The sequence below is a fragment of the Neobacillus sp. DY30 genome (assembly GCF_030123065.1).
Lineage (GTDB): Bacteria > Bacillota > Bacilli > Bacillales > Cytobacillaceae > Neobacillus.
In genome coordinates, this window is sequence record NZ_CP126093.1 from 5462155 (window position 1) to 5692840 (window position 230686).

The window sequence follows — 230686 nt, forward strand, 5'->3', positions numbered from 1 at the left end:
AATAAAACTAGCATAATAATTAATAACTTTGACCATAGAAAATCATTTGTTAAGCTAATAATATCATGAAATAATTGTTGCATGTTCATTCATCACTCCTGTAAAAGTTTAGTAGTTTGATATCAAAATATACATATTTAGCGACTTATTGTCTTCCTTTATTATTTTCGCCAGACATTATGCTTTTTAAGTGAGCGGTTTGTCCTTTAGTAGCATAGGGTTTATAATGTGTTACCCATTCGTCTAAGCAAGATTTCCTTATACTATTAACCTTAATGTTTCGCTCTTTTAACATCCCTGCGACCATATTATTCCACCTTTCTAATTTTTTAATTTAAACTTTCAACCTTTCATCCCCCTCTACTGAAAAAAATAATAATAGACTAGTATAAAAATTAAAAAAATTAACTATCCTTAAGCGCTTTCAAATTTTTCTATAAGAACTTAGCTTTAATTTATAACTGGAACTATATAATGTTACAGAAAACTACAAAAAATCTACAAAATTTTGTTCATTTTCGTATTTTAATGGACTTTATTCAGCAGGAAAATTTGATTACTCATCCTCCTTTCAAGCCCAATACCCAAGTTTTTTCTTTTATTTCACTTATTCTTGCCTCTTTTAAATAGTGAAAACCAACCGCTTTCAAAATAGGCCTTTGGTAATCGGATTTATTGGCCTTTTAATCGAAATACTGTCCGACTGTGTAGAACTAATTATTCAATATTTCGTATTAGAAACAACGATTACGTTCGTGGAACTAAATGATATGATCATGGTCGTATTTGCCCACAGTTTTATTGTTATAAGCTTATTTAGGAACACCTTCAACAGGAATTGGACTCTCATATGTAAGTGAAGTAGTGCAAGTCCTTGAAGGAGTGATTCAATTTCAAAATAATCATAACAACGGCATTGTTTTTTTAATTAAGTTACCGATTATTAATTTGACTCAGAAAGGGTAAGGGTGGGTTCCATGCGTTTTTTTAACTGATGATGATTGCGCTATTCGTTCAATCTTAAGGCAAATTATAGAAGACGAAGACCTAGGAGAAGTGGTTGAGGAAGCGGAAGATGGCGACCTATAAGAAGGACACATTTTGAATTTAAAACAAATTGATATTTATTTATTGATTTATTAATGCCAATCCGCGATGGAATTGAAACAATTCGCCATTTAAAAGGTACGTTTTCTGGAAAAGTTATCATGATTTCACAAGTTGAATCAAAAGAACTGATTGCCGAAGCTTACTCTCCGCCAAAAGTTTACAAATCAAATATTTGGAATTGCAAAAAAATAAAACTATACATGCAACTCAAACTCGAGTAAATACAAAAAAATTCATTCAAGTATTTTTTTATGAAATGAAACGCTTGAATTCAGAGGAAATATTTAAGTATAGGTAGTTATTATTGGATAAACCATCATCTATATTTTAGCTTTACAGAGTTTTGAAGTTTCACTTGATTGATTTTAATATTGAGTTGGTTTTCTAAGATGTATAGTGAAGTTTAGTGAAATTGAAGATCCGTAAAAAACCAAAATAACCGAACATTGTTTGGTTATTTTGGTTTTTCCATTAAGAATTTCAAAATAAAACAGATTCTATATTCAACCTTAGGTAAAAGTAATTGGCAGTTCTTTTAGCGATCGAAAACCTGTAAGTTTTCTCCATTGTAGGTAAGGAGTAGCAATTTGAAGGTTGGGCAATCGCTGTACGAGTGTATGAATAGCAATTTGTGCTTCTAATCGGGCTAATGAGGAACCTAAACAGAAATGAACACCATATCCAAAGGCAATATGAGGATTAGGATTCCTAGTTATATCAAGCACATTAGCATGAAAGAATTTTTTCGGATCTCGATTGGCAGCTCCTAAAAGGATATATACTTGTTCACCTTTTTTTATGGTCGTCCCATTAAATTCAATATCTTCTGATGCAAGGCGAGCTGTCATCTGGGTTGGGCTCTCATAGCGTAAAAACTCCTCAACTGCCCTTTCAATTAGCGATGGTCTTTGCTTTAGCTCCACTAATTGCTCAGGGTGATTTAATAAGGAAAGGACCGAATTGCTAATGAGATTTACGGTTGTTTCATGTCCAGCAATAACAAGTAAAATACAAGTTGACAGTAATTCTTCTTCTGTTAACTTGTCACCCTGCTGTTCCTCTTTAATTAACATGCTAATCAGGTCATATTGAGGGTTATGTTTCCGCTTTGTAATCAGCTCTCTAAAATAATCTAGTAACCTTCTAATCGTATCGTTACCATTTGCTAATCCCATTCTCGTTCGAGTAAAATCTATTGTTTGAATTAAGGTTACAGCCCATTCTCTAAATTGATTCCTTTCCTCCGCTGGAACTCCTAAAATTTTAGCTATAATGAGGCTGGCTAAAGGAAACGCATAATCTGAAACAACATCCATTCCTTTCTTATTCTCCACCTTATTCAGTAGCTCATTAACAGTTTGTTCTATATAAGGACGATAAGCTTCAATAACACTTGGAGTAAATACATTACTTACGAGCATTCGTAACCGCTTATGATCAGGCTGATTCTTAAAAAGCATCATGTCATTCTGTATATTTTTAAGATGCTCATACTTTTTTGATGTCTGTGGTAAAGGAATACGATTTTGAAATCGGGCATCTTTAAGGATCGCTACTGCCTCTTCATATCCGGTTACATACCATCCTGGATATTTTACTGAATTCCCCCAGTAGATAGGATTAACGGACCGCAGCTTATCATAATAAGGATAAGGATTTCTTAAAAATTCATGAGAAGTAAGCGAAAATGGTCTGGTTATCATTTCTTCTAAATGTTCATTTAAAACATTCTTCATTTCATGCCCCCTACAAATTCAATCCTATTCGTTTTCAATAGATGCGACCATAATAATAAATACATCTATAGAAAACTCTTGGAAACTCTTTTTATTAATTTTCCCCTGCTAGACTAGCTTTCATTTCTTCTACCGACTCAACCTCAAATCCTAAATCAACTAACATTTTGTGATCTTCACTTTCCGCTTGCCCTGCTGTTGTTAAGTAATCTCCGACAAAGATGGAATTTGCTGCATATAGTCCTAATGGTTGTAGTGAACGTAGGTTGACTTCTCGGCCGCCTGAAATTCGAATTTCCTTTGTTGGATTGATAAAACGAAATAATGCCAAGACTTTTAAACAGTAAATTGGATTTAATTCTTTTACTCCTTCTAGTGGAGTACCATCAATGGCGTGTAAAAAATTTATAGGGATGGAATCTGCATCAAGGGCTTTTAAGCTGTTAGCCATATCGACCACATCCTGCTTTGTTTCCTTCATCCCTATAATGACACCAGAACATGGAGACATTCCTGATTCTTTTACCATTTCTACCGTATTGACTCGATCATCATACGTATGTGAAGTGGTAATATTTGCATGGTTGCCTGATGAGGTATTGATATTATGATTGTACCGATCTACCCCGGCTTCCTTTAGTCGCTGAGCTTGTTCCGGCTTTAACAGACCAAGACAGGCACAAACTTTTAATCCATATGAGTCCTTGATTTCCTTTACCGCTTCAACCACTTGATCAACTTCTCGATTAGATGGCCCTCTACCACTTGCAACAATACAATAGGTTCCTATATTTAAATCATGTGCACGCTTTGCTCCTTCTAAAATGGTGTCCTTGTTTACCATTCTGTAAGAGTTAATCGGTGCTGTCGAAATAGAAGATTGAGAGCAATAGCCACAGTTCTCCGGACAAAGTCCAGACTTTGCATTCATGATCATATTAAGCTTTACTTTTTTTCCATAAACACGCTTTCTTATTTGAAAAGCAGCATGCATGAGCAACAATACGTCATCATCTGGACATTCTAAGATTGACAGGGCTTCCTCATTTGATACTTCTATCCCACCTAACACTTGACCAGCAAGTTCCATCCATTGATTCATCTTCCTACCTCCATCTGATTTATTAATAATGTCATATCGATGTGACCCTTTACGATATTTTTAATGTTTTCATGTGTTATTTCTTTAAGTTTAGGGGTTATTCCTAATATAGGGACTCCACATAACTCTTCGATTAGTTTCGGGTTTGTTATTTCGGCAAGGTCAGGATGATGACTTATGCCGTTGATTACAATTCCGGCAATCCTAAGTCCTATACTTTTTGCATATTGGACGGTTAAAAAAGTATGATTGATGGTACCTAGATTAGGTCGAGCTACAATAACAATTGGCAGCTCTAAAGCTTTCATCGTTCGTACCTTTCGATTCAAGCCAGCCTCTTTCGTCTTGTCTAAGCGATGACGTAACCATCCATCAAACTTCAACAAATCTTACCCCATTTGTTACTTCACTGATTGCTTCTTTCATGATCATAACCATGGCTCTCAGGTCATCCCTTGTACTAACGAGCGGAGGCATAAACACAATGACATCACCCAATGATCTTGTTAGCATACCTAGCTCTCTCATTTTCAGGGTAACCTGAAAACCTACTCGTTTTTCAGCAGGATAAGGCTCCTTTGTTTCCTTTGAGTGAACAAGCTCGATTCCACACATAAAACCAAGTTGTCTGATGTCTCCTACGTGTGGGAGTGATTGCAGCTCATTAAGGAGTAAATGAAGGTACTCTGAATTGTTGGCTACCTGTTCTACGATTTTTTCAGATTCAAACAAACGTAAATTTTCAAGTGCAACGGCACATCCTAGCTGATTTCCCGTATAAGAATGACCATGGAACAACGTTTTTAACTTTTGATAGTCATCATAAAATGCCATGTAGATTTCCTCGGTTGTTAATGTAGCAGCAATGGGCAAATAGCCTCCTGTAATTCCTTTCCCGATTGCCATAATGTCTGGCTGGACACTTTCATGTTCACATGCAAACATTTTTCCGGTGCGGCCAAAACCCGTTGCCACTTCATCTACAATCAGTAAGACACCATATTTTGTACAAAGCTCACGTACACCGGTCAAAAACCCTTCTGGCATCCTAATTATGCCTCCTGCTCCTTGGACAATCGATTCAATTGTAAGTGCAGCGATTTCTCGATGATTTTCAATCAGTAACTGTTCAAGCGTATTTAAACATTCATCGCGGCACTGGGCCGGATCACCACTCTCAAAACGATATACATAAGGAATGGGTGCCTTACAACTCTCAAACATTAATGGGCCGTATACTTGATGGTATAGCGCAATCGAACCGACACTTACAGCACCAATCGTATCGCCATGGTAGCCATTTTGCATGGAGATAAATTTTTGTTTCTCTGGCTTACCGATGTTCTTCCAATATTGAAAAGCCATCTTAAGAGCAATTTCCATCGCTTCTGCTCCACTATCTGAATAAAAGACACGTGTCAGCTTTTCAGGACTTATTTTAATTAGTTTTTCAGCAAGCTCTGTTGCTGGCACATTGGTCATACCCAATAAGGTTGAGTGCGCAATTTTTCCAAGTTGTTTTGTAATTGCGTCATCTAATTCCTTTTTTCTGTGTCCATGTACATTAAGCCAAACAGAAGAAAAGCCATCGTAATATTCCTTACCATCAATGTCTTTCACTTTAATTCCTTTTCCACTCTCAATAATCAAAGGATTTTCATCGTAATCTTTCATTTGCGTGAAAGGCAGCCAAAGATGCTTTTTACTTTTTTCAATTAATTCTTGTGTCATTTTCTTCCTCCCATTGTATGAAGACGGGCTGTTTTTCTAAGTAGTGTATGTATGAATTCGGATTTCTTAAGCAATCAACAAAAAAAATCCGACAGCCTCGTTCATCTCCGTATTCTTTTAGCTTAGTAATCCGTTGATAGCCTAGCCTTTTAGTTGCAACATACCCTGTTATGTATTCAGGATCATCTGACCAACATAATTCCGCGACAGTAGCTGGATGCTCACATACCTTTGTTGCAAGGACTAGTGCCTCCTTAATTCTGGAGTTTTTAGGCATCTTGTAGTAGTCAGCCCATTTTTCAAAATTAGTGTTCAACCAGTCCATTCTGGAAACACGCACGCCTTTATCATTCCGATCATCAAAACGTTCACCTGAATGAACATCAATTAATATAGCACCCCTAATTATTGAATATTCAGTCATATGTTGATAGGCTTTTTCAATAACCTGCCTTTTGATGCCAGCCTTCTCCAAAAGCTTTCTACACAATTCTTGTCCCATATCTACTGATTCCACTATATTTGTCGCAACCTGTAATGGCTTTATAAGTTTAATAGGCTCTTCAATCAATTCAAATTGAATCTGCATAAAATCCGGATTTCCTCTTGAATGATGTATACCTTTTTCCAGTAAATCATTCACTGCTTGTTTCATATGGCTATAGGTTGATAGTAGTTCCCCGCCAGATATATGCTTTCCCCCATGTTCATGTGATCCATTCTTGGCAGCTCTCATTCTAACGCTATAATACTTTTCGGCTTCCATACCATCTGTCCTCTTCCTGGTAATTTAATTAAAATAATTCCAATATTTTACCACAAACCTCCTATATGTTAACCAAATTATAAAATACGTTAACATATAGGATGTTAATAGTGTTCATTAATTCTGTCAATTCATTTGTGTTTTTTATCTTAGGAATCTGCTAGTCCTTTCAGTTATTTCTGAGTCTATGTAATTTAGAACAAAGTATCTTCATCGTGATCTTCTTTAAGAAGAAAGCTATCAACTAATTCTTTAAAGTTGTTTTCAACCAATTTTTTAAACTGGAATTACTCTATATAACTCAAAAAAGATAAAAAAAGAGGCTGACTCAAAAGGAAGTTGAATAACAACTCTTTTTAAGTCAGTCTTTTTGTATTGTTTCAATCCGACTGGACTCTCCGCACGCTATTGGAAAAGTACCTAGTGCAAATCATTGTTACCTTGTTCGGTGAAAAAATCAATGTGATGAACGGGAATTCCTCGATTATGTTATAATTTAGAAGGTTTGTTCTTTTGAGAGGAGTTGCTTTTTTGGAGTTTTTAGAATCTAAAGCAAATACAAAATCAACTTATATATATCTTTTTATCGTGGGGATTGTCCTTATTGCCTTTAATCTCCGACCAGCGATTACATCCCTCGGACCGTTGGTGGGTATGATTCAGGAGGACGTGGGACTTGCCCATTGGAGTGCAGGTTTATTGATGAGTTTACCCTTAGTGGTTTTCGCGGTCATGTCTCCGCTCGTTCCTAAAATAGCAAATAGGCTTACAAACGAATTGACTTTAATTATTGGTTTACTATCGCTTTTCATCGGTATTACCATACGGTCAATCCCGATGACTTTTTTCCTTTTCACCGGAACACTTTTGGCTGGATTGGGGATTGCAATTGGAAATGTTCTGCTGCCGGCTGTTGTGAAGGATAAGTTTCCAGAAAAATTCGGGTTAATGACTAGTGTTTATTCAACATCTATGGGATTAATCGCATCTCTAGCATCAGGAATTAGTGTTCCATTAGCAATGGATTTACACCTAGGATGGCAGGGAGCCCAAATTGTCTGGGCGATCCCGGTGGTAGTAGCAATTCTGGTGTGGGTCCCCCTTCGTAAGTATAATTTAAGGGATTCTGGCAGTATACAACAGAGGGACCGTTCAGCCTCTAATAGAATGTGGCGTACACCGCTAGCATGGCAAATTGCTATTTTTATGGGATTTCAGTCCTTTTTATTTTATGTAACCATTTCATGGCTTCCTGAAATCTTACAAAGTCATGGACTGAGTATGGGAACAGCAGGTTGGCTGCTTTCCTTTACTCAATTGGTAGGATTGCCCGCTAGTTTCTTCATTCCAGTTCTCGCAGGACGTGCTCAATCACAAGTTTGGATTGCATTCATGTTAGGGTTGTGCTCAATTGTCGGTTATAGTGGGTTGCTGTTAGGCACAAGCTTTCCCATTTTAATTGTAAGTATTGCTTTAATCGGTTTCGCATTGGGTGGCGCCTTTCCGTTGGCACTAAGCTATATTGGTCTTCGCGCGCGGAATGCCAACCAGGCAGCAGAGTTATCTGGAATGGCGCAATCTACCGGTTACATCCTTGCAGCAATAGGGCCATTGGTTATTGGCTATTTATATGATATGGCGCATTTGTGGACAGTCCCACTCATAACTCTTATTGCCGTTTCAGTGATGGTTATGATTTTTGGAATGCTGTCTGGTCGCAATAGGTATGTATAAAATACAAAATGAAACGATTCGCGTGGAGGCGAATCGTTTTCTTGTTAATTAGATGAAAATGCAAAAAAACCGAAGGAATAATCCTTCGGTCCTAATGAAAATGACATTAATTTTTTAAGTCAATTTCAACAACAGCTTCTTCTACAGTTACTGCTTCTTCTTCTTCAACTACTTCCGTTTCTTCTGTTTCCGTTTCAACTTCAACTGTTTCTTCATCAGCAACAACTTCTTCTGCAGCCTCTTCAGATTCAACTTCAGTTTCTACTTCAACTGTTTCTTCAGCAGATACTTCTTCAGTGATTTCTTCAGCTACTGCAAGGACAGCCGAATTATCTGCTGCATGCGCCTTAGCAGTTTCGCTTGCTTTTACACTTGCGTTAGACTTTGCTTTATTTGCTGCAGATGGGTTTAACTTTTCTTCCTCTTCTTCAACAACTTCAGCTTCTTCGTCATCTTTAGTTTTAACGATTGCGTCTGTTTCAAAATCGATGTTTTGTGATTCTTCATCCTCATCTTCTTCATCTTCAGTTCTTACAGCTGAGTCAGATTCAGTATCTGTATCTTCTTTTGCCGCGTTATCCTCATCTTCCGTTTTCGCAGCTACATCGTTATCAACGTCAACTGCTTCTTTCGATTCAGAATCTGCATCTACGTTCGTTTCCTCAGTTGCAACTTCGGGTTCAAGTTCAATGACAGGTGTTGTTTCCTCAACCTGTACTTCTTCCTTTACTTCCTTTTCCACAACCACATCTTCAGCTTTTTCTCCCTTACCATGAACAGCTGAATTAGCTGCTGCATGCATTTTTGCTGTTTCACTTGCATGTACGCTCGCCTGCGACTTACTAGCCTGTTCTTTATTAGGCTTCACGTCATCCTTTGCCTTCACAGCGGGTGCTGCCGGAACAACTGGCTTAACATTCACATTAGCCTTTACATGATTGGATGGTTTCACTTGAACTGTTTTTTCAGCTTTAGCATGATCTGGACCTGCTGCTAGTGTAAATTGACCTCCAGCAAAAATTCCAAACGATAATGCTCCTGCCAGTACGAAAGATTTAGCAACTTTATTAGGGTTTAAGTAATGTTTCATTTTTTAATTCGCTCCTTTTATTATCATGATCCGTGGCTTTTAGCTGCGGGTGACATTGGGTAATAAAGGAGCTGCCTGCGGCGGTGGTGATGGCGGAGCATTCACCCATTGAGTATTCATTAAGGCTTGCCGGGAAAGGTACGGCTGGACAAGTTTGATATCAAAAGAATGATTCCATTCAAACCATTTATCCAAAAAGCTAACATTATTTACCCCATGATTAACCCGATCATTTGCTTGACCCCCTGAAGTGCTGCTTCTCTGTATTTGATTCAGCACTTGGTTCACCTTAGGTATCTCTTCCTTGCTGTCAGGATCTTTCTTCGGCTCCTGTACAACAGATTTTGATGTTGTAATGTCTAAGTCTTCATCCTGCAAATAGACACTATTATTTACTTTACGGTTAGTATCTTGGATAGAATTTTTAGGATTCAGCTTTTCTACTGTACGATTTACCCGGATAGCCTCTTTTTGTTTAGGGACATTGTCCTGAACCACCTTCTTAGCCTTCTTTACCTCAGGCTTTGCGTTTTCATTTGCCTGCTCTGGCAAACTTTTTTTCAACACAGACTGATTTGGTGTTATTTGGGTTGGGACCTGTTTTGCTTGTATTTGGTTATCACGAGCATGTTCCGGAATCGTCTTGCTCTGCGATTTCGCCTCTTCAGACTTTGCTGGTTCTGTAATGGTTATAGGTTCTGATTTAGGTGCCGGTATTGGTATTGCAGCGTGTTCCGGAATCGAAGTTGGAGCTTGTCCCTTTTGAGGACGAAGTTCATTCTTCTCAGCAAAAGCATTGTCTGGAAAAAACATCGCCGCACCAACTAGCAGAGCTGCTATAAAATATTGGCGGAAGTGCACATTTTCACCCCCTTTCCATGAATCTTTTCGTTCAAGGACAAGATTCGAGTCAGAGGGTCATTTTTTGTCGTTTAACCTTAAAAACAATTCTTTTCTCCCAATTCCCCCTGCTATTATGGGTAATTTTTAACACTAGTAATAATAAAAAACCCAACGTAATATCCTATACGTTGGGCTTGTTAATAGATAATTGAACTATTTATTCCCTAAGCTTCTTTGGAAATAATTTTACTCTTTGAAGGGACTGCTTGTTTCTTTTTTGCTGAAATGATCTTTAGTTCATTTGTCAGCCCTTTATAGGTAGAATAACACATAAATAACATAAGAATGGCTAATGGTATGGATGTTGCGACGAGTGCTGACTGTAGGCCCGATAAACCACCCGTCATAATTAAGACAGCGGAAACTGCTGCGATGACAACACCCCAAATGATTTTGGTTGTATTAGTAGGATTAGGATTACCATTTTCACTAATCATCCCAAGTACAAAAATGGCCGAATCCGCAGAGGTAATGAAGAAAATAAGCACAAGGATCATGGCTAAAACACTTAAAAATGTACTCATTGGGAAGTGCTCAAAAAATTTAAACAGGGCAGATGTGACGTCTGCAGAAACAGCCTCTGCGATTGCTGTTTGACCTTGATTTTGGATAAGATCTAGCGCCGAGCCTCCCATAACGGCAAACCATAAAAAGGAACCAAGAACAGGAATAAAAATAGCCCCCATCATAAATTCTTTGATCGTTCTCCCTTTCGAAATCCTCGCCACAAAACTTCCTACCAGCGGTGCCCAAGCGATCCACCAGCCAAAATAGAAGAGTGTCCAGCTTCCAATCCATGAATCATCACTATATGGCTCGAGTCTGAATGACATACTGATAAAGTTTTGCGCATAATCACCCACGCCTTGGAAGAAGATCTTTAAGATTGATTGCGTTGGTCCAAGTAGGAGCATAAAAGCTAATAGAAGAAACGCTAACACCATATTCAGATTGGATAAATGTTTCATACCGCTTTGCAGCCCTGAAACCGTTGAGCCAAGATAAAGTACGGTTACGACAGCAATGATGGTTACTTGAGAGAGAAAACCAACTGGAATTCCCCAAAGATAATTCATCCCGCTATTCACTTGTAAGGTTCCAAAGCCTAGGGACGTAGCAATTCCAATAACAATTGAAAGGATAACAATGATATCAATAAACTTTCCGAATCTGCCTTTAATTTTGTCTCCTAATAGTGGGTGAAAAACGGAACTCAAGGAAGCGGGCAATTTTTTTCTAAATTGGAAGAATGCTAGAGAAACTCCTACAACGCCATAGCATGCCCAGGCAGAAACACCCCAGTGCAGATAGACAAATTGCATAGCGAGCTTTGCTGATTCCTCGGAGGATGCCTTTCCGAACGGAGGATCAATATAGTAGGATAGTGGTTCGGCAACTCCCCAAAACACAAGACTAATCCCGATGGAAGCACTGAAAAGCATGGCAATCCACGTACTCGTTTTAAATTCAGGGCGATCAGAATCATCACCTAATCGAATATGTCCAAACTTCGAAATCCCAATATACATACAAAAAGAAAAGAAGATAAAAACACTGCCGAGAATAAACCAGCCTAAATTATTATAAATAAAACTTAGAGATGAGTTGGAGAAATTCTCTAACTGCTTTGGTGCAAATATACCAACACTGATTAAAGCTAAACTAATAGCTAACGAGACATAGAATACGGTTCTCTTACCGTTCATACCAACACTCCTTTTTAATAGATTCAAAATGTAAGCGATTACTAAGGTGGATAAAAAAACACATATATTATTTCAGGAATATTGTGAATTTTTAAGTCAATATGATACCACATGAAGGAAAGCTCCTTCATATGATACCATACATTTTTTTACACGTTTAACCTATTTGAAGAAACAGTTGAAGCAATAATTTCAATAATCCTGTCGGCTACTTCACTCGTAGAAGATGTTCCATTCATATCTGGTGTAAGGACTTGGCCTTCTACCAAAAGCTGCTGAATGGCCTCAAGTACTAGTTTTCCATATTCTTCATAGCCGAAAAAGTCGAGCATTTGACTTGCGGACCAAATCGTGGCTAATGGATTCGCGATACCTCGTCCCGCGATATCAGGTGCAGAACCATGTATCGGCTCAAACATCGATGGATAGTCTCTTTCAGGGTTAATATTGGCCCCTGCAGCTAGTCCAATTCCACCGGCAATGGCTGCACCTAAATCAGTCAAAATATCACCAAACAAGTTAGAGGTGACCACAACTTCAAATCGCTTCGGATCTTTGATCATCAGCATGGCGGCGGCGTCGACAAGGTATGAAGCGGTTTTCACTTCAGGATATTCGGCACTCACTTCTTCAAAAACCTGATCCCAAAAGACCATCGAATAATTCAATGCGTTTCCTTTCGATATACTTGTCAGGGTTCTTCCTTCTTTTTTTGCCGTTTCAAAGGCATAACGAATAATTCGCTCTGTTCCCTTTCTAGAAAAGACACTGTTTTGTAACACCACTTCGTGATCTTGCCCTTTAAACAGCCAATCACCAGCCCCGGAATATTCACCTTCGCTGTTTTCACGGATGAAAAGCATATTGATATCTTCCCGTTTGACATCCTGTAAAGCAGTTTTTGCGCCTTTTAATAATGTCACCGGGCGTATATTTACATATTGATCAAAGCTTTTTCTGATTTTCAGCAATAAATCCCATAACGAGATATGGTCGGGGACACCAGGAAAACCAACTGCCCCCAAATAGATTGCGTCAAACGCTTTAAGTTGCTCGATCCCATCATCATCCATCATTTTTCCATGCTTGGTGTAAAATTCACAACCCCACGGAAAATAAGTGAAATCAAATTGAAAGGTTGAATCGATTTCAGCCACTTTATTTAATACTTTAATCCCCTCGTCAATCACTTCGGGTCCGACACCATCACCGGCAATAACAGCAATTTTTAGTTTTTTCATGACGATTACTCCCTTTTATTCAGCTATCAGCTATGATTCCAGACGACTAATTTCATTTCCGTCATTTCTTCTACTGCATACTTAATGCCTTCACGGCCAGTACCGCTTTCTTTTACTCCGCCGTATGGCATTTGATCAACACGATAGGTGGGAACATCATTTATAATAACACCGCCAACGTGTAATTCCTGTGAGGCAAAAAGAGCATTTTTCACACTATTTGTATAAATGCCAGCCTGGAGTCCAAAGCGGGAGTGATTTACCTCTTTAACCGCTTCCTCTACTGACCTTACTTTGTTCACAACAACAACCGGTGCAAAGGCTTCCTGACAAGATACCTTTAAATCGTGGTCCGCATCCGTAATAATCGTTGGCTCCAGAATACCGTCCTTCAGCTTTCCGCCGGCCGCGATGTTTGCTGTACTACCTTCTGTTTCCTCAATCCAGCCTAATACACGCTCTGCTTCCCCTTTTGAAATTAACGCTGAAATATAGGTTTCTGGATCGAATGGGTCACCAATTTTCAATTGCTTTGTCGCTGCTGTGAATTTCGTTACAAATTCTTCATAAACCTCTTCGTGGGCATAAACGCGCTGTAAAGAAATACATACTTGACCTTGGTTAGAAAAAGCTCCCATAATACAGCGGTCGATAATTTCATCAATCTTAATGTCTTTATCAATAATTAACGCTGAATTTGAACCAAGCTCCAATGTTGTCTTTTTTAGTCCAGCTTTATTGCGGATACCAATTCCTACACCCGGGCTCCCCGTAAAGGTAATCATATTCACTCGGTCATCTTCCACAATCGCTTCGCCTACTGTACCGCCAGGACCCGTCACAACATTTAATACGCCGGCTGGAAGACCTGCCTCTTCAAAGAGTTCAGCAATAAAGAGGGCGGAAAGCGGTGTCTGTGAAGCAGGCTTTAAGACCATAGTGTTTCCTGCCGCAATCGCCGGACCTACTTTATGTGCGACTAGATTCATAGGAAAGTTAAATGGCGTGATCGCTCCGATTACTCCAATCGGTTCTCTTACCGTATATCCGAAACGGCCAACCCCGCCAGCTGCTGCATCGAAAGGAATGGTTTCTCCATGAATTCGTTTTGCTTCTTCCGCTGCAAACTTATACGTTTCAATCGTTCTTGCTACCTCTGCTTTGGAGAACATAATTGGTTTTGCCGATTCACGTGTAATGATTTCTGCCGCTTCCTCTGCTTTTTCTTTTAAAAGAGCAACAACTTTTTCCAAAATCTCTGCCCGCCTATAGGCCGGCATTTTCGCCATTACTTCACGTGCGTTGTAGGCAGCCTCAATAGCTTTTGCAGTAAGCGCTTTATCTGCCATCGCAATTTGGGCAATTTCCTCTCCTGAATAGGGGGAGAAGAGTGGAGCGTATTTCGCTGTTTCTATTTTTTCACCATTGATCATTAGGAACTGTTTCGCAGACTGTAATTCACTCACATTTTTACTCATTGAGGGCCTCCAATACCATTTCATGAAATTGTAATATCGCTTTTTCTGATGATGAATATCTTCCTTTATTAAATGCACGGGAACGGAAACCAATTTGCTCCAGCTCCACAAGTTCGATATCTTCCTGACGAACTTGTTCTGCAAATGCCACTAAGTCTTTTTCGTCTTGCGTCAAGTTTTCATCCCGGAAATAATAGGTATAAACAGCCAAAGATGTTTCGTGATCAATCGGAATCATTTGAATCGTAGCCATATTACCAGGTCCCGGGTAAATCGTTACCATTAAATTTGGCCACAGCCAGTAGAATGAACCGCCTTGCATTTCGGCTTCATCTAGATTTACCTCTCCATATTTTTTATCTGGTTTCACAATCGTACCTTGAATCGAATAATTGTCACAGGTGATGATTTGATAGTTATTCATATCCAGGGCTGCAACGAAACCTGGATGGGCAACATGGCAATGGTCACACTCCAAGTAGTTGTCAATATACGCTTTCCAGTTTGCTTTTACAACACGCGTTCTTTGGTGAGTTCTTTTTAACTCACTTAAGAATGGGAACTTGCTCAATTTTTCAAAGAAATCGCCATATGACTCGCTTAACGGTTTTGCATTATCATCAAGATTTACAAAAATTAATGATTCCATAATCCCGATGCGAACAGATCGTAAACAAGCATCCTTCACACAAGCCGCATCTTCTCCTCGAAAGTTAGGAGCTTTATTCAACTGACCATCCAGCTTGAAGGTCCATCCATGATAGCCGCATTGAAGAATTTTCTTGTTTCCAGCCTCTGTTCTTTCAAGCTTTGTCGCACGATGCGGACAAACATTATAAAATGCACGTATTACTTCATCTTTTCCGCGGTTTACAATAATCGGCTCTCCTGCTACATCAACTGTAAAAAAGTCCCCTGGCTTTTCTACTTGACTGACATGACCCACAAGCTGCCATGATTTTGAGAAAACAACATCCATTTCTTTTTCTAACACTTTAGGGTCTGTATATTTGTCATATGGTAATGTTCTTTCGAATGTACGGTTCGTTGCGTTTTGTACTTTGTTATAAGCCATTATTTTCTCCCCCATAAATGAATAAAATTTTTTCTAACTAGAAACAGCTGAAGCACTTTTGTCTTTTTTCTCCATCATGCTCGTACTATGAATCGGCTGCACTTTTGAAGTTGGATCAAGGTAGACCTTTGCATTACTTACCGCAGTCGGTGCTTCACCGAAACCACTCGCAATAAGCTTCACTTTTCCTTTATAGGTGCAAATATCCCCAGCAGCATAAATCCCTTTGATAGACGTTTCCATTTGGGAATTGACCACGATTGAATTTTTTTCAATTTCCAAGCCCCACTCTTTTATTGGGCCGATGGATGAGACAAATCCGTAATTGACAAGGACATCATCCACTTCAATTTCAAGCTGCCCGCCGCTATTGGCTTCAGTTAAAACGACCTTTTCTACCTTGTTTTCTCCAATTAGTTCGATGGGTACATACGGTGTTAAAATCTCTACTTTAGACTTTTTCAATAATTCAACACTGTGTTCATGCGCACGGAACGCATCTCTTCGATGAATTAATGAGACCTTTTCCGCTATCGGTTCTAGCATTAATGCCCAATCAACCGCAGAGTCGCCGCCGCCAAATACGACGACTTTTCGCCCGGCAAATCGGTTCATATCCTGAACAGAATAGTGAAGGTTAACATTTGCAAATTTGTCTTCACCATTTAATTTCAGCTTCCGCGGCTGGAAGGCACCATTTCCGGCAGTAATAATGACTGCTTTCGTATAATGAGTTTCTTTGTTCGTTAAGATGGCAAATGACTGATCCCCAAGACGGGTGATACTCTCCACTGATTCCTCTAAGCAAACGGCCGGTTTAAACTGATTCATCTGCTCAATTAAATTGTCGATAAGCTCACCTGCTCTCACCTTTGGGAGCCCTGCAATATCATAAATATATTTTTCAGGGTACAAAGCGGACAGCTGTCCACCTAATTGAGGCAGACTTTCAATGATTTTCACCGAAGCTTGGCGCATACCCGCATAAAATGCGGTAAACAAACCAACCGGTCCTCCTCCGATAATGGTAATATCAAACGTTTCTAGTTGTTCCCCCATATCCTGCCTCCCTATTGTTTTTTATGGAAAACCTGTACAGTTCACCAAGTAAACAAAATAATGAGTGACTCATTCTTTTCTAATGCAAGTACTGTGCCAATGTTGTAAACCCATGAAACTTACGTAAAAGTAGTAAAAATATGCTGAATATTACAAAATAATGAGTTAAAATGAACTCATTAGTACATTACCTCGAACCAAAAATAACTCACTTTTATAAAGAGAGGGCTTTTTCATGAAAATAACTACTCACACAGGCAATGTAGAAATGACTGTACAAACGCTATTAAAAATTCTTGATCACTCATCTGACGAAATCTTCGTCCTTGATGGCGAAAAGCGAATTCTGTATGTCAATCAGGTTTGTGAGAAGCACTACGGGCTGAAACCTACAGATGTCATTGGAAAATTTAATGTCGAACTGTTTGAAAAAGGGTATTGGAAGCCTTCGATTGTACCGGAGGTTTATAGAAGAAAAGAACCATGCTATATGAGGCAGGTAACAAATATTGGGGCAGAGTTAATGACATCTGCAGTCCCAATATTAAATGATAAAAAGGAAATTGAGCTTGTCGTTATTACCTCAACTCAGGTACAAACCATTAAAATGATGAGAGCAAAGGAAGAAAAAGATGAGTCAAAATCCACTCATGAGTCGGAATCCGAAGCTCGAATTGTGACAAATAGCGGTAAGATTAAAGGAATCTTAGAATTTTGTAAAAAGGTAGCTCCGACAGATTCCAATATTCTTATTCTCGGGGAGTCTGGAACAGGAAAAAGCGTACTAGCTGAATATATCCATAAAATAAGCAATCGTAATAAAGGACCCTTCCTAGCCATCAACTGTGCGGCCATCCCCGAAGAGTTATTAGAATCAGAGCTGTTTGGCTATTCAAAAGGTGCCTTTACCGGTGCAAGCACATTGGGGAAACAAGGGCTAATCGAAGCCGCAAATGGCGGGACAATATTTTTAGATGAGATTGGGGAAATGCCTCTAACGGTGCAGGCAAAACTCCTGCAGGTCATTCAGGAAAAACAGTTTATCCCTGTCGGAAGCAATAAGATTAAAAAAGTCGACATCCGAGTCATGGCCGCAACAAATAAAAACTTAGCCGTTATGGTAAAAGACAAAGAATTCCGGGAAGATTTATTTTACCGTTTGAATGTGATTGATATTTATTTACCCCCGCTATCCGAAAGAAAGGAAGATATCATTCCGCTTATTTACAACTTTTTAAATAAATTCAATCAAAAATATAATGAAAATAAAGTGATCTCCCAAGAATGCCTAAACGTTCTTCTTCATTATTCATGGCCAGGAAATATCCGTCAGCTTGAAAATTTAATGGAACGTTTAGTGATTGTCAGCGATTCTATTATTCAACTCTCTGATTTACCAGATATAATCCATGACAATGTGGGACAAGTTACCCAACTCGCTCTTCCTACCTCATTGGATAAAGCTCTTGATGAAACGAAAAGGATATTTGTCAGAAGATCTTATCAAACTCACAAATCCTCTAGAAAGGTGGCAAACGACCTCGGCATCAGTCAAACAAAAGCCTCAAGTCTGATTAGAAAATATTGCTCAGATTTGGTAAGTGGTTGAGAAAAGAAATGGTTTAAACAAACGCCTGCTCTATTACGAGAACTGAGGGTCAGTCCCTTACTGGTTTAAACCCTTGAAGCAGCATAGGCTAACCAATAAAAAAAGACGATCCGGGGGAAGGAATCGTCTCTTTGTATACCTGATGGTTAGGCTGCTGCTTTATTTTTTTCAGTATAAGTCTTTGTTGTTTTGCGGATGAATGGAACCACCCAGCGATCTAAACCATATTTACCTGCGTTGAAGCCTGCTGCTAAGATGATAAAGCCTAAGAAAATATCTGTTGGATTATGAGACACTGTTCCTGCTAAGAAGAAAGAGAAGTTCATCACTAGACCGAAGAACGCTGCTGCAGTTGTTAAACATCCAAGCATAAGTCCTAAGCCGATTAGTGTTTCGCCCCAAGGAACGATGAAGTTGAATACATCAATGTTTGGCAGTGCAAAGCTTTCTAAGAAGTTCACGTACCAGCTGTAAACCATGTTGCCATCTGGGCCTTTTACAGGATTTGCTACTGCATTTTTAAGGTAACCGGAAGCGTCGAATCCTCCTGTGATTTTACCAAGACCAGCTGTGAACCAAGCGTAACCAAGATATAAACGAATGATTGTTAAAATTGCTGCTGAGATTTTATGTTCTCTTAAAAAGTGGTTAAACATAAGTCATTCCGCCTTTCAAAATTTGTTTGCTCTTTATACTTACACTATATTGGATTTTTACAGTTATTAACATGGGTATAGTGTTAAGTTCACAGTTTGTTTGAAATGTTATGACGGAATGTTGAACAGCCAGCGATGACCGTTAAAATTATGATTTTGCAAAAATAGTTTTATCAAGGATATTGGATTAAGGACGAATCCTTATTGGCAGCTCATGCGATTTGTCCTCAAGACCCCCGATTGGGGACGAATCCTTATTGGCAGCTCATCCGATTTGGCCTCAAGACCCCCGTTTGAGGACAAATCCCTCCTAGCGGCTCGTACGATTTGGCTTCAAGACCCCCGTTTGAGGACGAATCCTTCTTGGCGGCTCGTGCGATTTGGCCTCAAGACCACCGATTGAGGACGAATCCTTATTGGCAGCTCATGCGATTTGTCCTCAAGACCCCCGTTTGAGGACGAATCCTTCCCAGCAGCTCATCCGATTTGGCCTCAAGACCCCCGTTTGAGGACAAATCCTTCCCAGCAGCTCATCCGATTTGGCCTCAAGACCCCCGTTTGAGGACAAATCCCTCCTAGCGGCTCGTACGATTTGGCTTCAAGACCCCCGTTTGAGGACGAATCCTTCTTGGCGGCTCGTGCGATTTGTCCTCAAGACCCCCGATTGAGGACAAATCCTTCCCAGCAGCTCATCCGATTTGGCCTCAAGACCACCGTTTGAGGACAAATCCCTCCTAGTGGCTCGTACGATTTGGCCTCAAGACCACCGATTGAGGACAAATCTTTCCCAGCATCTCGTGCGATTTGGCCTCAAGACCACCGATTGAGGACAAATCCCTCCTAGCGGCTCGTACGATTTGGCCTCAAGACCACCGATTGAGAACCTGGGTGCCTGTCACCAATCATTCGATGAATAACGGCCGCCTTTTTGGATGAATTCTACGAACTGGGAGACGCCGATTTTATTGAAGCGTTGTTGTTTTTTTACTAGCCACAGGTTTCTGGAAATGGTGACTCCATCAATTTCTACTTCTCGTAATAGTCCAAGCTTTAGCTCTCTAGCAACTGTTAGTCTTGGCAGAATACTGATCCCTAGTCCTGCTTCGACGGCACTTTTGATTGCCTGCGTACTGCCTAGTTCCATATAGCTTTCCATTTTTTCTACTATCCCATGTTCTCTTAAGGAGTTCTCCACAATCAGTCGTGTTCCAGATCCAGATTCCCGCCAAATCATCCGTTCATGAATCAGCTCTTCAATCTGGATTTGTTCTTCCCATACATGTTCCGGTGAACAAACAACAATGAGTTCATCGTCAGCAAATTTCTCAACGATAAATTCCTTATTCTCAACCAGTCCTTCAACCAGGGCCATGTCGATGACATCATTCGATAAGTCTTCCAAAACACCTGGCGTGTTTTTTATAGTTAACGTCACTTTTATATCGGGTGTTTGTTTTTTATAACGCCCTAATAAGCTTGGCAATAAATACTCGCCGATTGTAAAGGAGGCACCGACATGAAGGTTTGTGTGATACTCCCCCATAGCCTGTTTGATGCTTTCCTTTGAACGATGAAAATCATGAACAATGGATTTGGCAAACGGATATAACATTTTCCCAGCACCTGTTACCTTCAGCTTCCCATCACTTCGGTCGAATAATAACGCACCATAAAAATTTTCCAGCTGGTGAATCTGTCTTGTTACAGCAGGCTGAGAGACATAGCTTAATCTTGCAGCCTGGCTAATACTTCCTTCGTCTACGACTAAACAAAACATTTGCAGACTCTCTATATTCAAAAAACTCAACCTCCACAAAACAACTATCTTCTCTAGTATTATATTCCACAGGCTATACGTTTTAGTTATAGCCTATAAATTTATTGCAATTTACCGTTCAAGTCTGGTCTGATACCCTAAGTATATAGTTTCATATTCCCACAGAGGAAGGGATAAACATGAAGGAACGTTGGAAAACACTGATAGAAATTTTTTGGACCTTTTTCAAAATAAGCCCTGTTACGTTTGGAGGGGGCTTTGCCATGGTCCCTCTCATCGAAAGAGAAATAGTAGAAAAACGAAAATGGCTGGACAGCGAGGAAGTGGCAGATGTGTTTGCTTTATCGCAAACCATACCCGGATCGGTTGCCATTAACTCGGCCACTTTTATTGGATATCGAATTGGCGGAGTAAAAGGAGCACTAGCCGCCATGATCGGGGTTTCGCTTCCCACTTTTTTAATCGTTCTCGCTTTAGGAGCAGCCTACCTTTTCATTCATGATCATCCAAAGATAGAAGCTGCCTTTGTATCGATAAGAATCACGATTGTAGCAATTATCATCTATGCAGCCATCAAAATCGCCAAAACGGCCATTGTGGACAAAACCACCTTCTGCATCATGCTTGCAGGGGTTCCGCTGCTGTTTTTTGTCCATCCGACAGTTGCAATCCCTCTCGGAGCCTTAACGGGTGTAGTGGCCGTCTTTTTAAAGAAGAAAATGGGCTACAAACATAAGAAGAAAAATGATCATGCCACGGACCCTGATTATTTTATGGGGGCTGGAATCTAAGAACAAGGAGGGAAAAGTATGGTGTTATGGGAGCTTTTCCGTACATTTTTTTTCATGGGGTTTTTCTCCTTTGGAGGAGGATACGCGATGATGCCCTTTATCAATGCAGCGGTTACGAAATATGGCTGGATGTCCTCTGAACAGTTGACCAATATGATCGCTATTGCCGGTATGTCCCCTGGTCCAATCGCTGCTAATAGTGCCATTCTAATAGGCTATTCAACAGCTGGGATCATCGGCGCCATTCTAGCTGCTGTTGCCATCTTGCTTCCCTCTGTGATTTTAGTCCTAATTGCAGCTGCCTTTTTTGTAAAATGGCATCACCACCCCTTGGCAGCAGCCATGTTATATGGGTTAAAGCCGCTTGTGACGAGTTTAATTATCTTCGCCGCGATAAGTTTTGCAAAGTCCAATCACCTTGCTGCCTTCGATATTTTCTTTCGTTCTATAAGCTTATGGCTTATCTTTGTACTATCCTTATTCGCCTTACTAAAACTTCGTTGGAACCCCATCTATGTGATTGTCCTTTCTGGGCTAATAGGAATAACACTCTATTCATAAGAAAAATAGCCGGTTTCTTGTTGAAACCGGCCTTCTTACTAGTTTAAGAAGATACGAAGCTATTATTTTTTTTAACCTTATCAAACCAGGAGCTGGCTGATTCTTTCAAAACGACATTCAGTTCTTCAATATTCTTTTTGCCCAAGACTTGTAACCATTCACGGCCAGCTTGTTCTCCACCAGAACCAAAAGGGGCAACACCGTCTTTCCAGGTTGCACGCCCGCATAACACGCCATTAAAGCTGGAACCAGATTTTTTAGCAAATTTCAATGTCTGCTGAAATAGTTCAGCACTTACGCCGGCACTTAAAAAAATAAACGGCAGCTCTGTTGCTTCACTTTGCTCTTTAAAAAACGCTGCAGCTTCTTCCTGACTATAGACAGTTTCACCTTCTGTGTAACCTTCGACAAAGTTCATATTCACAGGAACTTCTACTTTCAAAACATCGACATGGTACTGCGGTTTGGAAAATTCCTTCATGGCCTCAATCACCTTGTGCGGCTTCACTTTGGCATACTCTTTACTTTTTACATCCTCATTTTCGGCATCATAGGATACGATTTCCAAGAAAAATGGAATATCTTCAGCGACGCACTCCGATCCTACCCGTTCCATATAAACATGTTTATACTCATTAATTTCCTCGTTCTCATCCACATCATAGTACAGTAAAAACTTAACGGCATCGGCCCCAGCCTCTTTCAGTCGTTTCACAGACCATTCTGGTAATAAATCAGGCAGGCGGCCCACGGCTGTAGCGTCATAACCTGTCTTTTCATAGGCCACTAATAAGCCAGCGTCTTTGCTGCGGACTTTAGCCGCCGGGAGTCCATATTCTGGATCTAATAGAATCGCAGTTGAATAGGGCGTTAGTTCCTCTGAAACCAATTTCTTAAAGGTGATGATACCTTCGTCACCAATTGGATTCGCATTTCCCGCTGCGATCATTTTTTTCAATGACCCGCGTTGATCAATCGCTAAAGCTCCTATTACACCATTTTCATCGGATAAACGCTTTAGAGCTGCTAGTTTATTTTTTGTTAATTCTCTCATCGGTATTCCCCCTATCAATCTATTCTTTCAACGATTACCAAATCAAAATACTGATCAAACTTGGTCATGTTTATTGAACCTGTTCCAGCTTCCATCGTATTGAGCATCCCCGTAGTCATAGCTGTTTTAAGAACATTTTCGACAGGCTGATTCCGATTCAGAGCCACCGCTAACCCTGCAACTGTGGCATCTCCAGAACCCACCGGATTCACCACATCTATTTTGGGGATGGTAATCCGGTAGTCATCAGCACCATGCCTTACAAAGGCACCATACTTACCCATCGAGACGACAATCCACTTAATCCCTTTAAATAACTTATGATCCAAAGCATGTTTCAAACTGCTTATCCTGCCATCTACTTCCATACCGAGCAGCTGAGACAATTCCTCTGTATTCGGCTTAATTGCCAATGGTTTTTCTGTATGTAACAAGGCTTTCCTTAACGGTTCACCAGAGGTGTCCAATAGCACGGGAACTCCCTTTTTCTTACTCATCGTTAACATTTGTTGATAAAAATCAGCTGCCAGTCCCTTCGGTAAGCTGCCTGAAATCGTTACAAAGGAAACATTAGACAAAAGGTCATTAAATTTTCCTAAAAAATCTTCCCCCTCTTCTTTCGTTAAGGTTGGCCCGGATTCTAGTATTTCCGTTTGCCTGCCTTCATGAAGAATGGCGATACAATTTCTCGATTCTTTGTCTATTTTTAAAAAGTCATTGGGAATATTGCTTTTTTTTAATTCTTGAACGATATATTCGCCAATTGTTCCCCCGAGTACACCAGTTGCCAGGACTTCTTCATTCATTTGTGCAAGTACGCGGGCAACATTCAAGCCTTTACCACCGGCAGTTTTTCGAGCATTTTCCACACGATTCACATCATCTAACTTGAATTCATGAAGGTGATAGGAAATATCAACGGATGGATTCATCGTGACAGCTAAAATCATTTCACTCCCTCCTTCTGTACTTGATAACGGCAAACACCATCAAGGTACGTTGCAATTAACTCCAAATCAGGATTCAACACAATAAAGTCAGCAGCATACCCCTCAGCAATCTTCCCGCATTCGCAATCCATCCCAATACTTTTAGCGGGAGCTGTACTCGCCATATAGATCGCTTCCTCCGGTGTTGCAATCCCCCATTCGACGACATTTTTAACGGCATTCTTTAATTGCAAAATACTGCCTGCTAGACTGCCGCCTGGTATTCGAGCAGTCCCGCCTTTAACCTCTACAGGAAATTCCCCTAGCTGATAGTTTCCTTCCGGCATGCCGCCAGCCATCATACAATCAGTCACCAGCAGGGTTCGGTCTCTGCCTCGGGCATTCATTAAGATGTTTGCGGCGGCGGGATGAACATGGTGTCCATCACAAATGATTTCGGCAAAAACATCTTTTAGATTCATCGCAGCACCAGCCATCCCCGGCTCGCGATGGTGAAGTGGACTCATTCCATTGAAAGTATGAACAAAAATAGATGCTCCTTTTGCGACAGCCTCTTTTGCTTCTTCATACGTTGCATCACTATGTGCTAACGCCACTGCAATCTCTTCGCGGGCGGCATATTCAATAAATTCCGCTGCACCCTTTCTTTCAGGTGCAATCGCAATTTTTTTAATCAATTGGTTGGATTGTTTCTGCCATTTTTTAATTTTTTCAATCGAAGGATCACAAAAATAGTTCGTGTTTTGCGCCCCTTTATGTGTTTCGGTAAAAAACGGCCCTTCTAAAAAGATCCCTTTAATTTTTGCTCCACTGACATGCCTGTACTGGGCCCCAATCATTTCAACGACAGTATTTAACGCTTCTGTTGATGAGGTTAAGGTTGTCGGTAAAAAGGATGTTACTCCGCAAGAGAGGAGCCCTTCAGAAATCTGATTAAGTCCTTCAAAATCATTGTCCATAATATCGTGATTTTGAAATCCATGAATATGTGTGTCGACTAACCCTGGGGCAATCCAGTGTCCCGCATAATCAATGATTCCTGCTGCATCAGCTGGTCTATTTTTCAAGAATTGACAGAATTTTCCGTCTTTTATTTCCATAAAACCAGGGCCTGCGACTGTCTCCCCAAGAAAAAACTTATCTGCAAAGATAAAATTTCCCATCCATAATTCCCCTAACAAGTTACTGATATTCGTAAATCGTTACACCTTTAACAACCCGATTCACCGTTCCTGTCGGAGATGGGGTATCCGGCGTATTACCAACCTTTATTGAAGCCAGCAAAGAAATCGTTTGCCCGATCATGACAAAAGGTAATGCTAAGTATGCATCTGGTATGGACTTGGCCTCGCTGCCGAATGAAAACGTGTGCCCATCATAATTAGTTTCTCCATCCACCGAGATGGCACAAATACAGCTGGCAATGTTATCTCGCTGTATTTCTTTTAAAATATCTAAATCATATTTACGCGTATAAGGATGGTTAGAAACAAATACAAAAACCAATGAATTTTCATTGACAAAGGATTTAGGCCCATGGCGGAATCCCAAAGGTGAATCATAGGCGGTGACAATTTTTCCAGCGGTTAACTCTAATATTTTTAATTGAGCTTCTCTTGCTAATCCCTCTAAACTGCCAGAGCCTAGGTAAATGATTCGGTCAAAATGAAGATCGATCATTTCTTGAATGGATTCTTCTCTTCGAATGACACTTTCACCCATTTGACGAAGGATTTCCACTATCTCCCCTTTCTCTTCCACCAACAAAGGATCAAAAACAAGTAAGGCTGTTAACGCCATGCAAGTATAACTACCGGTCATGGCAAATCCCTGATCATTCGATTTCTCAGGCATTAATAGCAATAAATGGTTCTCGTCACAGTCTGCCAGTTGTGCTAATTTACCATCTTTTGCACATGTAATCGTTAACTGATACAAATCTGTTACGATTTGCTCCGCTAGTTGTACGGCAGCAACACTTTCCGGGCTATTGCCACTTCTAGCAAACGAAACCAGTAATGTTGGAAAATCTGACTTTAAAAACTGGTAGGGATTTGACACCAAATCAGTTGTCGGAATGCTTAATAATTCCCACTGCTTTTCATCCACTTTTCCTTTTAGATAGGGCGTAACAGTTTCACCGACATATGCAGATGTTCCTGCACCTGTAAAAATGACTCGAACTCGGGAATGCTTCATTGATAGTTTAAGGAAAAACTCTTCAATCTCCCTGCTTTTATCCGTATACAAGTCATAGGTTTCACCCCATAAATCAGGCTGTTGTTTTATTTCTGCCGTTGTGACCGATGCACCTAATGGCACTAATTTTTCACTGCTTAATGTAAACATAACCACTCACTCCTCATTAGATTTTTTCAAATACGCGTAATCCTGCACCAACAACCCCATTATTTTGAGCCAGTGTACTGATGCTCATTTGGTCTAATAGATGCTGCTGTTCAGAAATTTGATAGGTTTCTAGCTTTTCTTTGATTAACTCAAGCAGAAAAGGATTATTCACGATGACACTGCCGCCAAACACCATTTTGTGCGGGTCTAGTAAACAAGAAATGGAATAGAGTCCTTGAGCTAAATGGTCGGCTACATCATGGACGATGGACTGAAATTCCTGTGATCCGTTTACATATCCAGTAAAGACATCCTTGGCTGGAATTCCCGCTATTTTCTGGATCCCTGGGCCGGCAGCGATTTTTTCCAGCCGCTTATTGCCCTCTTTTGAAAGAACCGGAATCAACCCCAGTTCACCAGCAAATCCAGCTCCTCTCAAAAAGGAACCATTATGGATAATCGAACAGGATATTCCTGTACTGATCGTCACGTAAACAAAGGTTTCATTCTTTTTTCCTTGTGCCGCTTTCCACTCAGCAAATGCGGCCATATAGACATCATTGTCAATGGTGATTGGTTTAGCGCCAAATCGCTCCTGTAAACGTGCAGCAATCGGAAACTCCTGCCAGGGCAAATTGTTTTGAAAAATAGCGATACCGTTCTCTGTATCAACCTTTCCTGGTACCCCGACGCCGATCCCTTCAATCTCTGACAACGATGTTCCTTCAAGAACTTGTTCTACTGCTGTTACGACTTGTTTAAACATACTTTCACGGCCGGAAGGATCACTTTTCACTTCCTGACGGTCAAGCAATTCTCCTGATTCGGTAATGATTCCCGCTGCAATCTTTGTCCCGCCGATATCAATTCCGATTGCTTTTTTCATTTACACGCACCTCTAACTTATGAATGTTTCGTTGAAAGAAGTAAGTCACAACACTTCTTAAACTTTCTCCCGCTGCCACAAAGGCAATAATCGTTCCTATCGGGCTTCCTATGTCCTGAATGCAGATGATTCCAAAGCCATTGTCGTTTTATATTTTCTGCAAGCCTTTCCATTCTTTCATGTGCATAATCATAGATTTGGAGATAACTATCGCAAAAATAATCCGGCTGGATGGCATCATCCTTTTTCCGATTTCTCGGGCAGCCTCCATGGCATAACTTCAAATACTTACAGCTCTTACACTTATCTGGCAAGTTGGGCTTTAATCGAAGAAACTCAGAATAGATCGGACTAATTAACAAATCCGAAAGGGCATCTTCCCCAACATTCCCCAGCTTATACTCGTCATTGATATAAAAGTCACAAGGATAAGCATCTCCGTTTTGTTCAAGGAACCCACTTTCATTTGGATGGGTTGTTGGTACAAGTTGTCTTTTTAAAAAACTCATAGACACGAGACTATGAGTTTTTTTAATATCATTTATTCAGAATCGAAATGGCAGTAATCATCCTGTCATTCAAAACGAAACTTTCATTTTTATTAATGTTAATTTTACAACACAAAACTTGTTGGGTCAACCCAACAAAATAGAACTTTTTTATTTTTTTGCCTGTTATATACTGGTCTATTTATTTTCCACCTGTTACGGCAATTCCTTCGATAAATTGTTTTTGCAAAATGATAAATAAAATCAGCATTGGCAGGATAGCTAAGAAGGAACCTGCCATCAGAATCGGATAATTGGTTAAATATTGACCTTGCAGTGATGACAATCCGACAGAAAGGGTCATCGATTCCGGAGAACTATTCACAATCATCGGCCACATTAATTCATTCCAGCTCCAAAGAGTAGTGAAAATCCCCAATGCAACTAATCCGGGTTTGGCGAGAGGAAGCATAATCTTCCAGTAGATTTGGAAATGGTTACAGCCATCGAGCCTGGCTGCTTCTTCCAGTTCTTTTGGAAGCCCCATAAAGAATTGACGCAGCAAGAACGTTCCGAAAGCGCTAAACAATCCAGGGACAATGACCGCTTGCAATGTATTCAACCACCCTAATTTCACCATAATCATATATTGCGGGAGTAAAAACACTTGGCCAGGAACCATTAGCACAGATAACGCGAGCATAAACAAAATATTCCTGCCAGGAAATTCAATCCGGGCAAAGGCATAAGCAGCTAACGAACAGAGAAACAACTGCCCTGCCGTTCGTAAAATAGTAACAATAAAGGTATTATACATAAATTCGAAAAAAGGCAGCAGTCCAAAGACCTCTTTGTAATTCCCCCATTGAAAATCCTCAGGAATAATCACAGGCGGGACATGAATAGACTCAGCATAGGTTTTTAATGAGGTTAAGATCATCCATAAGAAAGGTAAGACCATTGCCACCGATCCTACTATAAGGACAAAATGGATAAGGAATGTTTTATTTTTCAAAAGCTGTTTCGATCTTTCCAATGATTATCCCTCCTTTAGTCATAATGAACCCACTTCTTCTGTAAGACCATCTGAATCGCTGTGATGATTAAAATAACAGCTAATAAAAGAACTGCGATGGCTGCAGCGTATCCCTTATCATTTAATACAAACGCATGCTGATAGAATAAATAAACAATCGATTGTGTATTTTCGAGCGCTGTACTGCTTTTTCCAATCATCATGAAAATTAAATCAAACACTTGAAATGCCCCAATGAGCGACATAATGCTTACAAAGAAAATGACCGGAGAAAGCAGTGGCAGTGTGATTTTAAAGAACACTCTGATGGGTCCGGCTCCATCCATTTCCGCAGCTTCGTAATAGGTCTTCGGAATTCCTTGAAGCCCCGAGAGGAAAATGACCATGTTATAACCTATTCCACTCCAGATTGCTACCACAATAATCGAATATAAAGCAATTTTCGGATCACTCACCCACTGAGGTCCCTTAATTCCGATTAATGATAATAGATAATTTAGCAGTCCGTAATCGGAATTATAAAGCCATTTCCAAACCATTGCGATCGCAGCCGGCATGGTAATAACCGGCAAGAAATACAATGTCCGATAAACAGATTTCCCTTTAATATTCTGGTTCAGGAGCACAGCTATTAAAATAGATAAGAAAATTCCAATTGGAACAGTAAAAATAATATAGATCGTTGTATTCTTGAACGATTTTAATAGATTGGTATCATCAAGCATCCGCTTATAATTATCTAACCCCGTCCACTCGTACTGTCCAAATGCTCCCCATTCGGTGAAACTAAAGTAAAAGGTCTGAATGATTGGCCACAGGTAAAAAATAACCAAGCCTAACATGAGAGGAGTAACCATGAGATAAGCCCAAAAGTAATCCGATCGTTTCCTTGTCTTCGCTAAATTAGAAACCTTAAATTTTTTATTCGCTTTCACTTCAACCTCTAGAGGAAGTTCCTTCACTATATTCCCTCCTTTTTAGAAAAAAGAAGAGAAGAAACAAATTCTTCTCTTCAATTTTTCTATTTCTTTGATAAAGCCTCATTTGCCTTTTTCGTCAACTCTTTTACCGCTTCTTCCACACTTTCTTCTTCACTCCAAGCTTTCTTAAGAACATCTATTTCATACTGCCAGATTTCCCCAGTACTTTTCACACTAGGCAGTGGAACAGAGTATTCAACACCATCAATATAGGCTTGAAGGTTTAAAGTTGGAACTGCTTGAATCCAAGCTTCTTGTGTACCATTATAAGCAGGAATAACGGTTCCTGTTTTCGCAAACACTTCCGCTGCTTCTTTGGAGCCCAGGAACTGGACAAACTTCCAAGCCGCATCCTTGTGCTTTGTATTTGCTGCAATGACATTCGATAACCCATGAATAGCTACCGCGCGCTGTTTTCCTTTTGGCACAACAGCAACGTCTAAATCAGGATTTTGCTTATACTCTGGAACCATCCAAGGTCCATCGAACATCATCGCTACTTTACCTGAAGCGAAGAGTTCAGAAGCAGCAGTCTCCGTCATTTGCGCTTGGGTTGGCGATAAACCTTCTTTTATAAAGCTAATATTGTATTTAAGTGCCTCAATCGCCTCAGGTTGGTCAAAGCCTACAGATTTGCCATCTTCGGAAATAATATAACCGCCATTTTGCCAAATGAAATCATAATATCCGCCTTGGTTGCCCATTGTAGCTGCATAGCCCCAAATACCCTTATCCTTATTTGTCAGCTTTGCAGCAACCTCCTTTAACTTGGCCCAATCCCAAGTCTCATCTGGATATGGCACACCTGCTTCATCAAAGATTTTTTTGTTATACCATAAGCCTGTTGTATCAAAATCTTTTGGAATACCGTATACTTTTCCATTAACTGTATAAAGATCAATTAATGATTCCGGATAATTTTCTAAGCTAAAGTTATCTTCCTTTGCAAGCTCACTAAGCGGGAGAATAACCTTCCCTTCCGCATATTGCTCAACATGTGCGCCATTCATCCACATAACATCTGGCAAGGCGCCCCCAGTGGCAGCTGTTTCAAGCTTTTGGAAATACTGACCATACGGAGTTAGCTCTGTTTTCACTTTAATGTTCGGATTCTTTTCGTTAAATAACGTAATGATTTCTTCTATAGCAGGGACTTGCTTCTTATCCCAAAAACCATATGTGATTTCCACTTTTTCATCTTTTGTATTACCTGAAGTTGTATCACTATCACTGCATCCAGCTAACCCAAATCCCAAAATGACAGTTAAAAGCATGAATAGCCACTTTTTCATCCTATTTCCCTTCTTTCATATAATGTTTAGTAGATTACTAGCGAAATACTTTTAGTACTAGAATTCCCCTTTGATAGCCCTTACATTTTTACTTTAGCTAAATTAGAAAGACATAAGATAACTGGTTTAAATACCGATAACCACCTCCCTAGAATAGAAAGTATTATTGAAATTTATTGTCTTATAAGTAATAGTCTTAAACTGTGTTTCTAGGCGGTGAACATTAAGATTTTATATTTTCTAGTAAACTAGTATAAAAATCGTCAATAGTAATCGATTGACCATGATTAATTCTGGATTCTTCCGCAGCAAATGCCATTAGGTGACTTCTTACTGACGCAGACGCAGAAGAAACGCTGTCTTGTTTATTTCCAAATTGAATTTCTCGCAGGAAAGTTCTCATAATTCCATTGTCTCCCCCACCATGTCCTCCAATAGGATTGTCAAACTTTATGACCGTTTCATGTTTCGAGAGGAAATCAAATATCGAAATGCTATTTTCCTCCATGTTTCCACGTATCTCACCTTTTGTTCCCATAATTTGAACAATTCGTGTTTGTTCCCTCGTGAAACCACACATACTAAAGGTTGCTGTTGCCCCACCCTCGAATTCCATATTCACTACTTGATGATCGACTACATCATTATCGGAGCGGTATACGCAAATTCCATAAGGTGTTTCATTTAAGGCTTTTATGATGCCTTCATTCGAACCGTCTTCCGTAAATTTCTTCGCCCATCCTTTGCCCTCACCAAGATAATACCTGCCAGCATGAAAAGGGCATTCAAGTTCGGCAGGACAGCCCTCTAAACATCTCTTCGGTGCCCCAACAGGTGCATTTTCTTCCTTAAAATGCATCAGGGAGCCATAGGAACTAACCCGCTTACAATCCTTCCCAATCACAAAAGAAATGATATCCATATCATGACAAGATTTTTGAAGGATCATCGGACTTGACTTATCTTTATTATTCCAATTGCCGCGTACAAAGCTGTGAGACATATGCATGACTTCTACATTTTCATTTAATTGCAGGGAGACTACCTCACCGATTTCTCCTTTGGAAATAATGTTTTTTATCGTGGACCAGAATTCTGTATACCTCAAAACATGACCTATCGTTAGCTGCCGATTATATTTTTTAGCCGCTTGTTCCATCTCAATGCATTCTACTGGATCGGGGGACATTGGTTTCTCCAAAAGAACATGATAACCTAACTCCAATGCCTTCATAGTCGGTTTATAGTGATGACGGTCAAGTGTACAAATAATAGCAATATCCGCTATTTTTGATTCTTGGTCTAAGATCTCTTCCCATGACTCATAACAATGTTCTTCGGAAATCTGATGTTCTTGCTGAATTTTCGTTCTTCTTTCCTGATTCGGATCTGCCACACCGATAATAGTTAATTCATTAGGATGACCTAAAGCATAAGGTGCGTATGCTCTTGCCCCTCTGTCCCCTGCTCCAATAAGGATTGCCGTCATTGGTTTCATGTTAAACACTCCCACATTATTATTTTCCAAACATTTTCCCGATACTATCCAAACGTTTTCCAATAGTTGATAAAAAAAGAACCAGTTAGGTTCGTTTTATATTAGATGATTCCCGAAAGACTAATTGAAAAGGCAATGTTATTTTTATTGGAAGTTTAATTTTTCCTTCTACCATTTCCATAATGGTTTTAGCTGCCATTCTTCCCATTTCATATTTAGGGATATCTACCGTTGAAAGCTGTGGGGATGAATATTTACCCATCTCAAGATTATCAACCCCGAAGAAAGCGATGTCTTCTGGAATTCGAAGGTTATCTTCTCTTACAGCCCTCATAGCAGCGATAGCCATTAAGTCACTTGCACAAACCATGGCTGTCGGTAAATGCAATGGGTCTTGTTTAATCAGACCTTTCATTTTTTCATAGCTATTTTCCATTTTCCACTGTGTATTTATTACCCACTCAGGTTGGATATCCAGCCCAGCTTCTTCCATTGCTAGTTGAAAGCCTTTGAAACGATGCTCAGTATGTAAATCTTCAAAAGTTTCGTGACCACCGCCAATAAACCCTATGTCGCGATGCCCTTGCTTAACTAAATGTCGAACCACCATTTTGATTGATGCCTGGCGATCATAGTCAACAATCGCCATATTTTTATCCGTATAATAAAAGTCCAGCCCTACTACAGGGATATTTTGTTGAATATACTCGATAATGCTATCATCAATCTTATCGATAAGAAGCAGCCCTTCAATCCCTAGGTCATGAATCGTCTTAAGCAGAAGCACCTCGTTTTCTATCTCATCCTTAGTAATACTAATCAGAGTGTAATCATGATTTGCTAGTGAATCACGAATACCAGTATAAATAGTTGCAAAGTAAGGATTCGTTTCTGCTTGTTTTGGATTGGCTACCCAGCCAATTTTCATTGTTCTTGTGTTATTTTTCTCTTGCTTGTTGGTAACTAAATTCCTGGCATGTTGATTTGGTATATACCCTAACTCCTTAACAGCCTCCCAAATTTTTGCTTTTGTTTCCGAGTTAACATTTCTAGTCTGATCATTTTGAATGACTCTCGAAACAGTAGAAATTGATACACCAACGTGCTCGGCAATATCCTTTAATCTTATCACTATTAAAACACCTCTTAGTTATGCGATTAAGCGCTTTCTTTCATAGGATATCAAATTTTTATCCTATTCCGGAAATACTTGTTAAATTTTTATCATGTATTGTAAGAGAGGTTTTTATAGAACGGGTCCATCTACTCACGAAATTGGCGGGTTATAGGTACAAGTATTTTAAAAAAATAAGGTGACTGACTGAAAATTGCAACTACTAAGAATATAACTTCTCACCATTAACCTGTCAACCCATCAACATAAATTTTTTTACGGATAAGATGAATGAATCACTTATAGACAAAATGCCCATAAGTGATTCAACGTTTAGGTTAGTTCAGTGTAAAAGCGGCAGCGGTCGCCCCGCACAATGGATATACAAAATTCTACTGGCATTCCACCAACATCAAAGGCTGTTCGTTCCAGCAACAGTGCTGGTCGTCCTTCCTCCGTTTGAAGGTGTTTACTTTCATCTGCACGGATGAGGACGGGCTCAAATGCCTCTTTTGCTCTCGTTACAACGATATTAAACTGTTGTGAGAATAAATCATATAAGGAGATTTCGCCCACTTTCTTAAGCTGTTCTATATCTGAAACCACCCTTTTTGGAATAAAAGATGATTCCAATATATATGGTTCATTATTAGCACAGCGAAGGCGTTTCATTTCAATGACATTCTCATCTTCACTCAGCTGTAATGCTTCCTTGATTTTGGCTTCCGGTTTAACTTCTTCTATTTTCAGAATAATATCCTTAGGATTCAATCCTTTTTCCTTTAATACTTTGCTAAAACTGTAGAAACCCATCAATGACTGCTGCAGCTTCGGTTTTGCCACGAACGTTCCTTTTCCTTGGATTCGGTAAAGGATTCCCACCTGTACAAGCTCCTCAATCGCTTTTTTTGCCGTGTTACGACTAACCCCAAATTGATCCATTAACTGATTTTCCGATGGGATTTTATCGCCAGGTGTCCATTGTCCTTTTTCTATCGAATCTTTAATTCTTTCCATTAATTGGTGATATAAGGGAATTAAACTTTCGTGTTGCAATGGTTCCATGTTTATATGCCTGCCTTCCAAAATATACATACTCCATGTAAATTATATCACCATTGCTTGTAGAGTCAACCCAACAACTTTTATATCCATTCATGATAAACCCTTATATTTTTCACATGGAAAAATAAGACTGAACCACCACATGATCTGGGGTTAATCCTTCTTCATCAAAAACAACAATCTCATTTTGTGCTGTTAACAACGAGACCGGAATCTTATATTCCTCCTGCGGTCCGATGTTCCAGTACCGTCCTAAACAGTGGCCATTGACCCAAAAACAGCCTTTACTCATATGATCAAATCGAATTTTTACAATCTGACCGTTTTCTGGCTTCCAGTCAAAACGACTTCTATACCAGCGTGGAGAAATTGTTTGTGGATTCTCAACTGTCCATTCCTTTTCCTCTTGAAGCTGAGCAAATGATTTTGTTTTCCAGTTTCTAATTTGTTCCTCTTCCTTATATAAATAAAGATCAAACCGGCGAATACTAGTAAGGTGCTGGGCATCTAAATCGATTTCATTCTCTCCCTGCTTTAAGGCATCGCTTATGTCAGCTATCCCATAGACAGCACTGTCCCTAGACCAAGCCGTTTGACTCTCCATCAACACCTTTACAGACCTTCCATTGATCTGAACCCGTGAAACGCCCTCACCAACAAGAATCGCCCGGTCATAACCGTCATTTAGGAATGATTTTAAAAACCCAATTCGTCCTTCAATTTTTGGAATGTTGAATAATGGATGCGGAACACCACTGCCTTCCACCCGCCATCCTTCCCGTAATGATACATACTTTCCATGAAGGGCAGGCGCCTCACTCATCCCTTTTGGTTCGCCAATTGCTTCGGTAAAGTTGAAACGTCCCATATTCTGGACTAGGCATGTTAACGTATTTTTCCCCTTCTTAACCGGAACCTCAATCGCCGCAGCCCCAATTTTGCTAAGTTTTCCAATATATTGATCATTACAGAAAACCATGACAGGATCCTCAATTCTTGGAAAGACAATTGTCGAATCCTTCGCTTCCTCCGCATAAAATTCACTTTCATATCCTAAATAGCCGCTAAACTGACCGAAGCTGCTGAAATCAAGCGGTTTTTCAGCCTCTTTTACATTTCCGTATAAAAAACAAAGCTTTTCATCTGCCGCTTGCCACTGTAAGGATTGATAGGCAGTGCTTTTTTCCAACACTGTAACCGCATTTTCCAACGATACTCTTGATACGATTTCAATTGAATAGCTGGTACCATCCACAAAGGATAGCTGTACGGTTTGGGGCTGACTTCCATGAAATAAGTGAAACGTAATGAGGCCATCTTCTTCGGTTTCAATGTAGTTTGGCATTGGACAATGAATTTCAGCCTTTCTAGTAAGCTGTAATTTTAAGAATGAACGCTGCCCCTCCTCATGATAGATGACCGCCTGATTGGACTCGAACCCAGTAGTCTGGCCGGTGAGCGTCTGAATCGTAAACCGATTTCCTACGTTCACATGACGGACAATCGGTAAGACCGCATTTGCCTCAATCGTAAACGGAATCATTTCCCCTTCAAGTAAAACCTGGGATTGAACTCTTTCCTGTCTATGATTCTCAATAAATAGCACTTCGCCATAAGGACTGACAAGCCGCTGGGATTTTAAATAACTAGGAAGCTTTATATTTGTGCCCGCTTGCTCGGCATCTGTGAAAACCGGTTCAAGCCATTTTGTAAATGAATGAAACCTTTTTAATACTTCATATTTTCTTGTTGGCTGTAAATATTCATCAATGGCAACGTCATAATCATATGATGTTGTAGAAAATGTTTGTTCTCCAACTGTCCGTCCTCCCCAATGATCAAAATTGGTACCGCCAAAATACATATAATAATTGATAGCCGTAAACCCATTACTCAACAGCTGGTAGCACTCATATTCAAGCTGCTCCGGTGTTTTTTGATTGGCTTTATTTCCGCCCCATTGTTCAAACCAGCCGATCCAAAACTCCATAACTCCTTTCGGCTGATCGGCAAACCGATCATCTAAAATCTCAGCAGCGTGTTTTGCACCCGACCAAAAATTGCGGAATTCCACAGCACCCTCAACGGCTCCATAGCAGGTAACAAACGGTACCTCAATGCCTCTAGTCATCATACCGTCACGCAGATATTCCATATACGTTTTATCTGGTTTACCATAAGCCTGAAATTCGTTTTCAATTTGGACCATAATGACGGTTCCATTTTTCGTCAACTGAAATTCAGCAATGATTGGTATAACCCTATCAAAATATTTATCTACATATTGTAAAAAGAAAGGGTCTGCGGAACGATATTGAATTCCCTTTTTCGTAGAGAGCCACCACGGTAATCCTCCAAAATCCCATTCTGCACAAATATATGGCCCCGGTCTCGCAATCACATAGAGTCCTTTGTCAGCACATAAATGAAGAAAATGCGCTAAATCCTTGTCTCGAGAAAAATCCCATTCTCCTTCATAAAATTCATGAAAATTCCACGGTATGTAAGTTTCAATTGTATTGCATCCTCCTGCTTTTGCCTTGTCTAAGACTTCACTCCACTCCGCTCTTGGAAGACGGAAATAGTGTATGGCAGCAGATAGAATAAAGATTCTTTCGTTCTGAATCTTCCAGCTCTTTTTATCATAGGTAATCATCTAAACGCCTCCACAAATCGGTTGATTTTCAGTCGCTTTCTACACATATTTTCGATTGTAATCATATAACAGCCCTAAGAGACCTGCTAATCCGAGTAACATTATGCCCAATTCAAATTTACCGACCGTCTTTTGACCAATCAAAATCAATGTAAGACAAATGATCAGAGCAATGATTTTTAAGATAACGATAATAGCAGCCTTCATTAAAAAGTCCTCCAATCTGTTTTCAATAGGGTGGTATTAGTCCTTTAATCCACCAAGGGTCATTCCTTGTGTTAATTTCTTTTGAACCATAATATATAAAATTAAGGTTGGCAGCATAACAAGTACCATTCCCGCATACATTTGTCCGTAATTAGCGGCAGATTTTTGAGCTGCCATTAAGTTCATGAGTCCAACAGGCAATGTTTTATTTGGACCCGGTATTAAGGTTAGAGCAATAATATATTCATTCCAAAAGGCAAGAAAATTAAATAAAATAACGGCAATAATACTTGGCCTGGCCATAGGAATCATAATTGAAATCATTGTTTTAAGATATCCGGCCCCATCGACCAGCGCCGCTTCCTCATAAGTAGAAGGAAGCGTTTGGAAGTAGCTGGATAATAGGTAAATGGTGAAGGGCAGAGCTGTCGAGGCATAAACCACTGCTAAAATAAAAATATTGTCCAGCAGGAATCCATCACCAAATTGTCCCCGTAAGAGGTTATCCCCGTCCAACAACAGTAAGAAAATTGGAACCACAATATAATTCACATTGATAAATAATCCCGCTTTAAACAAACCGTTCATGAAGCGGCTGCCTCTGAAGGTGTATCTCGCAAGCACATAGGCTGCTGGCAAAGAGACGACTAATAAAATGAGAAGCGCCAAAGCTGTCACGATAACGGAATTTAGCATATAGGTACCCATGTTTGCCTTTTGAAACGCGTCAATGAAATTTTGGAAATAAAACCCTCTTGGCAGCTCCCAAGGGCTTCCATAAAATTCCGAGTTTTGCTTCACTGAAGCTAAGAAAACCCATACTACAGGGATTATAATAGAAATGGCTAATGTAATAAGAGCGACATAGATAAACAAGCGATAAGCTGTTTCTGCACTCATTCCTTTTTGTGTTTTCATCGTTCATGAACCCCCTAATACTCCAGAACTTCCCGTTTAGTGACAAGGCTGACAATCGCAGACAACGCGAAAGAGAATAGGAAGATTACCACCCCAATAGCCATACCGTAACCATAAGAAGAATTCGTGTAAGCCTGTTTATACATGTAGCTTAAAAATACTTCCGTCGATCCGTCAGGCCCGCCGCCTGTCATCGCTTGGACGAGAAGAAAGCTTAAATTAATCGTACTAATAATGAAGAAGGTTAATGTTGTCCGGATGTTATTCCAAATCAACGGTAAAGTAATACTGAAAAATTGTCTGATCCGTCCAGCACCTTCTAGAGCCGATGCCTCATAAAAACTTTCCGGGATACTTGCCATACTCGACATGTACATCACCATATAATAGCCAATGGCCTGCCAAACAAGGGCTCCACCGATGCTGTAGATAGCAATTTTTTGATTTCCGAGCCACATTTCTTGAAGGTTCTCAAGGTTAAATAACGCAAGGAGATTATTCAACAATCCTGAGGTTGGATCATAAACCGCAGAAAAAATTCCAGCAATGACCACAATGGATAAGATATTAGGGATATAGAAAATAATCCGGAAAAAGCTGTTGCCTTTCATCTTTTCTCTTGTAAGCAATGCAGCAAACAAGATTGCCACCATCATCGTGATGAGTGTAACGATAACAATCAATACAATACTGTTTTGAAGAGCTCGAAAGAAATTCATATCATTCCATAAAATTTTGAAGTTATCAAGTCCGACAAATACCTTATTGTTAGAAAACCCTCCCCACTTATACAAGGACATTCTGAATACCTCAATCGTAGGGAAAATCATAAATATGGTTAACAAGAGCAGTGCAGGTGTCGTACAAACAAAAATAAAAATCCTTTTTTCTGCTGTTTTATTCATCGCTATCACCTCAGTTAATAAATATAACGGTGAGGAAGTTTTCTCACCGTTATATAAGTGAAAACTATTAAATTAGTTATTTTAACGCTGACCGCAATTGATCGCTTACTTTTTCAACTGCCTTTTGCCAGTCTTTTACGTTTTTATCACCGGAGACAATACTATCGATCGTTCTGAATAATGTATCTGCCATGCTGACACCCTCTACAGCTTCTGTGGCGGCAAATCCGCCCATACCAGCTTTTGCGCCAGAATCATAAATACTATAGAAGAGTTTATTGTCACCAGTTAACTTTTCAGAGATTCCTTCAATTGGCTGAACCGCACCAGCTTCTGCAAAAATAGCCGTTGCTTCATCCGAATACACATACGTCATGAACTCCTTCGCTGCCTCTTTATTATTAGCTGCAGCAGGGATCCACATTTGTTCGAAGAAGGTAAATGCGTAACGGTCTCCGTTTTCTTCAATCGCTGGTAAAGCTGTCATGCCCCATTCAAAACCATCTGCTCTTGGTGCTTCACCCATTTCGCCAACGACCCACGTACCATTCGGCATGAAAAGTGCTTTATTATCGAGAACCAATTGCTGGTTTTTTGTATAGTCTTTGTCATTAGCATTAGCAACCGTTGTTGTTTCTGTATACTCCGCTAATTTACCGACAATTTCAAAGGCTTTCGTTGCTTCTGGAGATTCCCAAATGCCATCTTTATATTGCATCGCTTTATTGTAGAAGTCAGGGCCGCCTGCTTCTAATAGTAAGGAAAAGAAGAATGCATCAAAGTAACCTGTCGTAGGATACGTGAATAAAGCGATTCCTTCTGCCTTCGCTTTCTCACCAAGAGCCCACATCTCATCCCAAGTCTTCGGTACTTCCCAGCCTTTTTCTTTTAACAAACTGGTATTATAGAACAATCCAGTTGGACTGTAGAACATCGGCGCCAAGTATGTTTTGCCGTCATTATAAGGGTTCGTTGCCAGGGTATCAGTAAAACCCGGTACTAACTTACCCTTAACCTTGACATCCTCACCAAAAACATTCTTATCTAAAACATCAGTAATGTCCTCTAAAGCTTGATCTTTAATCAATGTCTCTGTTAGCGCAAGTTTTCTTCCGGTACCTAATAAAACTACATCCGGATAGTTTCCTGCTTTCATATTCGGGCTGATAACATCCTCGAGGTTTTTATCGACCGTTAATTCAACATCGACTTTCGGATTGGCTTCTTCATAGGCCTCAATCACTTTGGTCCACATATCCTTACCATAAGCCGATTCAAGTGCCGCCACATGAAGAGTCTTTTTTTCACCAGAGTTTTTCCCGTCACTAGAATTATCAACCTTACTACTTTGACATGCTATTAAACTAACAGATAACAATGCTGACATCCCTGCTAACAAAGCTTTCTTTTTCATCTTGCTCTTCCCCCTCTTTTTTAATTTATAGCTAAAGTATAGTTATGAAAAAACGCTTTCACAATAAACATCTTGTTCAGTTTTTTAGATATCTTGCTTTCCATTGTAATAATCCACTAAAAATTCTATACTTTAAGAAAGACGCTTGATAAAGGGAGGGAATCATTTGTCCAATAATGTTTATGAGGTTCCGCAATCGAAACGAGGCCATCTTCCTGTAAAACTCCTCTATGTAACAAAATCAAAATATGATAAAGATTGGCATAGTACCAATCATACTCATCACTTTACAGAACTCTTGTATATTACCAAAGGCAGAGGGACTTTTGTTTATTCCAATAAAGAAGTTCCTATTCAGGAACATGATTTGATTGTCATTAACCCGAATATCGAACACACAGAAAAGTCCGGTCCCGATTACCCGCTCGAATATATTGCACTTGGTATCCAGGGTCTCGCATTTTCATCTTCTGAAGATCCGTGTCTACAAGTCACTTTTTTCAATTATAAACAGGAACAAAAGGTTTATCTCTCTTACCTGTATGAATTAATAGAGGAAGTGGAAAGCCAAAAAGAAGATTATGAGTTGATTATTCAAAACATATTAGAGATATTACTGCTGAAAATGATGAGGAAAAAAGCTTTTAACATGGAGAAAACCTCTTCTGAAAAAATTAGTAAAGATGTAGCATTTGTCAAAAATTATATTAAGCAGCATTTTCGGGAAGAGATCAATTTGGATATTTTAGCGGAGGTTGGTCATATCAATAAATACTACCTTGCCCATTCCTTCAAAAAAGCATTCGGCGTTTCACCGATTGAATACTTAATTCAAACCCGTATCCGGGAAAGTAAAATATTATTAGAAACGACTAACTACCCAATTTCTAATATATCGACCTTTATCGGGTTTTCTTCCCAATCTTTTTTTGCACAATCCTTTAAGCGAGTAACGAATTTGTCACCTTCACAATACCGTAATGCCCAGAATTCTAAAAAAGGTAAAACTAGAAAATCCAAATCTAGTAAATGAAAACTTAGTATTCAAAAAGACGATTCGGTGTTTCCTTCCGAATCGTCTTTTTTGTAAATCAAATTTTTTCCTAATTTCCTGCGGTGACAGGCACCTGTTCAATCCGAAGATTATCTAAAATAAATGTTCCTGCCCCAGTATCTCCATTCAAACCAGTTCCATCACTGAAAATTCCAATATACGTTTGCCCATTCAGAGAACCAGTGACAGTAAATTCAGCCGTTTTGGTTTCAGTTGATGCCGGCAGTGTAGTATTTGTAGTCAAACCTTTCGCTGCAGTAATATCCCGCACATCAATTTCCTCTTCTCCAGAGATGATACGATAAGAATTAGCCGTTGTCTGATAGTCAAAGGAAACTTTATAGGTTACTCCTGGTTCAAAGCGGAAATGCTGTGGAATGGTACGATACACCAATCCTTTATTTCCAGTATTGACTTTGACAGACCAATTTCCTGCAATAACATCATCAACTAATTTTTTGCCTGCCCATCCCTTTTGTGTATACGGAGCATGCAATTCAGACAAATGAATTCTGTTGTCTTCTACTCCTTCCGTATTCCCAATCACGAATGGGTAGATTCCTTGTACTACCGATTCAAAATCTTGTTCAAAGACTGTTGATGATACCTCATTTTTCAATGATTTTTGAACAACACGGATATCATCAAGCCTTGTATTTCCTTCGCCTGCTTCCCGGCTGAGAGTCAATTTTGCTGTTTCGGATACAGCCGTAAAGCTTACTTGAATCCTTTGCATTTTGCTAGTGTATCCATCATTGGAAGCGTGTGAGTCTGCTTTAACATAGTTCTTCTGCAGGCTGCGCAGCGTGAAATTGCTGACATCCTTCTCCCCGCCCGTTACTTCGATTCCAGCCTTCACATCACTGTTATTCTCAATATACACCTCTGCCACATAATCCTTGCCAGGTTCAAGGTCCGTAATCGTACGGCTAACAGTTGTAAATTTTGATGGACTTTCCATATTCAAATAATAGTCGCCGCTGCTTAAATTACGGCCATTTCCTGTTTGATTCGTTCTTATCACACTAACAGCATCTTTGTCTCCAGCAACTTTTGTATTTTCATCTTTTACGGTTCCTGAATTAAATCCTGTGTCATAGACATGGGCACCCTTGCTCCAGTCGTCAACTTGTAAGCCCTTGCCCTTTTTATCCGGAACAATAATATATGGAGTGGCTGCTTCAGCATTCAATGTCACCTGATTATTTTCGACCTTGACTTTCTGTACAACTGTTCGACCTTGATCGGTTAGTTTATAGACATAAACTTTAGATGTACCGGCATATTCGTTTGGAAGTGTCCAAGTTGTTGTCCCGCCTTCCAAATTCCAGTGATAGAGTTTTTCAGAATCCGGAGTTGTTTTTTCAAAATCTTGCTCTACCCATGGAATCAGATAAGCATGCTCATCAAGAACAACATTTCCATTAAGGGTAATGATACGTTCCCTAGAGTCATCTTTTCTAGTGACAATAACTACATCACCGTTACTTGGATCTGTTAATTTAATCTCTTTTTCCAAGTTCGTTTTTTGCTTGTCACCTTCTACATTTGTCCAATCAGTAACATAATATTTTTGTAGAAATTTAGTTGGGACATTGGTATCGAATGTCATCCTGATAAATTGATCAAAGTTTTTATCTGACTGCCATCCTTCAAAACCGGCTAATTCAAATCCTCCAAGTAATGGATGATCAGCCGTACCGCCTGCTTCAGGCCAATTCAACACCCAAGAATCTTTTTGGTGGTTACTTATAAAACGAAGTACTTCTGAATTGATCCCTTTGCTGGCAGGGCCGCCATAGTTCTTATCCGTAGCCCAGTGCTGCCAAGTTGAATAATTGGCTACTGACGTTCCAAACTCCGTTGTTACCCTCCAGCCCCGGTCATGAAATTGCTCTGAAATTCGATTTGATTCCCATTGATCTTGATACCATACATCTAAATAGACGAAATCAAGACCCGGTGCCGCAGCTTTTAATTCGTCTAGTCTTTTTGCACGCGTTCCTGAGTACAAATCCCTTAATTTATTGATGGTATAGGATTGGTCTAACCAGCCCCAGCCTCTTGAATTCGGACCGTCAATAAAATCATCACTGAAAGCCTTCGCTTCAGGATACGTTTCTTGCGCATTAATATGGACCCCAAATTCAGAATTGTACTTATGACCCTCTCCAATTAGGGTTTTTAAATCATCCGCACCTCCGATTCGTTCACCAACATCGCCATAATCCGGGTGCGCACTGTCATGACCTTCATTTCCATAGCCTTTTAACAGTACTGCCTGACCTAATCCATCTGTAGCAAGAGCGACCTTTTTTACATTATCCAATGTTTTTAGGAATGGCTGTTGTGCTTGTGACCCAAAGTTCATTGCAATTCGTGTGCCGACAATATTATTTACATTCTTCGATCCTGGAATATCCTGCATGATATCACGGTAAACAATCGCACCGTCCTGCCAGTCGACTTCGTGATCATGATTGGCGTCTTCTGCAATGGCAATTTTCACAGTAGGTTTTTCGGACTGTGGTTTCGGCATAAACTCTCTCTGGTAATATAGCAAACTAGAACCGATACCAACGGCTTTCGTGCCATCTTCATTCTGATAACGATTCGCAACTAAGTTACGGTAGCCATTGACCTCTGAATTAGACCATACACCTGCACTCAATGTGTCAGTTGATAGGAATGCAGTATAGTATCTTTCTGAAGTTCCAATGCTTCCCATGGATGTGTCAACTAGTACATCGACATCTCCAGGTTTGGTAACATCACTGCTAAGATTTGTTAATTTGGCTTTCGCATTGGTTTGAGACGAATGGACCGAAATAAAGTTCAAATCAGCCAATTCAACACTTTCTATTTTTGCACTATCAGCATTATTGATTTCTTCAAAGGTATAAATGACTTGATTATTTTTGACCTTTAATAACACTTTAAAAACAGCATCAAGTTTTTCCCATTCATCCTTCACTTTTAATGTATAAAGTGCTTCCCCTTCGTTTAGCTTCTCAAAGCTTACTTCAGGATAGTAAAGATTTCCATTCACTTTCAATCCGTATACTGGCGATTGTTGTCCGTTCATGACTTTATCGCCCACTCGGTATTCGATGACACGAGGGAATACTTGGTCAATCATGACGTCCATATAGTCTGATCTTAGTGTATCCACAACTGGTGGAGTATTGGGTGGTTTAGGGGCAACATACTCTTTAATTTTAATATTTGAAATCGTGATGGCAGCAGCTCCGCGGCTCTTTTCAAAACCAAGTAATCCTGCTTGATCAACGCCGCCAGTTAACGTCCAGCTCGTTACCTTTTTATCATTAATATAAAGGGTAGCTACATCATCCATGAATTTTAAGAGTAAATGATAGGTTTTATTTGCTTCCAATGGCACATCAGAAGTCATCGCCGTCCAAGTATTGGCTGGACCAAAGATTTCACCGAAATACTGATTGTTTTGATCCCCTGTACCTACATACGTATAGGCAGATGGATTTTGAACACGATAGATGAGACCAAACCGGTTCATTGCATTGTTCCCTGGAGTAATATCTGCTTCAAACGTACCATTTTTAATGGCTTTCATATTATTGTAGACAATTCGATTCTTTTGGGTAGAGGTTACATGAAAGGTTGCTGAACCATCTTCATTGTAGGTAACTCTTCCATCACCTGATAAGATTTTAAAATCTCCTTCTTCGAGTTGTTCATCGGTAATGTCGACAAGTTCTTCCTCCTGCTTTACTTGCCCGCCATCTCCAGGATTTACGTCATTTCCTCCAGTTAAAATGGGATCCTCTGAATTTGTTTGTGGTGCTTCTGCACTTACTGGTGGAACGAACCCCGTTAAAAACATTGGCAAAAACAACACAATTGCTAGCAGTGAATGGGTAATTCTCTTAAAATACTTACTTCTCAATTCCTCTCCTCCTTTAAATTCCATAGTTTAATAATTTTAAAAAGATGATGATACCTGCAAACGGCAATCAAAAAATTAGCAGCAAGTACCACCACCTGTTCGTACTTTAGCTTACTTTTATTGAAACGCTTTCACAATAAACATGTTGTTCAAATTTTTAGAAATATTGTTTTTTACATAGGCTGTTTTAAAGAAAATTGTTAAATTTTACACCTTGATTGGAGCAAAAGGCACTAAGACCCCTCGAAAATCCATGGTCCCACAATTACGGTAACAATAGACCGGGATACTGCCGATAAACTAGGGCTCCCGAAATTATCGTAACAATCAGGCGGGGATAGTGCCGATAAACCATGGCTCTCGAAATTATCGTGACAATCAGGCGGGGATAGTGCCGATAAACCATGGCTCTCGAAATTATCGTGACAATCAGGCGGGGATAGTGCCGATAATCCATGGCTCTTGAAATTATCGTAACAATCAGGCGGGGATAGTGCCGATAAACCATGGCTCTCGAAATTATCGTGACAATCAGGCGGGGATAGTGTCGATAATCCAAGGCTCCTGAAATTATCGTAACAATCAACCCCTTATAAATTTTTCGGAGCGTGATGTAAATGGAGACCATTCAAATATTAATTGCCGATGATATGGAAGCCCTTCGCAGGCGGCTTGAGAGAATTAAAACGGAAAGAAATAGCGGAAGCACGTGCCGTAGAAGTAGAAACGATAAAAAAGCAAATTAGCAGCTTGTTGAAAAAATTTGATAAGAATTCGACCAAAGAAATTGTCATCGATGTAACCGAACTGAAACTATTCGATATGATTAAAGATATTTCGTAGAGGTAACCACTGATTTTAGCGGTACCTCTTTTTTATCTGGCGGTTTTAACTTTTATTGGGTTAAGGACTAATCCTTCTTCGCTGTTCATGTGATATGTCCTCAAGACCCCGGATTAAGGACTTATCCTTCTTGAAGGCTGCTAGTGATTTGTTTATAAGCCTCTGTTCAATCTTTACTAGCTAATTTTCTTCGGTCCTCAGCTAATGGCGGTTGTTCCAGCCAGCCTTTTTCTATTAAAAGTTGAGCCCCGTCTTCTGCATATCGCCCTATGTCTGCCATTAAATAGGTATATTTTAAGGCAAGGTCCCTTCGCTGTGAAACGGATAAGGCAGCTCCTAAATAGCCAACTCCTGCTGAAACCATAATGACCGTATGAAGCAGCATCAGTTTATCGGAGAAAGGAGAGATGGTGGAATCTGTTACTTCAGATACCCATGACCGTGGAGAAGAGAGATCTTCCTTCGAGACAATGGCACTAAGGATATCAAACTGTTTTTTACAGATGTCTTTCCCTCTTTGAAAGTACTTTCGCAATTCCTTTGTCTGACATACTTGCCCGAATGCAATTTCCAGGACAACCTTCACGACTGTTTTTTGCATATTATAGCTTAGTCCGCTTATCTCTATTGCATTTAAAGGCCTTTTATCTCCAAACCAGCCCGTTAGATAGCTTTGACTATGTACAAAATCAACTTGCTTAGGTGTATTGATACGCGGAGGTTTACTATAAATTCCTTTTTGCAGCATCAGTTCAACAATTCGATTGTGCAGCTCCAGAGCCTCTACATTGCATTCATTGAAGAACTTTCTTTGATCTAATCGTACAGAAGTACTAACTGCTCCAGCATAGCCTGTTAGTCCATGTATGGTCATAATTAACATATAAACAAGCATAAATGTATCTGTAAATAATGCAGGTGCGTTAAAATTAACATCCTCTTTCGTTGAGAAACCCTTTGGAATGGGAAAGTCCTCTTGATTGAAAAAATGTTGAATTTTTTCAATATGCGCTTCTGATAAACTCCTTGCAAATTCTAAGATTTCCTTTACTTTTGTATCCTGGGATGTCTCAATCGCATGACTTAGGACACAAATTGCTAACGAATCATTCATATATTGAGTCCAAAGATTGGCTATTTCCCCTGTTGTTAATGAAACGTTATGCATACTCTCTTCCAACCAGAAAACCCCATTTCACAACTTCGTATAGGGTTATTATGTAAAATATGGGTAATATCTATTACGAAATTTGTCGAAATTTAGACGTTATTACAAAATAACTTAATTATGGGTCGAATCCTGTCTAATTATAGGAATTTGGTAGTAACAAGATATACCGATATCATTTCTCCTTTTCTCAATTTTTTTTCTTTTTAAATCAGTGTTCACAGCAAAGAAGTTCTATGTTACTATCGGGAAGGCTTTGGAAAAATGCTATCTCATAATCGAAGCACTTCGAAATCAAGTCATCGCACCATCCAAACCACAGTACTAAAAATCTTTACGAGGTGTATGATGAAAACAAACAAATCCGTTCAAATCGAAAACGACAAACTTTTAATGGACATTGTGGAGATAAAGAGAAAACTAAGTGAATTATTTAACCGAACAGGTCCAAATACTTCCGAATATATAAGTCTCTCAATCAAACTCGACTTCCTGATGAACGAATACTTTAACGAGAAAATGGAACAATTCATATAACTTGTTTGAGACCAGTAAAAATTTGCTGGTCTCTTTTTTATCTGCCTTTATCAAAACGTAACTACTCAAGGCAGACCTGGATTGACCCAAAAACCAATTCACCTCCGTTCTCGGTCACTCCAGCACACACTCGAGCTATAATTTTGATTTTTTATTTTTTCTAACCATGTCCTTTTTGCCTTCTTTTCTATATATAAAGGGTGAAAGGAGGTGATTAAAATGGCACAGGCAGTAATCACATCGTCTAAGTTACGGTTAGTGTTTCAAGTAGGTATGGATGACGATGGAAAACCGGTTTTAAAGTCGAAGACACTTAGTAATATCCAGAAATCAGCGACAGCTGATCAACTATTCCAGGCAGCACAAGCTTTGACCGGTTTATCCAACGATACTCTCAGCAATATTGAGAGAGTCGACAATGCAGATTTACTAGCTTAATGAAAAAATAAATAGTGATAGGAGGTGAATGATATGGTTAAAACATTAGAGTTGGAGTTTACGACCGAGTTTGGTAAATCGGCCCGTTTATCAATAGAAAATCCGAAGGAACCAATTAACGGATCTGTGGTCAAAGCGGCGATGGAGGAAATGATTGCCTCAGGAGTTTTCACATCCACTAACGGTAATTTTGCTTCTGTAAAAGGAGCCCGCGTAATTGAACGCAATGTAACGGACTATGAAATCATTTAATAGAGTAGAAGGAGGCCGGGTTCCATAGGAAGCCGGCCTCTATTAAAGGAAAGGAGTGAAATCTCGTGGAGCAAATGATACCTCTCATCAGTGAGGTAGGATTTCCAATTGTTGTGACCCTCTATTTGCTATATCGGATTGAATCGAAGCTAGATATGGTCGTCCAATCGATTCAAAATCTTCCCGAACGGATGAAAGCATAGCAGCTAAATCGAGGATGTAACAGCCAAATTAATAGAACCTTAAACCTTTGTTCATAGTTTGTTCATACTTTTGGGGTAAGATAGATACATGAAGAGGACAAACTTTTTTCTCTCTCTTCCATAACCCCCTTTTATAAGATTTCTTTTTTGGATTCGGCAACCGGCCGAATCCTTTTTTTTATGAAAAAATTCTATACCTGACTGGCATAAAATCGAGTGTTACTCACTATTATGTAACGTTTCGTTCTTTTTTTCGTCTTTGAGGTTGGAATTTTTTGTAAAGCAGGTGTTGTATGAAGTTAACAATAAAAAAGTGTATAGAATGTGGCGGGACATCATTTACCCAAGCAAGTGAACATCAATGCCTTCGTTCAATCGAAAAAAGTTTTACAAAGGGAACCGTAGAGAACTATATTATTTGTTTAAGCTGTGGCGAAATTCTATCAATTAAAATCCTTCACTCTGGTAAATTAAATTACGGCAATCATTAATTCATGTGATTACCGTGCCTAATAAACCAATTTTGAAAATTATTACACACAACAAAAGCACGGTGAAAATCTCCACGCATGCCTTGTGTTTATTATTTTTTCTTATGCATAACCGTCTGTGGCGGTTCTTCCAGCCAGCCATGCTTTATCATCAATTTTGCCCCTTCATGAGCATATTCAAAGATATCTTTTATAAAAATAGATAGTTTTGCTGGCAAGTCATTACGTAAACTAAAAGCCGTTCCAAGTGAATTTCCGCCCAATGAAAAACTGCAAAATAGGCTGACACAATACATCATGATCTTATCAGAGAATGGAGCGTGCGTTGAGTTCGTAATATTTCCTCCATGAGTTGACGGTACTGGAATATCATTTTCTATCATAATTTCACTCAATTCCTTCACAATCCCTTTAGCAAGCTCTCCCCCTTTAGAAAAGTACTTACTAACTCCTTTTTCCTCTGCAATTTGTGCAAATCCAAATATCATTTGCATTCCCATAATATTCGATTCAATCGCATGATAGATATTTGCAATCTCTACTGTATTTAAAGGTCTTTTTTCACTTAAAGGATTAAAGCCTCCAAAATAGCCTGTTCCTTTCACAAATGCTACAGATTCCGGTGTCGATACATAGGGCGAACGAGGAAGTAACCCTTTTTCAAGTAAATATTGGGTAAAAATGTCATAATATTTTTGTGTAATAATCGTAAGCTCTCTAAAAATCATGGTAATGTCCTTACGATAGCACATCGTTAAATTCAACGTATGCATCCCCATGCTTATTTCTTTTATCAAGCGGACAAACATAATATCAAAACCATTATCATAAAACGGCGGCACATCTTTACGGACATCCTTTTCCGAAAATCCGATAGGAATTGCAACACCTTCTTTTTCAAAAATAACCTTTATCTTTTCTGGATAAGATTTAACTTCATTATATAAATTGGTCATCATTTCTTTTGCTTGTAAATCGTCTGCTTTCTCAATTAAGTATTCTAACATGTGTACAATGATTGTTTTTTGTTGGTATGTGTTCCACAAACTTCCGATTTCGGAAGATGATATGGATGGGTACTCAGGCATAATTTTTCCTCCATACTTATGTATTGTACATATATATCCGCATAATTAATTAGTTTAAACATCCTAAGATTTATCATTCATGAACTTTTTACTCCGCCCTTTAAAAATAAAAAAATTATGCTTGCGTAAGCGCTTTTAATGGGTTTATAATATCTATAAACCGGTTTACTAAATCGATTTACTAAAACGATTTATTTATTACTTCAAAGAAGGTGTCATTACCATGCAAAATGTAATTGTTCCTTTAAATGCTTTTGATAGAGTTGAAGTCTTAGAGAAAGGACAAACTTCTTTTATTAAACTGATTTCCGAATCAGGTGCTTATGGGGTTGAAATACGGAGAGAGTTATTTTCAAAGCAAGAGCTGCCACTAGAAAGGTTAAAACATGAAATCGAACAGCAGCAGCTATTTACAGTTTATTCAGCTCCAGTCGAATGTTGGAAAAACAATCATCAGTTTAATGAACAAGAATTAACGACGATTTTTCAAGAAGGTAAAAAGCTTGGAGCCAAATGGATAAAGGTATCACTAGGACATTTTGATCATGTCCAGTCGGATATCTTTCAACTCCGGTCCTTTTTACAGCAGTATCAGGAAATGCAATTATTTGTGGAAAATGATCAAACGCTGTATGGCGGAAATGTTACCAATTTAAAATCCTTTTTTGAAAGCGCAGCCGAACAGGACGTACCCGTCAAAATGACGTTTGATGTTGGAAACTGGTACTATTCCAATCAGGATGTAGAGTCAGCATTAAGTCAGCTAGCACCCTATGTCAATTATCTTCATTTAAAACAAGTAGATAAGGAAAAAGGAGAGCTTGTTACCCGTCCATTGCAAAAACATAGTAACCACAGCTGGGAAAAGGTTATGAACCATCTTCCTTCACACTTAGTGAAAGCGCTTGAGTTTCCGATCCAACCAAAGGAAAAAACAAAAGAGTATATTCAAATGATAACAGAAAGTGAGGCGTTAACATGACACAGTTAGATGTCGTTACATTTGGCGAAGCAATGGCGATGTTCATGGCCAATCATCCTGGCTCCTTACATGAAGTCGGCCAATTCACACGCGAGCTTGCGGGTGCTGAAACCAATGTAGCAATTGGTCTTGCCCGACTTGGTTTTGGCTCTGGCTGGGCGAGTAAAGTAGGAAACGATGCCTTTGGAAGATTTATTATCGAGCGACTCCAAAATGAAAACGTCAACATTGACCATGTTTTACTAGACAACACGCACCCTACTGGGTTCCAATTAAAGTCGATGGTAGTTGTAGGAGATCCTGAAGTTCAATATTTTCGTAAAGGATCCGCTGCAAGCCATCTCAGTGCAGATGATTTTAATCAAGAGTATTTCATAGCAGCTAAACACCTGCATATGACGGGTATTCCATTAGCAATCTCAGAAAGTGCACGGGCATTTGCCAAACATGCATTAACATTTATGAAAAAAAACGGCCGGAAGGTTTCGTTTGATCCGAATTTAAGGCCGACTCTTTGGGCATCACAAGAGGAAATGGTAAAAGAAATCAATGAAGTGGCTTTCCAAGCGGATTACGTTTTACCGGGATTGGCTGAGGGTGAAATTTTAACAGGTTTTTCAAACCCTCGTGATATCGCGTCCTTTTACTTAGATAAGGGTGTCGAGCTTGTCGTCATTAAGCTGGGACCGGCTGGTGCTTTTTATAAAACCGCAAGTGAAGAAGGAACGGTACTTGGTTTTCCAGTTGAAAAAGTAATCGATACTGTTGGGGCCGGCGATGGCTTTGCTGTTGGTGTGATTAGCGGACTCCTTGAGGGTCTCTCGATTCATGAAGCAGTGGTTCGAGGAAATGCCATTGGTTCTCTGGCTGTCCAGTCACCAGGTGACAATGATGGTTATCCCACAAAAGAGCAATTAGAAAAATATATAGAAAAAACCTTACAGGGAGTGAAATAACATGAACCAAAGTATTGCTAAAAAAAGATGGTTTTATCTGATTCCTATTGCTTTTATCACTTACAGTCTTGCCTATCTCGACCGTGCCAATTATGGATTTGGGGCTGCTTCCGGATTAGCGAAGGACCTTGATATTACAGCAGCTACTTCCTCCCTGCTCGGTGCACTTTTCTTCTTAGGGTATTTCTTTTTCCAAGTACCTGGTGCCGCTTATGCGGAGAAAAAGAGTGCCAAGGTACTGATTTTTTGGTCATTGATTGCTTGGGGTCTACTAGCTACCTTTACAGGCATGGTAACAAATGTAAAGTTACTATTCGTCATTCGTTTTGCCCTTGGAGTCGTTGAAAGCGCTGTTATGCCATCCATGCTTGTTCTTTTAAGCAACTGGTTTACGAAAAAAGAACGTTCTCGTGCCAATACATTCTTAATTCTTGGTAATCCTGCAACCGTATTATGGATGTCGATTGTTTCTGGTTATTTAGTTGAATCTGTCGGCTGGAGATGGATGTTTATTATTGAAGGTCTCCCTGCTGTTCTGTGGGCATTCATTTGGTGGAAACTTGTCAACGATAAGCCGCGTGAAGCAAAATGGTTAACCGATAAAGAAAAGTCCGATCTTGAAATGCAATTAGCTAAAGAGCAAGAAGGAATCAAGCCGGTTAAAAATTACGGTGAGGCCTTCAAATCAAAACCAGTAATTCTGTTAAGCGCTCAATATTTCTTATGGAGCATTGGAGTATATGGATTTGTAATGTGGCTGCCTTCTATTATTAAAGCAGCACCAAATATGGATATTGTTACAACAGGCTGGTTATCTTCCGTCCCTTATATTTTAGCCATTGTTCTTATGTTAACAGCTTCTTATTTCTCTGATAAAACCATGAACCGAAACGCATTTGTTTGGCCATTCTTATTAATTGGAGCGATTGCATTCTATGCTTCTTATATGATTGGAACTTCAAATTTCTGGCTGTCATTCACTCTATTAGTCATTGCTGGTGGTGCGATGTATGCGCCATATGGTCCATTCTTTGCCATCATTCCTGAAATTCTGCCGCGTAACGTTGCTGGTGGTGCGATGGCATTAATTAACTCGATGGGTGCGTTAGGATCCTTCGTTGGTGCCTATATTGTAGGATATTTAAATGGTGCAACAGGCGGTTTTGGTGCTTCCTATATCTTCATGGCAGGCTCTCTATTCCTTTCTGCCATCTTAACAATTTGGGCGGTAAATACAGCAAAAAAGGGGAGCAGCAAGTCCGCAGATATGAAAGTGAGCGCGTAGCAGCCTATAGATTTTTAAAGCTGGATATAAAGAGGTCAACAGCCTTAGAAAAATTTCTAAGGCTGTTATCCATTAAGAAGGGGAGTTTTTTTACATGGGTGTTGAAGAAATTAAAAGAAGAGCCGTTGTCGCTGTGATTCGCGGTGCTTCTGTAGAAAGTATTATTCCAATGGCTAGGGCTTTAAAAGATGGCGGTGTTACCGCGCTTGAAATTACAATGGAAACGCCAAAAGCATTATCAGTCATTGAAAAAGCAGCCGATGTATTTGGGAATGATATGTTTGTGGGCGCAGGAACGGTGTTGGACGCAGAGACAGCACGTGCCGCAATTTTGTCTGGGGCGAAATTCGTTTTTTCACCAACCGTTCGCAAGGAAACGATTGAAATCACGAAGCGCTACGGGGTCATCAGTGTCCCGGGTGCTTTTACACCAACAGAAATTCTAACTGCTTTTGAGTATGGTGCAGATGTAATTAAAGTGTTCCCGGCAGGAAGCGTGGGTCCAGATTATTTTAAAAATATCGCCGGTCCCCTGCCCCACATTCCTTTAATGCCAACAGGCGGTATCGATATGAATAACGCAAAGGACTATATTCTTGCCGGTGCTGTGGCGGTTGGCGTTGGCAGTTCACTTGTCGATCCTAAGAGGGAGTTAAGTGATGATTATTTAGCTTTGATTACGGAAAATGCTAGGAAGTTGATTGAAGAGGTCCGCACAGCGCGGTTAGCTTAATTTTTGAGGATGACAGAGTTGGTCATCCTCTTTTATTTTGTCTCTGCTAAAGCTAGCTTCTTTACGAAGATCCTTATGAAGGACGAATCTCGCTGGGAATTCTCCTGATCTGTCCTTCATCACGCTTATGAAGGACGAATCTCGCCGGGAACTCTCCTGATTTGTCTTTCATCACGCTTATGAACGACGAATCTCGCCGGGAACTTTCCTGATTTGTCTTTCATTACGCTTATGAAGGACAAATCTCACTGGGAATTCTCCTGATCTGTCCTTCATCACGCTTATGAAGGACAAATCTCGCTGTGAATTCTCCTGATCTGTCCTTCATCACGCTTATGAAGGACGAATCTCGCTGGGAATTCTCCTGATTTGTCCTTCATCACGCTTATAAAGAACGAATCTCGCTGAGAACTTTCCTGATTTGTCTTTCATCACGCTTATAAAGGACGAATCTCGCCGGGAACTCTCCTGATTTGTCTTTCATCACGCTTATGAACGACGAATCTCGCCGGGAACTTTCCTGATTTGTCTTTCATTACGCTTATGAAGGACAAATCTCACTGGGAATTTTCCTGATTTGTCTTCATCGCACCTTTATAGACACTGTTTCATTAATCAACAATGTTTTCTCATTAAAACTTTACTCGGCAGATAAACTGGATAATTAGTGGGTTTGTCGTTAAAATGAAAGCAGTGAACCAAAGAAAGAGGAAGATAAACATGGAAAAAGTAACGATGGCCGATGTGGCCCGTGAAGCTGGTGTATCAAAGAGTACCGTCTCTCAATACTTAAATAAACGATATGAATATATGGGTGAAAAAACAAAGCAGAAAATTGAAGAAGCGATTGAAACCCTTGGGTATCAACCTAATTTTTTAGCTAGAAGCCTCAAACAAAAGCGTACCTCGTTTATTGGAATCATCGTTGCCAATATCACACATTATTTTTCAACAGAAGTGAGCCGCGCAATTGAGGATTTCTTCCATCAATATGATTTGCAGACCATCGTGTGTAATGCAGATGATGATCCTGAAAAAGAAAAAAAGTATATTGAAATGCTGAGAGCGAAACAGGTGGATGGATTAATCATTTTTCCAACCGGAAAAAATAATGATTTATATGAAAGCATGGTAAAGCAAGGCTATCCCGTTGTGTTTGTCGATAGAAAAGTAGAGAATCTTGACGTCTTTTCCGTGATTACAGACAATACCGAATCTACCTATAAAGCCATTAAGCATTTCATCGAAAACGGACATCGAAATATTGCCTTTGCCGTACAGCCGCTTACAGTCAGCACACGGATAGAAAGATTAGAAGGATACAAAAAAGCTTTGACCGAGGCAGGGTTAGAAGTAAATCCAAACTACATCATCGAAGGAAGTATCCCCGAGATGAAAAAGAAATTGGAGCAGCTTTTTTCATTAGAGGTAAAACCAACAGCCCTGTTAGCAGCGAATGATCGAGTTTTTATCGCACTTGGAGAATTCTTAAAGGAAAAAGGAATGAAGTTTGGGAAAGACCTTGACGTAGTAGTATTTGATAACATCCCCTTTTCCCAAATGCTTGAGACCACCCTATCCTTTATCATTCAGCCTGCTGCAAAAATGGGAACCAAAGCCGCCGAACTCCTTTATGAACAAATCCAGAAAGAAAATCAGAAACCAGAAGTATTCATATTTCCGAGCGAAATGATGTAGGAAGTTTGGTGCCTGTCACCATGAAATGGTGACAGGCACCACTCGTGGACACTGTCCACCTCAGGCGGACAGTGTCGTTGGAGATACCCATCATCTCCTGTCCTCAATACTGCCTGTTTTTTCTATTGAATAACGCTTACAATAGGAGTATAATCATTTAATAAACCGGTTTACTAAATCGATTTATCTAACTGCCCAAAAAGGAGTTTGAACGATGAAAATACAACTTGCTTTGGATCGGATGGAAATCAACGAAGCCATCGAAATAACGAAAAAAGTGGAAAATTCTGTTGATTGGATTGAGGTCGGGACCTCATTAATTAAAGAATTTGGGATAACAAGTGTTCGAAACATGAAACAAAGCTTCCCAGATAAAACGATTGTTGCTGACATAAAAACAATTGATAATGCCCGTTATGAATTTGAAATGTGTTTTGAAGCCGGAGCCGATGTGGCGACTGTCATGGGCGTATCTCCCCTTGTAACAATTGATGCGTGTATGGAGGTTGCCAATCGATACAACAAACTTGTCATGATTGATTTATTAAATACAACAGAGCAGCAAAAAAGGGATTTGATGAAATATAAGCAAGCGGTCTTTTGTGAGCACGTTAGCAAGGATCAACAAGAAGAGCTCGGAGCCAGCAATGACGGTGTAGTAGAAAACAATCTCTATGGTCCAGACATGACCATTGCTGTTGCAGGTGGAATTACGCACGATTCATTGGAACTACTTCGTAAAACACTTAATCCTTCCATTGTGATTATTGGTTCCGCCATCACAAAGGCAGAGAATCCAGCAGAAGCAGCAGCCAAATTTAAAAGAGTGGAGGCAAAATAAATTATGTTATTGATTCCTACTATTATTAGAGAAATCGAAACCGTACTTAGTAAGGTCGAAGAAAATAAGCTTGAAGAAATCGCTGGCCTATTGCAAAAAGCAAAGCGAATATTTGTTATTGGTGAAGGACGTTCCGGGTTAATGGCCAAATCGTTTGCCATGCGCCTAATGCATTTAGGAGCTGCAGTTTATGTTGTAGGTGAAACCATTACTCCTTCTATCGAAGAAGGTGACCTGTTAGTAGCGATTTCTGGTTCAGGCACAACGAAGAATGTTGTTTGGACCGCGGAAAAAACACAATCCCTGGGCTGTTCAGTGGTAGCTGTTACCACTAATCCTGATTCACCATTAGCTCATACTGCCACAACGATTCTTCACGTCCCAGCTGCTACGAAATATCGCCGGGAAAATGAATTAAAAACGATTCAACCGCTTGGTTCCCTATTTGATCAATGTGCTCATATCTTATTTGATACTCTATGCTTGCAATACAGTGCGCTTAACGAAGTGGACCATACAGCAGCATTTAGCCGACATAGTAATTTAGAGTAGACCCATCTCCAATGGGTCTTTTTTTCGACAGCATTTTAGAGTTTTCACTTTAAACAAACGTTTGATTAGGACTTCCTCAATTCCTTTGACCAATGAATTTTTGAAGATTTTCCGGGAAATTTTATGTCGAAGAGAGTTAGTGGATTTCGACACTAAAAGGAAATGATTATTCCATCTATTCCAATTAATTTCCTGTATAACCTTGGGAAAAATAGGTTATTGTATGTAAAAACTGGAGGGATATGTACTGTTAAATGATGCAGGTAATAGTCTGTTAGCTTACTCTGATTTATTTTTAGTCCATTGTCCGAAATGTCATAATTGTTCGAGAGTGTTTACTCCAGATAACGCAATTGGCCGAAATGAACCCCGTTATATCGGGCACGAATCAAAACGTATGATATGTGAAAAGTGCGGCTTTACAAAGGACATTCACCCAAAGAAGCGATGGGATAATTTGTGGGCGTTTCCCTTTGAACTTTTCGATGAAAAACAAGGTGCGGATTGGTATTTTGGATATCTATTATTTTTACAAACACGGTGCTGCGGGCATTTGCTTTGGTTTTTTAATTACGAGCATCTCTCCCATATTGAGACCTATATTCAACAAGCGGTTCGTCCCTCCGGGTTATATTATCAGAGTATCGAGAGTAGATTGCCAAAGTGGATGAAGGATTCAAAAAACAGAAAAGAAGTTCTAAAAGCAATTGATCGATTAAAACGTAAGACATAATAAAAAAAGAGGTGCCCAAAAAGTTATATTTTAGGGACAACCTCTTTTTTGATTACTCTTAGTCTAATTCATAATAACTGCAAACAACTTGACCAACCGCTTTCGCAGCTACTAGCAATGCGTCTTCATCGATATCAAATTTCGGATGATGATTAAAGTATGGGTCTTCTACCCCTTTTGGTGTACAAGCAATATAAAAGAAGCAGGCTGGAAACTTTTCTGCATAATATGCAAAGTCTTCGGATGGAGACATTGCAGGGAATTCTTTCACTTCTTTAATATCAGGATCATTCATGCTTCGCAAACTTTCTGCTACCATTGCTGTAAGCTCAGGGTCATTATATAAAGGCGGATAATCTGGAGTATACGTAAGCTCACAGGTTACGCCAAATTCTTCTTCAATTCCTCTAACAATCCGTTTAACTTCTTTCTCAATTGTTTCTTTTGTTTCTACCGTCATATAGCGGATATCACCTTCAAGTTCGACACTATCTTTGATCACATTGAATGTCCCTTTGCCATCAAAAGAGCCAATCGTGATAACACCCACATCAAATGGACTTAATCTACGACTAATAATGGTTTGAGCAGCTGTAACAAAATGTGATGCAGCCACAATCGCATCATTCGCAAGATGTGGAGAGGATCCATGTCCGCCTCTTCCCTGTACCTTCAACTTCATATAGGCTCGTCCATTGAAGGAATACCCAGCATGGTAACCTACTGTTCCCGCAGGTCCCAATGGTAACAAATGAATGCCATAAACGGCATCTAAGTCATCAATCAAGCCAGACTCGACAATACTTTTCGCTCCGCCCGGCGGGACTTCTTCGGCATGCTGGTGAATGATTTTGATGGTACCAGGGATTTGGTCTTTTATTTGGATTAAGCAATCGGCCAAAACTAACAAGTACGCCGTATGTCCGTCATGTCCGCAGGCATGCATCACACCTTCGTTTTTTGACTTAAACGGCACATCCGCTTCTTCTACAATCGGCAGTGCATCAAAATCAGCACGAAGACCAATGGTTTTTCCAGGTTTTCCACCCTTAATCGTAACGATAATGCCATACCCATTCCCAACATTTGTTTGAATATCAACATCTTTTCCTTTATAAAAATCCGCAATGTACTGAGCGGTTTTCTCTTCTTTAAAAGAGAGCTCCGGATGTTCATGTAAATAGCGGCGGATTTCAATGATTTCTTCTTTACGTGATTCTAACATGCCCATTAAATCGCTTTTAATCATTTTCGTCTCCCCTTTAGTAACAAAGAATTAACGTTCAATTAGTGACTTCCAGTTGGTGTTGGTGTTGGTGTGCGTCTTGATTTTTTCTCTGGAGCCTCTGACGTTTTTCCTGCACTATTAGGGACCATGATCATAATCGAAAGAATGGAAAGAACTCCAAAAATCACGTTAACGATGATCCCAATGGAGGCTGCAGTTGCTACACTTCCATTCGCTGCAATTGAACTATAAATCGTTGCGGAAATGGCAACACCAAACGCTCCTCCAAGTGAGCTAGCCATTTTATAAACCCCTGCCGCTTCACCCACTTTGTTGGATGGCGCATTAGAGACAGAAGTATCTGTAGACGGTGTCGCATATATACCAAGCCCAAGACCAAATAAGGCAAACCCAATAAATACAACAACGGTATAAGCAACGTCAGGCAAGAAGGTTAAACCCATAATCGCTACCCCAACCGTAGTGATGATAGCGCCCCAAATCATTGGTAATTTCGCACCCACTCTTTGGAGGATTTTTTCTCCGACACGAATCATGGCTAACACGGCCACCAAGTATCCAATCGATAGCATCCCTGATTGAAAGGCAGTGAACCCACGGCCGACTTGAACATACGTATTGGCTACAACAAGTGTCCCCGCTACCGCATTTAACAAAAAGTTTGAATATGTGGCACCAGCGTAAGGTTTATTTTTAAATAAAGAAAAATCAATTAATGCAATCTCTTTTCTTTTTTCAACTTTGAAGAAGACAAAAGCTCCAATAATGGTAACAATGGCAGCGATGATGGAAGTTGGGCTTGTCCAGCCTAAGTCACCACCGAACGTAATAAAAACGTTTAATGCAATCATAGTCACGATAAAGATGGCTAATCCACTATAATCGAATTTAAACTTACCTGTTCCTTCTGCTTTGCTTTCAGGTGTATCTTTAATCAACCACATCGCGAGAAGGGCAAATACGATAGAGAATATAAAAATCCATCTCCAACCCATATACGTCGCAATCGCACCACCTGCAAACGAACATACCCCTGAACCGCCCCAAGATCCAATCGACCAGAAGCTAAGGGCACGTTGTCTGTCTTTTCCCTCAAAGTATGCTTTCATTAAGGCAATTGTTGCTGGCATAATACAAGCTGCGGAAAGTCCTTGAATGATACGTCCGATGATTAACAATATTGATCCTTGCGCTAACACTAGGCAAAGGGAACCAACCACGCTCAAAATTAACCCAAGATAGGTAATTTTTTTACGGCCAATTTTATCTGCGAGTCCACCCGCCGCTACGATAAACATTCCGGAGAATAATGCGGTTAAGCTGATGGCGATATTCAGCGTTCCCGATGAAATCCCCAAATCCTTTTGAACGGCCGGGACCACATTGACCATTGCTTGTGCAAAAAGCCAAAATGTGATAACACCGAACACAATCCCAGTGATCATCTTATCTGTACCTTTATAACTTCTCTCCATGATGTGCCTCCTATATTTTAGTAGGTCCCTGTTATTTTTAGATTGCACCTACCTGAACAACATTAGCCATTAACAATCTCAGGAACCTTGTGTTTCTACACGTTTATTATAAAAAGTAACCCAATGATAAGAGAGTCAATTTTGAAGCAGATCAATATGAAAATATGTATATTTATCAACTCGCTGGTTATTGGGGTAAAAAATGTACGGTTGATTTTTATCCTCCTAATCAAAAAGGGTCTGACCTACCGTCTCCAAAGTTTAGGAGTGATAAAGTCAGACCCTTTTCATATTAGCTATACGTTTTCCGAATATCAAAAAAGTGAATGGCATTACTAGTTAAATAGGTATAAAATGACCAATCCTCTTCAATCGATTCATCAAAAATCTCTAAAGAAGGTCTGCTGGAATGGATAATATAATCAATGACTTCCGCATCCATACCATGCTTACTGTTCAAGCTCCACCATTTTGTATATAATGCTCCATGATTTTTATCAAACACATGCTTCCGTATTTGATATTCACCTTTCGGCATTCCCGAAATGGTTACGTGAATTTCCTTATTGAGTTTTTGAAGAAATGTCTCCTCAACTGAAAAATATGGATTGATGATGGTGCTATTCATCAAAATCAATTGATAGCCCCGCTCATTCTGTGTCATCACGTAATCCTTGCCATGTGCAACAATTTCGCCCTGCAGCCGTTTTAAAAACATCAACGCAAAATAGGCAGGTCGTTTTCCATGTAAATAATGGAATAATTCGACACCATCCATTCGATAACGCTTATCTTTCCCCACTTCTTCATGGACGATGGTATTAATCCAGAGAGCAACTGTTTCTACGTCATTAGCTATATCTAACACATTCTTCAAAACTAATGCCCCTCGGAAAAAGGTTCCGTTCGTATACCGAGTATTGCCAGACAATGTGTTCCAAGAAACGAGATGAAGTGGTTTTTCTAAATAATTCCGTTTAAGATACCGCCTCATCTTAACCGTTTTTTCCTTTATGTAATCCCTTGCTAAATCAAATTTCGTATCCGCTGTTTCTTTAAAATCAATGACCTCATTTTGGTTAGCGTTATATCCAATAAAATCAATAGACGCTCCATGTTCTAGCTGCCATTTATGATGATCGCTTGTCTTTTCTTTGCTGAACGAAAAAGGCATATATACTCCTACTTGAATCGAAGGGATCATTTTTTTCAATATTTTTTGCAGCTTTAAATAAACTCTCTCCAGTTCCTTTGCTTCGACCCCAGTGTAATATGGCTCGTAAAACATCACATGCCATTGCCCCACAAATGATTCCCCATACAATTGCAAGCAATGCTTAATAAACTGAGTGAGTTTTATAAAATATGTTTCTTCATTTCGCGAGATATCCATATAATCGAACCGGACAAACAAAGATAAATGATGCTGGTTTATGAATTCTAATGCACGATCAATTGTAAAATACGCAGAAGTTGTCGGAATCTCTTCATCTGTTTCCACCTCCGGAGGGATGGCTGTATGGCTAAAAAGATGACGAACTCCAATATAACGTAACTGCAAATCCTTTTTCACATCGAGTACCTGGGAGCGTACATCTTCTTTTAATAAATTGATAATCTCTCCAATTTCAAGAATGTGACTCGGAGCATTTACTTTCATGGTTACCGGTTTGGACAAGTCTAACGGCAGCTTTTCATATCTCGTCTCCGTATGAGAATATGATTTTTGGTCATCTACCATCATGCTGCTTAATTTTGCTACCATTTCTGGTGAGTCGATAAAACTGGATACATCTTCATTGCTATAACTTTTTACGGAATCCTCTTTTTGTACATAATGGTTATCTCGATAAACATGCGGGGTCATTCCGTACACTTCTTTGAAAAAGGTTGAAAAAGACTTTGTATTAGGAAAGCCATTATTCATCGCAATTTGCGAAATCGAGTCAGTGGTGTAAAGCAAATCCTTCAAACTATGCTTAAGCCTAATATTCATTAAAAAACGACTCAGCCCCATTCCCATTTTCTTTTTAAAATAGCGGGAAAGATAGCCAGTTGACAGATAGAATTCCTTTGCGATTCCCTCTAAAGTAATCATTTGGTCATAGTTTTTTTCCATATAGTCAATGATTTGTGATAAACGAAGATCCTCAGTATCCATTTTCTCGAGGACACTGCCTTCTTCTTTAAACCCCCGAATCAGAATCAGCAACATTTGACAGATATAACTTTTAACCTCAATCCGATAGCTTTCATCTTGTCGATAATAGCTAATCATTACATTGGCCAGCAGCTTGCGAATCGAAGAAATCATCTCTTCTCTTCCCAAATCGATTTCCCTCGAATAGCATTCAAAGCGCCGGTTTCGGTAGTCTGCGTAATGATGATCCATGAAGGCATCCGATATAGTGACAATCATTAGCTTATTATTTTCACTGCCCTGAACCTGGTAAAGCTGATTCCGGTTAATCACCAGCAAATCCTTTTCTTCCAAGTGATAAAAACGGCTTGCTGTTTCTATTTTTAATTCACCACTTATGACAAGGACAAATTGAATTCCTTTATTTACCCTTGGAACGAGTACATCAATCTGTTGAAATGACAATTGAAAATCTGACAATGGATTGTTCAATCCATTCACCCCTAACGACTATTCCCGATAAGATAGTGCCCCTAAAAATTCGAAAGGACATCGTACTTAACAAGTATAAGCTCTTATGATACAGATAAAGAAATAGGGAGGCTCCAATTTTAAAAACACGTATAAACAAAAGGGATACTTTTGAAAAACGACCATATGCTTTCTTGAAGGGAGTGTTACCAGCATGAAGCGGATAATAGGAATGATCAAACTTTTTCTAAAAGAACCTTTATGGTTTAAATTACTAATCTCCCTAACCTTTCTTATTTCGGTTATTTTCAGCGGTATGGAAAATACGGCATTCCGAAGCATTTCAAAATTAGCCGCGGCTATCTTTTTTACCACGTATGGGATTAAATTCAGATATAACCGACTTGTCTCAATGGTCTTCTTTACGGCAGCACTAATAAGTATCTATCTTGCATTTAATTAAAAGGCAGTGAGATATTTCACTGCCTTTTCTATTCAAAAGATTTAATCGGCGGTGCCTCATAGGTTGTAAACCGATCAAGCAAGACACCGGGTTGTTCTTCAATAATCGCCATCGAACGGAATTTTTCCTGTAAAAACTTTTGGTCAATCATATGGTCAAACAGGCTGATTAATGGGTCGTAATAGTGATTGATATTAAGTAGACCGCACGGCTTTTTATGCAAGCCAATCTGCCCCCAGGTAAATACTTCGAAAAACTCTTCAAGTGTCCCTGTCCCGCCAGGCAAAACCACAAAACCATCCACCAATTCAGCCATCTTTGCTTTCCGCTCATGCATGGTTTCAACTGTTATTAACTGCGTTAACCCTTTGTGGGAAATCTCTCGTTCCTCTAACACCTTAGGAATAACACCAATCGCTTGCCCGCCTTCACTCAAGACTGTATCTGCGACAGCACCCATTAAGCCGATACTCGAACCGCCGTACACTAAGGTGATCTTCCGTTTCGCGAGCTCCTTCCCCAATTGAATAGCTCCTGTTTTATAAGCATCTGAAGCACCCAAACTTGAACCGCAATACACTGCTACTCGTTTCATGCTGCCGCCTCCTTGTAAGATTAATCTGATTAAGAAATCTAATACTATGATTATAGTCCAAAGTTAGAAATTAAAACATAAATGAGAAATCATCAGTATTCCTGCTTAAGTATGAAAAAACTTCGAATCTTCTACTTTATGTTTCGAAAAAGAAGTACAATGATATTGAAGCTGCTGCTCTAGGGTGATAGGTTGAATGAGAGTTGAAAATAATAGTCATAGTATCTATGTAAGGAGATTTTGTACATGAATGAACATGTCCTGACACCAAAAGACTTAGTACATAAAAATGAAACGAAATATTTTTGGTTTGTATTAATCATTAGTATTCTATCTTATATTGTTCTTGCCATTTCAATGGTTGGGATTTTAATTTTACTCGCAATCATTGTTTTATCTTTATTCTTTTATGCGTTCATGATTGGCCGGATTCGTACAAATGCAGTGAAATTAAGTCCAGCTCAGTTCCCAAAGGTCTATCAAAAGGCCGAAGAGCTGTGCACCAAAATGGAAATTATGAAAGTACCTGATATTTATGTTATGCAGTCAGACGGCATGCTTAACGCCTTCGCTACTCGGTTTTTCCGCCGGAATATGGTGGTAGTGTATGCCGAATTCTTTGAATTAATCAAGACCAATGTCGATGATGAACTTTATTTTGTCCTCGCACATGAACTGGCACACATAAAACGGAATCATCCCACAAAACTAAGTCTAATTTTACCGGCAATGTGGATTCCTGGAGTGGCTGAGCTGTATTTGCGTGCGTGTGAATACACATGTGACCGCTATGCTGCCTACTATACGGGAAACAGTGAAGCCTCAAAAAACTGTCTCACCATACTAGCAATCGGAAAAACTCTTTATAATCATGTAAATAGGGAAGAATACCTGCAACAAGTAAATGAGGAAAAAGGTTTTGTTGTCTGGCTGAGTGAAGTTTTCTCGACACATCCTCCCCTGCCGAAACGAATCAACGAGATTAGCAAATTGTTTGGTGAAACGGAACAGATTTATATAAAGAAGGATAAATCAGTACGTGGATGGATTCTTGTCCTAGTACCGCTCCTGTCATTTGGGATTATAACAGGCGGAATCTATTATGCCTTTACTCAGTTAGAAAGCATGCTCGATCCAATAGAAGAATTTGAAGAAGGAGCGATCGGTGAAGAAATTACGCCTTTAAATGCAGCCGTAGCGAGTGGCGATACAGAGAAGGTTTCACAGTTGATTAATCAAGGTGAAGATGTTCAGCAAGAAGATATTAATGGCTATACACCGCTGGACTGGGCAGTAAAAGCTGGGAATGAAAAAATGGCTGCGTTATTGTTGAAGTCAGGTGCAGATCCGAATTATGAGACAACCTATGGGATGACCTCCCTCATGTGGGCGGCAGAAATAGGTGATCAAATGATGGTAAAAATGCTGATTGATGCTGGCGGTGACCCCAATTACCAGGACACAAGCGGTATGACTGCATTAACGCATGCCGTGTACAGTTCAGATATAGAGACGGTTCAGTTGTTGCTTGATTTAGGAGCCGACCCTACTATAAAGGACTCGCAAAACATGACTCCGCAGATGAATGCCATCCAGTCAGATGAACGGGAAATTGCAGAATTATTGGGTAAATACATGAAATAAACTTGAATACTCGGTCAATTGACAGGAGGAATTCATGCATGCAATGTCCGTTTTAGATAAAGTGGAAAAAATCAATGAAATATTAAATAACTAGTCAAAAAAGGATACCGCGGCTAGTAAACGGTATCCTTTTTGATAGATATCTTTCTGCTTGAATTTCACTTTGTTTTTTGATGCGCATTTATTTTTCTTATTCAAATGTTCCTTTTACAATAGGTATTCCGTCTTGCACCATAATCTGTCCCATCGCTATAACCGTTTGGATTTCCAATGTTCCTTTATCGAGGAGGACTAAATCGGCGTCTTTTCTCTTTTGAATTGTCCCCTTATGCTCCAGCTTTAGTATTTGGGCCGGATTTGAGGTAATTACCTGCAACGCTTGCTCAATCGGAATTCCTTCTTCCAGTATGGCATTGCGAACTTCTTTAAAGAGTGAAGAAACCTTTCCAACCTGAAGTCCTTTATATTCTCCGTTCTTATCAAAGGAAGGCAGGCTTGCCTGACCATCGGAAGAAAAGGTGATGCTGGTTATCGGCACTTCATTTTCTAACATGATCTTCAAGCCCTTGGAACACTCGACTTCTCCTTCTTCTAAAAATTCCGGGATTGTACTGGTTGTAAAATCAACATAACCACCCTTTTTAGCAAATTCAATACCTGCTTTAAAAAGATCTCCATTCCGATTTATATGTGTAGGATGAAAATGCCGGGATGGTATTTCTGTTTTTTCGATGATTTCCTCAAGCAGGAACAGCTTCTCGTCCCCATCCCCAACATGTATCTCTAACACACCCGCTTTTCCTGAAAGAATTCCGCCATTTCGGGCAGCGGTTGCGATTTTTACAAGTTCTTCAAACGTTGGCTGGGATGAACGATGGTCGGAAATAGCAATTTCCCCGACACCAATGATTTTGTCGATTAAAATGATATCATCTTCAACCCGGCCCGTTAGCGTTTTGACTGGGACCTGGTAAGAGCCTGTATGAATGTAGCAGGTTACTCCTTCTTCCTCTAAAGCCCTAGCTTTAGCCAATAGACTCTCCATTCTCCGGGTGGTCCCATCCGTCCCCAAAACCCCGACTAGAGTCGTGATACCCGAAGTCGTAATATCGGATAACACAATTTCAGGAGTTCGCGTCCTAAAACCGCCTTCTCCGCCTCCGCCGATAATATGCACATGTGAATCAATAAACCCTGGCACCACCAATTGACCAGAGGCATCGATTACCTCAATTGGTGCAAAATGTTCCGGGATTTCAATGTTGTCATGAATATAAGCGATTTTATCACCTGTTATGAGAATATCTTTTACACCTAAATAATGCGGTGAATATATTTCACCATTCTTGATTAACGTTAACAATCGTTTTCTCTCCTTACTCTATTTTGTTACATGATTAAAATGGTCCATATCCAATAAGATAAGCGATGACTACAGCAGCTAGACCAATAACATATTGAATCAGTACTAACGGTAAGACCCATTTAACCCACTTCGTCCATGGGATTCCTGCAATGGCAAGGCCCGCCATAAGTGTTCCAGCCGTCGGGAAGATGATATTACCAATCCCATCCGCAAAGGAAAAGGATAGGACAGCTGTTTGCCGGGTGATATCTAATAAATCTGCTAACGGAGTCATAATTGGCATCGTTAACATCGCATGCCCGCTGCCTGAAGCCAAAATAAAATGAATAAAAGCCTGGAAATTATACATTCCGATAACGCTTAAATATGGCGGCACGTCCTTAATTGCACCAGAAATCCAATAGAGCATAGAATCGACCACATGGCCATCATTTAATACAACTAATGTTGCCCGCGATAAACCGATTACCAGTGCTCCGCCGATCAATGCAGCCGAACCGCTCGTAAAAGAACTTACCATTTTTTCTACCGAAAGCCGTCCAATCAGACCAATTACAACCGTCAAAGCTACGAACAAAGCTGCAATTTCAGTAATATACCACTGATATTTTATTACCCCGAAAGCAAGCACAACATAATTAAGTAAAAAAGCAGCTAAAATGAATTTATGTTTTGAAGTCAACTTCGCAGAAGAATCCAATAAGCTAGAAGCACTTTCTCTTGAATAATTACCATAAAAACCAAGGGAAGGGTTCTTTTTCACCTTCATTGCATAGCGATATACAAAGATGACAGAAACAAAGTAGACAATCACAAACAAAATTAAACGGAAGCCCATCCCTGAGAACATCGGAAGCTCTGCTATACCTTGAGCAATCCCAACAGTAAATGGATTCATGACGGCCGTTGTAAAACCGGCAGATGCCCCTAGTAAAACAATTGCCGTACCAGTTAACGTATCAAAGCCTAGGGCTAAAGCTAACGGAATTAACAAAGGAATATAAGCAAGCCCTTCTTCGGCCATTCCCATTAACGATCCACCAGCAGCAAAGAAAAGCATCATAACTGGAATTAATAGTTTTTCCCGGGCAGCAAGCTTGGTAGCCATTGTTGTAATGAGAACATCGACAGTCCCCGTTGCACTTAAGACACCAAAAAATCCACCGATGATTAGAACAAAAAAGATAATATTAGAAGCTTCAACCATCCCCGTGTGAATAGATTTAATCATTTCAAACGGCCCTACTGGAGTGGAGTCAATCCATTTAAAGGAGTCAGCATCAACAACTGTCCGTCCATCAACGTCGACTCTGGCATACTCACCTGCGGGTATAATATAAGTTAATAGAGTAGCAACTAATAAAATTCCAAGTAATAAAGCAAAAACATTAATTTTCTTTTGTTTCTTACCCTCCGGTTGAATCGTAACAACCTTTTTTACATTTTGGCTCATCATACTCTCCCCTTTTCCTGACCCTTTATTCAAATAAACTCATATAAAACGCTTACAAAAATTGTTAATCCCCATACCTCCTTTAAATTCATTTGACCATCTGAATGAATTTTGCAAAAATTAATTTCAGACCACCTTTTGTGCATTTTACCCCCTTGTGGTCTCTTACTCTTATTATTTGCAATTTCTGTGCCAACTTTCAAAATCACCATCTTCATAGGAAGGTTGTTTGTTTTTGGGTGTTTTTGGTTGTTTAAGGTTTTATTAAGTGCTAACATTTAACCAATTATCATGAAGAGGTGTAATGATGTCTAGGCCTTCGATTACATTAGTTGCAGGAAGTAATAAAACGAGAATTGTTTTGCATGACCAGCTTGATCAATTACTAGGCGATTATGTAGAGATACATAGTTATGCAGTTGATGAAGGACTGCCTCTACTACTAGATGAAGCCATTGTTGTCTACTCATCCAAAGTCATTTATCGGGAAGCCAACGAACAAGCTACCATCCGCAGCACGCACACCATAGTTGGAAAGCGGACCATTAATCACGAACAAATTGATACGTTGTTTGATATCCCAGAGAATTCAAATGTCTTATTAGTTAATGATGACTTTGATGAAACGGTAGATTTTATTGAATCACTTTACCAACTTGGTATCAATCATATTCAGTTTGTTCCTTTTCGGAAAGGTCAATTATTCTATGAGCATATTGACTTTGCTGTCTCGCCCGGAGAAACTCAGCTCTGTCCACCTTTTATAAAAAATATCATTGATATTCATGTTCGCCTGTTTGATATGACTACCATCCTCAAAATTGTTGATTACTGCGAGCTGAATGAAGGTATTACCATTAGGATTTCCGAGCGCTATATTCGTAATATAGTCGAACTGCAAAGGAAACTGCTGCTTGCGGAACATAAAACGAAGCAAATTAACGAGCACCTCCAAGATGTTGTAAATTCTGTTGATGACGGAATCCTTGCGATAAATCAACATCAAGAAATTACGGTATTCAACCATCGGCTGAAGGCACTATTTCAGCTGTCTGTTCAAGAGATTAGTAATATGCCATTAACCGCTATCCTTGGAGAGGATATTGTTGACTTTATCTTAAAAGGAGAAGATACGAGTAAATTTTTTAACATTAATGGGATTGAGGTCGTTCTTTATCGTTTTGTTATGAGCAGGGAGAATACGATTGTTACTACTTTTAAGAGTGTAAACCAAGCTTTTGAAATAGAAAAAACAGCGCAAAGACAACTCAGAAAAAGAGGGTTTTATGCGAAATATGATTTAACAGATATTATTGGTGAACACCCTTCCATTAAGTATTGTAAGCAGATTGCCAAAAAGCTCGCCTTATCAGAGCATCCCATTTTAATCCATGGGGAGACAGGCACTGGCAAGGAATTATTTGCAAATGCAATGCACCGTAACTCAATGAGAAAGAATGGACCTTTTCTTGCCATTAACTGCAGTGCTTTAACAGAGAACCTTCTGGAAAGTGAGTTATTTGGTTATGAAGAAGGGACTTTTACAGGAGCGCAAAGAGGCGGAAAAAAAGGGTTATTCGAACTAGCTGATAATGGAACGATCTTTCTAGATGAAATAGGTGATATCAGCCTTTCACTCCAAGCACATTTATTAAGAGTACTTCAAGAACAAGAGATTCGCAGAATAGGCGGAAATAAAATCATTCCTATTAACGTCCGAATTATTGCTGCTACCAATAAAGATATTCGTGATAAAATGCGGGATGGGAGCTTTCGGCCAGATTTATTCTACCGCCTAAACGTACTAAATTTTACGATTTCCCCTTTAAGAGAACGAAAAAGTGATATCCCACTATTAGTAGATTATTTTAAGAAGAAAAGTGGAAAATGGGTAAAGATTGACCCTCTGGTCCTTGATCGCTTAGTACAATACGAATGGTTAGGGAATATCCGTGAATTGAAAAGTGTAATGGATTACATGCTGACGGTTTGCGAAAACAGCACGATTACAGAAAATGACCTTCCTGACAACTTCCTCCAAGCTGAACAGCCGGTTGCAAATATTCACCAGCAGTCATTTGTTTCCGAAAGTGATCTTGAAGCCCGGGAATACCTGTATATTCTAAAAAAAGTTAAACAATGTAATGATAGCGGTAAAGCTGCAAGCCGGGATTGGATTGCCGAGGTTAGTAAGGAGTCCAGCCTTTCCCTCACCTCCCAACAGGTACGAAAGCGCCTTGATTATTTAGAACAGCAAGGACTAGTCAAAAAAGGAAGAGGTCGAGCAGGAACAAAAATAACCTTAGCAGGTGTTGATTATCTAGTATCGCGATTATCACAAAAATAAATAAAAAAATATTATATTCTAATTACTAGTATATTTCAGAAATATTATCGCAATATAAATGCCACACATGTAACCGAACTAACACCTCCCTGTTCTTTTTCTCAGAGAATTCTATGTTACGATGATTAAAAATTAGCAACCAAAGAACATGGAGGGTAAAAGAATGCTTAAGAAATTTGTTTCAATTTTAGCAGTTGCTGTACTCTCAGTAACTGTAAGTGCTAATGTACATGCTGAGAGTATCACTGTACAAAAGGGAGATACGCTTTGGGCTCTATCCCGCGCGAACAATATGTCTTTAGAAAATCTTCAAAAATTAAATAAACTTACCACAGATCTTATACATCCGGGCGATGTACTAACGGTAGCACCGGAAAAACAACATACCGTTGTAAAAGGTGATACATTATGGGACATAGCCGCTGAATACCAGGTAACCGTTTCGCAAATTAAAGAATGGAATCAATTACATACCGATCTCATTCACCCTGGACTAAACCTCTTAATCTTTGAAGGTTTAAAAACTACTAATATTATACTAACAGAACAACCAAAACAGCCTGCAGCACAACCGCAAGCAGACCCTGCACCAGCTGTAGAAACAACAGCAACAGCACCAATTGAAAGCACACCTGCAGCAGAGGAAACGCCCGCACCAGCCGAAAGTGCACCGGCAGTAGAAGCCGCAGCACCTAGTGGAAAGGAAATTACAGTAGAAGCGACAGCCTATACAGCAACTTGTGAAGGATGCTCTGGTATTACTGCGACTGGAATTAACCTTATAGATAACCCAAACCAGAAAGTCATCTCAGTTGACCCATCTGTTATTCCTCTTGGCAGTAAAGTTTATGTTGAAGGCTATGGTGAAGCAATCGCCGGAGATACAGGCGGGGCCATTAAAGGAAATAAAATTGATATCTTCATACCATCAAAGCAAGAAGCAATTAATTTTGGAAGAAAACAATTAAAGGTAACCATCTTAAATTAATATAAAAACACTGCAAAACCTTATCAATAAAGGGGTTGCAGTGTTTTTAATATCGCCGAGTTATCAACAATATAAAACTAGCAAAAAAAGGAATAAGTATCATGCAAAAAAAATTAAATTATCTATTGCTACGAAATTTATATTCTGCTAATATGAAATAGCATTGTTATTGGAAAGCTGTTATTCAATATATCTTGAGTCTTTCCAAGCAGATAATTTTTGACCACTTTCTTCTGAAAGTTAAGGCCATACGGACAGCCGGGTCAAATGCCGATTGGCAACTTTAGTTGCCTTATTGATTGAGTTAAAAGCTCAAATTTTATAAGTTGGTTACTTTACAACCAGTGCGCGATGCACACAACTTGTGAAACGGTCAATAAGAGTAGTAAAAGTAATTATTTGCTATATAGACTCTGATCCTATAGATATATCTTGAATATTAAGGAGCTTTCTTTCATAATGTCCTATGACTTTTATGCGAGGGTATCCGTGTGTGTTACGGATTACTGTGCTTATTAATATTGATTAGATTATCGAAACAAGTGTTGTGCGCCTCATACGCGTTTTTTGCACTTGTTTTTTTGTTTGGAAAAAAATCTATTTAGTTGGGAGATACGAGAATGGGAAAAGCACTTATCATTGGCGCCGGCGGCGTTGCATCAGTAGCAGTTCATAAATGTGTTCAAAACAGTGACGTATTTGAAGAGATTTGTATTGCAAGCCGTACAAAATCAAAATGCGATGACTTAAAAGCAAAATTAGATGGTACGACGAAAACAAAAATCACGACTGCACAAGTCGATGCAGATAATGTAGATGAGCTAATTGCTTTAATCAATGAAGTAAAACCAGACATCGTGATGAACTTAGCATTACCTTATCAAGACTTAACTATTATGGATGCTTGTCTTGCAACAAAGACACACTATATGGATACTGCTAACTACGAGCCAGAAGATACAGCAAAATTCGAATACAAATGGCAATGGGATTACAAAGAGCGCTTTGAAAAAGCTGGCATCACAGCTCTTTTAGGCAGCGGTTTTGACCCAGGTGTAACAGGCGTATTCTCTGCATATGCACTTAAACATTATTTTGATGAAATCGAATATATCGATATTCTTGACTGTAACGGCGGCGATCATGGCTACCCGTTTGCAACAAACTTCAACCCTGAAATCAATATCCGTGAAGTATCTGCTAACGGTAGATACTGGGAAAATGGCGAGTGGGTTGAAACTGAGCCAATGGAAATCAAGCGCGTTTATGACTTCGCTGAAGTTGGTCAAAAAGACATGTACTTGCTGTACCATGAAGAGCTTGAATCTCTTGCGAAAAACATGCCAGGACTTAAGCGTATTCGTTTCTTCATGACATTTGGCCAAAGCTATATTAATCACCTTAAAGCCCTTGAAAATGTTGGAATGACTTCAATCGAACCAATTGAATTCGAAGGAAAGCAAATCATTCCACTTCAGTTCTTAAAGGCAGTATTACCGGATCCAGCTTCTCTTGGACCACGTACAGTAGGGAAAACAAACATCGGCTGTATCTTCCAAGGTAAAAAAGATGGAAAACCTGTAACGTATTATGTATACAACGTTTGTGACCACCAAGAGTGCTACCGTGAAGTAGGTTCTCAAGCCATCTCTTATACAACTGGTGTACCAGCGATGATCGGTGCAGCAATGGTGATGACTGGAAAGTGGAATAAACCAGGCGTATTTAATATCGAAGAATTTGATCCAGATCCATTCATGGAAGAGTTAAACAAATGGGGACTTCCATGGGTAGAGGACTTCAATCCTGTTTTAGTTGATGAGCCAGTGAAAGAAAAAGATTTGGAGCTAGTTCGATAAGATGCGGTTTGAAGAATTACCAACACCTTGTTATGTAGTAGATGAGGGTCTTCTAGAGAAGAACCTCAAAATCCTGAACGGCGTCATGGAACGTACAGGAGCTAAAATCGTTTTAGCACAAAAAGCTTTTTCTATGACAACAATGTATCCCCTCATTGGAAAGTATTTAAGCGGTACAACAGCAAGCGGATTATTCGAGGCACGTCTAGGTTACGAGGAAATGGGCAAAGAAAATCATGTCTTTGCCCCTGCCTATCGTGACGATGAAATTGACGAGATTATATCCATTTGTGATCATATTATTTTTAATTCCTTCTCACAGTTGGAAAAGTTTAAAGATAAAGCTCTAGCAGCCGGCAGAAAAGTAGGCCTGCGTATCAATCCTGAATGCTCGACACAAGTAGGACATGAAATTTATGATCCATGTTCAACTGGATCTAGATTTGGTGTAAAACAAGAAGATTTCCGCCCTGATTTGCTGGATGGTGTTTCTGGTTTGCACTTCCATACTCTTTGTCAGCAGAACTCTGACGATTTAGAGACTACTTTAAATGCAGTCGAAGCAAGATTTGGCGAGTGGCTTCCACAAATGGAGTGGATTAACTTTGGCGGCGGCCACCACATTACAAGAGAAGATTACGATATTCCTCGTCTAGAAAACTGCATCAAAAGAATGCAGGAGAAATATGGATTAGAAGTCTATCTTGAGCCAGGTGAAGCAATAGCGCTTAATGCAGGCTATTTAATTACTTCTGTCCTTGATCTTCATAAAAACGGAATTGATATCGCGATTCTTGATACTTCCGCAACTTGTCATATGCCTGACGTATTGGAAATGCCGTACCGCCCTCCTCTGTTCGGCTCAGGAGAAGCAGGCGAAAAGCCATTTACCTACCGTCTAGGCGGACAAACCTGTCTTACAGGTGATGTCATCGGTGATTATTCATTTGACCAGCCATTAAAGAGCGGCGATCGTTTAGTTTTCGGTGATATGGCCATTTATACAATGGTAAAAAACACGACCTTTAACGGTATGCCTTTACCAGCAATTGCGGTTCAGGATAAAGACGGAGACTGTCGTATCGTACGTGAATTTGGCTATCAAGACTTTAAAATGAGACTCGCTTAAATCATTAGTAAAACCAGATTCTGTTTTTAGAATCTGGTTTTTTGCCATTAAATAGTAACAATATTTTAACGCTTTAGCCCGTTAATCAGGTATAATAGAAAGAAATTGGAAAAAGAAGATGATATTTTGGTATGTAAAAGCCTAGAGTTCAAAAATACTTTTGGACAGAAGATTAAAGTCATGGATATCCCTGTATTAACAAAAAACCATCGACACTTTTTTATGGTAGAGGTACGATTACAAAGCTTTATTTCGCTTCTCTATCATAACCCTCAAGAAAAAAGCAGCCATTCTTTCCGTGAACATTTGAAACGAAAAATGAGTTGGACTGCCTTTATAGATCTATATAGTATACAAGATTTTAAAAACAACGCTTAACCATTAAAAGAAATCTGCCTCGCCATCAGAATAGATGATGAATGACGAAGTAACTTAAAAGTTGATTCTCCATTATGGAGAGTTGGCTTTTTTGATTGGATTGAATGTAAATAGAAAATCAAAAGTAAAAAAGACCCACTCAAAGGAATGAAATACTTTTGAATGGGTCTTTTTTATAGACCTACTGAACGTTTGTTGTTTTTAAATTAGTTGCGATTCATACTTATCCTATTATTTCATTTTCCAAACAGCAGCAATATTAGCAGCGGTTCTCTCTACGTATTCTTTTGCATGTTGAAACGCATCTTCTAATAAAATGACACCGGGGACAATACTGAATATGGCGTCAATGCCATGTTCATGTACAACTTCACTATCCTTTGATACGTTTCCGGCAATTCCTACTACAGGGACTCCATATTTTTTAGCCGTCTTAGCAACACCGATTGGAGTTTTGCCGAAGATTGTTTGTCCGTCAATCTTACCTTCTCCCGTTATGACTAAATCTGCATCCTCTATGATTCTAGAAAGACCAGTAGCTTCAATGACAATTTCGACTCCTCGCTTCATTTCCGAGGGTAAAAAGGCCAATAATCCTCCTCCAAGACCACCTGCAGCACCGGAACCAGGTACTTCATTTATCTTTTTACCAAGATCTCGCTCAATAATGGCAGCATAGTGACCAAGATTTTGATCCAGTAATGTTACCATTTCAGGAGTAGCCCCTTTTTGCGGTCCAAAGATGGCAGACGCTCCTTTATCCCCCATCAGCGGATTATCAACATCACATGCAACCTCAATTTTAATAGTTGCTAACCGCGGATCAAATTCTGAAAGATTGATAGAAGCTAGGTGACAAAGAGCGCCGCCACCTTCCTCTATTTCTATTCCATTCTCATCCAGTAGAAGTGCACCAAGCGCTTTCGCCATTCCTGCACCACCATCATTGGTTGCACTGCCGCCTATTCCAATAATGATATGGTTTACACCGTAATCAAGAGCGGCAGCAATTAGTTCACCTGTCCCTCTCGTAGTGGTTAAAAGAGGATTTCGTTTCTCTGCTGGTACAAGGTGTAAACCAGAAGCAGCGGCCATCTCAATTACAGCTGTCGTTTTATTTCCAAGAATTCCAAAGAATGCATCTACTTGTTCGCCTAGTGGTCCTGTTACGGTTTTTGAAATGATTTCACCACCGGTTGCGTCTACTAGGGACTGTACCGTACCTTCACCGCCATCGGCCATTGGTACTTTTATACATTCAGCATCAGGAATGATCCTTTTAAAGCCTTTTTCAATTGACTCCGAGACTTCTAGAGCTGATAAACTTTCTTTAAAGGAATCTGGCGCAATGACAATCTTCATCTTTTTTCCTCTCCTATCTATTTGATGTTAACCAAATATATGAAATACACCATAAATTAAAGTAGAAATGATTGCTAACGTTAAACCTACGAGTGTTTCGTAAGGTAGCACTTTTAGACGTTCTTTAATTTCCATATTGACACTTCCACCTGTTGCATGGAAGAAGCTTCCATGCGGTAAGTGATCTAGAACAGTTGCACCCGCATGAATCATAGCAGCACCAGCAATAGCAGAAACACCCATACCTAAAATGGTTGAACTGAATACTTGGCTGGCTACAGCTGTACCGGCAGTCGTAGAAGCAGTGGCAGCAGACATGAAAATACCAGAAACCGGAGCAAGAACATAACCCGGAAGTCCAATTGCATTTAATCCTTCGATTAAAACATCTTTCAATCCAGAATTAGCAATAATTCCAGCTAGAGTACCTGTCCCAAGAAGCATAATCGCCACACCAGACATTTTTCCTAAGCCTGAAATAGCATAGTCGTTTACTTTTCTTCCTCTGCCCATTACAATGGCTCCCACAATACCTCCAACAGGTAAGGCAATCATCGGGTCGATACTAATATCGAACAACGGTCTTAAGGCCAATAAGATAATCGTTATAATAGGAGCAATAAGGGCTGCTGCGAATGAAGGAAGCTGTCCGCCATTATGTGTTTGAATTTCTTGCATTTGAACAGTTGAGCCTTTTTTCACAAGTTTTTTAGCAATTATATACGTTACGACAATTCCGAAAACGGCTGGAATAATTCCTGCAGCCATAATGGATGTTAATGGAACATTAAAAGCGTCTGAAGCAGCAATGGCATTTGGGTTTGGTGACATAATGTTACCTGCTTTACCTCCACCAACCATCGCTAGTAAAATAGCTGTTTTTGAAATTCCAGCTCTCTTCGCTATCGCTAGGGCAATTGGTGAAACCGTAATAACGGCAACGTCGATGAAAACACCAACTGTTGTTAAAATCATCGTAGCAATCGCTAAAGCAAGCAATGCTCTTGTTTCTCCTAACTTTTTTACAATCGTTTCAGCAATGACGGCTGCGGCACCTGATTCAATCAGAACTCCAGCTAAAACACCTGCAGCCAAAATTCGTAATACGGCAGGAATAATACCTTTAGCACCTTCCATCATTAATGTTACTGTATTGGTTATATCGACTCCTCCAACAAGACCACCGACTAACGCACCGGCAATCATTCCATAGGCAGGAGATACTTTCTTTAAAATTAGTACAATGGCAATAACTAGTGCAATCACTGCACCTAAAGCGCTTACTTGAATCTGTGGATCCATTTGTGAGTCCCTCCTTGATTATTGTACATTCATTGTAAGCGTTTCCTCTCCTAATTACATTGTTCCGTCCATCAAAAAAAGGCTTAAGAAAACTAAGCCTTTTTGTGCATATGCACAAAATCATCTAAGTTGGGATTGTAAAATAGACAGATAGAGCTCAAGTAAATCCTTAATATTACGAGGGTCTTTGTTTGTCAATTCTGATATCCGTTCTAAGCGGTATCTAAGGGTATTTCGGTGAATAAAGAGCCTTCCCGCCACTTTATTGACATCTCCATTTTCCTCAACATATACCATTAAAGTTTCCAACAATTCCCCTTTTTTATCTTGTTGTTTTAATTGTTGAAAATATGGACCAATCTCTCCCCCAATCCCAAGTTGGTTAGCTCGCGCAAGAAAAATGGGCAATTTATATTCATCAAAAAAATAAATGGTTTTATGAGGATCAAGTTTCTCCCCTACATTCAACGTATAGACTGCCTCTCGATAAGACTCGGAGAGCCCCTCTAAAGCTGGATGCCAGCTTCCAATGGCAATTTTGCAATGTACCCGTTGAAATTTTTCTAATCCAACAGCCCATTTTTCCATTTGGTTTACAGTTTGGGAATAATCCCATTCCTGTTCCGTCATACCCACTTTTTTTAATAGAACGATATGGTCCGGATGCATGACATATAAGTCGTCTTTTTCCAGTTTATCGCGAATCCATTTATACCCGTTGGATTGGTTTTCAACCGTTAGAATAATAGCAACTCGTGGAATAGCTAAGTTAATCCCGAGTCGTTTCATCCTTTCAAAATATAATGAATTTAATTTATCCGTTCCGTGCAGTAACTGGCTGGTTAATTCTTCCTTTAGTCTTTCATCCCACTGCATTTCATCGATGAGCACAGCTTGCTGAAGAATCATTTCTGCTGCCATTTTAACCAATTGTCCGTAGTTTCGAATCTCCTCGGGAATACCTGTAATCCCGATGACCCCTACTACTTTATCATGAAAGTTAATCGGCAAATTAATTCCCGCCTTAACCCCGTAAAGTTGTTGCGCCTCAGTTTCACTTATTTCAAAACCAGTTTGGCTCTCTATTACCCTAATGGCTCCTTCATGAATAGAATTTATCCTTTTTTGATCTCCTGAACCAATGATAACCCCTTTCTCATTCATGACATTAATATTTCGGTTTATAATACTCATTGTTCGATTCACAATTTCCTGAGCCAAGGATTGATCTAAAAATCTCATATAGACCCCTCTTTCAAACTATCCATGCCACAAAAAGGCTGGTATAAATATATCATTATTAGTAGAAGTAATACTAATTCAACTTCCATTTTAGCATCTAATTACCTAATTAATGAGAAAAACGGTCTTATTTGAGAATTTGCATGATGAAATTCGGAGTGATTATTTGATATAAAATAACCCTGAAACAAAGCATGGAAAAAATAAAACATATTGGTTGACATTATGGTGCTTTTATATAATAATAAACATTGTATTAGAATTATTCTAATTTAGTTATTAGTATTTGATGTAAACAATTCTCAAATTAATTTTAGGAGGAAATCACTATGTCATTAATCGGTAAAGAAGTACAAGCATTCACAGCAAACGCGTATCAAAACGGAGATTTCATCACAGTTTCAGAAGAAAACTTTAAAGGTAAATGGAGTGTAGTTTGCTTCTACCCAGCAGATTTCACATTCGTATGCCCTACTGAATTAGAAGACTTACAAAATGAATATGCAACATTAAAAGATCTAGGTGTAGAAGTTTACTCTGTATCAACTGATACTCACTTCACTCACAAAGCATGGCACGATCATTCACCAGCAATCAGCAAAATTGAATACATTATGATTGGTGACCCATCTCAAAAACTTACTCGCGCATTTGACGTACTTGACGAAGAAGAAGGTCTTGCACAACGCGGTACTTTCATCATCGATCCAGACGGCGTGGTACAAGCTATGGAAATTAATGCAGGCGGAATCGGCCGTGATGCAAGCACAATCGTTAACAAGATTAAAGCTGCTCAATATGTACGCAACAATCCAGGCGAAGTTTGCCCAGCTAAATGGCAAGAAGGTTCTGAAACACTTAAGCCAAGCCTTGACCTTGTAGGAAAAATTTAAGGAGTAGATAAAAAATGTTACTAGATGCAGATATAAAAGCTCAGTTATCCCAGTATCTTCAACTGATGGAAGGCGATATCCTTCTTAAAGTCAGCGCAGGAACCGATGACGTATCTCGCGACATGTTGCAGTTAATCGATGAATTGGCAACCATGTCTTCTAACATTAAGGTTGAAAAAACAGAACTAGAGAGAACTCCAAGCTTTAGTGTAAATCGTATCGGCGAAGACACTGGAGTAACGTTTGCTGGTATTCCTCTAGGACATGAATTTACTTCCTTAGTATTGGCTCTCTTGCAGGTTAGCGGAAGAGCACCAAAAGTAGAACAAAAAGTAATCGATCAAATTAAAGCCATCAAAGGTGAATATCACTTTGAATCTTATATCAGCCTGACTTGCCACAACTGTCCTGATGTTGTACAGGCCCTAAACTTAATGAGCATTCTCAACCCTGGTATTACCCATACCATGATTGACGGTGCAGCTTTCAAAGCTGAAGTGGAAAGCAAGAACATCTTGGCAGTTCCAACTGTTTTCCTAAATGGAGAATCGTTTGGAAGCGGTCGTATGACCATTGAGGAAATCCTCGCGAAAATGGGCACTGGTCCAGATGCAGCTGAGCTTTCTAATAAAGAGCCATACGATGTGCTTGTGGTCGGCGGTGGCCCAGCTGGTGCGAGTGCGGCGATCTATGCAGCACGTAAAGGTATTCGCACTGGTATTGTGGCGGAACGCTTTGGCGGCCAAGTTATGGACACGATGGGTATTGAGAACTTTATCGGTACGAAATACACAGAAGGTCCTAAGCTAGCTGCAAGCCTTGAAGAACATGTTAAAGACTATGGCGTCGATGTTCTAAACTTACAGCGTGCCAAACGTTTAGAAAAGAATGAGCTTGTTGAAATTGAACTCGAAAACGGTGCGGTTCTTAAGAGTAAAGCTGTTATCGTTTCAACAGGTGCCCGCTGGCGTAATGTTGGTGTCCCTGGTGAAGCAGAGTTCAAAAACAAAGGTGTAGCTTACTGCCCACACTGTGATGGTCCATTGTTTGCAGGAAAACGCGTTGCCGTTATTGGCGGTGGTAATTCCGGTATTGAGGCTGCTATTGACCTTGCAGGTATCGTAAAGCATGTAACAGTACTTGAGTTCGCAGCAGAGCTAAAGGCCGATTCAGTGCTTCAAAAACGTCTATACAGCCTGCCGAATGTAACTGTTATTCTAAATGCTCAAACAAAAGAAATTCACGGTACTGACAAAGTAAATGGTATCTCCTATATGGATCGTGAAACAGAAGAAGTTAAGCACATTGAATTAGAAGGTATTTTCGTTCAAATCGGTCTTGTGCCAAACACAGACTGGTTAGAGGGTACCCTTGAACGCACTCGCTTCGGTGAGATTATTGTGGACAAGCATGGTGCTACTAGCATTCCAGGAGTATATGCAGCTGGTGACTGTACAGATAGTGCTTATAAGCAAATCATTATTTCTATGGGATCCGGTGCAACTGCTGCATTAGGTGCATTTGATTACTTGATTCGAAATTAATCTCTCTATAAAAAAGTCGTTGTACTATCTTGACTGATAGTATAGCGGCTTTTTTTCTTTTTCCAGCTTTAACAGGCTGTATCTCTATTTCCACCTTCCCTTCCCCTCGCCTTCTAACAGAATAGTATTTTCAATTCTAAGACAACCTAATAATAGAGATAAATTTTCTTCGAGTGATCATGTAGCTGACCATATAGAGTCGTTGAAGGGAGATTGATCCGTGAAACTGTATCAAGTAAGAAAAGGACAATTTGTTTATTATAACAATGAGTTACACAAAGTATACGGTGTAAAACCTATGTATAAATTGTCCGTGCATTTAATTAAGCTAAGGGATTTAACTCAGCATATTACCAATGCTGCAAGCGTGGAAAAATACAGGCCTAAGGAAAATGACAGTTTTATTTTTAATCATAAAGCCTATACGCTCAAAAAAGAACGAAATGCTGAAGCAGGAGACTATATTTTAATAAACAATCCAATGCCCGATTCCCTTGATACCTATACATTAAATGAAATTGAATTGGTCGAAACGGCGGATAAAAAAGGAGTTATCACAAGTAATTCCCACGGGGTTAAACATAATGAGTATTTATTAATGGTACCGGGCCGCGCTGCCGGCGGTAATCCTATCGATTATAAAGACAAGGCAAATGATGAAGACGAGAGCATAAGTGACATCGGAGCCCTAGGTCCTGCATCCAGCGAACTACTGCCATCCTTAGGAGACATCTATAAAAAGAAAGACGCTGATTCTTTTTTTGAGGCAATGGTGATCGCAATTAAGGACCAAACCGTTTACCTTGGAGGAGGATTAGAGACCACTCAGGAAGAGTTGCTAAACAGTGAAAAGTGGGAATTTCTATATAACCTCCTTGATAAGTGATGTACTTTCAAAAACGTTACATAACACCGAGTTTTTACTAGGAGGTTTCTATGGACAGCAATAAGAATATGGGAAACAGTGTTTTTATTATTTCATTATTACTTACGCTCATTTTTATTATTTGGGGAGTATTTTTTACCGATAATCTCTCCAAAGTGACCGATATTTTCTATAATGGTTCGATTGATTACCTTGGGTGGGTGTATCTTGGCGCTACCCTCTTCTTTGTGATTTTTTCAATCTATTTATTGTTCTCTAAATATGGGGATATTCGGCTTGGTAAAAAAACAGACCGACCTGATTTTAACACCGCATCTTGGCTTGCCATGCTATTCGGTGCCGGGATGGGAATTGGAATTGTCTATTGGAGTGTCGCCGAACCTGTAACTCACTACACCTCCCCTCCTTATGGAGAAGGATATACCGTTGACGCAGCCAATACGGCTATGAAGTATACATTTTTCCATTGGGGCCTGGACCCATGGGCAATTTACACGGTAATTGGTCTAGCTCTTGCGTTTTTTCAATACAACAAAAGGCTGCCGGCAGCTATAAGTTCGGCATTCCATCCGATATTAGGGGATAAAATTTACGGGCCAATTGGAAAAACAATTGATATCCTGTCTATCTTTGCAACAGTCTTTGGTATCGCAACCTCTTTAGGTCTTGGTGCCATGCAGGTGACGGCCGGAATGCATGTCCTATTCGGTGTTCCCAATCAGTTATTTGTTCAAATGATTGTGATTGTCGTTGCGACAGTTATTTTTATTATTTCCATCAATACAGGTTTAGAAAGAGGGATTCAGTATTTATCCAATGCTGCGATGATCCTATCTTTAGCAATTATGCTGCTGATTCTAATCGTCGGTCCAACTCTGACTGTTATTAAAGTTTTTTTTAATACGACGGGTCTTTATGTTAGTGACTTTATACATATGAGCTTAAGGTTAAAACCCTTTGGTGAAGGAGAATGGATTGCCTCCTGGACGCTTTTTTATTGGGCCTGGTGGATTGCCTGGGCACCATTTGTCGGTATGTTTATTGCCAGGGTTTCAAAAGGAAGAACAGTAAGGGAATTTGTAATCGGCGTACTGGTTGTACCCACCCTCGGAACATGTCTCTGGATGTCCATATTTGGCGGCTCAGCACTTGAATTGGTGCTCAACTCAGACAACCATGACCTGGCAAAAAAGATCACCAAAGACGTTTCATTGTCAATCTTCACATTCTTTGATTATCTTCCATTAAGTTCAGTGTTAAGTATTTTGGGGTTTGCGGTAGTAGCAATTTATTATATAACAGTCGCCGATACAGCCACCTTTGTATTGGGGATGTTAAGTGAAGGAGGAACATTAAATCCCTCCAATAAAATTAAAATGACATGGGGTGTCATACAATCTGCTTTGGCTGCAGTATTGCTTTTGGCTGGCGGGTTGAACGTACTGCAAACGGCCTCCATTGCAGCTGCCCTGCCTTTTGCGATTATTCTGGTCGTGATGTGTTTCTCGCTAGTGAAAGGGTTAAAAAGCGAAGTCGAGGTACAAAGGGGCAATAAAAGAAGCGTGCACCATTCCTAAAAAATAAGAAAAACCACCTTTTATTTTCTTAAAGGTGGTTTCATTATGTATATTGATTATTTTAAAAGGATTTGTTTCCTTCACTTGAAAGATGGCTCCGCAGGTAGGACTCGAACCTACGACCGATCGGTTAACAGCCGATAGCTCTACCACTGAGCTACTGCGGAACAATGAAAATGTTAATTTTGCTGTTGCAAAAACTCTACTGATTATACTTTACAAAAAATCAATTATTATTCATAAAAAATCCTGGTGGGCCTAAATGGACTCGAACCATCGACCTCACGCTTATCAGGCGTGCGCTCTAACCAGCTGAGCTATAGGCCCTAAATTGGAGCGGGTGATGAGAATCGAACTCACAACATCAGCTTGGAAGGCTGAGGTTTTACCACTAAACTACACCCGCATATAAAAAATTGGAGGCAACACCCGGATTCGAACCGGGGATAAAGGTTTTGCAGACCTCTGCCTTACCACTTGGCTATGCTGCCTAAACTTTTAATGGGGCGACTGATGGGAATCGAACCCACGAATGCCTGAACCACAATCAGGTGCGTTAACCACTTCGCCACAATCGCCATAATAGTTATTTTAACCTTGACAAAGAAAATGGTGGAGGGGGACGGATTCGAACCGCCGAACCCCGAGGGAGCGGATTTACAGTCCGCCGCGTTTAGCCACTTCGCTACCCCTCCATAAAAAAAAAAAACGATGGCTCAGGACGGAATCGAACCGCCGACACAAGGATTTTCAGTCCTTTGCTCTACCGACTGAGCTACTGAGCCATACAATAATATAAAAAATGGCGGTCCGGACGGGACTCGAACCCGCGACCTCCTGCGTGACAGGCAGGCATTCTAACCAACTGAACTACCGGACCAATGATGTTAAAGGTACTTCTTGAAAGACAACTTGCATAAATGGCGGAGGAAGAGGGATTCGAACCCCCGCGCGGTTTAACCCGCCTGTCGGTTTTCAAGACCGATCCCTTCAGCCGGACTTGGGTATTCCTCCGAATAAGTGGAGCCTAGCGGGATCGAACCGCTGACCTCCTGCGTGCAAAGCAGGCGCTCTCCCAGCTGAGCTAAGGCCCCATTTTATTAATGTAATGGTTGACTGGTCGGGAAGACAGGATTCGAACCTGCGACCCCTTGGTCCCAAACCAAGTGCTCTACCAAGCTGAGCTACTTCCCGTAAAAAATGGCGCGCCCGAAAGGAGTCGAACCCATAACCTTCTGATCCGTAGTCAGACGCTCTATCCAATTGAGCTACGGGCGCAATATGATAATAACTGGTTAGCTTACAAAAATGGTGCCGAGGACCGGAATCGAACCGGTACGGTAGTCACCTACCGCAGGATTTTAAGTCCTGTGCGTCTGCCAGTTCCGCCACCCCGGCAATATTGGAGCGGAAGACGGGATTCGAACCCGCGACCCCCACCTTGGCAAGGTGGTGTTCTACCACTGAACTACTTCCGCAATCTAGAAGTTTATTTTATCTCGTTGAAAACCTTGAAAATAACTTGGTGCGGGTGAAGGGAGTCGAACCCCCACGCCTTGCGGCGCCAGATCCTAAGTCTGGTGCGTCTGCCAATTCCGCCACACCCGCATATGCAAAAATTATTTTACTACACAGGAAAGTTTTTCGCTAATGAGAGAAAACTTTGGTGAGCCATGAAGGACTCGAACCTTCGACCCTCTGATTAAAAGTCAGATGCTCTACCAACTGAGCTAATGGCTCGAAAAATTAGTTCTTATAAGAGAATCTAGTTCTATGAAGTAAGAAGCATGGTGCCGGCTAGAGGACTTGAACCCCCAACCTACTGATTACAAGTCAGTTGCTCTACCAATTGAGCTAAACCGGCTAGTTGTGAAATATTATTTTCATTAAGTGAAATATGGAAAGTTATTTTCGCGATAGTGAAAAAACTTTGATGGAGGATGACGGGATCGAACCGCCGACCCTCTGCTTGTAAGGCAGATGCTCTCCCAGCTGAGCTAATCCTCCATAATTTGAGCGTAATGAAAAAAATTTGGTGACCCCTACGGGATTCGAACCCGTGTTACCGCCGTGAAAGGGCGGTGTCTTAACCGCTTGACCAAGGGGCCATTCATAAACGCAAAATAAAAGCCCCAAAGGGGCAATGCCTGGCAACGTCCTACTCTCACAGGGACAAAGTCCCAACTACCATCGGCGCTGAGAAGCTTAACTTCCGTGTTCGGTATGGGAACGGGTGTGACCTTCTCGCCATTATTGCCAGACATTTTTTGAGGTTTCATTCCCTCAAAACTAGATAATTCAGAAGAAGTTTGTAAAAACGAGTTCACCTTAAATTGGTTAAGTCCTCGAACGATTAGTATCAGTCAGCTCCACACGTTACCGCGCTTCCACCTCTGACCTATCAACCTGATCATCTTTCAGGGTTCTTACTAGCTTGACGCTATGGGAAATCTCATCTTGAGGGGGGCTTCATGCTTAGATGCTTTCAGCACTTATCCCGTCCGCACATAGCTACCCAGCGATGCCTTTGGCAAGACAACTGGTACACCAGCGGTGCGTCCATCCCGGTCCTCTCGTACTAAGGACAGCTCCTCTCAAATTTCCTGCGCCCACGACGGATAGGGACCGAACTGTCTCACGACGTTCTGAACCCAGCTCGCGTACCGCTTTAATGGGCGAACAGCCCAACCCTTGGGACCGACTACAGCCCCAGGATGCGATGAGCCGACATCGAGGTGCCAAACCTCCCCGTCGATGTGGACTCTTGGGGGAGATAAGCCTGTTATCCCCGGGGTAGCTTTTATCCGTTGAGCGATGGCCCTTCCATGCGGAACCACCGGATCACTAAGCCCGACTTTCGTCCCTGCTCGACTTGTAGGTCTCGCAGTCAAGCTCCCTTGTGCCTTTACACTCTGCGAATGATTTCCAACCATTCTGAGGGAACCTTTGGGCGCCTCCGTTACTCTTTAGGAGGCGACCGCCCCAGTCAAACTGCCCACCTGACACTGTCTCCCACCCCGATGAGGGGTGCGGGTTAGAATTTCAATACAGCCAGGGTAGTATCCCACCGACGCCTCCACCGAAGCTGGCGCTCCGGTTTCTCAGGCTCCTACCTATCCTGTACAAGCTGTACCAAAATTCAATATCAGGCTACAGTAAAGCTCCACGGGGTCTTTCCGTCCTGTCGCGGGTAACCTGCATCTTCACAGGTACTATAATTTCACCGAGTCTCTCGTTGAGACAGTGCCCAGATCGTTACGCCTTTCGTGCGGGTCGGAACTTACCCGACAAGGAATTTCGCTACCTTAGGACCGTTATAGTTACGGCCGCCGTTTACTGGGGCTTCGATTCAGAGCTTCGCTTAGCAGCTAACCCCTCCTCTTAACCTTCCAGCACCGGGCAGGCGTCAGCCCCTATACTTCGCCTTGCGGCTTCGCAGAGACCTGTGTTTTTGCTAAACAGTCGCCTGGGCCTATTCACTGCGGCTCTTCGAGGCTATTCACCTCAAAAAGCACCCCTTCTCCCGAAGTTACGGGGTCATTTTGCCGAGTTCCTTAACGAGAGTTCTCTCGCTCACCTTAGGATTCTCTCCTCGCCTACCTGTGTCGGTTTGCGGTACGGGCACCTTTTATCTCGCTAGAGGCTTTTCTTGGCAGTGTGGAATCAGGAACTTCGGTACTATATTTCCCTCGGCATCACAGCTCAGCCTTAAGGTGAACGGATTTTCCTATTCACCAGCCTAACTGCTTACACGCACATATCCAGCAGTGCGCTTACCCTATCCTCCTGCGTCCCCCCATCACTCAAACGATAAAGAGGTGGTACAGGAATATCAACCTGTTGTCCATCGCCTACGCCTTTCGGCCTCGGCTTAGGTCCCGACTAACCCTGAGAGGACGAGCCTTCCTCAGGAAACCTTAGGCATACGGTGGATGGGATTCTCACCCATCTTTCGCTACTCATACCGGCATTCTCACTTCTAAGCGCTCCACCAGTCCTTACGGTCTAGCTTCAACGCCCTTAGAACGCTCTCCTACCACTGACACCAACGGTGTCAATCCACAGCTTCGGTGTTACGTTTAGCCCCGGTACATTTTCGGCGCAGAGTCACTCGACCAGTGAGCTATTACGCACTCTTTAAATGGTGGCTGCTTCTAAGCCAACATCCTGGTTGTCTAAGCAACTCCACATCCTTTTCCACTTAACGTAAACTTTGGGACCTTAGCTGGTGGTCTGGGCTGTTTCCCTTTTGACTACGGATCTTATCACTCGCAGTCTGACTCCCACGGATAAGTCTTTGGCATTCGGAGTTTGTCTGAATTCGGTAACCCGATGAGGGCCCCTAGTCCAAACAGTGCTCTACCTCCAAGACTCTTACAACGTGAGGCTAGCCCTAAAGCTATTTCGGAGAGAACCAGCTATCTCCAAGTTCGATTGGAATTTCTCCGCTACCCACACCTCATCCCCGCACTTTTCAACGTGCGTGGGTTCGGGCCTCCATCCAGTGTTACCTGGACTTCACCCTGGACATGGGTAGATCACCTGGTTTCGGGTCTACGACCACATACTCATTCGCCCTATTCAGACTCGCTTTCGCTGCGGCTCCGTCTCTTCAACTTAACCTTGCATGGGATCGTAACTCGCCGGTTCATTCTACAAAAGGCACGCCATCACCCATGAACGGGCTCTGACTACTTGTAGGCACACGGTTTCAGGATCTCTTTCACTCCCCTTCCGGGGTGCTTTTCACCTTTCCCTCACGGTACTGGTTCACTATCGGTCACTAGGGAGTATTTAGCCTTGGGAGATGGTCCTCCCAGCTTCCGACCGGATTTCACGTGTCCGGCCGTACTCAGGATCCACTCAGGAGGGAACGAAGTTTCAACTACAGGGTTTTTACCTTCTATGACGGACCTTTCCAGATCGCTTCATCTACCCCGTTCCTTTGTAACTCCATGTTGAGTGTCCTACAACCCCAAGAGGCAAGCCTCTTGGTTTGGGCTATGTCCCGTTTCGCTCGCCGCTACTCAGGGAATCGCGTTTGCTTTCTCTTCCTCCGGGTACTTAGATGTTTCAGTTCCCCGGGTCTGCCTTCAATACCCTATGTATTCAGGTAAAGATACTGTTCCATTACGAACAGTGGGTTCCCCCATTCGGAAATCTCCGGATCAAAGCTTACTTACAGCTCCCCGAAGCATATCGGTGTTAGTCCCGTCCTTCATCGGCTCCTAGTGCCAAGGCATCCACCGTGCGCCCTTTCTAACTTAACCTAAATGGTTATACTCTTAATAAATAAGAGAGAAAAACTAAAATGGCGATTCTCGGTTTTACTTTGACTTCTTCTTACGATTATCTAGTTTTCAAGGAACGAGTCTACTGACTTTAATCACATCGTGATTAACCAGCAATGTTTTGAGAGAATTGCACTCTCAAAACTAAACAAACAAGTAACAGTCAACTTCTTATCAGTCCACAAGGACTGCATTATCCTTAGAAAGGAGGTGATCCAGCCGCACCTTCCGATACGGCTACCTTGTTACGACTTCACCCCAATCATCTGTCCCACCTTAGGCGGCTGGCTCCTTGCGGTTACCCCACCGACTTCGGGTGTTACAAACTCTCGTGGTGTGACGGGCGGTGTGTACAAGGCCCGGGAACGTATTCACCGCGGCATGCTGATCCGCGATTACTAGCGATTCCGGCTTCATGCAGGCGAGTTGCAGCCTGCAATCCGAACTGAGAATGGTTTTATGGGATTGGCTAAACCTCGCGGTCTTGCAGCCCTTTGTACCATCCATTGTAGCACGTGTGTAGCCCAGGTCATAAGGGGCATGATGATTTGACGTCATCCCCACCTTCCTCCGGTTTGTCACCGGCAGTCACCTTAGAGTGCCCAACTGAATGCTGGCAACTAAGATCAAGGGTTGCGCTCGTTGCGGGACTTAACCCAACATCTCACGACACGAGCTGACGACAACCATGCACCACCTGTCACTCTGTCCCCCGAAGGGGAAAGTCCTATCTCTAGGAGTGTCAGAGGATGTCAAGACCTGGTAAGGTTCTTCGCGTTGCTTCGAATTAAACCACATGCTCCACCGCTTGTGCGGGCCCCCGTCAATTCCTTTGAGTTTCAGCCTTGCGGCCGTACTCCCCAGGCGGAGTGCTTAATGCGTTAGCTGCAGCACTAAAGGGCGGAAACCCTCTAACACTTAGCACTCATCGTTTACGGCGTGGACTACCAGGGTATCTAATCCTGTTTGCTCCCCACGCTTTCGCGCCTCAGCGTCAGTTACAGACCAGAAAGCCGCCTTCGCCACTGGTGTTCCTCCACATCTCTACGCATTTCACCGCTACACGTGGAATTCCGCTTTCCTCTTCTGTACTCAAGTCCCCCAGTTTCCAATGACCCTCCACGGTTGAGCCGTGGGCTTTCACATCAGACTTAAAGGACCGCCTGCGCGCGCTTTACGCCCAATAATTCCGGACAACGCTTGCCACCTACGTATTACCGCGGCTGCTGGCACGTAGTTAGCCGTGGCTTTCTGGTTAGGTACCGTCAAGGTACCGGCAGTTACTCCGGTACTTGTTCTTCCCTAACAACAGAGCTTTACGACCCGAAGGCCTTCATCGCTCACGCGGCGTTGCTCCGTCAGACTTTCGTCCATTGCGGAAGATTCCCTACTGCTGCCTCCCGTAGGAGTCTGGGCCGTGTCTCAGTCCCAGTGTGGCCGATCACCCTCTCAGGTCGGCTACGCATCGTCGCCTTGGTGAGCCGTTACCTCACCAACTAGCTAATGCGCCGCGGGCCCATCTGTAAGTGTCAGCGTAAACCGACTTTCAGCTTTTCCTCATGAGAGGAAAAGGATTATCCGGTATTAGCTCCGGTTTCCCGAAGTTATCCCAGTCTTACAGGCAGGTTGCCCACGTGTTACTCACCCGTCCGCCGCTAACCAAGAGGTGCAAGCACCTCAAGATTCGCTCGACTTGCATGTATTAGGCACGCCGCCAGCGTTCGTCCTGAGCCAGGATCAAACTCTCCAAGAAAGTTGATTAGCTCAAAAATGTTACGTTGGCTTAGCTTTATATAAAAAGCTAAAAAATTGTTTGTTGACGTTCTTGTTTGTTTAGTTTTCAAAGAGCAATTTAACTATGTCCTAAGCGACAGTGAAATTATCATATCGCATTTCTATCATTATGTCAATATAATAATTTAACTTTTTTTCGTTCTCACTTTTAACTAGTAAAGCTGGTGTTAAAAGCGACTCCCTTATAGTAACACCTTCGATTTACTTATGCAACAAAAAGTTTTCTTTTTTTCGGAATAACTTTTATTCAATCCTTTCGAAAGATAACATTGTCTATTAATGTCATAGTAACTACCTGAAGATGTTAGCAGTTCTCTGCACCATTATCAAAAAAACGTATATATGAAGAAAATCTATTAGTATATAATAAAATATACAATTGGTAGATATATCCTTCTCGTTATATCGTTTAATAGGATTAACAGGAATGATAGTTTCTTATTTAGAGAGGAAGTATTATATGATAGCTGAAATCTTTACCACGCTTTTTGATGTGATTTTACCGCTCTCTATACCTGTGATAGCAGGGGTCTTACTTTTTAGGTTTGGGAAACTGGAAATCAAGCCGCTTTTAAACTTTGCCTTATATTACATAACTCCATTTTTGATTTTTGATACATTAATGGAGGCACACCTTTCGCCCGAGGATGTCTATTTGACTTTAGCTTATTCTTTGCTAAATCTGATTTTACTTGCGGTTGCTGCCAATATTTTGGGGAAATTGCTCAAACTGCCTGCTAATGATATTGCTGGGTTAACCTTAATTTCCTCATTTACCAATTCAGTTAATTATGGAATCCCACTCACCTTGCTTGCTTTCGGACAACTTGGGCTTGAGAAAGCTGCCGTTTACATTGTAATGCAGATGGTCATGATGCATACGTTAGGAATCTTCTTTGCAGCACGCTCTCACTTTACAATAAAAAATGCGATTAAATCGGTGTTTGCCCTGCCGGCTATTTATGCAGTAGTGCTTGCCCTGGTGATGCGTACATTTGATTTAACCTTACCGGGTGGTCTGTCCACCGGAGTTTCCATGATTGCAGAAGCCTACCCGCCCATTGTTCTAGCAGTTTTAGGAGCACAGATGGCCAATGTAAAAACAGAAAGTATCAGCAGAAATACACGGATCACTTTTTGGACTGGGATGGGCATGAGGTTAATAATTGCACCGCTTATTGCTTTATTGTGTTTAACTCTATTAAGGATTGAAGGCATTATGTACTCTACTCTATTAGTATTATCGTGTATGCCCGTTGCAATCAACGCCGGCATTCTTGCGGAAAAATTTGATGCATCACCAAAATTGTTAACCAAAACGATTCTTTGGACTACTCTTTTGTCCTTTATTGTATTGCCAGTCTTGATTGTTTTGGTTAAGTAGAATCAAGAGAAACTGTCGATCACTGTGATGTTCCGCTGTCACCATACTGCAGCCTTCCCTTATTTACAAAGAGCCGGTTTGCTTTCAAATTGCAAACCGGCTCTATTATTATACCTGACTACTCCAAAATCTTCCTCAATTTGCTGCTAATCCATTTACTCGTCAACTCGTATAACTTCTTTAATAAATAAACAACGATTAAAGTAACAAATACAAAATATTCAGGAACTTCCATTACTCGAAATGGACTTATGGCATTACGCCAAGCGGTTTTCATATCAAAACCCAACATGAGGTCAATTCCAAAGGAAAAGCCAATTAATATAGCTAACATCGCTAAAGTAATTACAATTATCTTCATCTTATCACCTTGCAGTATATCATTCCTCATTTCGGATGAAAGTGTTCTGGTACTTTTTAGAAATCAGGAATACCTTTTCAATATTAGTGGAAAATAATAAAAAAGCAGGAAAGGTTTAGTGAGATGTCTCTATTTTCCCTATCAAAAAAAATGAAAAAATTAAAACTGCAAAAGAAACAAGCTCAACAGACCGACCAGCCTCAGCCTGTGAAAGCCATTCATAGTTCATTACAAGATCAAGTTGATTACATAAAAGAAAAAACAGGTAATAGCACAGATGTAAACATCCGAAAATTACAGCTCGGGGACGGTACAGTACCGAATGCAGCAGTTGTCTTTATAGAGGGAATTGCAGATAGCAAGGCAATTAATGATTTTATTATTGAATCCGTGATGAATCGTTCCGTTCACAATAGTCAGCCTATCTTTGAAATTCTTCTTGAGGATGTAGTGGCGCTTGGTGACGTTAAAGAAATTACAGATTGGGAGAACTTGTTCCTGTCTTTAATGTCCGGTGAGAGTATTATACTCGTGGATGGTTACCATAAAGCACTTAGTGCCAGCACCAGAGGCGGGGAGCAGCGTTCCATTCAAGAACCGAGCAGCCAAGTAACGGTTCGCGGACCGCGGGATGGTTTTACGGAATCCATCCGTACAAATACCGCATTGATTCGCAGACGTATTCAAAATCCAAATTTATGGATGGAAAATATGAAGATTGGCAGCGTCACGAAAACAGATGTTTCTATAATGTATATAAAAGGGATAGCAAAGGAAGATATTGTTGAAGAGGTCCGGAATCGATTAAAAAGGATTGAAATCGACAGTATTCTTGAATCGGGTTATATTGAACAACTTATCGAAGACCAGGCATTCACTACCTTTCCAACCCTGTATCATACGGAACGTCCTGATATGGTAGCCGGTAATCTCCTTGAAGGCAGGGTAGCGATTATTGTGAATGGAACACCTTTTGTCTTAATCGCACCAGCTGTGTTTATTCAATTTTTTCAGTCCGTAGAAGATTATTATGACCGTGCGGATATTGCAACAGCATTGAGATTTTTAAGGATTTTAATATTCTTTATCTCTATTATTGGTCCGGCTGCTTATATTGCAATTACAACGTTTCATCAGGAAATGATACCAACGCAACTGTTGATTGCGATCGCAGCCCAGAGGGAAACCGTACCCTTTCCAGCATTGGTCGAAGCCCTGATCATGGAAGTTTCTTTTGAAATCCTTCGTGAAGCAGGAGTAAGGATGCCTAGAGCTGTAGGTTCAGCCATTTCAATTGTTGGTGCGCTGGTTATTGGCCAAGCAGCCGTTCAGGCGGGGATTGTTTCTCCAGCTATGGTCATCGTTGTTGCGATTACTGCCATTGCAAATTTTGCAACTCCAGCTTTTGCAGTCGCCATTGCTGCCCGTCTTATTCGCTTTGGATTTATGTTTGCAGCCGCAACTTTCGGTTTTTACGGAATTATTTTAGGGATAATCGTACTCGCTGTACATTTATGCAGCCTTCGCTCATTTGGAGTACCCTATTTAACCCCAATGGCACCCCTTATCCTGGCAAACTTCGGTGATACAATCGTCCGTCTGCCATTGTGGGCGCAAAAGAAACGGCCAAGGCTATTTAGCAGTGAGATGGAGAATCGTGTAGGAGAGAACCAGAAACCACAACCTCCTGAAAGCAGGGGGATGGTCAACTCTGCAATAGAAAAAGGTGGCAAAGATGAAAGTTAAACAATTATGGTTTTTCCTAGTTTTTATCGTTAGTATCTTCCTTTTATCCGGTTGTTGGAGCAAAAAGGAGTTAACCGACTTGGCGATTGTTGCCGCCCTTGGTATAGACAAGAATGAAGAAGGCAGATATGTTGGCACCATGCAAATTATTAATCCAGGTAACGTAGCGAGCGGGCTGCAAGGCGGAGGTGGGAATCAAGGACCTCCCGTTTCCGTCGTAACCGGAACAGGAAATACAATAGCCGAGTTAAGCAGAAATACATCCCGTAAATTGTCAAGAAGACTGTATTATGCGCATACGAATTTGGTTGTCATAAGTGAAGATCTCGCTAAAAAAGAGTCCATTAGCAACATCCTTGATCCGCTAGAACGTGATGCGCAGTTTCGTAATACAGCTATCCTTGTCATCGCCCAGGAAAAGAAAGCTTCCGACATTGTTAAAGTGTTAACAGCAATAGATAAAATCCCATCAAATAAAGTAATCAAAACGTTAAAAATTACCGAAAAAACTTGGGGAGAAAATATCGCGGTTAATGTGCAAGAAGCCATTGAGACACTAGTCTCACCTGGGAAAGAATTGGTTGTTTCAGGGTTTCGTTTAAACGGAGATGTAACCAAGGGAACAAAGACCGAAAACACTCAGCAAACAGAACCCTCTTCGGCACTTTACGCAGGTAGCCTTGCGATATTTAAAAACGGTAAATTAACCGCTTGGATTGATGGTGAGGCAGCAAGAGGTTCTCTCTTCCTCCTCGACAAACTAAAGGCTTCTGCAATTGCCGTCAAGTGGAAAGGAAAAGAAGAGGCTATTTTATACGAATTAATCCGACAAAAAACCAAGGTATCGGCAAAAATGGAAAAAGGAACACCCCGGGTCACAATTGAAGTTCATGCAGAGGGCAATCTTGGTGAGGTAAGAGTGCAGACTGATACTAAAAACCCTGATGTTCTTTTAAACATAGAAAAAGCAATAGAAAAGGAAATAAAAAAAGAAATTAATCTGGCTGTAAAGCAAGCGCAGGAATATAAAGCAGATATTTTTGGTTTTGGCGACGCTCTTCATCGCACGAATCCAAAGGATTGGAAAAAAATGAAAGCGAATTGGAATGATGTTTATTTTCCAGAAGTTAAAACAGAGATTGTGGTAGACGCCTTTGTTCGTCGAACAGGTTTACGTAACAACCCACACCAAGTGAATAAGTAAAATGAAAAAGGATGAAAAGGAAGTGACAAAAGCATGGAAAAGGCAAAGATAAGCTTATACCAGCTTTTTGTCCTAATCTTGTTATTCGAACTAGGCAGTGCGATTTTGGTGCCTCTGGCAATTGACGCCAAACAAGACTCCTGGTTGGCTATTCTGTTTGGAATGGCAGCAGGTCTATTCTTATTCTGGATACATTACCGTTTATTTCTTTACTATCCAGAGTTAACACCCCCAGAATATATGCAAAAGCTGCTTGGAAAAATAGCAGGTACCCTCCTAGCCTTTTGTTATATTATTCTTTTTATGTATATAGCCGCCAGGGTCCTTCGTGATTTTGGAGAAATGCTCCTGACCTTTGCCTATCTTGAAACCCCTTTATTTATGGTAAATGCCTTATTGATGCTAGTTACGATTTATGCTGTTAGTAAGGGGATTGAGGTCGTGGCAAGAACAGGAGAATTATTTTTTGTTTCTATGTATTTTCTTGCGATAACCGGTTTTATACTAATTGTTTTCTCTGGGCTTATTGATGTAAATAATTTAAAACCTATACTAGAGGAAGGCATTTTTCCTGTTGCCAAAGTTTTTTTCACGCAAACCTTATTTTTTCCATTTGGTGAGACAATCGCTTTTTCGATGATTTTCCCTTATGTAACGAAAAGAAAAAGTGTACTAAAAGTGGGGTTATTCGCAATAGGACTGAGTGGAATTAATCTTGCGATTACCATGGCAATTAACATTGGAGTTTTGGGTGTAGACCTGACTTCCCGCTCTCAATTTCCGCTGTTAAGTACCATTCAAAGTATACAAGTAGCGGAATTTCTTGAACGTCTTGATGTTTTTTTTATGATCGCGACCGTCATCTCTATTTATTTTAAAGTTAGCATATATTTTTATGCTGCCGTTGCTGGTACTGCGGTCTTATTCAAGATTAAAGAACCTTCAAAGTTAACCTATCCGATGGGGATGGTTGTTTTATTCATGTCTGTGACCATCGCAAGCAGCTATGCGGAGCATTTAAAAGAAGGGTTGGAATTTGTTACTCGCTATTTACACCCTTTTCTTCTAATCATTATTCCCTTACTGCTCTTAGGAATTGCTTTTTTAAAGAACCGAAGAAATGGAAACACCGCAAATAGGACAAGGAGCTAACATACCTTGTCCTACTTTCTTAGACTATTGCTTCACTACTCTTCTTCTTTTTAAGGCAAAGAAGGTTGTTCCTGCCGCCACGAGACCAAGTCCCAACAATATCAAGTTAAAGCTATTTGTTGCTGTATTTGGCAGACTGCCTGATTTTTGCGTTTCTTTATCTGGAGTGGTACCATTTTCGGTTTCTTGCTTATCAGGAGTTGAACCATTTTCCGTTTCTTTATCTGGAGCAGATGGAGCATCTTCCCCATCTCCCACTGTTCCCTCACCTGGGTTTTCAGTATCCCCTGGAATAGGATTCTCTTCAACCGCAGCAGTGCGAACAACAGTAGTTCCATATATAAAGCTCTCGGAATTCTCACTTATTCCTAATATCTCAATCGTATACTCTGTATCAGCCTCAAGGTTGGTTAGAGTATAAGAAGAATCCGTTAAATCTATCGCTACTTCTTCCCCGTTCACTAGGACATAATAGATATAATCCTGTACGTCGTTTTCCGGAACTGGCAGCCAGCTAATTTTAATCGAATTCTCCGTTACCTCGCTGACGGAAATGTCGAGATATTCGTAAATGACCATGACCCCATTGTTTTTTAAAGTCTGAATCACAGATCGTGTTTCAGATCCTTCCGTTAAATCGAGTGGATTGTTCATGATTAATACGTATTGTAAATTCTCTAATTCCAGCAGACTTGAAATATCGTCAATGTCGTTATAGCCGATGTTAAGAAACTCAATCGGTAGATCCGCTAACGCACCAATGTCTTTTACCTTATTTCCCTGTAATGACAAAATGCTGAGCGATGAAAATTGAGATAGGATACTGATATCTGCTATTTCATTGCCATCAAGCATTAACGATTGCAGATTAGCTAAAGAAGCCAAACCAGAAATGTCTGACAGTTTATTATATCCTAACGATAAATGAGTTAAATTCGTTAACCCCGCGATTGGCGTAAGATTACGAACGGAGTTGTAATCTAATATTAATGCCTCAAGATTAACAGCTAACTCTAAACCATCAAGTACCTCAATTCCCCGTCCGCTTGCATCAAGACTAGTTAAAATGGTCAAATCACTCTCAAACAGGTCACGAGAATAAATATACAAGGCGTCACGTACCGCTTCTTCTAGAGCTTCGTCCTTAAATTGTATAACTTCTCCTGCTGGTACAGGCGGCGTCATCACATAGTTATAGGCGCTGCTCCAAACATTACCATCCTCATCTACAGCTTCAACCGAAATTTCATATTCAGTCAATGGGTCAAGACCCGTTATCTTATAACTATTCTCTTCTACTGGTATTTCTTTTACTAATTCACCATTAAGATAAAGATTATAGGAACTGATGAAATCAGCAACTCCAGGGAAACTAAACTCTAATTTAATCGAGGATTCTGTTACTTCCTTAATGAAGATTTCGCCGCTTTCTAACATCCACTCAACCGAAACACCAGCTGAGATAAGGTTCTTTAAAACCTCAAAATCATCGGAGCCTTTAGTAAAATCAAGACCTTCATTACCATATAACGACACATGAGCGAGTTTCGGTAATTCTTGCAGGATACCAATATCCTCGATTTGGTTAAATGCCAGAAGCAAAGTCTCAAGGTTTTGTAATTTTTTCAAATCATCAAGACTCGTAATCAAATTTCCATCTAGGTCCAAAAAGGTTAGATTCGTCAGATCTGCAAGCGGTGAGAGATCTTCAATCTGGTTGCCATAAGCCATAAGTTCAGTAAGATTTACAGCGAACTCAAGTCCTGTTAAATCACTTATATCTGAATAACTCGCATCCAGGTAAGTCAGCTTTTCCATATCATCTGTATAAATGTCACGATGTTGAATTTTCAATTGATTGCTGATCGCTTTCTTTAAGTTTTCATCAGCAAAATCAACCACTTCACCTGCTGGAGGAGCTGAGGTCATAACCTCTACGGTTACGTACTCACTTGTGCCGTCCTTGTAAACGTACTCTACTTTTACCTGGTAAGATGTTTCAGCCAATAAATCTGAAAACGTGAAAACAGTATTATATGGATCGGTAATTTCTTCTACAAGCTCGTCATTTAAATAGACATGGTATTTTTCTACTGCTTCGGGATCGACAGACTCACTCCAGCTGATTGAAATCGACTGCTCTGTTGTTCCTTCAACTTGTATGAACTTTTTTATAACAAGTTGTTCGTGAGGAAACACCAATTCAATTGGGGATGTTACATAATCACTTCCACTCTCAATCGTAAATGCCGCCGAAACCTCTTCTTCGGTTGAGTAGTTATATGTAACTAAATGATAGTTTCCTATAGGAAGGTTAATGTCTCGGGATTCAGTCTCGTAATCTACAAAAAAACCATCCTCATCCAAATAACCGTAATATCCAATTTCTGAACCATCATCACTATTGATTGAAAAATCAAATTCCCAAGGAATAGTACCTTGATCCGTAACCACTTTAATATTTGTCGTCACGGCTTCTGCCTCAGTGTCTACTAGTACATTACTTTGTGCCTCTGCGGCTTCTGCCTCAGTGTCCGCTAGTACATTACTTTGTGCCTCTGCGGCATGTCCCGTAAAAGTAAGTTCAATCGGTGCACTTACCACTTTTTCACCAGTAGATAAATATCCGGCGATTTCATATTTATATAGAGTATTTTTTTCAACATGCTGGTCTTCGTAAGAATACCGTGTCACATTGTCCTCGGTAGACTCATTTAATTTTACCGGCTCTATATCCAGTACTGCACCATTTTTTATTAATTGATAGTTTGTGAGTTCTTCTCCCTCGTTCACCACTTCCCAAACAAGAACAGTGGACTCATTTTTCTCTGTCACGTCCAGTAATTGTAACCCTGCCGCAGCATAAGTCTCTAAACTAGCAAACGGGCTAAACAAAGAAAATAAGAATACTAGAACGATAGACAGATTCGTCCATTTTCGATTACGCAAGCTGCACCCTCCTTAGGATAAAAGTTTTACTAACAAAATAATTATATCCTGTTATCCAAGAGATTTGATACAAAATTTTACTAATTTTTACATATTTCGTTATCCTAAATATAAACGCATAGAAAGAGCCTGACCATACTCCAGGCCAGGCCCCAACGAAGTCGGGTGTTAGTTTTGTTTTAATCTTCTAAACCAAAGGAAACCGAATCCGCCAATAACTACTAATAGTAAGCCATACAGCAACGTGTTGTACATGTTTGTTGCAGTGTCAGGCAGTTGGTTGCCTTCTTGCGAATCGCCTTTTGATGTTTGGCCAGAATGGTCATTGCCAGGTATACCTTGATCAGGCGTTTGGCCTGCATCATCATTCTCCGGTGTATCCTCATCAGGGGTCTGACCTGGGTCTCCATCCGGAGTTGGTTCTGCTTGATAATCCTTCACTTTATATAGATAGAAATCATCTAACGTTCCCCATGCACCTGCATTCGCTTTAATACTTGCTCCAATGGTAATCGTTCCATCTGTAACAAGAATCTCGTCAATTTTAGGATGGCTCCAATTCACCCATCCGTTTACAGATGTATCAGCTTTTAATTCCTCATTGCTGGTTTTTGCATACAAGTACATTTCAGGCTCTGCAGCATCCCCGCCTTGCAGGAACATAGAAAGGTTGTAGTAACCTGGTTCTAAGCCGGTAATCGTTTGTTCAACCTTAAAATCGACACCTTCACCTGAGTAAAAATGCACCATATATTCTCCTGAATGCGCGTCAGAAGCATTTTGTTTTATGGCAGCATGTGGAGTTACACCTTCTGGGTGAGTTATTGTCCACATTGATACGTCACTGTCTTCAAAGCTAGGGTTTACCACATAATTTTCAGGATTAATGGTTAGCTGTGCGTTTACAGATGCTCCACCTTCCACAACACCTTCAATCACGTATTCCCCAACACCGCTGGCGATCGCTTGATCTAATGCTGCAAGATCCCACTCGACAGAAGCCTCACCCATGGTCCCGTTATTATAGGTAACGGTAACGGTTTCTGGTAACGTAATTTCTTCACCTAGAATGGCACTTACAGTGATATCCTTAATTTCATCGATTTTTAAAGGAGCAACTGCACCTGTATTAACATAGTTAAATACGTTTAATGAAGCTAATGGTTTACCAGTGAAATCAAATAATGCCTGGTTATCTACTGCACTTCCGCCATACCACGCGCCTGCATCATGGGGATCATATTCGGCAGCATAACTGCTTGCCCAGCCAGAACCATACTGTTCCCAGATTGCTCTATTTTGCTCAAGCTGAGAAGCTGGACCAACTGGCAGCCATGCTGGTTCCCAATAAAACACACCGATTCCGGCTTCACCAACATTGACAACAGCTTCAAATACGTCTCTAACGGAATTAGCTTGTCCCTGAACAGTAATTGGGTAATTTAACGTCTGACCAGAATCCTTCGGTGCTGTGTTTCCGTGACCGTCTCCATCTTCAGCTGTATACGCATAAGATGTTTCAGCTACTATAACTTTTTTACCGTACGTATTGGCAACATCCTTTAGAACTGCCGTTAAATTACTTAATGTACCATGCCAGAATGGATAATAGGAGCTCGCAAATACATCATAGTCTACACCGTTATCATGCAGGGTTTTTGCCAAAGAAGCATATCTTCCTGCTGTTTCAGGATTTGTAAAATGTAAAGCTACTAAAATACTAGATTCTACGGCTCTAATCGCTTTACTGCCTTCATTAAAGAGTGCACTAATCTTTGTCCAATCCTTCTCTCCTGCCATCCCGCCATTTGTTTCATTCCCAACCTGAACCATACCAATATTAATTCCAGCAGCCTTCATCGTTTCAAGGCTTTCTTTAGTATAGTTGTATAAAGCTGTTTTCTTGTCTTCAAAACTTAAGTTCGCCCAAGCCTTTGGCGCTTGCTGCTTAGCAGGGTCAGCCCAGAAATCAGAGTAATGGAAGTCTACCAATAGCTTCATTCCATTCGCTGTTGCTCTTTTTCCAATTTCAATTGCCGTTTGCAAATCATTGTTTCCGCCGCCATAACCATTTCCAGCAGCGTCAAATGGGTCGTTCCAGACACGAACACGTACATAGTTTACGCCTGAATCTGCTAATGTTTTAAAAATATCCTGCTCAGCGCCCGCTTTATTTTTAAATGTCACACCGCTGTTTTCTAGCGAAATAATACTAGAAACGTCGACACCTTTAATAAAGTCCTCGCTGATACCGTCTACTCTTTCTACAAAAATATCAGCTTCTACTGGGTCAGGAACACTCGCATTCAGTGACTTTAAGCTTACGCTGTCTAAATAACCCCAAGCCTTTGGCGCACCACTCACAATAGCACCTACCTTAAAATTGGAAACTTCTTCACTTACTTCAAAATTTAACGTGATCGTTCCCCAGTTATTATAGCCGGCAGTAGCAGTTGCCTCTGTCGTTTCATTTCCGGCAAATAGTTGTACAGATCCCGCTTCAGCACCTCCACCGCCCATAGAATGGATCGATAGTTCGTAGCTTCCAGCTGGAAGTGTGGCTATAGTCTGTTTGACCGTAAATGCCTGATTTTCGCCGGCACTGTCTTTAATCCAATACTTAAAAGCGTGTTCTCCTTCATCCTTCTTCATCCATGAGTCTCCGGAATAAGAAAAATGCTGTAAATCAAGATGATCCCAAACCGTCGCTTCAACACTCCATGAACCATCAGCCCAAAAGTCCGTTTCAAACCCGCCATTCACCAAAGAAGGTGCTACAGCTTGAACATTCCTTGGGTGAATATTTGTGAATAATGAACTAAATACCATTAAAAATGCTAGAAACATAACAAAAAACTTGCTGCTCTTCCCCATAGTTTCCTCACCTTTTTACCGTTAAATTTGACTTAGTAAACGTTTTCATTCGATCTAGTATTCTATGAAAAATAAAAAAAAGAAATAAATTGTTCATATAGTGACCAAAACTTAATTGGATTAGACGATTCAGTCACTACAGGGGCTTTATAGTTACCATGATTCTTTTCAAATGGACATTACGGTCACTATAAGGGCTTTATAGTTACCATAATCCTTGTCTATTAAACATTTAGGTCACTATAAGAGCTCCATAGTGACCGAAAAACTTCTAAAGTGTCGGTTACAGTCATTATAAACAAGTTATATCAACTTCAACTGTCCGCCTCAGGTGGACAGTGTCCACGAGCGGTGACAGGCACCGCTTTATTTTATTTTTATCTCTTTTTCTCCAGAATTCGTACTTCATATTTGTCTAAGGTGATGTCACCGGATAGTTGTTCACCTGTTAGATGGTCAACGACTGTAGTTTTAATGGTGACTGGTTGTTTTTCTTCGGTGAAGTTCATGACGAATACGTAGTCGCTTTCAGGGGATTGTCTTACTTGGACCGATACTCCCTTTCCGTGGTTTACTTTAAAGACTGGTTCAAGTGACAAATCACTTATTAATTCCTGATAGAAGTCTCGTTGGAATTGATCTTCTAGGCGGCCGCCAATATAGTAGGCTTTTCCATTTGCATACGAATGGCTTGTAACCGCTGGTGTGCCTGCATAGAAATCATCTTCATAGGCAGCTTCAACTGTTGCCGTACCCACTTTAATAACGGTTGCATAGTCTTTTAATTCATATGATTGGTTTCGATAGGTGACAGCATTTCTATCACTAGGATAGTAGGTGTCTGTTTCTACTGGATTGATACCAAAGATTTCTTGCAGATCCTTGTGCCATCCGCCTGTATAGGTTAAATCATGCTCATTAACAATACCGCTAATATACGTAGTAACTAGTGTACCGCCCGCGGCAACAAATGCCTTAAGACGCGCAATGGTTTCTTCACTGATTAGATATAGCATTGGAATAATCAATAATTTGTAGCCTGAAAAATCCTGTTCCTTCGTAATCACATCAACAGGAATATCCTGTTCCCAAAACGCACGGTAATGCTGAACCAGCGTTTGCGGGTATCGTTTTGTCTCCAATCCATATCCTTGGGTATCATTAAGCGCCCAATTACTTTCCCAATCATATAAAATGGCTACGTCAGCAGGACGATTGGTACCGACAATATCAGAAAGTTTTTCAAGGGTTTTACCGACTTCGGCTACCTCTTGGAATACACGGTTTTCTGAGCTATTGTCATGGTCGACAACGGCACCATGGAATTTTTCCGATGAGCCGCGAGATTTCCTCCATTGGAAGTAAAGCACACTATCAGAGCCATGTGCTACCATTTGCATCGAAGCAAGCTTGTGCATGCCTGGTCGTTTTGCTTTGTTCACTGGATGCCAGTTCACCATGCTAGGAGTGGATTCCATAAGTAAAAATGGCTGCTGCTTTAGGCAGCGATACAGGTCATCAATAAATCCGACTCTCATCGCTAAATCCGCTGTGCTCTCCCAATCATTATGCCAAGCAGGATACGCGTCCCAGCTGATCACATCAAGATGTTTCGCAAACTTGCTGTAATCAAGCGCCTGGAATGGAATTAATTCATGGGTATCCGCCATAAAGTTCGTCGTAATCGGTATTTCTGGTGTCAACTCTCGGATTGGAACAATTTCATTTTCATAGAAATCTATTGTTTGGTCTGTAACAAATCGGCGCCAATCTAGATTTAAGCCGTGAACCATGCTTTCTCCAATTGATGAAGGAGATTCAATTTGCGTCCAATCTGTGAAAGTGTGGCTCCAGAATGGTCCCCACCATGCGTCATTCAGAGACTTTAAATCGTTATTGTATTTCTTTTTCAACCAGTTTCTAAAGGCATCTTGGCAAAGGTCACAATGACATTCGCCGCCATATTCATTGGAAATATGCCACATCAGCAGAGCTGGATGATTGCCGTAACGATCTGCGAGCATACGGTTAATCTTTTGAGTCTTTTCGCGATAAACAGGCGAAGTAAAACAGTGATTGTGCCTGCCGCCATGGAGCATCTTAACTCTTGCACCATTCACACGCAGTACCTCAGGGTATTTATGTGACATCCAAGCCGGTCGGGCCCCGCTTGGTGTCGCTAAGATGACTCGGCCGTTTATGCTATAGATGTCATCAATCACTTTATCAAGCCATTCAAAGTTGTAAACTCCTTCTTCCGGCTCAAGTGCCGCCCAAGCAAAAATCCCAACTGAGAATGTATTTGTATGAGCAAGCTGCATTAATTTTATATCATCTTCCAAAATATCTGGACGGTCTAACCATTGGTCAGGATTATAGTCTCCGCCATGAAGCATGAAGTTTGCTTTTGTTGTATATGTTTTTTCATGTTTAGACATAGTAATCTCCTTCTAACAACCAAAATTCCTTCTTGGGGCAAATCTTGTTGTTTCCTTTTGAGTTTTGTTTGTAAGGTATATGGGTTTAGGACAAATCTTCTTCCTCTAACCTGAGATTTGTCCTTCATCAGGGGTCTTAAGGACTAATCTTCTTCCTCTAACCTAAGATTTCTCCTTCATCAAGCTTCTTAAGGACTAATCCTCTTCCGCAGACCCGAGATTTGTCCTTCATCAGTACTCTTAAAGACTAATCCTCTTCTGCCAGCCTAAGATTTGTCATTAACCTTTCGTACCACCAGCCGTTAAACCAGACACAAATTGCTTTTGAAGAAGCAGGAAGGTAACCGCAATCGGAATACTAATCAAAATCGCACCAGCTGCAAATGTTGTATAGCTGGCACCCATTACATCGTTCACTAATTTATATAAGCCAATCGGAAGCGTGAACGCATCTGGTGTTCTTAAAATAACCGAAGATAAAACGAAATCGCCAAGCGGACCTGTGAAACCATTCATGGCCACAACCGCAAGCATGGGTCTTGATAATGGCAAGAGAATCTGCCAGAAAATCCTTGTGTTGCTCGCGCCATCAATCTTCGCACTCTCGTCTAAATCCATCGGAATTGAATCCATATATCCCTTCATTAGATACGTATTCATCGGAATTTGTCCGCCGATATAGAGAAGGATTAATAACCAGTGGCTGTTCATCATTCCTAGAATTTGCGCTAATACAAACAGTGCAATTAACGCCGCAAATTGCGGAATCATTTGTAATAACAGAAACAGCATTAAAGCATTTTTTCTCCCTTTAAAGCGAAAACGTGAAAAAGCATAGGCGGTAAATGATACGGTAATCATCGAACCAATCATTGTAAATATGCTTATTTTCAACGAGTTCAAATACCACTTGCCATATTGCAAACTTTCTTTTCCGGCAAATAACTCTCGATAATGATCAAGGGTAGGATTTTTCGGAATAATGGAAGTACTGATTAAACTGTTACCAGGGTTAAAGCTTGCCCCTACTGTCCAAAGCAAAGGATAAATAATCAGCACTGTCATAAAAGTTAGAAAGGCATAGGTAAAAAAGAGACGAATGAAGCGATTGGTTTTCATAGATGTCTGCATTTTTTACGCCCCCTCTTTAAACGAATTTGTCCGTCTGAATTGCCATAACGCAATCCCAACAACAAAGATTGATAACAAAATAGTTAGAGCTGCAGCCAATGAGTATTGGCTTGATTGCATCGTCAATTTATAAATCCAAGATACTAAGATGTCGGTTCCGCCAGCCGTTGACCCCGCGACAGCAGGACCACCGCCATTGAATAGATAAATAATATTAAAGTTATTAAAGTTAAACGTAAACTGCGTAATAATAATCGGTGCCATCGCAATTAAGATCATCGGCAAGGTAATATTTCTAAATTTAGCAAAAATCGATGCACCATCAATCGTTGCCGCCTCATATAAATCATCTGGAATTGATTGAAGAACCCCTGTTGTTACGATGAAAATATAAGGGAATCCAAGCCAGCCCTGCATAAGAATCAGCGCGACTCTCGACCACTTTTCATCGGTCATCCAAGGAAGAGGATCGACACCAAAAAACGCTAAAATATCATTGTTGATCGCACCAAAACTATCATTAAATAATCCGGCAAAAATCAAGATGGTTACAAACCCTGGTACCGCCCATGGTAAAACTAAAATCGTACGGAAAAACTTTTTAAAGCGTACTTCTTTTTGATTAACCACGATGGCTAAGAAAATACCAAGGCTTACCTGGAGCGAAGAAGCAACCACGGTCCAAACGACCGTCCATGCTAAAACATCAAAGAACGTAGCCCGCCAAATATCAACCGTGAAAATTTCCGCAAACGTCTGTAAACCTACCCAATCAGCTAAATTAGCCGGTGGTGAATGATATAAATCATAATTCGTAAACGCCAATGCGAAACTAAATAAAATCGGAAAGATAACGGCGAAAATTAATAGAAACAATGATGGACCGCTGATTAAGTATGGGTACCCTTGTTCAATTAAATTTTTATATTCACTCTTAAGAGAAGTAACCGGTTGATGATCATCGCGTAATTTCCCATTTTTATAAGCGTCTTTTAAATTCCAATAATAAATGCCAAGACCAAAGGCAGTTACAATTAACGCAATAATCCCCTCAGCTAAAAGGAAAATAGAGTTATCTCGAGGCACCTCTGTTCCTAGTGTAAAAAGCCCCCAGAAACCCATATTTAAGAGCTGGCCAAACGCCGTAAAAAACGAAGCGGTAATAACTAGGAAGATAATCCCCTTTACCCATTGTTTGTTATAAAATTGGCCTAATCCCGGTACGATAGATAACAGCGGGGCTATTGTTCGATGTTGCACGTTGTTTCACCTCTTTATATAGATGGCCGTTAAGAAATAATGGCTCTCATATTCGAATTCATATAATAAATGGTGTCAAACATAAGTAGCGTTTGACACCATTATTGTGTTAATTATTTACCACTATGTTTTGCTTGAATTTGACCTTTAATCGTTTTTACCGCTTGATCTAATGCAGCTTTTGGCTCCGCTTTACCTGTTGCAATCGTTTGTAATGCTGAATCTGCAGGAGTCCAAACTTCGTTCATTTGTGGAATATTTGGCATTAATACTGAGAATTGAGATTGCTCTGCAACTGCCTTTGCTACTTCACTTTCCGTAACAACTGGATCATTTGCTAAAGCCGCTACAGCTGGAACTTCTTTTGTAATTTCATATCTCTTTTTAGAGTTTTCTTCATTTGCAATGAACTTGACGAATTTTTCTGCAAGCTCTGGGTTTTTAGAATAAGAGCTAACGTTATAGCTTTTAACCCCAATGAACGCACTCATGTTTTTACCATTAGCAAGTTCAGGCAACTTTTGTACGCCATAATTGACGCCAGCTTTCGTAAATGGCTCAACATTCCATGGTCCGGAAATAATTGCAGCCGCTTTACCTTCCGTAAATAATGACTCAATTACGCTGATCCCCTGCTCACCAATAATACCTGCTGGGAATAGGCCTTCTTTATAGAACTTCTGAATGTATTGTGCACCTTCAACTGCACCTGCATTGTTGATTCCAATATCAGCTGGGTCATAGGCACCATCGTCTTTTTGACCAAAGATATAACCACCGTAACCGCTTAATACGCTATTCGCATAATAGATTTGATCAAATAGTGCTAAGAAACCAAACTTTTGACCATTGGCCACACCTTTAGAATAGTCATACCATCCCTCTAGTGTTGTTGGTAATTGATCTTCAGAAATAAGATCTTTATTGTAGTAAAGCATAGTTGTTTCTACTGCTTTTGGTAATCCGTAAACCTTACCATTTACCTTCTGTGCGTCCATCGCTGCTTCTGTATAAATACCTTGTGTATCTTCATCAACCTTTAACTCTTTAATTAATCCTTCCGTTACTGCCGTACCAATTTGGTCACTAGGCATAGTCAGGACGTCTGGACCTGTTCCAGCCGGCCCATCCAAACGAAGGTCTTCAATTTGTTTTGTATATTGTTTTTCTACCATTTTTACTTTTACATCATTTTCTTCTTCAAATTTGGCGATGGCGTCTTTAATACCTTCACCTTTCATAATGTCTTCCCAAACGAGTAACTCTTTCGGTTTATCTGCTTCTTTTGTGTCTCCACCTTTAGCGTCATCCTGTGGACCACAGGCAACTAAAGATAAACTTAATGCAACCCCACTCATTACGCTAAAATATTTCTTAAATTTCATGGATGGACATCCTTTCAAAGTAAAGTAGTAGTTCTAGTCCTTCACACTTTTTTGAAAGCGTTTCAGTAAATCTAATATATCACCGGCAAGAAAACATGTAAACAATTATTTTACTAAAATCAGTAAAAACATTTACTTAAATAGTACTCTTTCTAATTACTAATTCAGAACCAATATACAACGTTTTCACTAGTTTGCGTTTTTCCATTACTCGTTCAAGTAATAGTTGAATGGCATTTTTGCACATTTCACGTAAGTCAATATGAAAGGTAGTCAGCGGCGGAGAAACATATTTTGTCACACTAATATTATTGACACTGACAATACTTACACGATTAGGAATCGCAATCCCATGTTCATTTAACGCTTGAAGACAGCCTACTGCGATCGGGTCAGCTGCAATATAAAAAGCGGTCGGCAGCTGATCACCCAGTTGCTGAATCGCATTTTTCATTAAAAAATAACCATTCTCTACAGAAAATCCTCTGTGATGAAAAATGTAAGAATCATTCAATAAACCTTTTTTCTCCATATATCTGCGAAACACACGCTCACGTAAATCCATTTCGTCCTCACCGGTGTTTGGATTGTGATAGGTTCCTCCAATAAAACCAATCTCTGTATGTCCTTTTTCCACTAAAAAATCCACAGTTCTTCTTGTGATTTGCGGAAGGTCTGGTCTAACAGAATCATAATGATTCGGGTCAGGTGATGTATCAAGAAAGACACCATTGGTCGTAATGCTTCTTAAATGCGCCAGCTCTTTATCCGAAAACGTCCCTACAGCAATGAACCCCTCAATCGTATCTGGAATTTGATGAATGCCATCTGATATTTTGTAGGTAATCATCTCGACATTGAATACTCTCGCCATTTTTTCTAATTCAATGCGCATCGTTTTAAAATAAACATCCTCTAATTCCTCGATATCTGTTAACCAATATAAAAAAGCAATATTCTTCACTAACAGTCTTACTGTTTTCCTTCGGTAATTAAGCTCCTCTGCCACCTCATATATCCGATCACGTGTCTCATCCGAAACAGAAAGACTTTGATCATTGTTCAGAACCCGTGAAACGGTAGAAGCCGAGTAACCTGACTTTTCAGCAATATCTCTTATTGTTGCCATTTGTGTTAACCTCCATATTTACCATTTTGTTTTTTCAAAAGCTGCAAATTATTTAGTAAACTTATTTACTAAATTTTACGCGACTATTCATAAAAATACAAGTGAATATTCGATAATAAACATGTGGACATGACTTCCATGAGACCGTATACTTTTGATTTGAAAATGAGTACGAAAAAGTATAGATGGGAACAAATTGAGTGCATCACAAAAATTATTGTTATCTATACATGGTTGTTATGGTCTGGCCACTACGATGTAGGGTTTGTTCTTAAATCTTTTTTATAGAGACTTTCGTATGATTTGACAATAATGACTTTACCATTCAGCAGCGAGTGATCACTGCTGTTTTTTATTTTTTTTAAAATCACCAATAAATCCTAAAAACGGCACGTCTATTATATGAAAGGGGGAAGAAGATGGGGCAAGTAAATATAAAGCATTATGATCAATCCAGTGGTGATTTAACTGAATTCAAGCAATTATTTAATGAACATAAGAAGCATGTGTTTGCGGTGGCATTATCAATACTTAGAGACTTTGAATTATCTGAAGATGTGTTGCAGGAAGTTTTTATTAAACTGTACCAGCATATGAAACACCACGAGATCACGAATGTGAAAGCATGGCTAATCAGGGTGTCGAGAAACACAGCCTTAGATTACTATCGAAAAAAGCATCGCGAAATAACAGGCTATGACGACAAATATTTTGAACAAGCAAACTATTTCTCTGAAGATCCTGTAGACAAAATGGTGTTAGCTAAATATTTGAAATTACTAAATAGCGAAGAAAGGCAAATTGTTATCTTAAAGGAAATCTCCGGATTGAAGCATAAGGAAATCGCCAAAATCATGGAAATGCCGCTAGGCACAGTACTTTGGAAGTATGGAATCGCTCTGAAAAAACTTAGAAAATCTTTGGAATAAGGAGGAAATTTAGTGGATAAAGAAAGACTAATTAAGCACTTAGACAAAGCTATTGAACAACAAGTCCCCGATGTATGGGATGAAATACAAAAAAAGATTCATAGAGTGGATGACCTAGAATACCAGGAACCCTTTATAAAAAGTAAAGTGCACCTTCAAAACAAAAAAAGAATTCTTACTAAAAGATTTTCCATGGTTGCGGCCGTTTGTCTTATCACCCTATCAACGTTAACCTTTACACCTGCTTTAGCCGCCATTCAAGAGCTGTATGACAAAATATTTTCCAGTGAACATATTGATGACTCTGGTTTAAAAGCGGCGATTGATTTAGGGATTGGTCAATTTATAAACCAAACTTATTACGATAAAGAAAATGATATAAGTGTACATTTTCAAAATGTGATTACAGATGATCAAGAGACGAAACTCTTATTAACCTACCAAAGCAAGGAAAACAATCTAGAAAATTACTACTTAGATATTTTTGAAGGTGATAGTTCTGTTCATTTGATTAATGACAAGGGAGAAAAGAAGAAATTAAAGAATTATGGCTGGGGGAGCAGGTATTACGACCGTGAAGAGAATAAAGTTGTTGAAGCATTATCAATGGAGTCGCTAAAAGAGTACCAAGGAAAAGAAATACGCTTAGAGGTTGAAAACATAACCATTTACAATGAAGAAGGAAAAGGGAAAAAGATTGAAACAACCTGGCCGATAGCCTTTACATTAGACACATCGGCTGTTTCAGAACGAACAACCGTATCCTTAAATAAAGAATTTGCATTTGAAAATGAAACATACCTGATTAAACAAGTGGAGTTTTCTGCGTTTGAAACAAAAGTAGTGGTGACTGGAACAGACACTGGACCGTATATAGATGATAATGGAGAAAAATTTGACGTCATGAGTAAGCTAGAAAATCAACTCCTGAATGCCAGAAAGTTTGAAAAAGGAAAAGGTTACTTCGTTGATCCTAGTAAATCGGGGGTATTTTTAAAGTCGGCCGGTGAAAAGGTGGAACCAATCTTCAATAAAAACGAGATCCCTGGACCACTGGGTGAATATGCGATGATATTTGCTCCGGTTAAAAACCCACAAGACACTGTCCTTGAAGTGGGGGAGGATATTAAAATACCATTAGTGAAATAGTACATGAGCTGCTTTCGCTTTACATTCTAAAAAAAGAGGTTGTCAGCAGTTGACAACCTCTTTATAAATATACGTTTTACTAGTTACAAATCAGCCATCAAAGTAACTACATCTGTGAAACAACAGCTTAAAAAACATTGCCGGTTTTTATGATGTTTACCTTCACCACAGGCTCAATTTGAACATTTTTATACTCCTGGTCCCAATTGATTTTCTTCCATAATTCAGGATGGAAGCTTGAGATTTGACGGCCAATCCCAAACGCATCACAATTGGCTTTTACTAACGTGTTGGTAATTTCCTTTGCTCTCTTGGTGAATTCATCAGAAAGATCTTGATTTAGTTTTTTGACATTGATTTTATTCGTAAAATTCTGTGGATAGGTTAATATCTCAATATTCATTTTAACATCAATTTTACATGTGATTTTTTTATCCTTATCCACTTGGACCTCGAGATTCCTCCTCAAATCTCTAATTGCCAAAGAAATGGATCGTCTGTTATTTTTTGGCCCCAGTATCAATGCCATTCTGTTTGACTTGTTTAACTGATTCATTAATGCCAGTAGTATACCACTCTTTTCTTTCGATAAGCTTGTACCTGTATATTTATCACCGTTAAACAAGGCAACTCCCGCGATTTGAACTTTATCGTCCCCTGACCTTTCAAGATACGGTAGAACCATATCCTTACCCGGGTCTAATATGTTATTCCAAACCATAAAGGTATTTTTTTTCGGAATGACCGTATCCGCTTCTGCGCCTTCTAGTAATTGCAATATGAAAAAAGCAATGGGGCTTTTTTCTTTTTCAACAGACAGAATCTCTTTCCCTTTCCCTTTACTTATGATTAATTTGGAAGACATATAAGATTCCCTGTTACGATAAAAGAACTCAACGAAAGGGTGAATTCCTTTTTTCGCTAGATCTTCCCCTATTATTACTACATGGGCTTTACTGGCATCTAGTTCACCAGAAATTTTACTGTCTAAATCTAATCCCAAACCAACAACCGTGGGTCTTTCATCTTCCACTAGTTCGTCCTGGATTTCGAATAAGCCTCCGCCCTTACTTTGTATATTTAACGCTCTGACCGCTGCAGTTATTTTACCTTCTTCCGTAAGATCGAAACTTATTCCATTCACTAGCGTTCGATTCACAAGAAGCTGTTGGTCCCAACATCCTGTTAGCACAATAGGGAAAATTAGTAAAATGATAAGGGAAATTTTTCTCATGTTGTTTCACTCTTTTCGTGCTTCTTCATTAAGAATGAAAGAATTAATAACAGAGTAGGAATCAAAAATACAACCACATAACTTAAATAGGATACATATTGGTTAAACAAAGTAACAATGGCGTCATCGTTAGGAATCAAGGTAATCAAAAAAAATATGCCTCCATTAAGTACGACTGCTTTGGGATAATTCTTTTTTTCAAGATTCAAACTTTTACTCGCAGCAAATAAATAGGTAATAATCGAAGTGGCCATTGGTACCATCCATACGGACAGGAAAATAAGATCGATTCGATCGATCATATTATAGGATATTCCTCTAAGTAGATTTAAAATCGGTTCTCTCATTTGGGCCAGCTGATCAGTACTAAAAGTGATGAGAGTAATAAAAATAAAGTATGTGTAAAAAAGAGTGATAAAAAGGTTGGCCAGCGATATCGTTTTGAATACTCCTTTTTTATTTTCAATAATGAACGGGAAGAAAAAAAGCAACGCTTCAAATCCTAACATCGCGAGAAGCGAATTATTACTTCCCATTAAAATATTTTTAATTCCTGAACTGCCAATAGGAAGAACATATTGAAATTCTTTTGGAGTAAACCAGCTTAATACAGATGTAAACCATAAAAATAGTATTAAGGAGGTAGCAAGGACAAAGAATCTTGCGATGATTTTTAAATCACTAACAGCTAAATAAATACAGGCAGTCAATATCAGTGCAGAAATCATCCATCCAGGTGTCAAAGGTAATAACCATAAGTTGATGAGTTTAATAAAAAGAATAGTCGCTAAACCCCCGACTAGAATGAAATTTAGGTAGATGAACAGATTTAGGAAATTTCCTAGAAACCTGCCTACTAGCTTCTTCGTTATTTCTGTATACATGAGGGTAGGAAATCGTTTTAACAATTGCCAATAAACGATAAGCATAACTTGAACGGCCAACCCTGCAATGAGGGTAGAGATCCAGCCGTCTCCTTTCGCACTCTCCTGCACAGCATGCGGTAATGATAAAAGAGCAACACCAATTTGACTTTGTATTAGTAAAAAAAATAACTGAAATTTTGTTATCTGGTTTTTCGTCATTTCTTTTTCCATGCCCTTGTTCTCCCTTGTTGATTAGCATACGCTGGCTTTGCATCAGTGGGACGAGTATTCAATTTCCAAAAAGGCAGGCGTATAAACGTATCCTTTATCTCTTCTTTCTTGAATGGCGCTAACGGAGAAAAATAGGGCGATCCAAAAGAATCTAGTTTACATAAATGCATAAAAAGTAACATTAACACGAAGACAATTCCAAAAAAACCAAACAATGTAGCAGCTATCATAATTGGAAAACCTAACAACCTTGCACTCGTCCCCATTTCATTAATCGGCGCCACAAACGAGGCAATGGCAGTAAACCCGATTACCACAATCATCATATTCGATACAATATGGGCATCAACTATAGCAGTCCCAATGACTAACCCCCCGACAATCCCAATGGTTTGAGCGATAGGCGATGGCAATCGAATTGAAGACTCTTTTAACAGTTCCAAAATGATTTGCATCGTTATGGCCTCCACAAAAGGCGGAAAGGGAACATACTCTAAGGAAGTCCGGATGGAGTATAGGATTCCGATAGGAAGGACCTCAGAATGAAATGAAACAATCGCTATATAGATTGCAGGCAAACTAATCGCAACAATGAAACTAAAGATACGAATGATTCGAAAGAATGAACCTACCAGCCATCGGCTATTATAATCGTCCGGTGCCTGATAAAAAGCAAAAAATGTAATCGGAACGACTAACACTCTGGGACTCCCATCCACAATGATCGTAATTTTTCCTTCAGCTAAATAAGACACTGCTCTATCCGGTCTTTCTGTTGCTAAATTTTGCGGAAAAGGTGAAAATGGGTTGTCTTCAATGAGCTGCTCTAAATTACCAAGTGTATAAAGTTGATCGATTTCAATCGAAGATAATCTCCGTTCTACTTCGTCAACAAGCTCTTTGTTCGCTAAATTTTCTAGATAAACCATGCCCACTTTCGTTTGGGTAAGGTTACCGATTGTAAAATATTTCACTTTTAAATAAGGACTTTTTATTCTTTTGCGTAAAAGCTGCAGATTTGAGTTAAACTCTTCAACCAAACCATCATGGGAACTTTTAATATTCCGTTCATTTTTCGGTTCTTCAATGGACCTGCCTTCTACCCCTCCAACCGAAGCGGTATATGCAAAGGGATCGTCTTCTAGCAAAATCACACAGAATCCATCTAATAATTGTTTCCCCACTTCTGAAATCAAGGTGTTTTTTTTTACTTCTGCCGCATGGACAACAAGTTCAATGTCATCCATTTCCCTTTCTAAAATAGGCTCGATAATAGATGATTGAAGAAGTTCCTTCTTTACCAAGGGATCAAGATATAAAATGACACACCTCTGTTTCGCAAAAACGAGTTCTTTTTTCATTAAATCTTCCGTATGGCAAAAATGCTCTTCTAACATTTTTATATTTTTTTCAATATCACTACCCACTTTATTTGAGAAAATCATGCCGGAATACTCCTTAAGATCTAGATATTTCCTATTATTCCCCTAATTCCTGCCTATATTCTATTACGTTAAGGTTGTATCGATTTATTCGATTGGTTCGTTACCACTTTTTAGTAAAAATAAATATAAAAAATATGTACAATTACCGACAAAGTTTGCGCTATACTATCTTGTAATATTGTAATGAAAGATTAATAGGAATGTAACATACTTGGAAATTCATGGTATAATAAAGATTCAAAGGTATGTGGGGGGAGCAAATGTGGGAAACGCTTTAGAACAATCATTTGGAGAAATGAACCATTCACGAAAAAAACCAGTTAAATGGTTTAAAAACTGGAAGTACATTACAGCCATTATCATTGCCATAATCGCACTTGCCGTTATTGCAATCAGCTATTATCAGGCGAACCATTTTAATGCGAATAAAAAGATTAATGGCATAGAAGTCAGCGGCTTAACGGCAGACGAGGCACTAGAAAAGTTACAAACATCTGTCCTAAAAAACGATGTCTATATTGGAAATGAACTGATAATAGATGGAAATGATACGCAGATGGGGTTTACAGAGGAAGATCTCTCGGAAATTAAGAAACTATTGAAAGGCCAGTGGACGTTTCTGCCCTCTTTCAAATCAAAGGAGTATTCTCTAACTCCAAGCAAGGATGACCAATACCGCAGTGTAAGCCTTAAAAAGGAACTCGAACAAAAGCTGAACTCCATGAATGAAAAGCTTCAGGCTCCTAAAGATGCGCAGGTAACCTTACAAGATGGAAAAGTAACGGTTATACAAGGTATTGAAGGTACTCAATATGATGTCGCTAGTCTAGTAAAGGATTATGAAAAACAGCCATTTACGAGCGAAATCCGCCTGAATCCCATTTTAATTCAGCCGACCAAGGAAGACAGTGAAATTGTAAAAGACCAAGAGAAGAAGCTTCAAGCGCTCCTTCAACATAACGTGGACTATAAGGTGCAAGATAAAGTCCATTCGTTAAAAGGCAGCGAAGTAATCAAAAATGCCTCTGTAACAAAGGATATGGAAATTTCAATCGACGCAAGCGACCTAAAGAAGAAAATCGCCGAAATTAATAACGCCCAATCTACATTAGGGAAGAATTTCACCTTTAAGACTCACTCAGGTTCCGAGATTTCTGTTAAAGGTGAAGGCTATGGCTGGGCGCTTGATGTCGAAAAAGAAACATCGCTCGTTCAAGCCGCTTTTGAAAAAGGAGAGAAATCTATATCGGCTTCTAATATTCACGGAAACGGCTGGAACAAAGAAGGCTATGGCTACGATATCATTGCCAATAACGGCATTGGTGATACGTATGCAGAAGTATCCATTGCCGAGCAGCGTATTTGGCTTTACCGCGATGGAAAAATGGTCTTAACGACGAATGTTGTTACGGGCAAACACAGTACGGGTGAAGATACTTCACCGGGTGTCTGGTATGTTCTCTTTAAACGAACACCATACACACTTAAGGGCAGTGCCGTCGGCAAACCCGATTATGAAGTAAAAGTCGATTATTGGGCACCATTTACAAACAGCGGCCAAGGATTCCACGATGCTAGCTGGCGAACAAACTGGAACAGCAACGCCTATCTAACACAAGGCTCCGGCGGCTGCGTCAACGTATCTCCTAGCATGATGAAAGCCGTCTACGACAACCTCAGCGTTTACCAGCCAGTTGTTGTTTATTAAAAGCATTGGGAATAACCTGTATTTCTTTGAAACACACTACATGTGTGCTCATAGGGATACAGGTTTTTTTTATTTAGTGGCTGTGTTAGAGCTAAACTTGATTATTACACTCTGTTGATTTGCGCGGAGGGCACGAAGACTCCTCGAAAATGCTATCACATTTTCTTCGTGCGTGGGCGAATTCGAGGAAGAAATTCAATGTCCTGCGGGAGTACGGGGCTGGGGAGCCTCCTCGGCACGCCCGCGGAAAGCGAAGTGCCCGGAGCGCAAATCAACAGACCCAATATAACAAAGCCGATAGTAAAAAAGAGTGAAAGTAGGTATTGGAATGAAGTATGAGCAACTAGCAAAAGACATCATACAAAATGTCGGCGGAAAAGAAAACGTAAATAGCGTTGTTCATTGTATCACACGTTTACGTTTTAAATTAAAAGACGAATCCAAAGCGAATACCGATGCACTAAAAAACATGGAAGGTGTCGTCACTGTGATGAAAAGCGGCGGCCAATACCAAGTGGTAATTGGCAACCACGTTCCAGATGTATACAAGGCTGTGGTAAACTCCGGCGGTTTCCAATCACAATCCCCTGTCGATGCCGAAGATGGCAGAGACAAACAGAAAGCAAGTTTTATTGATATTATTTCTAGTATTTTTACCCCAGTTCTAGGCGTCCTGGCCGCAACCGGGATGATCAAAGGGTTAGTCGCCCTGTTCGTAGCACTAGGCTGGTTAGAGAATACCACAGGAACTTATCATATTTTAAACGCAATCGGTGACTCCCTGTTTTTTTTCTTCCCGATTTTCTTAGGCTATACCGCCATCAAAAAATTTGGCGGCTCCCACTTTATCGGGATGGCAATTGGGGCCTCTCTTGTTTATCCGACTTTAACCACGTTAACAACGGGCGACCCGATCACCACTTTGTTTTCGGGGAGTGTTTTTCAGTCCCCCGTTTATATTACTTTCTTAGGGATACCGGTTATTTTAATGAGTTATGCCTCCTCGGTTATTCCAATTATATTAGCTGCTTATTTTGGGGCAAAAGTAGAGAAATTTTTCAAAAAGGTTGTTCCAGATGTAGTCAAAGCATTCGTTGTGCCATTTTTAACTCTATTAATTGTCGTTCCGATTACGTTCCTTGTCATTGGACCAGTCGCCACTTGGGCCGGTGTCCTTTTAGGTCAAGCGACCCTTTGGTTATATAATCTCAGCCCGATGATTGCAGGACTGTTTGTCGGCGGTTTATGGCAGGTGTTTGTTATCTTTGGACTGCATTGGGGCCTTGTCCCTATTGCGATTAACAACCTTACCGTGCACGGCGCAGACCCCGTACTTGGTACGATGTTTGCAGCTTCCTTCGCTCAGATTGGTGCCGTCCTTGCGGTTTGGTTAAGAACCAAGGATCAGAAAATAAAATCACTTAGTTTACCTGCTTTTATTTCCGGTATTTTTGGCGTGACAGAGCCCGCCATTTATGGGATTACCCTGCCGCTAAAAAGACCGTTTATTATCAGTTGTATTGGCGGTGCCGTTGGTGGTGCGATTTTAGGCTTTATGGGGTCGCAAATCTATATGGTTGGCGGGCTTGGTATCTTTGGAATCCCTACCTATATCAGCCCTACAGGAGGACTAGACGCTGGATTCTGGGGATCCATCGTTGCGATGATTGTCGGATTTATCGTCGGCTTCATCTTAACTTGGCTGTTTGGGATGGGTAAAAATAATACAGCAGCCCAAGATACGAAAACAGTTGAGTCCAAACCAACTGGCCAAACTCAATCAACTCCAAGTCAGGGCAGCGAGGTTCTTTTCAGCCCATTCAACGGCGAAGTAAAAGCTCTTTCAGAAATTAAAGACCAAGCATTTGCATCGGGTGCGCTTGGACAGGGTGTTGCAATAGAACCTTCCGAGGGGAAACTGTACTCCCCTGTTTCTGGTACCGTGACGGCACTGTTTCCAACCAACCATGCGATTGGGATTACATCAGACCAAGGAGCGGAAATTTTAGTCCATATTGGGATGGATACCGTGCAGCTGGAAGGTAAATTCTTCACCTCTCACACCTCTCAAGGTGCGCGAGTAGAGAAAGGCCAGCTTTTGATTGAATTTGATATTCCAGGTATACAAGGGGCCGGATATGTTGTCACCACTCCTGTGATTGTGACAAATAAAGGTCAATATCAACTTCCGTTGGTCACAGATCAAAACCATGTTAAATCTGGAGACCGATTGTTTGAGTTGAAAACAAAGTAATAAATGTTGAACAAAATTTTGTTAAGGGGTGAATGGATTGAATTCACAAACAAGACAATTCCCTGATGGGTTTTTATGGGGCGGGGCTGTAGCTGCTAACCAATTGGAGGGTGCCTATCAAGAAGATGGTAAAGGTTTATCCACGGCAGATGTATCGCCGAACGGGATTATGAGTCCTCCTGATTTTTCCATGACACAATTTAATTTGTATCATGAGGGAATTGATTTTTATCATAAATACAAAGAAGACATTGCGTTATTCGCCGAAATGGGGTTCAAAGCGTTTCGTTTCTCAATTGCCTGGACACGCATTTTTCCTAACGGTGATGACCAAGAGCCGAATGAAAAGGGTTTGCAATTTTACGATGATATGATTGATGAGCTACGCCGTTACAATATTGAACCCGTTGTGACAATTTCTCATTATGAAATGCCGCTTGGGTTAGTTAAAAATTACGACGGCTGGAAAAATCGCCAAGTGGTTGATTTTTATGAAAAGTTCGCCCGGACTCTCTTTACCCGCTATAAAGACAAGGTAAGATTTTGGATGACCTTTAATGAAATCAATGTCCTCCTTCATGCACCGTTTACAGGTGGCGGACTGCTTTTTGAAAATGGGCAAAAGAATGAACAGGACATCTATCAAGCAGCACATCATCAATTTGTTGCGAGCGCTCTCGCTGTCAAAGCCGGACATGAAATCATTCCGACTTCACAGATTGGCTGTATGATTGCGTCGATGATTACCTACCCTTATAGTTCTAGACCAGAGGATATGTTCGCCGCCTTAACACAGGATCGAAAAACGTTATTCTTTTCAGATGTTCAATCTAGAGGCTATTATCCAACCTATATATCGAATTACTTTATCGAAAATAATATCGATATCAAAATGGAAGCTGGCGATTTAGAGCTTCTACAGGCAAATACGGTTGATTACATTGGTTTTAGCTACTATATGTCCTTTGTCACGAGCACGGCACCGGAACATGAAGCTGCTAGAACAGCTGGAAATCTGTTCGAAGGGGTAAAAAACCCTTATCTACAAGCATCCGAATGGGGCTGGCAAATTGACCCGAAAGGCTTAAGAACGGTTTGTAACCAGTTATATGACCGCTATCAAAAACCATTATTTATTGTTGAAAATGGACTTGGTGCGGTCGACAAAGTGGAAGAAGACGGAACGATCCAGGATGATTATCGCATTGAATACCTTCGCGAGCATATCAAGGAAATGAAAAATGCCATCGGGGATGGAGTCGAAATCATGGGCTATACCTCATGGGGACCAATCGACCTTGTAAGTGCCTCTACCGCTGAGCTGAAAAAACGCTATGGTTACATTTATGTCGACCGTGACAGCCAGGGACAAGGTTCAAATGAACGGATTAAGAAGAAAAGCTTTGATTGGTATAAGCAGATTATTGCTAGTAATGGGGAAGAGCTTTAAATGATGGGATTTGTGAATGCCAGACTTTTCATATGAGAAATCCTTATGAAGGACTAATCTTACTGGGAACTCTCCTGATTTGTCTTTCATCCCGCTGATGAAGGACTAATCTCAATGAGAACTCTCCTGATTTGTCTTTCATTCCGCTTAAGAAGAGTTAATCTTTGGGAACTCTTCTGATGTGTGTCCGCCTCAGGTGGAAAGTGTCCACGAGTGGTGACAGGCACCCAAGAAAAGTGTAGAGTCTGCGAACTCTACACTTTTTTCTCTATCCTACCTGCACACAATCACTTCACGAGAAAATACCCCTTTTTTTGCAACGGCCCGGTCAATAATTTCAAAACCCGCTTCCATAAGAATCTTATCTATCGGTTCCACAGTTACCACGACAATCTTATCCGCAAACCTCCGCGCACTTTGAAGCATTTCCAGCTGCTCTTCGGCAGATAGTACGGAACACAGGTTATAAGGTAAATCGATAATCGCCACATCATATTGATCGACAATATCACGCATGTCTTTAAATTTGACCTCACATGAAAGGCCGAAATGGTTAATATTCTCTCTTGTTCCAGCGAGAATAACCGGGTTGTTGTCGCTCCCCACGATATCAATGCCCATCGACAGTGCTTCAATCAGCACGGTCCCTATTCCACAACAAGGATCAATCGCTTTGATCCCGGTTGGGTTCGGCACCGCGATATTCACCACCGCCCTCGCTACACGTGTACTGAGCGCGGTGGAGTACTGGTGCGGCTTCTGCTGATGACGAAACCAAACCGACTCACTTTTCACATAGTCGCCGAAAACCCATCTTCCGTTCACATGCATGACCGCAAACATACGCTGTGGATGACGAATATCAGCTATACCTTTAATCCGCTGGCCTGCTTCCCGCTCAATCGTCCGCCGATTTTCAAAGGTTTCCTCGCCATTTTTCAAAAAAATCACTTTAAAGGTTTCTCCGGATACTTCAAAGGAGGCTAATTTTTCGAGAAGTTCCTCCAAACTTTCTCCTTCGAAAATTACACCAATTCTCTCCTTTATAAACGGACTGCGACTTGGTCCAATTTTTACAGGGCTTTCTAAAATATTCGTTTGCGATTCCATCCCAAACATTGAGCGCATCTCCAGCGCACGCAAAGAGCGTTCATCCTCATAACCTGCGTAAGTATAGATATAGGTACAATCCATCATTCTCATCCTTTATAGAAAAAGGCAACAGGCATGGTCGGTGATTGACTATACCTATTGCCTTTATTTTATCTAAAAAAAACCTTGTCGATATTGTACTTCGACTTCATTTCATTAATGATAAACGTTTCATAAATTTCTCTATGTACGGGTTCCTCAATCACACAAACCTCAATCCTTGTGACTTCATTTCGATGGTTTTTGATTGGAGAAACGGTATCCTCAAAATGCTTTTTGATTCTTGGCCGCAGTTTTCTTGCCTTCCCAACAAATAACAGCTCTTTATCCTTGTTATAAAACATGAAGATTCCACCCTTATCACGAGGGATAAGATGAAATTCAGTAAATCCAAAAATATTACTCATCTCTGGATTATCTTTTTTGGTAATCGTAACATCCGGCTTTGGAACGGTTATGTTAATCACGTAAGCTCACTTCCTCTTTCTACAGTGCTTTAAATGCTATCACATATCTACATATATTACTATATCCTGATATCCATCCTTTAGCCAAATTTAACAATAAAGTTCCTTTTTTTAACTCTTAATGGAAAGTTTCTGCATATACTAAAAAGGCAATCTCTAGGGGGTGTTCAGGATAACCAGTATTCAGGAAGTGAATGATGTCCTCTCCAGCCAGCACCATCCATTAGCCCAAAAGTGGCTTGTCAACGACCTTATCAAAAAGACTATTGCAGTGAGTTATGATTATTGGGTTGAAGATACCCAAATCCCAATGACCTTAGATGAATTTGTTTTACAGTATCTGGACCATGCAGAGTATCTGGGTGAAATGTTTGCTGACGATTAACCCCCCCAGATCTGCCCTTAACATTCATATAGTTCAATCGGCAGCCCATCCGGATCTTTAAAGAAGGTAAATTTCTTTAGTGTCCATGGGTCTATCCGTATGTCCTCTACTTCCACCTGCAGCCCTTTTAAATGCTGGACCTCCTCTTCAATATTGTCCACTTCAAAGGCCAAATGCCGTAAACCAGCAGCCTCCGGACTATTAACACGCGCTGGCGGGTTTGGAAAGGAGAACAACTCGATTTGGTACTGTCCATTTACCTCAAGATCCAGTTTATAAGAGTCTCTTTCCTCACGGTACACTTCCCTTATAGGCGTGAGGCCTAAAACGCGCACATAAAAATCCTTCGAAATTTCATAGTTCGAACAAATCACCGCGATATGGTGTATTTTCTTTACATTCATTTTCTCTCCTCACTTCTTTCACTAGTTTATTAAAGTATAACATCAGATAAAAATATATTTTCTGTCACCATGTCCTTTTTGCCTATTTTTTTATATATAAAGGGTGAAAGGAGGTGATAACGATGGCACAAGCAATTGTAACAGCGTCGAAGTTACGTTTGGTGTTCCAGGTGGGGATGGATGATGACGGCAAACCTATTCTTAAGGCAAAGACCTTCAATAATATCCAAAAATCCGCCACTCCCGGTCAACTTTTACAAGCAGCACAGGCTGTAATTAGTTTATCCAATGACACTCTCAGCAATATTGAGAGAGTCGAAAATGCAGAGCTACTAGCGTAATGGAAAAATAAAAATGATAGGAGGTGAATAAAATGGCTAAAACACTAGAGTTAGAGTTTGTTACCGAGTTTGGGAAACCGGTGCGTCTGTCGATTGAAAATCCGAAGGAACCGATTGACGAATCTGTCGTAAAGCCTGCGATGGAGGAAATGATCGCGTCTGGAGTGTTTACATCTACAAATGGTAATTTTGCTTCTGTAAAAGGAGCACGAGTGATTGACCGCAATGTTACGGAATATGAGATTGTATAATCGATGAGGAGGCCGGTTTCCCGTGGGAGCCGGTCTCTTTTCTTTTTAGTATACATTCATATTTTTTTCGTAAAGTTCGTCTTACCTGCCAAATTGGATTCTCTACCTGCGGATTTGGGATTCTTACCTGCATATATTCTCTTTTACCTGCCTATTCCCTTTGTTTATCTGCCTAATTAATTTCTCGCTCAGATTAAAATGTGAAAAAGCCATGCTGGGGCTTGGGTAGAGGTATCGTTTTTCCTGAATATGGATAATCCAATGTAAATTAAGCATAAATCCAAACTTGAGGTGCACTTTTCTGATTTCCATTTTTTAACTAAAACCACTTACCTGCCAATTTGTCTCCTATACCTGCGGATTTCAGACTCCTACCTGCATATTTTCCATTTTACCTGCCAATTCTCTTTGTTTACCTGCCTAATGAATTCCTCGCTCAGACCAAATGTGAAAAAGCCATGCTGGGGCATGGCTAGAGGTATTATTTTTTCCTAAACATGGATAATTCACCCTAAATTAAACATGAATCCATATTTAAGTGTGCATTTTTCCAATTTCTTATTTCACCAAAACCCACTTACCTGCCTATTTGTCTCCTATACCTGCGGATTTCAGACTCCTACCTGCCTATTTTCCTTTTTACCTGCCGATTCCCTTTGTTTATCTGCCTAATTAATTCGAGACCTAAGACCAACTAAAAAAAATAAGACCCGCCCCCATCCCAAGAGCAAGCCGCCACATTACTTCATTATAAAATACAAGACCATCATTAAAACCGAGACTCCCTGTCCAACGGCAAGCCCCATCAGCCACTTTTTAAACAGCCTTTCTCTCTTTACACTACGTTCAACACTCAGCTTCCACTTTTCATCCCACTTGTCCTGAGCATTTTTTTGAACCTGCACGACATTCTGTGTCAACTCCGCGATCTCCGCTTTGTACCTGTCTTCAACCGCCATAAACTCCTGCAGCATCAACCCTAAACGGTCGCTCACCACTTCATATTTCACATTCAAGGCGGAGGACTGCTCACTCAAAGCTTCCTGTACCTTCCTAATAGCAGTCAGTCCCTTTTCTGTTTCACCGATGATAAACTCCCGGTCCTCTTGCTGGAACCCTTTTACTTCTGCCAACAACTTTTCGGTTTTCTCAAGATTTTCCTGATACTGCTGATGCCAAAAAGCAATCTTCTTTTCCAGTACGAGAATATTCTCATCAAACCTTTCCATCCCGCGATGAAAAATTTCATTCTGAGGGTCGACCAATGCTTCCTTCAACCTGTCACTAACCTGCAAAGGAAAGCTCTGCATCGACCTCTGCATATTTTCAATCGATTCATAAACTTCTTCATTTAATGCGGCAATATTTTCTTCCCGGTCCTTCATAAGCTTTTTCAAATCATCATAAAAAAGTTCATTATTAATTTCCTTTAGTGATTGTATGACCTTTGTATATTTCTCATCCAATGTATTAGAAGTATTCATTCCCAATGATCCTTTCCGCTTGCTTTAATATAAGTTGGCAGTAGTGGTGATACACCCATCGCTCCTCATCAGATGCATTCTCCGCAAATAACTTATCCTGCCAGCGTGATACGGTTTTCACAAACTCTTCCTTTAACATATCATCCAGCAGCTTGGGTTCTAACAGTTCCTGATTCCGCTCGATCTCCTCGCTGCCCAGCTCATCCTGCAGTTCTAGCATACGCTTTTCGTTTATCTTTCTCTGTTCCTGAAGCTCATGCAGGTTCTCTTCTGCCTGCCTTTTGTGCTCTATCTTTTGTGTCCATAGCAGCTTAATGTCTTCTATACCCTTCTCCTTAAACTGATTAACCTGGCTTTCATAATAGCCATAAACAATATCGTTATTTTCTATTAACGTTTCCAGCACAATCCGAAAGTCCTCTTCAAAATTCCCTAGTTTTATATATTGATCAAGACCTCGACCATGCTTTAAGGAAAGACCAACTTGCGGCGGGTCCATTTTAAAATCAACCTTAGCGGCCGAATCAATGTTCTCCATACTCCGAGACAGCAACACCCAAATCGTTGAAAGCTGCCGCTGATAAAAGTCAACCAGTTCCATCTCCACCATTTGGTAGCTTTCCACTAACTTCGATATCTTCCGCTCCTTAAAAACCACCTGATCCTTTTTATCAAAAGTAAACTTGTCGTCCAAAAAAACCTGGTACTTTCCCAACTGAACCTTTTCCAACCCTTGCAGTTGGTCGGCGTAAAGGACAAGCTCCTTATCTAAAAACTCAATCGCGGTCTCCAAATTCTCGTGAGTTCGCTCATCTTCCGTCATACTAGCTTCAATCGTTTTAAGCTCCATCTGCTTTGATTTCAATTCAAGATTCTTCTGTTTACGAATGCTATACATGGAACTTTTCATATTCATAATCTGATTTTCAGCTGGACCTTCACCAGTTTCATACCACTGGCCATCAAGGTCCATAAACCGTTCATGAAATCGATCAATCGCATCGTAAATCCATTGATCCTTTTCATCTTCTAACTTCGTAAGCAAATCGGCGATCATGCTTCATAACCTCATTTTTTTAGATTCCGAATCCATTTCATTCCAAGAAAATTCATTGTATTTATTTTACTATATCTGCAGCCAGACTTCGACACTTCTCCGCAACATCACTGCTAATCAAACGTTTGATTAAAAACGTCACAAACCCTTTTAAAAAAGAACTCTAGCCTCGATTCTAGTAAATTTTTTGTCGAAAGAAATTGCTTCACCTGTGCAGAAACCTGAGCTTGTCCGAAAACATACTCCTCTTTAGGGAATTAGCACTAAATAGGCAGGAGTTGAATACTGTGTTAAAAAGCTTTTAAGGAGTGAATTTTCATGGATATCCCTGTTTCTGGCTTTATGTATTCCTCCGATGGATCAGACCCTATGCATTCCCACCGACTTTATATTACCTCTTGGGATGGCAGGCCTGTACATGTTCACAGCTTTAGCGGTATTACCTCTTTTGATGATGGTCACAGCCATCAATACGCTGGTACCACCGAACCAGCACCTACTGGGGTTCCGCATACCCACAGATATTTTACCTTTACTTCTGTTGATGACAGACATAGACACCAAATTCAAGGAGTAACCGGACCTGCCATTCCGCTTCCTAACGGCGGACATTATCATGAATTTAATGGAGTTACCACGGTTAACGGGCCACGGCCACATAGACATTATTATAGTGGAAGAACTAGTCTTTAAGATTTTTTAACAACAACAAAAAGGGAGCTTTCTAGTCAATAGAAATGGCTCCCTGTCAAAATTACCACCCACATTTACATCTAAATAAACAACCAAAGTTTCTGCATGGTCTGCGGTTAGTATAATCATGGTTTTGCTTTTTATCATGATCATAATAATCATTTCTCTTTTGATCACAGTCATTCTTCTTGTATCGATCGTATTTGTTATAGTTGTCTCGCTTGTTGCAGCCGTAATCATGGTGTTTATTATCCATGTCCTGCTTGTGGCAATCATCTTGATGTTGTTTCTTATTGCAGCCACAATCACGGTGTTTGTTATTCTTATCCTGCTTGTGGCAATCATCTTGATGTTGTTTGTACCATTTTTGCTTATTACAGCCACATCCACAGTGTTTGTCATTCTTGTCCTGCTTATGGCAATCATCTTGATGTTGTTTGTTCCATTTTTGCTTACTACAACCACAATCGTGTTTGTCATCCTTGTCCTTCTTGTTGCAATCATCTTGGTGGTGGTTGTTTTTATTTTGCTTCTTACAGCCACAATCATGGTGGTTGTCATTCTTGTCTTTCTTGTTGCAATCATCTTGGTGGTGATTGTTTTTATTTTGCTTCTTGCAGCCACAATCTTCGTGTTTGTCATGATTGTCCTGCTTGTGGCAATCATCGTGTTTGTCATGATTGTCTTGCTTTTTGCAGCCACAATCGTGTTTGTCATGATTGTCTTGCTTTTTGCAGCCACAATCGTGTTTGTCATGATTGTCTTGCTTTTTGCAGCCACAATCGTGTTTGTCCTTTTTATCCTGCTTCATACAATCATCATGCTTGTCATTCTTGTCTTGTTTTTTGCCGCCATCGTGCTTGTCGTTATGATCATGTTGATTGCCGCCATCGCGCTTATCGTTGTGATCGTGCTGATTGCCGCCACTATGCTTATCGTTGTGATCGTGCTGACTGCCGCCACTATGCTTGTCGTTATGATCGTGCTGACTGCCGCCACTATGCTTATCGTTGTGGTCGTGTTTTTCCTTATTGTCTTTGTGGTCTTTGCCATGATGATGCTTATGGTGCTTTTTCTTACCTGGCATTTACCTTACTCCCTTCCTAAAAAACCATTTTATATAGTTAGTTTATTAAGAAATGGAAAAATGGCTTGGACGAACAACCATCATAAGACTTTTTGTAGAACTTGCCTTAAAAAAACAAAACCTGAAAGGATCCAGAACAAAAAGAAGAATAACACGAATTTACATATGGAATATTGCAAATAAATATATACATCTCTTTATCTCGCAAGTGGAAATTTTTAAATGAGAGGTCCTACCACTGGATAGGGAAATCAGGAGGCATGATGAATGGGTACTTGTGAACTTTGTGAACGTATGGAGGTTGAGACAACTGTCCATCATCTGCTGCCGAAAGAGATGGGTGGTACATTTGGTCCGACAGCACATTTATGTATCCCTTGCCATAAACAAATACATGCACTTTATACTAATGAAGAAATTGCAGCACGCTTAACAACCATTCCTGAATTAAAAGAAGATCCCCAACTATCTCTCTTTCTTAAATGGATTCGGAAACAGCCTTCAACCAAAATCATGAAAATAAAAAAGTCAAATGAGCGGAAACGGAAGCGTTAGTCACCAACACACTCATGCTTGGTGCCTGTCACCAGGTTCTGCTTACCTGCCCAAAAATCCCTCTGTTTTAGCACCACACAAAAAACAAGGTTTCCCCTGCAGCGAAATCTTGCAGGGAAAACCCAATTTAGTATCTTTCTATTTGCGGTTTACACCAGCATAAAAACGATCTCTTACCCGTTTAAGCCTCGCATGATAGTTAAGAATATCCAACCTCGCCTTTTCCGCTTCCGGAGCAATCGGTCTAAGATTTGCAATATCCCAATAATCCACAATAACATCCAGCACTTGATCAAAATATTCAAGCGGCCCGTAATTGGCTTCCTTTGCAATGATAGACATCCGATCTTCAAAATCAGGCATAACCGTGCCAGGCATCTGAAAATTCTTAATTACATAACCGAGATAGTAGCAATAATTCGGTTCCAATTGCAGGTGTAACTTAATGACATCACGATAAAAAGCATAATGAAGCGTTTCATCCTTGGCGAGTCGTCTAAGCAGTGTAGCCAATTCTTTATCATGAGGTCCCGCCACTTTCGCAACATTATAATAAAAAACCATCGTCGCAAGTTCCTGGAGCGAAGTATAGACCATCGTCTCAAAAGGGGTATGAAAATCCGGCTCCCAGCCACCCTCAACGGTCTGTTTATGCAATTGACGAAGGCGTTTGGGATCTGCGTTTCTTGTAATTAAAAGATAAGTCTCCAAAAGGTTGGAATGCTGATCTTCTTCCGCTGTCCAGGTATGGACAAAATCCTTAATGACAGAAAGTGACCCTTTGAAGGTTTGATCTAAATGGGAAGTGAACCAAGGTAGATTAACCTCCGTTAAGAGAGCGGTCTCTACTGCGGTTACCACACCTGCCGGTAATGTTACCTGTTCAGGGTTCCAAGGTACTCTCCGGAAATCCTGTGCTTTATCCCAAGGCAAGAAATCATGATAGCCCCAATCGATTTTGGCTGCCCTTTTCTTATGTTCCTCGTATAATTCCTTTAACTGCGGCTCAAGTCTAAAGTCTAAATGATTCGTTAGCAACTAATACACATCTCCTTTTCGCTACTCTACCGTATTACTCTATTAAATCACAAAGTAAACAATATTCCGAATCAAAAGAGTGTTTAAAAAACAAATAGGTAATATGAAGGAAAAGTGATTCAACTGCAATTGAAGTCATTAGATAGGAGACATTATATTTTAGCAAAAGTTAATATAATAGAAAATTGTTGAATTATCTCTTAAATAGCATATTTCCCTCAATGATTGGCTGGATCTCTATAAAGTGAAAACAATATATCCGATTCTATAATCACGATTGTTTTCTGAAAAAAATAGCAGCCTGAGCCCTTGCCAATATAGAACTTAGCTGCTTACCTTTTCTTTTAATTTACTTTCTACTTGACTGGGATCATATTACTTTTCTTTTTTCTACCCCCTTTACAACCTTGTTTATATTCTTTCTCGTTTAAGGCAGGACTTTTCTCAAAAAAATTGGGACAGTTGTCCTGTCCCTATGTCCTATCCATTTAATTCGTGATTATTTCAAACCCGGTGCTTTTGTAATATCACTAAGTTTAGGATTGATGGCCAAGATTTTTGCATTGACATCTGTGATTCCAAATCAAGCCAATCTTTTTGTGTGCATACCCAAATAGTTTAGAGCGGGGTTTATTTCGTTTATTAAGAACTAAACGCCTCATAACGAACTTCTTTTAAGTGGGCTCCTTTTCCTGAAATGACAATACTTGTTCCTTTTTCTTTTTCATATGCCGTAAATGTTGCGACTTTTTCGCCCTTATTCACAAAGATTTCAACTGAATGAAGATCCACATAAAATTCTAGTGTGTTTTCTTCTTTGTTAAAACAGTCACGTATGGTAATGGGTTCACTTTCTCCATAATCAGAAGAAATCACAACTGAATTGGATGATGGATCCACACTCACGCGTGTTGCTGTTTTATCTTTCTTATTTAATTCAACAACAAACGATTCACTCTTAGATAAAAGTGATAGGGATAAATATCCTGTTCTTCCGCTTTCAATGTGCAAATCCTCATTTAATGAAACATGTTCATGAACAGCAACGGGTGTGAAATAATCGTCATGGCTAATATAGGCTTGTTGAATCAATGTGTTGTTTTTGATGTGTAACTTTCTTGGTAAACTCATCATGCCGTTATAGCCGTACTCTTTTGGTGGTGTTGCTTTTGTCCAACGATGCATCCATCCAATTAAAAGTCTCTCACCGTTTTGACCGTCCGTTGTTTGTGGTGCGTAAAACGTTGCATAATCTAACAAGCCCTTTGCCTCAGGAGTGAATGCTCCGTTTTCAAAATCCATGTGTCCAATCACATAAGACGTCTTTTTCTCTACTTCTCCGTCAAATTCAGGGTCGCATGGCATTTCTGAGAACATTAGCACATCTTTTCCGTCTAAGTGGAAGAGATCTGGACATTCTAGTAACGTATTTTCTTCAAATGCCATTTGAAATATTGAAGAATGAAAGCTCCACTGAAGTAAATCTCTTGATTGGAACATGATGATTTCACCACGACGTTTCGCGTTTCTTACCGCTAATACACAGTAGTATACCCCGTCACGCTCTACCACTTTAGGGTCTCTGAAATCACAAATGAGATACCCTTCTGGCAATTCTTTTTCGCCAATCACGGGATTTAATTTGGATTTCTCGAAATGGATACCATCCTCTGACACGGCAACACACTGACGTTCAGCAATTTGTGATTCATCTTTATCAAACCCTAAGTTAGGATCAATATGACCTGTATAAATGAGATAGAGCTTCCCATCCTTTTCAATCGCACTTCCAGAAAAACATCCGTTTGCATCATACGCTTTGTCATTGGCCATCGCTACGGGAAGGTACTCCCAATTGACAAAATCATTTGTTGTTGCATGACCCCAATGCATGTCATTCCATACAATGTCATACGGGTAATACTGATAAAAGAGCTGGTATTTCCCTTTGTAAAAGGAAAAACCATTTGGGTCATTGAGCCATCCGATTTCTGGTGAAAAGTGAAAAAGGGGGCGGTTATTTGTTTTATGTTTGTTTTCTTTGATATAGTCATTTGCTTTTTGTAGTCGATTCATAGAGCACCTCTTTTATTTAATTCCACTTTGCATGGAACCTTCCACAATGTATTTTTGGAAAATGATATAAAGAATAACAATTGGAATCGTTACGATGGTTAGTGCTGCCATCATGTGACTTGTGAAAATGTTATACGTGTCAGCAAAAACGGCATTAAGGGCAACTTGAATTGGCATCAAATCTGCGTTTGATAACGCCATAACCGGCCATAAAAAATCGTTCCATGATGCTAAGAACGTTAAAATTCCAACTGTAATATACATATTTAAGCTTGACGGCATGACGATTCTGAAAAAACATCCTACTTCACTTAGTCCATCGATTTTTCCTGATTCAATCAATTCACCAGGGAAGGATATGAAATGTTGTCTGAATAAGAAAATGTTCATCACATTGATAATAAATGGCAGCAAATAACCTGGAATCGTGTTGATTAATCCCATTTCATTTACCACTAAAAACAATGGAAGAATGGTCGCTTCAATTGGCACAATCATAAGAGCGATAATAAAAATTAAAATCCAATCTTTAAAAGGAAATTTAAATCTTGCTAGAGCATATCCTGCCAATGAATTGATGGTTAATCCTACAACCACTGTAACGGATGCATAAATCAAACTATTTCCAACGTTCTTAAAGATGTTATAAAAACCTAATAACTCCACATAGGAATCAAACGAAAGATCAGAAAATCTTGGAACAAAGGCAAAGATTGTATCAATATCTTTGTAAATCACTTCATCAATTTTAAATGAAGAAAGAATCATCCAAATAAGAGGAAGTAAAAATTGTAATGCCACAAGAGACGCCAGGATATAAAACAAGGTTTTCTTTACAATTTTCATGCTGCTTTCTCCTCTCTAAATAGCTTTTTAATAATAATTGAGATAACGACTAAGAAAATCGTGAATACTAATGTAATAGCACTTGCATATCCAATGTTTCGGTGACGGAATCCATACTCATAAATGTATTGCAAAATGGTAATCGTTGAGTAATCCGGACCTCCACCTGTCATAACCATCGGTTGAACAATAAGTTTAAACGCCTGAATCGTGGTGGTGATCACTAAAAACATCAGAATGGGTTTTAATGACGGAATGGTGATAAATAAAAACTTTTGGAACGCATTGGCTCCGTCAATGTCCGCTGCTTCATAAAGGCTTCCATCAATATTTTTAAGTCCTGCTAAAAAGATCATCATTTGATACCCACACCCTGACCATGCAGAGATCGCAATGATCGTATACATTGCTTGAGACGTACTTGAGAGGAAAGGCTGCTTTGAAATGCCAATATTTGCAAGGATTTCATTAATTAACCCAGATGTTGGGTTTAACATGACCGTCCATAGGATTGAGATAACAACAAGAGATAAAACAGCTGGAGAAAAATAGGCGGTACGGAAGAACCCTACGCCTCTGATTTTTTTGTTGACAATTAGCGCAAGTCCAAGTGCCATCGACAGTTGCAGAGGAACAACAAATACCACAAACTTAATCGTGTTTTTAAAACTTTGGATCAACACTTCATCTGTCATCATTCGCTTAAAGTTTTCAAGTCCATTAAATTCTTTGTCGTTTGGTTTTAATAAATAGTAGTCCGTAAAGCCGTACGTAAACGCTAAAATAATGGGTAATACAATGAAAAGAATCGCTAGAATTAAAGCAGGTGTTAAAAATCCGTAAGCGGACACGATATCTCTTGTTTTATAATGCTCGCTATGTCTGAAGTGTTCGGTTGTATTTCTCACTTTTACAAAACGTTTGATAAATTTCTTCATGGTTCACACCCCTTTTAAAAAAGAGTAAGAGGTGAGGTCCTCGCCTCACCTCTTACTTTTACAAACGATTATTTTTTGTACTTTGCAAATTCTAATTCAATTTTCTTCGCTGCATCGTCTAAATATTTCTTGATTGTTGCTTCATCTGTCGCTTTGTTTTGAGCGATTTTAAGAATGACGTCTTTTGCAAAGGTTTCAGAAAGATAAGGATATCCTGGTGATACAGGACGAGATTTATTTGTGTTTTCCACTTGATACTTTAATACTGTCCATGCATCGTTGTGATATGGGTTGTCTGTATTTGTATCAATTGCGTCCACGGAATTGATTCTTGTTGGAATAGAACCATTTTTAGCGAAATATTCCTTTGATGCTTCGTCGTTAGTTAACCATTCCATGACTTCAACGGTTTGCTTGATGCGATCTTCGTCTTCTTCTTGTCCGTTACGAACAAATGCCCAAGATCCTGATGGTGTGTATAACCCGTTCATGTTTTCACTCATTTTTGGATAACGAACCGTTTTGAATTTTAAGTCAGGGTAATTATTGATAAGCTCATTTACATACCAGAATCCGCTAACAGATAGTGCTGATTTTCCTGTATGGAATGTTTTTTCGGATTCTGTCGCACTAGCAAGTGCTGGTTCAGCGAATAATTGTGCATACTTTGTTAATGCTTCTACACTTTTGTCACTGTTTAATACGCCATCAACTGTGACACCATCTTCAGCGACGATGTTTGCATCATTTCCCCAAAGAAGCGGGGTAAAGTAGTATGTTCCTAATTCATAGGCACCTGCAGGAATGTCTGTTAGTAATAAACTTACAGCCACTTCATAATTTGCAAACGCTGGATCATCCGTCGTTTTTGCGAACTCGTCCACTTTTCTTGATAACTCAATAAATTGATCCCATGTCCAGTCTTGATCAAGTGAAGGAACTAATGCTTTTACATCTTCAGGTAATGCATTGATCATGTCTTCGTTATACATGATGGCTACGCCAGAGTCTGAATAACCCATTCCATAGAATTTCCCGTCCACTGTTCCTTGGTCGATGATCGCTTGCGTGTATCCATCTTTGAATCCTTCGCTCATGTATTCATCTAGTTCACCAAGTAATCCTGAATCAACGTAAGCCCCAATATCAGGTCCATCTAATGTAAAAATATCAGGCATGTCATTTGCTGTAATGGCTGCATTCAGTTTATCTATATATCCTGAACCAGCTCCTGCACGTGTGATGTTTTGTATTTCGACTTTAGGTCCTTTTGGATGAGCCTCATTGTAGCTCTTTACCCGGTCAGCAAACATCTTTCCTTCTGGATGATCTGCTGCGGCTTGTGTCCAAACTACAATTTTTTCACTGTTGCTAGTTTTGTCTGAACTACATGCTACTAACGAAAAGACTAAAGACAGAATTGATACAAATAACATTAACTTTTTCATACTTCTCCCCCTCGTTCTCTTAATACCCTATCAAGCGCTTTCATTATTGAAGTGTGAGTTCGTTTAGCGCTTTCATAAGTTAATGATAAGGTATTTAAAGCGCTTTCGATATGCGGCATTTTTCTAAAAAATGTTTAAATTCTTATTATTGAAAAAGAAAAACGTAAAGGTGCCCGCTTATCAGCAACAATCACAAGGCAATAAACAAAAAAGCCTCATCACCCAGCAGGGAGAGGCTTACTTAGCTTACTTATTTTTTACTAGTTTACGATATTCACTTGGTGTATTTTTCATTTTCTTTTTAAATACTTGGCTGAAGTAGCGCTGATCGGTATAGCCGACTTTTTCGGCAATTTCATATGTTTTAAGATCTGTATTTTGCAGGAAAAGGCAGGCATATTCCATTCGGACATTGGTTAAATAATCGAGAAAGGTAAGACCAGTTTTTTGTTTAAAAAGCAGGCTGAAATAGCTAACACTTAATCCTGCACGTTCGGCAATCTGTTCCATACCAAGATCTGTTTGAAAGTTATCTCGGATATAGTCGAGCGCCTCTTCCATCATATCTGCAGCTGATTGGCTGGGCTTATATTCTTTCTTTAGCCGCTCTTCTGTCAGAACATTGCCACTTATATAGTTTTCATATTTTAGTAATTCCTTGGCAGCATCAACGGAATGCTTTATTTCAAATAACTGCTTAACGACTTTACCAACCGAGATGATGCATTGATCAGAGCCTTCATGAAGAAGCTGCTGTGAGAATGCATCGATAATCTCGGCTGTTTGATTGATGAAGTGTTTTGCCATTTCAACGACTACCATCACTTCTCTTTCTGACAGCTTGTAAACAAATAGGTTTGCATTCCACTTAGAAAGGAAGTCTGCATTTTTTGTAAAAATGAACTCGATGTCTTCCTTATAATTTTTTACAATCACTGAGAAGTAAAGAGCTTGTTTATTGTTGATTTGTACGTCCACTTTCCCTGATGTAATCAGCTCATAGATTGCATTTTTCTCATGTCGATAATCACTTACCTTTTGCTCTTTTAATTTGTTAAGCGCTCTTTTAACGCAATCTTCCAATTCGTCATAATCAATTGGCTTTAAAATATAGTCGAACGCGTTATTTTTAATTGCCTCTTTTGCATATTCAAAATCATCATAACCGCTTATTAAAATAACCATTGGCCTATTATCGATCTGATTTAATGTCTTTAACAGTTCAATCCCGCTCATTTCAGGCATTGAAATATCTGTTAATAGAAGATCTGCTTGTTGATTTTTGATGATTTCCAAAACTTCTTGTCCATTTTGAGCTGTCCCAATGATTTCACAGTCTAATCCATGCCAATCGATGATTTGTGCAAGATTTTTTAAGATTAACTTTTCGTCGTCCGCAATCACTACTTTATATCCCATTTAATCACCTTTAATCGGAAATGAAATTTTAATTATCGTACCCTCATTTTTCGTCGAACAAATGATGAGACCATATTTCTCTCCATAAAAAAGTCTTATCCGCTCATCAACATTGCGCACACCATGGCCATTACTTGTTTGAGTATGATGATTTTCTAGTTTCCACTGATTTAATTCCATTAGTACATGTTCATCAATACCCTTACCATTGTCTTCAATCCAAAACTCGCCTTGGCTGTTTGAAACCCTTCCTCTAATCTTAATCAGCCGTTCTTCATCATCTGTGTTTGAAAACGCATGGTTTAATACATTTTCTACGAGCGGCTGCAGAATTAGTTTAAGGACCGGAGAATTATTAAGTTCTTCTTCTACATCTACTTCGAAAGAAAAACGATTATTAAATCTTATTTTCTGTATTTCCAGGTAGCTGATTACATGACGGATCTCATCTTTTACATTCACTTCATATCCACCATTAATGCTAATGCGCAGCAGCTTACCGAGGTTAATCGTCATTTTACTAATTTCCCTTTGCCCATTTAAAGCGGCGAGTGCATTAATTGATTCAAGGGTATTGTATAAAAAATGAGGATTGATTTGCTGCTGCAGCACTCTAAACTGAGCCTCACGCTTGCGTTCCTGTTCTATCTCAATGTCGCTCATCAATTGTTGAAGTTTTCCGATCATGTTATTAAAGCCCTGCGAAATGTTTTGTAATTCTTGAAATTTAAATCTTCCCATTCGTTTGCTCAGCCTGCCGCTTTCAACTTGCTTCATCCTTATTAACAGTTCATGAATAAAACGAGAAATTCTTTTCAAATACAATAAATTAAATAAACCGGCGGTTAACACGGTAAACCCTACAACGACTAACATGGTGTTTCGGATATTAACGACTTCACTGGCAATCGTTTTCAAAGGCTTTATTGATACTAGGATGAGCTGTGAGTTACTTCCCGTTTCAAAACTAGACGGCATATAAGTAATCAAACTTTTTTCACCGTCCCATTCATCAGTGAAGTAACCACTTTTATTGGTTGGAAATTCAGAAAAACTTTGAATGTCCAGAGTTTTACCAATGAAATTTCGATTTAATGAATAAAGCACGGTCCCCGCTTTATTCACAATTAATTCATGGCTGGGACCTCCATAAATATCTTTAAAAATTGGATCAAATAAATCTAGTTTTACTTGTAGTATTAAATACCCTAAATTATCAAGCGTGTTAAGATCCTTTACGACTCTTGATTGAGTGAGAATATAGTCCTGACTAAAAAAAAGGTTTTGATTTTCATATGGAGTTAACCAAACCGGACGACCTTTCTGCTGTAAAACCTTATCCAAAAACAAACTTGAGCGAAGCGTATCTAAACTCGTAACCCTATCATCGGTATAAGTAATCACATTCCCGTCATTCGTATAAAGAACAAGATTATCAATCTGTGAATTTCCATACATCTTTCCGGCGATTTCCTGCTGATTGCTGTAAAATTCATAGATCGAGGAAGTATTTTGTGTATTTAAATAGTCCTGAATGGCAGTTGATGAAACAACATAGTCAGAAAAGGAATTCACCTCAGAAACAGCGGCTAATAAATTTCGATCAACCGCCTTTAAAGTTTGGATCATTTGCTCACTAATATTTTTTTGTAACGTGGTGGATGAAATTTTGTAAGAAACCACACCTAGTATAATAATCGGAATTAATACAAAACTGATAAAGGCAATGATTAACTTATGCTGAAATTTTAACATATCGGCACCTAATTCTTTTATTTAGCATTCGAATAATGGTTAAACATCTTGTCTAAATTCTCCAGATAAACATCCATATTATGATCATAGTAAAACTGTGCCGTATATTTTCGAAAATCGGATTCTGCAGCAGTCCCTCCTGCCCAGTAATGATTGGGCCAGTTTACTACTTGCCCGCTTGCAATTTTTTCTCTTATTAAATGACCTTCTTTATGGGTGCTTGTAACTCCTTTAACCGCACTGATTGAACCTTCAAAATTGGATATTCTTTGAGCGTTTTCCTTTTTTATCAAAAATGCTAATAATGCTTTCGCTTCTTTAGGATGTTTTGTATCAGCGGAAATGGCAAAGCCGATATCAACTCCTCCCAACACATTATGATCGATTTGATTCGTTGCCGGAAATGGAAAAATGCCATAATTTAAATTAGGATTCGACTTTTCAATCATCGTTAACGCCCATGTTCCCATAATGTACATAGAACCTTCACCATTTGCAAACTTTTTATTTACATCATAATAGCTGTCTTCAAAAGAATTTGGCTGAACATATGACAGCACCGTAAGGGTTTTTTCTGATATTTCCCTCCACCTTGGATCAGATACAATTGAAAACTCATCCTTTTCCCAATAACTCGTTTCGAATTCATTTGCGACTAAGTTTAGATTAAAAATACTCGCCTGGTTTGCATCCTTGTTAGGCATGACTAAAGCTGTTTTTCCATTAGACTTTAATTCCTCCAAAACTTGAACAAACGAATTCCAACTGTTAGGAACCGATAAATTTAATTCTTCGAAATGATCCTTATTATATAGGACTCCTACCGCATTTTGCGTTAAGGCAGCACCGTACATCTTTCCGTTTATAAGATATCGGTTTTGGATAGTGGGTTGGATATTTTTAATGAAGGGTTCATTTGATAAATCAAGCAGATATCCTTTTTCAGCTCTTACTTTATAATCTTGTTCGATCGGATAAGTAATAAAAAGATCCGGAATATCACCTCTTGCAATTCTTGCTTTTAACACTGTCATCGGTTCAGGTACAATGACCTGCTTAATCGTAACGTTAGGATGCAGCTCTTCAAACTCTTGAATGAGTTCATTAAAGATCACTTCTGTTTCTGGTTTCGGTGAAAAAAATTCAAGTTCAATCTTATCTTCTTTTATGAGAGATTGATCTAATTCATTTCCTGTACAACCGGCTAACAAGAGAATGATAAGAATGGGACTGATAGAAAGAAATCGCTTCATATATCCTCCTATATAATATCTAACTATTACTTTGTTAATCCTTTATGTATACTATAAATCTCACTGTTTTGCTAAGCAATGTCTCCTTTTTCCAATTTCATGTTAACGATTTTGATAATTCAACTAAGTTTGGGATCAAGTTGATGAATGGGAACTATACGCATTTAATGACTGGAAAATATGTAAAGGAACTTCAAACGAACCTGGAATTGATGATCAGACTAAAATTGGAGATCAATACCGATATTCCCTTCGATATGTCGTTTATACAACACATTGAAGAAATTGTTGTAAAAGTAGGAGTGACAATAGAATGACTCAATCAAAGACGGATCCGCGAGTTCTACGTACTCGTAGATTAATTATGGATTCCTTCATTGAACTTTCCGCAAAAAAAGAATTTAAGGATATTACCATAAAAGATATAACAACAGAGGCAATGATAAATCGTGCCACTTTTTATTATCATTTTAGAGAAGGCATTATCGGAAGTATTGTTAGTGAATTTGAATGGCGATGTCTACATGAATGACAAACTAAATGAAGAAGCGTTCGTTAGTATTTTCATAGCGATCACCAATTTTCAAAAGTCATTATCCACTCGATGTCATAGAGGATATGAAGATACCATTGCTCGAATCATTAGGGAACAGCTCGAAATCATTTTTCCAAAATGTTGGTAAAACAAAATAGTATGGAAGAAGATGAAGCACTTAAACTTAATGCCGTCATCCTAAGCTGGGGGATATATGGAGCTTCTGTGGAATGGAAACGAAAAGGTATGGACGTTCCGCCCGAAGAATATATTAAATCCGCCATTCCTTATTTACTTTCTGGGATTGAGTTTGGTTCTGAAAAGGTTTAAATCCTTTGTAAAAAGAGGATATGTTTAAGATAAAAATCTTATCTGCCAAAAGCCCCTCTTTATCTGCCGATTTCATTTGTTTATCTGCCTGATTAACCATTTTACCTGCCAAAACCCATCATTCACCTGCATACTTGTTCCGAAGGCAAATCTAGTAAAATGAAATAGCCAGGCGGCGGCCTGGCTCTGGTAATTATATAATTTTAATCCTTACCCGTGGACCTTGAGCTTCTTTTTAAATCGGATCGCTATCATTTCTAGAAGGATAGCAATCGCTAAGATAAAGTAGGTAATAGCCCCGATTTCTCTAATGTCTAAGTAGAAACTGCTCGCCATAAACATGTCAAATCCGATGCCGCCAGCACCTGCTGCTGCTCCCATGGCGATAGCAACGGCGAAGTTAATTTCAAATCGAAGAAACGTCCAAGAAATCAGATAAGTGAGGGAAGATGGAATAACCGCTTGAAAGATAATCTGCCACCAGTTGGCTCCACTGGCTTGCAGGGCTTCGATGACTCCCTTGTCTAATTCTTCAAAGGACTCAGAATAAGCCTTCACTAAATAGCTTACCGAATGGAACGTCATCCCAATGACAGCCGCAACACTTCCAAGGCCTGCCGCCACCGCAAAAAACAACACCCACAAAACTGTCGGAACCGCTCTTATGAAAGCAACAAATCCCTTAATCACGGAAGAAATTCGTTTATTCGTCAGATTTTCTGCAGCCAGTAATCCCAAAAATACAGCGATGATTGCGCCAAACAAAGTGGTTAAAAAGGCTAGACCTAACGTAACAAAAACCTGATAAAGTGCATGGGTAAAGGTAAAATGTTTAAGATGAGGCTCTAGAAACATTGCTTTTAGATTTGCAAAAGTGGATAAAACTGCTTCTCCAATATCAAGCTGTTTGTAGTCGAAACTAAAAAATGCGTAAACCGTTAGAAGTACTAGGATGATTAGTGTGCTTCTTATAACCACCGTCGATTTAGTCAATGTTTTCATTCTTATTTTTTTTCTCAGGTGCGGGTGTGGGTTAAGTAATTGTTTTGCTGAGGTTAATTGTTCATTTGCTTCCATTACAGAACCGCCCTTCTGACATAATTCGATACCGATTCAATGAATAAAATAGCTGCGATAATGACGACGACCACCAAAGAGGCGACATCGTAATTTAAGTTTTTATAATACAAGTTAAATGTAAACCCAATTCCCGAGCCAGTAAGCAGCCCAATCAGAGTGGCACTTCTTATATTTGTTTCAATCATAAATAAGACCCAGCTGATCAATTGTGGAAGGCTTGATGGAATTACCGACTGAAAGATAATCGAAAAGTAGCCTGCTCCAGTTGCTTGCAGAGCTTCAACGGAGCCACTGCTTACCTCATCAATGGTTTCAACAAAAGCTCTTGTTAAAAAGCCGAAAGAACCAAAAAACAAAGCAAAATAACCTGTTAATGAACTTTGACCAAATGAAAATAGTAGAATCATAGCCCAGGCTGCCACATCTATATTTCGGAAAATCGTCGCAATTCCTCTACTAATCCCTCCAAAAAAAGCATTCACTCTCGTTGTATTCGAGCCTAGAATCGCAAATAGAAGGGCAAACACGGCTCCCGTAGTGGTGGCAGCAATTGAAACCAACAGCGTTTCGATTAGCTTATCGAGAATATCGGGAAGCTTCGTTAATGATTCTTGCGTTGGATAAAAGTTTGCCAAGCCCCATTCCACTGCTCTTGGAAGGGAGGTAAAGCCTTTTGCGATATTGTACTCGGTGATGATAATGGCTAGTACCGTGACAGCACCTAAAATGGATAGGAACCCTAGCGTATTTCGTTTCTTTTTTACAAAGTAATCAGCTTGCATGGATGCCTCCTACATCAAAAATAAGATCTTCAGCCTCGGATCCATAAATACACTGAATATCTTCTTTAGTAATGTTTTTAGGCGAGCCATTATAAACAACTTGACCATGGTTAATCCCAATGATTTTATCCGAGTACTTCAATGCCACATCCACTTGATGCAGATTCACCAGGACGGTAATGCCCATGGTCCTTGAAATGTTTCTCAAATGATCCATAATGATTTTTGCTGAATTTGGATCAAGTGAAGCAATCGGCTCATCACACAAAAGCATCCGCGGATTTTGAATAAGCGCACGTGCGATACCAACTCGCTGCTTTTGACCGCCGCTCAATTGATCTGCCCGCTTATACATGTGTTCCTCTAAACCAAGCACATGCAGAATGTTAACGGCCTGCTCCTTTTCTTCTTGACTATAAAGACCGAGAACTCCAGCCATTGTTGATTTTTTCCCCAAATTGCCATGAAGCGTATTTTCAATCACACTTAAGCGATTGACTAAATTATAATGCTGAAAAATCATTCCGATTTTCGTTCGGATCAGTTTTAAGTCCTTTTTCTTCAGATTCATTACGTTCATGTTATCAAAAATAATTTCTCCGCTACTTGCACCAATCATCCGATTAATACAACGAAGGAGAGTAGATTTCCCCGCTCCTGATGGACCGATGATCGAAACAAACTCTCCTTCATTTACGGAGAAGTTAACATCCGATAACGCCCTCATATCACTACCAAATTGTTTGGACACATGATTTACTTCTAATAAGGCTGTCATAGGTTAACTCTCCTTGCTATTTGGTAATTATTTCGAAAGCTCACGAATTGGATTGAACCAAGCATCCTCTACTTCTACTAAACGCTCGTCTGCTGATTTCTTAAATAATCCTGAAAACTCGGAATCCTCTGGAACGAAGATTTTTTCGTTGTTCGTAATTTCATCGGATGTCATGATTTCAAGCAACTGAGCTTTAAGATCTTCATTCAACGTCTCTGAATTGAATACAAATGGTGCATTTAAAACTGGCGTAACAGAAATAAGTGAAAATTCTTTTCCAGCTACAGTGTTAAATGGTTCTGCTGCATCCTTTTTCACTTGATAAACAGCACCAGGTCGGTTTTCTACCCCATCAGCAAGTTCCACATAATTGTTCACACATGTATCACAGAAAGCCGCTACGTCCGCTTTCCCTGATAATAGATTGACCGCTGAACCTTGGTGAGAGCCTCCGTATAAAACTTCGCTAAAAAATTTATCTTCGCCGCCTTCAAGCAGGTCTTCTGCTGTTAAGTCTTTAAACTCTCCCATTTTACTGAAATAATCAACGATCCCTGTAGATGGAACTTTAAATCCTGAAGTGGAACTATTCGATACAAAGGAAAATTTCTTGCCTTGAATGCTGTCGATTACAAACTCATCGCCATTCTGATATTCATCAACATTGTCTTTATTTACCGCTAACCAGCTATAGTAAACCGCATCCTCCAAAGTACCCGACGCACCTGATGGGACAACCAACGGAAGAACTTTTTCATTTTTGTTATGCGCTTCAATATATCCTTGTGCCCCTAAGAAAGCCATATCTGCATTTCCATTAGCTACTGCTTCAATCGCAACAATATAGTCTGTCGTTGTTTGATGCTCGACCTTTTTACCTGTTTTCTCTTCAATTATTTTTCCAATTTCATCACGAGCCTCGGTAAGATCTGCCCCAGATTCATTTGGAAGCCAAGCGATGGTAAGGGTATCTTTATCGTCAGCTCCTGCAGAAGCTGAACAACCTGCAAATACGACTAACATAACGATAGAAAGTAAAAATAATAACGTCTTTTTCATCATCAAACTCCTCGCTTTTTTTTAATTGGACATATCCATACTGTATCAGTTGATTGTCAAGCCACTATTAATCTTGTATAAAGATTTGTTAAGAGTTGGTAAAATTAGTAGAATGAGAGAAAATTCCATTCTGCATGTTGTACTCTTGATTACATAAATGATTCATAAATTCAAGGTCATGAAAGATTCCAAGCATCGTTGTTCCTTCCTTCATCAGCTGTTCAATGAGAAGCTTCACCTTCATTTTTGAATCATGATCTAAACTTGCTGTCGGTTCATCTAATAGCAGCAGTCTCGGTTTTTTCACCATCGCCCGTGCAATGTTAAGCCTCAGCTTCTCACCTCCGGAAAAAGTGGCTGGGTAGCTGTCCCATAATTCTTCATCCAACTCAAAATGCGTGAGAATCTTCTCCGTTTCTTTTTCCGCAAAGTCATGATTGTCCCCCATCTCAAGGATCGCTTGTTTTACAAGCTGCCTGGCCGTCGTTCGCGGCATGACATTTAAAAATTGGGACACATAGCCAATTTCATGCTTCCTTAAATAAAGCAGTTCTCGTTCGGTTGCCTCAGCCAAATTCATAGGTCCAAATTTTTCGGAATGATACCAAATACTCCCATGCTGGATACGATACGTTCCATAAATACATTTTAAAATCGTCGACTTGCCGCTTCCGCTTTTCCCCGTAATCCCGACAAATTCTCCTTCTTTTATCTTTATATCCACACTGCTTACAGCTCGGATATGTTTACCCAAATTATGAAGATCAAACGATTTGGATAAGTTCTTAATCTCTAGAAGATTTTCCACCTATTCACCTGCTTTCTAAAATAAGACGTTAAATTCGATAATTGGTCTTTTGTATCAGCTTCCCGTCCACAAATACTCCCGTAATCACTGGAAAATGATCATTAATTTTTTCAATAATAAGCAAATCTGCTTTTTTCCCTTCGCGAATCGAGCCAATTTCTCCATCCATTTTTACTGCTTTTGCCGGATTAATCGTGACAAGCTTCATCATGTCCACTAAATCCATGTCATATTTTTCGACCAGCTCAAAGATGGAATGAAGCATTGCGGCAGGATAGTAATCACTGCATAAGATATCAATTGATTCGTTTAGAATCGCCTCGGCTGCCCCCAAGTTTCCACTATGAGAACCACCCAGGAGGACATTTGGAGCACCAGCAATGGTATACATGCCAAGCTCCTTCGCGCGATGTGCGACCTCTAACGTGATCGGAAATTCACTAATGGTCGTCCCAAAACTATGAACAAGATTGAGCTTTTCAAGACTATCGTCATCATGGGAAGCAACGGCAATACCATGCTCATGTGCCAGCTGGGCGATTTCCTTTATGTCTTCAATGGATAGCTTCTCCTTCGTTTGGTGTTTAAGAATGAGAACATCTATAGATGAATCACTGATATTGTTATAGCTTTTAACGGTATTCCGATAAATTTCTAGGTGACGGTACTGCCCTTGACCAGGGGTATGATCCATAAAGGAAACTAAATGGACTTTGTCCTCTTTTATATAACTTTTGAGATTTTCCATTTCTTCCACATTATCAATCTCAAATCTCGCATGGAACCGGTGGCGGACAAGGTGCTTCATACTGTGTGTCCGGTCAATCAAGTCAATAAATTTCCGAACATTTTCAGGTTCACGAATGGGCTTATACTCATAATCACTCCCTTTGAACAAGGAAAGAGAATGGAACATCGTTGTAATACCGTGTGAGATAAGCTGTTTTTCTGTTTCTCGTAAAGCCAAATCAAAATTCATCAGTGAGGTCGGCCTAGGTGCAGCCATATGCTCAATGTAGTCCGAATGAATATCGATAAAACCCGGAGAAATATAGCCTCCTGCTGCATCAATGACCTCTATCTGTTCCTCAAATTTAATCTCACCTTTAGGAGCAATTTTCGCAATTCTATCGTCTTCAATTAACAGATCATAGCCATACAAAACCGCTTCTTCGGTAATTAATCTTCCATTTGTAATGACAAACAAAGTACTTCCCCCTAGATTTAAGAATGGACTTTTACAGCAATGAATGAACAAGCTGCTGTGTATATCGATGCTGCGGGTCCTCGAGGATTTGATCCGTTAATCCTTGCTCAATGACCCTTCCCTCCAACATCACAAGCGTGCGGTCTGCCAGCATACGGATGACTCCTAAATCATGCGAAACGAGGACAATGCTGATATTTAATTCACGCTGCAGACTTTTAATTAAATCCAGGACACTCGCTTGTACGGAAAGATCCAAACCAGTTGTCACTTCATCCAGCAGAAGAAGTGGAGGACGATTGGAAAGAGCTTTGGCAATTTGAACCCGCTGCTGCATTCCCCCCGAAAAGTTTTTCGGTGCCTCTTTTCGGCGGTGCACAGGGATGTTTACTTTATTTAGAAGTTCTGTCCCTCTGTCTTCCATCATTCCTACATGCTGGTTTCCAGCTGCAATCAGCTTCTCGGCAATATTCCCAATCGATGAAAAGTTCATTTTTAATCCCAATAAAGGATTTTGATAGACTTTCCCCATAATGTTGTTACGAATATAGCGCTGCTGCTGAGAAGACTCTTGAAAAAGATTCTTCTCACCATGATGGTAGTCTGCTAGATAGGCCTCGCCACTGGTTACGTCTTGGTCAAAATATAGGCATTGCATCAAGGTTGATTTTCCACTGCCGCTCTCTCCAACGATGCCAAGAACCTCACCCGGAAAAACATCAAAGGATATATCCCTGCAGGCATAAACTGTTCCACAAACCGGACAATAATTTTTAACGAGAGAATCTTCGTCTTGGCAATACGGACAGCCTTTACCAAACTGCTTATTTAAATGTTTAATCGATAAAACCGGAACTTCAAATTCAGCCATTTATTTCACTCCAAATGGTTCGACTTCATTTAATGTTTCAATACAATAGCTTGTATCATTACATTGATAGAACGTTTCATTCGTTACTTCATCTACAAGCTCATCTAAAAAGACCCCAGCCCGGCCGCATAGCCGGCAATGCTTGTCTTCAAACGACTCTGGCTCAAACGGATAATCTTCAAAATCCAGCGATACGACCTTTGTATACGGCGGGACTGCGTACACCTTCTTTTCACGGCCTGCCCCTAACAAAATAAGTGCTTCACTTTCATGCATTTTCGGATTATCAAATCGTGGGATCGGACTCGGTGCCATCACATAACGATCATGGACCATCACAGGGTGATCTGCCCCTGTTGTCATACTTCCATATTTCATAATCTGTTCAAACAGCATTAACCAAGCACCACTATATTCTTTCTCTGCGTGAAGTTTTTTCGTTTCATTCTCGCTCGGCTCATAATAGCGAAGCGGTTCAGGAAGCGGCACCTGCAAGATGAGAATTTGATCCTTCTTTAGCGGAACCTCAGGAATTCGGTGTCTTGATTGAATAAGGGTTGCCTCCGTGGTACGATCAGTTGTTGCTACCCCAGTCGTATCAGAAACGAGCTTTTTAATATTGACGGCATTAACAGATTCATCCGATCCTTGATCAATAACTTTTAGAACATCATTTTTACCGATTAACGATAGCGTTAACTGCAAACCGCCCGTTCCCCAGCCTCTTCCAATCGGCATTTCTCTTGAGGCAAATGGAACTTGGTAACCAGGAATCGCAATCGCCTTCAGAGTGGCACGTCTAATTTCTCTTTTTGAACCTTCGTCAAAAAAAGCAAAGTTATAGGCTGTATTCATCACCTTTTCACCTCTTGTCCTTTTGATATCCCTTCTTTTTTCGTTTTTCGTACACTATCCAGCTTGGATTGGAAGGTAACATAATGAGGCATTTTCAAATGTGAGATAAAGCCCGTCGATTCCACTGAATCAATATGAAAAAGAACAAATTCTTCATTATGACTGGGAAAATCAGTAGTTGGATGTTCAAGACAATTATCGAGAATTCCCATTGCAATCGCCTTTGTTTCATTTTGACCAAACACAAGGCCGTAGCCAATTTCAAACTCCAATTCTTTTTTTCCGTATTCCTTTTCAACGGTAACCGGCATGAGCATTTCGACTTCTGTGACTTTTACTTCACCAATATAAAAGGCATCATCATCGTCACCAGCATCAGTTGGATGATCAATCGTAACGGGCAAAGTGCCAACGCGAAGCTCGCCAACAGTCGGATGCAAGGCACCATATCCCCTAATAACCGCATAGGCAAGGGAAGTAACAGCACCTGTTTCCCCTCTTGTTAAAATTTGCAGCCTTTGACTTCTGCTCGACGGAAACTCTAGACTTTCTCTCGTCACATCATCTGGTTCACTATCGTTGTTTTCGCAAGGCGGAATTAAGCCTTCTTTACGTAAATAATCAAGCACCTTTGGTAAAGTCAGCCTTTGTTCATCACCTTGAAAGCTTTCCTGTAGATAATGATGAAGCCATTCCTGAACGACCTCGTCACTTTCATCCATTAAGTTAAAATCAAGCAATCGATGGGTATAATCGGTTGTTGCCCCAAGAATTTGACCTCCCGGAATATCTTTAAAGCTTGCCGAGATCCGGCGCTCAACATTCATTTGCCCGGTTTCAATCACTCTTGAATAATGCTTCCTGGGGACCGTCGAACGATAAGCTCTTAACAAGAATACGGCCTCTTCCGGGTTTCCTTCTGCTTGTTTGATCGCCAGAGCAGCCAGCGTCTCATTGTATAAACTGCTTTCGGACATCACCTGATCCACTAATCCACGCATACCGGCTTGAATTTTTTCAACTTCGATGGTTTGTCCATGATGAACTCTTTCATATTTCAAACGCTTGATTGACTCTTCAATCGCATGCGTTCCACCTTTAACGGCTACATATCCCATTCAATCACCCGATTTCTGGTAATTTGTGTAGTTCTAGGTAAACATAATAGCTGATGATTTTGATCGATAAAGATCAAATCAATCCCTAACGGGTATTCCTTGTTTTTTTCCTGGCGGCTTTCCATCCATTTTTCATTTATATCCAAAGAAATGAGCTCCGTTGTGTGAATTCCTGGTCCTTTTAACAATAGGGCTTCACCGCTTGTCACAGATTCCACTTCAGCGATAATGAAGGAGGAGGCATGTGGATTTTTTAACGTCCCAGCCTTCGCATTATTAATGGCCTCTTCAAAACATCCTTTCTCAGCATCTTGAAGGATTAATAGAAAATCTGCCTTCTTTGAATCTGCAGGCTTTGCATAGGTTAATTGATTAATGGTTTGGGTAACCGAATCAGCTTGAGGTGAAAAAACTTTAAAAGAAACTTCCTGATCAAATAAGGTTAGGGCGATCAATAAAGTAGAAGCACTGCAGCCTTTTTTAGCCTCCTCTTCTACTAAAGCTGCCTCCTTCCTCAAATCGGAAATGAGCCCTGGTCTTGAAGTAGAATCTACCAATTTTCGATAAACAGATTGAAGATCGTGAACGATATCTAATTTCAACATCTCTTCCCCCTCATTAAACATCCATTGTTTCAAAATTTACTTTTGTTTTTAAAATAGAATGGCTGGCAGCAGCTCTCTGCTCCTGAATGACTTTCTCCTCGTTTTCAAGCAGCAGCTTCCACCCGATCGTTTCAGGCAGCTTCGCTTCATACGCGGCGTCAATCACAGCAAGATGATACGAAAGTTCTGGTTGATCGCCTGCCACAATGCCAATTCCAATTCTTCCATCGATTTGAACCTTACATTCGGTTACCAACACTTCCCCAGGATAAAACAGGCTTTTTTGGGAAGTCTCTCGGACTTTCATCATCACTAAGCCGCTTTCTGGCTCTTGAATGACCCTCACCTGGTATGTATCTTTTATACAATGGGCCAAGTCCTCTGCTAGTTTTTGAGAGCCATTGATTAATATCTCCGTTCTTCGTCTTCTTCTCATCTAAGGCCTCCTAATGTCCTTTGTTCTACATGTATTACTCTATCTTGTTGCCAAGTGAGCGAACGTAAAAGGATGGTTAAGTTTGTATGGGTTTTGTAAATGATAAGGCTCTGTTATTATTTATTGTTGATTTTCGTGTAGGGCTGAGAAAGCATAGGCGGAGAATTTCCGGCTATTGTTTATAGAGGAAGCTTAATTAGCAGTTATAAGCGGAGATATTCCGGTTAACTGCTTTAAATAAGACAAAACCCAAGGATTTAGATACAATAAGCGGAAAAACTCCGCCTATTTTTAAGGAAATATGGGCATCTTCCAATATAAACGGAAATTCTCCGTTTATTTTCCAAACTTAGTGAAAATCAACATTCAGTTTTAACAGAGCCTAAAATAAAAAAAATCGGCTTCTCATTGGCCGATTTTTTTCTATTTCAAGCTTTATATAGAATAACAACACCTTCAGATCACATAAGTAAAACAATCGCTGCGATACATTATCTTCGAATATTCCAACACTATCCCAGTTTTTTTATCTACGCATCCTGATTCTAAAAGTAAAAGGGGTACAAGGCTGGGACATTTCAATAGATCTCGTTCTTCTTTACTTGGAAAAACAACACTCAATTGGCTGCGAGTCGATTGAAAATCTGTGTAGCCTTGTTGTCGATAATAGTGAAAAATAGAGTGAATGCCCTTCCCATCGTTTTCAATGTTTTCAAAAAGGGATTGAGATAAGTACGATGTATGAACAGCAATCGGACAGTCTTCAACAATTCGTAATCGGCTAATCTTAAACACGGCGTCTTCACGATTCACTTGCAACGTATGATAAATGGAAGAATCGTATGGAATTTTTTCACAAGATTGATTGATTGTCTGAGAATCAAACTTTAATTCCTTCATTTTTTCAGTAAAACTCACATCTCCGGTTAAAATAAGCGGTATTTGCAATTTTTGATTTTGAACATAACTGCCTTTTCCTTGCTTTGAAAAAATATAACCAAGTTCCTGCAAGCGCTCATACACCTTCCGAATCACCATTCTGGGCACTTTATACAGATCGGCTAGTTCATTTTCAGATGGCAATTTGTCATTCGGTTTATATTTTCCTTCCCGTATTTCCGAAATCAACCGATCTACTAATAAAGTTTTTTCAGACATCAAGGCTAACCCCTTTCGACACGAAATCTATGTCTAGTATATCGCCAGAATATGAAGTAATAGTAAAGCCTATGTAAATTTTCATTTATCCTTAAGAAAAAGCCCTAATACTAGATTAGGGCTTGCCACAACACTTAACCATGCTTTTTTAGGAAGGATTCTACATCGTTTAATTCATCAAAATGGGCTTCAAGCTTTTTCCTTGGCCAATCCCACCAGGCAATTTCAAGTAATCGGTCTGCTACTTCCTTTGAAAACCTTTTTTTAATAGGTTTGGCAGGAACACCAACGACAATCGTATAAGGCTCGACGTTTTTCGTTACAACCGCCCCAGAGCCAATGACTGCTCCAGTGCCAATTTCTACACCTTTCATAATAATCGCACCATGGCCAATCCATACATCATGGCCGATTTTCACGGTTTGAGTTCTCCGCCAGTTAAAAAGTGCTTCATCATCCTTATCAGCAAAGTCATATGCCACCTTTCGATACGTCATATGGTGCTGGCTGACTCTGTCCATCGGGTGCTGAACCGGATTAATACATACATGAGACGCAATCGAACAAAACTTACCTATTTCCGCATAGTTAACCGTTACATCATCCATCGTGTAGGTATAATCACCAAAGGTGGACTCAATGATATGATTATTTTCTCCAATAGACGTCCATTCCCCCGCAGAACTATTGATAATATAGCTTGAATCAGCGAAGCTTGGAGTGATCGATAGCTTTTTTTCCTTTTTGGGCTGATAAATCAATGGCATATATAAGGTTCAGCTCCTTATTCAAATGAATTCGTTTTTTCGTGTCCTCGCTAGTAACGCTTCTAAAGTCTCTATTCCTGGGCTTTTACTCCCAATTAACACAGGTTTTTCTCCATACTCACCGTGAAAATCGGATCCACCTGTCATGATTAGGTCATATTGTCTTGCCAGCTGTTTGGCTTGTTCTTCATGTTTCTCATCATGCAGCGGATGCCAAACTTCAATTCCCTGCAATCCAGCTTCCACTAACTTCGGCACCATTTCAAAGTTGCCATACTGCCCCGGGTGAGCAAGCACGGGTACTCCCCCAGCAAGAAGAATGGCTTGAACAGCTGTTTTGGCATCGATATATTCCATTGGGATAAAAGCAATCCCCGGCTTCTCACCATTTTGTCCGCGATTAAATAATCTTTTATAAAGCCTGCCATAAATGGAACCGGTATATCCTGCTTCAATCAATGCATGCATGATATGCTGCTTGTAAACTCCTGTTCCTCCATGAGCAATTTCCATGCAGCGCTCCCATGTGATCTTATACCCTGCAGCCATTAATCTTTCAACCATTTCCTCTGAAGCTCTGTTTCTTTGGTTAACGAGTGGTTGACATATGGTTTCAATCCCCTCATGACCAGGTTCAATAAAATAACCGAGAATGTGTACGCGCCGGCCTCTTTCAAAATCAAACCCTGACATTTCAATGCCTGGAATCACTTCAATTCCATATCTCTTTCCAGTTTCAACTGCCTCTTTAAGACCCTTCGTGGTGTCATGATTTGTCACTGCTAAGTGTGTAACCCCTTGTGCAAGAGCTAACTCCAAGACTTCTTCAATGGATAATGGACAATCTGAAATATTCGTATGACAATGTAACTCAATTTTCACGTCAGGTCCCTCCTTTATCTTTGTTATTAGAATAACTTGGTACCAAGTTATAAAGTGTTAATTGTGAGTAAATTGTTTGTAAATAAAGCTCTACAAAAAAAAACTGGAAGTTTTGCTCAGCAAAAAGCCCAACTAACAAATATTTGCTAGTTGGGCCTTACATCTATTTCTATAGGCATTCATTTTCAACAGTATGAATCAGCTCTTTTAATAATTCTACCGAATTGTCGAGGGATAGTGAATAGTACCGCTGTGTGCCCTTTTGTTCAATTTGCACAAGATTTTGCTCGCGCAGAATTTTTAAATGATGGGAAATAGCCGGTCGTGATAAAGTTGAATGCTCGGCAATTTCATTAACACTTAAGTTTTCCTGTTCCGCTAATAGTAAAATAATATCTTGCCTAGCAGGGTCACTTAATGCCGTAAAAAGCGGAATACATGAACGAAAAACTTTAATTGCTTGTTCCCCCATTAAACGCTCTCCTTTTTTATTCTTTTAACATTATTAAATCGGAGTTAGGCTTCTTTCGCAACATATTTGGCTATTTTAGCAGCAAGGCTCCTCGGAAGGAATTTCGCTGCGTATGCTCCTAGTTTGTTTGCACTTCCGGTAATCACTACCCGCTTACCAGACAGCATTCCCAGGTAGCCTTGTTGTGCAACTTCACCTGATGACATTGCCCTGCTGAACATCTTTGTATTGGTAACATTCGCTACGGAAGCAAAACTTGTCTTTGTTGCTCCAGGACAAAGAGTGGTCACCGTTACATTTGTATCAGCCAATTCTTCGACTAGCGCCTCTGAAAAGGACAATACATATGCTTTTGTTGCATAGTAAACCGCCATCATAGGTCCAGGCTGAAACGCTGCTGTGCTTGCAACATTAAGAATTCTTGCACCATTATTGTTTTTCTTCAGTTCAGGCAGAAAATAGTAGGTCAACTCTGTGAGGGCAGAAATATTCAATTGAATCATTTCAGATTGCTTGTGAATGTCAAGTTCTTCAAATTTACCCATCAATCCAAAACCAGCATTATTTACTAAAGTATTGATTGTAATTCCTGCTGCTTGTACATCCTCATAAACTTCTTTGGCTGCATGAGGCTCGCTCAAATCCTTACTAATTACTGTCACAGTTAAGTTGGGATATTGGCTTTTGATCTCTTCCATTTTAGTCTTATTTCGGGCCACAAGTACCAAATCATACCCATCTGCTGCAAACATTTTTACAAATTCATAGCCTAAACCACTTGTAGCCCCCGTAATCAAAACAGTTTTATTCACTTTATAACCTCCTGAAATTATGTTTTAAAAAAAGTATGAATGAGTATTTTTAGATTAAATGTTTAAACACTTAAATGTTTAAGCGTTTAAACAAATAATACATATTTTTAACTATTAATGCAAGCTTAATTTTAACATTTGTTTTATTAGCTTGATTTATGAATTATAGGTTCAATGTGATGTGACCCCCATATCTTTTCGAAAGCACTGCAAGAACTCAATGTTCCACCTAATCAATGTGTTTATGTTGGCGATCATCCTAAAAATGATGTAAAAGTTGCTCAAGACGTTGGAATCCATGGGATTATCAATGGGACCGTCATAACTTACTACATTAACATCAGCAGTTTAATTAAAAATGGTCTACCTGCCAATATATGTTCCTTATCTGCGAATTTTATTTGCTTACCTGCATAGATTTCATTTTACCTGCATTTTCGGTTTGTTTATCTGCCTAATAAATCCCCCCACCCAAACCTAGCTATGAAAAAGCAAGGCTGCAGCCTGGATCAGGTATTTCTATTTCCTATATATGGATATTTTACTCAAAATCACGCGTAACTTCCGGATTCAGGTGTGGTTTTTTAATTAGCTCTTTATATCAAAAACCCTCTACCTGCCAAAATAGATTCCTTACCTGCGAATTTTGTTTGCTTACCTGCATAGATTTTATTTTACCTGCATTTTCGGTTTGCTTATCTGCCTAACAAATCCCCCCCACCCAAACCTAGCTATGAAAAAGCCAGGCTACGGCCTGGCTCGGGTATTTTCATTTCCTATATATGGATATTTTACTCAAAATAACGTGTAACTTCCGGATTCAGGTGTGGCTCTTTAGTTACCTCTTTATATCAAAAAACCTCTACCTGCCAAAATCTATTCCTTACCTGCGAATTTTGTTTGCTTACCTGCATAGATCTCATTTTACCTGCATTTTCGGTTTGTTTATCTGCCTAACAAATCCCTCCACCCAAACCTAGCAATAAAAAAGCCAGGCTGCAGCCAAGCTAAGGTAATTTATATTCCTATATATGGATATTTCACTCAAAATAACGCGTAACTTCCGGATTCAGGTGTGGCTCTTTAGTTACCTCTTTATATCAAAAACCCTCTACCTGCCAAAAACTATTCCTTACCTGCGAATTTTGTTTGCATACCTGCATAGATTTCATTTTACCTGCATTTTCGGTTTGTTTATCTGCCTAACAAATCCCCCCACCCAAACCTAGCTATGAAAAAGCCAGGCTGCAACCGGGCTAAGGTAATTTATTTTCCTATATATGGATATTTGACTCAAAATTACGCGTAACTTCCGGATTCAGGTGTGGCTCTTTAGCTACCTCTTTATATCAAAAACCCTCTACCTGCCAAAATCTATTCCTTACCTGCGAATTTTGTTTGCATACCTGCATAGATTTCATTTTACCTGCATTTTCGGTTTGTTTATCTGCCTAACAAATCCCCCCACCCAAACCTAGCTATGAAAAAACCAGGCTGCGGCCTGGCTCATGTATTTTAACTTTATTAAAGATTATCTGTTCTAATTCTTGGGGTATTTGTTTGTGGAGCGGCTGATGCCCTAGCATTATCATTATGCCGGTCATTTTCTAATGTAATGAATTTTTCATTTGCTTTTTCTGAGGACGTTTGCTTTTTGTCGGCCACTTTATCACCTCCTACGGATAATATGTCCAACTTTTCCTCGAAAAAACTTTCATAACGGCTCAAAACTGTATATGATTTCTTATTAAGTTAAATACTATCGAAAAAATCAATCCAAGGGGTTAATATGATAGCACTAAAACCGATTCATCTAAGTTCACCCAAAACAAACACTACGGAAAAATTAACGTCAGCAGAAATGGCAAAACTTTGGGCAACCTATATGGGAAACAGCATGGCAAAATGCATTTTAGCTTATTATCTACAACACGTAGAAGATGAGGATATTAAAACCTTACTAGAAAATGCGTATCATTTAAGTATGGATTTCATGAAGACAACGGAAGAGATTTTTAACAAAGAAAATTTCCCTATCCCTAAGGGCTTCTCTGAAGAGGAAGATGTAAACTTAGGTGCACCTCGTTTATTCGAAGATGAGTTCTATGTCCATTACCTAAAATATGTAGCAAAAGCTGGAATGAGTATCTATAACGTAGGATACCCATTGGTTTACAGGAAAGATGTAACAGACTTTTTTAGGTATTGTATGGAGTCCACTATGGATTTAATGGACCAAATCAAAGAAATCTTAATGCACAAAGGATTTATCATAAAACCACCTCTTATTCCGGTTCCAGATAAAGTTGAATTTATTCATAAGGATTTTTTAAATGGCTTCTTCGGCCATGTACGACCGTTACATGCTTTGGAGATTACCCATTTTTACGATAATATTGAGAACAATGTAACAAGTAAAGCTCTCATTATGGCATTTGCCCAGGTAGCAAAAGACGAACAAATTCGGCAATTGTTTGAAAGAGGGAGAGACCTTACTCAAACAAATTTAGAACGTTATATGCAAAAACTACACGATGAAAATTTGCCTTCTCCGTCTCTTTTAGATGATTTAGTGACAAACTCAACGTTTTCACCTTTTTCTGATAAGATCATGTTATTTCATAAGGCAGATATGTTTTCTATGAAGTTAAGGGCATTTGGAAATTCAGTAGCTGTAAATGGAAGACATGATATTGGACTAATTTATACTAAATCGTTTGCAAAAATCTCCTTATTTTGTGAACAAGCAGCCAAACTCATGATCGAAAATGGCTGGATGGAACAGCCGCCATATGCAGCACAGAGATAAAAATTAGCTTTTTAACCAAGCAAAACCTCTTCAGAAACTTTTGAAGGGGTTTTTAACTACAATCTCCCCTTTTTGTAAAACTAATAAAAACAAACAAACCAAGGAGAATATAGTATGGGGAAAAAATTTGAAAGAAAAATGTTACGGTTATTATTTTTAGTTGGAATCGCTTCTTTTATAAAATTAGTAAGAAAGCCTCCTGTAAAGGATTGGTTTATTATTTTCCTGTTAAAAAGTTATATTGCTTCATTTTTAGACAATATATTGGTTAAAAAAGGTTATTTGAAGTATCCTGTAAACTTATTTAAGACCTTCGATATTAGCGTTTTGTTTAGTTACCTGCTTTTCCCTGTAAGCTGTATTTATTTTAATCAAGTTACCAGAAATTCAAGTATTTTAGGGATCATTCTGAAGAGCATTTTATTTAGTGCCCCGTCTACATTAGCTGAAGATTGGATTGAAAAAAATACAAAATTAATTGTCTATAAAAAATCGTGGACATCATTACACAGTTTTTTTTCAATTGCCTCGACTTTTATATTGGTTAGGTATCTAATGAGTTTAATTAGGAAATTTGCGGCTAAACAATCCGGTTATTAGCAAACTAACTAATACATAGCAGCGCTAATTTATGGTAATGCTATTTCTAGCATTTCTATTTTGGAGGTTACTTATGGAGGAAAAGGATACACAGATAAGGCTGACCGCAGGCGAAATAGGTCAACTATGGATGCAATACTTAAATGATAGTTCCAGTATATGTGTCCTCACATACTTCCTAGAAAAAGCGGAGGATGATGAGATTAAGCCTATCATTGACTTTGCTTTAGAGTTATCTAAATCACATGTTAAAAAGGTTTCATCTATACTATCAGAGGAAAAAAATACAGTTCCGTATGGTTTTAGTATAGAAGAAGATGTTGATTTAACAGCTCCTAGACTTTATTCAGACGGTTTTGTGCTTAATTTTATAAACCAGATGTCGAAGGTTGGACTTACTTTATACGGTGCAGCTGTAGGAACGTCCGTAAGAAGTGACATAAGAACGTATTACATGAACTGCCTTACGGAAACAATGGAACTATATAATCGATCAACGGAATTATTATTATCCAAAGGATTGTTTATCAGGTCTCCGAACTTGCCTAAATTGGAGAAAGCTGAATTCGTGAAAAAGCAATGGTTTATGTTAGATGTATTTGGAGAAAAGAGACCGTTAGTCGCTGCGGAAGTCGAAAATTTATTTGCTAATCTACAAAGAAATGCTCTTGGAGTTGCTGCACTTACTGGATTTAGCCAGGTTGCACAAGACAAGGATGTAAAACAATTCTTTTTAAAGGGTTTAGAAATTGGAAATAAACACATTCGATTATTCAGAGGGAAGCTAGAGGAAAGTAAACTCCCTGCGCCGATGGGCTGGGATTCAGAAATAACAAACAGTACCGCACGTACATTTTCCGATAAACTCATGATGTATTTTACATCTGGTTTGATTTCGATGAGTGTGGGTTATTATGGCACAGGTGTCAGCCAAAGTCCTAGAGGAGATATTAGTTCAATGTATAACAGGCTGTCCTTAGAAGTTCAGATGTATGCTGAAGATGGTGCAAATATCATGATAAAAAATCGATGGCTGGAACAGCCTCCAATGGCAGCTGATCGTGATGAATTAATCAGAAATAAGAAATAAGAATATTCATATTCAGGTCCTTCTGCAAATAAACAGGAAGGGCTTTTTTATTCTTTTTTGGGATTCCTCCCTGTTATTTTTGTAAAACAAAAAGCACCGCAAATACGGTGCCTGCATTTTAGTTTCAATCCTTTGATTTTGAACGGATTAATTGGTAGGGGTAAATAACTAAGGCAAAAAAGATTGAAACCAAAAAAACATGAATAGACTTAAAATTAACTAATTTGTATACCTTTAATTTTTGCAATAACCAGCTGACTGGAAAAGCTAAAAATAAATCCATCAGCGTATTCGTCATAAAGTATAACCAGAACCTTCCGAAGGTCAAACGAAAAATCCAAATGGTACCTATAAAGAATGGGCCTAATATGAAGCTTAGATCATTGATAACCTTATTCCATAATCCGCCTTTTACCGTCCACAATTTAAAGGGAACTGATAATATACTGATAATAGCAACAGGTGTATATTTTTAAAAGACTTTTTGGGGATAAAGAAAACGGTTAACCATGGTATGATGATTAGACCGATTCTAATAATAGCTGCCAGCATTCAAGTACTCCTTAAACTGTTTTCCTTTAGGTTGCTTATTTTTAAAAAGAATATTCTTCTTTGTTAAAAAATCCCTACATCACGGAAAGCAACCCAAATAGAGGTTATTTTTATCAAAAGGAGAATGTATTAATGGAGAAATTTTTGATTAGAGGGAAACGACATGATTACATTAAAAGAAGTCAATAAACAAAACTGGTTAAACCTTATAAAACTTTGCAGTGCTGAAGACCAAAAAAACAGAGTCTTTGAAAAAACAATTGCTTCTAACTGTTTATCTTTAGCACAAGCGAGTATAGAAGAGAATTGGACTGTCAAAGCCATTTATAAAAATGATACGCCAATCGGCTTTACCATGTATGGATATTCGGAAGAACTCGCTGGCTATGAGATTTGCAGAATTATGATTGATTACAAGTTTCAAGGGAATGGATATGGTAAGCAAGCATTACTCTTAGTAATAAAAGAAATGGTGGACCAATTTAAGTGTGAAGAGATACTAATAACCTTTGTTCCTCAAAATGAAAAGGCAAAACAACTATATTTATCAGTAGGTTTTAAGGACACCGGCAGAGTAATTAAGGCTGTTGAGGATGAATTAATTTTTTCCTTTAATAGTAAGATGTAATTACCGTAAAAAATAGCAAAGGGAGAGGGCATATTAGCTCCTCTCCTTTTTCAATATTATCGAACATGCATGTCGTTTGGATGTGAACCTTTACGTCGATTACGATTAAGTTCATGAATCTTGTTCATTTCATCTTTATTTAATTCGAAATCAAAGACATTAAAGTTTTCTTCGATTCTTGATGGTGTAACAGATTTTGGAATGACGATGGTGTTATTTTGTAAATGCCATCGCAGCACAATCTGTGCCGGACTTTTGCTATATGCGGCCGAGATTTTTTGAATGACTTCGTCATGCAGCACTTCACCACCCTGATCAAGAGGGCTCCAAGCTTCTACAAAGATATTGTGTTTTGCACAAAACTCTTTTATCTCATTTTGTGCAAGGTAAGGATGACACTCTATCTGGTTCAATACCGGCACGACTTCACATTCTTTTAAAATGCGTTCTAAGTGCTCAATTTCAAAGTTACAAACTCCAATTGCCTTTACTCGGCCATCGTGATACAACTTTTCTAATGCTTTATAGGTATCAACATACTGGTCAAAGTTAGGAGTTGGCCAATGGACCAAATATAAATCAACATAATCCAATCCTAATCTTTCTAAACTCTCATTAAATGCACGCAAAGTACTATCATAACCTTGATCAGAATTCCAAACTTTGGTTGTAATAAATAGCTCTTCACGAGGAACGGAAGATTCAGCAATCGCCCTTCCCACGCCCTTTTCATTTTTATAAATCATCGCTGTATCAATAGAGGTATAGCCAACCTTAAGTGCGATGGCAACCGACTCTGCCGCTTGGTCATCTGGAACCTGCCAAACACCGAATCCAAGCTGCGGCATTTTTAAACCGTTGTTTAGTATAACAAAGTTCATGCTCCATTCTCCTTTTTGAATTGATATGTATTTTCCTTTTTAGGTGTATATCGTATCATACCTGTTAATTTATTTACTATTACTTGGGTTTCTATTCATCCTTTTGAGAAATCACAGGTACCAAACACAGTCGATATTGCCTCTTCTTCTCCAAGAAGGCTTTATAATAAATCATTAATAGATCTTTAAATCTTTGTTCATAGTTTTGTCATGATTACCGGGTATGATAGAAACATGAAGAGGAAGCCTAAAACTTTATCTTTTTCATAACTCCCCTATTTATATATTTTGGATTCGGCTGCTGGCCGAATCTCTTTTTTTGCATTCAAACTGTCTCTGGTATACCGGCACATTTGAAATCCATCGCATACGCAAAATGTCCCTCGATGAAACATCTATTCTTTTCTTAACCATGCATCCAATATTTGATAGATTTGTACAGCCTTATCCGTATTTGAGAATTTGTCGGAATATTCCCATTTTCATAATTATAGTTCGACAAATATATTTAAGAGCTTATATTAAAATTTAATTCTACGTGTATTACGTAAACCTAGATATAAAGGGAGGATTTAAATGAAGAAGAAACTAGCTGTACTATCTATTTGTTCTGCTCTATCATTTTCACTACTGGTTGGGGTTCAACCGAACAAAACAAAAGCTGCACCGGAGCTGGAACATTATGTGGTAGCGTATAAGGGGAAACTGCCATCTAATTTTTCTGAGAGAATTCAAAAATCAGGCGGGAAAGTAGAAAGAATCATAGAGGAAATTGGCATTGTAGAAGTCGCATCCGCTGATCCTACTTTCCTTACCAATGTAAAGAAAGATTCAAACGTACAAACGGCTGGTAGAGAACTTGAGGCATACTTAGAAACAGATCCAGATGCTAAAGTTAATTTTACCCCAGGAACTCCTAATGGAGAGAAAGTTACTCTAGATGCAGATGCAAAAAGCTACTGGGATAAACAATGGGACATGCAGCGTCTTACTGGCGATGGGATATCTTATGAAATGAATGATGGAAATGAAGATACGGTTGTTGCGGTAATTGATACTGGTATTGACTTTAGCCATCCGGACTTGAAGGATAATGCTGATTTAGCAGGCTCTAAAACCTTTGTTCCAGGAACTACAGATGCTTGGGACAAAAATGGTCACGGCACACATGTTGCTGGATCAATCGCTGCGAATGGAAAGGTCAAAGGTGTTGGTCCGGATTTAACGGTCCGAGCTTACCGTGTTTTTGGAGCAACTGGAGGAGCACAGCAATCATGGATTACCGATGCGATTGTAGCAGCAGCAAACGATGGTGTTGAAGTTATTAATATGTCAATTGGCGGCTGGCGCTGGATGGCTCATAACCTAGAAGAGAAAGGTGATTCCGCTTCTATGGTAGCCTATCACCGTGCCGTTCAATATGCGATTCAAAAAGGGGTTACAGTAGTCGTATCTTCTGGTAACGACTCAAAAGACCTAAACAATTTACATGATATGCAAGCCTATTGGAAGGCTACCTACGGCTTAGACATTAAGGGACCATCTCGTGTCGTACCAGCACAAATTCCTGGAGTTATTACCGTTTCTTCATCTAATCAATGGTCATCAGATAAAATTGCATTCTACTCAAATTATGGTAATGCTATTGATGTTGCTGGTCCTGGCGGTGATAATGGCCCGTTATACGACAGTCTGTACCGTCAAGACCCTGCCGGAAACTATTTAAATAAACGTGATTTTACGTATCGTACATTATCTACTTATCCTTCTTATCCTGTAGGTGTAACAGAAGCCGCACCAAATGGCACTAATGCTACAACGCAATTTACCGACGGAAAATGGCATGGGTATTCTTATTTGCATGGTACCTCCATGGCTGCACCGAAAGTAGCTGGAATAGCTGGAGTCATTAAAGCAGCTCACCCTGAGTACACCCCTGCACAAGTAACTGCAGCCATCAGACAAAGTGCGATTGACTTTGGTAAAGTTGGAGTAGATCCACTTTATGGGGCAGGCGAAGCTAATATTTATAACTTCTTATTGAATGATACGAAGTAATTAGTAGAACCACTGAGTTTACACTCAGTGGTTTTTACTTTTTTCTAACGTTCACGAAACCCAGCGTTTTACCCCATTCCATGGTAACGATAACAAACTATCGTATCCTCTCACATAAGAATTCATTAATAGAACTTTAAATCTTTGTTCATAGTTTGGTCATGAATAATGGGTATGATAGAAACATGAAGAGGAAGCCTAAAACTTTATCTTTTTCATATCTCCCATATTTATATATTTTTGGATTCGGCCGCTGGCTGAATCTCTTTTTTTGCATTCAAACTATCTCTGGTATATCGGCACTTCGGAAAACCACTGCACCCGTAAAAAACCCCTCGCTTCCCCGTCTTTAAAACCATCGGACTTCCACATTTAACACAAGTTAGATCACGACTACTAGTTTCAATCTCTATCGCCTTCACCGGAACCTCCTTTTTAATTGATCTGTTAAACACTAGGATAAAATCAATCCATTCATCCCGATCGACGAGCAATACACTACCTTTGCCAGATTGAGCAGATAAACAATGTAGAGATTGATTATGAAATCGAAACTTTTGGAAATTTAGTAAGATATTTTGATGATAGTAAAAAACCACTGTGAATCTATTTTTACTTTTCTTGCCTCTTTTGGGCTCCATGAACACTCCATGAAGTCCATTTTTACCTTTTCTCACCTCATTTGGGCTTCATGAACACTTCATGAGGCCCTTTTTTAACTTTTCTCGCCTCGTTTGGTCTTCATGAACACTTCATGAAGAACCATCTTTACCTTTTCTTCCCTCGTTTGGTCTTCATGTAAGGACAATTAATTTTTTCTCGCCTGTCTGGAATTTAATGGTCAGTTTAACCTTTTTTGGAAATCTTTTTTTAATAAGGTTTATTTGCGAGGAAACAGGGAATGTACAAGACGAGCACATGAAAACTTTTAGTACACTAAAGGAGGATATTCATGAACAATCAGTTAGATGAGAAACAGATCGAAAACCAGATTTATAAGAATGGTGATGCCTTAACAAGTTTTGATGATTTCAGGGAATATCTTAGTGGAAAAGTTAATCTAGGAAGAAAGCTAGGTATGGATGAAGAGCAGTTAGCCAACTCGGCTCAGAAAGTAGCCGATTACCTGGCGGCTAAGGAGTCTCCTAAGAATACCGAGGAGCGATTATTGCAAGAGCTTTGGAAAGTAGGGACTGAGGAAGAGCAGCATAAACTGGCTCATATGCTTGTCCGTTTAGTGCAACAAAATTAGAAACAGACAAAATGTTTTGTATGCTTCCAACAAAATGAAACAGCGATGAACGTAAAACTAGTTTAACAAAATAAATACAGGAATAGCCTAGTTCTATAGACTAGGCTATTTTTAGGAAACAGATTAAGAATTGACCGTATTTTTTAGTTTAAGAATAAACTTTGTAAACCAATAAGAAATAAATACGATGACTAAATCAATTAGAAAAACATAAAATTGATTCATTCCTTTTCGGAATTCTACAAATCCCATGTATTGCTCAATTGAAGCAAAAATAAAAGCAAAGCAAGCACTTAAGAGCGATATATATAAATAAAAGTTCTTTTGTTTATTTGTACAGTATTGATAGACCAGCAAAAAACCAACTGGTAATACAGAAGCTGTCATATTGGCTGCGTTTGGCAGAACAGGAGTTAAAAAATATTTGTGAACAAAGTAACCGTTTCTTCCAAGTGCAATATCAATATACGTCCAAAGAATATGTACGGTATAACCGAAGAAAAACAACTCAAAAATCCTTTTTCGATCAATTGTAAACCATAATACAAATAGCGGAATGATTAATAGCGCTAAAACCATCCAAAATTGCCACGTTCCCAAATCGGAATATTCTTTCCAGTAATCAGAATATAGAGCATTAACCTCTGTATTTTTCTGAAATATCTGGCCCCAAAACTGGCTGTGTTCCATAAGCCACCCCCTAGGTTATCCCTGTTATTTTGCTTCAATTATTGATTCTTATGTTATAAGAACTAAAAGAGTAAATAAAAAATCCATTCCAGTTGAGAATTAGATTAGGTTTAAATCAATTAACAAATGCATTTCCATTTATATTTCGACCTCTACGGTAAAACCTTGTTAGTAATGAATTTGAAAAATATGGAGATAATACCTGTGCAATAACTTATTAGTAAACATAGGGAGTGTAAAGATGATCTCATTAAAAGGAAAAAACGCAATCATCACAGGAGCTGGAAGAGGAATAGGACGTGCAACTGCAATCGCCTTAGCAAAAGAAGGCGTAAATCTTGGATTAATTGGCTTAAACATGTCTAATCTAGAGAAAGTTGCAGCTGAACTGGCTTCATATGATATCAGCGTTTCCGCAGCAACGGCGGATGTAGCTGATTTAACGTCTGTTCAACATGCGGTAGAACACATACAGTCAGACCTAGAGTCTATTGATATTTTAATTAACAACGCAGGGATAGCTAAGTTTGGTGGATTTTTAGATTTAACTCCTGAGGAGTGGGAAAGCATTATCCGTGTAAACGTAATGGGTGTCTATAATGTTACTCGAGCCGTCTTACCAGGTATGATTGAAAGGAAATCCGGGGATATCATCAATATATCCTCTTCAGCTGGGCAAAAAGGAGCTCCTGTCACAAGTGCATATAGTGCCTCCAAATTCGCTGTTCTCGGGTTGACAGAATCGCTTATGCTGGAAGTAAGAAAACATAATATTCGTGTAACAGCTTTAACACCAAGCACAGTGGCTACTGATTTAGCCTATGATACAAATCTCATTACTGGTGATCCAGAAAAAGTGATGCACCCGGAAGATTTAGCTGACCTGATTGTCTCAGGTTTAAAGCTTCATCCAAGAGTTGTCCTAAAAACTGCAGGACTGTGGTCAACGAATCCCTCGTAATCAAAAGGACGGTTCTCATGGTTGTTAATATGCTTATAACCAAAAGAACCGTCCTATTGTCTATGTACCTTCCTACATTAAGTCGTCGCTCCTGAGGAAGCGGCTGCTTGGTCAGCTTTGACACAATCAATAGCGACAACGAGCGCAATCACCATGGTTTCCATCTCTTCATTCAATACTTGAACCTTGTAGCTATCGCCCCAAGTGAACCACTCCTTGCTCACCGTTCCGACGACTTTACCATGCTGTAATACCTGAAAATCCATATCAAACCAATTACCATTTACTTCAATGCCTGCCGCATCAATGGTATAGCGTGCTTTAAAGAAGGAGAACTCCTTCTTAATCGTTAACACTTCTCTGCCATTCACCTCAACAAAAAACTTCGGCAACATGCTGAACGTCTTTTTCGTGATGAGTGCAACTTGATCTCGAGTTGTATTCATGATGGAGAAAGTCTTTGGAATTTGCATAAAACTGCCCTCTACAAAATAAACATCCTTCTCCTGCTGATCCTTAACCGTAAACTTGCCACTGAGACTGAATACCTTCTGTTTTATATAAAGCTGCTTCATAATAGCCTCCTTTGATAACCATCCTACTAAAAGTATATTATTGTTTACGTTAAAAATCCTTTATAATCATAAAAGCACTAGATTTAGAGACATATTAAGACTAACCTATAAGGTTTGTTAAAGTAAATTTCTCGATTAATTTGATTCAGAAAGGGTATTATTATCTGTGAGGTGAAAAAAATGAAAGTTACACTTACCATAGACGCAAAACAACAGCTAAAAAATCTGCTTGGTGAAGAGCCAGTGATTAAATTGAATGAAGTTCGAACTACTGGTTGAGGTGCTACCTATGAGTACGAACTTGCTCAGGTTGAGCAGATAAGCAATGAAGAGACGTTTAAGATTGAGGGAATTACGGTTCTAATCGAGCCATCGGTGATTAACCATTTAGCTGAAGATATCATAATTGACCATAAAAAAAATTATGGATTTATTCTTAAAAATAGTTATGAGATCTTAACGTTTGGAATGAAATTCAGCAAGATATCTTAAGAAGTAAGCCACTGTGCACAGAAGCCGAAAAACAGTGGCTTTTTCTCATCTACTCAAAGAGTGTAAACTCGACAAAATCAGATAAGATTATTTCCAATCAATCGTTTGATTAAAAGTCTACTAAACCCTTTTAAGTAGCACCCTTTCTGTTATTTCCTAGAAAATATTTTGTCGAGGAATGTTTCGATTAATTTTTCACGAAATGTGAGGCATTTTTAGCCCTTCTCTATCATGATACTCCACCAATCTTTTTCGTCATAAACACTTGTTCCGTTGAGACCGAAAACCCTAGCTCCTTAAGGGCGTCGACCAAAACTTTATTTCCTAGAGGGGTATTCACTGTCATTCTTTTCATCTTCATATCAAGGGGATGAAACACCTTCTTCAAACCTGCCAGAATGATCTGCTTTTGGTCTCCCCTATCCTTGGCCGCATGACCTTGGTACAATACGGTTGCGATTTGACTGCCGCTTTTATCGAGAACCCTGCGATATAAAAAATACCCTGCATTTTTGTTATCATCTTGTATCGTCAGAATCTCTGCATCTTTATTATTAAACCATTCTGTTTGCCATGGTTTGATGTCTGTATCGTAAATATCCAATGAAAAGATATCGTGTGCGTTTCCTTTTTTAAAGGAAAAGTGACCCTCACCTGCTTCTAACAACAGAGAATCATCATGGTTCATCAATAAAAGAGAATCGGCAATCTCATAGCCCATTTTTTTATAAAGCTCAATAGCCGGAGTGTTTTCGCTGATGGCTTCAAGTGTAGAGATTTCTACTTCTTCTACCCTATTAATCTCTTCTACTGACTCGACTAAAAACTTTCCTACACCTTTATTACGGTACTCTGGTATTACGGCAGTACCTCCGTTCCAAGCAACTTTGACACCATTCACTTCCTGAATTCCATTTAATAGAATCCCAACAGGTCTTTCCCCATCGTACGCTACAATCGACTTGGAAATCGAAAGGTTTTCTTTGACGATTCTTGAAATAAATCCTTCAAGAGTCATCGACACTTCCACCAGGTATCCTTTAAATCCCTCATTCCAGATCTGAAGTGCTTCATCAAAAGTCAGTTCGTTCAGCCGTTTTACCGTATACATGATCAGCCACTCTCCCTTGAATCATATGACAGCACGGGGCCGATTCTGATGGCTCAAAAGCCACTAGAACCGTCCCCCTTTCAACATGTTATGCCCAGTTACCATTTCTAAACAATGGAACTTTTTTGCCATCATGATACTCAGCTTCAATCTCTAAATCCGCTGAACCAATCATAAAGTCAGTGTGGCCGCTGCTATGGTTAATACCTTTTTCCTCATACTCCTCCGAGCTGATATCCTTAGTTTTAAGCGCCATCGAAATCGCGTTTCCAAGAGCCAAGTGGCAAGAAGCATTCTCATCATACAAAGTATTATTAAAAATGATACCGGAGTTAGATATAGGTGAATCATGTGGGACGAGTGCCACTTCACCAAGATATAACATCCCTTCATCCATACTAATAAGCTGTTTTAACGTCTCGTAGCCTTTTTCTGCAGAAAAATCTACAACTTTTCCTTCTTTAAACGTTATGGTAAAGTTCTCAATTAAGTTTCCTAAAGCGGATAAAGGCTTTGTACTAGCCACGGTACCGTTTACGCCATATTTATGTGGTGTCGTAAATACTTCTTCGGTTGGAAGGTTTGGAATGTAGACGGTACCAAAAGTGGATGGATGTCCACCGCCGACCCATTTATGATCTGGATGCAGATCAATGGAAAGATTTGTTCCTTTTGATTTGTAATGGAGTGTCTTAAAATTTTGTTCGTTCAGATAATCCACTTTTTTTGTAAGGGCTGCTGAATGTTCCTCCCATGCTGCGATTGGATCTGGTTGATCCACTCTTACTGTTTTAAAGATCGCTTCCCAGAGTGCTGCGACCGCTTCTTCTTTGTTCAAATCTGGAAAAATATTCGCTGCCCAAGCTTCCGTAGGTACGCCGATAATCGCCCAGGGCATGTCGCCCCTTAGTCTTTTTTCAGCTAGAGATTTCAGTTTGTCAGCCCCGTTTTTTTGAACGTACATAATACGTTCAGGCGGGATATTTGCGTATGCAGCAGGATCTGTACCCGCTATATAAAGCATACAGTCATTCTGGTCTGCCAGGCTGTTGAACTTATCAATCTCCCATGGCTGGATGAAATCTTTTAAAACTTCCTCCGATGCGTTTAAATAATGAATTCGATTTAATCCTGTATCAACCCAATCGACAAATACCCGTTTACATCCATATTCATAAGCATATTTCGTAAGTCTCCTTGTGAAATCGGCCGCTTCAATAGGAGAATTTATCAGTAATCTCTGTCCTTTTTGAATGTTAAGACCTATCTTGACCACGAGTTCAGCATATTGATCCAATTTCTCTTCAAAACTTTTCATGGATACTCCTCCTAAAAATAAATAGACTAACGAGTTTATTTTAAGTGAAACTTTTCAATTTTGTACAGTTTTTCCAACAAATGCACATACTTCTTACTCTTAGCGTTTATCCATTGGGGACGGTCCCATGGATTTCTAGACCACAAGAACCGTCCCAAAGTTCCTCGTTCATACATATTGACTAATTTTGATGTTGGAAATGCTGTTTTTATCATTGATAAATTGTTTACCCATATAATTAGTTTACACCACTATTTAAGGGGGAATTGGTTATGAATCAACAAACCTTAATATTGGACCTGGATGATACTCTTATCCACTGTAACAAATACTTTACGCAAGCTAAACATGAATTTACTAAGAAAATGAAAGAATGGATGATAACACCATCCGAAGAAGAGATCATGCAAAAGCAATTAGAAATTGATTTAAAAAGTGTCGAGATACACGGCTTACTTTCAGAAAAATTCCCAGAATCGCTTGTCGCAACGTATTTTTACTTTTGTCAAAAATACTGTAGGGGAATAAAGGCAAATGAAATAGAACACGTTCGAAATATTGGCCGGCGTGTTTTTGAAATGGAAGTGGAGCCTTTTCCTTATATGTATGATGTCCTGAATAAATTACAAGAGGATGGCCATCAACTACACTTATTCACTGGCGGCGATGTGAAAAATCAAACCAGAAAAATTAGGCAATTAGGATTAGAACACTACTTTGAAGACAGAATATATATTTCTCAACATAAAAACAGTAAAGCCTTACGAAAGGTTATAAACAAAATCCCTGCTAACAAGAACTCCATTTGGATGATAGGTAATTCCCTTAAAACAGACATAATACCCGCAATAGAATTAGGCATAAACGCTATTCATATCCCATCAGAAATCGAATGGAGCTATAATATCGTGGATATAGATATGGAGCAAAAAAGTACATTTGCCGAATTAACTTCACTTCTTAATTTGCCTGTATTTTTTAGAGAATACATTTTTTACAATGAGGCAATGTGATAAATCTATAAAATCTTCCCTATCGGTGAAATGTGGCGGGCTTACTTAATATATTAAAATAGCCATAGATGTATGACCAATCTATGGCTATTTTGTACACTTTAATATCGATTATTTATTTCATTGGCAAGCCTTTGGTTATCAGTACTATCCCGGGTTGATTGTTCCGATAATTTGGGATGCTTTGGGTTATAGGCACTATACCAGGCTGATTGTTCCGATAATTTGGGATGCCTTGAATTATCGGCACTATCCTGGGTTGATTGTTCCGATAATTTGGAATGCCTTGGATTATCGGCACTATCCCGGGTTGATTGTTCCGATAATTTGGGATGCCTTGAATTATCGGCACTATCCCGGGTTGATTTTTTGGGAGGTCTGGTTTATCGGCACTATCCCATTCACCATACAATAAAATCAAGCGCCACAAAAAAGAGAGGTTTCTAAACAACTAGAAAACCTCCCTTCTTATTACCATGAAACAACAATCCACTCATCCTGCTTATCAATTGAAAAATCGTCACCAAATTCCTGCGGACCTATTACTTGAACACTTTCTCCCGTTTGAGCCACGTTCTTGATACCATCTATAATTTCTTGTGCAAACTCCCCTTTATCCAACATCAAATCACATAGAATATCTATATGGTTTGGTGCAGCGCTGGCAACCCCAGTACTCATACCAACAAGTACCTCTTCATCTTTTACGATAGCAAAAACATCAGAGTACGGAATAGCATAGAGTTCAGCCCCATATTTCTCCGCAACACTTATCCAATCCTCGAATTTTTCTTCATGCATTAAATTAATATATTCCGTATCACCAATGATTATAGAATCCTCAGTATGTGTTTCTTCCGTTAGTGACTCCATAGGCTCCTGTGATAAATATGTAGTTTTAATATCCTTTTCTTCTGTCTGAGAAGAATTTATGTGGGAACTTTGCGTTGTAACGTTTTCATTATTTTCACTGCTTACCAGTTTAATATCTTCATTGCTCTCTAGCATTTCGTTTTCAGTAATATAATCTGTTTGATCCAAAGCAATCGTTTGCGGAGATAAGTCATTCATCGTATCTTCCTTAGCCGGAGACACATCTACAGAAGAACATGCGGTCATTACCATGAAAAAAGTGATCAAAATTAAACCATGCTTCATCATTGTTACTCCCCCCCATATTTATTCTATACCTAATAAGACGTTTTGCAATTGGAAATGTTCCATATTTTCTAAAAATAGTACAAACGTTACTGATTTGGAAAATCAAACCAGTCCAATACAACCATTTACTAGAAATACAAATAAAGAAGTTTGTATGCCTTGTATCTACCCGCTTCTATATGGAAATAAACTATTATTTTTAGATTTTCCACCAAACTTTCCAATTCCGTTTACAATTATCACTCCTTTATTGCTTAATGTCTTTAGACACCATCAAGTTCAGTAATATAAATCGTTTGAACAGATAAAATCTTCAGTAATTATTCTTACTATTCCTTCAATTTTATATTATTCTAAAAGTAAATCTTCATATAGGAGAGTGTTCGAATGAATACCATTTTTATTGCTGGACATGCGAAATTACCTACAGGAATGGCAGCTAGAAGTATATATGAAACACTGACGATTACGGCAGAAATTGATAAATATTATGGGGTCATTGTGGATGCCTCTTGTACACTGGCAACTGAACACGGGAGAGATTATATTGCAAGACTGCTAAAAGGCCATAGTTTGAGAAATGGGATTGACATGCCTCTTGATGAGTTAAAAGAGGGTTATTTAGGAAAAGCCAACCCTGCGCTAATTGCAGCGTTAAAGGATTTGTATAAACAATATGAATCACTTAATAAATAATTTGGTATTTTACCTGTTCGGCCAAAGCCAGTAATAGACTTCCCCGTTAACAAGGGAAGTCTATTACATTCATTCTATAATTCCTTTACCTGTTCTTTATCGTTTCTTTTTCAAACGGCCACCCAGGCAGCATTTTATTTAACGTCTTATCTACACGATAACCAAGAACGTATTCAGCCTGCATAATTGTATGAACTTCCCTCGTTCCTTCGTAAATAACAGGTGCTTTTGAGTTTCTTAAGAATCTTTCAACAGGGTATTCGCTTGAAAATCCGTAAGCCCCATGAATTTGAACAGCGTCATCAGCTGCTTTGTTGGCAAAATTACAAGCCTGCCATTTGGCGAGTGATGTTTCTCTTGTGTTCCGCACTCCCTTATTTTTAAGCTCACCGGCACGGTATACGAGTAAGCTGCTCATTTGCAATCCTGCTTCCATATTTGCAATCATTTGCTGTACAAGCTGGTGCCGGCCGATTTCTTTGCCGAATGTTTTACGCTCATGACAATACTTTACGCTTTCCTCCAAGCTCGCCATAATCAGGCCAACAGCTCCCGCTGCGACGGTAAATCGACCGTTATCAAGTGCGGCCATAGCGATTTTAAACCCATCGCCCTCTAAACCTAATAGGTTTTCCTTTGGAACCCTTACATTGTCAAAGAATAACTCTCCTGTATTTCCGGAACGAATCCCCATTTTGCCTTTAATAGCTTTTGATGAGAAACCAGGCATCGTGCGCTCAACAATAAATGCGGAAATACCGTGGTGTTTTTTCGATTTATCCGTATAGGCGAACACAATGAAATGATCCGCTACATCGCAAAGGGAAATCCACGTTTTCGAACCATTTAAAATATAGTCATCCCCGTCTTTTACTGCAGTTGTCTGAAGGGCTGCCACGTCTGATCCTGCCCCCGGTTCCGTTAAACCGAAGGCGCCGATCTTTTCACCTTTTGCCTGCGGCACGAGATATTTTTGTTTTTGTTCCTCATTCCCCCATTGCAGTAGTGTTAAACTGTTTAAGCCGATGTGAACGGATACAGCGGTACGGAAAGTAGTATCGCCTCTTTCCATTTCTTCACAAACAATGGCGAGTGAGTTATAATCCATGCTGCTTCCGCCATATTCTTCAGGAATACAAACACCCATAAGATCCAGCTCACTTAATCGTTTCCAAATAATCGGATCGAATTTCCCTTGTTCGTCCCATTCTTTCATATTTGGAATAATTTCTTTATCAACGAAACTTCTTACCATTTTTCTTAACATTACCTGTTCTTCCGAAAATTCAAAATTCATAGCGTATAGGCCTCCTGGTAAATTTGTATAATATTATTCTTTTTTAATCGTTCTATTTCCAAGTGTGAATATCCCGCCTGCTGCAAGATTTCAACGGTATGCTCGCCAGCAGTCGGGGGATGGCGTTCTATTTTTGTCTTCGTTCTTGACAGTTTAATGGGCGAACCGACTAACTTGACTGAACCTGCTTCCGGGTGATCCACTTCAACGACCATCTCCCGGGCCAATACTTGTGGATGATTAAATACCTGATCCATCGTCGCAATAGGACCGCACGGAATATTATGCTGCGAAAACAGCTCCATCCACTCATTGACTGGTTTGATTTGCAGCCGGTTTTCTAAAATGCCCGTGAGTTCACGTTTATTAATAACCCTGGCTTCATTCGTATGGAACCGTTCATCTGCTGCAATTTCACTTATTCCCAATACTTCACAAAGCGCGGCAAACTGCCGGTTGTTACCAACTGCAATGATCATTTCTCCATCTCTTGCCCTGAATGTTGAGTAAGGCACAATATTTGGATGGTCGTTACCAAGTCTTCTTGGGATTGCTCCGGATATAAGATAATTACTTGCTACATTGGCGAGTGAGCTTACCGCCGTATCCATGAGCGACATATCTATTTTTTGCCCTTGCCCGGATTTTTCTCTTTCCAGTAATGCTGCTTCAATCGAAATGGCAGAATATAAACCTGTTAAAATATCAACCATCGCTACGCCAATTTTCATTGGCCCACTTTCATCATTCCCGGTAATGCTCATCAGTCCACTCATTCCCTGAATAATGTAATCATAGCCCGGCAAATGCCGGTATGGTCCCGTTTCGCCAAAACCTGTGATGGAGCAATATACCAGCCTCGGGTTGAGCGCTTTCAAAGAGTCATAGTCCAAGCCCCAATTTTCCATCGAACCGGTTTTGAAGTTATTAATCACTACGTCTGCATCTTTGGCTAAAGTGCGAATGATATCCCTTCCCTCTTCGGTTTTCAGATTGACGGTGATGCTGCGCTTATTGCGGTTAGCACATAAATAGTAGGCACTTACACCATTTTGGAACGGCGGCCCCCAGCTTCGCGTTTCATCACTGCCTCCCGGAGCCTCCACTTTCATGACATCTGCACCTAGGTCCCCAAGAATCATCGTACAGTATGGCCCCGCCAGTACCCTCGTTAAATCCAATACTTTTATACCTTCCAAAGCTCCTTTCAAAAACTCCCACCTCCTACTCACATACATTCTGCCCTTATTTTTAAAAAATGTTTGGTACAAGACCATACGAAAGAATAATAGAATCCCGATTTTCCATTTTCTCTTTTTCATATGAGAATAGTTTCTATTGACTACAGAATTGTTTTTGTTTGCAAAATTGGCCCCCTTTGTTTTTCTGCAATTACCACTGTTTACCCCTCTAGTTCCGTGTTGGATAGTAAAATATGGAAGCTAAGGAATATAAAAAAGCCAGCTGCACAAAGTACCCAAAAATAGCGGGACTCAATGTACAACTGGCTTATATTCACTTCACAGCTCTATGGTTTATAGAGTCACAATGAATTAGCAGTTAATTGTTATTTATATTTCCTGATTCCAAATATTATAATCTATCCACGAATCTGAAAGGGTATTATTCAGCGAGTGGAAGTATTAATAATATTTTGACTACTATCAGTATACGTTGTATATAATTGATTGTCAAACGATTATTTTAAATATTTTGAAAATATTTATATTACCTTCTGCTTTTCTTCTGTTCTAATCATTTCTCTGTTTTAGGATTGAATCAATATATCGGTTTCCGCTCATTCATGACTGCCATAGAGTGTTTATAACGAATCAAACGTTTATCCGTTAACATTAAAATCTCTCTCATTTATTTCTAATGTTTCTATCCTTTTATTCTCATCTTCGCTGGATATAGTGAAAGTGTAGAAAAAATTAAAAAACAGGAGGAATTTAAAATGAAAAAGAAACTAATGATTGGCGGTTTATCAGCATTATTAATTTTTGGCGGTGCAGCAGCTGTGGGGGCTTCAAAAAGCGGGACCCAGCCAGATGATTCCATTCATCAAGATGACAAAGTTACTTCTATGAATGTAGATCCTCAAAACCTGCCTGAAATCTCCAAAGGACAAGAGATTGAGTTGGAAACCGAGCATGGCAAGACCTTCTATAAAGTGGAGACAGATGATTCCATCAGCAATTCTGCTAGTCAGTCCGCTACTGGATCAAACCTAACAACCAATGAAGCAGCAAAGATCGCTCTTAACAAAGTAAATGGAACAATCACGGAAGTAGAACAAGAAATGGAACATGGAAGACTAGAGTTTAAATTTGAGATACAGTCTAACTCTGGTGAAGCAGACGTGCGAATTGATGCCAAAACAGGTGAAATAACTCGAGTTGAATTTGATGACGACGATAATGATGATAATGGCGGCAATGATGATAACGGTGGTAACGATGACAATGGCCGAATGGATGATAACGGCGGTAACGATGACAATGGCCGCATGGATGATTAATAAAACTCTCTAAACAAAGAAACCATTACCCGTTCTCTTACTACCATTAACAGTAACCTAAGAAACAATCACCCGTGTGAGTGATCTAGGGAGACTGTTTTACTAGTTAAGTACACCCATAAAATAAGCGCCAACATTAAAAGAAAGACTCAGAGCCGACTCTGAGTCTTTCCTTCTGTTTTCGCACCATCATAAACGCTGTCCTTCAAAGAGGAAGTGTCCGCCTGAGGTGGACAGTGTCCACGAGCGGTGACAGGCACCCAAATAACAAACACCATCCCTTTTAACTGCACATTATTCACGAATTGGCTATTAATTTATTCATATTTAATTTAGTTCCATTTATAATGAAATCAATAAGCATAAGGGAGAGGACATAAAGATTATGATAGATATTCTTTGGTATTGCTACTTAGCTTTTCTGGCAATTGCTGCTATTGCAATACTGATAACTGGATATAAAGAAACTCTTGGTAAATTAGATTTTGTATTTTCTGTAATCACTTGGATAGGTTTATTTGGTTATGTTACGAATACACAGATTCTTACTCCACTTGTATGGAAGTTTGTATTTGTAATTGGTTTATTATGGGATGTTTATTTTAGTTTCAAAAAGTTCAATGAAGAGGTTAATGATGACGAAGATACCCCTCAATCCATTAAACTTACAATCATTGGAATTACAGTGATTTTCTTAATGGGACCTTTATATTTCGGCATATTTAATTATGCGTTTAAATAATTTATTTTTTCTTAGTCACTAATCCTAACATTTCAATGATTACCACACCAACAGATAATCATGACAAACTAGTTGATATATAAAAAAGAGGGCTGCATAGTTGCAGTCCTCTTTAATCAACTTGGTAACTCTAGACTTTCTTGCAATTCTTATTGCCACTTCTTAATCAAAGAATCGGTATGAGTTTTTAGGGTGTTATACGCTTCCTCAGATATAACACCCTCTTTTTTATGATTGTCAAGCAACTGGTTAAAGCTTTGCATGTGCTTGATAACCCTATCGGCTGCTTCCTGTTTTTCAAAACGGACCACTGTATCCAAATGGGCCAGTATGGAACGGACAGCACCGAGGTTGGCAAATTCTCCATCTACTTCGAATTGCTCAACAAGTGTCTTAATATAGGATGCATTAATAAATGTGGGATGAAGAAATACTTCCTTCCCCTCAAACATAGTCAACAAGACCTTCGCTTCACCAATTGTCGTGACTGGAATCTCGAACAGATTTTTGTCGAAAACGACCAAATCCGCTTTTTTACCCACCTCTATTGAGCCTCTTTCATCTTCTTGGAAAATCAAATTAGCTCCGTTGAATGTATAGCTTGTGATCATCTCTTCGAGAGTAGCTTTTTCCTTCGGCCATGCTACTTTATCTAAATCAGTTTCAGCGGTAGTGTCCGGATCCAACCTTGTTATCCCTACTTCTATTCCTGTTAGTGGATACATGTCTCGTTTAAACGTATCTGTTGATGGAAAATCACTTGATGAAGCAACCGGTATTCCGGCTTCAAAATAGCTATTCAAACGATTGAGATTCTTCAAATGCTCGCCACCCACATCACTATACCAGTCTTTACCAAACCAGGCAGGCTGAGGAGCAGGTATGACTCCCAAGTCCTTAAACCGGGCAACATCTTCTTCCATGACCCAGTCTATATGGGTAATCACATGACGGGAATCTCTTTTACCATTTACTTCAGCCGCATATTCAAAAGCGTCTAAAGCATTATGAGATGGATAAAATCCCTGATCGCCAATCGCATGGATATAAACACGGAAACCTTCTTTATCTAAAGCAGCCACGGTCTTCTCTAAAACATCTTGATCCCAAACCAGTTTATGTTCACCGACACCGTCAGAAAATATTTTAATGGTATCTACCTTGTACGACTTCCCTTGATAGTTGTCACGTAATTCTTTTAATCTCCCAATCTGCTCTGTTCCTTTGTTTTCATCAGCCCATAAACCTAAATCGTATCTTACGGTTAATTTTCCTGTATTGTCTAGATCTTCAAATGCTTTAAGCAGATTTTCGGTTGGGTAGTGAACGGGCACGAATGTCGAAGTAATTCCATCTTCAGCCGCTATTCCCTGCCAAGTTAAAATCGTCTCTTTATATTGCTCAACCGTAAAGTCTGGTTGGGGAAGAGCGTTAATCACAAGGTTTTGGGCGGAAAATTCGTGTAAAATTCCTGTCGGCTCTCCTGTTGTAGGATCGCGTTCAATCGTTCCACCTTGCGGATCAGGGGTGTTTTTGTCTATCCCCGCAACCTCAAGAGCCTTTGAGTTGACCAATATACTGTGATGGTCGTTTGTAATAAAAACAGCAGGTATATCAGGAACAACTTGGTCAAACAATTCTTTAGGAGCGAGTCCTCTAGCTTCACTATCGCGTCTGATTTCGTCCCAGCCTACGCCGCGCAATTGCTTGATACCGGGATTTTCCTTCAAGTAATCCTTGATGGCCAGTTGGCGTTCTTCCACAGTGGAATACGGATTAAGGCTCAGCCAAAAAAGACTTTCCGCCATAAGGTACGCATGGTTATGACTGTCGATAAATCCAGGCATAAGCATTTTTCCCTTCAGGTCAATCACTCTGGTTCCGGCCCCTTTGAAAGCTGCAACTCCCCCGTTATCACCAACGTAGAGAATCTTGCCATCCTTAACGGCAACCGCTTCCGCCCAACTCCGATCTTTATCAACTGTAAAAACGTCGCCATTTTTAAAGATCAAATCAGCCACTGGATTCAAATTTTTCTTCGCCAACGTAATCCCCGTAAATGCCGAATTAAAAAGTAAAACGATTAATAAAAGGGATAAATATTTTTTTATCGGAATCAAACCCCTTCTTTGGATTAATTTCAACTTGAATTATTTAACGACTACTGTTTTTGAAGACAAGGAAGTCTCTACATGAGAACCCTCGCGAGTTTTACGTAAGAATAAAACTGAAATAAACGATGCTATACAAAGTATACAGATAAAAATAGCAAGTGGAGTCCATGAACCATTGTAGTTCTTTAACAGAACAGTAGCAATCATCGGAGCAGTTCCACCAAATAAAGCAGATCCTGTTTGGTAACCTAGCGTAATTCCTGTATAGCCGACATTCGTACTGAACATCTCAGTGAACATCGTTCCTATAATACTTGCAATGGAAGACCAGAGAATTCCTAAAGCAATAATAGAAATCGCATAGACCCAGAAAGTAGACTTGATTGATAGTAAATAAAAGTAAGGGAAAGCAAATAGTGCTAAACCAGCTGCTCCCATAAGGAAAACACGTTTCCGGCCAATTTTATCCGATAACATGCCCATTAATGGAATACAGAGTGTGGTGACAAGGGTCGCAACAGTAATTACATTTAATGCGGTTGTTCTTGAAAATCCAATGGTTCCTGTAGAATAAGCAATAAAGAAAGTTGTAAAGATATAGAAAGGTCCAACTTCTACGCATTTCGCGCCTAGCGAGATTAAAACAGCTTTCCAATGATAGCGAAGGGTCTCTAACAGCGGGATTTTTACCACATTCCCTTTTTCCCTTTCTTCTTGGAAGGCGGATGTTTCTTCAATGCCACGGCGAATCCAAATCCCGATTCCTACCAAAAGGGCACTTAGTAAAAATGGAACTCGCCAGCCCCAGGTTAGAAATTGTCCATCGGGAAGCCTGCTCATTAACGATACGGAGGCAGTACCTAGTAACATTCCGAGCGGAATTCCCATTGCTGGGAAGCTTCCATAGAAACCACGTTTTTGTTTCGGTGCAGATTCCACTGCCAACAAAACGGCTCCTCCCCATTCACCGCCAAGAGCAATCCCCTGAATAAGGCGCAGAAGAACAAGTAGTATAGGTGCCAATATTCCAACTGAATTATAGGTCGGCAATAATCCAATAAGCACTGTTGAAATCCCCATCAACAGAAGGGAAATGACTAGTGTATTTTTTCTTCCGAACTTGTCTCCCATATGGCTAAACACGAGACCGCCTAGAGGACGAATAAAAAACGTCACACCGAAAGTGGCATAGGCAAGCAATAAGCTTACAAAGGGATCAGAATTTGGGAAGAACAATTGATTAAAAACAAGTGACGCTACAGTCCCATATAGAAAGAAATCGTAAAACTCAATGGTGCTGCCAATTAAACTTGCGAACAGAACTTTTTTGGAGCTTGACGTTTGCTTTTGTTTCCCTTTCATATTTTTCCCCCTATAAAAAGTAATTTTTTATACTGATACGGTCCTTACCAATGCTGGTTGGCGTAAGAATTTAACTGTAATTTCTCCGCTGTTTAACGGGACCCATGTACTGCTGCTTAGCTGACAGGTTTCAGCACTGCAGCTTAGAAGTCCCTTGGTCGTTTTCTTTTCTGAAAGGATCTCCACTTGATAAAGGCCGGGTTTCGGCATGATATATTTGCTATCCGGATGAAGCGCTTTCATATGCACCCCTGTTAAATGGCCTCGAATTTCATAATGGTTTCCTAAGTAAGGCGGGATTAGATGAACATCTCCGTCACTAATCAGCTTTCGAATAAGAGTGGAACTAATTTTTTGGTCATTCCGTGTCTTCTTAGAAATAACAGTTACCTCAAAATCTTTCCTAAAATGACGTAAGTAGTCGACATCCCCCCGGGCTTTATAGCCAAAGGAGAAGTCGAAGCCTACGACAACATGTTTCGCATTTAGTTCAACAATATATTTCTTGATAAAATCATCAGCTGGAAGGGAAGCAAATGGATGATTGAAATTCATGACAAAAATTTTGTCTGCACCAAAAGCAGAGATTCTCTCCAGCTTCGAATCCAGTGGAGTAATATATCTCCGATCGGTCTCATGTTTAATGATCTCATCTGGATGCGGATCAAAGGTCATCACGGTGAACTTCAATCCCAACTTTTTAGCGATTGACTTCGCCTGCTTCAGTAAGGATTGGTGACCTAGATGAACACCATCAAAAAAGCCTAATGCCATGACATGAGGTTCATTCATCTTAAACACAGCATCCCGTGAGTGTGTCATGTATTCAATATCCAAGTTGCGTCACCTTCCCCATTTCGTTAAGTTTCCAGCAGCTCTCTGCTTTTTTGAATACTGTACTGTGTACTGTGTATACACAAAAGGTTAAAAAAATTCTACCAAAAGCTATACCCTTATATATCTAGCTTGATAGAGATATAGCTCCATTCCTCCCTTATTGGCCTTTGGCATAGTAGCGAACTTCAAATATTTTACAGCCAGTAGGAGAGATCCATGGACCATGTTTCATCCCTGGAGGACGACAAGCGACAGCACCTGCTTTAAACTCCTCATTCAATTCCAGGTCAATAATTGATCCTTCAATAATATACAATTCCTCCCAAAAATCATGAATTTGCACACCATTTGGAGAAGTATCGGTTCCAGGTTTAAACTGAAGAATACGTGTTGCTACCGGGCTGCCTGGAATCTGTGCAATCACCCTCTGTGAGAGACCTTTTACCGGAAAGTGTTCCACTTCAAAATTAGTATAATCTGTGAATTCTAACTCTCTTTTTCCCATCTTAAACCACCTCAGAATCGATTAATATTTTTGTTTGATACGATAATTCTAGTTTTCTATCATTTCGTGCATCGTATAATTCTGCTCGAAATTCCTCTCCAAATAGAAATTCATTGGACAGTATCGGAAGCGTGCCACAAAACAATGCTGTATTAGAAGTGGTATACCCGCGGGCTTCAATAATATCTAATAGCTCCTTCGGCGATAAAAACGCCGCAAGCTTTCCAGATTGATATAAATGCTCTTCCCCATTAACGGAATACCAGCTCTTCAATTCAATCTCATCCCAATGATCATCGATACTGCTTAAAGGCCATAACTCTTTTGAAATAGGCTTAGCACAGACTTGTTTGGATTTTTGTACTGATGTTGCTTCCAGCACTCGATCCGTATGGTCACTTCCAATCCCCACATACCATTCTCCTTCGATATGATATAAAACCACCTCAGCCTCACCGCTGCCATCGTTCCTTACGGTAGAGATGACTCGTTCTGTACTAAGTAATTCTGGGGAAAGCTGATAGATCATCGGTACAGCCTTAGGAGATGCTACTCCTATTTTTTCTAACTCTTCAATATGCGCTTTAAGTGCCGCCTGATCCTTTGCCGTGTAACCGGCAATAAGAAAGTTTTGTGGTTCCCAAGTGATTTCTTTCCCATTCACAATAAAATTCATTGGTGCTTACACTCCTTTCGGGTATTATAAAACGCGATGCTTTAATTGCGGGAATTCCTCTCTAATGACTTTAATCTCTTCTAAGTTGATTTTGGTTGTTAAAATGGTTTCCTTTTCGCCAGCTTGCGCAATAACGACACCCCATGGATCAACAACCTGGCTATGCCCACCCAATAAAACGCCCTGATTCTTTCCAACGCAGTTACTGGATATTAGAAAACATTGATTTTCAAGGGCTCTGGTTACATTAAATAGCTTCCAATGCTCCAGTCGCTGATGGGGCCATGCGGAAGTGACTAACAAAATCTCTGCGCCAAGGTCCACTTGCTTTCGATAAAGCTCAGGGAACCGCAAGTCGTAACAAGTGGATAACCCCACTTTTCCAAAAGGTGTTTCAACCACCGTAATCTCTGATCCGCGGGTGAGCAATTGTCCTTCCTTTGAACCATATCGGAACAGATGAATCTTCCGATAACTTGCGATGACCTCTCCTTCTGGATTAATCAAGATACTGGTATTAAAGTAGTCCTCCCCTGCCTTTTCTACAAAGCTTCCGGCAAAAAGGTGAACATGTAATGCCTTGGCCATTTGCGAAAATTCCTGAACAAATAGACCATCTATTTCTTCTGCTTCCTCAACATAATGATCAAAAGCAAAATATCCCGTCGCCCAAATTTCTGGCAAAATGATAAGGTCGTAACCTTTCATATCGGCTAACATGTTTTTCACTCTTTGAATTCGTTCTTGTTTGGATTCCTCATCTTTAATTTCTAGTTGAATCGAACCAATTTTCACCCAAATACTCCTCCCTTAAGTGCAGAAAATACAATAAATCTATATTACACATTCTTTTGGAATGCTATAACCATTTAAGCACTTGGCAGCTAGAGCTTCCGCTTCTTCATAACCGTAATTGCGATAAGAATAACCTTTCGCCACAAATGGGGCACCAGCATAAAACATTTCATACTGCTGATGACGTCCGCCAAATTCACTGCCAATCACATCCCAGGCAAGCTTGAACAATTGAACCTTTTCCTCATAATTCACGGTAGCGGAACGAATATACCTTTGCATATCCTCCTTCGTTTCCGGATTCACAAGCTCTGCAAACGAAGATGGTACCTGTAGAACCCCGCCGCCGACAAGCTCTCTAAAAATCGCGATCACTTTTGGATACAATTCATTTTGCAATCCCATTGCTCCATATAAGAAACGCGGGTTTGGAACGGCGTTACCGTTTTTATCAATCGTACATTCATACTCGGAAGCAAGCAGCATTCCTTCTGCAGTTGCCGCAAGTGAGGCCAATTCACCCAATTTTTCCATAACAGCTGGAATTTTATCGATACCATTTGCAGCCGCAATTTTCTTCGCCAAACCAATGACAAATTTCAACTTTGCGCTAAACCGGGTTTGAGCCTGACTGTTCCCTAATTTATGGGCTGGTGTTTCGTGGAATTGTGCCCGTACAAGATCAATATCTTTATAGATGAACACATGCTCCCAAGGAATAAATACATCATCAAAGACAACTAACGCATCACTCTCGTCAAATCGAGTAGAGAGCGGGTAATCAAAGGTACTAGGCTTGTTTGTAGCATAGCTTGGACGTGGATAAAGCTTTAATCCCTGTGCATTCACCGGCACTACAAAAGAAACAGCATAATTCTCATCACCTGGTCGAAGCGGTGTAATACAGCTGACAAACAAATAATTCGAGACGGCTGTGCCTGTTCCAAGCATTTGTGATCCTCTTATAACAATGCCATCTTCTCTTTCTTCAAAAACACCTGTGGCCAGGAATTTTTCCTCTTGTTCATGGGCTGCTTTACTGCGGTCAATTTGTGGAGGAATAATGACATAAGATAGATACAAATCATTATCTCTTGCATACTTGTAAAAATTTCGTGCGTTATCTTTTAGTTGCGGAAGTCCTCGTTCAAAAATTTCAGGCGCGCTTGCAAAACCAGCAAAGAAAGAAGCAACATGATCCGGAGACCGTCCAACAAAACCGTAAGTAGATTCTGCCCATGTTTGGATCGCTTGACGGCGGTCTCTTAATTCCTCTTTACTTTTTGGAATCATGTAAATTTTATTGGCAAGAGTTCCGTCTTCTGTTTGATAAATCATATTGTTTTTTTTATCTGAAGCAATATCATAAAGATTAGCAATCGTTTCGGTAATCCCCTTGAAGGCCGGATGTGTCGTGACATCATCAACTCTTTTTCCGTCAATATAGATATTTCGGTTGTCCTTGATAGACTCTAAATATTCTTTACCTGTTCTAACCACTAGGGTCATCCTCTCTATTAATAGATTTATAGACTAAAAACAGTTTCTTTGACTTCGTCATCCAGCTTTTTGATCAGTGATTCCTTGTAGGTTTTGATAAATTTCGGTTCTTGGGTAATTTTTGCGCCATAGAAGGTAATATCCCGCAAGTCCTCTACTTCGATTTCAATAATCGCCATCTTTAAGGTCAAATCCTGAGTCTTCTCCACTTTGACTTTCGAAGGACCCGACAACGAGTAAACGCTTTCACCTCCAACAAAACTTAATGTAATTTCACTATGATTTTGGACGGCTTCAACAATTTTTGATTTACAGTCTACAGCAAAGCGTACTGTCTTATTGTCGATGGCAAACACCCAGGAAAGGGCAGTTGAAATCACCTTGCCTAAACTTTTACTGTAAGTGTGGCATAAGATCAAGGTTTGCCCTTGCAGCAATTCTCCTATTTCTTGACTCATGGTTGATTCTACCGATTTCATGTTTTTCACCCTTTCTTGATTTAATAAAATATTCTATTTCTAGGGAAGGCCCTAAAAATTAATATCTAAGTCATTTAAAGTAGCTTTTGTATTATTTAAATGAGATAGAATAACTGCTTCGGCCGCCTTAGCACTTCTAGATTCCAAGGCATCGATAATTTCACTATGTTCTGCTATTACTTCTTTCATTCTTCCTTTTTGGCTGATTGCTTTAAGACCCATAAGCTGAGTAAGATTATGAAGATTTTGCAATACTTCTTCGATAATGCCATAGTTCGCTAGTCTTGTTAGTGATAAATGAAATTCATGGTCTAACTCAATGAATCGAATCGCATCGTCATTTTGCAAGGCTTCCTCTTGCTGTTCCACGATTCCCCTTAATATCTCTAGCTGTTCGGGAGATGTGATCAACTCGGTTAGTTTTTTCACCACTTCAGCTTCAATCGAACGACGCAGTAAAAAAATTTCATCCTGTTCTGCAGGTGTTATTTTTCTTACCGTTACTCCTTTCCGTGGAATTGCAACGAGTAATCCTTCTTTGACTAAATCTTGAAGAGCAGCTCTAACTGGCGTTCTGGAGGTATTTAATGTTTCTGCTAATTGTACCTCTGTATAGATGTCATCTGAGGAGATACCACCAAAAAGAATAGCCTGTTTAATTTGCTTATAAACCTTATCTTGTGTTGTAATCTCTTTCTTAATTGGTTTTAAGCTTACTCCCTTCATAACGTCTCCACCTTTTTATAATAATTGTGAAAATTTTGAATTGAACTTTATGTATACATAATACAAAACATCGTATCCGCAGGTCAACTACTTTCAAAAACTTTTTATACTTTTCTAAATATTCCAGTCAACTTATTTCAAAGATAGACACAAAAAAGGGGGGTGCCCCAAAAGTTATACTTTTGGGGCACCCCCCTTTCTATTCATTCATTTTAAGAATAATACCAAAGCAAAGATACAGCCCAATCCGGCGCCTTATTTAAACCGCTGTTTGCTCTGCATACTTTTTAAAATTATTTAGAATCGCCTGCCATCCTTGTTGCTGCATGTCAATGGAATTCTCAGTATCCGCATCAAACGATTCGACAACTTCAGTTGCGTCACCCTGACCCTTAAATGTAATAGTAACTTTTCTTCCATCTTCAAGGGAATATTCAATAAGCTCATGCACTTTCACTTCATCATAGACCCCTTCAAAATCGAAACCAAAACTTCCATCTTTAGCTTCCATTCTGGAAAGGAATTTCCCGCCTGCTCGTAAATCATTCTCAGCTCGAGGTGTGTGCCAGTCATCTGAAGCAGCGTTCCACTTCGTAATATGTGCTGGCTCTGTCCAGTATTCCCATACCTTTGCTACAGGTGCCTGAACGGTTGTTTCTACTGTAATCTTTTTAGATGTTTCCATTTTATTACCGCCTCTCTTAATGCGAAAAATTTAAGCGAGTATCCCACTAGGTGTCTGGATAAATTATAGATTATTTTGAATAGTTACGCTACTTTCATTCTGTCCCATTTATAAATTTTGTAATCCTGATTATGATTGATATTTCAAGGTGGGATTGAGGACTAATCCCTCTAGCTGCAACATTCGATTTGTCCTCAAGACACCGGATTGAGGACTAATCCCTCTAACTGCAACATTCGATTTGTCTTCAAGATACCGGGTTGAGGACAAATCCTCCTGGTAGAACGATATATTTGTCCTCAAGACTACGATTAAGAACGAATCCTTCTGGCAGCGCGCCAACTTAAAAAAAGGTATTTTCATTAAGCTCTCATTAATCCACGAGTGACCGCTCTTTCTTCTTTTATCAGCTTTCGGGCTCTCATCAACCCCATAAGTGACCGGCCTCTCTTTCAAAAACCCCATAAAGGACTATTTATCAAAACAAAAACAAAAAAAACCTTTGATCAATACGATCAAAGGCCAAAGGTGAACTTAGTGATAAGCTAAGTTCTATATTAGGAGGTCTAAACTCAGAAGAATTTAAACTTATTAATAATATAACACGGCTTGGATATTTATACAATACACCAAATATTTATGCAAACGCTATCTTCAAATTATTTCTCAATAACTTAATTCAAGAGTTTAGAGTTTATGTACACTTTAACTAATTATAACGTTCTGAAAAAATAAATATTTACAAAAATAGCCCCAATACCATATAATCCATATAAGATTACTTGGTTTTAAGGAGGATGTAATGTGAAAAAGTTAATTATTTTTTCAGTGATTGGGTTTTTGGCTCAGTTAGTTGATGGTTCTTTAGGAATGGGATTTGGTGCAACATCCTCCTCATTACTACTAATGTTTGGGTTAGCCCCCGCGGCTGCCTCAGCTTCGATTCATATGGCTGAAATTGTGACAACAGCTGCGTCTGGTGCATCACATATATGGTTTAAAAATGTAGATAAGGGAATTTTATTAAAATTAACAATCCCTGGTGCGATCAGTGCGTTTATAGGGGCAGCATTTTTAAGTAGTATACCTGGTGGAATAATTAAACCGTTTATCTCGGTCTTTTTAATATTTTTAGGAGTCTACATTCTAATTCGATTCCTATTTTTCAACCATGCATCATCTAAGAATCAAGGATCACCGATTTCAAAAAAGCTCCTAACTCCCCTTGGTATTGTTGGCGGCTTCTTTGATGCCGTTGGAGGCGGCGGATGGGGTCCAATCACCGCTCCCGTATTGATTGCAAGAAGAGGGATTTCCCCTAGAAAAGTGATTGGAACGGTAGATACAAGCGAATTTGCCATTGCGGTCTCAGCAACATTAGGATTCATACTGTTTCTAGGACTTGATCAGTTTCAATGGCAACTGGTTATAGCATTTATGATTGGCGGAGTAATTGCGGCACCTATAGCTGCTTGGCTGGTAAGAATCGTTCCTTCTTATATGTTAGGGGTGTTAGTGGGAGGATTCATTATCCTAACCAATTCAATGACGATTATTAAAACCGTCGCATTACCAGTTTCCCTGGCATCGCTAACTTACGGTCTCATTATCGTATTATGGATGGTGGCTATATTATATCAAGTAAAGAATCGAAAACGGTTTATAGCTGTGAATCAATGAGTATCCCCCTTAGCCATCGCTAAGGGTTTTTCTTTTTTGGGCTTGGAATACAAACCCCTTCCAAATCGAATAATATAGGCAAAAAACAATTTTTCGCTTTGAAACAATTGGCAGGGGTGCAGAATGAAAAAAATACTTTATAGTTTGTTGGCTGCTTTAGTACTTTTAACTGCCTGTAATGCAGAAGAACCAAATAATAACCGCCAGTCAGCAAATGTACCATTAACGAAAGAAGTGAAAGATACTCCAATAAAGGTGAATGACGGACAGACAACAAAAGATTCTGAAGAAAAGTTAAATGAACAATCTCAAGAAACTCAACCTCGAGAAATACCGCAGCCGCTAACAAAAGCCCAGGTGAAAGAAATAATCGACTTTTATGGTGCCGGTAAAGGTGATCAATTATCTAATTTTTCTTTTGTAAATGGTGAAATTAAAGCGACGGTTAACCTAGCTCCAAAAAAAATGTTCCCTGCTAAGGATATTGCTGTTAATAGATACAGCCAATTATCAGATGAATTATTAAAACATGAAGGTTGGAATATCTTAACGATTACATATCCTGCTGTCGGGACTATCAGCATGCATCGTAATGAAAAGGAAACAAATGATAAAGGTGATTATTTTCCGACGATGGTAATTAAAGAAAAATTAAAGTGATACAAAAGGTTGGCCAATAATTCTATCAAATCGACTTTCGTATATAGTACACAGTTTTGGTAGTGTTCAGTAGCCCTAATAAACTACCAGTACTCAAAACAATTTCTTATATTTATACATAAATTTCCACCAGTGCTTATTGCATATATGGTGCAGTTTAGGTGAAGAAGAATTGTAGTAAAATTTAATAAAATAGTTTGTACTTTTTTCCAAAAAAACCCTTATAATTGTTTTGTACAAGACATAATAGGGGTTTTCAACTATGAAAAAGCTTTTACTCTTTTCGATTTTATCATCAGTTATTGTTTTAGGGGCTTGTAATGAATACAAGGAAAAAGCCGAGGGTGAGGAAACTCCCAAATAAGAGGTAAATAATTTGGAGGATATTATGACTTTTGAAGAGTTAACTAAAAACAAACCTACAATAGAATGGAAACTAAGAATGGCTAAAGATGATGACCGATTTACTGAAGAAAATATAAATGCAACTAACGAGGTTCTCGAATCATACATCAATAGCCTAAAAGAGCTTAAGGATCCGAATGAGGAAAAAGTATTAGAATGTGTTAAAAAGGTAGTTATCAGTTTAAATGAACTAAATGATAATTATGATTACTTTATTGAAACAATAGAGAGAGAAGAACTATATGAGTTTATTACTGAAGCAGCACGGATTGCTGGCTTTGAATCTGAAGAAGACATAACTGAAGAATGGAGAGAATGGTAAACCTATTTGAACAAATAGGGTTTTCTTTTTAAAATTCTGGTTGCTGCGGCAACCTTTTTCTTTTTTTGCTTACGGTCATGTAAGTTGAAGAAAATTTTTTTATGAATTAATAAGAAACAAATGAGTTATGGTGAAGGAGTTTTATCTAATGCAGAATGTTAGATATTTAATCGAAACAAAGAAACCTGGTGTTGATGAATCGGATATAAAGTTGACAGAGGAAAAGTTAGGAGCGATTTTTCCTGAACACTACAGAGAACTTTTTAAGTTAGTAAATAATCCCGAAATCGGTGAATGGATTCTCTTTCCTATTAAAACCAAAAAAAATATTAAAAAGACTTGGGATGATGTTGTTAGACAAAATAAGGAAGTAAAAGATGAAAGAATGTCTGAAGACCTTATTACAATTGGTGATAATGGTTCGGGAGAGAAACTGTGCTTTAAAAAAACAAACGGGAAAATGGGCGATACCATTTATCTGTGGAATCACGAAACGACAGAATTGGATGAATATGCATCTAGTTTGGAGGAGTTTATTATTCTGATTTCTGATGAAGCTGATGACTTTAATGAAGATTAAATAAGCTCCAACAAGCTATTAATTCAATACATTAGAGGAATTATTGCCTTGATGTTTAACGGGGCAGTTAGCGGAAGAAGGAAATAAAAAATTTATTTAAAGGATTGAAATTGTTATTCCGCGTCAGAATAGTTAAACAACGATTCATTAATTGGGAGTTAGAAGATGAAAAATAAAAAAAGAAATAGAGACGGCTTTTTTAAAGATACCCTATTTGAATTTATATTTGAAGTGGTTTGGAACATCTTAATGTTTATACCAAGAATGATAATTCGCTTAATAGGGAACATTTGGTGAAGTAGTTAGTCAAATAGAGCTACCGGGGAGCGTCAATTAAACAACAAAAAATACTGGGTTACTTTTTAAATAGAGCTTACCGAATATAATTCTCATACGTACACAAATTTGTAACAACTTCCTAAAAACCACCATGTCCTTTTACCTTCTGGATTCCTATATAGAGGGTAGAAAGGGTGGTGCATTTTTATGAATTTAAAATCTGGCAAAGTTGAAGGGTTTGAACAATATTCGCAGTTTACGAGTCTTAAGGAGTTCAATACACATATCGAGATGTGGTTGGCGGTAAAGAAGGGGGATTTCTCTAAAGGGGAATTAGTCGCGTTCAAACGGCTGGTTCGTTTTTCTGCAAAAATTCCTGGGGTTTCGAATGCGAAGATCGGCACAATATTAAAAGCTATTAATGAAGAATATCAAGGAAACGGAATCTCCCGCTCAACATTTAAGCGGATGACCATGAAAGCGAAAGAATTAGGCATCCTTACCATCCATGAAACAGAACGAAAAAATGGCTCCCAGTCTAGCAACCTATACTATTTTAATCGTTTTCCTAAAAGTGAACCACCCAAAATGGAAAAATTGAACCACCTTAAAGAAATTAATAATCTTTTAAAAACTGAAAACCAAAAGAATAAAAAACGTAACGAAGCGCCGATTGAACTTGATCATACTTTTGTTAGTGATAAAGTTCCACAAACTTTCGTTCAACTGGTAAAGTACTTCTTTTCAGACGCAAAAACAATTGAGGAATATTGGCATATGGTTCAAATCGCTTCCTTTCGTTTTGAATGTGTCCAGGATACAGAGGCTGTTCTTGCTATTGCGATTCAATCCTTTAAGCAACTGATCCGCAAACTAAAATCTACCAAACAAGTAGCAAAGCCAATTGCCTTCTTTTATGGGATTTTAACCAATAAGTTGAAAGAATACTATTTAGAGAAGCTTGCTGAAGAAAAATCTGACAGCATTCCCTTTCAGATTGCGCTGCCAGGTGGAGAAGTCCTGAACTATGATTGGCTGCATGCTTAGATTAATTGACTCACAATAAATAAAAAGGGCGCCAGTCAGTTCGTTGTCACCGACTAACTGGACATGCCCCATGCCTACTTCATAACTAAACTCAAGGCAATGAATCTCTCTTTGCCATTAGCTTTAGCACTATGAGTTTCATTTGTATTATTGTGCATTCATCTCTGCACGATAATCATTTATAATCGCTTGTATCTTCGGATCTTCAGAAACGTTGGTAACATCGTAGAGGAATCCATCAGATTCTACTAATTTCATTTGACCGTCAACGACTTCAAAAGTCAAATCCAGGCGGCCCAGATAATTCTCTTGTTCTCCGCCAGCTTGAGTGATCGGCACCATCACCTCTCCGTTGAACTCGTATTCAGGCGTTTTGATGACCTTGTGTGTATCTGCGCCCAGTACCGCTGAAACTCCAGGAACCTTAGCCAAGTTGTGATCTTCCGGGTTTCCGGCATGAGAAAGGACAATGTTAATGTCCGACTTTGCACTTACTTCTGGCAGCAATGCTTCTAACGCTTCAACCGGTTCAATAAAATCGAGGTCTGCAACATCATTCCAACCGCGAATTTCCGGTTTCATTGAAGTAAGACCGATCAAACCGACTTGAATACCATTAAAAGTAAAACCCTTCCATGGCTTAACATTCTGTATGTACTTTCCTGTTTCCCTGTCAATGACATTACCAGTAACGATTGGGAAGTTCACGTTACGATGGTAATTCTTTAACTGATCATAAAGACTGTCCGGTGTTCCCTCTCCGGCAGGGTAAACGCGGAAGTCGTTGTTTCCGAGAACCATCGCATCATAGTCCATGGCTTTTAAAAGAGACGTCTCCAACTCACCTTGACCAGCCTGAAACTCGCCGCGCAGGAAGACATCCCCGCCATCGACGAGTAGTACATTCTCCTCGACATTGCGAACATTTTCTATGATGGTAGCATATTTCGCAATCGAATTGTGATGAACGGTTCCATCATCCAGTGTGAGGATGTCATCCAAATGTCCATGAAGGTCATTTGTCTGGAGGATAGTGAGTTCAAACTGATCTCCCTCCTTAAGCTTTCCCTCAGCACCTGCGGTTAAAGGTGTTGCGACCAAAGCAGCAGCCATTGCCAGTGAAAAACAGCTCGTCAATACATTCTTTCTCATTTTTTTCATAGACTCTCCTCCTATTTATTACTCTATTAAATAGTAAAACAGGAATGTAAAGTTATGATTAACTTCTCATTAAAATCACGATAAGAGGGTGAATTACCCATTTGCTTTATTTATGCTAGAAAGGACATAATTGTTCTTAGAGGATGTAGATTCAAGCATAAGATAATATAGAAGCCTTCTCTATTTAAATTAGAGAAGGCTTTTCCTTTAACATTATTCGATTGTTAGTATTCATTGTTAAAGGTGCGATTCATGCAACATCACAAGATAATTGGTTGTAATCCTGCATGTGTAAGAACGTATATGTCCGTCCTTTTAATCGCAAAAACAAAATGCACCAATAATGATTAATAAAATAAACAACACGATTATTATGATAAAACTATCGCAGCCACGTGTTTGAACACATGGAGACGCAAAGCCGTAATGCATTTGAGGCTGGGGAAGTACATTCGCCCCCATAGTATGTGATGGAATCATATTATCCATTGTAACACTTCCTTTCATTTGCATAGAGAGCTGGTGTGCCAACACTACATAATACACACGAAAAGGAAATTCGAGCCCGTCTACAAAAAAATTTTGGGTTAAATATTTTATGAACCCAAATTTCAACCATTTACTTCCATTACTTTTGCAGTCTATTTTAAAAAAACAAACCCATTAATACCCTCTTTTATTAAACCCTCTTTTCGACAATATTCTTCTCACTAAGGAGGATTAAAACCCAGTTTAACAGCCTTTAAATCATTTCCAATCAAACGTTTGATTAAAATTATTTTTTCTAACTAATCGTTTGATTAAAAGTGCGTCAAACCCTTATAAAATAGGATTTTCACCTGTTATTTAGAAATCTTATTGTCGAAGAATGGTCCTTTGTTTTGTACAGCTGTCACTAAAAAAAAGACCTTAGAAGAGATTTTGGTCGTTGCCAATAATAGAGTGACCGTAGCTTGGTTTGAATTGAGATCTTAGTCAATGCAGAAGCGTTGTAGTGACCGTAGTCCGGTATGAAAAGAGTTTTGGGTCAATCCAGAGGCGCTGTGTGACTGTAACCCGGCATGAAAAGAAATTTGGGTCAATCCAGAGGTGCTGGTGTGACCATATCCTGGCTTAAGGTTAAAGAACTAATAGACGGAGAATTTCCGGCTATTGAAATAAAGGGGGCTTAAGAAGCGATAATACCGTATATTATGTTCCTTTTTAAATAATTCATTTGCTTTATAAATCTTCGAGTATTACGACCATCTCGTTATAATTCTTGGATACGAAAGGAAATATCCAGTTATTACTTTTTAACGAATTAAGAAATGAACTTTTACATAATGTTAAAAAAAACGATTGGAGCTGGTTGCTTGAGCAAATCCATGCCAGAAAAACTATCTGTAGAATACCGGGATGGTATCACAGCTTTGGAACCTGTTTTTCCAAGACATTACACACTTACTCATTCTGATATAACTGGTGACCTATTTTTAACAATTGGAAAACAGTATGCCTGGGATAAAATTAACCCTATGAGAGATGAGGTATTAGGGGAATGGAAAACAAACGGAAATTGCTTTTATTACAATGTTTATTTATATATCGATCAAGGAGAATATAACGAAATGGTTTCAGCAAAACGCAATGAAATATTTAGACGTGAACTACCACTGGCATTAACAGCTATTGCGTATGGCGATAGATTTTTGTTCAACTCGTCCCCTTTCTTAAAACACGCCTCAATCATTGTAAACTTTATGTCCTCCTATCCTCAGTTTGCTAAATCGGAAAGTTGGGGAACTTTTCACCATTTTTCTATATAATCTTTCTTCTGTAACCCAGAGCTAAGTACAGTGTGTCCTAGAACGACTGCTTTAATAAAATTATTAAAAAAGCAAAAAACGGAAAGGTCTCAAAAATGCACAAAACCCCTCCCTCCTTCTAGCAAAATCATGTTCATACAAATAAAAAATGACAGCAATGAAGTATAAATAAAATGAATTAGCTATATGATATTTTTTTAACTCCCCATATGGAAAATCTAAGAAAACTGTTATTATTATGTTAAATAATGTGTAAATGTACCTAATTTGAACTTGTTATTTGCTAGTCATTTTTAAAAGAATCATAGATATCCAGGGGGAGAAAATGGAAAAGAAAGTATTTTTGTTCACTTTATTATTTGTGTTGTTATTCGGAACGTTTGCTTCAGCACATTCTGGGGGAACAGATTCTAGCGGTGGACACAATTGCAGCGACAAATCAAAAGCAAAAGGTCTATGCACAGGCTATCACTATCATAACGGAGGCGGCGGTTCAACAAGCACTGGTGGTTCAACAAGCAGCGGGGCTACCATCATTAATAGTGAAAAAGATTGTACAGATTTTGCTAGTTATGATGAAGTTGTTGCTTATTGGAATGAAAAGGGGTATTCAGCAACGAATGATCCAGAAAACTTGGACGGTTGGGGAAACGGTGTGGTTGATGATGGGATACCTTGTGAAGTCCCCAGCGGCTACGACCTCACGAAGATAAATAATAGTCCCGCACAGATTCAGCATAAACAAGAGGAACAAGATCTTGCAAGTGGAGAACAAGCAGGATATCCGAATGGTTTAAACGATGGATATCAAGAGATTACAAGTAATAATGTTGCTTCAACAGGTTCAGAAGCATATAAAGTTGGATATGCAACTGGTTATAATCGGGGATACGATGAAGGAAAAACGAAGATAACCGCCGAAAAAACAAAAGCTACCAGTGATGGGTATGCTCTTGGGCAAAAACAAGATACCATCGATATTCCGACGAGTTATATAAACCATACAGGATTAAAGCAATCTTTTGAAGCGGGTTTTAATAAAGCAGTTACGGAGCGAGTAGAAGTTAAGAAAAAAGAATACAAGGAATTAGGTTACACTGACGGAAAAAAGGATATGAGCAACGCTCCTAAAGACGTCGAGGAAGCGTATGTAACTGCATACCTGGAAGGATACAATACAGCCCAAGAAGAACTAAAGGACAAGTATTTAAAACAAGGGTATGAAGCTGCGTTTACCATATTAAAATATACGAAACCTACTATAGATAACGAAAAATTCATTGGTTGGTACAAGGAAGGTTTTGAATCCAATACAGAGGTTAAACAAATTGGTGATGCAGGACTGGCCTTAGGACAGGCAGGCGAATCCTATAAACTGCCTTCAAAGTACAAAAGCGGCGAAGTCATCTTTAAACATTTCTATGAACAAGGATTGAAGGAATACGAAGAGCAACAAAGCGATAATCAAAAAGCAGCTGTTGGTGGTATCGGGGCACTAGCATTCGTTTGGTTAGGCAGAAGATTTTATGTGGCGAAAAAAATGATAGGTTAACAGGGAGGATAGAAATGGGCATTTACCGGACCTTTAGTTATAAAGTAGAAGATTTAATCATTAAATTGCTTTCAAAAAAACAAGACTCTGAAATGATTAAGGAGAAAGTTGCCAACTACCGTAGAAAAAGTGAAGAAATACGCAATCAAAAGAAAATGAGTAAGAAACACAAGGCTGTTTAGTCGCTAATAAATAAGACAATGACGTATGCGATATTCATACGTCATTTCTTGTGTCATCTTGTTGGTTCTTAATGGGTAAATCCAGCCAACGAGGACATCTGACCTGTCCCCATGGCTCCCATGGCTCCTTTTTGCTATTGACATAAATGGAAGTAATTTGTTAAAGTTAGTCGAATTTATCATGAAAGGGACAAAGTCTATGACTAATCGCATAACTTGGATCGATGCCTGTAAAGGTATTGGGATTTTTTTAGTAATTATCGGACACACAACTTTAGTTAGTACTCCACGACTTCATATTTATTCTTTCCATATGCCATTGTTTTTCTTTTTATCTGGATTCTTATTTTCCTCTAAGAATAACTTTAAAGAATTTGTTTTTTCAAAAATAAAATCGCTATTAGTTCCTTATTTTGCTTTTGCAGTTATATCGTTTTTATTATTTTCTTATTACCAAAACCAGCCTATTGATATCAGTAAGTTTTTGTTTTCTACTATAGAATCGAAAAGGAATTTCATTTATTATAATGATCCTTTATGGTTTTTAACTTCTCTATTTCTTATAGAAATCATATTTTATCTTATTGTAAAATTTATAAAAAAGAAGTTTGCTATTTTACTAGTGGTTCTAATTGTTAGTTTCTTTGCTTTCTCTGAGCTACAAGCTACTAGCGGAGCCCGAATATTACCCTGGAGTTTAGATCAATCACTGTATTACCTTGTTTATTTCGGCATTGGGTATTTAATACGTTATATGCAATGGTTTGACAAGAATCTTAAAAAATCCTTAGTATTAATGGGTATTTCAAGTCTTTACATTTGGTTAGTTGTAGATTCCACTCTTTATCAAAAATTATGGCTGTCCTTACACTTACCTTCGGTTATTCAGGGATATTTAAGTGGCATTGTTTGGGCATCTTTGGCCATTTCTTTTGTGATTTATTTATCACAGTTTTTATCGTTCAGCCCTGTAATTAATTTTGTAGGGAAAAATTCACTTATTCTTATGGTGTTACATCTAAGTATGGCTATAAATATATTTAACACTCATTTCCGAGAAGGATTATATTTAGAACAACACCCTAATATACTAGCTTTATTTATTACATGTTTCGCCATTTTTATGTTAATCCCGGTAAGCTTCATCATTAATAATATTTTTCCTTTTTTGTTAGGGAAAAACTACAAGTGGAATTTATCAAAACTAATTAAAAAAGAAGTTAAACTTTCCTTCTCATTAAAAAAATAGCCCTTCTCAATCGAGAGGGGCTTTATTCTATCCTATAAAACCTAAGGAACTGGCTAAAAATAAACCTAATCTCCATTATTATCAGTCCTTCTTGTTCAAGGATAAATATCATCTTTTGAATATCGACTTACTTGATGTTCACTTTAGTATTTTTCGGAGAAATCAGTTCAGGTCCTACTCCATATAAGAAAACGAGCATACAATGGTGCCCGTCTTTTACCTAACGTCCGAGACACCTGACCTGTCCCCATGGTTCTCTTAAATAAACCGGCTCGATTCTACTTTTGTTTGACATTTGAACCAATCTCATTGAAATTAGGAATCCGTAACCCGTCTACTAGTTCTTCTACCGCTATAAACAGAGGCCGCTCACTACCGTGCGGGGTATCAGGATAATGGGTGGCAAGATAGGTTTTTCCGTCGAGACCGGTGAATAGACTTGAGTGTCCTGCGTTCCGGTCCATTAACAGCTTGTCTTCATGCTCCCATGGTCCTTCAATGCTTCCTGATTTGGAACGGGCAACTGCAACCGTATAACCCCCAAAACCTTTGTCCCCATAGTTTGGAACAGAGTAGCTGGACCAAAGCATCAGCAGGTCACCATTTTGCGCTTCATACATAAACGGCGCATCTGTCAGGAATCCTTCCTTTTCAATCCGCGGGTCTCCGAACAGCCGAATCCATCTCATTTCAGCTGCGTTTAAAATTTCAATCGGGTCACCATATGATTGCTTCAGATCGTGTGTCAGCCTAATCGCCTTGATCTTCCCCTCATATTCTTGGGTCCATTCATGGCAAAATACCATCCAGCGCTGTCCGTCCTTGTCTTCATAAAACGTTCCATCAAGGCATTCCCAGCCAGCAGGTGTCACCGCACCGTTACTGTGCGGGACATAAGGCCCCGCAGGATGGTCTGCTACCAGAATACCAGTCCCGCGGTGTTCGCCAATCCCGCCTTTAAACGTCGCAAACATATAAAATCGACCATCAACAGAAAATACCTCTGGAGCCCAGTAATGGCGTACACCCCAAAATCCGTACGGGGGTTCAAAGGCAATATAAGGACCTTCCCATGTTTCTAAGTCTTGGCTCACATACACTTCAAAAACGGGATCTTTGTCTCCGCAGCCATCCGCGAACGTAGTCCCAAACAAGTAATACTTATTTTCCTCAACATACGGGAATACGAACGGATCCCTCATGTGAATGTTTTCCCGGCTAACCTTCTGAACGGAACGGAAACCTTTTTTCATTTTTTAGCCCTCCACAATTTCTGAATGCCACTTGTTATTAATGTTGCGTATTTCTTCCAGTTCACATTTTGGTTTGCGGTCATAGGTAAGTAAGCCATTAATCTCCTGTTCAACGTCGGTTAGTTGGGTATAGCAGTACCCATGCAGCGCTTTTGATGCGTAGACCGCTTCCATAATTCGCTTATAATCCGCTACGAATTCATCTGCACCGCTGACAGAAGTATAACCCCAGCCCGCATCTTCACCGACTTTAAATCCAATTCCGCCAAATTCAGTCAGAAGAATCGGCTCTCCCTGATGGGCAAAGCCATTGGCATAAATCTTACGTTTAGCTGGCTGCGATTGTAGAAGCTGCTCCTTGGTAGAAATGGATTGTTTATACTGTTCATATTTCGCTTTTTCATTATCATTGCCATGATTATAATTGTGTATCGCACAAATATCCGACACAGTCAGCTCCCATCCATCATTGGAAATGACTAGACGTGTGGAATCAAGCGATTTAACCAGGTGGTACATCGCCAGCGAATGATTTTGTTGCTGCTTGTCACCGCGCACATTTGGGATACCCCAGCTTTCATTAAGCGGTACCCATGCAACAATCGAAGGATGATTGTAATCACGCTCGATAATTTCAATCCATTCTCTTGTCAGGCGGCCAGCTGCTTTATCGTTAAAAGAAGGCGAAGCGGCGCATTCTCCCCAGACAAGGAAGCCAAGCTGGTCAGCCCAATACAAGAATCTTGGGTCCTCCACTTTTTGGTGCTTCCGGCAGCCATTAAAGCCCATTTCCTTTGCAAGCTCGATATCAAGCTTTAACGCATCGTCACTTGGTGCTGTCAACAAGCCCTCTGGCCAGTATCCTTGATCAAGCACAAGCTTTTGATAGTATGGCTTATTGTTTAAGTATACCATTCCATCTTCGGTATGGACTTTCCTCATCCCGAAGTATCCTTCAATTTCATCAAGAACGGAGCTGTTTTCTGTTATCGTCAATGTAACGTCAAACAAATTCGGATTCTCCGGTGTCCAACACCAGCCATCGTGGTGAAAATGAGTTCGGAAAATCTTATTTTGAAAGAGATTAATACTACGCTGAGTATTACGGTCAAACAGATGAATGACATCCTTGGCCACAGACTCCCCTTTAAATGAAATTTCCACTTCCACCTGTTTGCCAGCGATCTCTCCTTCTACCTCTACTTCAAGATGAACATCACCATGATCGACATCAGGGGTGAATTTAACTTTTGAAAAATGAACAGGGTTGACTGCTTCCATCCAGACGGTTTGCCAGATCCCAGTTGTTCGTGTATACCAAATCGAATCGGACTTTTCAATCCAGTATTGCTTTCCTCTTGGAATGGTTTCATCCGTTGAGGGATCTTCTACTCTGACCACAACACTCTCCTTCCCCCAAGTTAAATAATGGGTAACATCGAAAGAGAAGGACACATTTCCCCCTTCATGAAAGCCGACAAGCTGTTCATTAACATACACCCACGCACGGTAATCAACCGCTCCAAAGTGAAGGATGACCTGTTGTCCTTTCCAATCAGACGGAACACTCAACTCGCGGCGATACCAAACATAGTCATGAAAGCTATGGTCCTCAATACCACTCAGTTTTGTTTGATAGGCAAATGGAACATTGATTTCTTTTGTAAAAACTTCCGACTTCGTCTGCCATGCTTCTTTTAAACCAATATTTTGATCGTCGAAGGCAAACTGCCAGGTTCCATTCAAATTCAACCATTTATCTCGTTTTAACTGTGGTCTCGGATATTCTTGACGCAACATATCTTTAGTCTCCTTTAGTAACAGCTTGATTCATTTAGAAAAATACTTATTTAATTCCTGAGTTCGTTACACTTTTTACAAAATATTTGTTAGCCACTAGGAAAACAACGATTGCCGGGATGGTTGCAACTACGGTGGCAGCCATCATTCCAGCGGGGTTAACGAAATTCGAGCCTTGGATTAACGTAGCAATTCCGAGCGTCATCGTTTTCATTTCGTTGGAGTTAATCACGAGTGACGGCCATAGGTAGTCATTATAAATCCCCATAAATGTGATAACACCGAGCGTTACCGCGACCGGCTTAATCGCAGGGAATATGACATGGCGCAGAATCTGCATTTGTGAAGCACCATCAAGATAGGCTGCTTCTTCCAGGTCCTTCGGAAAGCTAATAAGAAAGTTATAGATCAGGAAGACACCCATGGTACTTGCTGTATATGGCAGCACGAGCGGGATAAAAGTATCCAGCAAATTAAAGCTTTTAAATAAATAGAACGCCGGGAAAAGGGTTACGATGCCCGGAACGGTCAAGGCAATAATAATAATTCCGATGATGATTTTTTTACCTGGTACATTTAGGCGCGCCAATGAGTATGCCGCAAGTATATCAATAGCAACAACAAGAATGGTTCCGACAATCGTAATAACAGCGGTGTTAAAAACCCAGAGAAGGATTGGTGCATCACTTGTCGGCGATAAAATATCTATATAGTTTTGCAGGGTCCAAACTTTTGGCAGGATGGCCGAACTGGACATCGATTCACTTAAGGTTTTAAAGGAAGTGAACACCATCCAGACGAGCGGTAAAAGAAATAAAATGGCAATCAGAACGGCCAGTGTAACAATAATGATGTTTTTTTGCTTTCGTCTCATGTTAATTCACTTCCTTTTTGCGGTAAGACATGAAGTATTGGGAAGCTGTCACGAGCAGCATGATAATCCCCATCATAATGGCCATCGAAGAACCAACACCAAGCTGATTCATGCCAAAAACGGTATTCTGGATGCTCATTGTCAAACTTGTGGTCGACTGCTCCGGCCCGCCTGCTGTGATGAGCTTTGATTGCCCGTACAAGTTAAAGGACGCAATGACAGTCATAATAATGATAAAGAAAGCGACATTTTTAATCTGAGGCAATGTGATATAAATAAATTTCTTGAATCCATTGGCCCCATCTAGGTCAGCCGCTTCGTAAAGACTTGGATCCACTTCATCAAGACCATTGATGAACAACATCATATTGAATCCAATTGTCCACCAAACGGTAGCAATAAGGACGGACACCCAAGCATACGGCTGTTCACTAAGCCAATTAATCGGCTTATCCAAGATTCCAATGCTTAGAAAAAGATTATTGATAAAACCGCCATTCTCATTAAAGAGCCATAAAAAGATAGCCGATACAGCGGTAACAGAAATCGAATAAGAAACAAAGTAAATGGTCCGGAAAACCGGCTTAAGCTTTGCTGGCAGTTGATCAAGAAGGAGCGCAAGACCTAAAGCAATGATCACTAACGGAGGAACGCTGATAACGACGAATACTAACGTATTTTTCAAGGCCAGCATAAATGCTTCATTATAGAGAGAGCCGGGGGTTAAAATATCAATATAGTTTTGCAGCCCGATAAAACCATTATTACCGGAAGAAAGATTCCATTTGTGAAGACTAACCCATACCCCTAAGAGCATCGGTGCCAGCCAGAATAGAATAAAGCAAAGTATAAATGGGGAAACCATTAGGATTGCCCATGTTTTTGTCGAAGTTCCTTTGTGCATTTTATACACCCTCCACTAAGCAGGGAACGATTGCTCACCCTTAGCTGATTTAGAGTTTCTTAGCATGAATGGCGCAGGAATTCCCACGCCACTCTGCCTTTCACATGATTATTTCGGTTGAGTCTCAGCAATTTGCTGGGCTTTCTTTGTTGCAGACTGAAGTTCTTTCATTAATTGTTCTTTTGTCAAGTTTTCGGTTGTTACAAGCTTGCTAAAGACTTTTTCATTCATATAACGGATTTGTTCACCAAACTGATACACTTGAGGAGGAGCGACATACGAATCAAACTGTAAAGAGTTTTGGTATGCGATTTGATACTTGTCTTTCTCAGCTGTCACTTTTTCAATTGTTTTCAAGTGAACAGGAGCTTGTCCTCCGTCAGCCCAGTTGATCAGATTTTCAGGTGTGTACATATATTTAACAAACTCTGCAATACCTTCTTTGACTTCCTCATCTTTTACACTTGCAGAAACAGCAAGCATGTGGGCATTACCATAAGCAGCAGGCTGTTTACCGATCTGAGGAATAGGTGCAACCCCAAGGTTATCACCAAACTTTTCTTTCGCTGCCCCATAGAACCAAGGACCTGTAAGCGCAACAGCTGATTGAACTGCTTTTCCTGATTCTGCTTCTTTCATAAAGGTTTTAAATTCTCCATCAAGACCTAAGCCTGCTGGAGAAACTTTATCTTTCCAAACCATGTCGTGGAAGGTCATCAGCGCATCAGCAAATTCAGGCTGTGCAAAGTTCAAGGCATCTCCATCCTTCAGTTCTACACCATTCTGTGCAGCAATCATCAGCATGTAAAACTCCACAAGACCTGATGATGGAACTCCCATTGCATATAAATCCTTGTTTGTTGCTTGAAGTTCATTATTTAGCTTCAAGATATCCTCATATGTTTTTGGAGCGTCTTTTACAAATTCTTTGTTATAGAACATGGTTAATGGGTGAATATCTATCGGGAATCCGTATAACTTATCATCTAGTTTTGCAAGGTCCATTCCAGCTTTGTGGAAATCAGATTCTTTCAGACCTGCTTTTTCGTATAGAGAACCAACATCCTGTATCATTCCATCAAGACGGTACGTTTCCAGGTTATTCCCATGAATGACAACTAGGTCATAGTCACCGGATTTGTATTTTGTATAGTGCTCTTTTTCTTGGCTTTCGACGATTTCATACTTATCCTGAGATGCATTGAAGCCATCTGTGATTTTTTTCATGTATGCCCCGTCGCCGCCAGTGAAACCGTTGATAAATGAGATTTGAATTTTTCCATCTTTTGACTTTGAGGACGTATTATTACCGCCAGAGCAAGCGCCTAAAACTAGGACACTAGCAATTAATAAAACTAGCCATTTAAAAGATTTCATTCTGTCTTTCCTCCTAGGAAATTATTCTTTTATAAAACGCTTTCAACTTCTGAAACCATTATTACATAATTTATTATAATAAATCAACTATTTTTATAATAATATTTTATGTTATAAAAAAAGACTGATTGGATATAGTTCCAATCAGTCTTTTCTGGCAGCGGATTATTCCCCTGCAGCATATTGAATTTTCATGATCAATCCTTGTTCATAGTTTCCGAACTTCGAGCCAAATATATTGATTCCGCCCGGATTTTTGGCGTCTTTTTTGACTCCAAGCTGCAGCGAAATATAAGGCTTTTCTTGTAGTTTTAAATCCTCAATCGTCACAGAAGAAATTTTCATACCATCAATAAAACTGCCTTCATGGTTTATTTTCCAATATTTCAATAAACCATACTGAGTATTGTGAGTTTCCCACCAGGCTGGAGTTAAAAATCCCCTCTCTCCCCCAAAGTCCCCAGGACTCGTCCAATAACCAATTTCCTTCCCGTTAATCCAACAGGTGATATCAGAGGGCCAGTCTAAATTATGATAAGGAGCTTCCGAACATAATTCAATAGAGAAACTCAGCTCATCAACCCTTGCCCCGTAAGGAATTCTGTTCGGGAAGTGGTACTCAATGTAACCGGAACGAAACCAAATCAGCTGGGCATTTTTCCGTTCTGGCTCGTAAAAGGAACGGGGATCATCAAGGATATGGATAATCCCCGTTTCACTGAGCAGGCCGCAGGTCGATTCAATTTCACACTGCACATATTCGCCAATCTCAAGCTCGAAGGTTAACACATCTTCCTTCGCACCCTCTTTTTCCTCAAGGTCAATAATGATTCGGTCATAGCGCTTAGAACTCACTTTCTGATTCCCTCGGCCAGGAACAATCTCTGTAGTGATCAAACCTGTTTCCTCCAACTTCCGTACATTCACTGCCGTCGAAGAGAACGGGATGTTCAACAACTCAGAAAGCTCATTCACATTTTTAGGACCGCCTGTTAAGGATCTGATTATTTCCATCCGGTGTTCATTCGCAAGCGCTTTACAAATCTCAATCGCTTCTTGTAATGTTAACTGTAATGTTCGCACATCGATCTCCCTTTTATTACACTATTATATATAATAAAATACAGGAAAATGCATTTTTCTGCAACTTTTATTGTAAAAAAGTGTTTCCATGGGTTTCTTTGGGGACGGTTCTCATGGTTTTTTTATGTTTAAATTTGACAAAAAAGCCAACAGAACCGTCCCCATTGACTTGACTTAGGCTATGCTTAAAAAGTAAGTTCCTTCATATAAACCGCAGTTTGTGAATGGGGGCTCATTCCCACTTGTTGGTATAAGCGGTTGGCATTGGTTAGGCTATCAGAATCTACATATAAAAGAATCGTTTTTTGATTACGTTGGTATGCGGCGCTAAATGCATGAAGCAGTAGCGCCTTCCCGATTCCATGTTTTCGATAATTACGTTTAACGCCTAGTAAATCAATAAATAATCCATCATCCTGCATTCTGCACATGAGGAATCCTACTGCTTTAGAATCCTCCCATACTAGAAACCAAAGACTTGGATCGTACCCGTCTCCCCTTTTTTGAGAAATCCATGTGGAGTAGTCCTTCTTGGTATAACCCCATGAATCCCGGAAGGTTTCATCGTATAGTGAGAATAGGGTTTCTTCATCATGATCGGGTTGAAAAGGCCGTATTGTCATCCCCTGTAATTGAGGCTGGTCTGGCTGCTCTTCTAACTTAATTTTCATCCGTTCATATAGCCTGCTGAATTGGTATCCCCTCTTCTCAATCAAGTTTCTAGCTCCACTATTGGTAAAAGCAATTTGGTTCATTAACCTTTGCTCTTCCTTTTTCCCTTTAGCTAGAACATAGGCTCGCTCCTCAACTTTCGTAAGCAATAAGGAACCAATACCTTGATTTTTATGCTGTGGGTGGACAAACACACACGTATCCATTCTATTTAAACCGGTTACCTCAACAAAACCATACCCAATGATTCGTCCTTCGCAGAAACGGCAATCCATGCATCACTGTCAATTGGAATAGTTCTCCACATATCCAGTACATCCGATAACGTAATATCCGGTTCACCAATATCCTCAATATCACATAATGCTACCAAATCCGAAATGGCTTGCGCGTCATCTACTGTCGGATGTTTTATCGTAAACTTCTCTCTTTCTTTTACCATTTAAACCTCTCCCCTTGACTAATCTGTTCAAACCTTAATTAGAATCCACTTCGATATATATGGATTTTCCTATGAAAATATCCCTTGGCAAAATCTATTATAAAAAAATATGAATTCTTTAAACACCTCATAGGTAAAAACTGTTACCGACATTTTTCAAAAAAGTTCGGTACACAAAACAGGGATAATTTATTTTTTGGTATTGCGTTTGCACTGGTAACCTTTCTCCATGTGGTTATTGTTGAGCTTGCTCCCATATCTAGAAGTTATAAAAATAAACTAGTAAAAGGGCTTGGATCTCAGTATCCAAGCCCTTTCTATTTATTCATTTGGCTATGTTATATGATTGTTGAGTTCATTGTGCTTGATAAATAATCGGAAAAATTCCACTAAATTGGGAAATACCCATATTCCCTAAAAAACAAAGGGGATTTTTTCCAGTTATATGATCCAAATCTTTGGATTTTGGCTTAATTTGAGCAGTTAACCGGAATATCTCCGTTTATATCTGCTTCTTAAGCTTACCCTGTTTACATTAACCGGAAATTCTCCGCCTATGAATGAATTCTTACACCTGCACGAAAATCAACAATAAATAATAACAGAGCCATTCATTATTTGTTGCTTTATTTATCGTGCTGTTTCCTCTGCATACTTTTTGAAATTATTTAGAATAGCCTGCCATCCTTGTTGTTGTAACTCAATGGAATTTTCAGTTTCTGCATCAAACGTTTCGATGACATTGGTTACGTTATCTTGACCTCTAAACGTAATCGTCACTTTTCTTCCATCTTCCAGTGAATACGCAATAAGCTCATGTAATCTCACTTCGTCATAGACTCCTCCAAAATCAAAACCAAAACTGCCATCTTTGGCTTCCATTCTGGAAAGGAATTTCCCGCCTGCCCTTAAATCATTCTCAGCATGGGGTGTATGCCAATCCTCTGAAGCTGTGTTCCACTTCGTGATATGAGATGGCTCAGTCCAATATTCCCATACCTTTTCAACGGGTGCTTGAACAATTGTTTCAACTGTAATCTTTTTAAATGCTTCCATTCCTTTACCGCCTCTCTTAATACAACTATTTAAAGCGAGTATCCCCATAGATGCCTGGATAAATTATAGATTATTTCGAATAGTTACGCTACTTACATTCTATCCATTTAATCGTAAATTTAATTTCTAAATATTCAAAGTTTTATGGTAAAATTATACTAAAGTAGGCACAATAAAGCTCCATTTCGAGTCAGGTTCATTTTTCACTGCTATTCTTTGTGCAAAAGGACTTTTAAAAACAATCCCTTTATCTAGTTTTTCCCCTAGTATGTTCGTTCTATTTGTCATAATGATTAACGTTTTGTAACTTTGGTACATAGACAGAAGGTTTCTAAAGTGAAACACAATGCATTAGCTGAACTAACGTTTTAATCATTCAAAGGGAGTTGATCTATCTGAATTTTAAATCCATCCTTTGTTTCTTTCGCAGACGACATAAGTACAGTTATTACACAAGTAAATGCATCAGATGTGGAAAGAGTAGTAAATCTATGTAAAAAGAGCCCTTTGGCTCTTTTTTTGCTGCATCATTCTAATATCCTAATAAACTGTTAGTCATCTCGACAATTTTTTTACTACCAATAACCGGAAAACGCAGTATGAACAACACTTATCGTGAATCTAATCAAACGATTGTTTAAACAGCGCCTGAACCCCTATGATTGTTGAGTTTCTGCATGAAACAAGGAGTAAAATTTGTCTTATACCGCGGTTTCAAAATGGGGAAATCTGAAAAAAAACCGCCAGAACCGTCCCCAAGATTCACCCATGATTACGAAGCTGGAATACGTATCATAACGGTAGTACCCCGACCTATAGAGGATTGGAAGTCAATTGTCCCATTAAATTTTTCCACAATGTTAAAGCAAATCATCATTCCTAATCCGGTTCCTTTACTTTTTAATGAATAAAAAGGAGTACCTAAAAATGCAACTTCTGCTTCTGACATTCCTCTCCCATAATCAATTACTTGAATCACAACAAAATCTTTCTCCCTTCCAGCTGTCACAAAAACTGGATCACCAAAATGGGAAGCCTCGATTGCGTTTTTAATAAGATTGATGAGTAATTGTTTAAACTCTATGGTATTAGCCGAGATCATACAATCTTCCGTTACGTTTAGTTCTATCCGATTATCATGTAAAAGTCCATATGAATGAAGCAAATCGGTTACACTCCGGAGAACAAGCTTCACATCGACATTTTCAGTTACATTCTCTTTATCTGGTTTCGCAACCGATAAAAATTGTGAAATAACCTCTTCAGCCGTATTTAATTCATCTATCATCAGAGTAAAATGCCCTTTTTGAATATGGCTAAAGGAAGAATCCTTCTCATATACCTGCAAGAACCCTTTCACAACGGTAAGAGGATTTCTAATTTCATGTGCAACCGCAGCTGCAAGCTGACCGGTTGTCTTCAATCGCTCAGAATGTTGGATTTGTTCATAATAGATTTGTAGTTTCTTAATCCTTCCATTTGTTAAATAAAAAATAAAGTAGACAATAATTTGACTCGCAACAAAGTTAAAGAAATTTCCTATTAGGTCCTCTTCTATAAAGGGGTATTGCAGTCCATCAGTCAACACAATATATCCAAATATAATGATTATTGATATACCGTTTAAGAACAAGGAAAAATAAAAAAGCTTTGAATCAAAATAAAGAATAGAAAGTGCTGGGAGAAAACATAAAAATACAAAAGTGGAAGATGTTTCAGGATAAAAAAGGAATAGCGTATAAAAGTAAACGGATGCAACAATTATAATGGTCAATCTTAGAACCGCAGTACCATTCTTAGGATAAAGCAGTAAACATATAGACAGGATGAACACTAGTATCAAGTGGGCTATGTAAACAACTCCAAATTCTCCAAAACGTGGATTATCAATAAACAAACCAGATATCATAATAGCGATTACTATCCATACAACAATATAATAGATTTTTTCATTTAGGTTATTCGTAATCTCTTTCATACAAACCCCTTTTATAAAAGTCTAAAATGTACACTCTAAAATATACCATTTTTAGATATAAAAAGGGAATGCCAAAGGGAGGTTCTGATCGATGTCATTACGGGTAAACCTGGTCAAAAAAAGCCACCTAAACCATGGTACTGATTAGGTTCCTAACAACCTATTAAAATAGTTCTTTAAATCAATCTTTTTCACTTAAAAGTAGTAAAAAGAAGTCGAAATGTGAATAGGGAATGAGATACCTTGTGTAATGGCAGCGGAGATTACGTTTCTTTGAGAATCATGGAATGAATAGGGCGATTGTTTCAGGAAAGCAGGGCTTGTGCGGGAAATGGGGTTGAAGAAGGAGAATATAGTAATAGCTGCGTGATTTGATCTTAATAAAAACCCTTCTATTCCATTTTTAATGAAGGCCACAAAGCCCTTAGGTGTTTCCATAAAATACTTACCGGAATCGACCAAGGAAAAATTCAATTAGACAATTATGAAAAAGAGATACTGGATACAGAGTTGAAGAATATCATTGAAAATGCTGTGAATGATGGAATAGATAAAAGACGATTTTAAAGAATATATAAACTATATCAAATTTAAAATTTGGGAGAAAAATCAACTATAGAACTATACGTTTCTATCATTTGACAGTATTTTCAAATTACTGTCGAACTTTTTGTCACGGTTTTTGTTCGTATATTGATACGCTTATAGTACGATTGTAATAATAAATAAGACTAACAATCTAGTTCTCGGTTGATGAGAAGCAGAATAATATGATTAAATTTCACTTCTAGTGTTAGGAATATTGTGCATTTTTTGGAGGGTAAATTTGATGACTATTACGCTGGATAAAGAATGGGTCGCTCTTATTAAGAAGGCTTTAGAGTTAGGAATATCCGTTGAAGAAATTAGGGATTTTTTGAGAAACAACCAAGTATCGGAGTAACATCGATTTGGGGCTTAACAGCAATCTTTGCTATGGAAGAGCTAGGGTTCAGAAATACTTCAATTAAGCATTGAGAACTTACAAAGAACCCGCTATCCATTAGGATGCAGGTTCTTTGTTAGGGTGTTGCCTCCCTTGATATACTATTTATTGTAAAATATAAAATTACTTTGATTGACTATTCTTTTTCTACTATTAATTTTTCGATAGCATAAGCTACCCCATGTTCATTATTGGATAATGTATGGAACTGAGCCGCTTCTTTCACAACAGATTCAGGATTGGCCATTGCCACTCCACAGCCAGCATACTCAATCATACTTAAATCATTTTCGCCGTCCCCGATGCAAATGACTTCTTCCTGCTTAATACTAAGTTTTTCGCCGATTTGTCTGACTGCATTTCCTTTGCTGACACATGGGTCAAGGATTTCTAAAAAAACGGAGTACTTTTAACGAACGTATATTTTCCCCAGAATGATTCAGATATGTTAGCAAAAATCGTATTCAAACGTTCCGGTTCATCAATAAACATTACTGGTCACATCCTTGTGTTTAGGATCTTCAACAACTTCGGGTTGACAGGGCAACGTATTCACTTTGAACAATGAGAACCCCTCTCATTTACCACTTCTGTTTTTTTCCTCCACTTTCATTCAATGCGGACCACTCGCTTTACTCGATTCTTACGGTCAACGAGAACAGCACTATATGACTTTACTCGCTTCTGTTTTTTACTTCTAGTTCCCAGGAGTTTATTCCCAAAAATCACTAGTTATTTTTTCGTAAAAAAAACAATCGACATTAATTCACAGCAATATACACTTTATACTATTTTCTAACAATATTTTGATGTTTTTTAGCTTGTTCGAAGTGACAAATCAACTATCCTAAAATTGGATATATAAACCAGGTAATTCCTATCATCTTTATGAATACGTTTACAATTTTGAAATCACAACATTTTCCAATTGCTTATAGTTAAAAAATTCTTATCTCTTCTTAATTTTTAGACAATTACAAACTTCTACAGTATCCCTTTAATACATCATATATACTATGAAATGAGATAAAAAATAAAAATAAATAACTATTAAACAGTAAAGGGCAAAACTATTGAAAAATAGGGACGTAAAGTCACAGGTCTAAAGTTATTTTTTTGCTATGATGGCTGGACTGCCTGAAATAAAATGTTGTATTTTGGAGGAAAAACGATGAATAAGATGAGAAAAGTAGATGAACTGTTGGTCAAGAGTGGGTAGATTTAATTTTAGAAGCATTAGAAATGGGAATCACAGAGGAAGAAATTAAAAGCTTCTTTGTAGAGAAGAGAAAAGAATCAAGTAATTGGATTTGAACAATTAGACTCGTTTCCGTCACCCTTCAACTTATGCTATAATCGATTATGGAGGGAGTGACAAAACATGATTGGTGAACGCATTAAATCATATCGAATGCAAAGGAAGCTCTCATTATCCGAACTAGCTGAACGAGCAGGAGTTGCAAAATCATATATAAGCTCTATTGAACGTAACCTACAAGCAAATCCTTCGATTCAATTCCTTGAAAAAATCTCCTCCGTTCTAGGAGTATCAGTGAATACTTTACTTAACGATGAGGATAACGAAGCTAGTCAGAACGTCCTTGACACTGAATGGTCAAAACTAGTTCTAGAAGCTATGAATTCAGGTGTCTCAAAAAATCATTCCGAGAATTTTTAGATTTTAATAAGTGGAAAATAGAAAATGAGAATAAATAAGAGAGCGTTTATTGGTGACCTGAAAGTCATCCATAAACGCTTTTTGTGTTTGAATCCTATCACCGACTTATATTATGTCTAACGTCTTTCTTCTACTAGGTATAGAATTAATCCACTCAGCTACTTCCTCCAAATCCATTTCTAGGTATTTATAACCCTATTTCCTACCTTTGACTTTTTTTTCTCAGCTACCTTTGAATCATTGTGCTCCCTTTCATTCCTCCTACTAGAAAAAATTTGATATAAGTATCATAGCTTGCCTGGAAAATATATTGGCAAAAAGTGTTTAATCTTATCTAACAGAATCTGTTGATAGTCTGACAATTAATGACAAAATATTTAAAATTTTTACAATAAATGTGTGTTTTAATTAAGTCTTATTTGTACTTTTTAATAAACTATTATGTAATACAATAAATCAATTACTGGGGAGTGATTAAAATAGTTAATCTTTCAGATTATTCTTCCTATAAAATTGGGTCGGATTGGATTCCTGCATTTAACCAAGCATTTAGGGATTTAACAGCGAGCGGAGGCGGAATCTTACAAATTCCAGCAGGATTACATTACATCAATTCTACTATAAACATTCCGTCAAATGTCCACATTATAGGAGCAGGTGCAGGTGTTTCGACTATTAGACTATCCAATGGTGCTAATACAGATATGGTTAACTTTAATATAAGTGATAATTGTGGAATTGCCGACCTCACCTTAAGAGGGAATTGCTTCGATCCCACACCTTCTGTTGATAAGAACGGTCTTGTCATTGGTAGACCCGGTCTTAATTCGGCCACTAACGAGGGGTCAATGGATAATATTAGCATCCAAAATATTGAAATTAGGGACATAGGAGGAAATGGATTCCGCTGTTACCGCAATACATGGATCTATTCTATCTCGAGGGTCACCATTCAATTCTGTACGGGTTACGGTGCTTGGATCGAATCAACGGATAATATGTATGATACTTTTGATATTACTGGCAATGGTAAAGCAGGACTTTATGTAACAGGAAGTAATAACAGATTTTCAAATATGAAAATCATCTTCAATGGCCGCGGCGTGAAGAAAGCAGATGGGAAATTCTACGGCAATGGTACGGACTTGAACTCTGCAGGTACCTATTGTACGGGTACTAGAAATGGATTTGTGAATATTGACTCACAGGAAAACTATGGACATGGTTTTGTCTTCGATGGAGCGAAAGATACAGATTTACTTGGTTGTTTAGCGGATAAAAATGGATACTCTGTACTTGCTCCTGATGGATCTAGCCTAAAATCTGCAGCAACGGCAGTCGGTTTTTATTTTATCAATTCTAGTGCCAGAATCACAGGTATTGTGAAAGCCACTAACTTTAACACAAATCTTGTCTCACAATTATGCGGATATTATATCGACCATACTTGTACAAGCATCTCATTGGATTATGAGCAAGATGCGACGCAAGGTCTAAGTACAAATCTTTCTTACACCTCTCAAGTAACAACTGCAAGTATGAAAGCAACTATTTATGCAATTGCACAATATAATAATTTTCTAACGTCAGGAAACACATTGACCAATAAGATAACTGCTTATAACAGTACTAATTTTCAGTTAGGCAAAAACTTCATTAGTTCCTATACAGTAACAGGAAATAGAATTTATGCAACTACGAACTGGGCAGCAACACCTAGAATGGGCACACTTAGTAATTTATCTGTATCACAGAATCGTGTATATTTAGTTAGAGTCAAAGTGAAACCAACTGTAGATAATTATTTCCTTCGTTTTAAAGCTTTTTATGATGAAGGGTCCTTTGACCAGATTAGACAAATAGATGCTCGATATAACAGTAGTGCCTACACGGACATTTCATTTGTATTTAAAGCAGATCGAACAAGCAGTAAAGTCGCTTTTTATGTGCAAGATCAAGTCGGGACAAACAATGCAAAGCAATACCCCTTCTATGCAGCGGAATTTGCACTGATTGACATCACAGATATGATGAAGCAAGAATATTTACCAAAATCATTGGACATGGCAGTGAGTAAAAACTACTTTGTTGGTTCAAGGACATTTTTGTAAATAGAACAGTAGGGAGAACAAATAAAGCGTTTATTGATGACCTAATTTGTCATCAATGAACGCTTTTGTCAATTAGAAAATAGCCTCTATATACTCTCTGTACCATAATTGAAACACATAAAAGCTCCATATAACTCGATCTTCTAAGCCGTTAGTTTTATTGTCATAAAGCTTCGTTATCAGCTCTGAAAGTACTTCATATTCAAATATTCCCTGTTTCATAATAGCAGTTCTCTCAGAGAACCTTTTAAGGTCATTACTTAATGAAGTTTTTAGCCATGTGTCAATCGGTACTCCAAAACCTTTTTTGGGGCGATCTAGTAACTTGCTAGGAATATATTCATAGGCAAGATCCTTTAGAATACGTTTCTTCGTACCTTTATAATACTTAAAATCATGTGGAAGTTGAAACGAGTACTCAATAATCCGATAATCGATGATTGGACATCTCGCTTCGAGCGAATATTTCATGGATGCTCTATCCACTTTCGTTAAAATATCCTCTGGTAAATATGTCTGCATATCAAGAAGCATTCGACGCATCTGCCAATTATCCAGTGGATATTTATCTTCTCCGAAGAATAACACTTCGCCGCTGTTCCCTTTCACTAACCTATTAGGAAGATCATCAAGCGTATGATACAATAATTGAGTTTTCGTTCTTTCCTCCCGGTTTAGGACAACGGCCCTAACGGAAGATGGAATTTTCTCATTTAAATTTAATTTTTTGATCTTCGTTTCTTCTAACAAATAGTGCAAAATTCCCCCATATCTATCTAATTTTTGCACCATCGGTAATTTATCATACATATTATAACCACAAAATAGTTCATCACCGCCATCTCCAGAGAGAGCAACGGTTACATCCCTCTTAGCAAGCTGTGAAACTAACATGGTAGGAATCTGTGAAGCATCTGCAAATGGCTCGTCGTAATAGTAGGGAATACTTTCAACAAGATCAACCATATCATCTGTATTGATTTTCATCACAGTATGGTGTGTTCCTAAATAATCCGCAATCTCATTTGCAAAAGCTGATTCATCATATTCAGGGTCATCAAATCCGATTGAATAGGTCTTGATTGGTTTACTGCTTACGCTTTGCGAAATAGCAGTAACTAAACTAGAATCAATGCCGCCGCTTAAGAAAGATCCTAAAGGAACATCTGCTATCATTCTTTTACTCACACTATCTTTCAATAAATCATTTAACTCAAATTTTGCTTGTTTGTAGTCGGTGATTAATTGATTACTTAAATTCGAGTACCTGTCTATTATGTTCCAGTATTTTTGTATCGTTACAGTGTTATTTTTCCAAATCAAAAAAGAACCTGGCTCTAACTTAAACGTATCTTTAAAAATGGTATTTGGTGCGGAAATATATTGATGGTAGAGGTAACCTGATATGACATCCCTTCTTATCTCTTTTGTAAACGCCGGATACTTCATAATGGCCTTAAGCTCCGAGGCATATACAAAATCCCCATATTTATGGTAATAATAGAGCGGCTTCTTACCAATTCGATCTCTTGCCAAGATTAGTTCATTTTTGCTTTTATCATATATTGCAATTGCAAACATTCCATTCAACCTATTAAAGCAATTTGTTCCCCACTGTTGATAGGCATAGATGATCACTTCTGTATCCGTGTTTGAACGAAACCGATATCCAATAGCACGAAGTTCCTCTCGTAATTCAATATAATTATAAATTTCTCCATTGAAAACAATGGAAATAGTTGAGTCATCCGAATGCATTGGCTGATGCCCCATCTCAGATAAGTCTAAAATGGATAATCTACTATGTGCCAATCCAAAATAAAATCCATCTTTTTGGAAGATTACTTCACCATTATCATCTGGTCCTCTATGCACCAATGTATTGTTCATCTTTTCTAGATCATTCAAATGAAATGGTTCCTTGGTAATAAATCCACAAATTCCACACATACTTGTTGTCCACCTCTCGTTCCTTAAAAAGATTTTAGGGAATAACCTACTATCAATTTATTTTTTGGTTATAAAAAATGGCTTCCTCCATCTCAAAATGTTGTTTTAAGAGACCCGCAACAACTTCAATGTTCGGTTTTTTCAAAAACCTATCATGTTCGACTCGTATTGCTTGAACTTCAATGCTTCCATTATCAGCTGTCTCCCAACCGAGTTTTTCCTCATAGTCGTTATATCTATCTCCAGAAAGTAGTAATATCTTTCCTGGATAAGGTTGGGGATTATATCCTCTTACTGCAGCTCTAAGGGTCATTCTTGTTTGTGTCATTCCGTTAGGCTTTTTATTTTCTGTCGTATTTGAAGCAAAAAATTTACCTACTACTTTTTGGAACATCTGTTTAATGAATAAAGCACACTCTTTCAGTGACATTTTAGATATTTTCATTAGCCTATTTAGGATTTTTTGGTTTAATGGCGTTTCTTTTGGAATGATTAGAGGGATTTTTTGGGGGTTGGCTAAATTGAGAATAGCTAACAATGAAACCTCCTCTCCTATTTGAATCAGCTTTTGAGCTATTTCATAGGCAATGGCTCCACCAATACAGAAACCCAAGAGTGAATATGGCCCATTTGGTTGTATTTTTCTTATTTCTTTAACATATATATCAGCGAGTGATTCAACCGTTATTTTCTCGTTATTTTCACTATTAGGATATCTAAGTCCAAATAAAGGTTGGTCATTCCCTAATTCCACCGCTAAATATCTATAAATTAATACTTCACCGCCTCCACCATGAATACAATAAAGAGGTTGCTTAGAGCCAAAAGATTGTATTGCCACTAGGGATGATGACATATCAATAGTCTGATTATTTGATGACAATAACGCTGCCAGATTTTCTATTGTTCCTTCTTGAAGAATGATTGAAACAGGCAATTCCTTATTAAAGATTTTTTCTATATCCGAAAACATTTGCATAGCTAAATAAGAATTTCCACCTAAATCGAAGAAATTATCCGTAATTCCTATGGGTCTAACATCTAATATAGATTCCCATAATTCTACAAGTTTCTTTTCAATCGTATTCCTTGGTAAGGTAACTTGAGCATCTCTGTCTGATACTGATGATACAGACGAATGATCCATTTTTTAGCCTCCTATCTTTTTAACAAGTAGCTACCAAAAGACTGCAGGATCCTTTATAAAGGCTGCCTCAATTTCTTTATAGACCATGGTTCTAATAGAAGGGATCTTCCCAAGAATAATCATTGAATCTTTATCAGATAAACCATTACTACATTTTGTCATATGAAGTATATTCTCGATCCTATTTTTAAAATGATTTAATTCTTGGAGTGTAATTTACCCATCATGGAAAAATTCTGGCAACACTACCTTCCGATAATCATTTAAAAATATTTCTATATCCTTTTCTAATATTTTTTTTTGAAACATATTAGAAGCACTAATTGTTTCATGGCTTTTCGTAAGTTGGTTATGTATTTCCATTAAAAAGCGTTCTTCCATGTTTATCACCTTTCTGCCCTTTTGTTGATTTAAAAAACAGGTTGGTTCTTTATAAAGAACGAAGAATGTATAAAAAAAATGCTTTCGCATTTAACCTAATGATTTAGTACTTATAAGGAACAAGCCTTACCTTTAAGTATTACATAAATTATAACATGAATTCCTCTAAGGCGACAGAATTTTTAAAATTTTCATTTCATTGTCTTAATCACCATTTTAGTTGTTTTAGGTTTCAACTTAATCTTAAAGATGATCTCTTCAACGTTTATTTCATTCAATCCAATTGCAAACAACCAATAAATAAGGAACCACACAGTACCATATGAAAAGTCATAGTCCACCACTCCATGCCCAAATAACATAGATAATGCTAGAATTACTCCAACTCGATGTGTCTGATTACTTACAGTAGATCTAGATTTCAATATAAGATAGATTAATAAGATAAAGAACAAACTAAAAACCAATATCCCAATCCAACCGATTTCAATTAAGAAATCTAGATAACCGTTATGAACTTGATCTAATCCAAATTTCTTATCTTCATATTTTGGATAATAAACCGGCCAGCTGTCACCACCGAAACCAAACCATGGTGAATCGTTACTCATAGAGATCGCTTCCTCGTAAAAACTAATTCTAGCCGCTGCAGTATCCGTGCTCGGACTAATATCAGATATACGAGCTTTCAAGCTGTCTGGAATGACTTGTATCCTTCCATTTTGTTCGATGCTTGCAAAACTAAAAACACCAATGGATAAAAATATAAACGAGGACGAATATAATAATAACTTTTTCCACTGTTTATATAATAAAGTAATAGCTAAAATGAAAGCACATGCGAAAAAGATATAAGCTCCACGTGAATAGGTATGTAACAAAACTGCTCCATAACCTGCAATCAATAACAAGAGAAATCCAGTTATCCAATCAAAGGATCTTCTCCGAATCAGAATTGCGAAGGTATAAAACCAATAAGCCCCCATTATTGCTGCAAAAGTGTTTGGATATCGAACAGGTCCACATGCCCGTCCTGGCTCACATCCAACCATATATTCATTAAAATAAATGAAATCTAACTTATTGGCTAATGAAAAAACCAGAAATGAGACTCCTAGAATATGAAAAATGTATGAATACAGATTTTTTATAACAACTTCTTCTTTTGTCCACATTAATAAAAGAAAGAAGAATGAGTATGTAAAAAATCTGAAAATTGTATTCCAGTTCCCTTCTGGGTTTAATGCAAAAGGAACCGTTAAAACATACATAAATGGTAAAAGAAACACTAGGAAATAAACTTTATTTTTCAATAATATCTCTGGTTCTTTGAGCCAAAACCATGCAACGTTCATTAGAAATAGTCCGAAAATAAACCATTCCCAAAATCGAATATCCGAATCATAATAAAGTCCCCACTGGAATGGAGTAACAAGAAAAATAACACTTAAACAAATAAAAGTAAACCATCTCATTTTTTTAACTCCGTAATTTTTTTAATCCAATAGGAATAAAATGATAAATATACTGCTTAAAAATCGAGACTATTATTTTGAATTTTCAAGCAATGGTATTAGCACTTTTCCTAATTAATAAGGTTAACTTCAGAATTATTAACCATAATAGATTTAAACCAGAAAGGTTTCTTCCTTTTATAAAAGTTAAGGAGGTACTATTATGAATCATGAAGGTAATTTTCTAAAAGGACTAGTCTGGGCTGTACCATTAAGTATCACTCTTTGGATCTCAATGATTGGCTGGGTTGAATTAATACTTCGGTTTATCTGTGAAAATAAATAATACTGGTTCCCCTGTATTCATTTGAATAAAGCTTTATTCTATTTTTGATCAGATAAACCAAGAGCCTGTGCGGTTTCTTTGTCTACCGTACGCTTACCAGTCACACTTGATCGAGAAGAGAATAATCCAAATTGATGATCATCATAGCCCCAAAATGCCCACCCGATATTATATTTTTCTACCGTGGTTCGAACATCCCTGATCCAAGCATTTCTATCTTCTGGTTTTGAATTTTGTTTATATACACCGAATTCATTCATGATCACTTTTGTTTGATGTTGATCACGCCATTCTGCAACCTGCATAATTTGTTGTTCAATTTTTTGCTGATTCCATTTTTCACTTCCATACCATTTTAGCATTGACTGTGCCTCTGGTGATAATCCTTGAAGGAGTGATGCAACAATTTCAGGTGAGGCAGGATATGGAATATTTCTTAATTCTTTAATAGCGGCCTCCTCCCACCATTCCCACCCTTGATGAGTAAACACAAATGGGGCATAGAAATGAAAAACATAAACTAAATGATTATCACTAAAAGGCTCGCTTGATACAAGTGTTTCCAACTTAGAAAAATTGTTTGAATCAATTAGAAGGGTACGTTTCGTATCATGTTCTCGAACCGCTTTAATGGATTTATCCATAAAATCCCGCCAAGCGTCATCGTCTGTAAAATTCGGTTCATTAAATAATTCAAAAGATAATTGGTCAGAAGGATACTTTTTTAACTCCTTTGATAATGCACTCCAAAGGGAATATATTTCTTGTTTTGTACTAGGATCATTTTGTTTACCTGTAATTTTTTCTGTTGGATGTAAATCTAACGTTACGGCGAGTCCTTGACTATTATTCATTTCAATTGCTCGTTTAATTTCCTTCATGTGCTTTAATTGATCGTTTTCATAATCCCAAATATAATCTGGATCAACTGGAATACGAACATACGTATATCCTAGATCTTTTAATTGTTTAGCGTCGTTTTCCTTGTAAAATGTATGTGGATCATTACCAAATTGCCAAACAAACCAACCATTAAGATTCATTCCTTTTGAGAAGTCCATTTGCTTTTCGGTAAGCACAGTGTGTTGACAACTAAAAAGGAGAAATAATAAGAGAAAAAACCAAGCCCATTTTTTATTCCTTTTTATCATAATCACCTCTATAAAAAACGATATACAGTTAGAAAGGATCATTGAGGGAGAGTTCATGATTCACCGTCAATGACCCAAGACCGAATCCATATTACGAGATTACCTTTGATTTAGATTGTTGAAAATGACCAATAACTTCATCCCAAGTCATATACAATCTTGTAAAGTCTTCATCTGTGATACCCGAACCTGTTTGAACTTCTACAAACTCTAAATCACTAATCGCAAAAATTCCATGTTTTCTTCCTGCTGGAAGATGAACAATATCCCCTGCTTTAACACGATTGATTGAATCATCTAAAGCTAGCTCACCCTCACCCTTTACAATCGTCCACACTTCATCTCGTAAATGATGATAATGATAGCTTGAATTTTTTCCTTTATGGATACAAATTCGCTTTGTAACCATTTCCTGTCCATTCTCAAATTTTGCATAATCTAATACACGGGACCATCCCCATATCCGTTCTTCATACATTTGTGGATGATTAAAGGAACGGATTAGCTCTTTAATTTTTGGACTAGATGCTTTATCTGTAACAAGAATCCCATCCGGACTTGCGGCAACTACTACATCTTTGACACCATGAACCGTTATAGGAATATCTAATTCATTGACTAAATGTGTATTGAACGTATCGTCACTAATAATCCCTTTACCGATTTGAGTGGTAGCCATTTCTTCTGTTAACGTATTCCATGTTCCAAGATCTTTCCAATATCCAACATATGGAAGCACAATAAGATGATTTGCTTTTTCAACCACTTCATAATCAAAGCTTATTTTAGCGAGAGATTGATATTGTCGTTTTAGTTCATCAAAATGAAGCGGCAAGCCTTTTTCGTAAAGTAAATCAATGAGATATTTCAATTTAAATCCGAACACGCCACAATTCCATAATGCATTTTTTTCTATTAGTGTTCGTGCCTTTTCTTCGCTTGGTTTTTCGGTAAAATGATTTACTGTTAAATATTCATCTCCTATACCAGCATGTTCTTTTGGAACAATATATCCATATTTTGAAGATGGATATGTTGGTTTCACCCCAATTAAAGCAAGATCAGCTTCCGAATGGGCTAATATGTGTTCTAGTTCCTTTACCTTTTCAAAAAAGTGATCTTCTATATATGGATCTACTGGCAAAACAACAATGACCTCATTTTCTGAAACACTTTCAATCGAGTATAAATAAGAGGCAGCCAATGCAATCGCTGGAAACGTATCTCGTCTTTCAGGTTCAATAATTAAAGGAACATCCATTCCAATTTGGCTGTATATCATGTCTCTTTGCATTTTTGAAGTGGAGATTAATGAAGAATCTGCAAGTCCCGCTTTTTTTAACTGTCCCCATACCCTTTGGACCATCGACTGTTTTTCCCCATTTTCTCCTTCAAGCACTTTCAAGAATTGTTTCGAACGGGTATCATTTGACAACGGCCATAACCGTTTTCCTGAACCACCAGATAATAGTACTAATCTCATGATTTTCCCTCCATAAAAAAATAGACAGACCGGGAGTTGGTCTGCCTTTTCTTTTTTTAATTGATTATAATATTGTCACACTTCAGGAGATTGAATATTCGGAAAACCAAGGCTATTTCTTTATTCAAAAATCACTTATAAAAGTGACATTTCTAAACTGTTTATCGTTTCTCTTCCAATTGAGTCATAAATGATTTTTGCATTTTTTACACTGATCAAATCATAGCAGTTTCTTCCATCCACAACGATCGGATTTTTCATCAACTTACTATAGTTATTTAAATCAAAGTTTTTAACTTCTTCCCATTCAGTAAATATAAAACAAATGTCAGCATCCTTAATCGTTTCTTCGATGGAATGGCAGTAAGCAATGCCGTTTGGATATACCTTTTTAAAATTATCAATCCCCACAGGATCCCAAGCCCTTACATTTGCGCCATCATCCATCATAATCGGAATATTCACTAGCGAAGGCGCTTCTCTTAAATCATCCGTTCCTGGCTTGAAGGTTAAACCAAGGACCGCTACATTCAATCCTTTTAAACGATCATAATATTTGCGGGATTTTTTGAACAATTTAAGTTTTTGATTTTCATTTACATCAATCGCTGCTTTTACAGTCTTTAATTCATAGTCATGGAAATTTGCCAGCCAATGCAATGCTTTTGTATCTTTAGGGAAACAAGACCCTCCATATCCGATGCCAGCATTTAAGAATCGGTTGCCAATCCGCGGATCATAGCCCATGCCATGTGCGACATCTTCTATATTCGCACCAATAATTTCGCAAAGATTTGCAATTTCATTGATAAAAGATATCTTAAGAGCTAGAAAATCATTGGAGGCATATTTAATCATTTCAGCACTTTTTCTATTTGTCACCACAACTGGCGCATGAAAATTTCGATAAACTTCTTTTAATATGTTGCTAGCCATTTCATCTTCGACGCCAATCACAATCCTTGATGCATGTAAGGTATCCCTGACAGCCGTACCTTGTGACAAAAATTCCGGATTTGAAGCAACATATACCTTTACATCATTTGCTAAATGGGATTTAATCAAATCTTCAATTTTATCATTCGTGCCAATCGGGACGGTTGATTTAACCACCACGACACAATCTTTTTCAATACTTTCAGCAATTTGTTCAGCTACTTCATAAACATAACTTAAATTGGCCGAACCGTCCCGCTTTTCTGGCGTTCCAACACCAATGAAAATGACATCTGCCTCTTTATAAGCTTCTTTATAATCGGTCGTGAAATCCAATCGTTCTCTATTATGAGCCATTAATTCTTCAATGCCCGGCTCATAGATGGGGGAAATTCCCGACTTCATTAAAGCAATCTTCGTATCGTCGACATCTACACATGTAACAGAATGGCCGTGTTTTGCCAGACATACCCCTGTGACTAAGCCTACATATCCAGTTCCAGCTACTGCTATTTTCATATTTGTACCGCCTTCACTCCGGATTCCAGATAATATTCCTTATACCACTTCGCAAATCGACTAAGACCTACTTCAAGACTAGTACTAGGTTTGAAACCAAAATCGTTCACAAGTTCATCTACATCTGCATACGTTTGGTAAACATCACCAGACTGCATAGGAAGAAGTTCTTTCACAGCAGGTTGATCAATAATCCCCTCTTTCATCAAACACTTCTCAAGGGTCTCCACAAAGTTTAACAAGCTTTCCGGCTGATTATTACCAATATTGTAAACCTTATACTTCACACCATCTTCATTTGCATTTGGAGTTTTTCCCATCACATTTATGACGCCGGTCACAATATCATCCACATAAGTGAAGTCTCGCATCATGTCCCCATAATTATAAATTTGGATTTTTTCTCCTTTTACAAGTTTATTGGTAAACCCAAAGTATGCCATATCCGGTCTGCCCATTGGACCGTAAACGGTAAAGAAACGTAAACCGGTAGAAGGAATACCATATAGATTAGAATACGAATGGGCTAACAGTTCATTAGACTTCTTTGTGGCTGCATACAAGGACACAGGATTATCCACTTTGTCATCCGTAGCATACGGTACCTTTTTATTGGATCCATATACAGAGGAAGAGGATGCATACACAAGATGCTCAACCCCTTTTGCTCCATTTTCATAGGAATGGCGGCATGCTTCAAGGATATTGAAGAAACCAATTAGGTTCGATTCAATATAGGATAACGGATTTGTAATACTATAACGAACACCTGCCTGTGCAGCAAGGTTTACCACGATATTCGGCCGGTACTGTTCAAAAATAGAATCAATGAGCGGTTTGTCTGTTAGCGAACCTTTAATAAAAGTGAAGTTACCTTTCGATTCATCCGCTGCGATTTCTTTCAACAGGGACAACCTCGTTTCTTTTAAGGAAACATCGTAATAGTCATTCATATTATCAAGACCGATAATGGACACCGTGTCATCATTTGTTTCTAAAATCTGTTTAGCCAGGTAAAAACCGATAAAACCAGCCGCGCCAGTAATGAAAATTGATTTATTCTGAAATTTGATCGTCATATTTACATCACCCTTTTAATAGTTGGTTTGTTTGGTAATTCAAGTAATCTTCCAATTTGCAAATCGTATTCTGGAGGTTGTATGGGAATAAATCCGCTCGTAGGTGAAAAGGTTAATTCAGAGAAATATACTCTTCCATTAATTTCATATAAGTCAACGCGCAAAAAGGAATGTCCCTGTGATAGCTCCTCTGCGAACGATTTCATCAGTTCTAAATTTAACGGCTGAGGAGGAATTTTATGGATTCGTAAAAAATCGCTCCTCTCGAATGGCAGACGTTCCCAATCTAACGTTAAAAAAGCCATAGATGCCGTACTGTGTTTCTCCATACCTTCGGATAACTGTACGAATTCTGGCTTTCCATTAAAACAATAAAACTTATAATCTTTTAAGACGACGGATGAAGGATCTTCCATGTACGTTTCGGCGATCACTCTTGGTTTTACATTTTTATACGGCCATTCCCGCCCATTATAAAAATAGTTTCTTTTCAAACAACGATTGATTTTTTCACGAGCTGCCTCTTTATCAAAATTCTTTTTATCTCTGCAAATGACTAAGCCGCCGCAATCATGTGTACATTTTAAAACAAACTGGTTTGGCAGCATTTCAATATTTATCTCATCAAAAGAATCCCACACCCCATAAGTAGGAATGATATATTCTGATCCGATTCTGTTCGCAACATATTCTTTCGCTTCATACTTATCGACCATTTGTATATATTTAGGATGCCGGTCATAAAGTTTAAGCCATTGGAGTTTCTCGTTAAATGTTTTTGGGCTTTTCAATTCTAGCTTTTTTTTCATTCTAGAAAGATACATTATATTCAGGTAGACATTATCTGGGAGCCAATTCAAGTATCCTTTCCAATTAGCCCATAAAACCACAGTTTCTGGTTTTTTGATAACTTTGCTAATTTTCTTTAACAATCGTTTCGCCTTCCTTCATTTTTCGTATATGTACCTTAGAATCTTTCCTTACCATTTTCATGAGCATTTCACTTAAATACATAAAACTATCAAGTTTAAACAGATAGGAAAACCCGACATATATGATTCCACCAGATAAAACTTGCAATCCCAGTGTCACGATAGCTGGAAGTGAGAGCCAAGAAATCGTATAAATCATCCCTCCCATTGCAATGGATAATAATAACGGTGGTGCAATATCACGAAATTGCTCTGCCATGGAATAATTGATCAACTTTTTATTCGGAATCATGTTGATGATCATTGAAATACCTGCAAAAACAGCATTTGATATCGCAATTGCATATACATTTATGTGCATGGTTAACAAAAGCATCGATACACCGATTACCTTTTTCAAGATTTCCAAATTCATTAATAAGTCACTTCGCCCTAAAGCCTTAATCGCTTGCCAGTTTGCCGTTTGCATGGGTTGAAATAACCAATAAATGCAGCAAATCTGTAAAAACGGGACAACAAACAACCACTTTTCAGTCAATAAAACCAGAATGAGGGGATTCGCCACACTCATAAGTCCCACCATAAGCGGAAAAATGAAATAGGCAGTAATTTTCATCGATCTTCTTGTTACGGTTTTTAAACGGCTAATATCGTCATTGACCTCTGCCATCGCTGGAAATACGACTTTAGCAATCGCTGAATTTATATTCGTAATAATAAGACTGGGGAACTGATTGCCTCGATTGTAATAGGCCAAATCAGCCATTGTATAAACCTTACCAATGGTTAGACTTCTTAACTCGTTATATCCGATATTAATAAAATCGGCAGTAACAAGTTTCCATCCAAATCCCATAAGTTCCTTAGCAGACTGTGAAGAAAATAATAGTCTAGGTCTCCACTGAACAGTATAAAAAAGCACGATTGTTCCAACTATTGTATTAATGAGGTTTTGAGCTACTAATGCCCATACGCCGAATCCATTATATGCCATGATAATGCCAATTACCCCAGACACCAATGTGCCGCCCAAGTTCGAAAAAAAGAATTTTTTGAACATCATTTTTTTCGACACATATGCCTGCTGAATTGTATTAAAGGACGAAACGGGAATGATTAATGCCAGGATTCGTAATATCCATACTAAATCAGCGTTGTCATAAAACTTTGCTATTAATGGTGCTGTAAAAAATAGAATGATATAAATAAAAATCGACATGACAAAACTGCAATAAAAGATCGTAGAAAAATCTGTTTCATCTGCATTCTTTTTTTGAATTAATGATTCACTAATTCCGTTTGTGACGAATACGCTAGCTAAATTAATAAACACCAGAATTAAAGCTACTAAACCATATTCACTAGGCATAAGCAGACGTGCTAAAATGATCGATAAAGCAAAAGAAACACCTTGTGTCATAAATCGCTCACCAAATGACCATAACAACCCAGATACAACTTTTTTCTTCAGATTTTTTTCTTCCATAATGACCTCTCAAACACCCTTACATATGTTCAAGGGCATTATGGATTTTTCCTGCCCAATTTCTATAGTCGAATTTATTCTTCGCACATTCTCTTGCTTTTAAAGATAAATCCACTATTTCTGCCTGCGTCATAGAAAGGGCTTGACGTATTTTCTCTAAGCATAAATCGATGTCACATCCATCAAAGATTAAACTATTTACATTGTCTTCTAAATAATATTTCGTATAGTCACCTACACGTGATACGATTGGAATCACACCATAGCACATGACTTCCGGTACTTTACTAGGAAAATTCGCTAAGGTCATTTGGTTTTCTTCTCTAGCCAACATCAAAAAATGCATCGACTGATATAATTCAATCAATTCTTCATAATGCATCCATTTATGCACGATAAGCATATCTTTTAGACGATCATATTCTTGTGGAGACAATAGATTTTTAATTTTCTCTTCCTTAATCCCGCATAAATTTAATTCCACTCGTTCCCTTTCTTGAACAGTTAGTTGGCTAAAGCTTTTCAGAACGACCTCAATCGCATCTTTCATTAATCCATTACCTGGAAAGATAAACTTAATTTTATTAAATGCTTTTTCTCCAACCGGGTATTCAAGTGTATCCGCCATAATCGGTAAGCACATGCTTTTGCTCTTGTCTCCAATGAGATGCGTTTCTATATAGGAAGAAATCGGGAAAATTAAGTCATGTTGTAGTAAAAAGCGGTCTAAATAAGTTTTGTACCTTTTTTCTTTCTGCTTTTTCTCAAAATAGCTGCTGGTGACCCATTCAGCAACAACATGTACTGATTTAAAGCCAATCTTTCTCTTATATTTTATAACCTCACGATTCACGCCTAAGTCTCCAGAATATACCAACACAATATCTTCTTTTGTAACCCTATACTTCTTTAAGAGATTAACGAAGATATGCCCCTGAAGATAGTCAAATTGTAAGCGCCGTAAAAGTCTTATATTCGTTATTTTGTATGGAATGATCTTCAGTCCCTTATAAGAAAGATGACCCTCTTGAATTTGGAGTCTAAATTCATCATTTATATTTGAAATTATATACACATCATATTCTGCCTCTTTCAATGCCTGACCCAAATATTGCATATAATTAGCCTTTGCTGATCCCCGAGGGAAACTTGAATATCCTCCAAAAACAAAAATTCTTTTCTTCACCAAAATTCCCCCACTAACTAATCAATTTATTCACTTTACTTCCCTTCAAATTTTTGCTTATTGTTCGAGTGTTATCGTTGTTTATGGCAATTTTTCTAGATTCCTTCACCATTTTATGTGCTCTTCCAATGAAAATAAATACGAATAGTGTACACAGATTCCACCCTAATTTATAGTAGACCGATAATCCGCCTAAGGCTGCCAAAAAGAAGATACTCATTAATCGGCACCCGAAAATAAAAGCTATTTCCTCTCGATTTAAACTGCCTCTTTTTATTTTTCTAAATAAGCCGCTGATCACACCAAGCAAACAAAGAATCGGCACCGTTCCATAATGAAACATCAGATAAATAAATTGATTATCAAAATACTTATAGTTGGGATTACCTAGAAAACTATAACCAGCACGTATTCCGTTACCCCACAGTAAACTAAGTGGACTAACTTGCGAAAAGAAAGTTTCGTACTGTCCAAATCTCGTATCTTCACCGATACGGTTAAAAAGAGCTCCAGTAATATTTGGAAATAAGACGATAATGGCGATAAAAACGAGCACAACAATACAAACAGACAATATTTTCTTAAAGAAACTATGTTTACCTGGGTTAAGAGCCATGATGGAATAGAGGACGAAAACCCCCTGAATAACCCAACTTCTGGAACGGAGTAGAAAAGCACAAATCAATAAACATATGCCCAAAATATATTTGAAAGACTTGTGGGTACTTTTTTGACCAGACATTCCTAATGCATAACACCAATAAGCACTGATTAGCACCGAAAACATTTCTTTACTTGGTGATAATCGCGTCTCAACTGAAATCCCATATTGTAAAATAAATGAAATACTATTCCATAGAATTAGTACAACCATTAGGATGATCAGATATGGGACAACTTTTTTTGCACTTTCAAAAACAGTCTTATCATAACCAAGTAAATAAAATAACGGGATTAAACTTAGATTTATCGAAAGGTCACTTAGAAATATCTCTTGCAAACTAGCTTCAAAAATTGAATTGATCAACCAAATAAAAAATACTAGTAGACTAAAAGGAATAAACAAATTAATTTTGCCTTTTTGTTGATTACTAACGATACAAAAGGCTAATAACATATACAGTAAAAGGATGGCCAGATTGAAGCTTGCTGATGATAATGAAGAGTAATGAAATTGATAAGCGTAGGCATCCGAACCATCAGAACTCCAAAAACCCGTAATCCCCGGTAAAATTAAATGAATAAGCATTAGCAATATGATGCTATTTAGTAGCAATCCTTTTATATTAATTCTCAACTCATTTAGATTCATCGTTTTACCCCTAGTAGCGAACCCAATGGTTCATCCTGTCGCTTAAAATTTTCCATTGGCTTCTGATTAATAGTTAACGTTAAAAACTCCTTTCGACACATTTTTCTTTACGATTTGATTTATTTCTCTAATAAATTTGTCGATAACCATCTCTACTTGAAATTCTTCTTTGACTTTTTCCTTTGCAGCTCTTCCTGCTTCTTGACAAAATAAAGGATTCTCTACACAGTAATGAATCGCAGATGCTAATTCATCGACATCATTGCTTTTAATCAAAATGCCATTTTCCATATTCTGTATTAGATCTTTAGGGCCAGTCGGACAATCTGTCGAGATACAAGGCAAGCCAACGGCCATCGCTTCCATCAGTGCATTTGGCATCCCTTCATAGTTGGACGATAAAACAAATAGAT

The 230686-nt window shown here is 39.1% G+C and carries 202 protein-coding genes, 19 tRNA genes, 3 rRNA genes, 6 pseudogenes and 1 riboswitch (2 of these 231 running past the window's edge); of the genes and pseudogenes, 75 read left to right on the forward strand and 155 right to left on the reverse strand.

Going from position 1 to position 230686, the window contains the following annotated elements; all coding sequences use genetic code 11:
* Window positions 1-83: the start of an alanine/glycine:cation symporter family protein gene (locus QNH29_RS26965; protein WP_283865757.1), read on the reverse strand. 1351 nt of this gene lie to the left of the window's left edge; the window shows 83 of its 1434 coding nt (coding positions 1-83); the start codon lies at window positions 81-83; the stop codon falls past the left edge of the window.
* A gap of 486 nt (window positions 84-569) precedes the next feature.
* Between QNH29_RS26965 and QNH29_RS30515 the strand changes: the two are divergent.
* Both QNH29_RS30515 and QNH29_RS26970 read left to right on the forward strand, forming a co-directional pair.
* A pseudogene (locus QNH29_RS30515) lies at window positions 570-720 on the forward strand (ATP-binding protein); the annotation flags it as partial.
* A gap of 297 nt (window positions 721-1017) precedes the next feature.
* A pseudogene (locus tag QNH29_RS26970) lies at window positions 1018-1256 on the forward strand (response regulator); the annotation flags it as partial.
* 363 nt (window positions 1257-1619) lie between these two features.
* Here QNH29_RS26970 and QNH29_RS26975 read toward each other — a convergent pair.
* The 5 genes and pseudogenes from QNH29_RS26975 to bioW form a co-directional block, all read right to left on the reverse strand.
* On the reverse strand, window positions 1620-2846 hold the full coding sequence (locus QNH29_RS26975) for a cytochrome P450 (RefSeq protein ID WP_481858762.1): 1227 nt from the start codon (window positions 2844-2846) through the stop codon (window positions 1620-1622).
* 94 nt (window positions 2847-2940) lie between these two features.
* A complete protein-coding gene (bioB, locus tag QNH29_RS26980; protein ID WP_283862335.1) occupies window positions 2941-3948 on the reverse strand; it encodes a biotin synthase BioB in 1008 nt (335 codons plus the stop codon).
* A pseudogene (gene bioD, locus QNH29_RS26985) lies at window positions 3945-4256 on the reverse strand (ATP-dependent dethiobiotin synthetase BioD); the annotation flags it as partial. The gene bioB and the pseudogene bioD, both read right to left, overlap by 4 nt.
* Window positions 4257-4320: 64 nt before the next feature.
* Window positions 4321-5679, reverse strand: a complete 1359-nt coding sequence (gene bioA, locus QNH29_RS26990) for an adenosylmethionine--8-amino-7-oxononanoate transaminase (RefSeq protein ID WP_283862336.1) — start codon at window positions 5677-5679, stop codon at window positions 4321-4323.
* Complete coding sequence (bioW, locus tag QNH29_RS26995) at window positions 5660-6445, reverse strand: 6-carboxyhexanoate--CoA ligase (RefSeq protein WP_283862337.1); 786 nt, start codon at window positions 6443-6445, stop codon at window positions 5660-5662. The genes bioA and bioW overlap by 20 nt, the downstream gene beginning before the upstream one ends.
* A gap of 531 nt (window positions 6446-6976) precedes the next feature.
* Between bioW and QNH29_RS27000 the strand changes: the two genes are divergently transcribed.
* Window positions 6977-8179 carry a CynX/NimT family MFS transporter gene (locus QNH29_RS27000; protein ID WP_283862338.1) on the forward strand — a complete coding sequence of 401 codons (1203 nt, stop codon included), beginning with the start codon at window positions 6977-6979 and terminating at the stop codon, window positions 8177-8179.
* A 106-nt stretch (window positions 8180-8285) separates the two neighbouring features.
* On the opposite strand, the gene QNH29_RS27005 is transcribed toward QNH29_RS27000, so the two are convergent.
* From QNH29_RS27005 to QNH29_RS27035, 7 genes are all read right to left on the reverse strand, one after another.
* Window positions 8286-9269, reverse strand: coding sequence for a hypothetical protein (locus QNH29_RS27005; protein WP_283862339.1), 984 nt, complete (start codon window positions 9267-9269; stop codon window positions 8286-8288).
* Between the two features lie 39 nt (window positions 9270-9308).
* Window positions 9309-10130, reverse strand: coding sequence for a hypothetical protein (locus QNH29_RS27010; protein ID WP_283862340.1), 822 nt, complete (start codon window positions 10128-10130; stop codon window positions 9309-9311).
* Between the two features lie 206 nt (window positions 10131-10336).
* Window positions 10337-11878: a BCCT family transporter gene (locus tag QNH29_RS27015; RefSeq protein WP_283862341.1), complete on the reverse strand. Its 1542-nt coding sequence runs from the start codon at window positions 11876-11878 to the stop codon at window positions 10337-10339.
* Between the two features lie 149 nt (window positions 11879-12027).
* The gene (locus QNH29_RS27020; RefSeq protein ID WP_283862342.1) at window positions 12028-13119 is read right to left on the reverse strand and encodes a tartrate dehydrogenase; all 1092 of its coding nucleotides are present in this window, start codon (window positions 13117-13119) and stop codon (window positions 12028-12030) included.
* Between the two features lie 26 nt (window positions 13120-13145).
* Entirely contained in the window at window positions 13146-14597 is a 1452-nt protein-coding gene (locus tag QNH29_RS27025; RefSeq protein ID WP_283862343.1) for an aldehyde dehydrogenase family protein, read from the reverse strand.
* A complete protein-coding gene (locus QNH29_RS27030) occupies window positions 14590-15672 on the reverse strand; it encodes an aromatic ring-hydroxylating oxygenase subunit alpha (RefSeq protein WP_283862344.1) in 1083 nt (360 codons plus the stop codon). Before QNH29_RS27030 ends, QNH29_RS27025 begins: the two co-directional genes overlap by 8 nt.
* A 33-nt stretch (window positions 15673-15705) precedes the next feature.
* Complete coding sequence (locus QNH29_RS27035) at window positions 15706-16731, reverse strand: NAD(P)/FAD-dependent oxidoreductase (protein WP_283862345.1); 1026 nt, start codon at window positions 16729-16731, stop codon at window positions 15706-15708.
* A 235-nt stretch (window positions 16732-16966) separates the two neighbouring features.
* Between QNH29_RS27035 and QNH29_RS27040 the strand changes: the two genes are divergently transcribed.
* Complete coding sequence (locus tag QNH29_RS27040; RefSeq protein ID WP_283862346.1) at window positions 16967-18340, forward strand: sigma-54 interaction domain-containing protein; 1374 nt, start codon at window positions 16967-16969, stop codon at window positions 18338-18340.
* A 146-nt stretch (window positions 18341-18486) separates the two neighbouring features.
* On the opposite strand, the gene QNH29_RS27045 is transcribed toward QNH29_RS27040, so the two are convergent.
* Both QNH29_RS27045 and QNH29_RS27050 read right to left on the reverse strand, forming a co-directional pair.
* Window positions 18487-18996: a DoxX family protein gene (locus QNH29_RS27045; protein WP_283862347.1), complete on the reverse strand. Its 510-nt coding sequence runs from the start codon at window positions 18994-18996 to the stop codon at window positions 18487-18489.
* Between the two features lie 895 nt (window positions 18997-19891).
* Entirely contained in the window at window positions 19892-20794 is a 903-nt protein-coding gene (locus tag QNH29_RS27050; protein WP_283862348.1) for a LysR family transcriptional regulator, read from the reverse strand.
* Between the two features lie 158 nt (window positions 20795-20952).
* Here QNH29_RS27050 and QNH29_RS27055 point away from each other — a divergent pair, with 158 nt between their 5' ends.
* Both QNH29_RS27055 and QNH29_RS27060 read left to right on the forward strand, forming a co-directional pair.
* Complete coding sequence (locus QNH29_RS27055) at window positions 20953-21564, forward strand: chromate transporter (RefSeq protein ID WP_283862349.1); 612 nt, start codon at window positions 20953-20955, stop codon at window positions 21562-21564.
* Between the two features lie 18 nt (window positions 21565-21582).
* Window positions 21583-22125, forward strand: coding sequence for a chromate transporter (locus QNH29_RS27060; RefSeq protein WP_283862350.1), 543 nt, complete (start codon window positions 21583-21585; stop codon window positions 22123-22125).
* Window positions 22126-22168: 43 nt separating this feature from the next.
* Here QNH29_RS27060 and lacD read toward each other — a convergent pair whose 3' ends face one another.
* The 17 genes from lacD to QNH29_RS27145 all read right to left on the reverse strand — a co-directional run bounded on the left by lacD (window position 22169) and on the right by QNH29_RS27145 (window position 40937).
* Window positions 22169-23179 (reverse strand): tagatose-bisphosphate aldolase, encoded by a 1011-nt coding sequence (gene lacD, locus QNH29_RS27065; protein WP_283862351.1) that lies wholly within the window; start codon window positions 23177-23179, stop codon window positions 22169-22171.
* A 14-nt stretch (window positions 23180-23193) separates the two neighbouring features.
* Window positions 23194-24129 carry a tagatose-6-phosphate kinase gene (lacC, locus tag QNH29_RS27070; RefSeq protein ID WP_283862352.1) on the reverse strand — a complete coding sequence of 312 codons (936 nt, stop codon included), beginning with the start codon at window positions 24127-24129 and terminating at the stop codon, window positions 23194-23196.
* A complete protein-coding gene (nagA, locus tag QNH29_RS27075) occupies window positions 24126-25292 on the reverse strand; it encodes an N-acetylglucosamine-6-phosphate deacetylase (RefSeq protein WP_283862353.1) in 1167 nt (388 codons plus the stop codon). Before nagA ends, lacC begins: the two co-directional genes overlap by 4 nt.
* A gap of 19 nt (window positions 25293-25311) precedes the next feature.
* On the reverse strand, window positions 25312-26478 hold the full coding sequence (locus QNH29_RS27080; protein ID WP_283862354.1) for an SIS domain-containing protein: 1167 nt from the start codon (window positions 26476-26478) through the stop codon (window positions 25312-25314).
* A gap of 16 nt (window positions 26479-26494) precedes the next feature.
* Window positions 26495-27364, reverse strand: a complete 870-nt coding sequence (locus tag QNH29_RS27085) for an ROK family protein (protein WP_283862355.1) — start codon at window positions 27362-27364, stop codon at window positions 26495-26497.
* Between the two features lie 17 nt (window positions 27365-27381).
* On the reverse strand, window positions 27382-27873 hold the full coding sequence (locus tag QNH29_RS27090) for an SPASM domain-containing protein (RefSeq protein ID WP_283862356.1): 492 nt from the start codon (window positions 27871-27873) through the stop codon (window positions 27382-27384).
* A gap of 181 nt (window positions 27874-28054) precedes the next feature.
* Window positions 28055-28813 (reverse strand): carbohydrate ABC transporter permease, encoded by a 759-nt coding sequence (locus QNH29_RS27095; protein ID WP_235847186.1) that lies wholly within the window; start codon window positions 28811-28813, stop codon window positions 28055-28057.
* A gap of 89 nt (window positions 28814-28902) precedes the next feature.
* Complete coding sequence (locus tag QNH29_RS27100) at window positions 28903-29823, reverse strand: carbohydrate ABC transporter permease (RefSeq protein WP_283865759.1); 921 nt, start codon at window positions 29821-29823, stop codon at window positions 28903-28905.
* An 86-nt stretch (window positions 29824-29909) separates the two neighbouring features.
* Complete coding sequence (locus tag QNH29_RS27105) at window positions 29910-31160, reverse strand: ABC transporter substrate-binding protein (protein ID WP_283862357.1); 1251 nt, start codon at window positions 31158-31160, stop codon at window positions 29910-29912.
* A gap of 223 nt (window positions 31161-31383) precedes the next feature.
* Window positions 31384-32658: a Gfo/Idh/MocA family protein gene (locus tag QNH29_RS27110; protein WP_283862358.1), complete on the reverse strand. Its 1275-nt coding sequence runs from the start codon at window positions 32656-32658 to the stop codon at window positions 31384-31386.
* Window positions 32659-32743: 85 nt separating this feature from the next.
* Window positions 32744-33790: a LacI family DNA-binding transcriptional regulator gene (locus QNH29_RS27115; RefSeq protein WP_283862359.1), complete on the reverse strand. Its 1047-nt coding sequence runs from the start codon at window positions 33788-33790 to the stop codon at window positions 32744-32746.
* Window positions 33791-34105: 315 nt separating this feature from the next.
* Window positions 34106-34837, reverse strand: a complete 732-nt coding sequence (locus QNH29_RS27120) for a GntR family transcriptional regulator (RefSeq protein ID WP_283862360.1) — start codon at window positions 34835-34837, stop codon at window positions 34106-34108.
* A gap of 112 nt (window positions 34838-34949) precedes the next feature.
* Entirely contained in the window at window positions 34950-37493 is a 2544-nt protein-coding gene (locus QNH29_RS27125; RefSeq protein WP_283862361.1) for a beta-galactosidase, read from the reverse strand.
* A gap of 39 nt (window positions 37494-37532) precedes the next feature.
* Window positions 37533-37700 carry a DUF6903 family protein gene (locus QNH29_RS27130; RefSeq protein ID WP_283862362.1) on the reverse strand — a complete coding sequence of 56 codons (168 nt, stop codon included), beginning with the start codon at window positions 37698-37700 and terminating at the stop codon, window positions 37533-37535.
* A 36-nt stretch (window positions 37701-37736) separates the two neighbouring features.
* Window positions 37737-38618 (reverse strand): carbohydrate ABC transporter permease, encoded by an 882-nt coding sequence (locus QNH29_RS27135; protein ID WP_283862363.1) that lies wholly within the window; start codon window positions 38616-38618, stop codon window positions 37737-37739.
* A gap of 14 nt (window positions 38619-38632) precedes the next feature.
* A complete protein-coding gene (locus tag QNH29_RS27140; protein WP_283862364.1) occupies window positions 38633-39523 on the reverse strand; it encodes a carbohydrate ABC transporter permease in 891 nt (296 codons plus the stop codon).
* A gap of 76 nt (window positions 39524-39599) precedes the next feature.
* Window positions 39600-40937 carry a carbohydrate ABC transporter substrate-binding protein gene (locus QNH29_RS27145; protein ID WP_283862365.1) on the reverse strand — a complete coding sequence of 446 codons (1338 nt, stop codon included), beginning with the start codon at window positions 40935-40937 and terminating at the stop codon, window positions 39600-39602.
* A 166-nt stretch (window positions 40938-41103) separates the two neighbouring features.
* On the opposite strand from QNH29_RS27145, the gene QNH29_RS27150 reads away from it, so the two are divergent.
* A complete protein-coding gene (locus QNH29_RS27150; protein ID WP_283862366.1) occupies window positions 41104-41970 on the forward strand; it encodes a helix-turn-helix domain-containing protein in 867 nt (288 codons plus the stop codon).
* Window positions 41971-42040: 70 nt separating this feature from the next.
* Here QNH29_RS27150 and QNH29_RS27155 read toward each other — a convergent pair whose 3' ends face one another.
* The gene (locus tag QNH29_RS27155; protein WP_283862367.1) at window positions 42041-45916 is read right to left on the reverse strand and encodes an endo-alpha-N-acetylgalactosaminidase family protein; all 3876 of its coding nucleotides are present in this window, start codon (window positions 45914-45916) and stop codon (window positions 42041-42043) included.
* A gap of 265 nt (window positions 45917-46181) precedes the next feature.
* A complete protein-coding gene (locus QNH29_RS27160; RefSeq protein WP_283862368.1) occupies window positions 46182-46544 on the reverse strand; it encodes a hypothetical protein in 363 nt (120 codons plus the stop codon).
* A 17-nt stretch (window positions 46545-46561) separates the two neighbouring features.
* Here QNH29_RS27160 and QNH29_RS27165 point away from each other — a divergent pair, with 17 nt between their 5' ends.
* Window positions 46562-46759, forward strand: coding sequence for a helix-turn-helix domain-containing protein (locus tag QNH29_RS27165; RefSeq protein WP_283862369.1), 198 nt, complete (start codon window positions 46562-46564; stop codon window positions 46757-46759).
* A 166-nt stretch (window positions 46760-46925) separates the two neighbouring features.
* Here the strand turns inward: QNH29_RS27165 and QNH29_RS27170 are convergent, their stop codons facing one another.
* Window positions 46926-47939 (reverse strand): DUF3231 family protein, encoded by a 1014-nt coding sequence (locus QNH29_RS27170; protein ID WP_283862370.1) that lies wholly within the window; start codon window positions 47937-47939, stop codon window positions 46926-46928.
* A gap of 333 nt (window positions 47940-48272) precedes the next feature.
* On the opposite strand from QNH29_RS27170, the gene QNH29_RS27175 reads away from it, so the two are divergent.
* From QNH29_RS27175 to QNH29_RS27195, 5 genes are all read left to right on the forward strand, one after another.
* Window positions 48273-48464 carry a Spo0E family sporulation regulatory protein-aspartic acid phosphatase gene (locus tag QNH29_RS27175; protein WP_283862371.1) on the forward strand — a complete coding sequence of 64 codons (192 nt, stop codon included), beginning with the start codon at window positions 48273-48275 and terminating at the stop codon, window positions 48462-48464.
* 219 nt (window positions 48465-48683) lie between these two features.
* Window positions 48684-48902: a DUF1659 domain-containing protein gene (locus QNH29_RS27180; protein ID WP_283862372.1), complete on the forward strand. Its 219-nt coding sequence runs from the start codon at window positions 48684-48686 to the stop codon at window positions 48900-48902.
* 33 nt (window positions 48903-48935) lie between these two features.
* Complete coding sequence (locus QNH29_RS27185) at window positions 48936-49154, forward strand: DUF2922 domain-containing protein (protein WP_283862373.1); 219 nt, start codon at window positions 48936-48938, stop codon at window positions 49152-49154.
* Window positions 49155-49219: 65 nt separating this feature from the next.
* Window positions 49220-49357, forward strand: coding sequence for a YvrJ family protein (locus QNH29_RS27190; protein ID WP_034673739.1), 138 nt, complete (start codon window positions 49220-49222; stop codon window positions 49355-49357).
* Between the two features lie 293 nt (window positions 49358-49650).
* Window positions 49651-49848, forward strand: coding sequence for a hypothetical protein (locus tag QNH29_RS27195; RefSeq protein ID WP_283862374.1), 198 nt, complete (start codon window positions 49651-49653; stop codon window positions 49846-49848).
* A 92-nt stretch (window positions 49849-49940) separates the two neighbouring features.
* Here the strand turns inward: QNH29_RS27195 and QNH29_RS27200 are convergent, their stop codons facing one another.
* Entirely contained in the window at window positions 49941-50936 is a 996-nt protein-coding gene (locus QNH29_RS27200; protein ID WP_283862375.1) for a DUF3231 family protein, read from the reverse strand.
* A gap of 223 nt (window positions 50937-51159) precedes the next feature.
* Here QNH29_RS27200 and QNH29_RS27205 point away from each other — a divergent pair, with 223 nt between their 5' ends.
* From QNH29_RS27205 to QNH29_RS27240, 8 genes are all read left to right on the forward strand, one after another.
* Complete coding sequence (locus QNH29_RS27205; protein WP_283862376.1) at window positions 51160-51918, forward strand: sugar phosphate isomerase/epimerase family protein; 759 nt, start codon at window positions 51160-51162, stop codon at window positions 51916-51918.
* Window positions 51915-52874, forward strand: coding sequence for a sugar kinase (locus QNH29_RS27210; RefSeq protein WP_283862377.1), 960 nt, complete (start codon window positions 51915-51917; stop codon window positions 52872-52874). Before QNH29_RS27205 ends, QNH29_RS27210 begins: the two co-directional genes overlap by 4 nt.
* Window position 52875: 1 nt before the next feature.
* Window positions 52876-54159 (forward strand): MFS transporter, encoded by a 1284-nt coding sequence (locus tag QNH29_RS27215; protein WP_283862378.1) that lies wholly within the window; start codon window positions 52876-52878, stop codon window positions 54157-54159.
* Window positions 54160-54253: 94 nt separating this feature from the next.
* Window positions 54254-54892, forward strand: a complete 639-nt coding sequence (locus QNH29_RS27220; RefSeq protein ID WP_283862379.1) for a bifunctional 4-hydroxy-2-oxoglutarate aldolase/2-dehydro-3-deoxy-phosphogluconate aldolase — start codon at window positions 54254-54256, stop codon at window positions 54890-54892.
* A gap of 720 nt (window positions 54893-55612) precedes the next feature.
* Window positions 55613-56590, forward strand: a complete 978-nt coding sequence (locus QNH29_RS27225) for a LacI family DNA-binding transcriptional regulator (protein ID WP_283862380.1) — start codon at window positions 55613-55615, stop codon at window positions 56588-56590.
* 214 nt (window positions 56591-56804) lie between these two features.
* The gene (gene hxlA, locus QNH29_RS27230; protein ID WP_283862381.1) at window positions 56805-57431 is read left to right on the forward strand and encodes a 3-hexulose-6-phosphate synthase; all 627 of its coding nucleotides are present in this window, start codon (window positions 56805-56807) and stop codon (window positions 57429-57431) included.
* 3 nt (window positions 57432-57434) lie between these two features.
* Window positions 57435-57983, forward strand: a complete 549-nt coding sequence (gene hxlB, locus QNH29_RS27235; protein ID WP_283862382.1) for a 6-phospho-3-hexuloisomerase — start codon at window positions 57435-57437, stop codon at window positions 57981-57983.
* Between the two features lie 331 nt (window positions 57984-58314).
* Entirely contained in the window at window positions 58315-58716 is a 402-nt protein-coding gene (locus QNH29_RS27240; RefSeq protein ID WP_283862383.1) for a hypothetical protein, read from the forward strand.
* A gap of 58 nt (window positions 58717-58774) precedes the next feature.
* Here the strand turns inward: QNH29_RS27240 and QNH29_RS27245 are convergent, their stop codons facing one another.
* The 3 genes from QNH29_RS27245 to QNH29_RS27255 all read right to left on the reverse strand — a co-directional run bounded on the left by QNH29_RS27245 (window position 58775) and on the right by QNH29_RS27255 (window position 64072).
* Window positions 58775-59962, reverse strand: a complete 1188-nt coding sequence (locus QNH29_RS27245) for an amidohydrolase (protein WP_283865760.1) — start codon at window positions 59960-59962, stop codon at window positions 58775-58777.
* Window positions 59963-60003: 41 nt separating this feature from the next.
* Complete coding sequence (locus QNH29_RS27250; RefSeq protein WP_283865761.1) at window positions 60004-61443, reverse strand: MFS transporter; 1440 nt, start codon at window positions 61441-61443, stop codon at window positions 60004-60006.
* A gap of 289 nt (window positions 61444-61732) precedes the next feature.
* Window positions 61733-64072, reverse strand: a complete 2340-nt coding sequence (locus QNH29_RS27255; RefSeq protein ID WP_283862384.1) for a helix-turn-helix domain-containing protein — start codon at window positions 64070-64072, stop codon at window positions 61733-61735.
* Window positions 64073-64265: 193 nt separating this feature from the next.
* On the opposite strand from QNH29_RS27255, the gene QNH29_RS27260 reads away from it, so the two are divergent.
* On the forward strand, window positions 64266-64514 hold the full coding sequence (locus QNH29_RS27260; RefSeq protein WP_283862385.1) for a hypothetical protein: 249 nt from the start codon (window positions 64266-64268) through the stop codon (window positions 64512-64514).
* Between the two features lie 28 nt (window positions 64515-64542).
* Here the strand turns inward: QNH29_RS27260 and QNH29_RS27265 are convergent, their stop codons facing one another.
* Window positions 64543-65109, reverse strand: coding sequence for an LOG family protein (locus tag QNH29_RS27265; RefSeq protein WP_283862386.1), 567 nt, complete (start codon window positions 65107-65109; stop codon window positions 64543-64545).
* Between the two features lie 246 nt (window positions 65110-65355).
* On the opposite strand from QNH29_RS27265, the gene QNH29_RS27270 reads away from it, so the two are divergent.
* Window positions 65356-66753, forward strand: a complete 1398-nt coding sequence (locus QNH29_RS27270) for a M48 family metallopeptidase (RefSeq protein WP_283862387.1) — start codon at window positions 65356-65358, stop codon at window positions 66751-66753.
* Between the two features lie 190 nt (window positions 66754-66943).
* On the opposite strand, the gene iadA is transcribed toward QNH29_RS27270, so the two are convergent.
* Genes iadA through QNH29_RS27285 form a run of 3 tightly spaced genes read right to left on the reverse strand, consistent with a single transcriptional unit; the run spans window position 66944 to window position 69850 of the window.
* Entirely contained in the window at window positions 66944-68116 is a 1173-nt protein-coding gene (gene iadA, locus QNH29_RS27275) for a beta-aspartyl-peptidase (RefSeq protein ID WP_283862388.1), read from the reverse strand.
* Window positions 68117-68150: 34 nt separating this feature from the next.
* Entirely contained in the window at window positions 68151-69572 is a 1422-nt protein-coding gene (locus QNH29_RS27280) for a YfcC family protein (RefSeq protein ID WP_283865762.1), read from the reverse strand.
* A gap of 29 nt (window positions 69573-69601) precedes the next feature.
* Window positions 69602-69850 carry a hypothetical protein gene (locus QNH29_RS27285; protein ID WP_283862389.1) on the reverse strand — a complete coding sequence of 83 codons (249 nt, stop codon included), beginning with the start codon at window positions 69848-69850 and terminating at the stop codon, window positions 69602-69604.
* Window positions 69851-69879: 29 nt separating this feature from the next.
* Here QNH29_RS27285 and QNH29_RS27290 point away from each other — a divergent pair, with 29 nt between their 5' ends.
* From QNH29_RS27290 to QNH29_RS27310, 5 genes are all read left to right on the forward strand, one after another.
* Window positions 69880-71919, forward strand: a complete 2040-nt coding sequence (locus QNH29_RS27290) for a sigma-54 interaction domain-containing protein (protein ID WP_283865763.1) — start codon at window positions 69880-69882, stop codon at window positions 71917-71919.
* Between the two features lie 163 nt (window positions 71920-72082).
* The gene (locus QNH29_RS27295; RefSeq protein ID WP_283862390.1) at window positions 72083-72907 is read left to right on the forward strand and encodes a LysM peptidoglycan-binding domain-containing protein; all 825 of its coding nucleotides are present in this window, start codon (window positions 72083-72085) and stop codon (window positions 72905-72907) included.
* Between the two features lie 620 nt (window positions 72908-73527).
* Window positions 73528-74766 (forward strand): saccharopine dehydrogenase family protein, encoded by a 1239-nt coding sequence (locus tag QNH29_RS27300; RefSeq protein ID WP_283862391.1) that lies wholly within the window; start codon window positions 73528-73530, stop codon window positions 74764-74766.
* A gap of 1 nt (window position 74767) precedes the next feature.
* Window positions 74768-75895, forward strand: a complete 1128-nt coding sequence (gene nspC / locus QNH29_RS27305; protein WP_283862392.1) for a carboxynorspermidine decarboxylase — start codon at window positions 74768-74770, stop codon at window positions 75893-75895.
* Between the two features lie 105 nt (window positions 75896-76000).
* Window positions 76001-76273, forward strand: coding sequence for a DUF2535 family protein (locus tag QNH29_RS27310; protein WP_283862393.1), 273 nt, complete (start codon window positions 76001-76003; stop codon window positions 76271-76273).
* Window positions 76274-76504: 231 nt separating this feature from the next.
* On the opposite strand, the gene QNH29_RS27315 is transcribed toward QNH29_RS27310, so the two are convergent.
* The 3 genes from QNH29_RS27315 to QNH29_RS27325 form a co-directional block, all read right to left on the reverse strand.
* On the reverse strand, window positions 76505-77635 hold the full coding sequence (locus tag QNH29_RS27315; RefSeq protein ID WP_283862394.1) for a glycerate kinase: 1131 nt from the start codon (window positions 77633-77635) through the stop codon (window positions 76505-76507).
* A 27-nt stretch (window positions 77636-77662) separates the two neighbouring features.
* Window positions 77663-78937, reverse strand: a complete 1275-nt coding sequence (locus tag QNH29_RS27320; protein ID WP_283862395.1) for a GntP family permease — start codon at window positions 78935-78937, stop codon at window positions 77663-77665.
* A gap of 120 nt (window positions 78938-79057) precedes the next feature.
* Window positions 79058-80179, reverse strand: coding sequence for a sugar diacid recognition domain-containing protein (locus QNH29_RS27325; RefSeq protein WP_283862396.1), 1122 nt, complete (start codon window positions 80177-80179; stop codon window positions 79058-79060).
* 329 nt (window positions 80180-80508) lie between these two features.
* Here QNH29_RS27325 and ahpC point away from each other — a divergent pair, with 329 nt between their 5' ends.
* From ahpC to QNH29_RS27345, 4 genes are all read left to right on the forward strand, one after another.
* Entirely contained in the window at window positions 80509-81072 is a 564-nt protein-coding gene (gene ahpC / locus QNH29_RS27330) for an alkyl hydroperoxide reductase subunit C (protein WP_283862397.1), read from the forward strand.
* A 14-nt stretch (window positions 81073-81086) separates the two neighbouring features.
* Window positions 81087-82616, forward strand: coding sequence for an alkyl hydroperoxide reductase subunit F (gene ahpF / locus QNH29_RS27335; RefSeq protein ID WP_283862398.1), 1530 nt, complete (start codon window positions 81087-81089; stop codon window positions 82614-82616).
* Between the two features lie 220 nt (window positions 82617-82836).
* Window positions 82837-83502: a hypothetical protein gene (locus QNH29_RS27340; RefSeq protein WP_283862399.1), complete on the forward strand. Its 666-nt coding sequence runs from the start codon at window positions 82837-82839 to the stop codon at window positions 83500-83502.
* Between the two features lie 50 nt (window positions 83503-83552).
* Window positions 83553-85079, forward strand: coding sequence for a glycine betaine uptake BCCT transporter (locus QNH29_RS27345; protein WP_283862400.1), 1527 nt, complete (start codon window positions 83553-83555; stop codon window positions 85077-85079).
* Between the two features lie 92 nt (window positions 85080-85171).
* On the opposite strand, the gene QNH29_RS27350 is transcribed toward QNH29_RS27345, so the two are convergent.
* The 22 genes from QNH29_RS27350 to QNH29_RS27455 all read right to left on the reverse strand — a co-directional run bounded on the left by QNH29_RS27350 (window position 85172) and on the right by QNH29_RS27455 (window position 92123).
* Window positions 85172-85246 (reverse strand) — tRNA-Asn (locus QNH29_RS27350).
* 83 nt (window positions 85247-85329) lie between these two features.
* Window positions 85330-85406: transfer RNA gene (locus tag QNH29_RS27355), tRNA-Ile, on the reverse strand.
* A 5-nt stretch (window positions 85407-85411) separates the two neighbouring features.
* Window positions 85412-85485 (reverse strand) — tRNA-Gly (locus tag QNH29_RS27360).
* Between the two features lie 11 nt (window positions 85486-85496).
* Window positions 85497-85570: transfer RNA gene (locus tag QNH29_RS27365), tRNA-Cys, on the reverse strand.
* An 11-nt stretch (window positions 85571-85581) separates the two neighbouring features.
* A tRNA-His gene (locus QNH29_RS27370) sits at window positions 85582-85657 on the reverse strand.
* Window positions 85658-85689: 32 nt separating this feature from the next.
* Window positions 85690-85774: transfer RNA gene (locus tag QNH29_RS27375), tRNA-Tyr, on the reverse strand.
* Window positions 85775-85791: 17 nt separating this feature from the next.
* Window positions 85792-85864, reverse strand: a tRNA-Phe gene (locus QNH29_RS27380).
* Between the two features lie 18 nt (window positions 85865-85882).
* Window positions 85883-85959: transfer RNA gene (locus QNH29_RS27385), tRNA-Asp, on the reverse strand.
* Between the two features lie 41 nt (window positions 85960-86000).
* Window positions 86001-86093 (reverse strand) — tRNA-Ser (locus QNH29_RS27390).
* A gap of 7 nt (window positions 86094-86100) precedes the next feature.
* Window positions 86101-86173, reverse strand: a tRNA-Ala gene (locus QNH29_RS27395).
* A 23-nt stretch (window positions 86174-86196) separates the two neighbouring features.
* Window positions 86197-86273 (reverse strand) — tRNA-Pro (locus tag QNH29_RS27400).
* A gap of 7 nt (window positions 86274-86280) precedes the next feature.
* Window positions 86281-86357, reverse strand: a tRNA-Arg gene (locus QNH29_RS27405).
* 31 nt (window positions 86358-86388) lie between these two features.
* A tRNA-Leu gene (locus tag QNH29_RS27410) sits at window positions 86389-86477 on the reverse strand.
* A gap of 5 nt (window positions 86478-86482) precedes the next feature.
* Window positions 86483-86557, reverse strand: a tRNA-Gly gene (locus QNH29_RS27415).
* Between the two features lie 45 nt (window positions 86558-86602).
* Window positions 86603-86687 (reverse strand) — tRNA-Leu (locus QNH29_RS27420).
* A gap of 56 nt (window positions 86688-86743) precedes the next feature.
* Window positions 86744-86819: transfer RNA gene (locus tag QNH29_RS27425), tRNA-Lys, on the reverse strand.
* Between the two features lie 48 nt (window positions 86820-86867).
* Window positions 86868-86943 (reverse strand) — tRNA-Thr (locus QNH29_RS27430).
* Window positions 86944-87013: 70 nt separating this feature from the next.
* Window positions 87014-87086: transfer RNA gene (locus tag QNH29_RS27435), tRNA-Val, on the reverse strand.
* A gap of 26 nt (window positions 87087-87112) precedes the next feature.
* Window positions 87113-87187, reverse strand: a tRNA-Glu gene (locus QNH29_RS27440).
* A gap of 37 nt (window positions 87188-87224) precedes the next feature.
* Window positions 87225-87340 (reverse strand): 5S ribosomal RNA (gene rrf / locus QNH29_RS27445).
* Window positions 87341-87412: 72 nt separating this feature from the next.
* Window positions 87413-90349 (reverse strand): 23S ribosomal RNA (locus QNH29_RS27450).
* 224 nt (window positions 90350-90573) lie between these two features.
* A 16S ribosomal RNA gene (locus tag QNH29_RS27455) occupies window positions 90574-92123 on the reverse strand.
* Together the 16S, 23S and 5S rRNA genes with 19 tRNA genes alongside form the textbook arrangement of a ribosomal RNA operon.
* 501 nt (window positions 92124-92624) lie before the next feature.
* Between QNH29_RS27455 and QNH29_RS27460 the strand changes: the two genes are divergently transcribed.
* Window positions 92625-93548, forward strand: a complete 924-nt coding sequence (locus QNH29_RS27460; protein WP_283862401.1) for an AEC family transporter — start codon at window positions 92625-92627, stop codon at window positions 93546-93548.
* A gap of 118 nt (window positions 93549-93666) precedes the next feature.
* On the opposite strand, the gene QNH29_RS27465 is transcribed toward QNH29_RS27460, so the two are convergent.
* Window positions 93667-93909, reverse strand: a complete 243-nt coding sequence (locus QNH29_RS27465; protein ID WP_283862402.1) for a YczF family membrane protein — start codon at window positions 93907-93909, stop codon at window positions 93667-93669.
* Window positions 93910-94032: 123 nt separating this feature from the next.
* On the opposite strand from QNH29_RS27465, the gene QNH29_RS27470 reads away from it, so the two are divergent.
* Genes QNH29_RS27470 through QNH29_RS27480 form a run of 3 tightly spaced genes read left to right on the forward strand, consistent with a single transcriptional unit; the run spans window position 94033 to window position 98011 of the window.
* Complete coding sequence (locus tag QNH29_RS27470) at window positions 94033-95655, forward strand: spore germination protein (RefSeq protein WP_481858763.1); 1623 nt, start codon at window positions 94033-94035, stop codon at window positions 95653-95655.
* Window positions 95645-96859, forward strand: a complete 1215-nt coding sequence (locus QNH29_RS27475) for a Ger(x)C family spore germination protein (RefSeq protein ID WP_283862405.1) — start codon at window positions 95645-95647, stop codon at window positions 96857-96859. The genes QNH29_RS27470 and QNH29_RS27475 overlap by 11 nt, the downstream gene beginning before the upstream one ends.
* A 33-nt stretch (window positions 96860-96892) precedes the next feature.
* The gene (locus tag QNH29_RS27480; protein WP_283862406.1) at window positions 96893-98011 is read left to right on the forward strand and encodes a GerAB/ArcD/ProY family transporter; all 1119 of its coding nucleotides are present in this window, start codon (window positions 96893-96895) and stop codon (window positions 98009-98011) included.
* 24 nt (window positions 98012-98035) lie between these two features.
* Here the strand turns inward: QNH29_RS27480 and QNH29_RS27485 are convergent, their stop codons facing one another.
* From QNH29_RS27485 to QNH29_RS27515, 7 genes are all read right to left on the reverse strand, one after another.
* Window positions 98036-100960 carry a leucine-rich repeat domain-containing protein gene (locus QNH29_RS27485; RefSeq protein WP_283862407.1) on the reverse strand — a complete coding sequence of 975 codons (2925 nt, stop codon included), beginning with the start codon at window positions 100958-100960 and terminating at the stop codon, window positions 98036-98038.
* Window positions 100961-101128: 168 nt separating this feature from the next.
* Window positions 101129-103834, reverse strand: a complete 2706-nt coding sequence (locus tag QNH29_RS27490) for a glycosyl hydrolase 53 family protein (RefSeq protein ID WP_283862408.1) — start codon at window positions 103832-103834, stop codon at window positions 101129-101131.
* A 377-nt stretch (window positions 103835-104211) separates the two neighbouring features.
* Window positions 104212-106272 carry a beta-galactosidase GanA gene (locus QNH29_RS27495; RefSeq protein WP_283862409.1) on the reverse strand — a complete coding sequence of 687 codons (2061 nt, stop codon included), beginning with the start codon at window positions 106270-106272 and terminating at the stop codon, window positions 104212-104214.
* A gap of 279 nt (window positions 106273-106551) precedes the next feature.
* Entirely contained in the window at window positions 106552-107403 is an 852-nt protein-coding gene (ganQ, locus tag QNH29_RS27500) for a galactooligosaccharide ABC transporter permease GanQ (RefSeq protein ID WP_283862410.1), read from the reverse strand.
* Between the two features lie 3 nt (window positions 107404-107406).
* Complete coding sequence (ganP, locus tag QNH29_RS27505; RefSeq protein WP_283862412.1) at window positions 107407-108663, reverse strand: galactooligosaccharide ABC transporter permease GanP; 1257 nt, start codon at window positions 108661-108663, stop codon at window positions 107407-107409.
* Window positions 108664-108776: 113 nt separating this feature from the next.
* On the reverse strand, window positions 108777-110048 hold the full coding sequence (gene ganS, locus QNH29_RS27510) for an arabinogalactan oligomer ABC transporter substrate-binding protein GanS (RefSeq protein ID WP_283862413.1): 1272 nt from the start codon (window positions 110046-110048) through the stop codon (window positions 108777-108779).
* A gap of 136 nt (window positions 110049-110184) precedes the next feature.
* On the reverse strand, window positions 110185-111177 hold the full coding sequence (locus QNH29_RS27515) for a galactan degradation operon transcriptional regulator GanR (RefSeq protein WP_283862414.1): 993 nt from the start codon (window positions 111175-111177) through the stop codon (window positions 110185-110187).
* A gap of 419 nt (window positions 111178-111596) precedes the next feature.
* On the opposite strand from QNH29_RS27515, the gene QNH29_RS27520 reads away from it, so the two are divergent.
* Together QNH29_RS27520 and QNH29_RS27525 are read left to right on the forward strand one after the other, a co-directional pair.
* Entirely contained in the window at window positions 111597-112106 is a 510-nt protein-coding gene (locus tag QNH29_RS27520; protein ID WP_283862415.1) for an RNA polymerase sigma factor, read from the forward strand.
* A gap of 12 nt (window positions 112107-112118) precedes the next feature.
* Window positions 112119-113255 carry a DUF4179 domain-containing protein gene (locus QNH29_RS27525; protein WP_283862416.1) on the forward strand — a complete coding sequence of 379 codons (1137 nt, stop codon included), beginning with the start codon at window positions 112119-112121 and terminating at the stop codon, window positions 113253-113255.
* A 127-nt stretch (window positions 113256-113382) separates the two neighbouring features.
* Here the strand turns inward: QNH29_RS27525 and QNH29_RS27530 are convergent, their stop codons facing one another.
* From QNH29_RS27530 to QNH29_RS27540, 3 genes are read right to left on the reverse strand one after another with little or no spacing between them, the layout of a single operon-like run.
* Window positions 113383-114489 (reverse strand): Ger(x)C family spore germination protein, encoded by a 1107-nt coding sequence (locus QNH29_RS27530; RefSeq protein WP_283862417.1) that lies wholly within the window; start codon window positions 114487-114489, stop codon window positions 113383-113385.
* Window positions 114486-115586 (reverse strand): GerAB/ArcD/ProY family transporter, encoded by a 1101-nt coding sequence (locus tag QNH29_RS27535; protein ID WP_283862418.1) that lies wholly within the window; start codon window positions 115584-115586, stop codon window positions 114486-114488. The genes QNH29_RS27530 and QNH29_RS27535 overlap by 4 nt, the downstream gene beginning before the upstream one ends.
* Window positions 115571-117031: a spore germination protein gene (locus tag QNH29_RS27540; protein ID WP_283862419.1), complete on the reverse strand. Its 1461-nt coding sequence runs from the start codon at window positions 117029-117031 to the stop codon at window positions 115571-115573. The genes QNH29_RS27535 and QNH29_RS27540 overlap by 16 nt, the downstream gene beginning before the upstream one ends.
* 295 nt (window positions 117032-117326) lie before the next feature.
* Between QNH29_RS27540 and QNH29_RS27545 the strand changes: the two genes are divergently transcribed.
* The 3 genes from QNH29_RS27545 (at window position 117327) to bglH (ending at window position 122443) form a co-directional block, all read left to right on the forward strand.
* Window positions 117327-118739, forward strand: a complete 1413-nt coding sequence (locus tag QNH29_RS27545; RefSeq protein ID WP_283865764.1) for a L,D-transpeptidase family protein — start codon at window positions 117327-117329, stop codon at window positions 118737-118739.
* Window positions 118740-119067: 328 nt separating this feature from the next.
* On the forward strand, window positions 119068-120993 hold the full coding sequence (locus QNH29_RS27550; RefSeq protein ID WP_283862420.1) for a beta-glucoside-specific PTS transporter subunit IIABC: 1926 nt from the start codon (window positions 119068-119070) through the stop codon (window positions 120991-120993).
* 37 nt (window positions 120994-121030) lie between these two features.
* On the forward strand, window positions 121031-122443 hold the full coding sequence (bglH, locus tag QNH29_RS27555; RefSeq protein WP_283862421.1) for an aryl-phospho-beta-d-glucosidase: 1413 nt from the start codon (window positions 121031-121033) through the stop codon (window positions 122441-122443).
* 273 nt (window positions 122444-122716) lie between these two features.
* Here bglH and QNH29_RS27560 read toward each other — a convergent pair whose 3' ends face one another.
* Both QNH29_RS27560 and QNH29_RS27565 read right to left on the reverse strand, forming a co-directional pair.
* Window positions 122717-123562: a TRM11 family SAM-dependent methyltransferase gene (locus tag QNH29_RS27560; RefSeq protein WP_349654875.1), complete on the reverse strand. Its 846-nt coding sequence runs from the start codon at window positions 123560-123562 to the stop codon at window positions 122717-122719.
* 143 nt (window positions 123563-123705) lie between these two features.
* Window positions 123706-124062: a nucleotide excision repair endonuclease gene (locus QNH29_RS27565; protein WP_283862422.1), complete on the reverse strand. Its 357-nt coding sequence runs from the start codon at window positions 124060-124062 to the stop codon at window positions 123706-123708.
* A 163-nt stretch (window positions 124063-124225) separates the two neighbouring features.
* On the opposite strand from QNH29_RS27565, the gene QNH29_RS27570 reads away from it, so the two are divergent.
* Complete coding sequence (locus QNH29_RS27570) at window positions 124226-124447, forward strand: hypothetical protein (protein WP_283862424.1); 222 nt, start codon at window positions 124226-124228, stop codon at window positions 124445-124447.
* Window positions 124448-124464: 17 nt separating this feature from the next.
* Here the strand turns inward: QNH29_RS27570 and gloA2 are convergent, their stop codons facing one another.
* Window positions 124465-124851: an SMU1112c/YaeR family gloxylase I-like metalloprotein gene (gene gloA2 / locus QNH29_RS27575; RefSeq protein WP_283862425.1), complete on the reverse strand. Its 387-nt coding sequence runs from the start codon at window positions 124849-124851 to the stop codon at window positions 124465-124467.
* A 122-nt stretch (window positions 124852-124973) separates the two neighbouring features.
* Between gloA2 and QNH29_RS27580 the strand changes: the two genes are divergently transcribed.
* On the forward strand, window positions 124974-125192 hold the full coding sequence (locus QNH29_RS27580; protein ID WP_283862426.1) for a DUF1659 domain-containing protein: 219 nt from the start codon (window positions 124974-124976) through the stop codon (window positions 125190-125192).
* Between the two features lie 32 nt (window positions 125193-125224).
* Window positions 125225-125443, forward strand: a complete 219-nt coding sequence (locus QNH29_RS27585) for a DUF2922 domain-containing protein (RefSeq protein ID WP_283862427.1) — start codon at window positions 125225-125227, stop codon at window positions 125441-125443.
* 740 nt (window positions 125444-126183) lie between these two features.
* On the opposite strand, the gene QNH29_RS27590 is transcribed toward QNH29_RS27585, so the two are convergent.
* Together QNH29_RS27590 and QNH29_RS27595 are read right to left on the reverse strand one after the other, a co-directional pair.
* Window positions 126184-126927: a hypothetical protein gene (locus QNH29_RS27590; RefSeq protein WP_283862428.1), complete on the reverse strand. Its 744-nt coding sequence runs from the start codon at window positions 126925-126927 to the stop codon at window positions 126184-126186.
* Window positions 126914-127984 carry a hypothetical protein gene (locus QNH29_RS27595; protein WP_283862429.1) on the reverse strand — a complete coding sequence of 357 codons (1071 nt, stop codon included), beginning with the start codon at window positions 127982-127984 and terminating at the stop codon, window positions 126914-126916. Before QNH29_RS27595 ends, QNH29_RS27590 begins: the two co-directional genes overlap by 14 nt.
* A 318-nt stretch (window positions 127985-128302) precedes the next feature.
* Here QNH29_RS27595 and QNH29_RS27600 point away from each other — a divergent pair, with 318 nt between their 5' ends.
* From QNH29_RS27600 to QNH29_RS27610, 3 genes are all read left to right on the forward strand, one after another.
* Window positions 128303-128677: a YmaF family protein gene (locus tag QNH29_RS27600; RefSeq protein WP_283862430.1), complete on the forward strand. Its 375-nt coding sequence runs from the start codon at window positions 128303-128305 to the stop codon at window positions 128675-128677.
* A gap of 145 nt (window positions 128678-128822) precedes the next feature.
* Window positions 128823-129947: a hypothetical protein gene (locus QNH29_RS27605; protein WP_283862431.1), complete on the forward strand. Its 1125-nt coding sequence runs from the start codon at window positions 128823-128825 to the stop codon at window positions 129945-129947.
* An 84-nt stretch (window positions 129948-130031) separates the two neighbouring features.
* Entirely contained in the window at window positions 130032-130319 is a 288-nt protein-coding gene (locus QNH29_RS27610; protein WP_283862432.1) for an HNH nuclease-like protein HlpB, read from the forward strand.
* A gap of 138 nt (window positions 130320-130457) precedes the next feature.
* Here the strand turns inward: QNH29_RS27610 and QNH29_RS27615 are convergent, their stop codons facing one another.
* The 8 genes from QNH29_RS27615 to QNH29_RS27650 all read right to left on the reverse strand — a co-directional run bounded on the left by QNH29_RS27615 (window position 130458) and on the right by QNH29_RS27650 (window position 141092).
* Entirely contained in the window at window positions 130458-131357 is a 900-nt protein-coding gene (locus tag QNH29_RS27615) for an acyl-ACP desaturase (RefSeq protein WP_283862433.1), read from the reverse strand.
* 642 nt (window positions 131358-131999) lie between these two features.
* Window positions 132000-133433 carry a glycoside hydrolase family 32 protein gene (locus QNH29_RS27620; protein ID WP_283862434.1) on the reverse strand — a complete coding sequence of 478 codons (1434 nt, stop codon included), beginning with the start codon at window positions 133431-133433 and terminating at the stop codon, window positions 132000-132002.
* 12 nt (window positions 133434-133445) lie between these two features.
* Window positions 133446-134279, reverse strand: coding sequence for a carbohydrate ABC transporter permease (locus QNH29_RS27625; protein WP_283862435.1), 834 nt, complete (start codon window positions 134277-134279; stop codon window positions 133446-133448).
* Complete coding sequence (locus QNH29_RS27630; RefSeq protein ID WP_283862436.1) at window positions 134276-135217, reverse strand: carbohydrate ABC transporter permease; 942 nt, start codon at window positions 135215-135217, stop codon at window positions 134276-134278. The genes QNH29_RS27625 and QNH29_RS27630 overlap by 4 nt, the downstream gene beginning before the upstream one ends.
* A gap of 68 nt (window positions 135218-135285) precedes the next feature.
* Window positions 135286-136665 (reverse strand): ABC transporter substrate-binding protein, encoded by a 1380-nt coding sequence (locus tag QNH29_RS27635; protein ID WP_283862437.1) that lies wholly within the window; start codon window positions 136663-136665, stop codon window positions 135286-135288.
* A gap of 246 nt (window positions 136666-136911) precedes the next feature.
* Window positions 136912-138084 (reverse strand): response regulator transcription factor, encoded by a 1173-nt coding sequence (locus tag QNH29_RS27640; protein ID WP_283862438.1) that lies wholly within the window; start codon window positions 138082-138084, stop codon window positions 136912-136914.
* Window positions 138085-139839: a sensor histidine kinase gene (locus QNH29_RS27645; protein WP_283862439.1), complete on the reverse strand. Its 1755-nt coding sequence runs from the start codon at window positions 139837-139839 to the stop codon at window positions 138085-138087. It lies immediately after the preceding gene.
* Between the two features lie 17 nt (window positions 139840-139856).
* Window positions 139857-141092 carry an ABC transporter substrate-binding protein gene (locus tag QNH29_RS27650; protein ID WP_283862440.1) on the reverse strand — a complete coding sequence of 412 codons (1236 nt, stop codon included), beginning with the start codon at window positions 141090-141092 and terminating at the stop codon, window positions 139857-139859.
* Between the two features lie 143 nt (window positions 141093-141235).
* On the opposite strand from QNH29_RS27650, the gene QNH29_RS27655 reads away from it, so the two are divergent.
* Together QNH29_RS27655 and QNH29_RS27660 are read left to right on the forward strand one after the other, a co-directional pair.
* Window positions 141236-141409: a hypothetical protein gene (locus QNH29_RS27655; RefSeq protein WP_283862441.1), complete on the forward strand. Its 174-nt coding sequence runs from the start codon at window positions 141236-141238 to the stop codon at window positions 141407-141409.
* A pseudogene (locus tag QNH29_RS27660) lies at window positions 141406-141957 on the forward strand (TetR/AcrR family transcriptional regulator). The gene QNH29_RS27655 and the pseudogene QNH29_RS27660 overlap by 4 nt, the downstream one beginning before the upstream one ends.
* Window positions 141958-142167: 210 nt before the next feature.
* On the opposite strand, the gene QNH29_RS27665 reads toward QNH29_RS27660, so the two are convergent.
* The 16 genes from QNH29_RS27665 to QNH29_RS27740 form a co-directional block, all read right to left on the reverse strand.
* A complete protein-coding gene (locus tag QNH29_RS27665; RefSeq protein WP_283862442.1) occupies window positions 142168-143034 on the reverse strand; it encodes a PhnE/PtxC family ABC transporter permease in 867 nt (288 codons plus the stop codon).
* Window positions 143034-143819: a PhnE/PtxC family ABC transporter permease gene (locus QNH29_RS27670; RefSeq protein WP_283862443.1), complete on the reverse strand. Its 786-nt coding sequence runs from the start codon at window positions 143817-143819 to the stop codon at window positions 143034-143036. The genes QNH29_RS27665 and QNH29_RS27670 overlap by 1 nt, the downstream gene beginning before the upstream one ends.
* Complete coding sequence (phnC, locus tag QNH29_RS27675; RefSeq protein ID WP_283862444.1) at window positions 143809-144597, reverse strand: phosphonate ABC transporter ATP-binding protein; 789 nt, start codon at window positions 144595-144597, stop codon at window positions 143809-143811. The genes QNH29_RS27670 and phnC overlap by 11 nt, the downstream gene beginning before the upstream one ends.
* A 27-nt stretch (window positions 144598-144624) precedes the next feature.
* Window positions 144625-145656, reverse strand: a complete 1032-nt coding sequence (gene phnD, locus QNH29_RS27680) for a phosphate/phosphite/phosphonate ABC transporter substrate-binding protein (protein ID WP_283865766.1) — start codon at window positions 145654-145656, stop codon at window positions 144625-144627.
* 88 nt (window positions 145657-145744) lie between these two features.
* On the reverse strand, window positions 145745-146464 hold the full coding sequence (locus QNH29_RS27685) for a phosphonate C-P lyase system protein PhnL (protein WP_283862445.1): 720 nt from the start codon (window positions 146462-146464) through the stop codon (window positions 145745-145747).
* A gap of 28 nt (window positions 146465-146492) precedes the next feature.
* Entirely contained in the window at window positions 146493-147671 is a 1179-nt protein-coding gene (gene phnM, locus QNH29_RS27690) for a phosphonate metabolism protein PhnM (RefSeq protein ID WP_283862446.1), read from the reverse strand.
* 31 nt (window positions 147672-147702) lie between these two features.
* Window positions 147703-148542, reverse strand: coding sequence for an ATP-binding cassette domain-containing protein (locus QNH29_RS27695; protein WP_283862447.1), 840 nt, complete (start codon window positions 148540-148542; stop codon window positions 147703-147705).
* On the reverse strand, window positions 148543-149397 hold the full coding sequence (locus QNH29_RS27700) for an alpha-D-ribose 1-methylphosphonate 5-phosphate C-P-lyase PhnJ (protein WP_283862448.1): 855 nt from the start codon (window positions 149395-149397) through the stop codon (window positions 148543-148545).
* Window positions 149397-150515 carry a carbon-phosphorus lyase complex subunit PhnI gene (locus QNH29_RS27705; RefSeq protein WP_283862449.1) on the reverse strand — a complete coding sequence of 373 codons (1119 nt, stop codon included), beginning with the start codon at window positions 150513-150515 and terminating at the stop codon, window positions 149397-149399. The genes QNH29_RS27700 and QNH29_RS27705 overlap by 1 nt, the downstream gene beginning before the upstream one ends.
* Window positions 150503-151120: a phosphonate C-P lyase system protein PhnH gene (gene phnH / locus QNH29_RS27710; RefSeq protein WP_349654876.1), complete on the reverse strand. Its 618-nt coding sequence runs from the start codon at window positions 151118-151120 to the stop codon at window positions 150503-150505. Before phnH ends, QNH29_RS27705 begins: the two co-directional genes overlap by 13 nt.
* A 13-nt stretch (window positions 151121-151133) precedes the next feature.
* Window positions 151134-151556, reverse strand: coding sequence for a phosphonate C-P lyase system protein PhnG (phnG, locus tag QNH29_RS27715; protein ID WP_283862450.1), 423 nt, complete (start codon window positions 151554-151556; stop codon window positions 151134-151136).
* Window positions 151557-152012: 456 nt separating this feature from the next.
* Window positions 152013-152714 (reverse strand): GntR family transcriptional regulator, encoded by a 702-nt coding sequence (locus tag QNH29_RS27720; RefSeq protein ID WP_283862451.1) that lies wholly within the window; start codon window positions 152712-152714, stop codon window positions 152013-152015.
* A 134-nt stretch (window positions 152715-152848) separates the two neighbouring features.
* A complete protein-coding gene (locus QNH29_RS27725) occupies window positions 152849-153481 on the reverse strand; it encodes a DapH/DapD/GlmU-related protein (protein WP_283862452.1) in 633 nt (210 codons plus the stop codon).
* A 21-nt stretch (window positions 153482-153502) separates the two neighbouring features.
* Window positions 153503-154363: a PHP domain-containing protein gene (locus QNH29_RS27730; protein WP_283862453.1), complete on the reverse strand. Its 861-nt coding sequence runs from the start codon at window positions 154361-154363 to the stop codon at window positions 153503-153505.
* A 169-nt stretch (window positions 154364-154532) separates the two neighbouring features.
* The gene (locus tag QNH29_RS27735) at window positions 154533-154835 is read right to left on the reverse strand and encodes an ArsR/SmtB family transcription factor (protein WP_283862454.1); all 303 of its coding nucleotides are present in this window, start codon (window positions 154833-154835) and stop codon (window positions 154533-154535) included.
* A gap of 44 nt (window positions 154836-154879) precedes the next feature.
* Entirely contained in the window at window positions 154880-155647 is a 768-nt protein-coding gene (locus tag QNH29_RS27740) for an SDR family NAD(P)-dependent oxidoreductase (RefSeq protein ID WP_283862455.1), read from the reverse strand.
* Between the two features lie 192 nt (window positions 155648-155839).
* Here QNH29_RS27740 and QNH29_RS27745 point away from each other — a divergent pair, with 192 nt between their 5' ends.
* Complete coding sequence (locus QNH29_RS27745) at window positions 155840-156064, forward strand: HAD family hydrolase (RefSeq protein ID WP_283865768.1); 225 nt, start codon at window positions 155840-155842, stop codon at window positions 156062-156064.
* 1107 nt (window positions 156065-157171) lie between these two features.
* Here the strand turns inward: QNH29_RS27745 and QNH29_RS27750 are convergent.
* Window positions 157172-157312 carry a hypothetical protein gene (locus tag QNH29_RS27750; RefSeq protein WP_283862456.1) on the reverse strand — a complete coding sequence of 47 codons (141 nt, stop codon included), beginning with the start codon at window positions 157310-157312 and terminating at the stop codon, window positions 157172-157174.
* A gap of 124 nt (window positions 157313-157436) precedes the next feature.
* Here QNH29_RS27750 and QNH29_RS27755 point away from each other — a divergent pair, with 124 nt between their 5' ends.
* The 4 genes from QNH29_RS27755 to QNH29_RS27770 all read left to right on the forward strand — a co-directional run bounded on the left by QNH29_RS27755 (window position 157437) and on the right by QNH29_RS27770 (window position 161326).
* On the forward strand, window positions 157437-158456 hold the full coding sequence (locus QNH29_RS27755) for a DUF3231 family protein (RefSeq protein WP_283862457.1): 1020 nt from the start codon (window positions 157437-157439) through the stop codon (window positions 158454-158456).
* A gap of 114 nt (window positions 158457-158570) precedes the next feature.
* A complete protein-coding gene (locus tag QNH29_RS27760) occupies window positions 158571-159056 on the forward strand; it encodes a CBO0543 family protein (protein WP_283862458.1) in 486 nt (161 codons plus the stop codon).
* Window positions 159057-159129: 73 nt separating this feature from the next.
* The gene (locus QNH29_RS27765; protein WP_283862459.1) at window positions 159130-160146 is read left to right on the forward strand and encodes a DUF3231 family protein; all 1017 of its coding nucleotides are present in this window, start codon (window positions 159130-159132) and stop codon (window positions 160144-160146) included.
* Between the two features lie 715 nt (window positions 160147-160861).
* Window positions 160862-161326, forward strand: a complete 465-nt coding sequence (locus tag QNH29_RS27770) for a GNAT family N-acetyltransferase (RefSeq protein ID WP_283862460.1) — start codon at window positions 160862-160864, stop codon at window positions 161324-161326.
* 56 nt (window positions 161327-161382) lie between these two features.
* Here the strand turns inward: QNH29_RS27770 and QNH29_RS27775 are convergent, their stop codons facing one another.
* A complete protein-coding gene (locus QNH29_RS27775; RefSeq protein ID WP_283862461.1) occupies window positions 161383-162207 on the reverse strand; it encodes an aldo/keto reductase in 825 nt (274 codons plus the stop codon).
* 576 nt (window positions 162208-162783) lie between these two features.
* Here QNH29_RS27775 and QNH29_RS27780 point away from each other — a divergent pair.
* Complete coding sequence (locus QNH29_RS27780) at window positions 162784-164265, forward strand: S8 family serine peptidase (protein ID WP_283862462.1); 1482 nt, start codon at window positions 162784-162786, stop codon at window positions 164263-164265.
* A gap of 230 nt (window positions 164266-164495) precedes the next feature.
* On the opposite strand, the gene QNH29_RS27785 is transcribed toward QNH29_RS27780, so the two are convergent.
* Window positions 164496-164906, reverse strand: a complete 411-nt coding sequence (locus QNH29_RS27785; protein WP_283862463.1) for a topoisomerase DNA-binding C4 zinc finger domain-containing protein — start codon at window positions 164904-164906, stop codon at window positions 164496-164498.
* Window positions 164907-165217: 311 nt separating this feature from the next.
* Between QNH29_RS27785 and QNH29_RS27790 the strand changes: the two genes are divergently transcribed.
* Window positions 165218-165517: a DUF3243 domain-containing protein gene (locus QNH29_RS27790; protein ID WP_283862464.1), complete on the forward strand. Its 300-nt coding sequence runs from the start codon at window positions 165218-165220 to the stop codon at window positions 165515-165517.
* Between the two features lie 123 nt (window positions 165518-165640).
* Here QNH29_RS27790 and QNH29_RS27795 read toward each other — a convergent pair whose 3' ends face one another.
* The gene (locus QNH29_RS27795) at window positions 165641-166207 is read right to left on the reverse strand and encodes a hypothetical protein (RefSeq protein ID WP_283862465.1); all 567 of its coding nucleotides are present in this window, start codon (window positions 166205-166207) and stop codon (window positions 165641-165643) included.
* A 241-nt stretch (window positions 166208-166448) separates the two neighbouring features.
* Between QNH29_RS27795 and QNH29_RS27800 the strand changes: the two genes are divergently transcribed.
* Window positions 166449-167168, forward strand: a complete 720-nt coding sequence (locus tag QNH29_RS27800) for a 3-ketoacyl-ACP reductase (protein ID WP_283862466.1) — start codon at window positions 166449-166451, stop codon at window positions 167166-167168.
* Between the two features lie 77 nt (window positions 167169-167245).
* On the opposite strand, the gene QNH29_RS27805 is transcribed toward QNH29_RS27800, so the two are convergent.
* The 3 genes from QNH29_RS27805 to QNH29_RS27815 all read right to left on the reverse strand — a co-directional run bounded on the left by QNH29_RS27805 (window position 167246) and on the right by QNH29_RS27815 (window position 170664).
* The gene (locus QNH29_RS27805; protein WP_283862467.1) at window positions 167246-167743 is read right to left on the reverse strand and encodes an LURP-one-related/scramblase family protein; all 498 of its coding nucleotides are present in this window, start codon (window positions 167741-167743) and stop codon (window positions 167246-167248) included.
* A gap of 721 nt (window positions 167744-168464) precedes the next feature.
* Window positions 168465-169346, reverse strand: a complete 882-nt coding sequence (locus tag QNH29_RS27810; protein WP_283862468.1) for a GNAT family N-acetyltransferase — start codon at window positions 169344-169346, stop codon at window positions 168465-168467.
* 88 nt (window positions 169347-169434) lie between these two features.
* Complete coding sequence (locus QNH29_RS27815; RefSeq protein WP_283862469.1) at window positions 169435-170664, reverse strand: aminopeptidase; 1230 nt, start codon at window positions 170662-170664, stop codon at window positions 169435-169437.
* A 272-nt stretch (window positions 170665-170936) separates the two neighbouring features.
* Here QNH29_RS27815 and QNH29_RS27820 point away from each other — a divergent pair, with 272 nt between their 5' ends.
* Window positions 170937-171677, forward strand: coding sequence for an HAD family hydrolase (locus QNH29_RS27820; RefSeq protein WP_283862470.1), 741 nt, complete (start codon window positions 170937-170939; stop codon window positions 171675-171677).
* A gap of 471 nt (window positions 171678-172148) precedes the next feature.
* Here the strand turns inward: QNH29_RS27820 and QNH29_RS27825 are convergent, their stop codons facing one another.
* A complete protein-coding gene (locus QNH29_RS27825; protein WP_283862471.1) occupies window positions 172149-172838 on the reverse strand; it encodes a hypothetical protein in 690 nt (229 codons plus the stop codon).
* A gap of 387 nt (window positions 172839-173225) precedes the next feature.
* Between QNH29_RS27825 and QNH29_RS27830 the strand changes: the two genes are divergently transcribed.
* Window positions 173226-173534: a DUF3870 domain-containing protein gene (locus QNH29_RS27830; RefSeq protein WP_283862472.1), complete on the forward strand. Its 309-nt coding sequence runs from the start codon at window positions 173226-173228 to the stop codon at window positions 173532-173534.
* An 85-nt stretch (window positions 173535-173619) separates the two neighbouring features.
* Here QNH29_RS27830 and QNH29_RS27835 read toward each other — a convergent pair whose 3' ends face one another.
* Together QNH29_RS27835 and QNH29_RS27840 are read right to left on the reverse strand one after the other, a co-directional pair.
* Entirely contained in the window at window positions 173620-174831 is a 1212-nt protein-coding gene (locus QNH29_RS27835) for an acyl-CoA dehydrogenase family protein (protein ID WP_283862473.1), read from the reverse strand.
* A complete protein-coding gene (locus QNH29_RS27840; protein WP_481858847.1) occupies window positions 174828-176042 on the reverse strand; it encodes a CaiB/BaiF CoA transferase family protein in 1215 nt (404 codons plus the stop codon). Before QNH29_RS27840 ends, QNH29_RS27835 begins: the two co-directional genes overlap by 4 nt.
* A gap of 746 nt (window positions 176043-176788) precedes the next feature.
* On the opposite strand from QNH29_RS27840, the gene QNH29_RS27845 reads away from it, so the two are divergent.
* On the forward strand, window positions 176789-177352 hold the full coding sequence (locus tag QNH29_RS27845; protein ID WP_283862474.1) for a PepSY domain-containing protein: 564 nt from the start codon (window positions 176789-176791) through the stop codon (window positions 177350-177352).
* Between the two features lie 385 nt (window positions 177353-177737).
* On the forward strand, window positions 177738-178094 hold the full coding sequence (locus QNH29_RS27850; protein ID WP_283862475.1) for a hypothetical protein: 357 nt from the start codon (window positions 177738-177740) through the stop codon (window positions 178092-178094).
* A 149-nt stretch (window positions 178095-178243) separates the two neighbouring features.
* Here QNH29_RS27850 and QNH29_RS27855 read toward each other — a convergent pair whose 3' ends face one another.
* The 10 genes from QNH29_RS27855 to QNH29_RS27900 all read right to left on the reverse strand — a co-directional run bounded on the left by QNH29_RS27855 (window position 178244) and on the right by QNH29_RS27900 (window position 187773).
* The gene (locus QNH29_RS27855) at window positions 178244-180238 is read right to left on the reverse strand and encodes an amidohydrolase family protein (protein ID WP_283862476.1); all 1995 of its coding nucleotides are present in this window, start codon (window positions 180236-180238) and stop codon (window positions 178244-178246) included.
* Window positions 180239-180244: 6 nt separating this feature from the next.
* Window positions 180245-181570, reverse strand: a complete 1326-nt coding sequence (locus QNH29_RS27860; RefSeq protein ID WP_283862477.1) for an MFS transporter — start codon at window positions 181568-181570, stop codon at window positions 180245-180247.
* Between the two features lie 27 nt (window positions 181571-181597).
* Window positions 181598-182407, reverse strand: coding sequence for an FAD synthetase family protein (locus QNH29_RS27865; protein WP_283862478.1), 810 nt, complete (start codon window positions 182405-182407; stop codon window positions 181598-181600).
* A 157-nt stretch (window positions 182408-182564) separates the two neighbouring features.
* A complete protein-coding gene (locus QNH29_RS27870; RefSeq protein WP_283862479.1) occupies window positions 182565-182912 on the reverse strand; it encodes a cupin domain-containing protein in 348 nt (115 codons plus the stop codon).
* A gap of 1 nt (window position 182913) precedes the next feature.
* Window positions 182914-183588 carry a DUF2848 family protein gene (locus QNH29_RS27875; RefSeq protein WP_283862480.1) on the reverse strand — a complete coding sequence of 225 codons (675 nt, stop codon included), beginning with the start codon at window positions 183586-183588 and terminating at the stop codon, window positions 182914-182916.
* 24 nt (window positions 183589-183612) lie between these two features.
* Complete coding sequence (locus tag QNH29_RS27880; RefSeq protein ID WP_283862481.1) at window positions 183613-184383, reverse strand: carbon-nitrogen family hydrolase; 771 nt, start codon at window positions 184381-184383, stop codon at window positions 183613-183615.
* Window positions 184384-184422: 39 nt separating this feature from the next.
* Complete coding sequence (locus QNH29_RS27885) at window positions 184423-185883, reverse strand: 4-hydroxyphenylacetate 3-hydroxylase family protein (RefSeq protein WP_283862482.1); 1461 nt, start codon at window positions 185881-185883, stop codon at window positions 184423-184425.
* A gap of 26 nt (window positions 185884-185909) precedes the next feature.
* The gene (locus tag QNH29_RS27890; protein WP_283862483.1) at window positions 185910-186362 is read right to left on the reverse strand and encodes a PNPOx family protein; all 453 of its coding nucleotides are present in this window, start codon (window positions 186360-186362) and stop codon (window positions 185910-185912) included.
* Between the two features lie 51 nt (window positions 186363-186413).
* On the reverse strand, window positions 186414-187088 hold the full coding sequence (locus QNH29_RS27895; RefSeq protein WP_283862484.1) for a GntR family transcriptional regulator: 675 nt from the start codon (window positions 187086-187088) through the stop codon (window positions 186414-186416).
* A gap of 259 nt (window positions 187089-187347) precedes the next feature.
* Window positions 187348-187773, reverse strand: coding sequence for an SRPBCC family protein (locus QNH29_RS27900; protein WP_283862485.1), 426 nt, complete (start codon window positions 187771-187773; stop codon window positions 187348-187350).
* A gap of 804 nt (window positions 187774-188577) precedes the next feature.
* Between QNH29_RS27900 and QNH29_RS27905 the strand changes: the two genes are divergently transcribed.
* The 5 genes from QNH29_RS27905 (at window position 188578) to QNH29_RS27925 (ending at window position 192746) form a co-directional block, all read left to right on the forward strand.
* Window positions 188578-189453, forward strand: a complete 876-nt coding sequence (locus QNH29_RS27905) for a sulfite exporter TauE/SafE family protein (RefSeq protein WP_283862486.1) — start codon at window positions 188578-188580, stop codon at window positions 189451-189453.
* Between the two features lie 123 nt (window positions 189454-189576).
* On the forward strand, window positions 189577-190113 hold the full coding sequence (locus tag QNH29_RS27910) for a hypothetical protein (protein WP_283862487.1): 537 nt from the start codon (window positions 189577-189579) through the stop codon (window positions 190111-190113).
* Window positions 190114-190501: 388 nt separating this feature from the next.
* A complete protein-coding gene (locus QNH29_RS27915) occupies window positions 190502-190840 on the forward strand; it encodes a hypothetical protein (protein ID WP_283862488.1) in 339 nt (112 codons plus the stop codon).
* 148 nt (window positions 190841-190988) lie between these two features.
* Window positions 190989-191420: an SMI1/KNR4 family protein gene (locus QNH29_RS27920; RefSeq protein ID WP_283862489.1), complete on the forward strand. Its 432-nt coding sequence runs from the start codon at window positions 190989-190991 to the stop codon at window positions 191418-191420.
* A 486-nt stretch (window positions 191421-191906) separates the two neighbouring features.
* Window positions 191907-192746: a hypothetical protein gene (locus QNH29_RS27925; RefSeq protein WP_283862490.1), complete on the forward strand. Its 840-nt coding sequence runs from the start codon at window positions 191907-191909 to the stop codon at window positions 192744-192746.
* Window positions 192747-192893: 147 nt separating this feature from the next.
* Here the strand turns inward: QNH29_RS27925 and QNH29_RS27930 are convergent, their stop codons facing one another.
* Window positions 192894-193907, reverse strand: coding sequence for a bifunctional metallophosphatase/5'-nucleotidase (locus QNH29_RS27930; RefSeq protein ID WP_283862491.1), 1014 nt, complete (start codon window positions 193905-193907; stop codon window positions 192894-192896).
* Between the two features lie 315 nt (window positions 193908-194222).
* Window positions 194223-194420, reverse strand: a complete 198-nt coding sequence (locus QNH29_RS30360; RefSeq protein WP_349654913.1) for a YjcZ family sporulation protein — start codon at window positions 194418-194420, stop codon at window positions 194223-194225.
* An 842-nt stretch (window positions 194421-195262) separates the two neighbouring features.
* On the opposite strand from QNH29_RS30360, the gene QNH29_RS27940 reads away from it, so the two are divergent.
* From QNH29_RS27940 to QNH29_RS27955, 4 genes are all read left to right on the forward strand, one after another.
* Window positions 195263-195715, forward strand: coding sequence for a staygreen family protein (locus tag QNH29_RS27940; protein ID WP_481858848.1), 453 nt, complete (start codon window positions 195263-195265; stop codon window positions 195713-195715).
* A gap of 325 nt (window positions 195716-196040) precedes the next feature.
* Window positions 196041-197267, forward strand: a complete 1227-nt coding sequence (locus tag QNH29_RS27945; protein ID WP_283862493.1) for a YHYH domain-containing protein — start codon at window positions 196041-196043, stop codon at window positions 197265-197267.
* Window positions 197268-197281: 14 nt separating this feature from the next.
* Window positions 197282-197449, forward strand: coding sequence for a hypothetical protein (locus tag QNH29_RS27950; RefSeq protein ID WP_283862494.1), 168 nt, complete (start codon window positions 197282-197284; stop codon window positions 197447-197449).
* A 199-nt stretch (window positions 197450-197648) separates the two neighbouring features.
* Entirely contained in the window at window positions 197649-198698 is a 1050-nt protein-coding gene (locus tag QNH29_RS27955; RefSeq protein WP_283862495.1) for an acyltransferase family protein, read from the forward strand.
* Window positions 198699-198976: 278 nt separating this feature from the next.
* On the opposite strand, the gene QNH29_RS27960 is transcribed toward QNH29_RS27955, so the two are convergent.
* The 10 genes from QNH29_RS27960 to QNH29_RS28005 all read right to left on the reverse strand — a co-directional run bounded on the left by QNH29_RS27960 (window position 198977) and on the right by QNH29_RS28005 (window position 210137).
* Entirely contained in the window at window positions 198977-199951 is a 975-nt protein-coding gene (locus QNH29_RS27960; protein WP_283862496.1) for a glycoside hydrolase family 43 protein, read from the reverse strand.
* A 3-nt stretch (window positions 199952-199954) separates the two neighbouring features.
* Window positions 199955-201751, reverse strand: a complete 1797-nt coding sequence (locus tag QNH29_RS27965) for a glycoside hydrolase family 2 protein (RefSeq protein WP_283862497.1) — start codon at window positions 201749-201751, stop codon at window positions 199955-199957.
* 46 nt (window positions 201752-201797) lie between these two features.
* Complete coding sequence (locus QNH29_RS27970) at window positions 201798-202625, reverse strand: carbohydrate ABC transporter permease (RefSeq protein WP_283862498.1); 828 nt, start codon at window positions 202623-202625, stop codon at window positions 201798-201800.
* Between the two features lies 1 nt (window position 202626).
* Window positions 202627-203529 (reverse strand): carbohydrate ABC transporter permease, encoded by a 903-nt coding sequence (locus QNH29_RS27975; protein WP_283862499.1) that lies wholly within the window; start codon window positions 203527-203529, stop codon window positions 202627-202629.
* 108 nt (window positions 203530-203637) lie between these two features.
* Window positions 203638-204906 carry an ABC transporter substrate-binding protein gene (locus QNH29_RS27980; protein WP_283862500.1) on the reverse strand — a complete coding sequence of 423 codons (1269 nt, stop codon included), beginning with the start codon at window positions 204904-204906 and terminating at the stop codon, window positions 203638-203640.
* 165 nt (window positions 204907-205071) lie between these two features.
* On the reverse strand, window positions 205072-205989 hold the full coding sequence (locus QNH29_RS27985) for an ArsR/SmtB family transcription factor (RefSeq protein ID WP_283862501.1): 918 nt from the start codon (window positions 205987-205989) through the stop codon (window positions 205072-205074).
* Window positions 205990-206174: 185 nt separating this feature from the next.
* A complete protein-coding gene (locus tag QNH29_RS27990; RefSeq protein WP_283862502.1) occupies window positions 206175-206936 on the reverse strand; it encodes a GNAT family N-acetyltransferase in 762 nt (253 codons plus the stop codon).
* The gene (locus QNH29_RS27995) at window positions 206882-207103 is read right to left on the reverse strand and encodes a hypothetical protein (protein ID WP_283862503.1); all 222 of its coding nucleotides are present in this window, start codon (window positions 207101-207103) and stop codon (window positions 206882-206884) included. Before QNH29_RS27995 ends, QNH29_RS27990 begins: the two co-directional genes overlap by 55 nt.
* A 630-nt stretch (window positions 207104-207733) precedes the next feature.
* Window positions 207734-208159, reverse strand: coding sequence for an SRPBCC family protein (locus QNH29_RS28000; RefSeq protein WP_283862504.1), 426 nt, complete (start codon window positions 208157-208159; stop codon window positions 207734-207736).
* A 772-nt stretch (window positions 208160-208931) separates the two neighbouring features.
* The gene (locus QNH29_RS28005; protein WP_283862505.1) at window positions 208932-210137 is read right to left on the reverse strand and encodes an ATP-binding protein; all 1206 of its coding nucleotides are present in this window, start codon (window positions 210135-210137) and stop codon (window positions 208932-208934) included.
* Window positions 210138-210966: 829 nt separating this feature from the next.
* Between QNH29_RS28005 and QNH29_RS28010 the strand changes: the two genes are divergently transcribed.
* A complete protein-coding gene (locus QNH29_RS28010) occupies window positions 210967-211080 on the forward strand; it encodes an anti-repressor SinI family protein (protein WP_283862506.1) in 114 nt (37 codons plus the stop codon).
* 178 nt (window positions 211081-211258) lie between these two features.
* Here QNH29_RS28010 and QNH29_RS28015 read toward each other — a convergent pair whose 3' ends face one another.
* Entirely contained in the window at window positions 211259-211510 is a 252-nt protein-coding gene (locus QNH29_RS28015; protein ID WP_349654914.1) for an HAD-IIB family hydrolase, read from the reverse strand.
* Window positions 211511-212175: 665 nt separating this feature from the next.
* Window positions 212176-212263: riboswitch (cyclic di-GMP riboswitch) on the forward strand.
* A 56-nt stretch (window positions 212264-212319) separates the two neighbouring features.
* Here QNH29_RS28015 and QNH29_RS28020 point away from each other — a divergent pair.
* The 3 genes and pseudogenes from QNH29_RS28020 to QNH29_RS28030 form a co-directional block, all read left to right on the forward strand.
* A pseudogene (locus tag QNH29_RS28020) lies at window positions 212320-212436 on the forward strand (anti-repressor SinI family protein); the annotation flags it as partial.
* A gap of 67 nt (window positions 212437-212503) precedes the next feature.
* Window positions 212504-212838 (forward strand): annotated as a pseudogene (locus tag QNH29_RS28025) (helix-turn-helix domain-containing protein).
* Window positions 212839-213270: 432 nt separating this feature from the next.
* Window positions 213271-214911: a pectate lyase family protein gene (locus QNH29_RS28030; RefSeq protein WP_283862507.1), complete on the forward strand. Its 1641-nt coding sequence runs from the start codon at window positions 213271-213273 to the stop codon at window positions 214909-214911.
* Between the two features lie 72 nt (window positions 214912-214983).
* Here QNH29_RS28030 and asnB read toward each other — a convergent pair whose 3' ends face one another.
* From asnB to QNH29_RS28055, 5 genes are all read right to left on the reverse strand, one after another.
* Entirely contained in the window at window positions 214984-216861 is a 1878-nt protein-coding gene (gene asnB / locus QNH29_RS28035; protein ID WP_283862508.1) for an asparagine synthase (glutamine-hydrolyzing), read from the reverse strand.
* A gap of 52 nt (window positions 216862-216913) precedes the next feature.
* Window positions 216914-218008: a thioesterase domain-containing protein gene (locus QNH29_RS28040; RefSeq protein ID WP_283862509.1), complete on the reverse strand. Its 1095-nt coding sequence runs from the start codon at window positions 218006-218008 to the stop codon at window positions 216914-216916.
* A 30-nt stretch (window positions 218009-218038) separates the two neighbouring features.
* Window positions 218039-218170 (reverse strand): hypothetical protein, encoded by a 132-nt coding sequence (locus QNH29_RS28045; RefSeq protein WP_283862510.1) that lies wholly within the window; start codon window positions 218168-218170, stop codon window positions 218039-218041.
* Window positions 218171-218224: 54 nt separating this feature from the next.
* Window positions 218225-218389 carry a hypothetical protein gene (locus tag QNH29_RS28050; RefSeq protein WP_283862511.1) on the reverse strand — a complete coding sequence of 55 codons (165 nt, stop codon included), beginning with the start codon at window positions 218387-218389 and terminating at the stop codon, window positions 218225-218227.
* 191 nt (window positions 218390-218580) lie between these two features.
* Window positions 218581-219864: an O-antigen ligase family protein gene (locus QNH29_RS28055; RefSeq protein ID WP_283862512.1), complete on the reverse strand. Its 1284-nt coding sequence runs from the start codon at window positions 219862-219864 to the stop codon at window positions 218581-218583.
* 202 nt (window positions 219865-220066) lie between these two features.
* On the opposite strand from QNH29_RS28055, the gene QNH29_RS28060 reads away from it, so the two are divergent.
* A complete protein-coding gene (locus QNH29_RS28060) occupies window positions 220067-220189 on the forward strand; it encodes a hypothetical protein (RefSeq protein WP_283862513.1) in 123 nt (40 codons plus the stop codon).
* A 38-nt stretch (window positions 220190-220227) separates the two neighbouring features.
* Here the strand turns inward: QNH29_RS28060 and QNH29_RS28065 are convergent, their stop codons facing one another.
* From QNH29_RS28065 to QNH29_RS28105, 9 genes are all read right to left on the reverse strand, one after another.
* The gene (locus tag QNH29_RS28065; RefSeq protein ID WP_283862514.1) at window positions 220228-221232 is read right to left on the reverse strand and encodes a glycoside hydrolase family 5 protein; all 1005 of its coding nucleotides are present in this window, start codon (window positions 221230-221232) and stop codon (window positions 220228-220230) included.
* 199 nt (window positions 221233-221431) lie between these two features.
* Complete coding sequence (locus QNH29_RS28070) at window positions 221432-222823, reverse strand: sugar phosphate nucleotidyltransferase (protein ID WP_283862515.1); 1392 nt, start codon at window positions 222821-222823, stop codon at window positions 221432-221434.
* Between the two features lie 135 nt (window positions 222824-222958).
* A complete protein-coding gene (locus QNH29_RS28075) occupies window positions 222959-224278 on the reverse strand; it encodes a UDP-glucose dehydrogenase family protein (protein ID WP_283862516.1) in 1320 nt (439 codons plus the stop codon).
* Window positions 224275-225357, reverse strand: coding sequence for an NAD-dependent epimerase/dehydratase family protein (locus QNH29_RS28080; protein ID WP_283862517.1), 1083 nt, complete (start codon window positions 225355-225357; stop codon window positions 224275-224277). Before QNH29_RS28080 ends, QNH29_RS28075 begins: the two co-directional genes overlap by 4 nt.
* A 2-nt stretch (window positions 225358-225359) precedes the next feature.
* Window positions 225360-226289, reverse strand: a complete 930-nt coding sequence (locus QNH29_RS28085) for an ATP-grasp fold amidoligase family protein (protein ID WP_283862518.1) — start codon at window positions 226287-226289, stop codon at window positions 225360-225362.
* Entirely contained in the window at window positions 226273-227775 is a 1503-nt protein-coding gene (locus tag QNH29_RS28090; RefSeq protein WP_283862519.1) for a lipopolysaccharide biosynthesis protein, read from the reverse strand. Before QNH29_RS28090 ends, QNH29_RS28085 begins: the two co-directional genes overlap by 17 nt.
* Window positions 227776-227794: 19 nt before the next feature.
* On the reverse strand, window positions 227795-228961 hold the full coding sequence (locus QNH29_RS28095; RefSeq protein ID WP_283862520.1) for a glycosyltransferase: 1167 nt from the start codon (window positions 228959-228961) through the stop codon (window positions 227795-227797).
* A 13-nt stretch (window positions 228962-228974) separates the two neighbouring features.
* On the reverse strand, window positions 228975-230273 hold the full coding sequence (locus QNH29_RS28100; RefSeq protein WP_283862521.1) for a hypothetical protein: 1299 nt from the start codon (window positions 230271-230273) through the stop codon (window positions 228975-228977).
* Window positions 230274-230339: 66 nt separating this feature from the next.
* Window positions 230340-230686 carry the 3' end of a glycosyltransferase gene (locus QNH29_RS28105; protein WP_283862522.1) on the reverse strand. The gene runs 778 nt beyond the window's last position, so 347 of the gene's 1125 nt are visible here — the last part of the coding sequence; its start codon lies beyond the right edge, outside the window; its stop codon occupies window positions 230340-230342.

Bases quoted from the DNA above. Each gene is read 5' to 3' on its own strand.
- QNH29_RS27925 (WP_283862490.1), top strand. From the start codon at position 191,907: ATGAATTTAAAATCTGGCAAAGTTGAAGGGTTTGAACAATATTCGCAG.
- QNH29_RS27665 (WP_283862442.1), bottom strand. From the start codon at position 143,034: ATGGAAGCAAATGAACAATTAACCTCAGCAAAACAATTACTTAACCCA.
- QNH29_RS27045 (WP_283862347.1), bottom strand. From the start codon at position 18,996: ATGTTTAACCACTTTTTAAGAGAACATAAAATCTCAGCAGCAATTTTA.
- QNH29_RS27655 (WP_283862441.1), top strand. From the start codon at position 141,236: ATGAATGGGAACTATACGCATTTAATGACTGGAAAATATGTAAAGGAA.
- QNH29_RS28065 (WP_283862514.1), bottom strand. From the start codon at position 221,232: ATGAATCTTAATGGTTGGTTTGTTTGGCAATTTGGTAATGATCCACAT.
- QNH29_RS27890 (WP_283862483.1), bottom strand. From the start codon at position 186,362: ATGAAATCGGTAGAATCAACCATGAGTCAAGAAATAGGAGAATTGCTG.
- QNH29_RS27090 (WP_283862356.1), bottom strand. From the start codon at position 27,873: ATGAGTTTTTTAAAAAGACAACTTGTACCAACAACCCATCCAAATGAA.
- nspC (WP_283862392.1), top strand. From the start codon at position 74,768: ATGCGGTTTGAAGAATTACCAACACCTTGTTATGTAGTAGATGAGGGT.
- ganQ (WP_283862410.1), bottom strand. From the start codon at position 107,403: ATGCAGACATCTATGAAAACCAATCGCTTCATTCGTCTCTTTTTTACC.
- QNH29_RS27085 (WP_283862355.1), bottom strand. From the start codon at position 27,364: ATGAAAAAAGCAATCGGAATTGATATCGGCGGGACAAAGATTGCAGCG.
- QNH29_RS28060 (WP_283862513.1), top strand. From the start codon at position 220,067: ATGAATCATGAAGGTAATTTTCTAAAAGGACTAGTCTGGGCTGTACCA.
- QNH29_RS27980 (WP_283862500.1), bottom strand. From the start codon at position 204,906: ATGAAATCTTTTAAATGGCTAGTTTTATTAATTGCTAGTGTCCTAGTT.
- QNH29_RS27490 (WP_283862408.1), bottom strand. From the start codon at position 103,834: ATGGGGAAGAGCAGCAAGTTTTTTGTTATGTTTCTAGCATTTTTAATG.
- QNH29_RS28070 (WP_283862515.1), bottom strand. From the start codon at position 222,823: ATGAGATTAGTACTATTATCTGGTGGTTCAGGAAAACGGTTATGGCCG.
- QNH29_RS27580 (WP_283862426.1), top strand. From the start codon at position 124,974: ATGGCACAAGCAATTGTAACAGCGTCGAAGTTACGTTTGGTGTTCCAG.
- QNH29_RS27550 (WP_283862420.1), top strand. From the start codon at position 119,068: ATGAAGTATGAGCAACTAGCAAAAGACATCATACAAAATGTCGGCGGA.
- QNH29_RS28040 (WP_283862509.1), bottom strand. From the start codon at position 218,008: ATGGATCATTCGTCTGTATCATCAGTATCAGACAGAGATGCTCAAGTT.
- QNH29_RS27695 (WP_283862447.1), bottom strand. From the start codon at position 148,542: ATGGCTGAATTTGAAGTTCCGGTTTTATCGATTAAACATTTAAATAAG.
- QNH29_RS27035 (WP_283862345.1), bottom strand. From the start codon at position 16,731: ATGGGGGAACAACTAGAAACGTTTGATATTACCATTATCGGAGGAGGA.
- QNH29_RS27805 (WP_283862467.1), bottom strand. From the start codon at position 167,743: ATGAAGCAGCTTTATATAAAACAGAAGGTATTCAGTCTCAGTGGCAAG.
- QNH29_RS27470 (WP_481858763.1), top strand. From the start codon at position 94,033: ATGTCTCTATTTTCCCTATCAAAAAAAATGAAAAAATTAAAACTGCAA.
- QNH29_RS27775 (WP_283862461.1), bottom strand. From the start codon at position 162,207: ATGAACTTTGTTATACTAAACAACGGTTTAAAAATGCCGCAGCTTGGA.
- QNH29_RS27950 (WP_283862494.1), top strand. From the start codon at position 197,282: ATGGGCATTTACCGGACCTTTAGTTATAAAGTAGAAGATTTAATCATT.
- QNH29_RS28050 (WP_283862511.1), bottom strand. From the start codon at position 218,389: ATGGAAGAACGCTTTTTAATGGAAATACATAACCAACTTACGAAAAGC.
- QNH29_RS27095 (WP_235847186.1), bottom strand. From the start codon at position 28,813: ATGGTCTTACCTTTCTTATGGATGATCTTAACCTCATTAAAAACCTAT.
- QNH29_RS28005 (WP_283862505.1), bottom strand. From the start codon at position 210,137: ATGAAAGAGATTACGAATAACCTAAATGAAAAAATCTATTATATTGTT.
- QNH29_RS27120 (WP_283862360.1), bottom strand. From the start codon at position 34,837: ATGGAACCATTGCAACACGAAAGTTTAATTCCCTTATATCACCAATTA.
- QNH29_RS27030 (WP_283862344.1), bottom strand. From the start codon at position 15,672: ATGGCTTATAACAAAGTACAAAACGCAACGAACCGTACATTCGAAAGA.
- QNH29_RS27645 (WP_283862439.1), bottom strand. From the start codon at position 139,839: ATGTTAAAATTTCAGCATAAGTTAATCATTGCCTTTATCAGTTTTGTA.
- QNH29_RS27895 (WP_283862484.1), bottom strand. From the start codon at position 187,088: ATGAAGGGAGTAAGCTTAAAACCAATTAAGAAAGAGATTACAACACAA.
- QNH29_RS26975 (WP_481858762.1), bottom strand. From the start codon at position 2,846: ATGAAGAATGTTTTAAATGAACATTTAGAAGAAATGATAACCAGACCA.
- QNH29_RS27295 (WP_283862390.1), top strand. From the start codon at position 72,083: ATGCTTAAGAAATTTGTTTCAATTTTAGCAGTTGCTGTACTCTCAGTA.
- QNH29_RS27020 (WP_283862342.1), bottom strand. From the start codon at position 13,119: ATGAAAAAACTAAAAATTGCTGTTATTGCCGGTGATGGTGTCGGACCC.
- QNH29_RS27600 (WP_283862430.1), top strand. From the start codon at position 128,303: ATGGATATCCCTGTTTCTGGCTTTATGTATTCCTCCGATGGATCAGAC.
- QNH29_RS27215 (WP_283862378.1), top strand. From the start codon at position 52,876: ATGAACCAAAGTATTGCTAAAAAAAGATGGTTTTATCTGATTCCTATT.
- QNH29_RS27755 (WP_283862457.1), top strand. From the start codon at position 157,437: ATGATAGCACTAAAACCGATTCATCTAAGTTCACCCAAAACAAACACT.
- QNH29_RS27495 (WP_283862409.1), bottom strand. From the start codon at position 106,272: ATGTCTAAACATGAAAAAACATATACAACAAAAGCAAACTTCATGCTT.
- QNH29_RS27900 (WP_283862485.1), bottom strand. From the start codon at position 187,773: ATGGAAACATCTAAAAAGATTACAGTAGAAACAACCGTTCAGGCACCT.
- QNH29_RS27040 (WP_283862346.1), top strand. From the start codon at position 16,967: ATGAAAATAACTACTCACACAGGCAATGTAGAAATGACTGTACAAACG.
- QNH29_RS27210 (WP_283862377.1), top strand. From the start codon at position 51,915: ATGACACAGTTAGATGTCGTTACATTTGGCGAAGCAATGGCGATGTTC.
- QNH29_RS27850 (WP_283862475.1), top strand. From the start codon at position 177,738: ATGATAGATATTCTTTGGTATTGCTACTTAGCTTTTCTGGCAATTGCT.
- QNH29_RS27595 (WP_283862429.1), bottom strand. From the start codon at position 127,984: ATGATCGCCGATTTGCTTACGAAGTTAGAAGATGAAAAGGATCAATGG.
- QNH29_RS27585 (WP_283862427.1), top strand. From the start codon at position 125,225: ATGGCTAAAACACTAGAGTTAGAGTTTGTTACCGAGTTTGGGAAACCG.
- bioA (WP_283862336.1), bottom strand. From the start codon at position 5,679: ATGACACAAGAATTAATTGAAAAAAGTAAAAAGCATCTTTGGCTGCCT.
- QNH29_RS30360 (WP_349654913.1), bottom strand. From the start codon at position 194,420: ATGCAAATGAAAGGAAGTGTTACAATGGATAATATGATTCCATCACAT.
- QNH29_RS27460 (WP_283862401.1), top strand. From the start codon at position 92,625: ATGATAGCTGAAATCTTTACCACGCTTTTTGATGTGATTTTACCGCTC.
- QNH29_RS27260 (WP_283862385.1), top strand. From the start codon at position 64,266: ATGAAGCGGATAATAGGAATGATCAAACTTTTTCTAAAAGAACCTTTA.
- QNH29_RS27620 (WP_283862434.1), bottom strand. From the start codon at position 133,433: ATGAATCGACTACAAAAAGCAAATGACTATATCAAAGAAAACAAACAT.
- QNH29_RS27200 (WP_283862375.1), bottom strand. From the start codon at position 50,936: ATGCCTGAGTACCCATCCATATCATCTTCCGAAATCGGAAGTTTGTGG.
- ganS (WP_283862413.1), bottom strand. From the start codon at position 110,048: ATGAAATTTAAGAAATATTTTAGCGTAATGAGTGGGGTTGCATTAAGT.
- QNH29_RS27810 (WP_283862468.1), bottom strand. From the start codon at position 169,346: ATGTATACGGTAAAACGGCTGAACGAACTGACTTTTGATGAAGCACTT.
- QNH29_RS28100 (WP_283862521.1), bottom strand. From the start codon at position 230,273: ATGAATCTAAATGAGTTGAGAATTAATATAAAAGGATTGCTACTAAAT.
- QNH29_RS27760 (WP_283862458.1), top strand. From the start codon at position 158,571: ATGGGGAAAAAATTTGAAAGAAAAATGTTACGGTTATTATTTTTAGTT.
- QNH29_RS27815 (WP_283862469.1), bottom strand. From the start codon at position 170,664: ATGAAAAGTTTTGAAGAGAAATTGGATCAATATGCTGAACTCGTGGTC.
- asnB (WP_283862508.1), bottom strand. From the start codon at position 216,861: ATGTGTGGAATTTGTGGATTTATTACCAAGGAACCATTTCATTTGAAT.
- QNH29_RS27540 (WP_283862419.1), bottom strand. From the start codon at position 117,031: ATGATTTTCTCAAATAAAGTGGGTAGTGATATTGAAAAAAATATAAAA.
- phnG (WP_283862450.1), bottom strand. From the start codon at position 151,556: ATGAGAAGAAGACGAAGAACGGAGATATTAATCAATGGCTCTCAAAAA.
- QNH29_RS27640 (WP_283862438.1), bottom strand. From the start codon at position 138,084: ATGGGATATAAAGTAGTGATTGCGGACGACGAAAAGTTAATCTTAAAA.
- QNH29_RS27315 (WP_283862394.1), bottom strand. From the start codon at position 77,635: ATGAAGATTGTCATTGCGCCAGATTCCTTTAAAGAAAGTTTATCAGCT.
- QNH29_RS28080 (WP_283862517.1), bottom strand. From the start codon at position 225,357: ATGACGATCAAATTTCAGAATAAATCAATTTTCATTACTGGCGCGGCT.
- QNH29_RS27515 (WP_283862414.1), bottom strand. From the start codon at position 111,177: ATGGCAACAATAAGAGATATTGCTGAAAAGTCAGGTTACTCGGCTTCT.
- QNH29_RS27930 (WP_283862491.1), bottom strand. From the start codon at position 193,907: ATGAAAAAAATGAGAAAGAATGTATTGACGAGCTGTTTTTCACTGGCA.
- QNH29_RS27475 (WP_283862405.1), top strand. From the start codon at position 95,645: ATGAAAGTTAAACAATTATGGTTTTTCCTAGTTTTTATCGTTAGTATC.
- QNH29_RS28010 (WP_283862506.1), top strand. From the start codon at position 210,967: ATGACTATTACGCTGGATAAAGAATGGGTCGCTCTTATTAAGAAGGCT.
- QNH29_RS27285 (WP_283862389.1), bottom strand. From the start codon at position 69,850: ATGTTAGCACTTAATAAAACCTTAAACAACCAAAAACACCCAAAAACA.
- QNH29_RS27795 (WP_283862465.1), bottom strand. From the start codon at position 166,207: ATGGAACACAGCCAGTTTTGGGGCCAGATATTTCAGAAAAATACAGAG.
- hxlB (WP_283862382.1), top strand. From the start codon at position 57,435: ATGTTATTGATTCCTACTATTATTAGAGAAATCGAAACCGTACTTAGT.
- hxlA (WP_283862381.1), top strand. From the start codon at position 56,805: ATGAAAATACAACTTGCTTTGGATCGGATGGAAATCAACGAAGCCATC.
- QNH29_RS27280 (WP_283865762.1), bottom strand. From the start codon at position 69,572: ATGAGCCAAAATGTAAAAAAGGTTGTTACGATTCAACCGGAGGGTAAG.
- QNH29_RS28055 (WP_283862512.1), bottom strand. From the start codon at position 219,864: ATGAGATGGTTTACTTTTATTTGTTTAAGTGTTATTTTTCTTGTTACT.
- QNH29_RS27975 (WP_283862499.1), bottom strand. From the start codon at position 203,529: ATGCACAAAGGAACTTCGACAAAAACATGGGCAATCCTAATGGTTTCC.
- QNH29_RS27125 (WP_283862361.1), bottom strand. From the start codon at position 37,493: ATGATTACCTATGATAAAAAGAGCTGGAAGATTCAGAACGAAAGAATC.
- QNH29_RS27325 (WP_283862396.1), bottom strand. From the start codon at position 80,179: ATGAGATTTTTAGATCAATCCTTGGCTCAGGAAATTGTGAATCGAACA.
- QNH29_RS27135 (WP_283862363.1), bottom strand. From the start codon at position 38,618: ATGAAAACACAAAAAGGAATGAGTGCAGAAACAGCTTATCGCTTGTTT.
- lacC (WP_283862352.1), bottom strand. From the start codon at position 24,129: ATGATTTTAGCTGTCACGATGAATCCATCCGTTGATATTTCCTATCAC.
- QNH29_RS27670 (WP_283862443.1), bottom strand. From the start codon at position 143,819: ATGCAAGCTGATTACTTTGTAAAAAAGAAACGAAATACGCTAGGGTTC.
- QNH29_RS27465 (WP_283862402.1), bottom strand. From the start codon at position 93,909: ATGAAGATAATTGTAATTACTTTAGCGATGTTAGCTATATTAATTGGC.
- QNH29_RS27025 (WP_283862343.1), bottom strand. From the start codon at position 14,597: ATGAGTAAAAATGTGAGTGAATTACAGTCTGCGAAACAGTTCCTAATG.
- QNH29_RS28090 (WP_283862519.1), bottom strand. From the start codon at position 227,775: ATGGAAGAAAAAAATCTGAAGAAAAAAGTTGTATCTGGGTTGTTATGG.
- QNH29_RS27225 (WP_283862380.1), top strand. From the start codon at position 55,613: ATGGAAAAAGTAACGATGGCCGATGTGGCCCGTGAAGCTGGTGTATCA.
- QNH29_RS27700 (WP_283862448.1), bottom strand. From the start codon at position 149,397: ATGAATACAGCCTATAACTTTGCTTTTTTTGACGAAGGTTCAAAAAGA.
- QNH29_RS27720 (WP_283862451.1), bottom strand. From the start codon at position 152,714: ATGTCTGAAAAAACTTTATTAGTAGATCGGTTGATTTCGGAAATACGG.
- QNH29_RS27145 (WP_283862365.1), bottom strand. From the start codon at position 40,937: ATGAAAAAGAAAGCTTTGTTAGCAGGGATGTCAGCATTGTTATCTGTT.
- QNH29_RS27735 (WP_283862454.1), bottom strand. From the start codon at position 154,835: ATGGGGGAACAAGCAATTAAAGTTTTTCGTTCATGTATTCCGCTTTTT.
- QNH29_RS27790 (WP_283862464.1), top strand. From the start codon at position 165,218: ATGAACAATCAGTTAGATGAGAAACAGATCGAAAACCAGATTTATAAG.
- QNH29_RS27915 (WP_283862488.1), top strand. From the start codon at position 190,502: ATGACTTTTGAAGAGTTAACTAAAAACAAACCTACAATAGAATGGAAA.
- QNH29_RS27705 (WP_283862449.1), bottom strand. From the start codon at position 150,515: ATGGGATATGTAGCCGTTAAAGGTGGAACGCATGCGATTGAAGAGTCA.
- QNH29_RS27265 (WP_283862386.1), bottom strand. From the start codon at position 65,109: ATGAAACGAGTAGCAGTGTATTGCGGTTCAAGTTTGGGTGCTTCAGAT.
- QNH29_RS27800 (WP_283862466.1), top strand. From the start codon at position 166,449: ATGATCTCATTAAAAGGAAAAAACGCAATCATCACAGGAGCTGGAAGA.
- QNH29_RS27835 (WP_283862473.1), bottom strand. From the start codon at position 174,831: ATGAATTTTGAATTTTCGGAAGAACAGGTAATGTTAAGAAAAATGGTA.
- QNH29_RS27830 (WP_283862472.1), top strand. From the start codon at position 173,226: ATGAATACCATTTTTATTGCTGGACATGCGAAATTACCTACAGGAATG.
- QNH29_RS27920 (WP_283862489.1), top strand. From the start codon at position 190,989: ATGCAGAATGTTAGATATTTAATCGAAACAAAGAAACCTGGTGTTGAT.
- QNH29_RS27160 (WP_283862368.1), bottom strand. From the start codon at position 46,544: ATGGTCTCCATTTACATCACGCTCCGAAAAATTTATAAGGGGTTGATT.
- QNH29_RS27825 (WP_283862471.1), bottom strand. From the start codon at position 172,838: ATGATGAAGCATGGTTTAATTTTGATCACTTTTTTCATGGTAATGACC.
- QNH29_RS27845 (WP_283862474.1), top strand. From the start codon at position 176,789: ATGAAAAAGAAACTAATGATTGGCGGTTTATCAGCATTATTAATTTTT.
- QNH29_RS27820 (WP_283862470.1), top strand. From the start codon at position 170,937: ATGAATCAACAAACCTTAATATTGGACCTGGATGATACTCTTATCCAC.
- QNH29_RS27290 (WP_283865763.1), top strand. From the start codon at position 69,880: ATGTCTAGGCCTTCGATTACATTAGTTGCAGGAAGTAATAAAACGAGA.
- QNH29_RS27165 (WP_283862369.1), top strand. From the start codon at position 46,562: ATGATATGGAAGCCCTTCGCAGGCGGCTTGAGAGAATTAAAACGGAAA.
- QNH29_RS28000 (WP_283862504.1), bottom strand. From the start codon at position 208,159: ATGGAAGCATTTAAAAAGATTACAGTTGAAACAATTGTTCAAGCACCC.
- QNH29_RS27860 (WP_283862477.1), bottom strand. From the start codon at position 181,570: ATGAAAGGGAAACAAAAGCAAACGTCAAGCTCCAAAAAAGTTCTGTTC.
- QNH29_RS27605 (WP_283862431.1), top strand. From the start codon at position 128,823: ATGATCATAATAATCATTTCTCTTTTGATCACAGTCATTCTTCTTGTA.
- QNH29_RS27015 (WP_283862341.1), bottom strand. From the start codon at position 11,878: ATGAACGGTAAGAGAACCGTATTCTATGTCTCGTTAGCTATTAGTTTA.
- QNH29_RS27110 (WP_283862358.1), bottom strand. From the start codon at position 32,658: ATGAAACCAATGACGGCAATCCTTATTGGAGCAGGGGACAGAGGGGCA.
- QNH29_RS27955 (WP_283862495.1), top strand. From the start codon at position 197,649: ATGACTAATCGCATAACTTGGATCGATGCCTGTAAAGGTATTGGGATT.
- QNH29_RS27345 (WP_283862400.1), top strand. From the start codon at position 83,553: ATGGACAGCAATAAGAATATGGGAAACAGTGTTTTTATTATTTCATTA.
- QNH29_RS27780 (WP_283862462.1), top strand. From the start codon at position 162,784: ATGAAGAAGAAACTAGCTGTACTATCTATTTGTTCTGCTCTATCATTT.
- QNH29_RS27765 (WP_283862459.1), top strand. From the start codon at position 159,130: ATGGAGGAAAAGGATACACAGATAAGGCTGACCGCAGGCGAAATAGGT.
- QNH29_RS27530 (WP_283862417.1), bottom strand. From the start codon at position 114,489: ATGAGAAAAATTTCCCTTATCATTTTACTAATTTTCCCTATTGTGCTA.
- QNH29_RS27130 (WP_283862362.1), bottom strand. From the start codon at position 37,700: ATGAAGGCTGCTATTATCGTTATCTTAAAAATCATTGCTCTGATCATT.
- phnH (WP_349654876.1), bottom strand. From the start codon at position 151,120: ATGTTGAAATTAGATATCGTTCACGATCTTCAATCTGTTTATCGAAAA.
- QNH29_RS27060 (WP_283862350.1), top strand. From the start codon at position 21,583: ATGGTGTTATGGGAGCTTTTCCGTACATTTTTTTTCATGGGGTTTTTC.
- QNH29_RS27875 (WP_283862480.1), bottom strand. From the start codon at position 183,588: ATGAATTTTATTGTGAATGGGAAAGAAATCACTTGGGAACCACAAAAC.
- QNH29_RS27220 (WP_283862379.1), top strand. From the start codon at position 54,254: ATGGGTGTTGAAGAAATTAAAAGAAGAGCCGTTGTCGCTGTGATTCGC.
- QNH29_RS27105 (WP_283862357.1), bottom strand. From the start codon at position 31,160: ATGAAAAAGTGGCTATTCATGCTTTTAACTGTCATTTTGGGATTTGGG.
- QNH29_RS27960 (WP_283862496.1), bottom strand. From the start codon at position 199,951: ATGAAAAAAGGTTTCCGTTCCGTTCAGAAGGTTAGCCGGGAAAACATT.
- QNH29_RS27180 (WP_283862372.1), top strand. From the start codon at position 48,684: ATGGCACAGGCAGTAATCACATCGTCTAAGTTACGGTTAGTGTTTCAA.
- QNH29_RS27560 (WP_349654875.1), bottom strand. From the start codon at position 123,562: ATGTTTGGGATGGAATCGCAAACGAATATTTTAGAAAGCCCTGTAAAA.
- QNH29_RS27140 (WP_283862364.1), bottom strand. From the start codon at position 39,523: ATGAATAAAACAGCAGAAAAAAGGATTTTTATTTTTGTTTGTACGACA.
- QNH29_RS27185 (WP_283862373.1), top strand. From the start codon at position 48,936: ATGGTTAAAACATTAGAGTTGGAGTTTACGACCGAGTTTGGTAAATCG.
- bioB (WP_283862335.1), bottom strand. From the start codon at position 3,948: ATGAATCAATGGATGGAACTTGCTGGTCAAGTGTTAGGTGGGATAGAA.
- QNH29_RS27320 (WP_283862395.1), bottom strand. From the start codon at position 78,937: ATGGATCCACAGATTCAAGTAAGCGCTTTAGGTGCAGTGATTGCACTA.
- bioW (WP_283862337.1), bottom strand. From the start codon at position 6,445: ATGGAAGCCGAAAAGTATTATAGCGTTAGAATGAGAGCTGCCAAGAAT.
- QNH29_RS27205 (WP_283862376.1), top strand. From the start codon at position 51,160: ATGCAAAATGTAATTGTTCCTTTAAATGCTTTTGATAGAGTTGAAGTC.
- QNH29_RS27945 (WP_283862493.1), top strand. From the start codon at position 196,041: ATGGAAAAGAAAGTATTTTTGTTCACTTTATTATTTGTGTTGTTATTC.
- QNH29_RS27055 (WP_283862349.1), top strand. From the start codon at position 20,953: ATGAAGGAACGTTGGAAAACACTGATAGAAATTTTTTGGACCTTTTTC.
- QNH29_RS27520 (WP_283862415.1), top strand. From the start codon at position 111,597: ATGGGGCAAGTAAATATAAAGCATTATGATCAATCCAGTGGTGATTTA.
- QNH29_RS27195 (WP_283862374.1), top strand. From the start codon at position 49,651: ATGAAGTTAACAATAAAAAAGTGTATAGAATGTGGCGGGACATCATTT.
- QNH29_RS27995 (WP_283862503.1), bottom strand. From the start codon at position 207,103: ATGGTAAAAGAAAGAGAGAAGTTTACGATAAAACATCCGACAGTAGAT.
- QNH29_RS27785 (WP_283862463.1), bottom strand. From the start codon at position 164,906: ATGGAGCCCAAAAGAGGCAAGAAAAGTAAAAATAGATTCACAGTGGTT.
- QNH29_RS27535 (WP_283862418.1), bottom strand. From the start codon at position 115,586: ATGGAAAAAGAAATGACGAAAAACCAGATAACAAAATTTCAGTTATTT.
- QNH29_RS27870 (WP_283862479.1), bottom strand. From the start codon at position 182,912: ATGGGAAAAAGAGAGTTAGAATTCACAGATTATACTAATTTTGAAGTG.
- QNH29_RS27590 (WP_283862428.1), bottom strand. From the start codon at position 126,927: ATGAATACTTCTAATACATTGGATGAGAAATATACAAAGGTCATACAA.
- QNH29_RS27635 (WP_283862437.1), bottom strand. From the start codon at position 136,665: ATGAAAAAGTTAATGTTATTTGTATCAATTCTGTCTTTAGTCTTTTCG.
- QNH29_RS27965 (WP_283862497.1), bottom strand. From the start codon at position 201,751: ATGTTGCGTCAAGAATATCCGAGACCACAGTTAAAACGAGATAAATGG.
- QNH29_RS27990 (WP_283862502.1), bottom strand. From the start codon at position 206,936: ATGGATTGCCGTTTCTGCGAAGGACGAATCATTGGGTATGGTTTTGTT.
- QNH29_RS27610 (WP_283862432.1), top strand. From the start codon at position 130,032: ATGGGTACTTGTGAACTTTGTGAACGTATGGAGGTTGAGACAACTGTC.
- QNH29_RS27270 (WP_283862387.1), top strand. From the start codon at position 65,356: ATGAATGAACATGTCCTGACACCAAAAGACTTAGTACATAAAAATGAA.
- ahpF (WP_283862398.1), top strand. From the start codon at position 81,087: ATGTTACTAGATGCAGATATAAAAGCTCAGTTATCCCAGTATCTTCAA.
- phnC (WP_283862444.1), bottom strand. From the start codon at position 144,597: ATGACAGCCTTATTAGAAGTAAATCATGTGTCCAAACAATTTGGTAGT.
- phnD (WP_283865766.1), bottom strand. From the start codon at position 145,656: ATGAAAAAGACGTTATTATTTTTACTTTCTATCGTTATGTTAGTCGTA.
- QNH29_RS27080 (WP_283862354.1), bottom strand. From the start codon at position 26,478: ATGTTTACATTAAGCAGTGAAAAATTAGTGCCATTAGGTGCATCGGTC.
- QNH29_RS27545 (WP_283865764.1), top strand. From the start codon at position 117,327: ATGAACCATTCACGAAAAAAACCAGTTAAATGGTTTAAAAACTGGAAG.
- QNH29_RS27005 (WP_283862339.1), bottom strand. From the start codon at position 9,269: ATGAAACATTACTTAAACCCTAATAAAGTTGCTAAATCTTTCGTACTG.
- QNH29_RS27725 (WP_283862452.1), bottom strand. From the start codon at position 153,481: ATGCCATTGATTTATCAGCCCAAAAAGGAAAAAAAGCTATCGATCACT.
- QNH29_RS27625 (WP_283862435.1), bottom strand. From the start codon at position 134,279: ATGAAAATTGTAAAGAAAACCTTGTTTTATATCCTGGCGTCTCTTGTG.
- QNH29_RS27175 (WP_283862371.1), top strand. From the start codon at position 48,273: ATGATGAAAACAAACAAATCCGTTCAAATCGAAAACGACAAACTTTTA.
- gloA2 (WP_283862425.1), bottom strand. From the start codon at position 124,851: ATGAATGTAAAGAAAATACACCATATCGCGGTGATTTGTTCGAACTAT.
- QNH29_RS27970 (WP_283862498.1), bottom strand. From the start codon at position 202,625: ATGAGACGAAAGCAAAAAAACATCATTATTGTTACACTGGCCGTTCTG.
- QNH29_RS27650 (WP_283862440.1), bottom strand. From the start codon at position 141,092: ATGAAGCGATTTCTTTCTATCAGTCCCATTCTTATCATTCTCTTGTTA.
- QNH29_RS27630 (WP_283862436.1), bottom strand. From the start codon at position 135,217: ATGAAGAAATTTATCAAACGTTTTGTAAAAGTGAGAAATACAACCGAA.
- QNH29_RS27300 (WP_283862391.1), top strand. From the start codon at position 73,528: ATGGGAAAAGCACTTATCATTGGCGCCGGCGGCGTTGCATCAGTAGCA.
- QNH29_RS27480 (WP_283862406.1), top strand. From the start codon at position 96,893: ATGGAAAAGGCAAAGATAAGCTTATACCAGCTTTTTGTCCTAATCTTG.
- nagA (WP_283862353.1), bottom strand. From the start codon at position 25,292: ATGGGAAATTTTATCTTTGCAGATAAGTTTTTTCTTGGGGAGACAGTC.
- QNH29_RS28045 (WP_283862510.1), bottom strand. From the start codon at position 218,170: ATGACAAAATGTAGTAATGGTTTATCTGATAAAGATTCAATGATTATT.
- ahpC (WP_283862397.1), top strand. From the start codon at position 80,509: ATGTCATTAATCGGTAAAGAAGTACAAGCATTCACAGCAAACGCGTAT.
- QNH29_RS28075 (WP_283862516.1), bottom strand. From the start codon at position 224,278: ATGAAAATAGCAGTAGCTGGAACTGGATATGTAGGCTTAGTCACAGGG.
- QNH29_RS27910 (WP_283862487.1), top strand. From the start codon at position 189,577: ATGAAAAAAATACTTTATAGTTTGTTGGCTGCTTTAGTACTTTTAACT.
- QNH29_RS27770 (WP_283862460.1), top strand. From the start codon at position 160,862: ATGATTACATTAAAAGAAGTCAATAAACAAAACTGGTTAAACCTTATA.
- lacD (WP_283862351.1), bottom strand. From the start codon at position 23,179: ATGAGAGAATTAACAAAAAATAAACTAGCAGCTCTAAAGCGTTTATCC.